We start from the raw sequence: 227,577 nt of genomic DNA, 5'->3' as shown, positions 1-227,577 counted from the left end.
AGCGTCGCGCCGAATCGGAACAGACCGTGGCCGAATTCTCGGCACGGGTGCAGCAAGCCGGCTCGGACAAGCTGCTCGCCGCCGAGAGTGCCGAAAACCTCAAGCTGTCCGACTATCTGCTGCGCGCGACCGAGCGGCTAAACCGTCTCAACCAGCAGAACCTCAAGACCCGTCAGCAGCTCGATACGCTCAACCAGACCGATCAGGCGCTGGAAGAGCAGATCGCCGTGCTCGAGGGCAGCCTGCTGCTGTCGCGCATTCTCTACCAGCAGAAACAGGCGCTGCCGAGCCTACAGCTGGACAAGAACCTCGCCGACGAAATCGCCGATATCCGCCTCTACCAGTTCGAACTCAACCAGCGCCGGGAAGCCTCCGGCAATGCCGCCGCCTACGTTGACCAGCTGCTGGCACGGCAGAGCGAAGAAGACGTGACACCCGAACTGCGACGCACGCTGCTCGAGCTGGCGACCACTCGCAGCGAACTGCTCGACCGCCTCAATCGCGAGCTGGATGCTCTGCTCAATGCTTCGATCACCCTGCAGCTGAACCAGAAGCAGCTGCAGGACACCGCTCGGATGCTCAGCGATACCCTGGAAGAGCAGATGTTCTGGATCCCAAGCAACAAGCCGCTGGATTTCGGCTGGCTGCAGGGATCGGTGCAGCGACTGAAAGTGCAGCTGGCGGCAATGCCCTGGCTTTCGGCGCTGCAGGAACTGGGCGCCGGCCTAAAGGAACGACCACTGTTCTTCCTGCCGTTGCTGCTGCTGATCGCCGGGCTGCTGTACTGGCGCAAAACCATCGACGCCAAACTCAGTTCGTTGAGCGAGCAGATCGGCCACTTCCGCAATGACAGCCAGCTGCATACCCCCCTGGCCCTGCTGCTCAATCTGTTGCTGGCGCTGCCCGGCGCGCTGTTTCTGGCGCTGTGCGGCTACCTGTTGCAGATGGATGCGCGCGGGCAGAATTCCGTGCTTGGCGCCGCCCTGTATGAAATGGCCCAGGCCTGGCTGGTGTTCTACAGCGCCTATCGCATGCTCTCGCCGGGACGCGTGGCGGAGCTGCACTTCGGCTGGTCACGGCCGCAGGTAGCCTTCCTGCGCGACGAGATCCGCCGGCTGGGCATGATCGTCATGGCCCTGGTCGCCGTGGTCAGCGTGGCCGAACACCAGCCGGCGCGGCTGGCTGACGATGTGCTCGGCATCCTCGTGGTCCTGACCTGCTTCGCCTTGATGAGCTGGCGCCTCAACCGCCTGCTGCTCAAGGGGCCGTCGAGCCAGAACGCCCCACCGCTGCGTCTGATGATCGGCCTGCTGTTCAGCGTGCTGCCGATCGCACTGATCGTCGCGGTGGGCTTCGGCTATTACTACACCGCGCTGAAGCTGACCGACCGCCTGATCGACACGCTCTACCTGCTGATGATCTGGATCGTCGTCGAAGCGGCGCTGATCCGCGGACTGACCGTAGCCGCGCGGCGCCTGGCCTACAAGCGTGCACTGGCCAAGCGTCAGGCTCAGGGCGACGATGGCAGCGATACGGTGGAAACCCAGGGCGAGCCGGGGCTGGATATCGAGCAGGTCAACCAGCAGTCGCTGCGATTGACCCGCCTGACCATGTTCGGCGTGTTCCTAGTGGCACTGTACTGGGTCTGGTCCGACCTGATCTCGGTGGTGTCCTATCTGGACAACATCACCCTCTACGAATACACCAGCGGCAGCGGCGAGACCCTGACCACCGCGGCGATCAGCCTGAACAACCTGCTCGGCGCGCTGCTGATCATTGCCATTACCGTCGCTCTGGCGCGCAACCTGCCTGGCCTGCTCGAAGTCATGGTGCTGTCCAAGCTGCGCCTAGCCCAGGGCAGCGCCTACGCCACCACCACCCTGCTGTCGTACGCGCTGGCCGGCTTCGGAATCGTCGCCACGCTGTCCACCCTCGGCGTCAGCTGGGACAAACTGCAATGGCTGGTGGCGGCGCTGTCGGTGGGTCTGGGTTTCGGCCTGCAGGAGATCTTCGCCAACTTCATCTCCGGCCTGATCATCCTCTTCGAGCGCCCGGTACGCATCGGCGACGTGGTGACCATTGGCAACCTGTCGGGCACGGTCAGCCGGATCCGCATCCGCGCCACCACCATCACCGACTTCGACCGCAAGGACATCATCGTCCCGAACAAGACCTTCATCACCGGTCAGCTGATCAACTGGTCGCTGAGCGACACCGTCACCCGCGTGACGGTGAAGGTCGGCGTGGCCTATGGCTCGGACCTGGATCAGGTGAAGGCCCTTCTCTACAAGGCCGCCCAGGACAATCCGCGGGTGCTGAAGGAGCCGGAGCCGCAGGTGTTCTTCCTCAACTTCGGCGAAAGCACCCTGGATCACGAGTTGCGCATCCATGTGCGTGACCTTGGCGACCGCAACCCGGCGACTGACGAGATCAACCGTTTCATCGATCGCGAATTCAACAAGGCCGGCATCAACATCGCCTTCCGCCAGGTCGACGTATTCCTGAAGAACGTCGCTGGCCAGCAGCTGCAACTGAGCGCCACGCCCAAGACCGCCGACGAGCAGAAGCCGGCGACCGACGATCGCGGCTGAGGAACACTCAGCCAGGTCGCAGCCTCCAACCTCCTGAACATGCCCGGCGGCGGCCGGGCTATTCTTGCCTGCATGCCGCCCCGGAGGCATCTTTGAAGACCCTGACCCAACTGACCTTCGACAACCGCTTCGCCCGTCTCGGCGACACCTTCTCCACCGAGGTGTCGCCGCAGCCGCTGAGCGAGCCGCGTGTGGTGGTCGTCAGCGCGGCGGCGATGGCGCTGCTGGATCTGGACCCGGCCGAGGCCGAACAGCCACTGTTCGCCGAACTGTTCTCCGGGCACAAGATCTGGTCGACCGCCGAGCCACGGGCGATGGTCTACTCCGGCCACCAGTTCGGCAGCTACAACCCGCAGCTCGGCGATGGCCGCGGCTTGTTGCTCGGCGAAGTGGTCAACGAGGCGGGCGAATACTGGGACCTGCACCTCAAGGGGGCCGGCAAGACGCCCTACTCGCGCATGGGCGACGGCCGTGCGGTGCTGCGCTCATCGATCCGCGAATTCCTCGCCAGCGAACATCTGCACGCGCTGGGCATACCCAGCTCGCGCGCGCTGTGCGTCACCGGCTCGGATTCAACCGTGTATCGCGAGCGCCCCGAGCGCGGCGCCATGTTGCTGCGCCTGGCCCCCAGCCACGTGCGCTTCGGCCACTTCGAGTTTTTCTACTACACCCGCCAGCACGCCGAGCTGAAGCAGCTGCTGGAACACGTCATCGAAGCGCACTTCCCCGAGCTGCTGGAACATCCCGAGCCGTTCCACATGTTCTTCCGCACGGTGCTGGAACGCACCGCCGCGCTGATCGCCCGCTGGCAGGCCTACGGCTTCTGCCACGGGGTGATGAACACCGACAACATGTCGATCCTCGGCATCACCTTCGATTTCGGCCCCTACGCGTTTCTCGACGACTTCGATGCTCGCTTCATCTGCAACCACTCCGATGACACGGGCCGCTACTCCTTCGAGAACCAGGTGCCCATCGCCCACTGGAACCTGGCTGCTCTGGCCCAGGCGCTGACCCCCTTCGTCGACGTCAAGGTACTGCGCGAGACGATGGAGCTGTTCCTGCCGCTGTACGAGGCCGAATGGCTGGACCTGATGCGCCGGCGTCTGGGTTTCGCCCAGGCCGAAGCGGATGACGACGAGCTTTTACGCCGCCTGCTGCAACTGATGCAGGCCAGTGCCGTCGACTACACGAATTTCTTCCGCGAACTCGGCGAAAACACTGCCGAACAGGCGGTAATCCGCCTGCGCGAGGACTTCGTCGATCTGCAGGGCTTCGATGCCTGGGCCGCGGACTACTGCGCACGAACGGCGCGCGAGGCGGGCGACCCGGCCGAACGACAGGCGCGCATGCAGGCAGTTAATCCGAAGTACATCCTGCGCAACTACCTGGCGCAGCAGGCCATCGAGGCCGCGGAGAAAGGCGATTACGCGCCGGTGCGCGAATTGCACGCCGTGCTCAGCCGCCCCTTCGAGGAGCAACCGGGCATGCAGCGCTACGCCGAGCGGCCGCCTGAATGGGGCAAGCATCTGGAGATCAGCTGCTCGTCCTGACAACGAGAACGAAAAATCAAAAGCTCGCGCCGAGGGCGGCCCTCCCACAATGCAAAAGCAGCTTGCGCCGGGCACTCCCGTGGGAGGCGCGCCCTCGCGGCGAATAGGGCTCGCAGGCCTGCGCCAAAGCAACAAAACATGATCGGGAGGGTGCGGCTACTCGCCCAGCGGCAGCACCACGCGGAATACGGAGCCGCGGCCTTCCTCGCTCTGCACCTGGATGCGGCCCTTGTGCGCACGCACGATCTGGTCGGCGATGAACAGCCCCAGGCCCAGCCCGGCGCTGCTTTCGCTGCCCTCGGCGCGCTCGAACTGACAGAAGATGCGCTCCAAACTCCTCGCGCTGATACCGATGCCGTGGTCGCGTACCTCGATGCAGGCGCCCTCGGCACATGACGCAACGCTGACCTGAACCGGCTTGCCAGCGCCGTAGCGCATCGCATTGGTCAGCAGATTGGCCAGTACCTGCTCGATACGGAAGGCATCCCATACGCCGACGATCGGCTCGTTTCGCTCCAGCCGCAGCTCGCAACCGCAGGCTTCCATCTGCGCCGCGAAGTTCTCCACCACGTTGCCGACCAGCTGGCTGAGGTCGGTGCGGCTCGGGCGAATCGACAGCTTGCCGGTGCGGATGCGCGAAACATCGAGCATGTCGTCGATCAACCGGATCAGACTCTGGATCTGGCGCTCGTCCTTGTCGACCATGTTGCGCAGCCGCTCTTCGCTGAAGGCCGCGAAGTTGTTGCGGCTGAGCTGCAGCTTGCGCAGCTGCACCTCGAGAATGAGGGTGTTGAGCGGTGTTTTCAGCTCGTGCGAGACGATGGACATGAAGTCGTCGCGCATGCGCACCGCGTCTTCCAGCTCGGCCTGGGTGCTGCGCAGCTCGTCGAGCAGCACTTCCTGTTCGCGACGGCTGCGCTCCAGGGCCTCCAGCTGCCGCGCCAGACGCTTGCGACCTCGGTACAGATCGACGAACACGCTGACCTTGCTGCGCACGGCATGGGCATCGAGCGGCTTTTGCATGAAATCCACCGCACCGCTCTCGTAGCCCTTGAAGGCATAGTTGAGCTCGCGGCCGGCCGCACTGACAAAGACGATGGGGATCTGCTTGGTGCGCTCGGTACCGCGCATCAGCTCGGCCAGCTGGAAGCCGTCCATGCCCGGCATCTGCACGTCGAGGATTGCCAGCGCGAACTCATGACGCAGCAACAGCTCCAGCGCCTGCTCGGCCGACTCGGCCTGATGCACCCGCACGCCTGGCGCCTGCAACAAGGCATCCAGCGCCAGCAGGTTCTCCGGCAGGTCATCGACGATCAGCAGATTCACCTCGTCGGCACGGTCGGGCATGGTCACTCCAGTTCTCGCAACAAACGGTGGATGTTGCGCAGGGGCAAGATGTAATCCGGTGCGAAGCGCTGCAGAGCGGCTCGCGGCATGGTCGGTACGGCCGCTTCGGCGGGGTCCTGAATCACGGTCAGTCCGCCGCTGCGATGAATCGCTTCGAGGCCGGCGGCACCATCCTCGTTGGCGCCGGTCAGCAGAACGCCGGCAACCTGCGGCCCCCAGGCATCGGCTGCCGATTCGAACAGCACATCGATCGAAGGGCGGGAAAAATGCACCGCGTCATCCTGGCTCAGGGAGAGGCTGCGGTCGCTCTCGACCAGCAAGTGATAGCCAGGTGCGGCAAAGTACAACATTCCCGAGCGTAGCTGGTCCTTGTCGTCCGCCTCTTTGGCCTGCAACCGGGTTCTGCGGCCGAAGATTTCGGCCAGATGGGTAGGCCCGTTGGCAGGAATATGCTGGACCACCAGGATCGGTGGCCGGTAACCGCTCGGCAGGCCTTCGAGCACTATCCCGAGCGCCTCGAGCCCACCCGCGGAAGCGCCGATCACCACGGCCTCGATCGGCAGCTGGCGTCTCGCTTGCAGAATCGCCTGCTCTGAACTGCTCATAGCTTGCGGAAGATCCTTTCCGATTTGTTGAACGGCTCGTAGTAGCCGGCATAGCCCGAAAATTCGACGGTTTCCTTGCTGCCGAGGCCGAGAAAGCCTCGATGGCAGAGCGATTCGTGGAACAACCCGAAGGCACGATCCTGCAGCGGCTTGTTGAAATAGATCAGCACGTTGCGGCAGGAGATCAAATGCGTTTCGGAAAATACGCTATCGGTCGCCAGACTATGGTCAGCAAACGTAACCGTTTCTTTCAGCGACTTGTCCATGATCGCCGAGTCATAGGCAGCGGTGTAATAGTCGGAAAAGCTGCGCGTGCCGCCCGCCTGCTGGTAGTTCGCGGTGTACTGGCGCAGGTGGTCGACGGCGAAAATGCCCTGGCGCGCCTGCTCCAGCGAACGCGGGTTGATGTCGGTGGCGTAGATGATCGAGCGCTCCAGCAGCCCCTCCTCCTTGAGCAGGATCGCCATCGAATACACCTCTTCACCGGTGCTGCAGCCGGCAATCCAGATCTTCAGCGACGGATAGGTGCGTAGCACTGGCACCACCTGCTCCCGTAGCGCGCGGTAATAGCTGGGATCGCGGAACATCTCGCTGACCGGGATGGTGAGGAACTGCAGCAGGTCCATGAAGGCCTGCGGGTCATAGAGAATCTTGCGCTGCAAAGCGGAGATGCTTTCGCAGTTCAGCTGCTTGAGCGACAGCAACACCCGGCGCTTGAGCGAGGCGCCGGAATAGTCGCGGAAGTCGTAGCTGTACTTGAGGTAGATGGCCTCGATCAGCAGCTTGAGTTCGATCTCGACGTTACGGTCGGGCATTTCACAGTAGCTCCACTTTCGGCAGCCAGACGCGGATCAGCGAGAACAGCCGGTCGAGGTCGATGGGTTTGGCCAGGTAATCATTGGCGCCCGAGCGCAGGCAGCGATCCTGGTCGTCCTTCATCGCCTTGGCGGTCACCGCGATGATTGGCAGCTTGGCGAAACGCAGGTCCTTGCGGATCTCCTGCATGGCGGTGAAGCCATCCATCTCCGGCATCATGATGTCCATCAGCACCAGGTCGATGTCGGCATCGTGCTGCAGCTTGTCGATCGCCTCCAGGCCATTACGCGCGATTTCCACCAGCGCGCCCTTCTGCTCCAGCGCGCTGGTCAGGGCGAAGACGTTGCGCACGTCATCATCCACCACCAGGATCTTGCGGCCCTCGAAGGCCTTTTCGCGGCTGCGCGCGCTTTTCAGCATCTTCTGCCGCTCAGGCGGCATGTCCGACTCGACCTTGTGCAGGAACAGCGTGACCTCGTCGAGCAAACGTTCCGGCGAGCGCGCCCCCTTGATGATGATCGAGCGCGAGTACTTGAGCAGTGCTGCTTCCTCGTCGCGGGTCAGGTTGCGTCCGGTGTAGACGATCACCGGCGGGAACGAACAGATGTCCTCCTTGGCCATGCGTTCGAGCAGTTCGCTGCCGTCCATGTCCGGCAGCTTGAGGTCGATGATCATGCAGTCGAACACCGTGTCGCGCAGCAACTCAAGCGCCTGCTCGCCGAACTCCACGGCAGTGATCTCGATGTCGACGTCCTCGATCAGCCGCGACATGCTCTCGCGCTGCAGGGCGTCGTCCTCGACCAGCAGGATGCGTTTGACCTTCTGCGCCAGCTTGGCCTCGAGGCGACTGAAGACGTCCTTCAGTTCTTCGCGGGTGGTCGGCTTCATCGCGTAGCCCACCGCGCCCATCTGCAGCGCCGCTTCCTTGCGATCCTCCACCGATACCACATGCACCGGGATATGCCGGGTCGCGGGATTCTCCTTGAGCCGTTCGAGCACGGTCAGGCCAGAGTGATCCGGCAGGCGCATGTCGAGCAGGATGGCGTCCGGCTTGTACTGCACGGCGGTATCGAAGCCATCGTCGGCGTTCTGCGACAGCAGGCAGCTGTACTGCAGCTCATGCGCGAGATCGTGGAGGATGCGCGCGAACTGCGGCTCGTCCTCGATCACCAGCACGCAGCGCTCCTTGAACGGGAACCTGCCGCGATCATCGGGCAGGCGCTCCTGCGGCGCGGCGGCACGATTCAGCAGTTCCGGCTCGTCACGCCGGGCCGGAGCACTGATCGGCGCGAGCGCCGGCTTGCTGACCGGTTCCGGTTGGCTGCTCGGCGCCTGCACCACCGGCGCGGCGACGAGCGCTTCGCTGTAGTTCTGCGGTACGACCAGGGTGAAGGTGCTGCCGGCACCCGGCTGGCTTTGCACCTCGATCTCTCCGCCGAGCAGATTGGCCAGCTCGCGGGAGATCGACAGGCCCAGGCCGGTGCCACCGTAGCGGCGGTTGGTAGTGCCGTCGGCCTGGCGGAACGCCTCGAAGATGGCCGCCTGCTGTTCCTGGGCGATGCCGATGCCGGTGTCACGCACGGCGAAAGCCAGCAGGTCGTCGCCGCGCGGCTCGACACGCAGCGTCACCGAGCCTTTCTCGGTGAACTTGAAGGCGTTGGCCAGCAGGTTCTTGAGGATCTGCTCCAGGCGCTGGCGATCGCTGAACAGGCTGGCCGGCAGGTCGTCCGCCAACTCCACGCTGAACTGCAGGGATTTTTCCATGGCCAGCGGCAGGAACAGGTTCTTCATGCCGTCGACCAGGCGGGTGAGGATGGTCAGCTCCGGATGCACGTCGAGCTTGCCGGCCTCCACCTTGGAGATGTCGAGAATGTCGTTGATCAGGGTGAGCAGGTCGTTGCCTGCCGAGTAGATCGAGCGGGCGAACTGCACCTGATCGTCGCTGAGGTTGCCGTCGGGGTTGTCGGCCAGCAGCTTGGCCAGGATCAGCGAGCTGTTCAGCGGCGTGCGCAGCTCGTGGGACATGTTGGCGAGGAATTCGGACTTGTAGCGGCTGGCGCGCTGCAACTCGTCGGCGCGTTGTTCGAGCATCAGCTGCACCTCGTTCAGCCGCTGATTCTTCTCGTCCATCTGGTCGCGCTGGCGCGCCAGTTCTTCGGTCTGCTCGGCCAGCTGCTCGTTGGTCTGCTCCAGCTCGGCCTGCTGCTCTTCCATGTGTGCCTGGGACTCGCGCAGGGCGTTGGATTGTTCTTCCAGCTCCTCGTTGGCGGCGCGCAGCTCTTCCTGCTGCACTTGCAGCTCCTCATTGAGCTGCTGAGTTTCGGCCAATACCTTCTGCAGGCGCTGGCGATAACGCGCCGCTTCGATCGCCGAACCGATGCTCGGTGCGATGCGGCGCAGCAATTCGCTGTCCTGCTCGCGCAGCGGCCGCAGGAAACCCAGTTCGATCACGCCGTTGAGCATACCGCTGTCTTCCACCGGCACGATGAGCACCGAGCGCGGTGCGGTATTGCCCAGCGCCGAGGTGACCTTGAGATAGTCCGTCGGCAGGTCTTGCAGCGCCATCACCCGGCGTTCCAGCGCCGCCTGGCCTACCAGACCGGAGCCGACCTCGAGCGTGCGCGCGCTCTGCAGATGCTCGGGGTCATAGGCATATTCGGCGGCGCGCTGCAGCTTGCCGTCCTGCACCACGTACAGCGCCCCCACCGCCGCGTCGATGTAGCGCGACAGGAAATTCAGCACGCCCTGGCCGAGTGCCGGCAGGGCCAATTCGCCGATGATCGAATCGCTGAGCTGGGTCTGCCCGGTGCGATACCAGGCCTGCTGTTCCAGTGCCTCGGCATGGGCATGCTGTTTGCCCAGCAACTCTGAATAGGTGGTGGACAAGGAGGTCAAGTCACGGCGACCGAGATAGACCAGCATGCCGCTGAAAATCAGGCTGAACAGCAGGAAGCCACCGATCAGCGCGGTGGTGACCACTTCCGAGACATCGGTACGCTCGACGCGCAGCTGGCGCTCGCGGGCAATGAAGTCGTTGAGCAGGCGGCGCTGGTCCTCCTTCAGCTCAAGGCCGCGCTTGCTCTGCACTTCCTCGGTTATCGACAGCCCCTGGCCGCGTTGTTCGATCAGGTTCTCGGCGAATCTCAGCCATTGCCCGTGCAGCATGACCACGCGCTCGACGCGCTCGAGCTGCTCGGGGTCGCCCGCCGAGTAATTACGCATCAGTTCCAGCTGCTGCTCGAAAAGGGGCAACTCCCGCTCGTAGGGCTCAAGGAAGCGCGCCTCACCGGCTATGAGGTAACCGCGCATCGAGGATTCGATATCGTTGAGCATCTTCTGCGCCTCGTGGGCGTAGCCCACTCCTTGTACCGAGCGCTCTACCCAGTGACTGACGCTCAACAGGTAATAGACGATGGCGCTGAAGAAGAAGGCGCTGAGAAAGCCAAAACCCAGTGGCACTGCCACATTGCGGTTGAGGATCCGTCTGAAGTTGTTCTGATCGATGAAGGACTCGCTCATCTGGTTTCCTTTCCGTATACCCGGGACGAGACGAACGCGGCGCATGGCGCGGATGATCGCCCACGGTCAATCGCGCTCGGTTAGCGGCGTTTTCTTGAGTGTTTCGCGCGTGATTGGTTCCGTAGCGCAGGAAGGCGCGACTCTACACGGGCAGCGGCAGGAGTTCAAAACGGGCCCGGCTTGATCCGGGCCGGGGCGATCAACGGCGGGCGATGATCCAGACTGCGTGGATGATACCGGGGATATAGCCCAGCAGCGTCAGCAGGATGTTCAGCCAGAACGCGCCGGCGAAGCCCACCTGGAGGAACACGCCAAGCGGTGGCAATAGAATCGCAATGAGGATGCGGATGAGGTCCATCATGGTCTCCGTCAGGTCAAGGTGGCCATTGCAGGGCCTATTGAATCGACCTGATCGGCGCCGACGGGTTCCTTGGCAGGCGGACAGATACCCGCTGCCGCAAGGGCAGCGGGCTGGAAACCGAAGGCGACCGGATAAGCCGCCGAGGGCATCGGATGGATGCACTTAGGGGAAAGACATAATCGCGCCTGTGGCAGCGGCGTCGCTACGTCATGCCGCTTTGCCTTATGAGCAAAGCGGCGCGCCAAGGTTATCGCTTAGCCTGCTAACCATCTCAGAAGGACCACTTCCCTGCCATTGGCCATTGGTCGATAGCCGAGCGATTCACTAAGGAACAGCCCGACGCCGAAGGCGGAACTCGCCGCTGCCCGGATGGGTCGTCTAAGCACAACTCGCGTAGCACTACGCGACCTTTACGTGCATCGACCAGAGGGTTTTCCATGCCTGATTCAACCGCGGTGATCTGTGGCGCAACCGCCGGAGTCGGCCGCGCAACTGCCGAGGCCTTTGCCAAAGCCGGCTATCGGGTCGCGCTGATCGCGCGAGGCGAACAGGGCCTGCGCGAAACCCGCGAACAACTCGAAGCGCTGGGCGCGACCGTGCTGGCGATTTCCGCCGATGTCGCCGATGCCAAGGCGCTGGATGCCGCGGCCAGCCGCGTCGAAGCAGAGCTGGGGCCGATCGATGCCTGGGTCAATGCCGCGATGGCCACGGTGTTCGGCCCCTTCGGCGCATTGACCGCCGAGGAAATCCGCCGCGTCACCGAAGTCACCTACCTGGGCAGCGTGCACGGCACCCTGAGCGCCCTGCGCTGCATGCGTCCGCGTAACCGCGGCACCATCGTCCAGGTCGGCTCGGCGTTGGCCTATCGCGCCATACCGCTGCAGTCCGCCTACTGTGGCGCCAAGTTCGCCATTCGCGGCTTCATCGACTCGCTGCGCTGCGAGCTGATCCACGACAACAGCGCCATACGCCTGACCATGGTCCAGCTGCCAGCGCATAACACCCCGCAGTTCGACTGGGCACGCAACAAGGTGGGCTGGCGCGCCCAACCGGTGCCGCCGATCCATACACCGGAGGTCGCTGCCCAGGCGATCCTGCGCGCGGCCCGTGAAGCACCGCGGGAGCTGTGGGTCGGCAGCGCGAGCCTGAAGGCGATCATCGGCACGCTGTTCATGCCCGGCCTGCTCGATCGCATGCTTGCGCGGCAAGCCTGGGACGGGCAGCTGGTGCCCGAACGCATACCGGAAAACCGCCCGGACAACCTGTTCGAACCAGTCGAAGGACTGCACGCAACCGACGGCCATTTCGGTGATCAGGCGCAATCGCGCGCGCTTGCCATCAGCGCGGCGAATGTGGGCAAGCTGGCCCTGGGCGCTGGCGCCATGCTGGCGCTGGGTGTCGGATGGGCATTGGGGCGACGCGGGCGTTGACGCCACTCAGGCGCCGGGCGGCTGCGGTCCGCGCTTGCGGCGGATATTGATCCAGGAGAGCACAGCCAGCGCCAGCATCGCCCCCGCCATGTTGTAGTTGCCGATGACGGCGTAACCCACGGCGGCCACTGAACATGCACAGAAGCCCGTCCAGCGCACGGCACTCATCATCCTCTCGACGGCTTTGCTGCGCGGTGCAGGCATCAGGCAGCTCCATCCTGCCGATGCTTCGGCATGACCATTGACCTCTCAACGGGCGGGGAAACGATCACCATCACGGCTAATTCCTTCTTTCTTCGCGGTTACTGCCAAGCTGCAATTGTGAGGCAGTCACCTCGGCCAGAGTTCAGTGGCGTGCCGTGCGTGGCATACCCGCGCAGCAACCGACGCAGCCGAACCGGTCGTCTACGCTCAGGGGACAGGCAGTACCTCCTGCACTGCCCGAGGAGAATGCCATGCCCCGCCCCATGCGCCTATTGCGCCGGTCGCTGGCCTTGCTGCTGTTACTGGCCGGCCCGTTACTCGCCGCGGCCCCGGTGACATTATTGCGGGTGGATGGCGCCATCGGTCCGGCCAGTGCCGACTACATCCTGCGCGGCCTGCAACACGCCCGCGACGAGGGTGCGCAGCTGGTGGTGCTGGAACTGGACACCCCCGGCGGGCTGGACACCTCCATGCGCGCCATCATCAAGGCGATCCTCGCCAGCCCGATCCCGGTGGCCACCTATGTCACCCCCAGCGGGGCCCGCGCGGCCAGCGCCGGGACCTACATGCTCTATGCCAGCCATGTCGCAGCGATGGCGCCGGGCACCAACCTTGGCGCGGCGACGCCGGTACAGATCGGCGGCGGTATGCCCGGCACTCCACCCGAGCAGCCCAAGGGCGAAAAGGATGAGGACACGCAGAAGCCCACCGATGCCATGAGCCGCAAGCAGATCAACGACGCGGCCGCCTATATCCGCGGCCTCGCCCAGCTGCGCGAGCGCAATGCCGAATGGGCCGAGCAGGCGGTGCGCGAGGCGGTCAGCCTGTCGGCCAGCGAAGCACTGGAACTCAAGGTGATCGACTACCTGGCGCGCGATGTCGCCGACCTGCTGCGCCAGCTCGACGGCAAGACCCTCGCGACCATCGCGGGCGACGTCAGCCTGAACACCGCCGATGCGCAGCTGATCGAGCATGCACCGGACTGGCGGGTACGCCTGCTGGCGGTGATCACCAACCCGAGCGTGGCGCTGATCCTGATGATGATCGGCATCTACGGGCTGATCCTCGAATTTTCCAGCCCGGGCATGGGCGGTGGTGGCGTGCTCGGCGGCATCTGCCTGATCCTCGCGCTGTATGCGCTGCAACTGCTTCCGGTGAACTACGCCGGCGTCGCGCTGATCCTGCTCGGCATCGCCTTCATGGTCGCCGAGGGCTTTCTGCCCAGCTTCGGCGTACTTGGTATCGGCGGGGTCGCGGCCTTCGTCGCCGGCGCGGTGATCCTGATCGACACCGAAGTTCCTGGCTTCGGCATACCGCTCTCGCTGATCGTGCCACTGGCAATCATCAGCGCCCTGCTGGTATTCGCCCTCGTCGCCATGGCGCTCAAGGCAAGGCGCCAGCGACTGGTCAGCGGCGACAGCGCACTGATCGGCAGCCTGGTCCTGGTCGACGCGGTGCCGCCACAGAACCCGCACAGCGGCTGGGTGCACCTGCACGGCGAGAACTGGCAGGTGCGCAGCGCCACCGCGCTGCAGGTCGGCCAGCAGGTACGCGTGATCGCCCGGGACGGCCTGCAACTGGAGGTCGCGCCACCGTCTACAACCAATCGAGAGGAGCTGAACCATGGCTTATGAAATGAGTTTTCTGGTGCTGTTGGTATTGCTGGTGGGGGTGCTCGCCTCGGCGTTTCGCATCCTGCGCGAGTACGAACGCGGCGTGGTGTTCATGCTCGGCCGCTTCTGGAAGGTCAAGGGGCCAGGCCTGATCCTGATCATCCCCGGCGTGCAGCAGATGGTGCGGGTCGATCTGCGCACCCTGGTGCTGGACGTACCGACCCAGGACGTGATCTCCCGCGACAACGTTTCGGTCAAGGTCAATGCGGTGGTGTATTACCGAGTGCTGGACGCGCAGAAGGCGATCATCGAGGTCGAGGACTACCACTCGGCGACCAGCCAGCTGGCACAAACCACCCTGCGCGCGGTACTCGGCAAGCATGAGCTGGACGACATGCTGGCCGAACGCGAGCGGCTCAACACCGATATCCAGCAGGTTCTGGACGCACAGACCGACGCCTGGGGCATCAAGGTGGCCAACGTCGAGATCAAGCACGTCGACCTCGACGAGTCCATGGTCCGCGCCATCGCCCGCCAGGCCGAGGCGGAACGCGAGCGGCGCGCCAAGGTCATTCATGCAGAGGGCGAACTGCAGGCTTCGGAAAAGCTGATGCAGGCCGCCGAGATGCTCGGCCGGCAATCGGGCGCCATGCAGCTGCGCTACATGCAGACATTGAGCAACATCGCCGGCGACAAGAGCTCTACCATCGTCTTCCCGCTGCCCATCGAGCTGCTGCAGGGCATCAAGAACCTCGACAGGAAACCCTGAGTGCACATATTTGCCATGCTTCACCGCCCGCTGCGCCTGCTGCTGATCGCCCTGCTTGCCTCGGCGCTCGGCGCCTGCGCAGCCTTTTCGCCACGCGACCCGCTTAATGTCCAGGTTGCCGGCATCCAGCCGTTGCAAGGCGAAGGCCTGGAGTTGCGCTTCATGGTCCGGCTGCGCCTGCAGAACCCCAACGACGCCGCCATCGACTACAACGGCGTCGCCCTCGACTTGGAGGTGAACGGCCGCCGGCTGGCCAGCGGCGTCAGCGACCAGCGCGGCACGGTGCCACGCTTCGGCGAGAGCGTGCTCAGCGTGCCGGTAACCATTTCCGCCTTCTCCGCCGCGCGCCAGGCGCTGGGGCTGGCCGAGCACATCGGTCTCGATGAAGTGCCCTATGTGTTGCGCGGCAAGCTTGCCGGCGGCCTATTCGGCACCCAGCGCTTCGTCGAGAAAGGCACCTTCGACCTGTCGCCCGTCACAGTTTCTCCCTACCGCCGCCCCTAGTCATACGACCACTAATCATTAGCTCGACCATCACGCTTGGCCCACCCTGCTAAACGCCGGTGCGGTCGAATCATTGATGGTTGCCAGCGCGTTCCGCATCAAAACTATCACGAGCCGCGCGAAACGCCTCGGCGTTCTCTAGCAGCCACATCCACAGCGGCACCATGCGTGCCTGAAACCCCCGCCAAGCGCCGTCAGCTCGGATTCCACCCGCGAAAGCACTTCCCGGTGATCGAAGTGCAGAATCAGCCCGTCGCGCTCCAGATGCCTGAGGCTGCGGGACAGTTGCGTGACACCATCCAGGCGGCGGGCCAACTCGGTATGGCGAAGTTTTCCGCTTACATCCAACACGTGCACGATGCCGAGCGACCGACGGTTACCGGCATGCGTCAGCACCTCACGCTTGAGCTTGCCATCCTCGGCGCTGAGCGCCTCGCACGCAGCCTGCGAATAACGGATCACCTTGTCTTCGGTCATTTCTTCATGCGGTATCACGCCTGTGCCTTCTTCTGAATGCTCATTGAGAGTGACAGGATCAAAACGTCACCGTTAATCCATCGAGGAGATCGCACACATGCAGTTGCCGATGCAGGCGGTGACTCCGTTGAGCATCTGGCGCAGCTATTAAGTGGTTTCGACACGCTGATCAGCTGCCTCGGCTTCGCCGCGGGGCCCGGCATCTAACGCAAACTGACCCAGGCGGCGCTGCAGTCGACAGTGAAGCGCTATATCCCGTGGCAGTTCGGCGTCGACTATGACGCCATCGGCCGAGGAAGCCCGCAGCCGCTGTTCGATGATCAGCTGGACGTGCGTCACATGCTGCGTGCTCAAACCCGCCTTCAATGGCAGATCATCTCCACCGGCATGCTCACCAGCTTCCTGTTCGAGCCGGCCCTCGGCGTGGTCGATCTGGACAACGACATCGTTCGCGCACTCGGCAGCTGGCAAACCGCCGTGACGGTTACGACGCCTGAGGACATCGGCCGCCTGACCGCCCGAATCGTCTGCGAGCCGGTCCAGGGCAATCCGATACTCTTCTGCGCCGGCGATACCATCAGCTACGGCCAGCTGACTGACACCGTCGAGCGCTTGTTGGAGCGCCCCATGCGACGTGAGCAATGGACGGTCCCCATGCGCCGTAACGAGCTGATGGCCGCCCGGACGACCCCATGCGCAAGTACCGGGCGGTGTTCGCCGAAGGCGTGGGAGTCGCCTAGGACAAGTCCCGCACCTACAACGCTGAGCGCGGCATTCCGGCCACGACGGTCGCTCAATGGGTGGAGCAGCACCTGCTGCGATAGCGTTGCGCGAGTGAATGACTGCCGTCAGCACCGGCTGGTGCGGCCCTACCGGGAGGCACGGGACAGCAGAACGGCTAGATCGCTACCAGCACATCCCCCTGCGCCTCGACCAACACATGCTTGGTCACGCTGCCCAGCAGAAGATCTTCAAGCAGAACCTCCCCATGCTTGCCGATCACGATGAGATCGCAGTCGGACTCCTGCTCCTGTTCGATGATGTGCTGGGTCGCATTTCCGCGCACGGCCAAGGCCGTGGTCGACGCGGGTGCAAGCCCGCTATCTCGAATCAATTCCCTGAGCTTGGTATCGGCCTCCAGCTGCGCGGCGGCACGAAAACGAGAAATCTCGGACTCTTTGATGCCTGCATATTGCAGCGTGCTTTCGAACGGCACTTCGAAGGCATGGAACACTACGAACTCAGCCCCGGGGGCCACGGCTTGCGCGAGTCGAAGCGCGCGTAACGAGCACGCCGAAAAGTCGACCGCAACGAGGATTTTTCTGTATCCCTCATGGGGCTGCTGTTTGACAACCAGTAGCGGCTGCACCGCCATGCGCAGCATCCGCTCGGCAGTCGAGCCCAAAAACAAATGACGCATATGGCTCGCTCCGCGCGCACCAAGCACCAGGAGATCGGGGTTCATACGGTCGGCCTGCGCCACGAGAGTTCGTAACAGAGCCCCTTTCGCTGCATGAACGCCAGGCGTCACGTCGCGATGCGTCATAAGTACTTCCGCGAGGCGTTGCAGATTCTCACGGGCGGTATCCAGCAGCCGCTCTTCAACCTCGGCAGAAACACCGCCGCCGAGCTGCTGCAGGCGCTTGAGCAACCCACTGTCGATCACATGCAGAAGATCGAGCGCGGAGCCGGTTTGCTTAGCCACCATGGCCGCCCGCTCCGCTGCATGTCGCGCCGGTGCGGAGAAGTCGGTTAGGGCTAGCAGTCGCGTGATACGAGCCTGGTTCATGTTCAGCTCCCCGAAGGATGGGACGGTGGCTGGCTGCCGCGCACGAATAAGATGCACTAATGCGTCCACTAGCGGCAGCGGCCGTAAGGAGATGTCCGCAGTGTAGATTGGATCAGTCGGCGAACGACAGTAATGCCCTGCGCTGGCGAGAGGCTTGCGTCTCAGCGACCATCAGCGAGTTGATCAGGCATGTGCCGTTAGACACATGTGCCATATTGCGCTTGAGCGACTTTGCTCAAAGGGACGCAGCCACAAATCGAGTGCAGCGCTTTTGCTGACCATGCGGCCTAACTGGAGGCTACCGTTGAGCGAACATCATTTCGGGCAGATTCTCCTTCTGCTCGGTTTGTCGGTTGTAATCATCACGGCCTTCCAGCGGCTGAGAGTGCCGTCCAGCCTGGGCTATCTGCTTGCCGGTGTGATTCTCGGCCCCTACACGATCGGGCCAGTGGTCGATTCTCAATATATCCAAGGCTTCGCCGAGTTCGGGATCGTCTTTCTGTTGTTCACCATTGGTCTGAACTTCGCCCTACCGCAACTTCATACCCTGCGCCATCAGGTTTTGCCCCTGGGGACCGGTCAGGTCATCCTCACCACCGCAGTCGTTGGCTTCGTGGCCTGGTTGGTCGGCCTGCCGGTTGCGGCGGCTTTCGTGGTCGGCGCGGTGTTCGCCCAATCTTCCACGACGATCATCACCAAACAGCTGACCGACCAGGCAGAAGAGAACAGCCGTCACGGTCGACTCGGTACGGCCCTCTCGGTCTTTCAGGATATAACTGCCGTCCCGTTCGTAGTCGTGATTCCCGTACTTGGCATGAGCGTCGGTGCCGAGGCGCTGACCTGGTCGCTTTTCTGGGCCTTGGCTAAGGCCGTACTGGCCTTCCTCATCGTGTTCTTCGTCGGTCGCTGGCTAGCACGCCCGGTGTTCCGAGCCGTCACGGAAAGGCGATCAGCCGAGCTGTTTACCCTGACGGTGCTGTTCGTGTCGCTAACGGCTGCCTGGGTTACCCACAGTCTTGGCCTTTCACTGGCTTTTGGCGCCTTTCTGGCGGGCATGATCCTCGGTGAAACCGAGTTTCGCCATCAGGTCGAGTCCACGGTACGCCCATTTCGGGACGTTCTGCTTGGCCTGTTCTTCGTCGGCATCGGCATGCTGTTCGATCCCTCGGCCATATTGCAGATCTGGCCTTGGGCCTTGGCCAGCGCAGCGGTGCTTCTGCTGAGCAAGACGGTGTTGGTCGCATTGCTGGTGAGCTGGGCGGGAATCGATACGCTCACTGCTTGGCGTACCGGCTTATTGCTGGCCGTGGGTGGTGAATTCGGCCTTGCCCTTCTTGCGCTGGCGCTGGGGGCTCAGCTGATCGATACGCAAGCCGGGCAGATCACACTCACCGCCATCCTCTTCTCGATGATCCTTGCCCCCTTCCTGATTCGTTACAACCAAACCATCGCGAGCCTTCTGGTTAATCGAAAAAACCGCTCGCAGGAGTGCAACGCACCGACCGTGCCGGCAGAAGCAGCAGGCAGTTTTCGCGACCACGTCATCATCTGCGGCTACGGACGTATCGGCCAGAGCGTAGGACGCTTTCTTGAAGAGGAAAACATCCCCTTCGTGGCGCTGGATCTGGACTCGCTGAAGGTCAACGACGCCCACACGGCGGGGGAACCGGTGTTCTATGGCGACGCTTGCGAGCGGGACATTCTGGAAGTCGTTGGCGTGAGCTCGGCGCGCCTGGTGGTGATCAGCCATGAGGATGTGGCCGCTGCGGTGAAAGCCTTGCATCACATCCGCAGCTTGCGCCCGGATCTGCCTGTCATGGTTCGCACACGCGACGAAGCCCATGTCGAGGAGCTATCCGACGCGGGCGCGTCGGTGGTCGTACCGGAAACACTGGAAGCGAGCCTGATGATTGCATCGCAGGCTCTACTTCAGCTGAAAGTGCCACTTTCGCGAGTCGTGCGGCGGATGCAGGAACAGCGTAACCAGCGCTACCAGATGCTCCGCGAGCTTTATCGTGGCGATGCATTGACAGAGGGGCCTGACGAAAAGGACGCCGTCCGGCTCCGACCACTAGCGTTGCCCTCGGACAGCCCGCCGGTGGGGCGCAAGTTGGCCGACTTCACCCTCGAGCGTGTGGTGATAACAGCGCTGGTCCGCGATGGAGAGCGCTTGCTGAGCCCGCCAGCCGAGACGCGATTGCAGCAGGGCGACGTCCTCGTGCTGTTCGGTGCTCCCGAGGACCTGAATCAGGCAGAGCAAACACTGTTCGGCTGAGCTGCAGCGGAGCAACTGCTGCCGCTTCGACGCGCTCCAACCCCAACTGTGTGTCGCGCCGCTACTTCGATCAGCATCGGTGGCACCGGCACAGGGAACTGCCACTGCATTTGGCCATCAATGCCATTTCCGGCGGATGCGACCGGCGCAACGAACAGGGATCTGTATTCTCTCTCGGTCATTCATACACCCTAGCGAGCGACGAGCGCCGGGTGCTCTGCCCTGGAAGTCCCTGCTCGTAGAAGCACACGCACCGGCTGTCTAGCGGCCCCGTTTGCCGAGATACTTGCCCAACCAGGGCCGCTTGTGGCGGCTCCCCGCTTCAAGGACATAGTGCCCCTGCCATGTTAGCCGCGCCCTTTCCCCGCCATATCGCCGTACTGATCCTGGCCACCCTGGCCTGCTCATTCGCCGCCAACCATATCGCCGCGCGGATCGCCTTCGACCACGACACCGGTCTGCTGCTGGCAATGCTCTGCCGCGCCGGGGTAACGCTGCTGGCGTTGCTCGCGCTGGTGTTCTGGCGGCGTGAATCTTTACGGCTGGGCGGCGCCACCTGGCGCTGGCAGATCCTGCTCGGTCTGCTGATCACGGTGCAGAGCTTTTGCATCTATTCGGCGGTGGCGCGCATTCCCGTGGCCCTGGCACTGCTGGTGGTGAACCTGTCGCCGATTCTGCTGGCGCTGCTCACCTGGACGCTCGGGGGCGCGCGGCCGACCCGCCAGGCGCTGGCGATCATGGGACTGATCCTGTTCGGGCTGGTTTTGGTGCTGGACGTTCCTGCACGCCTGCTCAGCAGCGCGGCTCCGGATGGACAATGGACCGCCGGCATCCTGTTCAGCCTGACCGCTGCAGCGGTGTTCGCGGCGGCGCTGTGGGTCACCGAGCACAAGCTGTCGCACATGGCCGGTTCGGTACGCAGCATGCTGACGATGGCGGTGGTCTTCAGCGCGTCCACCCTGCTGGGCGCGGGCGACCTGATACCCGATGGGCTGAGTCTGCCCAGCGCAACCGCTGGCTGGATCGCATTGGGCTGCCTGGTCCTGCTCTACGGCGCGGCCTTCTCGACGCTGTTCATCTGCATGCCGCGCCTGAACATCGCGCGCAACGCGCCGGTGATGAACATGGAGCCGGTGGCCGGTATGGTGCTGGGCTGGCTGATCCTCGGGCAGGTGCTCGGCGCCACACAGGTGTTCGGCGGCCTGATCGTGGTTGGCGGTATCGTCCTGCTGGCGTACCGCCGCTAGGCTCCTTAAGTGCCCTGCGAGACTGTTCGGCAATTCCCGGCGCGGCAGCGGTTGGCCTCGTGATTGGGGTCTTCCTGCATCAGCTTGCGGGTGACGCCGTTGGTCCAGCCGAAGCCGTCCTGCAGCGGATACTCGCCGCCGCCGGCGTGCTCGGTACAGGGCCGCAGCACGTACTTTTCCACCAGTTTGTTCTCGCGCTCGAACAGGTGGCTGACGATGTTCAGCCAGCGTTCTTCGATCTCCAGCGCCAGCGCATCGTGGCGGTAGCGCTGCAGGCCGCGAATGCCGATCCACTGCAGCGGTGCCCAGCCGTTAGGGCGGTCCCACTGTTCGCCACTGCCACCGATTTCCGTCGTCGCCAGGCCACCCGGCGCGAGCAATCGTGCCTGCACGGTCAGGGCGACAGCGGCCGCCTGCTCGGCGCTAGCCATGCCGACGAACAGTGGGGCCAATGTTGCGGCGGTGAGGTTGTCGCGCTGGCGGGCGCGCTGCCAGTCGTAATCGAAATAGGCGCCAGCGCGGGGGTTCCACAGGTACTGATCGATAGCCGCCAGGCGCGCCTCGGCACGGCGGGCGAAGGCTTCGGCGCAGGCGTGCTGGTTCTTCACTGCAGACAGTTCGGCGATCTGCCGCTCCAGCTTGTAGAGCAGCGCGTTGAGGTCGATCGGCAGGATGCTGGTGGTGCGGATGGTCGCCAGCCGGTGGGCGTCATCCAGCCAGCGCGAGCTGAAGTCCCAGCCCGATTCGGCGCCGGCGCGCAGATCGCGATAGACCTCATGCCGCGGCCGGCAACTGGCGCGCGCGGTTTCGACATCTTCGCGATACGACTCCTCGCGCGGCGTGTCACGCTCGTCCCAGTAGCGGTTGAGCACCACGCCATCGGCCAGGCAGACGCAGCGTCGATGCGCCTCGCCGGGTCGCAGCGCTTCGGCGCCCTCCATCCAGAAGGCATATTCCTTGTGCAGCTGCGGCAGGTAATCGCTGGCGCGGTGGACGCCGGTTTCCTCGAACAGCTCGGTCATCAGGGCGAACACCGGCGGCTGCGAACGGCCCAGGTAATAGGTGCGGTTGCCGTTGGGCACGTGGCCATAGGTGTCGATCAGGTAGGCGAAGTTGTCCGCCATCGAGCGCAGCAGGTCGCAATGTCCGCTCTCGTCCAGGCCGAGCATGGTGAAGTAGGAATCCCAGTAGTACAGCTCGGTGAAGCGCCCGCCCGGCACCACGTAATCGTGCGGCAGCGGCAACAGCGAGGAATGCTCGGGATGGTCCTGCGGATGACGGGTAAGGATCGGCCAGAGCCGGTCGATGTGCTCCGCCAGGCTGTCGTCGGGGTCGGCGACGAACTCCTTGACCGGCATTTCATACAGGCTGAAATGCTCGCGAACGAACGCGGCGAGGTCGAAGCCCGGCTCGTCGCAACGCCCTCGATAGTCCGCCAGGATGGCTTCGGGATGCTGCAGAGGCGCGCAGTCGACGAAGGTTTTGCTGTCGGGAAAGATGCGTTGCATCTGCACGGCGACGAACAGTTCCTGATAGCGCTCGGCGGGGGTGAGCGTATCGGCCAGCGAGATGGCGCTGACATCGTAGGCGAACGGCTGGCACGGCGGGATATCGGTCATTGTTCGCTGTAATTCCATAGCAGGCCGCCGTCGACCACCAGGGTCGTCCCGGTGATGTACTCGGCATCTGGCGAAGCCAGAAAGGCGACGACGCCGGCGACATCGTGCGGGCGGCCGAGACGGCCGGCGGGAATGTTCTGCAACAGGCTGGCAAGCTTTTCCGGCTGGTTCATCAGCTCGCGATTGATCGGCGTTTCCACCGCGCCCGGCGCCACGTTGTTCACCGTGATGCCCAGCGGCGCCAGCTCGATGGCGATATTGCGCATCAGCATCTTCAGCCCGCCCTTGCTCGCGCAGTAGGCGGTGAAGTTGGGGTGCGGCAGCTCTTCGTGCACCGAGCTGTTGTTGATGATGCGCCCGCCACGGCCCTGCTCGCGCAGATGACTGGCAAATGCCTGGGCGAGAAAGAACGGCCCACGCAGGTTGACGTTCAGCACCTGATCGTAATCATCCGCCTGCGCGTCGAGGAATGCGGCGTGCCGCTGCACACCGGCGTTGTTGACCAGGATATCCAGCCGCCCCATCTGTTCGATGCCTTCGCGCACCAACCGCTGGCACTGCTCGACGTCACCGACATCGGCGGCGATGAAGCACACCCGCCGGCCCAGGGCGCGTACCTGTTCGAGGCTCTCGCGGGCCTGCTCGTCGTCCTGGCGGCCGTTGATGACGATATCGGCGCCCTCCTCGGCCAGGCGCACGGCGATGCCGCGGCCGATGCCCTGGGTGCTGCCGGTGACCAGAGCCACCTGATTCTGCAAGCGCATTGCGACCCTCCGCACGCCCTGACGGGCGCGATGCCGTTTCGATCAGTATGCAGATCAGACGGAACGAGGCGACACGCGTTCCCCTCTTTAGCCCGGCGCACGCAGCCGGTCGCACCGAGCATCTACGTTAGCTGACTAACCTTTCTCTCCTGTGGGCAAAGGCGCAAAATGGCCGGCTCTCCGCTGCTCGTCGAAGGACGTCATGGCTACCGCCAATCTGCGCAAGGGTTATCTGCTGGGGCTGGCCACCTTCAGCATCTGGGGCATGTTCCCGCTCTACTTCAAGGCACTCGAACAATACGGCGCGCTCGAGATCGTCACCCAGCGGGTGATCTGGTCGGCCGTGTTTGGCTCGCTGGTGCTGCTGGTCTGGCGCCATCCAGGCTGGTGGCGCGAACTGCTGGCACACCCGCGTCGCCTCGGCGTGCTCGGCATCTCCAGCGTGCTGATCGCCGCCAACTGGCTGATCTACGTCTGGGCGGTGAACCACGATCGGATGGTCGAGGCGAGCCTGGGCTACTACATCAATCCGCTGGTCAACGTGCTGCTCGGCATGCTCGTGCTGCGCGAGCGGCTGCGCCCGCTGCAGTGGCTGGCGGTGGCGATGGCCACTGTCGGCGTCAGCCTGCAGCTGCTGATGCTCGGTGAATTCCCATGGATTTCCATCGTGCTGGCGCTGAGCTTCGGCAGCTACGGCCTGCTGCGCAAGCTGGCGCCGGTCGCCGCGTTACCCGGGCTGGTGGTGGAGACCTGGATGTTGTTGCCGGTAGCGCTGGTCTGGCTGTTCTGGTTCAGCAGCGGCACCAGCACCGAACCGGCATTCTGGACCAGCAGCGATGCGCTCTGGCTGATGGCCGCCGGGCCGGTGACGCTGATTCCACTGCTCGGCTTCAACGCCGCCGCGCGCCACCTGCCGTATTCGACCCTGGGCTTCCTGCAGTACCTGACGCCGACGCTGCTGCTGATCCTCGCCGTACAGCTGTTCGGCGAACCCTTTCCGGTCGACCGTCAGCTGGCCTTCTTCTGCATCTGGGCGGGGCTTGCGGTGTACAGCCTGGACGCCTGGCGCATCATGCGTAAAAGCGCCGGCTGAACATGCCGCCAGCCGACTAGGATTTCTCGGCAGGTTGCAGCTTGAGTTCGACCATCAGGTCATCGGCCAGCGCTTCCAGCCGCTGTTGCAGGACTTCCAGCGACAGCTCGCTCGGCACGGCCAGGCGCACCTCGGCGCGGAACAGCAGCTCGCTGCTCATCGGCGCCGGCAGCACCTCGGTATCCAGGCTTTCCAGGTTGACGCCGTGCGTGGCCAGCAGATGGGTAATGTCGCGCACAATGCCCGGACGATCATTGCCGACCAGCTCCAGCTGGATTTCCTGCCAGCTCTCTACCGGCTCCGTGCCGCTGTGCGCCAGCAGGACGCGAATGCCCTGCGCCTCCAGCCCTTGTAGCGCAGCGGTAAGCTCGGCATGGGCCTGCTGCGGCACGGCCACCCGCAGAATGCCGGCGAACTGCCCGGCCATGCGCGACATGCGGCTCTCCAGCCAGTTGCCGCCATGATCGGCGATGCACTTGGCCAGACGTTCGACCAGACCCGGCTGATCTTCGGCAATGACGGTAAGAACGAGGTGATCCATGGACTGCTCCTGTGCTGGGGAATCGCTCACGCGGTAGCGACGGCCCATTAGGTATAGCAGGCAGCTGCCTCGGTGGCAGCCTGCAGCGCAGCCCCCGTCGTCGCAGGGGGCTCTTTCGGCGGACTGATTTTCGCCGGCGCTTCATGTAGTATCCGGCGACTCGGACTACAAGAAACGAACTGTCCGTCGAATTAGAAGAACCAAGTGAGGCGAGTAATGACTGAGCGCGTTCAAGTCGGTGGCCTGCAGGTCGCCAAAGTCCTGTACGACTTCGTGAACAACGAAGCGATTCCCGGTACCGGCGTCGATGCCGCCGCCTTCTGGGCCGGCGCCGACAGCGTCATCCACGACCTGGCGCCGAAGAACCGCGCGCTGCTGGCCAAGCGTGACGAACTGCAGGCGCAGATTGACGCCTGGCACCAGGCTCGCGCCGGTCAGGCCCACGATGCCGTGGCGTACAAAGCCTTCCTGCAAGAAATCGGCTACCTGCTGCCGGAAGCCGAAGACTTCCAGGCCACCACTGAGAACGTCGACGAAGAAATCGCCCGCATGGCCGGCCCGCAGCTGGTGGTGCCGATCATGAACGCGCGCTTCGCCCTGAACGCCGCCAACGCCCGCTGGGGCTCGCTGTACGACGCCCTCTACGGCACCGATGCCATCTCCGAAGCGGACGGCGCCAGCAAGGGCCCGGGCTACAACGAAATCCGCGGCAACAAGGTCATCGCCTACGCGCGCAACTTCCTCAATGAAGCCGCACCGCTGGAAACCGGCTCCCACGTCGATTCCACCGGCTACCGCATCGAAGGCGGCAAGCTGGTCGTTTCGCTCAAGGACGGCAGCACCACCGGCCTGAAGAACCCGGCCCAGCTGCAGGGCTTCCAGGGCGAAGCCAGCGCACCGATCGCCGTGCTGCTGAAGAACAACGGCATTCACTTCGAGATCCAGATCGACCCGGCCAGCCCGATCGGCCAGACCGACGCGGCCGGCGTGAAAGACATCCTGATGGAATCGGCGCTGACCACCATCATGGACTGCGAAGACTCCATCGCCGCCGTCGACGCCGACGACAAGACCATCGTCTATCGCAACTGGCTCGGCCTGATGAAGGGCGACCTGGTCGAAGAGCTGGAGAAAGGCGGCAAGCGCATCACCCGCGCCATGAACCCGGACCGCGTCTACAGCAAGGCCGACGGTAACGGCGAGCTGACCCTGCATGGCCGCTCCCTGCTGTTCATCCGTAACGTCGGTCACCTGATGACCAACGATGCCATCCTCGACAAGGAAGGCAACGAGGTGCCGGAAGGCATCATGGACGGCCTGTTCACCAGCCTGATCGCGGTGCACAACCTCAACGGCAACACCAGCCGCAAGAACACTCGCACCGGCTCGATGTACATCGTCAAGCCGAAGATGCACGGCCCGGAAGAAGTGGCCTTCGCCACCGAGCTGTTCGGTCGCGTCGAGGACGTCCTCGGTCTGCCGCGCAACACCCTGAAGGTCGGCATCATGGACGAGGAGCGTCGTACCACGATCAACCTCAAGGCCTGCATCAAGGAAGCGCGCGAGCGCGTGGTGTTCATCAACACCGGCTTCCTCGACCGCACCGGTGACGAAATCCACACCTCCATGGAAGCCGGCCCGATGGTGCGCAAGGCGGCCATGAAGGCCGAGAAGTGGATCAGCGCCTACGAGAACAACAACGTAGACGTGGGTCTGGCCTGCGGCCTGCAGGGCAAGGCGCAAATCGGCAAGGGCATGTGGGCCATGCCTGACCTGATGGCGGCGATGCTCGAGCAGAAGGTCGGCCACCCCATGGCCGGCGCCAACACCGCCTGGGTGCCGTCGCCGACCGCCGCCACCCTGCACGCCATGCACTACCACAAGATCGACGTGCAGGCGCGTCAGGTCGAACTGGCCAAGCGCGAGAAGGCGTCCATCGACGACATCCTCACCATCCCGCTGGCGCAAGACACCAACTGGAGCGAGGAAGAGAAGCGCAACGAGCTGGACAACAACTCGCAGGGCATCCTCGGCTACATGGTTCGCTGGGTCGAACAGGGCGTCGGCTGCTCCAAGGTGCCGGACATCAACGACATCGCGCTGATGGAAGACCGCGCCACCCTGCGTATCTCCAGCCAGCACGTGGCCAACTGGATGCGCCATGGCGTGGTGACCAAGGATCAGGTCGTCGAAAGCCTCAAGCGCATGGCGCCGGTGGTCGACCGCCAGAACCAGGGTGATCCGCTGTACCGCCCGATGGCGCCGGACTTCGACAACAGTGTGGCCTTCCAGGCTGCCCTGGAGCTGGTCCTCGAAGGCACCAAGCAGCCCAACGGCTACACCGAGCCAGTACTGCACCGCCGCCGTCGCGAGTTCAAGGCCAAGAACGGCCTGTAATCCGCGTCAGCGCTGCACAGGAACCGCCCTTCGGGGCGGTTTTTTATGCCTGCACCGTTGCAACAGCCCGCAACACGAGGCTGACCCCGATCAGCTCGCACACCCCTCGAGCTGACTAGACTTACGTCCAATTGGGTCCAACCGGCCCGCAGCCCACCATTAACAAAAAATGGAAGCCAACCATGAGCACACCCGACGCCTTTTCCCAGGCTGGGAAGACGGCCGTACTGCAAAACATCCATGGCACCATGGAGTTTCTGCGCAAGTACGCCCCGTTCAACCAGATGGAACCGGCTCACCTGGCCTACCTGGTGGAAAACTGTGAGCTGCGCTTCTATGCCGAAGGCGATTGCATCATTTCACCGGACGACGGCGTGGTGCAGCACTTCTATATCGTCAAGCAGGGCCGTGTTCATGGTCAGCGCCCGCATACTGCCAAGCGCGGCACCGACACCACCTTCGAAGTGATCGTTGGCGAGTGCTTTCCCATGGCAGCGCTCATGGGAGAACGGGCAACGCGCACCGCTCATCTGGCCGCCGAAGACACCTTCTGCTTCCTGCTCGGCAAGCCCGCCTTCGTCCAGCTGGTTTCCCAGTCCTCGGTGTTTCGTGACTTCGCCATGCGCGGCGTCAGCAGCCTGCTCGACTTGGTCAACCAACAGGCGCAGATGCGCGCCGTGGAGAGCCTGGGCGAGCAGTATTCACTCGAGACCAGCATCGGTGAGCTGGCGCTTCACCATCCGGTGTCCTGCCTGCCCTCCAAGCCACTCAACGAAGCGGTAGCGATGATGCAGGAGGAAAACGTCGGCAGCATCGTCATCGTCGATGAAGCATTGCATCCGCAAGGCATATTCACCCTGCGCGATCTGCGCCGGGTGATCGGTACCGGCACCAGCGACCTTAGCCAGCCGATCGCGCAGTTCATGACCCACGATCCGTTCTATCTGCCGCCGGACGCCACCGCCTTCGATGCGGCGATCGCCATGACCGAGCGACATATTGCCCATGTCTGCGTGGTTGAAGATGGCCTGCTGCGGGGCGTGATTTCCGAACGCGACCTGTTCTCCCTGCAGCGCGTGGATCTGGTGCACCTGGCGCAGACCATTCGTCATGCCGATCGCGTCGATGCCCTGGTCGTCATCCGCAGCCGCATCAGGCAGCTGGTCGACAACATGCTCGCCCATGGCGCCTCGTCGACTCAGATCACCCGCATCGTCACGCTGCTCAACGACCATACCGTGTGTCGGGTAATCGAGCTGGCCATCCAGCACATCGGCGATCCGGGTGTGCCGTTCACCTGGCTGTGTTTCGGCAGCGAAGGCCGTCAGGAACAGACGCTGTACACCGACCAGGACAATGGCATTCTCTTCGAGGCCGCCGATGCAGCCGAAGCTGCACATATCCGCGGTCGCCTGCTACCGCTGGCCGAACGCATAAACCGTGACCTCGACGCCTGCGGCTTCACGCTGTGCAAAGGCAACATCATGGCCAGCAACCCCCAGCTGTGTCTTTCGCGCCAAGAGTGGAGCCGGCGCTTCAGCTCATTCGTCCGCGAAGCAACGCCGGAAAATCTGCTCGGCAGCACCATTTATTTCGACCTGCGCAGCGTCTGGGGGCCGGCCGAAGGCTGTGAGCAATTACGCCGCGATCTGCTCGAGGAGATCGGCGAAAACCGCCTGTTCCAGCGCATGATGGCCGAAAATGCCTTGCGCCATCGCCCGCCGGTCGGCCGTTTCCGTGACTTCGTTGTGGCTCGCAAGGGCGAGGGCAAGGACACGCTGGACCTCAAGGTTCAGGGCCTGACCCCCTTCGTCGATGGTGCCCGACTGCTGGCACTGAGCAACGATATCGGCACCTGCAACACCCTTGAACGCTTGCGCAAGTTGATGGAGAAGGGCGTCATCGAGAAGAAGGATGGTGCGGCCTACGAAGAGGCCTACCACTTTATCCAGCAGACTCGCATGCAGCATCACCAACAGCAGGCACGCGATGGACTGCCCTATTCCAACCGCCTGGATCCAGATACCCTCAACGTGCTGGACCGCCGAATCCTGCGCGAGTCCTTCCGCCAGGCCCAGCGGCTACAGGCCAGTCTCGCGGTGCGCTATCAACTATGAGTATGTTCTGGTTCAACCCACGCGGCCCGAAGCTGCCTGCCGAGCAGCAACAACGCATTGACGAGCTGCTGCCCCCACTGGCGCCGCAGAGTATCCCGCTGCGCCAACAGCGCCTGGTGGTGCTGGATCTGGAAACCACCGGCTTGCATCTCAAGCGCGACCTGGTCATCGCCATCGGCGCGGTCGTCATCGAAGACGGCGCTATCGATTACTCCCAGCAGTTCGAATGCACGCTGTGTCGTCAGGTCAAGGTCACCGAAAGCGTGCTGATCCACGGGATCGCCCCAAGCGAACTGGCTAACGGACTGCCGCCCGCCGAAGCGCTACTGAGCTTCATGGAGTTTGCTGCTGGCAGCGTGATCCTGGCCTTTCATGCTCCATTCGACCAGCGCATGCTGGGTCGCGCGCTGAAGAGGGAGCTTGGCTACTCGATGGACCACACCTTCCTCGATGTAGCCGATCTGGCGCCCATGCTCTTCCCCGAGGCCATGATTCATCGCGGCGGCCTGGATCACTGGCTCGACTATTTCAATATCCACATCCCACAGCGCCACAATGCATCCGCCGACGCCATGGCGACCGCAGAGATCGCCCTGATTCTGCTCAACCGTGCGCAACGCATAGGCCTGACCAGCCTCGACGAACTGGCTCAACGACTGAGATGCTGGCAACGCGCGCGCAAGGCTGCGTTCAACTCGATCTGATCGGGAATTGATGCAGTAGCGCTGCGCCAGTGGAATGTCAGCAGGCAGCTGGGGAGGGGCCATCGATTATGGTCGCGTGCGGTCAATGCCACTTAGCTGACCACGGCTCCATTGCGGAACCGCCCAGACTGTTTCGTCACGGCGCGCATCAGATGATGCTGATGCGCGGAGTCCGCACGCTGTAAGCAACCCCTCGTTACCGACGGGCCTCACAAATAGCCTGATACAACGGTGAATCAGCTTCCAGCTCGGTCAGCGTCTCGATCTTCGCCTCGCCGGCTTCGTTCAGCCTGAACATCGCCTTTTCCGCGCAAATCAACTGATAGCTGGCGCTCTTTACGGTCGATGTCAGGTGTTGCTTCTCGAAACGATACAGCACGAAACGACCGAGACGCCCCTGGCTGGTGTCCTGCACCTGGGCGTTTGCGCCATCGAGCACCGTATAGGCCAATGGCATCGGATAGATCATCGTCCACGGGCGCCAGAGCATTTCGCCCTCTTCACTCATGACCACCACCGATCCCGCTGGCAGGCGCGCTTGCTTGGTTTCGAACCAGGTGTACTCGTAGTGGATGGTGTAACTCAGCATCCCCAGACCGGCACATACGGGAATGATCCATTTCGGCAACCGCTTCCGCGTCAGTGAGCGCAGCAGCAGCCCGATACCGGCTCCCGCTACACCTGCGACGATTGCCGCAATTAGATGCCAGAACATATACAACTCCCCCTAAAAAAATCGGGCTTCCATATGGAAGCCCGACTTCTACCTCAACCTTGTGTCAGAGCAGGTCTGACGTCCGGCTGCATTATCAGTTAGTGATCAAGCGCAACGCCAGCACCTTTCGGGGTACGAACGCTCTCGACCAGATCCTGAATTTCCTGCGGCGGCGCTTCGGTAGCCATCGACACAGCGTAGGCAACAGCGAAGTTCAGGATGGCACCCACAGCACCGAAGGCCTGCGGGGAGATCCCCATCCACCACTGATCAGGCGTGTTCGGGATGCTCGCAGTGCCTGGGATGAAGAACCAGCCCAGGTACAGGAAGATGTACACGGCGGTGGAAACCACACCAACCAGCATACCGGCGACGGCACCCTTGCTGTTCACGCGCTTGGAGAAGATACCCATCATCAGCGCCGGGAACAGGCTCGCTGCCGCAAGACCGAACGCCAGTGCCACCACCTGCGCGGCGAAGCCCGGAGGATTCAGACCCAACCAGGTTGCCAGCAGGATCGCTGCCGTCATGGAAAGACGAGCAGCCAGCATCTCGTTCTTCTCGCTGATCTTCGGATTGATGAGTGTCTTAATAAGGTCATGACTGATGGCAGACGAGATCGCCAGCAACAGACCCGCAGCAGTCGAGAGCGCAGCAGCGATAGCACCTGCGGCGATCAGACCGATGACCCAGCTTGGCAGATTGGCGATTTCCGGGTTGGCCAGAACGATGATGTCGTTGTTCACGGTCAGCTCGTTGCCATTCCAGCCACGCTCTGCAGCGGTCGGAGCGAAGGCGGCGCTGGCGTCGTTGTACATCTGCACACGACCGTCGGCGTTCTTGTCTTCCCACTTGATCAGGCCAGTCGTTTCCCAGGTCTGTACCCAATCTGGACGATCTTCGTAGCGGATCGCTTCGGCCTGCGGGCCTTCCGGATAGATGGTATTGACCAGGTTCAGACGTGCCATGGAGGCAACGGCCGGAGCGGTGAGGTACAGCAGGGCGATGAAGACCAGGGTCCAGCCAGCGGACCAGCGGGCATCAGCTACCTTCGGTACGGTGAAGAAGCGAATGATTACGTGTGGCAGACCAGCAGTACCGATCATCAGCGACAGGGTGAACAGGAACATGTTCAGCTTGTTGTCGACGTCAGCAGTGTAGGCAGCGAAGCCAAGGTCAGTAACAACCTGATCCAGCTTGTCCAGCAGCGGCACGCCGGACTCGACGTGGGTGCCGAACATACCCAGCATCGGAATCGGGTTGCCAGTCAGCTGCATGGCAATGAACACGGCCGGGATGGTGTAGGCGATGATTAGAACCACGTACTGCGCCACCTGGGTGTAGGTGATGCCCTTCATGCCGCCGAATACCGCGTAGGCGAACACGATGGCAGCAGCAATCCAGATACCGGCGGAGTTGCTCACTTCCAGGAAGCGGGAGAACGCCACACCAGCACCTGCCATCTGACCGATTACGTAAGTAACGGAGATGAGGATGAGGCAGACGACAGCTACCAGGCGCGCGCCACGGCTGTAGAAGCGGTCACCGATGAAGTCCGGCACAGTGAACTTGCCGAACTTACGCAGGTAGGGCGCCAGCAGCATCGCCAGCAGCACGTAGCCACCGGTCCAACCCATCAGGTAAACGGAAGTGGCATAACCGCCGGAAGCGATCAGACCGGCCATGGAAATGAAGGAAGCTGCAGACATCCAGTCTGCCGCAGTCGCCATACCGTTGGTAACGGGGTGAACGCCACCACCAGCAACGTAGAATTCCTTAGTCGACCCAGCGCGGGCCCAGATCGCGATTCCTATATAGAGCAGGAAGGACGCGCCCACGAACATCATGTTGATCCAATATTGGCTCATTGTGGTTACTCCTCAACCCCGAATTCCTTGTCCAATTTGTTCAGCCGCCACGCGTAGTGGAAGATGATCAAAATGAACGTGATGATGGAACCCTGTTGAGCGAACCAGAAGCCTAGATCCGTGCCCCCAACCGGGATGCCGGATACCAGCGGGCGCAGGAGGATACCGAAACCATACGAGACAAGAGCCCAGACCACCAAGCTCCAAGTGATAAGGCGAACATTCGCCTTCCAGTACGCAGCAGCATTTTCTTTATCGTTGTCGGCCATTGACGTTCTCCGCCTTATTTTTATTGCGTGTGAAGGGAACCCACATGCTGAATTTAGCAGGGGTGCCTTTATGATTGAAAGCCCCGACTTTAGTCTGACGATCGACCCAGTACCGCTGTGAAGCTGTCGAACAGAGCCGCTCGCACACCTCGACCTGTCTACAAGCGATCTGCCAGCAGACGAGCGCTAACCTTCGTCGCAGACAGGCTGCGCGAAAGACCTAGGGGAATCGCGCCGATCGCCGGCTGTCGCCTCGGCATCCATTTCAAGACTGACCGGTCATGGGAATTCCAACCGCCATATATTCACCGCGCAGGGAGCCCATTTGAATTAATTAAAAGCTTGTTGAAGAGAGCCGAATAAATTAGAAAGCAACTAACCGCGCCGCTTAATCAATATTAGATAAATTTAATCAACCGACTAAAAACAAAGAACCTACAAAAAATAAACTATCTTTATTGTATGGCTCTTTTATTTCAACACATCGCTTTCAATACATCGCCCTGCTCCCAGGCGTAGCCCCATGCGCACAGCGACAGTGTGGTCTGGAGGCAGCAGAACTCTACCCAAGCCGCGCAGAGCAGCGATGCCGCCTCCCGGCAACAGCACAGGGTATATAAGGAAGGCGCCAGCCGCCCGCTGCACCGGGCGCCACCGGTGCTAGCAATTGACGCCGCGGGGCCGGCCACCCGGCCTGCTGCCCCTGGCGCTTGGCGTGGCGCAAAAGAACGCTTCGCTCGACTGGCGAAACGGCGCTAGCAGGTCGGCTGACCCGCCGTGTATTTCGCTGTCGGGTAGATCGCTGCGTTCAGATCACGGATGGTCTCGGCACCAATCAGCAAGGGATAGCTGAAGTGGGTGCGGTCGGTCAGATTGACTTCGACATCTCGCAACTGGTCGCCGATGCACAACTGCATGCCGACGATGGGGCGCTCGGCCCGCGGTGGCTCGCTGTCCGGGTCGACATTGCCGGACTCCTCGGCGCGCGACTTGATGCGGCTGATGCCCAGCAGGCGCTGCTCATAAAGAGTGTCATCGGCGCCGTCGACTGCAAGGCGGAAGCGGACCCAGTCCTCGCCGTCCCGCTTGAACTGCTCGATGTCCCGTGCCGACAGCGATGCGGTCATGGCGCCGGTATCCATCTTGGCCGGCAAGGTCTTGCCGATCTGTTCGATCTTGATGTGTTCGTAACGTCCGTAGAGTGTGGGCTCGGCGGCGAACGCGGGTAGCGCCAGCAAACCGGTAAGGAAAAGAACGCGAGACAAAACAACCTCCTGAGAGCGGGTAATGGACAATTTTCGATCAGGGTGGTGGCGAGGGGTTCCGTCTAGCGGCCTTTTCAAAACGTTTCATCATGCCGGCGCATTGCCACGCCCGCGCTTCGCGCCCGACGCATGCCTCGGCAGCTGATAGACTGCAGATCGATTCCCGTCCGAAGACTTTTCCCGTGCCCAGTACCGCTTTTTCTTCCCTGTCTCTTTCCGCCGCCATGCTGGCCAATCTCGATGCACTCGGCTACGCCGCGATGACACCGATCCAGGCGCAGAGCCTGCCAGTCATGCTCAAGGGCCAGGACCTGATCGCCCAGGCCAAGACCGGCAGCGGCAAGACGGCCGCCTTCGGCATCGCGCTGCTCGAACCGCTCAACCCGCGTTATTTCGGTTGCCAGGCGCTGGTGCTGTGTCCGACCCGCGAGCTGGCCGATCAGGTGGCCAAGGAGCTGCGCCGCCTGGCACGGGCAGCGGACAACATCAAGATCCTCACGCTCTGTGGTGGGGTGTCGATCGGGCCGCAAATCGCCTCGCTGGAACATGGTGCACACGTCATCGTCGGAACGCCGGGGCGGGTGCAGGAGCACCTGAAGAAGGGCACGCTGAAGCTCGACGGACTGAATACCCTGGTACTCGATGAAGCCGATCGGATGCTGGACATGGGTTTCTACGACGCCATCGCCGAGATCATCGGCCAGACCCCGGCCAGGCGGCAAACGCTGCTGTTCTCGGCCACCTACCCCGCCGGCATCAAACAGCTTTCGGCGAGCTTCATGCGCGATCCGCAACAGGTGCGCGCTGAAGCGCTGCACGATGACGCCCAGATCGAGCAGCGCTTCTACGAGATCGATCCCGAGCAGCGCATGGATGCCGTGACACGGCTGCTGGCGAGCTTTCGTCCGGAAAGCTGCGTGGCGTTCTGCTTCACCAAGCAGCAATGCCAGGAACTGGTCGATCACCTGAGCGCCAACGGCATCTCGGCCATGGCGTTGAACGGCGACCTCGAGCAGCGCGACCGTGATCAGGTGCTGGCGATGTTCGCCAACCGCAGTCTGTCGGTGCTGGTGGCGACCGACGTCGCGGCGCGCGGGCTGGATATCGACGCGCTGGACATGGTGATCAACGTCGAGCTGGCGCGGGATCCGGAAATCCATGTGCACCGGGTCGGGCGCACGGGCCGCGCCGGCAATCAGGGCCTGGCCGTGAGCCTGGTCGCGCCGGCTGAAGCCCATCGCGCACAGGCCATCGAAAAACTGCAGCAGGCGCCGCTCAACTGGCAGCCACTGGATGGCCTGAAGGCCAAGGCCGGAGCGCCGTTGCAACCGCCGATGGCGACCCTGTGCATCGGGGCGGGCCGCAAGGACAAGCTGCGCCCAGGCGACATCCTCGGGGCGCTGACTGGCGATGCCGGCATTCCCGGCATCCAGGTGGGCAAGATTGCCATCTTCGATTTCCAGGCGTTCGTCGCCGTCGAGCGCGGCGTGGCCAAGCAGGCACTCAAACGCCTCAATGAAGGTAAGATCAAGGGCCGCTCGCTGAAGGTCCGTGTGCTCTGACAGGCCTGGCGCCGCTTGCGCCGAGCGCAGATACCGACCGACTTTAGTTAAGCCGGCTGGTTGAACGCAGGAGCCAAGCGTGACAGCGTGCGCGGTGGTTTCGTCCAATCAGGCCCACACCAACGGATCGCTCCATGCCGCAACCCTCGCTCAGCCAATCCCTACGTCGCCTCTGGGCGCTGGAGAAGTTTGGCTACAGCCTGCGCGTGCTGATCGCGATGGCCGGCAGCATGGGGCTCAGTTGGTACCTCGGCCAGCCGACGCTGATCATTCCGCTGTTCCTCGGCATCATTGCCAGCGCGCTGGCGGAAACCGATGACAGCTGGCTGGGCCGGCTGAATGCACTGCTGGTCACGCTGCTGTGCTTCAGCATCGCTGCCGTGGCTGTCGAGTTGCTGTTTCCGTATCCCTGGCTGTTCGTCGCCGGCCTGGCGATCTCCACCTTCGCACTAGTCATGCTCGGCGCGCTCGGCGAGCGCTACGGGGCGATCGCCCAGGCCACGCTGATCCTCGCGATCTACAGCATGATCGCTGCCGACCAGCGCAACGGCGAGTTGCAACATTTCTGGCGCGACCCGCTACTGCTGGTCGTCGGCGCTGCCTGGTACGGCCTGCTCTCGGTGTGCTGGAACGCGCTGTTCGCCCACCAGCCGGTGCAACAGACACTGGCGCGGCTGTACCGCGAACTCGCCCTGTACTTTCGCTACAAGGCCGCGCTGTTCGAGCCGGTCCGCCAGCTGGATGTCGAACAGCGGCGCCTTGAGCTGGCCCAGCAGAACGGCCGCGTGGTCAGCGCCCTGAATGCGGCCAAGGAAACGCTGCTGCATCGTCTCGGCAACGGTCGCCCAGGCGGCAAGATCAATCACTATCTGAAGCTGTATTTCCTCGCCCAGGATCTGCACGAGCGGGTCAGCTCGTCGCACTACCCCTACCAGGCCCTGGCCGAAGCCTTCTTCCACAGCGACGTACTGTTTCGCTGCCAGCGCCTGCTGCGTCTGCAGGCCAGCGCCTGCGCGGAACTTGGCGAGGCCATCCAGATGCGCCAGGCATTTCGCTACAGCGACGCCAATGCGCAGGCGCTGGAAGACCTGCAGGCCTCGCTGGAGCATCTGCGCGGGCAGAACAACCCGGCCTGGCGTGGCCTGCTGCGCTCGCTGCGCGCACTGTCCGGCAACCTTTCCACCCTGCAGGGTCAGCTCGCCAGTGCCAGTGATCCCGGCACCCTGGACGGCGAAGCGGACAGCAGCCTGCTTGACCGCCAGCCGCAAACCCTGCGCGAAGCATTCAATCGCATTCGCCTGCAGCTGACACCCACCTCGCTGCTGTTCCGCCATGCGCTGCGCATGACGATTGCCCTGGTCGCCGGCTACGCGGTGCTGCATGCCATCCATCCCGAGCAAGGCTACTGGGTGCTGCTGACCACCGTGTTCGTCTGTCAGCCCAACTACGGCGCCACCCGCATCAAGCTGGTGCAGCGCATCAGCGGCACTGTATTGGGGCTCGTCGCTGGCTGGGCACTGTTCGATCTGTTCCCCAGCCAGCCGATCCAGGCGCTGTTCGCCGTGGTCGCCGGCGTGGTGTTCTTCGCCACCCGCAGCACGCGCTACACGCTGGCTACCGCGGCCATCACACTGATGGTGCTGTTCTGCTTCAACCAGGTTGGCGACGGCTATGGCCTGATCTGGCCGCGGCTGTTCGATACCCTGCTCGGCAGCCTGATCGCCGCCGCCGCGGTATTCCTTATCCTGCCGGACTGGCAAGGCCGGCGCTTGAATCAGGTGGTCGCCAATACGCTCAGCTGCAACAGCGACTATCTGCGCCAGATCATGCGCCAGTACGACAGCGGCAAGCGCGACGACCTGGCCTATCGGCTGGCGCGACGCAACGCCCATAACGCCGACGCGGCGCTGTCTACCACGTTATCGAACATGCTGCTGGAACCGGGCCACTTCCGAAAGGATGCCGAAACCGGCTTTCGCTTCCTGATCCTTTCCCACACCCTGCTCAACTACCTCTCCGGGCTCGGCGCCCATCGCGAGAGCCTGCCGGACGATGCACGCGACGCACTGCTGGAAAACGCCGCGAAGCAGCTGGCGAAGAGTCTCGACGACCTGGCCGCCGCACTGGCGCAAAACAAACCCGTCGCCATCTACAGCGAGGAGGAAGAGGCGCTGGCGCAGCAGCTGGAGCAGACCCCTGACGAGATGGACGATGCCCACCGTCTGGTGCAGACGCAGCTGGGGCTCATCTGCCGGCAGCTGGCACCACTGCGCAGCATGGCCTCGCACCTGATCAGGCAACGACCGACAGGCCAGGCTCAGGATTCGCGCTAGTCGCCTGAGCGGTGAGTTGGTTGAGGAAAGTTCGGATGAACATGACTCTGAGACAAGGCGCTGTGACGAGTCATAGCGGCTTACGGCAAGGAGTAGCAAGCAGTATCAGGGCCATGGGCGCCGAAATTGACCAGCTGAACTTACCAAACAAGCCACTAGGGCAACGCCTTTGGGACCGGCATTCCGTGGCGCACAAAGATCGCCGCATAGCTGCCATCAGCGATCATCGCGGTGATCTCCCGGTTGAAGGTCGCGATGATATCGGCCGAGCGAGGATGGTCGCTGCGCACCAACAGCGACAGGCCAGCCCGCCGGAATTCACCCGGCACGAACTCCAGCGCATCCCGCTCATGCCCCAGCTCGCGCTCCAGGTGGAACAGCGCAGTGAGCTCGTCCTCCAGCGTCAGGTCGACACGCCCGGCGAGCACCATCTTGGCCGCCTGGACAAAATTGGCGGCGTACCCCTTCTGCAGACGCGCGTCCTGATCCAGCTCGTCGCTGTACATGTAGCCGCGGCTCAGCACGATCGGATGACCGACCAGGCTGTCGAGCCCGTCATAACGGATGTTGCTCCCGCGCCGCTGGACCCAGCGCATCCGGTTGATCAGAAACGGGCGGGAGCTGTGCGTGAAGTCGACACGTTTGACCGTCGACCAGCCGTTGACCATGTCGTAGCTTCGGTTGCGCAGCCCCAACAATGCACGCTCCCAGGGCACCTCAATGTATTCCACCTGGTAACCCGCACGGCCGAGCGCGGTGCGGATGAGCTCGACCGACACCCCGTCACCGGGCAGGCTCCGGTCGGTGTAGGGAGGCCAGACGTTACCGGCCAGACGAAGCACTTCGGCGGGCAGCGAAGCGCTTGCCAGCAGCAATATCAACCCGATGACGCGTCGTGTGCCGGTCAAATTTTCTCGCTCTTCTGGCGAAACGCTATCATCCCCAATCAAAGCACAAAGCGCGCCGGTTGACGCCCACGTCTCGTCGGATGCCGGGCTGCATCGAAACTGCGGCAGGAGTACCATCGCGCGTTTTCTGACGAGGTAAGCAGTGTGCAGATAGACGTGGTGATAATCGGCGCCGGTGCGGCGGGCCTGATGTGTGCCTTCACCGCCGCTGCACGGGGTCGTCAGGTCCTGCTGCTGGATCACGCCAACAAGGCCGGCAAAAAGATCCTCATGTCCGGCGGGGGGCGCTGCAACTTCACCAATCTGTACACCGAGCCGGCCAACTTCCTCTCAAGCAATTCGCATTTCTGTAAGTCCGCGCTGGCACGCTACACCCAGTGGGACTTCATCGAGATGGTCAACCGTCATGGCGTCCCCTATCACGAGAAGAAGCTCGGCCAGCTGTTCTGCGATAACAAGTCCAGCGACATCCTGGAGATGCTGCTGGACGAATGCGCCCAGGCCGGCGTCGACCTGCGCCTGGATACCGCGGTCGAGTCGATTGCCAAGCGTGACGAAGGGTACGAGTTGCAGACCGGCGTAGGCGCGGTGCATTGCCAATCGCTGGTAATTGCCACTGGCGGCTTGTCGATCCCGACACTGGGTGCCAGCGGCTTCGGTTATCAGATTGCCCGTCAGTTCGGTCACAACGTACTGCCGACCCGTGCGGGACTGGTGCCCTTCACCATCACCGAGCCGCAACTCAAGACCATTTGCACCGAGCTTTCCGGCACATCGGTAGAGGATTGCCTGGTCAGCTGCAATGGCCAGAGCTTCCGCGAGAACATCCTGTTCACCCATCGCGGATTGTCGGGGCCGGCGATCCTGCAGATCTCGTCCTACTGGCAACCGGGCGAGGTGGTGCACATCAACCTGTTGCCGCACCTGGACCTGAACGAGTGGCTGTCCGCGCAGAAACAGGAACGGCCCAACGCCGAGCTGAAAACCGTGCTGGGAGAAGTCTTCACGCGCAAGATGGCCGGCCTGCTCTGCGAGCACTGGTTCGTTTCCAAGCCATTGAAGCAGTACGTCCCCAGTGAATTGGAGGCGATCGCCGACAAGCTCGCGGATTGGCAATTGGTGCCGGCCGGCACCGAGGGCTATCGCACCGCGGAGGTGACGCTAGGAGGGGTGGACACCCGAGAGGTGTCGTCCAAGACCATGGAATCGCAGAAATCAGCCGGGCTCTACTTCGTCGGCGAAGTGCTGGACGTCACCGGCCATCTGGGCGGCTTCAATTTCCAGTGGGCCTGGGCTTCGGCCTACGCTGCCGGACAGTTCGTCTAGCCGGCGCAGAGCCGAATCGACGGGTTACTCGTTGGTCCGGTTGGACGGCGGCGATATTTCCCGCGGACCAGCCGGATCGGTCGCGGTGTTCTGATACTCCTGCTGATTGCGAGTATTGTTATCCAACGCCGACTCTTCCTCGTCCGGCGAGCAACCGACCAGCGCCAGCGCAGTCAGCGCGCCCGCCAATGCATACGTCCACTTCATGGTTTTTCTCCTGCTGAAGGCACCTCGCGCAACGCGCAAGGTGCCCGGATCAGGTGGTATCGCGCTTATTGCGACGTGCCGGTACCAGTGCTTGGCGCAGTGCCCGTGCCGGTGCTAGGCGCAGTGCCGGAGCCGGATTCGGTGCCCAGGCCGCTGCCGTTGTCGGCCGGCGGAGTCGCCATGTCGCCGGAAGTGCCAGTGCCAGTGCTCGGCGCGGTACCAGTACCGGTGCCAGTGCCAGTGCCTGCAGGCGGTGTGGTGGTATCACTGGAGGGTGCCGCAGGCTGCTCGGTGGTCGCCGGCGGCGGAGTCGGCTCACGCTCGCGGTCTTCGTCCGGGCCGCAACCGACCAAAAGAAGTCCGAGTACGGGGGGCAGCAGATAGGTAAGACGCATGGTTAACCTCCTTCAGAGTGGTCCGGCGGATAGCCGGAGAGTTCTTGAATCATCAGATCCACAGAAGGTTGACCGCCTCGAGGCGCAAGAGTGCCCCGCCGGGCCGTTTGAGACCGCGCGCCGGCCCAGCTCAGCCCGGCACCGGCTGCACCGCCGCGCAACTGGGCAACGTCTGTCTCGCGTGCCGCAGGCCCCAGAGGCCGTCGGCACTGCGCGTGCCATCGAACAGTGACTGCAACTCGGCCGCCGGCCGGGGCGGGCTGAACCAGTAACCCTGCACCGTCTGGCAGCCCTGCGCGACGAGAAACTCGATCTGCTCGGACCGCTCCACCCCTTCGGCAACCACCGCCAGGCCCAGACTCTGGCCTAGACCGATGATGGCGCGACTGATCGCCACTGAATCGGCATCATCCGGCGCTGCCGCGATAAAGCTGCGATCGACTTTGAGCACATGCAGCGGATAGCGCTTCAGATAGCCCAGCGAGCAGTAGCCCGTGCCGAAATCATCCAGCGCCAGGCGCACCCCCAGCGCAGCAATCTCGTGCAGACAGTTCAGCATCATCTCGCTGTCGTGCATCAGCAGGGTCTCGGTGATCTCCAGCAGCAAGCTATGCGGCGGCAGCCCGGTTTCCCGCAGCACGCGGGCCAGCAGTTCGGCGAAGTCGACCTGCTGCAGCTGACGGATCGACAGATTGACCGCACAGTAGAGCTGCGTCTGCCCTGCCTGCTGCCAACAACGGACCTGACGGCAGGCCTCGCGCAGTACCCATTCGCCCACGCGGACGATCTCGCGAGACTCCTCCAGTACCGGAATGAACTCGCTGGGTGCCACTGGCGTGTCGTTGAAACGCCAGCGCAGCAGCGCTTCGACGCCCAGCAGATAGGGCTGCCCATGCTCGACGCGGCAGATCGGCTGGTAGTGCAAGGCGAACTCTCGCCGCGCCAGCGCCTGCGCCAGGGCGCTTTCCAGCTCCAACTGGCGTGCCGCCTTGGAGTGCAGACCATCGCAGAACAGCGCGAACTGATCCTTGCCGGCGCTCTTCGCCCGATACAAGGCGAGATCCGCAGCCTGCAGAACGTTCAGCGCCTGGCCTTCGCGCTGCAAGGGCGCGATGCCGATGCTGGCACTGACCGACAGCGTGCGCTCGCCAAGCTGCAACGGCTCGCGCAGCGCGACCAGCATCCGCTGCGCCACGCGCTCGGCATCGGCTTCGCAGGCCAGATCGCCGAGCAGGGCGACGAACTCGTCACCACCGAAGCGCGCCAGATGATCGCCCGGACGCAGGCAGCACAGCAGTCGCTGCGCCACATCAACCAGAACCTGATCGCCAGCGGCATGCCCGAGGCTGTCATTGATCAGCTTGAAACGATCCAGGTCGATAAAGAGCAGCGCCGCCGCCCGCCCATGCGGGCGCTGTTGCACCTCCCTGAGCAACTCGTCGAGATGCAGGCGGTTGGCCAGACCGGTAAGCGCATCATGACGGGCTGCATGGCGCAGGCATTCCTCGGCTGCCTTGCGGGCGCTGATGTCGGTCTGCGAACCGGCCATGCGCAACGTGCCCTGCTCACAGCGTTCGGCTACCCCACGCACCAGCACCCAAAGATAATCACCAGATTCGGTACGTACACGGTACTCATGCGCCAGCGAAGGAGAACGGCCATTGAGGTGATCGGCGATCGCTTCGCGCAGCCCGGGTAGGTCATCCGGATGCACACGTTCGAACCAGCTGCGGCTGCAATAGCTGGGCTGCATCGGCATCGCCAGCATGGCGGTCCAGCGTTCGGAGAGGTGCAGCTCGTCGCGCTCCACGTCCCACTCCCAGATGCCGTCCTCGGAGCCGCGCAGTGCTCGGGTCAGGCGCGCCTCGCTGTCCTCCAGCGCATGCCGCTGCGCGGCGCTGTAGGTGTCGATGGCCAGGATCATGTCGAAGAAGACGATTTTCAGCAGGCTGTCGTAGACCGCATGCTGCTCGCCCTCCCCAAGCAGGGTCCGCAGCATTTCCGACAGGTAGAGACGATACGCGCCCAGATACCATTCCAGGTCGACACCCATGCGCTGATGCACCAGCCCGACCAGCAGCCGGTCGCGCACGTAATCACGCTCGTAGGGGCCGCGCCACAGACGGCGATAGTAGTCCTGCTGACGCTGCTTCAGCCGTGCCATTCCAACAGCATCGTTCTGCATGACGGAGGGCTGGCCGAACCCGCTCAGGTGCTCGTAGAGTTTTTCGATGAAGGCGAGGTGCGCGGGCTCCAGCTCCGCCGCAGCGCGGTTCAGCCGCACCCCGTCGCCGGCCTGCCATTGCAGGAAGCGTTTGCGCACAAGAATCTGATCGAGGCCCAGCCCGACCCGTTGTAGCAATGCCTTCAGCTCGTCTTCCATCCCTGCCCCTATACGCTGAGCCCGCATCACTCGACAGCGCAGGTTTGGTCGAGGCCTTGGGTCAGATGATGCTGTTGAGCCATCAAGGGTCGCAGCGAGGTCCCGCGGCGTTGTTGATGCAGGTCAGCAAAGCAGATGGTCCCGGGGCAGACCATGGTAGAGCGGACCGGGGCGGCAAGCCCCGGTTTTGCCGGGCGGAATTCAGGCCGCCAGTTTGGCCGCCAGCTCCTTCTTCAGACGATTGCGCAGCTCGGTCATCTGCTCACCCATCTCTTCGAGACGCTTGGCATCGAACAGCTCGCGCGCCTGCGGGAACATTTCCGACTCCTCTTCCTCGATATGGTGCTCAAGCAGCTCCTTGCACACCTTGGCGCGACCGGAAAACTCGAGGCTGCCGGGATCGGTGGCCTTGAGGTCCGGCAGTACCAGCGCATCCACCGCGCGGTGTTCTTCCTTGGCCTCGTGGTACATCTTTTTCTCTTCCTTGCCGCCGGCTTCCTTGTAGGCGGGATAGAGAATCTGCTCTTCCAGCTGGGTGTGGATGGTCACTTCCATTTCCAGCTTGCTCAGCAGTTCGGTGCGCGTCTTCACGGCGCGCTCGGTGGATTCGGTCAGGCGCGTCAGCAGGTCCTTCACGCGCTCATGATCCTCAATAAGCAGGTCGATGGCGTTCATGTGCTGTCCTCTTCGGCTTCACGGCAAAGAACCGGGCTGCACTGCCCGGCTCGAAAAACGGCTGCGGCATTAACCGCAGCCGCAGGCTCAGGCGTACTCGTATGTGGGCAGTGCGGTACGGCTCTGGCTTTGTAGGTGCGCGATGGAAGGCGACATCCCCGCCTCCAGCGCCAGGTCGCGGCGAACCGAGCTGACGACCCACTCGAGTTGAATTCTGGTCTGGGTCTGCCCCTTGGAGAGCGCACGCTTGACCAGGGTGCGGTCGTCGTTACGCAGGGTCAGCAGCAATCCGCCATCCGGGCGGGGCTCGGTGAGCACTTCGAACTCAGGAAAAGCAGCAGTAAGGAATTGTTGTGCAGCGGTCATTGTTCTGTACTCCAATAAGTTCCAGCGCACGTAATGGAGCAGCGTTCGTGCCAACCTTACATACCAATATTTTTCCTTTATAAACAACGACTTACGTTTAACATACAAAGCATTAAGCCGTGCAAAACGCAATACGAAGCGTGACGCAGGTTGCATTCTGCGGCCTGCAATGACGGCTCAGGCCTTGCGCCAGACGCTCGCAAGCCACGGCTGCTGCGCCGTGGGCAGCCCTGCTGGGCGGTAATAATGCTCCAGTTCAACGAAGCCGGCCGCCAGCAAGTGCTTACGCCAGGTCGGCCAGCAGTACCAGACGCCATAGCGATCGCCGTTCCAGCCCTCCTCGTCCTGCCCGCGGGGATTGGAGCAGAACAGCACCCCGCCCGGCTTCAGCGTGCCGTGCAGGTGCGCCAGAACGTTTGCCAGATGCACGCTCGGGACATGGAAGAGCACCGCGTTGGCGAAGATGCCGTCGAACGATTCAGCCGGCAGTTGCAGGTGCAGCAGGTCCTGTTGCCAGACCTCACAGCCGCTGTCCGCTCGCGCCATTTCGACGAAGGTCTCGGTACCATCAAGCCCGACCGCAACATGTCCACGGGCGGTGAGCGCCTTCAGGTCGCGGCCGGGGCCGCAGCCCAGGTCAAGAATGCGCAGCGGGGGCTGGGCCTGAATGTGACGCAAAAGGGCATCGAGGTTCTGGCTAACGTCGTGCTCTCGGGTGCCCTCGCGAAACGCCTCGGCGTTGAAGCGGTAGTAGTCGAGAGTGCGCTGCGCTGCCTGCTCCGATTCGCTCATGGTGAACTCCTGCAATACCTGGCCGACCACCCTACCGCGGCCCGCCATCCAGGGCCAGCAGGGGCGCCCGGCTAGGCGCCCCCAGCTAGGCGCCCCCAGCTAAGGTCGGCCTTGAGCGCAGCGTCCGAAGCGGCGAGGATGCTGTTCACAACGTGCGCCAGCGCACAGCAGCGCAGCGAAAGTGACGACCGTCTGGCTGCAGGACTGAAACTTGCAGCGCGTAACCTGTCGAAACCCTGTCCGGCTCGCAATGGGCTGGCATGCAGCACGTAAGGCAACATCGAGACCACCATGAACCACGCACCGCCGAAAATCGTCCTGCTCGTCGAAGACGAGCCGCATATCCTCAGCCTGCTCTCGGATTATCTGGCCGGCGAGGGCTACCAGGTGCTGGAGGCGGACAGTGCGCCCAAGGCGTTCGAAATCCTGGCGACCAAGCCGCATCTGGATCTACTGGTGACCGACTTCCGCCTGCCGGGCAACGTCTCGGGCGTGATGATCGCCGAACCTGCGCTCAAGCTGCGTCCCGACCTCAAGGTGATCTTCATCAGCGGCTATCCGATCGAGATCTACGAGTCGGGCAGCCCGATCGCTCGCTCCGCGCCGGTACTGGCCAAACCCTTCGCCCTGGACACGCTGCGCAGCCAGATCCAGCAGTTGCTCGCCAGCTGAACGAGGTCAGGCACAAACGAAAAAGCCCGCTCGAAGCGGGCTTTTTCATATCAGGACCGATCAGTTGATCTTCGGGTCCAGTTCACCACTGGCGTAGCGCTGGAACATGCCTTCCAGCGAGATCGGCTTGATCTTGCTGGCATTGCCGGCTGTACCGAAGGCTTCGTAGCGCGCGATGCAGATGTCGCGCATGGCCGAGACGGTCTTGGCGAAGTATTTACGCGGGTCGAACTCGCTGGGGTTCTTCGCCATGAACTCGCGAATCGCGCCGGTGGAGGCCAGACGCAGGTCGGTATCGATGTTGACCTTGCGCACGCCGTACTTGATGCCCTCGACGATTTCCTCGACCGGCACGCCGTAGGTCTCACCGATTTCACCACCGTACTGGTTGATGATCTGCAGCCACTCCTGCGGCACCGACGAGGAACCGTGCATCACCAGATGGGTGTCCGGGATGCGCGCATGGATTTCCTTGATGCGCTGGATCGACAGGGTGTCGCCAGTCGGCGGCTTGGTGAACTTGTAGGCGCCGTGGCTGGTGCCGATGGCAATCGCCAGGGCATCGACCTTGGTCTTGGCGACGAAGTCGGCGGCTTCTTCCGGGTCAGTCAGCAGCTGGCTGTGGTCAAGCACGCCCTCGGCACCGACACCGTCTTCCTCGCCGGCCATGCCGGTTTCCAGGCTGCCCAGGCAACCCAGTTCGCCTTCCACGGAAACGCCGCAGGCATGGGCAAAGGCCACGGTCTGCTGGGTCACGCGGACGTTGTAGTCGTAGTCGGCGGGGGTCTTGCCGTCTTCGCGGAGCGAGCCATCCATCATCACCGAGGAGAAGCCCAGCTGGATCGAGCGCTGGCAGACATCCGGGCTGGTGCCGTGGTCCTGATGCATGCACACCGGGATATGCGGGAATTCTTCGATCGCCGCCAGGATCAGATGACGCAGGAACGGCGCACCGGCGTATTTGCGCGCACCGGCGGAAGCCTGGACGATCACCGGGGAGTCGGTCTTGTCGGCCGCTTCCATGATGGCGCGCATCTGCTCGAGGTTGTTGACGTTGAAGGCCGGCACGCCGTAGCCGAACTCGGCGGCGTGGTCGAGCATCTGGCGCATGCTGATGAGTGCCATGTTTTCCTTTCTCCCGGTCTGGGTCGTTTGATCGTGTAGAGCCTGCCGCAGTGGCTGGCGCTGTTCAAGCGCCGCACCTGGGCGCGGCATTGTAGAGGCGGGAGCGGCAAATGCCAGCGTCCCGCCAGCGCTTTCAATTCATGCCCCGCAGCGGCAGGGCAGCTTCGACTCGTTTGACTGCTAGATGCTGATGAGCGACGCACTGCAGCCGTGGGCGAGCACCTTGTCATCGGCGACGCGGTACACCAGCGCCTCGTTACCCTTGTCATGGAAGGCGATAACGCCATCGCTATAGAAACTGCCACGCGTTGCAGGTTCCTTGCGCAGGGTGTGAACACGCTCGCTATTGCCAACTTTCAGGTCGATCGCGCTGCGTTGCTCGTTGGCATAGCGCCAGGCGATGTTCTGCTGGCTCTGGCATTTCCAGCGCACGAACGGCGCGTCCGGGCCCGATTGCCAATGGCCACAACCGCCGAGCAGCAATGCTGCTACCAGCATGGACAGGCCTCGTTTCATTCCTTCTCCTTGGCAGCGTCAATCAGGGGCAATCCTGCAGGCCGCCTTGCGTGATGGTCGGGTCGCCTGTGGCCTGAATCTCCACGCGCTGGTCATGCTCGGCAGTCGGGCTGAGCACCGGCGGCGGGTCGAGCACCTGGCAAGCCGTATCCGGCAAATTGCCGGCGCAACCGGCCAGGCCCAGACAGCAAAGTGCAACGACGGCATAGCGCATGATGCATCCCCTTTCCTTATTCAAGATAGAACAAAGACCACGACGGGCAGCCGGGGTTGCCTGCAGGCGGTTAACGTCGCCGGCGCCATGGCGCCGGCGACCTGGGCCGATCGAGGCACTCACCTCGACGACGAAATCAGCCGGCGCGCTGTTCCAGCACTTCGACGGCCGGCAGCACCTTGCCCTCGACGAACTCGAGGAAGGCGCCACCACCGGTGGAAATATAGGAAATCTGCTCGGCTACGCCGTACTTATCGATGGCTGCCAGGGTGTCGCCGCCACCGGCGATGGAGAACGCCGGGCTCTGGGCGATGGCCTGGGCCAGGACCTTGGTGCCGTTGCCGAACTGGTCGAACTCGAACACACCCACCGGACCATTCCAGAGGATAGTCTGCGAGGCTTTGAGCATCTCACCGAACATGGCAGCGGTCTTCGGCCCGATGTCCAGGATCATGTCGTCGTCGGCCACATCGGCGATGGCCTTGACTGTGGCTTCGGCGCTTTCGGCGAACTCCTTGGCGACCACCACATCGACCGGTAGCGGCACGGCGACCTTGGCGGCGATGGCCTTGGCGGTATCCAGCAGATCGGCTTCATGCAGCGACTTGCCGACGTTGTAGCCGGCAGCTGCGAGGAAGGTGTTGGCGATGCCGCCGCCAACGATCAGCTGATCGCAGATGTCGGCCAGCGAGGTCAGCACGTCGAGCTTGGTCGATACCTTGGAGCCGGCGACGATGGCCACCATCGGCCGTGCCGGCTTGTCCAGTGCCTTGCCCAGCGCTTCCAGCTCGGCGGCCAGCAGCGGGCCGGCACAGGCGACCTTGGCGAATTTGGCCACGCCGTGAGTCGAGCCCTGAGCGCGGTGGGCAGTGCCGAAGGCGTCCATGACGAAAACGTCGCACAGCGCCGCGTATTTCTGCGCCAGTTCGTCGGTGTTCTTCTTCTCGCCCTTATTGAAGCGCACGTTCTCCAACAACACCAGTTCACCCGGCTGCACCTCGACGCCTTCGAGATAGTCCTTGATCAGCGGCACTTCGCGGCCGAGGGCCCTGGACAGGTAGTCGGCGACCGGTTTGAGGCTGTCTTCCTCGCTGTAGACGCCCTCTTCCGGACGGCCCAGGTGCGAGCAGACCAACACCGCGGCGCCCTTCTCCAGCGCCAGCTTGATGGTCGGCAACGAGGCCAGGATGCGTGCATCGCTCTTCACCGCGCCATCCTTCACCGGCACGTTGAGGTCCTCGCGGATCAGCACGCGCTTACCCTGGAGGTCGAGATCGGTCATCTTCAAAACGGTCATGTTGGTCTTCCTTAAGGTCGAGAAGCAGCGATGTTCCAGGCGCGGGAGCTAGGTGCGATTGGCCACGCGCAAATAATGGTCGGTGACGTCGAGCATGCGATTGGCGAATCCCCATTCGTTGTCGAACCATGCCAGCAGGTTCACCAGGCGCGGGCCGGAGGCGCGCGTCAGGCTGCCGTCGACGATCGCCGAATGCGGATCGTGATTGAAATCGCAGCTGGCGTGGGGCAGCTCGGTATACGCCAGCAAGCCCTGCAAAGGCCCGTTTTCAGCGGCTTCGCGCAGCACCCGGTTGATCGTTCGCGCATCGGTATCGCAGGCGGTCTGCAGCGTGATGTCCAGACAGGACACGTTCACCGTTGGCACCCGCACCGCTTTGGCCTGAATCCGCCCCGAGAGTTCCGGCAGCAGGCGCTCAATGCCTCGGGCGAGCCCGGTGGACACCGGAATCACCGACTGAAAGGCCGAACGGGTGCGGCGCAAGTCCTCATGGTGGTAGGCGTCGATCACCGGCTGATCGTTCATCGCCGAATGAATGGTGGTGATCGAGGCGTATTCGATGCCTACCGCGTCGTTGAGCAGCTTGAGCAACGGCACGCCGCAGTTGGTGGTGCAAGAGGCATTGGACACCAGCCGCTCGGCACCGGTCAGCTGCTGCTGGTTGATGCCCATGACCACCGTGGCGTCGACGTCCGCCGCGCTGGCCATCGGCTGGGAGAACAGCACCCGCGGCACACCTGCGGCGAGAAAGCGCTCGCCATCGGCACGGCTGGTGTAGGCACCCGAGCACTCCAGCACCAGATCGACGTCCAGCGCCCGCCAGTCGATGGCCTCGGGCGTCGACTCACGCAGCACCTTCACGCAGTGCCCATTCAAATGCAGGCAATCGCCGTCCACGCTCACATCGCCGGGAAAACGGCCGTGGGTGGAGTCGAAACGGGTGAGGTATTCCAGGCTGGCCATGTCGGCCAGATCGTTGAGGGCAACGAACTGGAAATCGAAGGCGGCGCCGCGCTCATAGAATGCACGCAGCACGCAACGGCCGATGCGGCCGTAGCCGTTGAGGGCGACGCGATAGGGACGGGCGTTGGCCATGGGTTCTCGTCGGTCCTGCAGGTGGAAAGCCGCAGACGGCTCTCCACCCTACGCGGATGGGGCTCGATGGGATGGATGACCGCAGCCACCGCGTCCCATCTTCGCGATCAGTCCTCCAGCAGCTCTTCGGCGACGGCGAGGATGTTGTCGACGGTGAAGCCGAACTCCTCGAACAGCTGGTTGGCCGGAGCCGATTCGCCGTAGGTGGTCATGCCGATGATGCGACCGTCGAGACCGACGTACTTGTACCAGTAGTCCGCGTGCGCCGCCTCGATGGCGATGCGCGCGCCGACTTCCACCGGCAGCACCTGCTGCTTGTAGGCGGCATCCTGGCTATCGAACACGCTGGTGCAAGGCATCGAGACGACACGCACCTTGCGGCCCTGTTCGGTCAGCTTGTCGGCGGCCTGCACTGCCAGGCTGACTTCCGAACCGGTGGCGATGAGGATCAACTCCGGCTCGCCGGCGCAGTTCTTCAGGATGTAGCCACCGCGGGCAATGGCCGCTTCGGTTTCGTTGTCACGCACATGGAACGGCAGGTTCTGGCGCGAGAAGATCAGTGCGCTCGGGCCATCCTTGCGCTCAAGCGCGTGCTTCCAGGCCACCGCGGATTCGACGGTATCGGCCGGACGCCAGGTATCCAGGTTCGGCGTGGTGCGCAGGCTGGTCAACTGCTCGATCGGCTGGTGGGTCGGACCGTCTTCGCCAAGACCGATGGAATCGTGGGTGAACACATAGAGAACCCGCTGCTTCATCAACGCCGACATGCGCACGGCGTTGCGCGCGTATTCCATGAACATCAGGAAGGTCGCGCCGTACGGGATCAGGCCGCCGTGCAGGGCGACGCCGTTCATGATCGCGGCCATGCCGAACTCACGCACGCCGTAATACATGTAGTTGCCCGAGGCATCCTCGGCGACTACCGGCTTGCAGCCCTTCCACAGGGTCAGGTTGGAGCCGGCGAGGTCCGCCGAACCGCCGAGCAGTTCCGGCAGCAACGGGCCGAAGGCATTCAGGCAGTTCTGGCTGGCCTTGCGGCTGGCGATGGTCTCGCCCTTGTTGGCGACTTCACGGATGAACTCGCTGGCTTTCTCGGCAAAATCAGCCGGCAGCTCGCCTGCCATGCGCCGCTTGAACTCGGATGCCAAACCCGGGAATTCGGCCTCGTAGGCGGCGAAGCGCTTGTTCCACTCGTTCTCCGCGTCGGCGCCCTTCTGCTTGGCGTCCCACTCGGCGTAGATCTCGGCCGGGATTTCGAAGGGACCATGCTTCCAGCCCAGCGCCTCACGGGTCAGCGCGATCTCGGCGTCACCCAGGGCAGCACCGTGGGATTCTTCCTTGCCCTGCTTGTTCGGCGAGCCGAAGCCGATGATGGTCTTGCAGCAGATCAGGGTCGGCCGGTCGCTCTTGCGCGCGGTCTCGATGGCCATCTGGATCTCTTCGGCGTCATGGCCGTCGACGTTGCGGATCACCTGCCAGCCATAGGCCTCGAAGCGGCGCGGGGTGTCGTCGGTGAACCAGCCATGCACTTCGCCGTCGATGGAAATGCCGTTGTCGTCGTAGAAGGCGATCAGCTTGTTCAGGCCCAGGGTGCCGGCCAGCGAGCAGACTTCATGGCTGATGCCTTCCATCATGCAGCCGTCACCAAGGAACACGTAGGTGTTGTGGTCGACGATGTTATGGCCGGGGCGGTTGAACTGCGCAGCCATGACCTTCTCGGCCACGGCGAAGCCGACGGCGTTGGCCAGGCCCTGGCCGAGCGGGCCGGTGGTGGTCTCGACGCCAGCGGTGTAGCCGAACTCCGGGTGGCCCGGGGTCTTGCTGTGCAGCTGGCGGAAGTTCTTCAGGTCATCGATGGACAGGTCGTAGCCGGTCAGGTGCAGCAGCGAGTAGATCAGCATCGAGCCGTGGCCGTTGGACAGCACGAAGCGGTCGCGGTCGGCCCACTGCGGGTTGGTCGGGCTGTGCTTCAGATGATCGCGCCAGAGGACTTCGGCGATGTCCGCCATGCCCATGGGGGCACCCGGGTGGCCGCTGTTGGCTTTCTGCACGGCATCCATGCTGAGGGCGCGGATGGCATTGGCTCGCTCACGACGGCTGGGCATCGCTGAATCTCCTGCGGGGGTGTACGTAGAAAAAGGCGGCCATTTTCCCCTACCGAGGGTGGCCGGGGCAATGACTGAATGGCCGCCGCGCGCGCTCAATCCAACAGCTCGACACCCTGACTGGTTACGTCCGGCAGGTGCTCGAGCAGGTAGTCGCGCATGCGCATCAGGGTCGCCGACTCATCGCCGCCGCCAGGCCAGACCAGGTAATAGCTGTCGCCGGACTTCACCGCCTGCTGCAACGGCAGCACCAGGCTGCCGCGCTGCAGTTCGGTGCCGACCAGCGCCAAGTCGCCGATCGATACGCCATGCCCCTGCGCCGCGGCGGAGATGCCCAGCTCCAGGGTGTCGAAAAGCTTGCCCTGCTGCCAGGCGATCTGATCCGCGCGTCCGGTGCGCTGCAACCAGCGCCGCCAGTCCCGACAGTCCCGCGAAGGGTGGATCAGCTCAGCCTCGCCCAGCTGCTGCGTAGCCCAAGGGGTTGCGCCGAGCAGGTCGGGGGCGCAGACCGGCACCAGCCACTCGTCGAACAGCTTCACCCGCCGCCAATCAGCAGGAAAACCGCCGTTGCCCAGCAGGATTGCGCAGTCGAACGGCTCGCTGCTGAAGTCCACCGCATCCAGATCCATCCAGGCGCTGGTGAGCTGCACGCGGCTTTGCGGATGGGCCATATGGAAACCCTCCAGCGTGCCCAGCAGCCAGCGCATGGTCAGGGTCGACGGCGCCTTGAGGCGCAGCGCGCCGCGCTGGCGCGTCACTGCGACACAGGCATTCTCGATGGTACGGAAGCCGATCTTCAGCTCTTGCGCCAGCAGCCGTCCGGCGTCGGTCAAGACCAACCGCGAACCGCGCCGTTCGAATAGCTGACAGCCCAGGTGCTCCTCCAGGGTCTTCACATGCCGGCTCACCGCACTTTGTGTGATGAACAGGCTCTGTGCTGCCTGGGTGAAAGAACCGAAACGCGCCGCCACTTCGAAGGCGCGCAGGGCATAAAGAGGCGGCATGCGTGGCGCTGCAACGACCGAATCCGGCATGACTAAAACTCATCCTTAGGGGCTGTTTTATCCATTTTTCATTCCTCTCCTGCATCTCAATACTGCGCCAGCAATGGGTTCCAGGCCATCCCAGGCTTTTCGTCCCACTCATTCGAGCGCAATAAAAACTCAGGAAAGGATGCCATGCAGAACAAATATTACGAGACGCTTCTGGCCAACGCGGTAGAGAAAAGCGCGCTGCAGCATGAGCAGATCGGCCAGATCGTCAATTTCAGGCTGTTCGGCAACAAGAAAGGCTTCATGACCCTCGAAAGCCTGCCCATCGGAGACATCCCTCCCACGCCGCTGAACCGCGACCATCTCTGCAAGCCGGATGACAGCAGCGAGCGTCTGTTGCTGCAGGCCACCGCCCTGCTCGGCGAGCCGATCGGTTACGTGCAGGAGTCCGACGGCTGCATCGTCAACAACTTCTTTCCGCAGCAAGCACATTCCCGGGGAGCAACGTCGGACAGTTTCGATACCGAACTGGACCTACATACCGAGAATGCCTTTCATGCCGTGCTGCCCGACTATCTGGTGCTGCTTTGCCTGCGCCAGGATCCGAATGCCGAGGCGGTCACCTATATCGCCTCTAGCGAGCGCATCCTCGAGCGCCTGACGTTCGAGGAGCGGTCGTTCTTGCTTGCCGAGCCGTACAACTTCCTTTCCGATTACGGACCTACCGAGAAGAACCAGCGCATCGATATCAACCGCCACCAGACCGTGCTCTATGGCGATCCGGACGCACCCTTCTTTCGCTTTGACCCGCAATTCATGCTGGCCTTCAGCAGCCGCGCCCAGCAACTGATGGACAGGCTGCGCGCCATCGCCTGGGAGGTGGTCGAGCCGGTACGCCTGAACCGTGGCGACATGCTGATCATCGACAACCGCCGCACCGCCCATGCGCGCAGCCCCTTCAGTGCACACTTCGATGGCAGCGATCGCTGGATCCAGCGCGCCTTCGCCATCACCAACCCGAACTTCTACGCCGAACGCCTGGGCCAGCGCAGCCGGGTATTCGGCCTGGTGACCGAACTATGAACGCTACTTACCTCGCCTTCGCCGCCGCGGTCGCACTACTGATCGCCTCACCTGGCCCGATTGTCGCACTGGTAGTCGCTGACGCTCGCCGCCGCTGGCCGCTGTGGACCATTCTCGGCGGTGCGCTGTCTGCGCAGATCCTGATGATCGCCGCACTGGTGATGATCTATCTGGCACTGGACCTCGACCCGCTGGTGCTCGAAGCCGGGCAGATCCTCGGCGGCCTGTACCTGATCTGGCTGGGCTGCGACGGCCTGTGCGGCGGGCGCAGCGAAACCGCGACGCCCAAACGCAGCGAAGCGCATTATTTCTGGCGCGCGATGGCGGTAGGCCTGTCCAACCCCAAGGACATTCTGTTCTTTCTCGCTTTCCTGCCCGGCTTCATCCTGCCCGCGCAGCCGTTCGCCCCGCAGGCAACGGTGCTGATCGTGATCTGGGCGGTGATCGACCTGAGCATCCTGCTCGCCTACAGCCTGCTGTCGCGGCGCCTGGCCGGCGAGGGGCTGATCCAACGCCTGCTGGATATCCTGCCCAATTACTTCCTCATCGGCCTCGGCCTGGTGTCCTGCACCCTGGGGCTGTCCCGCCTGCTGCAGTAACCCTGCGCCGACAAGGGCAATATCAAAACTTTTTGATATTGCCCTTGCTGTACGAAAAGTGACCGACTAGACTGCGCCGCTTATGAGCCTGCGCATGCCCCAGATCCGTTTCGACGCCAGTGATTCGCTCGCCGCCCTGTGCAAGGCCGGTGGCGATGCGCTGCGTCTGAACGTACTGCGGGCGCTGGCCAGCGATTCGTTCGGCGTACTCGAACTGGCGCAGATCTTCGCCATCGGTCAGTCGGGTATGAGCCACCATCTCAAGGTCATGACCCAGGCCGGCCTGCTGGCGACGCGCCGCGAAGGCAATGCGGTGTTCTATCGACGTAGCCTGCCGCAGGCCGATAGCCTGGGTGGCAAGTTGCATGCGGCGCTGCTCGAGGAGGCCGACCGGCTGGAGCTACCTCGTGAGATCGAGGCTCGTATCGCCGCCGTGCATGCCCAGCGCAGCGCGGCCAGCGAGGATTTTTTCGCACGCATGGCTGACAGCTTCCAGGCCCGTCAGGACCTGATCGCCGGCTTGCCGCAATACCGCGACAGCGTGATGGCGCTGCTCGATGCACTGCACTTCGACGTCAGCGCCACGGCGCTGGAGGTCGGTCCGGGCGACGGCAGCTTTCTGCCGGAGCTGGCACGGCGTTTCGCCCGCGTGGTGGCACTGGACAACAGCCCGGCCATGCTCGATCTGGCACGCGCGCGTTGCGAAGAGGCGGGACTGGAAAACGTCGAGCTCAAACTCGCCGATGCCCTACACGACGACTGCGCGCCGGCCGACTGCGTGGTGTTGAACATGGTGCTGCACCATCTGGCAGCGCCTGGCGAAGCAATGAAACAACTGGCACGGCTGGTGAGCGCAGGCGGCATTCTGCTGGTCACCGAGCTGTGCAGCCACAACCAGAGTTGGGCCAGGGAGGCCTGTGGCGATCTGTGGTTGGGGTTCGAACAGGACGATCTGGCCCGTTGGGCCGATGCCGCGGGGCTCACGCCCGGCGAGAGCCTCTACATTGGCTTGAAAAACGGTTTTCAGATCCAGGCCAGGTACTTTTCCCGGCCCGCCTCCTGACAGCCGCCTCACCCACCGGTAATAGGAAACCGATAGATGAGCGAATACTCGATTTTTACCTCCGAGTCCGTATCCGAAGGGCATCCGGACAAGATCGCCGACCAGATCTCCGATGCGGTGCTCGACGCCATCATCACCGAGGACAAGCACGCCCGCGTGGCCTGTGAAACGCTGGTCAAGACCGGTGTGGCGATCGTTGCCGGCGAAGTGACCACCTCGGCTTGGGTCGACCTGGAGCAGCTGGTGCGCGATGTCATCATCGACATCGGCTACAACAGCTCGGAAGTCGGTTTCGATGGCGCCACCTGCGGCATCATCAACATCATCGGCAAGCAGTCGGTGGACATCGCCCAGGGCGTCGACCGCAGCAAGCCGGAAGACCAGGGCGCCGGTGACCAGGGCCTGATGTTCGGCTACGCGAGCAACGAAACCGACGTACTGATGCCGGCGCCGATCCGCTTTTCCCACGCTCTGGTCGAGCGCCAGGCCGAAGCGCGCAAGAACGGCCTACTGCCGTGGCTGCGCCCGGATGCCAAGAGCCAGGTCACCTGCCGCTACGAGAATGGCAAGGTTGCCGGCATCGATGCCGTGGTCCTGTCGACCCAGCACAACCCGGAGGTCAAGCAAAGTGACCTGCGCGAAGCGGTGATGGAGCTGATCATCAAGCACAGCCTGCCCGCCGAACTGCTGCACAAGGACACCCAGTACCACATCAACCCGACCGGCCAGTTCGTCATTGGCGGCCCGGTGGGCGACTGCGGCCTGACCGGACGCAAGATCATCGTCGACACCTACGGCGGCATGGCCCGTCACGGCGGCGGTGCCTTCTCCGGCAAGGACCCGTCCAAGGTCGACCGTTCGGCCGCCTATGCCGGCCGCTACGTGGCCAAGAACATCGTTGCCGCCGGTCTCGCCGAGCGCTGCGAGATCCAGGTGTCCTACGCCATCGGCGTGGCCCAGCCGACCTCCATCTCGCTGAACACCTTCGGCACCGGCAAGCTCAGCGACGACAAGATCATCGCCCTGGTCCGCGAGCATTTCGATCTGCGCCCGTACGCGATCACCACCATGCTCGACCTGCTGCACCCGATGTACCGCGCCACCGCAGCCTACGGCCACTTCGGTCGCAATCCCTACGAGATGACGGTGGGTGCCGACACCTTCACCGCCTTCACCTGGGAGCGCACCGACAAGGCCGATGCCCTGCGCGCAGCAGCTGGCCTGTAACACCGCTTCACAACGGAGAAACCCCGCCGGCGCAAGCCGCGCGGGGTTTTCTGCTTTCAGAAGCGGTGGTCCGAATGCATCGAGCGCCACACAACCCGTACCACGTCACGAAACCTGCATGCCAGAGCCTTTGCGCGCAGCAGGCTAACAGCTATCATCGCCGCCCTTTCGAACGGACTCGATCGATCACCTGTCGTGATCGACATTACAAGGAGCTTATCCATGCGTATTTCCCACCTCTTCGGCTGCGCCCTCCTCGCCCTCTCGAGCGCCTCGCTGCAGGCTGCCACCAGCGATGCGCAGGCCAAGTGCGAACAGCAGCTGACCGCCCAGCAAGGCAATCTGGAAACCGGCAAGATGCTCGGCCAGATGCTTGGCAACGAGAAGCTCAGCAATGCCATCGCCCAGGTGGAAGGCGGCTGCGCACAGCTGAACAGCGAAGAACTGGCGGCCAATGCCAACGCCACTGAACAGAGCGCTGCGCTCGACGAGAAGGTCCAGGCCGTGACCCAGGCCAAGGATGCCGTGCTCGGCCTCGGCAAGATGTTCGGCAAGTGAGCTTCAAGCGCTGTAATTGAATACGCCCGCATCTGCGGGCGTTTTCGTTTCTGGCTCAGTTCTTCAACCGATACCCCGTCTTGAATATCCACCACACCGCCAGCAGGCACGCGGCGAGAAAGCCAAGAATCATCGCCAGGCTGATGCCGACACTGATGTCCGAGACGCCGTAGAAGCTCCAGCGGAAGCCGCTGATCAGGTACACCACTGGATTGAACAGGGTGACCTTCTGCCATAGCGGCGGCAGCATTTCGATGGAGTAGAAGCTGCCACCAAGGAACGCCAGCGGGGTGACGATCAACGCCGGGACGATCTGCAGCTTTTCCCAGCCATCGGCCCAGATGCCGATGATGAAGCCGAACAGGCAGAAGGTGATCGCCGTCAGCACCAGGAACAGCGCCATCATCAGCGGATGCTGGATTTCGTAGTCGACGAACAGCCGCGCGGTGATAAGGATGATCACGCCGAGCACCAGCGACTTTGTGGCCGCCGCGCCAACGTAGCCGATGACAATCTCGACATAGGACACCGGCGCCGACAGCACCTCGTAGATGGTTCCGGAATAGCGCGGCATGTAGATGCCGAACGAGGCGTTGGAAATGCTCTCCGTGAGCAGCGCCATCATGATCAAGCCGGGGATGATGAAGGCGCCGTAGGGGATGCCGTGCATGGCCTCCATGCGCGCGCCGATGGCCGAGCCGAATACCACGAAGTACAGCGAGGTGGAGATCACCGGAGTGGCTATGCTCTGCAGCAGGGTGCGCCAGGTGCGTGCCAGTTCGAACAGGTAGATCGCGCGGATCGCGTAGAAATTCATGCGGGCTTTTCCTCAGCGACCGTGAACAAGGTTGACGAAAATCTCTTCCAGCGAGCTCTGGCTCGACTGCAGATCCTTGAAATCGATGCCGTGAGCGGCCAGACGCTTGAGCAGCTCAGCGATGCCGGTGTCCTCATGCTGAGCATCGAAGGTAAATACCAGCTGGTTGCCGGCATCGGTCAGCTCCAGTGGGTAGCTGGCCAGCTCCGCCGGAATTTCCGCTAGCGGACGCTGCAGATGCAAGGTCAGCTGCTTCTTGCCAAGCTTGTGCATCAGCACGTCCTTGTCCTCGACCAGGATGATCTCGCCTTTGCTGATCACGCCGATGCGGTCGGCCATTTCCTCGGCTTCTTCGATGTAGTGCGTGGTGAGGATGATGGTCACGCCGCGCTCGCGCAGGCCGCGGACCATTTCCCACATATCGCGGCGCAACTCGACATCGACGCCCGCGGTGGGCTCGTCGAGAAACAGAATGGACGGTTCGTGGGACAGCGCCTTGGCGATCATGACCCGACGCTTCATACCCCCGGAAAGCTCCAGAATCCGGGCATTGCGCTTGTCCCACAGGGACAAATCACGCAACAGTTTCTCCAGGAACGAATCATCCGGCGCCTTGCCAAACAGCCCGCGAGAAAAACGCACCGTCGCCCAGACGCTCTCGAAGCCTTCGTTGAACAGCTCCTGCGGCACCAAGCCGATCTTCGAACGGGCGGCGCGGTAATCCTCGACGATGTCGTGGCCGTCGACCAGCACCCGACCGCTGCCGGGATTGACGATGCCGCAGATGATGCTGATCAGCGTGGTCTTGCCGGCGCCATTGGGGCCGAGCAGGGCAAAGATTTCACCCTTGCGTATCTCGAGGTCGATGCGCTTGAGCGCCGGATGGCCGGAAGCGTAGGTCTTGGTGAGCTGCTCGATGGCGATCACTGGGTACACGGGCTCGTCTCTTCGAGGAATTGAGGGGCGAATTGTAGATAAAAAGTACGTCCTCCAGCGCCACCGCTTTCCGCTGACCGCCTCGCCACTGACTACGATCATGGCGGGGGCGCGGCAGCAAGAGGATGCTAATGGATGCTCGAAATAGGGATGTCAGCTGGGAGGCTTGTCAAGATGAGACCGATAAAACTCACCTACGTCGCGCTGTTCGTCGGACTGACGCTGCTCTGGCTATTGGTGGACAGCTTTGTCATGGCGCACTACCAGATCTGGCCGCTGCGCAAGGTGATGGTGCACTACAGCGGGGTGCTCGGCATCGCCGCGATGAGCGTGGCGGTGATACTGGCGGCAAGGCCGCGACGCTTCGAACGTTTCTTCGACGGTCTGGACAAGACCTATCGGCTGCACAAGTGGCTGGGCATCAGCGCGCTGGTGATCGCCATCTTCCACTGGGGCTGGGGCCAGATCCCGAAATGGCTGGTTGGTTTCGGCTGGCTGGAAAAACCGGCCCGCCGGGCCGGCGAAGGGCAGATGCACGAAGGCATCTTCGCGCTGCTGCAGCGCTTCCGCGGGCTGGCCGAGACCATCGGCGAGTGGGCCTTCTATGCCGCGGTCATCCTCATCGTGCTGGCGCTGGTCAAGCGCTTCCCCTATCGCTGGTTCTTCCGCACCCACCGCTGGCTGGCGCTGGTCTATCTGGCTCTGGTGGCGCACTCGGTAGTGCTGACCCCGCCGGATTACTGGACCTCGCCCCTGGGCCTGGTGCTGGCCGTGCTCATGGCCGCCGGCTCGCTGGCGGCCTGCATCTCGCTGCTGCGCCGTATCGGTCGCAAGCATCAGGTGGTCGGCCGCATCGAAAGCCTGACCCATCACCGCGACAACCGCGTGCTGCGCGTCGATATCAAGCTCGACGGCCCCTGGCCGGGACACAAGGCCGGGCAGTTCGCCTTCGTCACCTTCGACGACAAGGAAGGGCCGCACCCCTTCAGCCTCTCCTCGGCTTGGTGCAACGACGGCAGGCTGACCTTCTCCATCAAGGGTCTCGGCGACTACACCCGTACCCTGCCCCAGACGCTCAAGGTCGGCGACCCGGTGAAAGTGGAAGGTCCCTATGGCTGCTTCGATTTCCACAGCCGCAAGCCGCGGCAAATCTGGGTGGCCGGCGGCATCGGCATCGCACCTTTCATTGGCCGGCTACAGGCGCTCGCCGAAAGCGGCAAGGGCGACAACGTCGACCTGTTCTACTGCACCAGCGCGCCGGACCAGAGCTTCATCGAGCGTATCCGCGAACTGGCCGAGCGCGCCCGGGTGCGCTTGCATGTGCTGGTGGCCAGCGAAGGCGGGCGGCTGACACCCGAGCGTCTGCGCGAGCTGGCGCCGCAATGGCAGGAAAGCGATGTCTGGTTCTGCGGCCCGGCCGGCTTCGGTCAAGATCTGAGCAAGGACCTGCAACGCCACGGCCTGCCGCCAAGGGATTTCCACCAGGAACTGTTCAATATGCGCTGATGCACGGCCGCGGCGCGCCAAGCCGGCGACAATGAGGCATAGGCCCCCGCTGATAGAGGGGCCAACCCAATCATCCGAGCAAGGACGCTCATCATGCAACGCCTGATCGCGCTATCGCTGTGCCTCATCACGCCGCTTGGTCTTGCTGCCTGCCCCTCTTGGGGTGACAAGCAAGCGCAGCGGGAAATCGCCGCCCTGCAACACCAGCTGAGTCAGTGGGACGAGGCCTATCACCGCAATGGCCTGGCAATGGTGGATGACGAAATCTATGACCAGAGCCGCGCGCGCCTGCAGAATTGGCAGCGCTGTTTTCCTGCTGGCAGCCAGCCCCAGCCAGACCCGCTAGCCACAGCCGCCGGCCCTGTGCCGCATCCAATCAGGCAGACCGGGTTGGCTAAGCTCGCCGACGAAAAGGCGGTCGCTGACTGGATCGAGCGTCGCGAAAATCTGTGGATTCAACCGAAGGTGGATGGCGTGGCGGTGACGCTGGTGTACCGCGACGGCACGCTGCAGCAGGCCATCAGTCGTGGCGACGGCCGCAGCGGCCAGAACTGGACGGCCAATGCCCGCCGGCTGCCAGCGATCCCTCCCCGACTTGCGGAGCCGGCTGAGGTGATTCTGCAAGGCGAGCTGTACTGGCGCCTGGAGCAGCATGTGCAAGCGGTGCACGGTAGCGCCGGCGCGCGCGGCCGCGTGGCCGGCGCGATGGCCAGCCGGCAGCTGTCCGCCGACGTTGCCGCGCAGATCGGCTTGTTCGTCTGGGACTGGCCAAACGGCCCGGAGGCGATGCCCACCCGTGTCGAGCAGCTGGCAGCGATGGGATTCGCTGACAGCCAGCGTTTCAGCCTGCCGCTAGCGGATCTCGAACAAGCGCGGCATTGGCGCGAACACTGGTATCGGCAACCCCTGCCGTTTGCCAGCGACGGCGTGGTATTACGCCAGGGCCAGCGCCCGCCGGCAGAGCGCTGGCAGGCCGAACCGCACTGGGCCGCTGCCTGGAAGTATCCCCTACGTACAGCGGTGACGGAGGTCCGGGCCGTGGACTTTCGCATCGGCCGCACCGGGCGGATCACACCCCTGCTGCAGCTGACGCCGGTACGCCTGGATGATCGGCAGATCCGCACGCTCAGCCTCGGCTCGCTGGAGCGCTGGCGAACACTGGACGTGCGCCCCGGAGACCAGGTCGCCGTCGTTCTTGCCGGACATACCATCCCGCGACTGGACTCGGTGGTGTGGCGCAGCACCGAGCGGCCTGCGCTGATCGCGCCCGATCCGGGCCGGTATCACGCGCACAGCTGCTGGCAACCCACGCCCGGCTGTGAGCAGCAGTTCATCGCCCGCCTCGTCTGGCTGAGCGGCAAACAGGGCCTCAGTCTTCCAGGGGTAGGCGCCGGCAGCTGGCAGGCACTGCTGGACGCCGGCCTGCTGCCCGATCTTATCGCCTGGCTGGCGCTGGATGCCGCAACGCTACAGCAGGTGCCAGGCATTGGCGCCGAGCGCGCCGGCAAGCTGGCTGCGAGCTTCGCCCTTGCCCGGCAGAAGCCGCTGGGGCAATGGCTGAAGGCGCTCGGCATGCCGGGTAGCATTTCGCTAGCTGCGGAAGCCGACTGGGGTGCTCTAGCCGCACGGAACGTGGCGCAATGGCAGGCCGAACCTGGTATCGGACCGACTCGAGCAAAACATCTGCACGCCTTCTTTCAAACGCCGGAGCTGCAGCAGCTGCAAACCAAGCTACGGGCCGCAGCTGTTTCGGGTTTCTGAAGGGACTTTCGCCAGCTAATGCGGTCGATAGGAGTTGGATAACAATTATGGAGGCGAGGCATGTCTTTGCGACATTGGCCAATTGCCCTGCTGATCGGCGGCACCGCCATCAGCCCGCTGTTCGCCGTAGCCCAACAAACCGGCACCCAGTGCCACGAGCAACGCCAAGCCCTGCGCGAGCAGCTGCAGCAGGCTCGCCTGCAGGGCGACAAGCTGCGCCAGACGCAACTCAACGCCGAACTGCAGACGCTGACCGAACAGTGCCAGGGCCTGGTCGCCCTGCATCCACGTCAGGTCGAATACGAACACATCACTCGTCAGGTGGAGCGTCGCGAGACCTTGCTACGCGAAGCATTGGGCACTGGTGACGCGCAGCTGATCGAACTACGCCGCAACCAGCTGGCCAAATCCCGGGAAAAGCTCGAAACACTACGCCGCTGAGTCATCCGCATCAGTAAGCACGGAATTCCTTGTGGCAGGCTTCGCAAGCATCCTCGACCCGCTGAAAGGCCGGGGCCACGACTTCTGCGGTGACGGGGGCCGCGCTGGTCACACCGACCAGCTCTGCCGTGGTCGCCTCCAGTGCCCGAGCCATCTCGTTGAAACGCTCCTGGCGCTGCCAAACATCATCCCGCGCGTCGCTCTGCTTTTCCTTGACCTCGGGATAATGCTGCCAGGGCTGGCGCGAAAGCTCGTCGAGCTTCACCGCGCCCGTGCTGAACCCCTCCGCATCGAATGGTATGCGGCCGCGCAACATGCCGCCGAGATCTTCCTTGGTATCAAGCATCGCCTGGTAGATCGCCTTGCGCTTGCCCAGAGGCGAGTCAGGATCGACCCGGTCGCAGCCTGTCAGTACAAGGGCGGCAATCAGGGGCAGCCTCAGCAGACTCAACTTCATGGTTCAACCACTCATGGATGCAAAGCGCAGGATTATCCCCGCCCATGCACCGCTGAACAAATCAGTCGGACATTGACTTCGTCAGCAAAGATTGCGCGAGCGACCCGCTAGCGCGACCAGCTGCCGCCTGCACTCTCGCAATCAATCTTGGCCTGCGCCCGATCACTGGCGTGGTAGTGGTAGGTGACGATCGTCGCGTCGTCATTTACCTGGGTCGGCAAGGTGCCATTCTTTGCCTGGGACCCGGTGGCGCGCTCGTTGGCCAGCGTCTCCGGAGTCATTCGCGCGGTGCAGATGCCGAAGTGGCCATCCGGGCAGCTGTCGCGGATCTCGCGACGGGAATTCTTCACCGCCTCGTTGTCTTGACAGACCCAGTCGATGGCGTCGTCGTTATCCATACCGTGGAACTCGAAACACTGCTCGGTCACCACCGGTGCCGGAACTGCACCGGACGTTTCGCTGTGTACGTAGCAGGACTGGGCAGCGGCGGGCAGGCTGAAGGCGCCGACAAGCAATACCGGCGCGAGGCGCAGCATGGGATTCATGGCGGTCTCCTGAAACGGTTTCGCCCGGCAAGGTTCACCGAACCTGAAATTACGACCCCGCGTCCAACCACCTAGTTCGCGCAGCGCCGGGCTTGGGATTGCCGAGCGGCGCAGCTATAATCGTCGGGTTTTTCCCGATCGACTCCGCTTCGATCGTGCCCGCCACCCGTCCGAGGGGCGCTGCAGCAGGCTGAAACCTGTCAGGCTCGGATGGGGCGTTTCCTAGAACGCATCAACGGCGCCCATTCGCATCTATACGAATGGAGAACTCTTCGATGAGTGCTGTCATGACGCCTGCCGGTTTCACCGACTTCAAGGTCGCCGACATTTCCCTGGCCGCCTGGGGCCGCCGCGAGATCATCATCGCCGAATCCGAAATGCCCGCACTGATGGGCCTGCGTCGCAAATACGCTGCCGAGCAGCCGCTGGCCGGCGCGAAGATCCTCGGCTGCATCCACATGACCGTCCAGACCGCCGTGCTGATCGAGACGCTGATCGCCCTTGGCGCCGAAGTGCGCTGGTCTTCCTGCAACATCTTCTCCACTCAGGATCAGGCCGCTGCCGCCATCGCGGCCGCTGGCATCCCAGTGTTCGCCTGGAAGGGCGAGACCGAGGAAGAATACGAGTGGTGCATCGAGCAGACCATCCTCAAGGACGGCCAGCCGTGGGACGCCAACATGGTGCTGGACGACGGCGGTGACCTGACCCAGATCCTGCATGACAAGTATCCGCAGGTGCTCGAGCGCGTCCATGGCGTGACCGAGGAAACCACCACCGGCGTGCACCGCCTGCTCGACATGCTCAAGGGCGGCACCCTGAAGATTCCGGCGATCAACGTCAACGACTCGGTCACCAAGAGCAAGAACGACAACAAGTACGGCTGCCGTCACAGTCTGAACGATGCCATCAAGCGCGCCACCGACCACCTGCTGTCGGGCAAGCAGGCGCTGGTCGTCGGCTACGGCGACGTCGGCAAGGGCTCGGCACAGTCGCTGCGCCAGGAAGGCATGATCGTCAAGGTCTCGGAAGTCGACCCGATCTGCGCCATGCAGGCCTGCATGGACGGCTTCGAGCTGGTCTCCCCCTACAAGGACGGCATCAACGACGGCACCGAAGCCAGCGTCGACGCGGCCCTGCTGGGCAAGATCGACCTGATCGTCACCACCACCGGTAACGTCAACGTGTGCGACGCCGGCATGCTCAAGGCGCTGAAGAAGCGCGCCGTGGTGTGCAACATCGGCCACTTCGACAACGAGATCGACACCGCCTTCATGCGCGCCAACTGGGGCTGGGAAGAGGTCAAGCCGCAGGTGCACAAGATCCACCGCACCGGCAAGACCGTCGACCCGACCAACGACGACTACCTGATCCTGCTGGCCGAAGGCCGCCTGGTGAATCTGGGCAACGCCACCGGTCACCCAAGCCGGATCATGGACGGTTCCTTCGCCAACCAGGTGCTGGCGCAGATCCACCTCTACAACGAGAAGTTCGCCGATCTGCCAGTGGCCGAGAAGAGCAAGAACGTCACCGTCATGGTGCTGCCGAAGAAGCTCGACGAGGAAGTGGCGCTGGAAATGGTCAAGGGCTTCGGTGGCGTGGTCACCCAGCTGACCACCAAGCAGGCGGAATACATCGGCGTGACCGTCGAAGGTCCGTTCAAGCCGGACAGCTACCGCTACTAAGCAGCAGCCGCAAGCCATACGCCACAAGCTGCAAACCGCTCCTCGCGGTTTGCAGCTTGTGGCTGAGGGCTTGGCAGCTAAAGGAATCTTTAGATGACGACTTCTCGCCCCTCCATCAGCTTCGAGTTCTTTCCCACCAAGACCGATGCCGGGCACGAAAAACTGCTGAACGTGGCCCGCCAGCTGGCCGGCTACCAGCCTGACTTCTTCTCCTGCACCTACGGTGCCGGCGGCTCGACCCGTGATCGCACGCTCAACACCGTGCTGCAGCTCGACGGCGAGGTAAAGGTGCCGACGGCACCGCACCTGTCTTGCGTCGGCGACACCAAGGCCGAATTGCGCGAACTGCTGAACATCTACAAGGATGCCGGCATCAAGCGCATCGTCGCCCTGCGCGGTGACCTGCCCTCCGGCATGGGCATGGCCAGCGGCGAGCTGCGCTACGCCAACGAACTGGTGGAGTTCATCCGCAGCGAGACCGGCGATCACTTCCACATCGAAATCGCCGCCTACCCGGAAATGCACCCGCAGGCACGCAGCTTCGAAGACGATCTGGCGAACTTCGTGCGCAAGGCCAGGGCCGGCGCCGACAGTGCCATCACCCAGTACTTCTTCAACGCTGACTGCTACTTCTACTTCGTCGAGCGCGTGCGCAAGCTCGGCGTAGAAACGCCGGTGGTGCCCGGCATCATGCCGATCACCAACTACAGCAAGCTGGCACGCTTCTCCGATGCCTGCGGCGCGGAGATTCCACGCTGGGTACGCAAGCAGCTCGAAGCCTATGGCGACGACATGCAGAGCATCCAGGCTTTCGGCGAGCAGGTGATCACCGAGATGTGCGAGAAGCTGCTGGCCGGCGGCGCGCCAGGCCTGCACTTCTACACCCTGAACCAGGCCGAGCCGAGCCTGGCGATCTGGAACAACCTCGGGCTGTCGCGCTGAGCGTTCAGCCAGCTCCGTAGAAATACGGAGCTGGCTAATGAACCCGTGACCTGCGACACTGTCAGAGCAATGCGGCGTTAACAGGCTCTGTTATACTCCGCGCTTCCGCCAGGCTTACGCCCGGATGCCGTTCTTATTTTTATCTGCGGCAGGACCGGACGGGATCGCACGCCAGTCGCGATTCGAGCCAGGCATGATCATCCCAGGGCCTCGCCCCTAACAAGACAGGATTACTCATGTCCTTTGCTTCCCTCGGTCTCTCCGAGGCTTTGGCCGGTGCCGTCGAGGCTGCCGGTTACACCCAGCCTACTCCCGTGCAACAGCGGGCCATTCCCGCCGTGTTGCAAGGCCGCGACCTGATGGTTGCAGCCCAGACCGGAACCGGTAAGACAGGCGGTTTCGCCCTGCCGGTACTCGAACTCCTGTTCCCGGGTGGTCACCCGGATCGTGAACACCGCTACGGCCCGAAACAGCCGCGCGTGCTGGTGCTAACACCTACCCGCGAGCTTGCCGCTCAGGTACACGACAGCTTCAAGGTCTATGCCCGTGACCTGCCCCTGAAGAGCACCTGCATCTTCGGCGGCGTTGGCATGAACCCGCAGATCCAGGCGGTTGCCAAGGGTCTCGACGTGTTGGTTGCCTGCCCCGGCCGCCTGCTCGACCTGGCCAACCAGAAGGCCATCGACCTGTCGCACGTGGAAATCCTCGTCCTCGACGAAGCCGACCGCATGCTCGACATGGGCTTCATTCATGACGTCAAGAAGGTCCTGGCCAAGCTGCCGGCCAAGCGCCAGAACCTGCTGTTCTCGGCAACCTTCTCCAAGGACATCACCGACCTCGCCGGCAAGCTACTGCACAACCCCGAGCGCATCGAGGTGACGCCACCGAACACCACCGTCGAGCGTATCGAGCAGCGCATGTTCCGCGTGGCCGCCAGCCACAAGCGCGCCCTGCTCGCGCACCTGATCACTCAGGGTGCCTGGGAACAGGTGCTGGTCTTTACCCGTACCAAGCACGGCGCCAACCGCCTGGCCGAGTACCTGGAAAAGCACGGCTTGCCGGCTGCTGCGATTCACGGCAACAAGAGCCAGAATGCGCGGACCAAGGCCCTGGCTGATTTCAAGGCCAACCAGGTACGCATCCTGGTCGCCACCGATATCGCTGCACGCGGCCTGGATATCGATCAGCTGCCCCATGTGGTCAACTTCGAGCTGCCCAACGTCGAGGAAGATTACGTGCACCGCATCGGCCGTACCGGTCGTGCCGGACGCAGCGGTGAAGCCATTTCGCTGGTTGCTCCCGACGAGGAAAAGCTACTCAAGGGCATCGAGCGCATGACCAAGCAGCGCATCCCCGAAGGCGATCTGATGGGCTTCGACGCCAGCACCATCGAGGCAGAAAAGCCAGAGGTGCGCGAACCGCGCCAACCGCGTCCGCAACGCGGCGAAGGCAAGCCACGCGGCGAGCGTAACAAGCCGGCCGAGAAAGGCGCCGAGCAGAAGGAGCGTAACCGTCGCAGCCAAAGCAAGGCCCGCAAGCCTTCCCGTGACGGCGCCAGCAGCGAAGCGCAGGCCGTCGCCCGGCCGCCGCAGCTGCCTCCGGATCGCGCGCCTGACGAGTTCCGTGATGATGAGCTAGACAATTTCGGCAATCGCGTCGATTACGTCAGCCCCTATCAGAACAAGCAGAATCGCGGTCGCCGGCCCGGCGCTCCGGCCCAGCCGGGCGGCACTCCGCGTGCAGCCGGAGCGGCACGCACGGGTGCAGCTGCTGCGGGTGCGCCGGCTGGCAAGGGCAAGCGTTCCGGCCAAGGCCAGGGCGCACGCAATGGTCAGCCGCGCAACGGCCAACCACGGCGCAAAGGCGAAGGCCGTCGCATCGACGAGCCTGCCGTGTCGCGCCAGGAAGTCGCCAAGCCGCGGGAGAAGCAGCCGGTGATCATTCACAAGGAATCGAAGATCGATCGGCTGCCCAGCCTGGATCAGCTCGAGCAGCTGCCAACGCGACCGCGCGGCGAGAAACCGGCCTTGCTGACGCGTAATCGCGAAGCTTGAGCCACAGACGAAAACGCCGCCCGATGGGCGGCGTTTTTGTTTCTACGCAGCAACACCGCCGACGTGATCAGACGATCACCGCGGCGGCCTACCTCAACCGCCCGCCGGCTGCGCCTGCACGGTCTCCTGCCAGCCACCGCCGAGTGCCTTGAACAGATTGACCTCGCTGGTCATCTGCGCCAAGCGATCGCCAATCAGCTGTTGTTGCACGCTGAATAGCTGGCGCTGGGCATCGAGCACAGTCAGATAGCTATCAATGCCCGTGCGATAGCGGCGCTCGGCAAGGTTGTAGTAATCCTCGCTGGTCTGCAGCAGGTCACGCTGAGCCTGCACTTGGCGCGTGTAGGTAGCCTGAGCCGCCAGCCCATCGGCCACCTCGCGGAAGGCTGTCTGGATGGCTTTCTCATACTGCGCAACCTGGATGTTCTTGCTGATCTGCGCGTAGTCGAGATTCGCCCGCAGCTGGCCGGCATTGAAGATCGGCACGCTGATGCTCGGCGAGAAACTCCAGTAACCGGAGCCTCCGTCGAACAGTCCAGACAACTCACTGCTGGCGGTACCCGCCGCACCGGTCAGGCTGATACGCGGAAAGAACGCTGCGCGCGCCGCGCCGATGCTGGCGTTGACCGCCCGCAGCTGGTACTCCGCCTGCAGGATGTCCGGCCGCTGCTGTAGCAGATCGGAAGGCAGGCCAACCGGCAGCGCCGCCAACTGAGTCCGCTCCAGACCATCACCCGATGGCAGCCCGGCCGGCAGGCTCTGACCCAGCAACAGTGTCAGTGCGTTGCGGTCCTGCGCCACCAGGCGGGTGTACTGCTCAATGCTCACCCGCGCGCTATCGACGGCGCTGCGCGCCTGACGCAACTCCAGCGCCGAGGCGACACCGACATCGAAACTGCGCTGCGTCAGGCCCAGGCTTTCCTCGTAGGTTTTGAGCGTGTCCCGCGTGACCTGCAGCAGCGCCTGATCGGCCTGCAGTGTCAGCCAGGCATTGGCAACACTGGCGATCAGACTGATCTGGGTGCTGCGCTGGGCTGCCTCGCTGGCAAAGAACTCCTCCAGCGCCTGGTCGCGCAAGCTGCGCAGGCGACCGAACAGATCCAGCTCCCAGGACACGCCAAAGGTGGCGCTGTACTGGCTGCTGATGGCCGGCTCACCGCTCATATTCAAATCGCCGGGCGTGCGGCTGCGCGTGCCCGAGCCATCCGCACTAACCGCCGGCAGCAGGTCGGCACGCTGCACACGATACAACGCGCGATAGGCATCGACGTTCAGCGCCGCAACACGCAGATCGCGATTGTTCTCCAACGCCGCTTCGATGAGCTGCTGCAACGCCGGGTCACGGAAAAACTCGCGCCAGCCGAGCGCCCGCTCGGAAGCCTGCGCAGCGCTTTGCGCGTAGGCTTCCCCCTGCGGCCAGTCGCTGGCGACCGGAGAGTCGGGACGCTGATACTCGGGCATCAGCGAGCAGCCACCCAGCGCCGCCGCGAGCGCGAGGGTCAACAGAGACTTGTTCACAGCGAATCCTCCTTCGTACCTTCGTTGGCGGATTTCGTGCGATCGAAGAACGTGCAGATCATCACGTAGAACAACGGAATCCAGAAGATCGCCAGCACTGCGGCGGTCAGCATGCCGCCGATCACGCCGGTGCCGATGGCGTGCTTGCTGCCCGCACCGGCGCCCGATGCAACAGCCAGCGGCACGACGCCAAGGATGAATGCCAGCGAGGTCATGATGATCGGGCGCAGACGCATGCGGCACGCCTGCAGCGCGGCATCGGCGTAGCTCATGCCCTGCTCATGCAGCGCCTTGGCGAACTCGACGATGAGGATCGCGTTACGCGCCGACAGACCGATGGTGGTGACCAGACCGACCTGGAAGAACACCTCGTTGGACAACCCACGCGCCAGCGTGAAGGCGAGCGCGCCGACGATACCCAGCGGCACGACCAGCATGACCGAGAACGGAATCGACCAGCTCTCGTACAGCGCCGCCAGGCAGAGGAACACCACCAGCAGCGACAGGGCATAGAGCGCCAGAGTCTGCGAACCTGCAAGGCGTTCCTCGTAGGACTGGCCAGTCCAGGAGTAGCCCACCCCCGGCGGCAGCTGTGCGGCAATGCGTTCGACCTCAGCCATGGCGTCACCGGAGCTGTAGCCGGGCGCCGGCTCGCCGAGCATTTCGATCGCGCTGACGCCGTTGAAGCGGGACAATTTCGGCGATCCGTAAGTCCACTCGCCGGTGGCGAAGGCGCTGAACGGCACCATTTCGCCGGCGTCGTTGCGCACATACCACTTCTGCAGATCTTCGGGATTCATCCGTGCGTTGGCGACGCCCTGCAGGTAGACCTTTTTGACCCGACCACGATCGATGAAGTCGTTGACGTAGCGCCCGCCCCAGGCAATCGACAGCGTACTGTTGATTTCCGCCAGAGAGACGCCCAGTACTCTTGCCTTCTCGTCGTCGATCAGCACTTGGTACTGCGGCTCGTCGCGCAGGGTATTGGGGCGCACCCGGGTCAGAACGGGACTCTGGCTGGCAAGCTGCAGGAATTTGTCGCGCGCCTGCTGGAGCACCTCCTGGCCAACGCCGGCGCGGTCCTGCAGGAAGAAGTTGAAACCCGTGGCGTTACCCAGCTCCATCACCGCCGGCGGCGCGAACGCGAACACCTGGGCATCGCGGAAGCTGGCGAAATGCTGCTGCGCGCGCTGGGCGAGGGCGAACACGCTGTCTTCCTGGTTGGTCCGCTCGCTCCACGGCTTGAGACCGATGAAAGCGATACCCGAGCTCTGACCACGCCCGGCGAAGCTGAAGCCAGTCACGGTGAAGACGGAGCGCACTATGTCGCCCTCCTCTTCCAGCAGATAGCTGCGCATGGCGTCGATGCTTTGCTGGGTACGCTCAGCCGTCGAGCCCGACGGCGTCATCACCTGAGCGAACAGCACGCCCTGATCTTCCTCCGGCAGGAAGGCCGAGGGGATGCGGGTGAAGAGCACCACCATGACGCCGACGATCAGCACATAGAGCAGCAGGAATGGCGCCTTGCGCTTGAGCACGGCCTTCACGCCGCGCTCGTAGCCATTGACGCTGCGCTCGAAGGTGCGGTTGAACCAGCCGAAGAAGCCGCGCTTCTCGTGATGGTCTCCCTTGTCGATGGGCTTGAGCAGCGTTGCGCACAGCGCTGGCGTAAAGATCAGCGCCATCAGCACCGAGAGCACCATCGCCGACACGATGGTGATCGAGAACTGCCGATAGATCACCCCAGTCGAACCACCGAAGAAGGCCATCGGCAGGAGCACCGCGGACAACACTACGCCGATGCCAATCAGCGCCCCCTGAATCTGCCCCATGGATTTGCGCGTCGCTTCCAGCGGCGAAAGGCCCTCTTCGCGCATTACCCGCTCGACGTTCTCCACCACCACGATGGCGTCGTCGACCAACAGACCGATCGCGAGAATCATGGCGAACATGGTCAGGGTGTTGATGCTGAAACCGAACACCGCCAGCACACCGAATGTACCGAGCAAAACCACCGGCACAGCCAGCGTAGGAACCAGCGTCGCGCGGAAGTTCTGCAGGAACAGGTACATCACCAGGAACACCAGCACGAACGCTTCGAGCAGCGTGTGCATGACCCCGGTGATCGAGGCGGAGATGACCGGCGTGGTGTCATAGGGGTAGACGACTTCGACGCCCGGCGGGAAGAACGGCTTGAGATCGTCGATGGTCTTGCGCACGCCTTCGACGGTATCCAGCGCGTTGGCGCCGGTCGCCAGTTTCAGCGCCAGACCAGCTGCAGGCTTGCCGTTGAACTGGGCACTGACGGCATAGGTTTCGCCGCCCAGCTCGACCCTGGCGACATCGCCCAGGCGCACCTGGGAGCCATCGCTGTTGACCTTGAGCAGGATGTTGCGGAACTGCTCCGGCGTCTGCAGGCGAGTCTTGCCGATCACGGTCGCGTTGAGCTGTTGCCCCGGCAGAGCGGGCAGCCCGCCGAGCTGGCCGGAGGAAATCTGGACGTTCTGCGCCTGGATCGCCGAACTCACATCCACCGGTGTCAGGCTGAAGTTGTTCAGCTTGGCCGGGTCGAGCCAGATGCGCATCGCATACTGCGCACCAAACACCTGGAAGTCACCGACGCCCTTGGTGCGGGAAATCGGGTCCTGCATGTTGGCAACGATGTAGTTGGCCAGATCACGCTGATCCAGACTGCCATCGGTAGAAACCAGGCCGATGACGATGAGGAAGTTGCGTACCGCCTTGGTGACCCGAATGCCCTGCTGCTGAACTTCCTGTGGCAACAGCGGCGTCGCCAGCTGGAGCTTGTTCTGCACCTGGACCTGTGCGATATCGGGGTTGGTCCCCTGCTCGAAGGTCACGGTAATGGTCATGCTGCCGTCGGAGTTGCTCTCCGAGGAGATGTAGCGCAGCCCGTCGATGCCGTTGAGCTGCTGTTCGATGACCTGCACCACCGTGTCCTGCACGGTTTGCGCAGAAGCGCCGGGGTAGCTCACCGAGATGCCCACAGCTGGCGCGGCAATGCTCGGGTACTGATTGACCGGCAGCTTGAGAATGGACAGACCGCCGGCGAGCATGATCACCAGGGCGATCACCCAGGCGAAGATCGGCCGATCGATAAAGAATTTGGACATGGACTAAAACCCCTCAGCCTTCTTGGCCTTCGGGCTGCGCTGGCACCCCACCGCGATTATCGACATTGGTCGCCGGCACCACTTCGACCTCCACCCCCGGCTGGATGAACTGCAGGCCTTCGGTGATCACGCGATCACCCGGCTGCAGGCCTTCGCCGACCAACCAGCGATTGCCCACGGCACGTTCGGTCTTGATCGGCCGCACCTCGACCTTGCTCTCGGCGTTGACCACCATTGCGGTCGGATCGCCCTTGGTGTTGCGCGTGACACCCTGCTGGGGCACCAGGATCGCCTCGCTCTTCATGCCCGCCACCAGTTGCGCATGCACGAACATCCCCGGCAGCAGGTCCTTGTCAGGATTCGGGAATACGGCGCGCAGGGTCACCGATCCGGTGCCGGAATCCACCGTCACTTCACTGAACTCGAGCTTGCCCTCATGCTCGTAGTCACTGCCATCCTCAAGCTTCAAGGTAACCTTTGCCGCGTTGTCTCCGGACTTCTGCAGGCGCCCTTCGGCCAGATCACGGCGCAGCGCGAGCAGATCACGAGCCGGCTGGGTCACGTCGACGTAGATCGGGTCGAGCTGTTGAATGGTCGCCAATTCCTGCGTCTGCCCGTTGCTGACCAGCGCTCCTTCGGTGACGGCGGAACGGCCGATACGGCCGGAGATCGGCGCCAACACCTTGGTGTAGCGCACATCGATCCGGGCCCGTTCCAACTCGGCTTCGGCCTGCAGGCTGGCAGCCCGCGCCTCGTCATAGGCCTGTTTGCTGACGGCCTGATCCTTGACCAGCTCGGCGTAGCGGTCGGCCAGTGACTTGCTGGAAGCGACGCTCGCCTGAGCGCTCTTGAGCGTGGCCTCGTAAACCGATGCATCGATTTGATACAGCTGCTGCCCGGCCTTCACGTCGCTGCCTTCGGTAAACAGGCGTTTCTGGATGATGCCGTTAACCTGCGGACGCACCTCGGCGATACGGTAAGCGCGGGTACGCCCCGGCAGATCGGTCGTCACGGCAAAGGGCTCCGCCTGCAGGGTCACGACACCTACCGTGGGCTTCTGCTGCGCCGGTGGCGCCGCTTCTTCCTGACAACCCGCCAGGAAAACAGCCATGGCGAGAATGGACATCAGGGCAGCATTGGCTGACTTGAGTGACATGGATAGACCTCTTGAAAACCTGGCAGGCGGGATTGAGCGACAACGCGCCGCGAACACGGTGAGCGGAATGTGCCGAAATATACTTACATCCATGACTGTCTGTAAACCGGCAAACGCTTATCGCTCCCATATAAATGTTGCGAAACATGCGTCATAGACGACCTGGCGCAGGTTTGCCCGCTTCGCAGGACCATTCCATATACGCCCTGCTGCAACGCAGAACGCCGGCGAGCTGCCGGCGTTCGGATCCACTAGGCGCTACTTACTTGCGCACACCTTCCACCGAGATGATCAGGTCGACCGTCTGCGAGGCAGGGCCCAGATCCATCTTGATGTTGAAGTCCTTGAGCGTCAGCGTCGTGCTGCCCTCGAAGCCGGCACGATAGCCACCCCACGGATCCTTGCCCTCACCGATGAACTTGGCGGCGATCACTACGGGCTTGGTCACGCCATTGAGGGTCAGGTTGCCGGTGATGTCGGCTGTGCCATCGCCGGTCGTCTTCACCGACGTCGACTCGAAGGTTGCCGTCGGGTGCTTGGCGACATTGAGGAAATCGTCGCTGCGCAGGTGCTTGTCGCGCTCGGCATGATTGGTGTCGACACTGGCGGTCTTCAGCGTGACGTTCACCTTGCTTTCTTCCGGCTTGGCAGCGTCGAAGCTGAAGCCACCGTCGAAGTCCTTGAAGGTGCCCCACAGCCAGCTGTAACCGAGGTGGCTGATCTTGAAGTTGACGAAGGCATGCTGACCCTGCTTGTCGATGGCGTAGTCGGCGGCCATTACCTGGCCGCCAGCCAGTGCAGAACCGAGGACCAGTGCCGCGAGCGTTTTCTTGAGCATCGATGAGTCTCCTATCGGATGGTGATCAGTTACGACCGAGCATGCGCCTTAGCGTCGCGTCGCGGTCGATGAAGTGGTGCTTGAGCGCAGCCAGGGCATGGACGACGGCGAAGATTACCAGCGCCCAGGCGGCGTATTCGTGGACCAGGCCGGCGCTGTCAGCCTGGTTGGGAATGGACGTGACGAGCGCCGGCACGTCGAACAGACCGAACACACTGATCGCCCGGCCATCGGCGGTGGATATCAGGTAGCCCGAAACCATCACCACGAACAGGCCGACATAGAGCAGCCCGTGACCGAGCTTGGCGGCCGTCTGGGTCAGCCGACCCTGACTGGCGAGCGGCGCCGGCGCAGGACTGACGAAACGCCAGAGCACCCGCAGCAGCATGACCAGGAACAGCACTGCGCCAATGCTCTTGTGCAGATCGGGCGCTGTGCGGTACCAGCTGCTGTAGTAGGTCAGTCCAACCATCCAGAAGCCGAGGCCGAACAAACCGAATACAGCCAGGGCAACCAACCAGTGCAGCGCGATACTGGTCAGCCCATAGCGGGTGGGGGAGTTACGCCAGCGCATCGAATCCGTCCTTCAATTTCGAGGACTTGAAGCCTAGCCGGTTACCTATCGGAATAGCGCGAATTTTTTCGCTTTGAAACATCGAGCAATTCGATAACTGATCGCATCGAGCCGGGGTCGTCAGTTCTGCTAGGCTTCGCGACTCACCGCGGAGGAGTAACGATGAGCCTGAACGACAGCTGGATGCAACGCGACCTCGCCGTACTCTGGCACCCCTGCACGCAAATGAAGGACCACGAGCAGCTACCGCTGATTCCCATACGCCGCGGCGAAGGTGTATGGCTGGAGGACTTCGATGGCAAGCGCTACCTCGACGCAGTCAGCTCCTGGTGGGTCAACGTGTTCGGCCACGCCAATCCGCGCATCAATCAGCGTATCAAGGACCAGGTCGATCAGCTCGAGCACGTGATGCTCGCCGGCTTCAGCCACCAGCCGGTGGTCGAGCTGTCGGAAAGGCTCGTCGCGCTGACGCCAGCCGGCCTGGAGCGCGTCTTCTATACCGACAACGGCTCCACCGGGATCGAAGTCGCACTGAAGATGAGCTTTCACTACTGGCGCAACAGCGGTCGCGGGCAGAAGCAGCGCTTCGTCACCCTGACCAACAGCTACCACGGCGAAACCGTCGCAGCGATGTCCGTGGGCGACGTCGCGCTCTTCACCGACACCTACAAGCCGCTGCTGCTGGACACCTTCAAGGTGCCGAGTCCGGACTGCTACCTGCGGCCCGACGGCGTGAGCTGGGAAGAACACTCGCGACAGATGTTCGCGCACATGGAACAGACGCTGGCCGAGCATCACCAGGACATCGCCGCGGTCATTGTCGAGCCACTGATCCAGGGCGCCGGCGGCATGCGCATGTATCACCCGGTCTACCTCAAGCTGCTGCGTGAAGCCTGCGACCGCTACGAGGTACATCTCATCCACGACGAGATCGCCGTGGGTTTCGGCCGCACCGGCACCATGTTCGCCTGTGAGCAGGCCGGCATCACGCCCGACTTCCTCTGTCTGTCCAAAGCCCTCACCGGCGGTTACCTGCCCATGGCCGCGGTGCTGACTACGAACAGGATCTATCAGGCGTTTTACGACGACTATTCGACGCTGCGGGCCTTCCTCCACTCGCACACCTACACCGGCAACCCGCTGGCTTGCGCCGCAGCGTTGGCAACGCTGGATATCTTTGCCGCGGATAATGTCATCGAAGCGAACAAGGCGCTGGCAGCGCGCATGGCCAACGCCACCGCGCACCTCGCTGACCATCCACACGTTGCCGAGGTCCGCCAGACCGGCATGGCGCTGGCCATAGAAATGGTTCAGGACAAGTCCAGCCGCACCGCGTATCCCTGGCAGGAACGGCGCGGTCTGAAAGTCTACCAACATGCATTGGGGCGCGGCGCGCTGTTGCGTCCGCTCGGCAGCGTGGTGTATTTCCTGCCGCCATATTGCATTACCGAGGAGCAGATCGACTTTCTTGCCGCGGTTGCAACAGAGGGCATAGACATTGCCACGCGAGAAGCCTCGGTATCCGTGTCGTGCGGCGAATATCCGGGGTTCCGCGATCCGGGCTGACGTCGAACACTTTCCGGAGCAAGGCGGCCTGCGAGTCGGGCTGCCGATGCTTTAGACTTGTAGCCCCCGACTTCCCGCCTGTAGCTGCCCTATGCGCCTATCCCGCTTCTTCATCGACGCCCCGCTCTCGCTCGGCCAGCATCCGCTGCCCGAAGCATCGGCACATTACATCAGCCGGGTGCTGCGCCTTGCGGCCGGCAGCGCCGTGCAACTGTTCGACGGCAGTGGCGATGAATTTCGCGGCGAACTGCTGGAGGTGGGCAAAAAGACCGTTACCGTCGAGCTGCACGAGCGCCTGAATGGAATGCCGGAATCGACGTTGCAGATACATCTGGGCCAGGGTTTGTCGCGCGGAGAGCGCATGGACTGGGCGATCCAGAAAGCCACCGAGCTGGGCGTAACGCAGATCACTCCGATCATCAGCGAGCGCTGCGAAGTGCGCCTCAGCGATGAGCGTGCAGACAAGCGTCTGGCGCATTGGCGGCAGATAGCGATCAGCGCGTGTGAGCAGTGTGGCCGGTCGGTTCTGCCGATAATCCACGCGCCCATCAGCCTGCGCGACTGGCTGACCATCGAAGCAGACCTGAAATTGGTACTGCATCCGGTAGCCGAGCCGCTGACGAGCCATGCGAAGCCGCAGACGCTGGCATTTCTGATAGGCCCAGAAGGTGGCCTGAGCGAAAGCGAAGTAGAGCAGGCAGCCGCTCAGGGATTTTTGCCGGCCAGGCTCGGTCCGCGGGTGCTGCGCACCGAGACTGCTCCGGTGGTGGCCCTGAGCGTGGCGCAGCAGCTGTGGGGAGATTTCTGAGGCCGCGAGCCGGTAGCCGTATCAGATCAGGCCGGCATCAGCGAGCTTCTGTTCCAGGCCAATCAGATCGGGAATGCGTGCTTGCACGTCACCAAGGTTGACGGCATCCAGTTCCAACGGTGCAAGCGCCACATCTGCACGTGCCAGGCTGGCGTCGACCTTGATCGAGTGCGGAATACCCTGCACCAACAGCGCGATGAACTTCACGTGATCGCGCCCGCCGACCGCATTGAGCACGGCCACTCGGGCTGCATTGCCCACCGGCTGCGCTTGGCCGCTGGAGGCGGCTTCGAACGATAGCAGCGGCAGACTCAGGTCGCGCCACTGCACCTGCCCGAGAAACCACGCGGGCATGCCCTGCGCCGTCTGTGGTGCGCGATAGGGAATCAACTCGGCGACCGCGACGTTAGGCATCAGCAACATGCGATCGGCGAGAGGCATCAGCAGCCCTGTGAGGCTTTCCGCATCCTGAGAAACGACCATCTGACTCATGAATTATTCCGTTGAAAAGACGTGGTGGGCATGCCGACCTGATTAACCAGATGATTGACCAAGGCCTGAGCCAACTCGCGCGGATCACCGCTGTAGGAGCTGTAGCCGCCTTCGCGAAGGTTGTCCGGCATGCTCGAGCAGGCGCAAGAGTCGGCGCGCTGGGTCCAGACCTTACCACCCTGGCGCAATACATACGCGGCGGCGGCGCTACCGTCGCTGCCCATGCCACTGAAGGCGATGACGCCGCAGCGCTCGCCGAACTGCTGGGCCAGATTCAGCATCATCTGATCAATCGAAGGACTGTACGGCTCGGGCCAGCAGCGACCATTCATGCGCGTGCTGCCGTCGGTTTCGAACCCAAGTTCCTCGGCAATAGGTGCGATGATCACCTCTCCGCAACGCACCGGTTCGCCAGGCTGGACCTGCCGAACCTGCCACTGACTATGCCGGCCCACGGCCTGAGACAGCGCCGATTCGAAGCTGGCTTCGATATGCTGGGCGTAGATGAAACCCACCGGCAGGCCACCAGGCAAAGCATCCAAGAAGGTTTTTACCGCCTCTGGCCCACCCAGCGAAGCTGCCAGCAGCCATATCTGGCTTGCCGGCTCACCGGCACGCAGTGTGCTGTCGGCAAGCAGCGGCGGCAGCGTCAGGCGTTCGGGACGTTGACCTTCACCCTGTAGCACATCCAGACGCGGGCCTACGGCACGCGACGGATCGCCCACCAGACGCTTGAGCTTGCTGAACAGGCTGCGCTCCCAGCGCGGGTAGAATTCCGAATGCCGCTCAGGCGCATGCCCCTCACCGAACAGCACCCGCGTGGTGTCCCGCTCGAGCAATGCGTCCACCAGCGGGGAATCTTCGGTTTGCGCCAGATCGACCAGCCAGAGGTCGGCTTCGGTGCTATCCAGATCGGCCGGTTCGAGGCGCGCCGGGTCGTTGTTGAGCACGACCTGATAACCGCTGCCGGTTAGAGCCTGCTGCAGCACGTGGCGCTGCAGCGAGGTATCGGCGAGTACCGCAATGCGTGCGCAGAGAACGTCAGACATCGGCGTGGACCAACCGCTGAATGGCCTCGAGCAGCACCGATTCCTGGTACGGCTTACCGAGGTACTCGTTGACGCCGATGCTCAGTGCGCGATCGCGGTGCTTCTCGCCAGTACGCGAGGTGATCATGATGATTGGCAGGTCCTTCAGACGCTCATCGTGACGCACCAGGGTGGCCACTTCGAAGCCGTCCATGCGTGGCATCTCGATATCCAGCAGCATGATGTCCGGCTTGCGCTCCTGCAGCTGGGTGATGGCGTCCACGCCGTCTTTGGCAGTCAGCACGTTCATGCCGTTACGCTCCAACAGACGACTGGTGACCTTGCGCACGGTGACCGAGTCATCGACCACCATGACCAGCGTCGGCCGTTCGCTTTCGACCTCGACAGGCTCATGCGCCTGATCGAACAGGCGCGGCTGCTGCAGCTGAGTGAGCTGATGGGCATGGAGCACGCGGATGGTCGCCAGCAGGTCGAGAATCACCACCACCCGGCCATCGCCGAGGATAGTCGCACCGGAAATGCCATGTACGCCGGCGAACTGCAGCCCGAGGCTCTTCACCACAATTTCACGAGAACCGGCGAGGCTGTCGACCTGCACCGCAACGCTGTGCTCTTTAGAGCGCACCAGAATCACTGGCAACGGCAAGCTCTGCCCCACCAGCTTGGGCTTCTGGCCGTTGTTAAGGAGATCGCCGAGGTAACGCAGCTCATAGGCCTGCCCGGCATATTCGAAGCGCGGTGCATCCGGCTGGTAGTAGGCCTCCAGCTCATACGGCGAGACGCGCACGATACCTTCGATGGTATTCAGCGGAATCGCATACAGATCCTCACCGGAATACACCATCAGCGCGCGGTTGACGGACACCGTGAACGGCAGCCGAATCAGGAAGCGCGTGCCCTGGCCCAGGGTCGATTCAATGCTCATCGAACCGCCAAGCTGCTTGACCTCCGAGTGCACCACATCCATGCCTACACCACGCCCGGAGATCTGCGTAACGCGCTCCGCCGTGGAGAAACCGGCTTCCAGGATGAACTGCAGGATTTCATGCTCGGACAGGTCGCTATCGGCCGACATCAAGCCGCGTTCGATCGCCTTGCGCCGCACCGCATCCAGGTTGATGCCGCCGCCATCGTCCGCCAGCGTTAGCACGATGTCGCCGCCTTCCCGCGCCAGATCCAGGCGAATCACGCCCTGCTCAGGCTTGCCAGCAGCGCGACGGCGCTCGACCGACTCAATGCCGTGGTCGACTGCGTTGCGCAACATGTGCTCCAGCGGCGCAACGATTCGTTCGAGCACGCTGCGGTCCATCTCGCCGGTGGCATTGCCGACCATGAACTCGACCTGCTTGCCGAGCTCGCCAGCGACCTGCCGAACAATCCGACGCAGGCGCGGAACCAGGCGCTCGAAGGGCACCATGCGGGTACGCATGAGTCCTTCCTGCAGCTCCGTATTGACCCGCGCCTGCTGCAGCAGCAGGGTTTCGGCATCGCGGTTGCGCGCCGCCAGGGTTTCTTTCAGGTCGAGTAAGTCGGAGGCCGACTCGAACAGTGCGCGCGAAAGCTGCTGCAGCTGCGAGTGACGGTCCATTTCCAACGGATCAAAATCGTCGTAACCGGCACGCTCGGCCTCGGCCTGGTAGCGGCTGAGAATCTGCGCCTGGGTCTCGGTATCCAAGCGGCGCAACTGATCGCGCACACGCTCGATGGTCGCCTCCATCTCACCGAGGGTGAACCCCACGTCACTGACCTGCTGCTCGACCCGACCGCGGAAGATCGAAGTCTCACCAGCCAGATTGACCAGACCCTCGAGGAGGTCCGCGGGAACCTTGACCAGTTCCTGCGGCGCCCGTCGTGCGGCAGCATCCTGGGCAGCCAGCTGCGCGCGCCGAATAAATGGCAACACCTTCGCCGGGCTGCTATTCGGCGTGGGTAGGGTGCTGGCTGCGACGATCGGCTGCGCCAGCATTACCGGCTCACTCGGCTGTTGCGGCTCCAAATCCTGCGTTTCAGGCTGTGCCGCTTCGTTACCTTCGTTTGCCAGACTCGCGCGAATCTGCTCGACATCTTTCAACAGCGCGTCGTAACCCTGCTGAACATCCAGAAACAGGCTATCCGGCCAAGGCGCGCCCTGCTGCTGCGCCTCACTCAACCGTTGTTCCAGATCGTGGGCCATGTTGCCCAGGGCAATCTGCCCGGCCAAGCGCGCACCGCCTTTCAGCGTGTGCAGCACGCGGAGCATGTCCCCCAGGGGCGCTGCATCCCCGCGCCCGGCATCCCAACGGCCTAGCGCCGACTCCATTTCCTCCAGCAGGTCATCGGCTTCCTCGACAAAGATGTCGAGAATTTCAGCTTCGGCGGACTGCTGCGCGTCTTCTTGAGCGGCCTTCAGCGATACGCTGCTGGGAATGCTCAACTGTTCTTCGGGGCTGTTACGAAAGCGACGGATCGTTTCGATCAGGGCATCACCTGAAGGAACCTTCTGGTGGGCTCGCACGGCCTCGAGCATTTCCGCCAGACGGTCCTGACAGGCCTGCAAAAGACCGAAAAGCTCGGGGCTGGCACGGTAGCTACCGGCGCACAGCCCTTCGTAGAGAAATTCGAGCTCATGGGATAGATCGCCAATTTCGCGAATATCCGCCATCCGCGCGCCGCCCTTGAGGGTGTGCAGGTCTCTTTGTAGCGCCTCGAGCTCAAAGCTGTTATCAACATCCGCCATCCACCGCTGCAAACCACCCGCGGCGCTTTCGATGAGATCGAAGCCTTCTTCGAGGAATATCTCCACCAACTCAGGATCACGTTCTACAGCGTCGATCTCATCCGGACCGTCAAACGATGCTGGCGCCTGCTCTATCTCCGGAAGGCTGAGTTCGATTTCATCCAGCTCCTCGCTGGGCGCAATAGCACCTACATGAATTTGTTCCGCTGCGGCTTCCCCGCCCTCCGTCGTCTCGACCTGATCGTCGTCGTTATCAAGCAGCGGAACATCAAAGGAACCAGAGGATGGTGACTCGTCTAGCGACTCGAAGGGCTGGTGCTCGATCGGGACCAGCTCATCATTAGAAAACGGATCTTCTACATCGGCAGGTAGACCGACGTCGGTCGTCGCAACTGGATCGAATGCCGGCAAAACTCCCTGGCGAAAAGCTTTCATCGACGCGATCAATGCATCGGCACAGCTCATCGGCATTTCGCGCTGCAGCTGTTCAAGCTGCAAGGCCAGCTGATCGTGGCTACGCTGCAGGAGCGTGGCGAGTTCTTGCGAATGGACGTAACGACCGTCCGAAAGCCCTTCGTAAAGCGACTCCAACTCGTGCGCCAGGTCGCCAATGGGGCGGATCCCAGCCATCCGGGCGCCCCCCTTGAGGGTATGTAGATCGCGCAGAAGCGCTGACAGCGCCATCTGGTTGGCTGGATCAGCAAGCCAGCGATCGAGCGCATGACCTGCGCTCTCCATCAGATCGACAGCTTCATCGAGGAAGATTTCAACCATTTCGTGGTCGAGATCGTCCTGCGCCTCGCCTTGCGGGGCCTCTTCTTCTGGCCAGGCTTCGGCTTCGGCTTCGGCTTCGGCTTCGGCTTCGGCTGGCAATAGTGTCAACGCGCTTTCGACCGAGGCGGCGACCTGTTCCGGCTCAAACGGCTGCTCCAGCGACAGCGGATCGATGGCCTCGGCAAGCAATGCCTCGAGCCTGGCAACCAGCTCCGACTGTTCACTGACCTGCAGCGCGGCAGCTACCTGGTCCATCATCCCGACCAGCGCCTCATGCCCCTGCTCGACGTCATCGAAGAACCGCTCGCTGACGGCAAGCCGGCCTTCTTCAACTACGGCGTACAAGCGCAGGAGTACCTGACACAGCGCCTCCATTTGCGGCAGATCGGCCATTTTTGCGCCCTGCCCGAGCGTGGTCAGCTCCTGTAGCAGGGCCGAAAGCTCCTGACGTTCGGCCGGATGCTCGCGCCAACTGCGCAGCAGGTCTTCGGCATCCAGCAGGATATCCATGCCTTCGGAGAGGAACAGCGCAATCATGTTTGGATCGCGAGCCTCGCCAGCGTCGTTGTGCTGACGGGCGCCGGCTTGCACCAGCCTTGCCTGGTGCAAGGCATGCGCCTTTGCCAGAAACTCGGGCGCACCTTCAATTGGCGCCAACGGTTCAAGGTCAAGATTGGCCAGCCCTTGACGCAACAGCGATTCGGCCTCATGCAGCAGTTCGGCTTCTGCCATATCCATCTGGATCAGGTTGGTCTTGAACTCCTTGACCATCTTTTCCAGCGGTGTCGCGATTTCCGCGACCGGAAGAATGCCAGCCATATGCGCACTGCCCTTGAGCGTATGCAGCGCGCGCTGTAACGCGTCGGTGACCGGCTGCGGGAGTCGCTGGGCGCAATCGGCAAGAAAACTGACCAGAGTGCTCAAATGGGACTCAGCTTCGTTGCGGAAGATCTCCAACAACTGGGGGTCCAATGCATCGTCATCCCTCTGGGGCGATGCAGCTGGCAACGATTCGACTACTGGCGCCGTGGGCGCCTCTTCGGGCTGCGAGAGCACCACCGCCTGCCCTTTGGCCAGCGCATGTGCTGTAGCAGCGAGTCGATCGACGTCATCACGTTGGCGCTGGGCCTTGGCCGCAAACTCTTCGACCAGGACCGGCATCAGCGCGACGACATCCGTCACCACCTGCCTGACCGAATCGGTTGCCTCGATGCTGCGATCCAAAACCCGGTTGAGCAGATTCTCGATGGACCAGGCCAGTTCGCCAATAATCAGCGCACGCACCATCCGGCCGCTGCCTTTGAGCGTATGGAATGCTCGGCGGACTTCGCCCAACGACTCCTTGTCGTCGGTGTCAGCGAACCACCGCGGCAGCTGCTCGCCTATCGCCTCCAGAACTTCCGCAGCTTCCTCGATGAAGACCTCCAGCAGATCCTCATCGACCGGTTCTTCGTCCGCTGGAGGCGGCAGGAGACTCAACGGAACGTTCTGGGCCGGCGGATTGATGGCAGCCACTGGTGCCGCCATGACCTGCTCCAAGCTAAGCGCCGGCTCAGGCTCAGCAACCGGCGTTGCCTCCGATTCGCAATATTCCGGCAGCGTCACGTCTGGAAGACCGAGCTCGGCGACCTGCGCCTCGCTCCAGTCGCTCAGGGCAAATTCCTCTTCAGCTACAACAGTCGGCGCTTCATGCTCCTGAACTTCATCAGGCAGGCTAAAAACAATTTCCTCTTCGCCGGACAGGTCTTCCAGTACCCATTCGGACTCTGCTTCGGCTTCCCCAGCGTCGGCATTGAATTCTACATGGCGTTCCAACAGCGGTTGCGGCTCGCTCGCCAGCTCGGGCTCCGCGGAAGGCTGGAAGTCTTCCTGAACGTTCGGAGCGAAGTCGAACGCATTTGGGGAGGCGTCCGGCTCTTCAGGCAACACTTCGATTTCGTCCAGCGGGTCGACCAGCTCCTCGACGGTCGCCGAAGTCTCGTCTTGATGCGACTGCGCCCGGCCCAGCGAGTAGCCGAGGTTCTGCAGGCTATCTTCGGCAACATCCAGGATCAGATCGCCCTGAGTACCGCAGTCCTCGGACAGGCGTTCCAGGTAGTACTCGACGCTGGTGATCGCGTCGGCCAAAGTATCCAGGCTCTGCCAGTCAGGCACGGCCTTGCGCGCCAGGAGCTGGTCCTGAATATATCCATTGCACGCCTCTAGCAAGCCCGCGGCGCGCTCCAGGGGAATCATTGCCAGACCGCCACGAACCTGTGTCAGCAGCTCCGGCACCCGGGCAAGATGCTCGTGGTTCCACTGGGAGGCGATGAACTCGATGATCGCGTCCTTGGCCTGCTCTAATCCATTGCGCGCTTCGCGGATCACCAGCTGATGGATCTGTGCGACGTCGGTGGTCGGCAGGTGGCTCGCTTCACTACGCTCCTCCGCGGGGCCGCCGACCATGCCTGCAAGGGTAGCCTCGACATAAAGCAGCGCACCGGCGATGTCCATCAGCACGGCGTCGTCAGGCGCCTGTTGCCCCTGCGCTACGGACTGGACGAGGACGATCTGGTCGAGAATGATCTTGCGTGGCTGCGCGAAGCCGAGCACCGCCAAGGTATCGGCTATCTGCTTGAGCGGAGCCTCGAGATTAGCCAGTTCGGAAATGACTTTGCGATCGCTGCGTACGAACAGGTCCAGGCTGTCCTTCACCCGCACCAGCTCCTCACAAAGGGCAGCTACTACCGAGCGCATCGCACCGCGGTCAGGGCCCGCCAGTTGAGCACGCTCCTGATCGACTACAGCGCTGTCGGGCAACGCCTCGTCGAGACGGTAGAGTTGCTTGAGCTCCTGAATGCGCGGCGTCTGCCCCGGCGCCTTAGCGACGTAGAACAGCAGGTTCTTGGTCAGCTCATCCGGCGCAGCCTGATTGAGACCGTCAGCCCCTTCCTCGACCAGCCGCTTGAGCTGCTTGTCGACCTGACGCAACAAGGTGCGGACCGAGGTGCCATTGCTAACGCCACCACTGGCAAGACCTTCGACCATGCCCGATGCGATCTGCCACAACGCCGCCAGGGGCGCATCCTTGCAGAGCATTTCCAGACGGGCGAATACGCGAGCCATGTAGCCGAGATTGGTTGGCAGGTCCTGGTTGCGAATCACTCCAACCAGCGCGACCTGCAGCATCTGACGCAGCTTACGCAACAGTGCCGGCAGCTCTTCCGTACGCAGGCGCTCGACCGACTCCTGGGAAAGTGCTGGGGTTCGCCCCGACAGATCAGGTGAAAACAGGCTGGTTTCGGAAAGAAGCTTCTCACCGCGAGCGGCACGTAGATCATTGAGCAGCGGCAGAACCACCATCGGCAGATCGCGGCGAGCGCTCTGAATGCGATCCAGGTAGGCGGGCAACTGCAGGATGGCCTGCATCATGACCTCAAGCGCTTCGCCCTGGTTGGTCACGCGCTCGTCCAGCAGCGCTCGCGCCAGCTGCTCCATTTCTTCGGCGAGCAACGCAGCACCAAAGAACTCCACCATCTGCAGAGTGCCGTGAACCTGATGCACATAGGTCAGGCAAAAGCGCATGCGCGTCGAGTCCTGCGGATTCTCGACGAACGCCTCCAGGGCCTGACGCGCCTGCTTAAGCGTTTCGGCAATCTCGCCCTTCACCCACTCCAGGGCGACATAATCGTGCCGATCACCCATAGCGACTCCGCTCATAAACTTTTCCGGGTAAAAGCCAGAACCTGATCGTTGGCCACCGGAAGCAATTCCGAATGCTGCCAACCGACCACCTCCCCGACGCCGATCACAAGCAATCCTCCGGGCGCCAGGCAATCCGCCAGGCGATTGAGGATCTCTCGACGCCGCCAGCGGCGGAAGTAGATCAGTAGGTTCTGACAGAAAATGACGTCCATGCCGGAGATAGGCGAGCTCGCCAGTTCCAGCACATTGAGCCTTGCAAAGCACACACGTGCAGCCAGGGCAGGAATAACTTGAAAACGATCATCGGGCAGCGGTAGGAAATAACGCTCACGCAGCGACGGCTCGACCTGCTCTAGTTTGCGAGCGCCGTAGATCCCTGCACGGGACTTGGCCAAAGCGCTCAAGCTGATGTCGGTTCCGGTAACCCCGAAACCCCCATCGGAGTCGCGCCCGGCCAGTATTTCTGCAGTGGCCATGGCCAGCGAAAAGGTCTCCTCTCCACTTGCGCAACCTACGCTCCACAACGCCAGGGGCCGCCCAGGCGTCCCCTGTTCGATGCGCTGGCCCAGATAAGAACCGAGCAGCTCAAAAGAGGCGGGGTGCCGGAAGAAACGTGTTTCCTGCACGGTCAGCCTGTCCATGAGTGTCGACCACTCAACCGCACCACGAGGACCAGAAGTGACCTTACGGTAGTAACTGGCGTAGTCGGGAGCACCGACCTCGCGCATGCGAGCACTCAGATTGGCCTGCAGGAAGCTGCGTCTGCGTTCGCTGACGACCATGCCGGAACGCTCTTCGAGAAGCGTCTGCCAGTCATGGAGTTCCGCCGGCGACATATCGGCCAAGGGCTCCAATGCCCAGTCAAACCTCGGCTGCATGCCCTGCCCCTCGCTCGTGATCATCGGCGGCAGCCATCAAATGACTGCCGCACTGCTCAAGTCAGGCCTGATCCGGAGCATCCGGCAAGGTAAAGCCGGAAACGGAATGGCGCATCTCGTTGGCCATCTTGGCCAAGTTTCCGATGCTCTTGGCCGTAGCCGTGGTGCCCGACGAGGTCTGCGAGGTGATCTCCTGGATCACGTTCATGGTGTTGGAGATGTGGCCGGCCGAAGAAGCCTGCTGACGTGCCGCGTTGGAGATGTTCTGGATCAGCGCCGCAAGCGTCTTGGATACCTTCTCGATCTCTTCCAGTGCCACACCGGCGTCCTGCGCCAGGCGAGCACCGCGCACTACTTCGGAGGTAGTCTGCTCCATCGAGATGACCGCCTCGTTGGTGTCGGTCTGAATGGTCTTTACCAGCGCCTCGATCTGCTTGGTCGCTGCGGAAGAGCGCTCTGCCAGGCGCTGTACTTCGTCCGCTACCACCGCGAAGCCGCGACCTGCGTCACCGGCCATGGATGCCTGGATCGCCGCGTTGAGTGCAAGGATGTTGGTCTGGTCGGCAATGTCGTTAATCAGGCTAACGATGTCACCGATCTCCTGCGACGACTCACCGAGACGCTTGATCCGCTTGGACGTGTCCTGGATCTGCTCGCGGATGTTATCCATGCCAGTGATGGTGTTGTGCACCACCTCGTTACCCTTGTTGGCGATGGCAACCGAGCGTTCCGCTACCGCCGAAGACTCCGCGGCGTTGGCCGATACCTGGTCAATGGAAACGGCCATTTCGTTGATTGCCGCAGAGGCACCGGCGATCTCCTGCGCCTGGTGTTCCGACGCCTCGGCGAGATGCATTGCTGTCGCCTGGGTTTCCTGAGCCGCACCCGACACCTGAACAGCGGTCTGGTTAATGGTGGCTACCAGTTCACGCAGCTGGTCGATGGAGTAGTTGATGGAGTCTGCAATCGCACCGGTGAAGTCTTCGGTTACGGTGGCGGCTACCGTCAGGTCACCGTCAGCAAGGTCACCGATTTCGTCCAGCAGGCGCAGAATCGCTGCCTGGTTACGCTCGTTCTTTTCGGCGGTTTCGCTCAGACGGCGACGTGTTTCTTGAACCATCACCAGACCGATAAGAATGATGGAAGCCAGTGCCAGGGCACCAAGCACATAGCCGAGGATGGTATTCAGATAACGCGCATCGGCACGACTCTGCAGGCCTTGCGACAGCGCAGAGGTCTTGTCCAGCAAGGTCTGGGAAACTTCGAAGATACTGTTCGCCGATTCGCGCACCTGGAACAGCTCAGGGGACGTTTCGAGAATTTCATCCACCGAGCCGGATACGAACTGGAAGAGCTCTGCGATCTCAGAGAGACGATCCCGCGCTTCTTCATCGGCCACAGCGGTAATGCCCATAGCGACGTTACCTTCGATCATCGCATTCAGAACGCGACCGAACAGGCTCGCATCGCGACCGAACATGTCGGCTGCCTGAACGGAGTCCTGGTCACCGGAAAGCACCTTGTTCACCGAGCCGAGAATACGTTCGGCCAGCAGGGATTGACGCTGGGCTACCGAAACCTGAGCTGCCGGTGCGCCACTCTCCAAAAGAATGTCGACGACTTCCTCATACTCGACCTGCAGCTGCGGGATGGTTTCAGCCAGGGTACTGGCTACCTGGTGCAGCGAAAGAACGGTCTGTTCGCTGGAAAGGATGGCATCGGTGTCCCGACGCAGCGTGCTCCAGTCCTGTTCCACCGCGCTGACCTCAGCGCGCAGTGACTCGGGCACGGCCGGCAGACCGATGCTCTCGTTGCCCTGCGAGAGATAAGCCCAGCGTTGGTTGAAGTCGTTACGGGCCTGTTTCAGAGACGCGAACGCCTCCTGCGTGCCAGTCGCCGCTTCCACGGCATCCTTGGCGATCTGCTGGGACAGTACGCGCAGCTCTCCTGCGTGAGCGATGTACTCGTTATCGTGATCCGCCTGCGTATTGACGTAAGCGAAGTTCGCGAACAGCAATACGATCGAAACGACCAGCACAACGAACAAACCGGTGGTCAGCGTATTGCTGCGCACCCCGCTCAACAAAGCATTAGCATCTATTTTTCTGATCATTATCCGGCCCCCGCCTGGACCCCCGTGCGCTTCCATCCAAGAACCAAAAGGCCGACCTTGGTCGACCCACCTACAACTAAAAAGCGACGTCTAAAAACGCCTGATGCGTAGCCAGTGCGTGCGGACTGAAGACCAGCCAGGGCTGCTCGCGCTGAAACACACCATGAATAAACGGTTGAATAGATGCTTCTATCGGAGGCAATTCCTCCGAGAAAGCTTCTACCGGGAAGTGCTGCATGCCAAAGACCTCGTCGACAGTCAGCCCCGCGAACACTTCCTGGTGATCGACCACAAGCACCCTGCGCTGCTTGCGCAGAGGCGAAAGCTCTAAGCCGAAATAGCCACAAAGATCCATCACCGGCAGGAGCCGGCCGCGGACGTTTGCCACACCCTTGACCCAGCTCTTGACCCCAGGGAGAAGGGTGTAACGCGGCTCATGAAGAATTTCGCCGACCTCTCCCATCGGAGCGACGAACAAGCGCCCCCCCATACGGAAGCCGATCCCTCCCCAGGTCTGCACGGCTTCCTGCTGAGAAGGCAGGCCTGCCGCGTACAGGCGGCATCGCTTATCTAGCTCCAGCAGCTGCTGAAACGGCGTTTGCATGTCAGCCATGCTGGCCACGTCCCTTTGTCCGAGTGGTTACTACCCCGGCGTCAGCCCGCCAGAACGGCATTCAGGGTTTTCAGCAGCGTGGCTTCATCCACCGGCTTGGTCAGGTAATCCTTCGCGCCCTGGCGCTTGCCCCAGACCTTATCGGTTTCCTGATCTTTGGTGGTAACGATGATCACCGGAATGTGACTGGTTTCAGAATCTTTGGTCAGCTGACGAGTGGCCTGAAAACCGTTCAACCCAGGCATGACGATGTCCATCAGCACAGCGTCCGGCTTCTCCTGACGCGCCAGCGCAACGCCATCGGCACCATTTTCGGCCTTCAACACCACATGACCATGCTTCTCCAGCATGGCGGTGAGCTTGTACATTTCAGTCGGCGAATCATCAACAATCAGAACGCGAGCCATGATTTCTCCATAGGAAGGCTTCAGCGGCAAACAATGCCGAACTTCAGGATGCTTGCTCCACCGGCGCGAAATCAGGGACATGGGCCTTGATCGCACCGAGCAGCTCTTCTTTGCTGAACGGCTTGGTGAGGTATTGATCGGAGCCGACAATACGCCCTTTCGCCTTGTCGAACAGACCATCTTTGGAAGACAGCATGATCACCGGCGTCGACTTGAAGGAACTGTTGTTCTTGATCAACGCGCAGGTCTGATAACCATCCAGCCTGGGCATCATAATATCGACGAAGATGATACGGGGATGAGTATCCGCAATCTTGGCGAGCGCATCGAAACCGTCCACTGCGGTGATGACATCGCAACCTACTTTTTTCAGCAGGGTTTCAGCAGTGCGACGAATCGTTTTCGAATCGTCGATCACCATGACCTTCAAGCCCTCGGAGTGCTGTTCCATTTCGCCCTACCATCGCCTCGGTGAGTCGTAGTTTATCGTTATGTCAGTGCGCCGGAGGCCCTGCCACCGATGGGCTGCACCCAATCGCCGGACCTTTTTAGCACACTCCTCATGCACACGCTATCAACCGGGAAAGCATCCGGATTTTCCTTGACCCAGTGCACAACCACAGCCAATCTGCAGCGACATTTTGAGCCACTGGCGGCGCTTCGCTGCCCATTGCCGGAGAACACCCCATGACCGTTCGCGTCGGGATCATCATGGACCCTATCGCGCAGATCGCCTTCAAGAAGGACAGCTCGCTGGCCATGTTGCTGGCCGCCCAGGCGCGAGGCTGGACACTGTTCTACATGGAACAGCGCGATCTCTATCAGCTCGGCGATCAGGCCCGCGCACGCACATGTCCACTGCAGGTATTCAATGACCCGCAGCGCTGGTTCGAGAAAGGCGACGAGATCGACATGGCTCTTGCCGACCTTGATGTAATCCTCATGCGCAAGGACCCACCATTCAACAGCGAGTACGTCTACGCAACCTATCTGCTGGAATTGGCAGAGAAGGCAGGAACACTGGTGGTCAATCGCCCACAGAGCCTGCGCGACTGCAACGAGAAATTCTTCGCCACTCAGTTTCCGCAATGCACGCCACCGACACTGGTCAGCCGGCGTTCTGACATTCTCCGCGAGTTCGCCACCGAGCACCGTGACATCATTCTCAAACCCCTCGACGAGATGGGCGGAGCCTCGATCTTTCGCCATCGCGAGGGCGACCCCAACCTTTCTGTCATTCTCGAAGTGCTCACCGAGCACGGCAGCCGTCAGATCATGGCGCAGCGCTACGTCCCCGCTATCAAGGACGGCGATAAGCGCATCCTGATGATCGATGGCGAGCCGATTCCCTACTGCCTGGCGCGAATTCCCGCTGCCGGTGAAACGCGCGGCAACCTGGCTGCTGGCGGCCGCGGCGTGGCCCAGCCATTGTCTGACCGTGATCGCGAGATCGCCGCAATCGTCGGACCGGAATTGCGCAAGCGCGGCCTGCTGTTCGTCGGACTGGATGTAATCGGCGATTACCTCACCGAAATCAACATCACCAGCCCGACCTGCATCCGCGAAATCGACAATGCGTTCGATACCCGCATTGGCGAGCGCCTCATGGATGCGATCGCAGCCAAGCTGCAAGCTTGAACCAGCTAACAGCTTTGAGCTTGGAGCTTGCGACTCCCAGCTCAAAGCCGGCAGACTGCGCGGCACTTCGAGCCGACCCGACCTGCGATGAACGCCGCTATCCGCCAACCCCTGCCTGAAACTACCCGAGTCCGCCCGGCGGACAGGCTCGGCTTCACGCTTTTTCTGGCTGCAGCACTGCACCTGGCGCTGATTCTCGGCCTGGGTTTCACGCAGTCGGAACCGAAACAGATTAGCAAGACGCTGGAAATCACCCTCTCGACGTTCAAGAGTGAGGAGAAGCCCAAGGAAGCCGACTTTCTCGCCCAGGACAATCAGCAGGGCAGCGGCACGCTGGAGCACAAGGCGTCGCCGAAAACCACCGAGCAAGCGCAATTCCAGGACACCGAGGTACGCAAGGTCACCCCGCCGGCAGCACCGCCTCGCAGTACCCGGCCGGAGCCGGCGAAGACCGTCGTCACCACTCGCAGCCCGCAGCGCGACAAGGCCGACGTCAAGCAACAGACCCCACCACAGCCTGAGCCGCAAGCCGCCCCGGCATTCGACAGCTCCCAGCTGAGCGCAGAGATCGCCAGCCTCGAAGCCGAACTGGCTCAAGAGGTCGAGCGCTATGCCAAGCGCCCCAGGGTCAGCCGACAGAACAGCGCCGCCACCATGCGCGATATCAGTGCCTGGTATCGAGATGAGTGGCGCAAGAAGGTCGAGCGCATCGGCAACCTCAACTATCCGGACGAAGCACGTCGTCAGCAGATCTACGGCAGCCTGCGCATGCTGGTAACCATCAACCGCGACGGCACCATCCAGGAGCTGCGCGTGATCGAGTCCTCGGGCCAGCCGGTGCTGGACGATGCCGCACTGCGTATCGTGCGCCTGGCAGCGCCGTTTGCTCCTTTCACTGGAGAACTGGCGCAGAAGTTCGATCAGGTCGAGATCATCCGTACCTGGCGTTTCGAGCGCGGCGACAGGCTTTCCAGCCGCTGAATCCACAGCCCGGGCGAACCGTCGCACCTGTAGCCGGAATGCGGTGCAACGCTTAAGCTAACGGGCATGAAAAGCACCGCGCCCAGCTACCTCAAGCATCACTTCCTGATCGCCATGCCACAGATGGCCGATCGGAACTTTGCCCAGACGCTGATCTACCTGATCGAGCACGGGGCAGAAGGCGCCATGGGCCTGATCGTCAATCGCCCAAGCGGTCTGAGCCTGACTGATGTGCTGGAGCAGCTGCGCCCGGACGAACCGGTTCCCCCGCTCTGCCAGAGTCTGCCGATATTTTCCGGCGGCCCGGTGCAGACCGATCGCGGCTTTGTCCTGCATTCGCCCGAGCAACAGTTTCAGGCCACGCTCTCGCTTGGTCCGCTCGGCATGTCCACATCGCAGGATGTCCTGTTCGCCATCGCTGATGGCCAGGGACCCACCCGGCACTTCATCGCCTTGGGCTACGCTGGCTGGGAAGCCGGGCAGCTGGAAGCCGAACTGGCTGACAACGCCTGGCTCAGCTGCCCGGCAAGCACGGAAATCCTCTTCGATCTGCCATACAATCAGCGCCTGAACGCAGCCGCTGCCTCGCTCGGCGTCGACCTGCGACTGCTCAGCACCCAGGTCGGCCACGCATGAGCGGGCCGCGATTGCTGCTCGGCTTCGACTACGGCACCAAGCAGATCGGCGTCGCGGTCGGCCAGGTCATTACCGGGCAAGCGCGCGAACTCTGCGTACTCAGGGCGCAGAATGGCGTGCCGGACTGGCAACAGATCGAGGCGCTGATGCGCGAATGGCAGCCCGATGCGCTGGTCGTTGGCCTGCCGCTGAACATGGACGGCACGCCCAGCGACATGAGTGCCCGGGCGGAAAAGTTCGCCCGTCGACTCAACGGTCGCTTCAACCTGCCGGTACATACTCACGACGAACGCCTGACCACGTTCGAAGCCAAAGGCGAGCGTCTGCGCCAGGGCCAGCACGGCGGCTATCGCGATCGCCCGGTGGATGCCCTGGCCGCCGCCCTATTACTGGAAGGCTGGCTGAGCGACCACCCTGCCGCCTGATCCGGACCTGTAAGGAGACTCCATGATCCTGCCCAACCCCGAACAGCTGCTGCCCGAAATGGTTGCCGCGCTGAAGCAACACCTGAGTGATCGCGACATCCAGGAGCCGCGCTTCATCGGCATTCGTACCGGCGGCGTCTGGGTCGCCCAGGCGTTGCTTGCCGCCCGCGGGCAGAACGAACCACTCGGCATTCTCGACGTGTCCTTCTATCGCGACGACTTCACGCAGAAGGGCCTGCACCCGCAGGTGCAGCCATCGGAGCTGCCTTTCGAGATCGAAGGCCAGCACCTGGTGCTGATCGATGACGTGCTGATGACCGGCCGCACCATTCGCGCCGCGCTCAATGAACTGTTCGACTATGGCCGACCAGCCAGCGTGACACTGGTCTGCCTGCTCGACCTGAACGCGCGTGAGCTGCCAATTCGCCCTGATGTGGTCGGCGCCACCCTATCGCTGGCACCGGAACAACGCATCAAGTTGATCGGACCGGAGCCACTGGCCCTTGAACAACAGATGGAACCCAGCCCCTCCTGAGCGAGACGCTAACTTCCGCCTTACAGCCTATCTCCAGCCGCCTACCGAGATCCTGCGATGACGCCCACTGACGCCAAGCGCCCGCTACAGCTGAACGACCAAGGCCAGCTGCGCCATTTTCTCTCTCTCGACGGCCTGCCCCGCGAGTTGCTTACCGAGATCCTCGACACCGCCGACTCCTTCCTTGAGGTCGGCGCCCGGGCGGTGAAGAAGGTTCCCCTGCTGCGCGGCAAAACCGTCTGCAACGTGTTCTTCGAGAACTCCACACGCACCCGCACGACCTTCGAACTGGCGGCCCAGCGGTTGTCGGCAGACGTGATCACGTTGAACGTGTCGACCTCCTCCACCAGCAAGGGCGAGACCCTGACTGACACGCTGCGCAATCTGGAGGCCATGGCTGCGGATATGTTCGTCGTGCGCCACGCCGACTCCGGTGCCGCACATTTCATCGCCGAGCATGTCAGTCCTGAGGTCGCGGTGATCAACGGCGGCGACGGGCGCCACGCGCACCCGACCCAGGGCATGCTCGACATGCTCACCATCCGCCGGCACAAAGGCAGTTTCGAGAACCTCTCGGTCGCCATCGTCGGTGACATCCTGCATTCGCGCGTGGCGCGCTCGAACATGCTGGCGCTGAAGACTCTGGGCTGCCCGGACATCCGCGTCATCGCGCCAAAAACCCTGCTGCCCGAGGGCATCGAGCAATACGGCGTGCGTGTCTTCACCGATATGAACGAGGGGCTGCGCGACGTCGACGTGGTGATCATGCTGCGCCTGCAGCGCGAGCGCATGCAGGGCGGCCTGCTGCCGAGCGAAGGCGAGTTCTACAAGCTCTACGGCCTGAACACCCAGCGTCTCGCACTGGCCAAGCCGGACGCCATCGTGATGCACCCGGGCCCGATCAACCGCGGCGTGGAGATCGAGTCGGCGGTGGCCGACGGCCCGCAATCGGTGATCCTCAACCAGGTCACCTACGGCATCGCCATTCGCATGGCTGTGCTGTCCATGGCGATGAGCGGCCAGGCTGCGCAGCGCCAGATCGATTCCGAATCCGTAACCGAGGAGCAGCAGTGATGGTGGCAACCCGAATCCTCGGCGCACACGTCATCGACCCCGTCAGCGGGCGCAACGAAATCGCCGATATTTATCTGCAGCACGGCAAGATCGCCGCCATCGGCCAGGCACCGGCCAGCTTCGAAGCACAACGGACGATCGATGCCCAAGGACTGACCGCCACACCCGGCCTGGTCGATCTTTCAGTGGCGCTGCGCGAGCCTGGCTACAGCCGCAAAGGCAGCATTGCCAGCGAGACCCTGGCAGCGGCCGCCGGCGGCATCACCAGCCTGTGCTGTCCGCCACAGACGCGTCCGGTACTGGATACCGCGGCAGTCACCGAGCTGATCCTCGATCGTGCCCGCGAGTCTGGCCACGCCAAGGTATTCCCCATCGGCGCACTGACGCGCAGCCTGGCTGGCGAGCAGCTGTCTGAGCTTGTCGCATTGCGCGAAGCCGGCTGCGTCGCGTTCGGCAACGGGCTCACCGAATTTGCCAGCAATCGCAATCTGCGCCGCGCGCTGGAGTACGCCGCCACCTTCGATCTGACGGTGATTTTCCACTCCCAGGATCGCGACCTGGCCGAGGGCGGGCTTGCCCACGAGGGTCCTGCCGCCAGTTTCCTCGGCCTGCCCGGAATCCCGGAGACCGCGGAAACCGTAGCCCTGGCGCGTAATTTGCTGCTGGTGGAAAAGTCCGGCGTTCGTGCGCACTTCACCCAGCTGACCAGCGCACGTGGCGCGGAGATGATCGCCCAGGCGCAGGCTCGCGGCCTGCCGGTGACGGCCGACGTGGCCATGTATCAGCTGATCCTCACCGATGAAGCGCTGCACGGTTTCTCCAGCCTGTATCACGTGCAGCCGCCACTGCGCAGCGCAGCGGATCGCGATGGCCTGCGTGAGGCGGTGAAGGCGGGCGTCATCTCGGCGATTTCCAGTCACCACCAGCCGCACGAGGCCGATGCCAAACTGGCCCCGTTCGGCGAAACCGAACCGGGCATCAGCAGTGCCGAAATTCTGCTGCCACTGGCGCTGACTCTGGTGGGTGACGGCTTGCTCGACCTGCCAACCCTGCTGGCGCGACTGACCAGTGGCCCCGCCTCAGCACTGCGCCTGCCAAGCAGCTCCCTGCAAGCGGGTCAGCCGGCGGACCTGGTGCTGTTCGATCAACACAGTTCGACCCTGGTCGGCGAGCGCTGGTATTCCAAAGGCCGCAACTGCCCGTTCATGGGGCACTGCTTGCCGGGCGCGGTGCGCTACACCATCGTCGACGGCCACATCAGCTTCGAATGCTGATGCGAAAGATCTGCGCAGGCGGGGCGTCGGTCCGTCCATGCCTGCCAGATTTCTCAAGCGCGATCTCTTCTTCCGTTCAGCCCCGCGCTAGGTTGCGCTCGGATATTTGCGAGTTCAGCGTCCAGAAGTCGTAGAGCACTCCGATGAAGAACAGCCCACCGGTGAATAGGTAGAGGATCCCGGTGATCCACTTGCCCTGATACATGCGGTGCACACCGAAAACCCCCAGAAAGGTCAGCAGTATCCAGCCGACCGTGTAGTCGATGGGCCCCGGCTGGAAGCGCATGTCCGCTTCACGATCCATCGATGGAATCAGAAACAGGTCGATGATCCAGCCGACGAAGAACAGCCCGAGAGTGAAGAACCAGATGGTGCCGGTGATCGGCTTGCCGTAATAGAAGCGGTGGGAGCCGAGAAAACCGAATATCCACAGGAGATAGCCGATCAGCGTGCTATGGGTGTTCTGCTGCATCCGAACCTCGACGTGCGATTGATGAGTGGCGTCCAGCTTATCCGATAATGCGCTTTAACCGCCCCGCCCGACGGACCTTGCTGCCATGCGCAACCGTGATACTGTATATGCAAACAGTATCACGGTCACCGTCATGCAATTGATCGACAAACTCAGCGTGCTCGCCGACGCAGCCAAGTACGACGTTTCCTGCGCCAGCAGCGGCGCACCGAAGCGCAGCTCGAAGGGCAAGAGCGGTCTCGGCGCCACTGACGGTATGGGCATCTGCCACAGCTTCACGCCGGATGGTCGCTGCGTCGCGCTGCTGAAGATCCTGCTGACCAACTTCTGCCTCTACGACTGTCAGTACTGCGTCAATCGCCGCTCCAGCGATGTACCGCGGGCGCGCTTCACGCCGGAAGAAGTGGTCAGCCTGACGCTCGACTTCTACCGGCGCAACTGCATCAGCGGCCTGTTTCTCAGCTCCGGCATCATTCGCTCGGCGGACTACACCATGGAGCAGCTGGTGCGGGTCGCCAGGCTGCTGCGTGAGGAGCACGAGTTTCGTGGCTACATCCATCTCAAGACCATTCCTGACGCCGATCCCCTACTGATCGCCGAAGCCGGCCGCTACGCCGACCGGCTCAGCGTGAACATCGAACTGCCAACCGAAACCAGCCTGATCCGTCTGGCGCCGGAAAAGCAGGTGGTGACCATCAAGCATGCCATGCACACCATCCACCAGGGCGAAACCGAGGCCAGCGCCGAGAAGCGTGCGCCGCGCTTCGCACCTGCTGGGCAGAGCACGCAGATGATCGTCGGCGCCGACAGCACCGACGACAGCACCATCCTGCAAACGGCCCAGTCGCTATACGGCAGCTATCGCTTGCGCCGGGTCTATTACTCGGCCTTCAGCCCGATTCCGCACAGCCCCAACACCGTGCCTTTCGCGGCACCACCGCTGATGCGCGAGCACCGGCTGTATCAGGCCGACTTTCTCATGCGTGGCTATGGCTTCAACGCCAGCGAACTGCTCAGCGGGCCGGGCAACCTCGCGCTGGATATCGACCCGAAGCTGGCTTGGGCGCTGGCCCACCGCGACCAGTTTCCGGTGGACCTCAATCGCGCCGAACCCATGATGATCGCGCGCATCCCCGGAATCGGCATGCTCAGCGCGAAACGCCTGGTGGATCTACGCCGGCACAAACGCATCCGCTTCGAGGATTTGACTCGCCTGCGTTGCTCCCTGGAGAAAGCCAAACCCTTCGTCATCACCCAGGATTACCGGCCAAGCCTGGCTGGGCACGAGTCAGCCATGCTGCGCCAGCATCTGCGCGACACCCCTGCACAGCTGGCGCTCTGGTGATGCTCACGGTTCGCTTCGATGGGAGCTTCCAGGAATGGCGAAACCGCGCTCGTGCACTGCTGCAGAGCCAGGTCGCGCCACATGAAGTGAGTTGGGCGGGTGGTAATGAATCGGCAGGACTGTTCGAGGAACCCCTGCCCACCCCGGCAAATGAGAGCGGCCAGCGGATTCGTGTACCGAGACAGCTGCTGGATGAGCTCGAGATGGCGGCACGCTATCGCACCGAACATCGCTGGAGCCTGCTATATCGCGTGCTCTGGCGTGTAAACCAGGGCGATTCGAGTGCGCGAATGGTGGGCGATATCGACGGCAGCGAACTGCACGGTCGAATCAAGGCAGTCCGCCGCGAAGCCCATCATCTGCATGCATTTCTTCGCTTCCGCCCGCTGCAAACCAGTGACGGACCGCAGCACGTCGCCTGGTTCGAGCCCGCGCACGACGTACTGCCGTGGGCAGCAGGGCATTTCGCCGAACGGATGGGCGGGAACAGCTGGCTGATCGCGACGCCAGAAGAAGGTGTCTGCTGGGATGGACAGGGGATCTACTACACCCGGCCCTGCCCGACGCAATGGCGGCAACTGGCGCAGAACGCGGCGGACCCCGGCGGAGAACTATGGAAGGCGTATTACGAAAGCACGTTCAACCCGGCCCGGCTGAACCGCGGCGTGCTGGAGAACAACCTGCCGGTGCGCTTCTGGAAGAATCTGCCCGAAGGCATGTTGATCCCGCAGTTGATGAGCCGCGCGCGAGCCGGCGCGCAGCGTGACGGCCAGGCCGAGCGCGTCGCCGCCAAGAACGGAAAGCGCATCGGCCGGGCGGCAGAACAGGCTGACTAGCGGAAGCTACGGCCTGGGTCCTCGTCACTGACTTCCAGGCTCAGGCCCTTGGACACGCTGGCCAGATGCTCGCCATCGGTTTCCGATCCCAGCTTGATCAGCAGGCGCAGGTCGTTGGCCGAGTCGGCGTGCAGCAATGCATCTTCGTAGGTGATCTCGCCCTGCACATAGAGGTTATACAGCGCCTGATCGAAGGTCTGCATGCCCAGTTCGGTGGAGCGCTTCATCAACGATTTGAGTTCATGCACCTCGCCCTTGCGGATCAGATCGGCCGCCAGCGGCGTATTGATCAGCACCTCGATTACCGCGCGACGGCCCTTGCCATCAGGCGTAGGCACCAGCTGCTGAGCGACGATGGCCTTGAGGTTGAGCGAAAGATCCATCCACACCTGGTTGTGACGGTCGGGCGGGAAGAAGTTGATGATGCGATCCAGCGCCTGGTTCGCGTTGTTGGCGTGCAGCGTCGCCAGACACAGGTGACCGGTTTCGGCGAAGGCCACGGCGTAGTCCATGGTTTCACGAGTACGGATCTCGCCGATGAGAATCACGTCCGGTGCCTGGCGCAGGGTGTTCTTCAGTGCCACCTCGAACGAGCTGGTATCGATGCCGACCTCACGCTGGGTGACGATGCAGCTCTGATGCTGGTGGATGAATTCGATTGGATCCTCGATGGAGATGATGTGCCCGCTGGAATTCTTGTTGCGGTAGCCGATCATCGAAGCCAGCGAGGTCGACTTGCCGGTACCGGTCGCGCCGACGAACAGGACCAGCCCGCGCTTGGTCATCGACAGCTTCTTGAGGACGTCCGGCAGCTTCAGCTCTTCGATGGTCGGAATGTTGGTTTCGATGCGCCGCAGCACCATCCCGGCCAGGTTGCGCTGGTAGAAGGCGCTGACGCGGAAGCGACCAATACCACGGGCACTGATGGCGAAATTGCACTCATGGTTTTCGGTGAACTCGCGGCGCTGCTGCTCGTTCATCACGCCATGCACGGTTTCCCGGGTCATCTCCGGCGACATCGCCGTCTTGCTCACCGGCATGATCTTGCCATTGACCTTCATCGAAGGCGGCACGCCGGCCGTGATGAATAGATCGGAGCCGCCCTTTTCCACCATCAGGCGCAGAAGTTTCTCGAATTCCATCGTCTTACTCGCAATCGTGGCAAGCGCCGCACCGAGCGGCGTCCGGGGTTGTCAGGCGTTTAGAAGTTCTCTGGCTGCTTGGCCTTTTCCTTGGCGCTGTCTCGCGAGATCAGCCCTTTGGCCAGCAGCCCCTTGAGGCACGAGTCCAGTGTCTGCATGCCCAGCGAGCCACCGGTCTGAATCGAGGAATACATCTGCGCCACCTTGTCCTCGCGGATCAGGTTCCGAATGGCAGGGGTGCCGATCATGATCTCGTGGGCCGCCACACGGCCGCCGCCGACTTTCTTTAGCAGGGTCTGCGAAATCACCGCCTGCAGCGATTCGGAAAGCATCGAGCGGACCATGGACTTCTCTTCGGCCGGGAACACGTCGACCACGCGGTCGATGGTCTTGGCGGCGGAGGTGGTGTGCAGGGTGCCGAACACCAGGTGACCGGTTTCCGCGGCAGTCAGCGCCAGGCGAATGGTTTCCAGGTCGCGCATTTCGCCGACCAGAATGATGTCCGGGTCTTCACGCAATGCCGAACGCAGGGCTTCGGAGAAACCCAGGGTGTCACGATGGACCTCGCGCTGGTTGACCAGGCACTTCTTCGATTCGTGGACGAATTCGATGGGGTCCTCGATGGTGAGGATATGGTGGTATTTGGTGCTGTTCAGGTAATCGAGCATCGCCGCCAGGGTGGTCGACTTGCCCGAGCCGGTCGGCCCGGTGACCAGCACCAGCCCACGCGGCACGTCGGTGATCTTACGAAACACCTCGCCCATCCCCAGGTCTTCCATGGTCAGCACCTTGGAAGGAATGGTCCGAAACACCGCACCGGAACCGCGATTCTGGTTGAACGCGTTGACGCGGAAGCGCGCCACGCCGGGCACTTCGAACGAGAAGTCGGTTTCCAGGAATTCCTCGAAATCCTTGCGCTGCTTGTCGTTCATGATGTCGTAGATCAGCGCATGCACCTGCTTGTGGTCCATGGCCGGCAGGTTGATGCGCCGCACGTCGCCATCGACGCGAATCATCGGCGGCAGGCCGGCGGAAAGGTGCAAATCCGACGCACCCTGCTTGGCGCTGAAGGCCAGCAGTTCTGTGATATCCATGGGACTCCCCAATTACAAGCAAGCAGGTAGAATGCCGCGCAGACCCCAAGGTGGCGGGCGCAGGTAATGTCCACGATAGAGAAGAATATTGCAAAGGTCGCTGCGCGCATCCGTGAGGCGGCGCAAGCTGTGAGTCGCGACCCGGCCACGGTCGGGCTGCTGGCGGTGAGCAAGACCCAGCCAGCCGCCGCCATTCGCGACGCAGCAGGCGCCGGCGTCCGCGATTTCGGCGAGAACTATCTGCAGGAAGCGCTGGACAAGCAGGCCGAGCTGAGCGACCTGTCGCTGGTCTGGCATTTCATCGGCCCCATCCAGTCGAACAAAACCAAACCCATCGCCGAACACTTCGACTGGGTGCACTCGGTGGATCGCCTGAAGATTGCCCAGCGTCTGTCTGACCAGCGCCCGACGCAGCTGCCTCCGCTGAACATCTGCCTGCAGGTCAATGTCAGCGGCGAGGCAAGCAAGTCCGGTTGCGCGCCCGAGGAACTGCACCCGCTGGCGCAGGCCGTTGCCGCGCTGCCTAACCTGCGGCTGCGTGGTCTGATGTGCATTCCCGCACCGAGCGACGACCCCGCCGAGCAGCGTGCTGCCTTTGCCCGCCTGCGGGCATTGCGCGACGAACTGCCACTGACGCTGGATACGCTGTCCATGGGCATGAGCCAGGATCTCGAAACGGCGATCGCCGAAGGCGCGACCTGGGTCCGCATCGGTACCGCACTGTTCGGCGCTCGTGATTACGGGCGCCCTCAATAAAGGAATTGCTATGACCTCTCCCCGCATCGCCTTCATCGGCGCCGGCAACATGGCGGCCAGCCTGATCGGCGGGCTGCGCGCCCAGGGCGTCGCCGCGGATGCCATCCGCGCCAGCGATCCAGGCGCCGAGCAGCGCGCGAAGATCAGCGCCGAACACGGCATCCAGACCTTTGCGCAGAATGCCGACGCGCTGGCTGACGCCGATGTGGTGGTGCTGTCGGTCAAACCGCAGGTCATGCAGGCGGTCTGTCAGGATCTGACGCCCCATCTGGGTCATGCGCCCTTGATTGTCTCGATCGCCGCTGGCATCAGCTGCGACAGCCTGCAGCGCTGGCTGGGGCCGCGCCCGCAGGCGATCGTGCGCTGCATGCCGAACACGCCGGCATTGCTGCGTCAAGGCGTTAGCGGCCTGTTCGCCAATGCCCAGGTCAGCGACATGCAGAAGCAGCAGGCCGAGCAACTGCTGTCGGCTGTCGGCATCGCCCTGTGGCTCGAAGAGGAACGGCTGATCGACGCAGTGACAGCGGTTTCCGGTAGCGGCCCGGCCTATTTCTTCCTGCTGATCGAAGCGATGACCGCTGCTGGCGAACGGCTCGGACTGCCCCGCGAAACCGCAGCGCGACTGACCATGCAGACCGCGCTGGGCGCAGCGCGCATGGCTTGCGAAAGCGATGTCGACGCCGCCGAACTGCGGCGCCGTGTCACCTCGCCGAACGGAACCACCGAAGCGGCGATCAAAGCCTTCCAGGCCGGCGGCTTCGAGCAACTGGTGCAGCTGGCGCTGAACGCCGCCGCACAACGCTCGGCCGAACTGGCCGAACAACTGGGCCAATAAGGAGCATTCATGTCCCAACTCTCGCAAGCCCTGATCCTCATCATCCAGACCCTGGGCAGCCTTTACCTGCTGATCGTGCTGCTGCGCTTCATCCTGCAACTGGTGCGCGCCGACTTCTACAACCCACTCAGCCAGTTCATCGTCAAGGCGACCCATCCGCTGCTGCGGCCGATGCGCCGCATCATTCCGAGCATGGGTACGCTGGATCTTTCTTCGCTGATCCTCGCGCTGATCGTGCAGATGGTACTGATGGCACTGATTCTGCTGGTCGCCTACGGCACCCCCGGCAATCCCTTGCTGCTGCTGGTCTGGGCACTGATCGGCATCACCGGGCTGTTCCTCAATATTTTCTTCTGGGCGCTGATCATCAGCGTCATCCTGTCCTGGGTGGCACCGGGCAGCCACAACCCGGGCGCCCAGTTGGTCAGCCAACTCTGCGAGCCGGTCCTGGCACCGTTCCGCCGCCTGCTGCCGAACCTCGGTGGGCTCGATATTTCGCCGATCTTCGCCTTCCTGGCGATCAAGCTGCTGGACATGCTGGTGGTCAACAACCTGGCCACCATGACGCATATGCCGAACATCCTGCGCATGCTCATCTGAGACGCCGTTCATGCTTTGCTGCCAAAGCGGCACCGAGGGCCGAAAAGCACCTCGGAATGCCGCCTGGCAGCACGTAGACTTCGCTTTCTCGGCTTTTTCCATCCTGCCTCGTCCTCTGCTGCGGGGTGTGAACGAGGACATCGACTCGAAATCGAGCCGCCCATGACCGCCCAAGCCGCCAGCAACGCCGCTCGGTCACGCCAGGCTTCGATTGAATTGACCCCGCACCAGCGGGTCCGATAATTCGCCGAATCACACCTCCGGGAGCTGGATGAGCATGGAACGTCTCGACCGACAAGTGGACGCCTACGTCACCTGGAAGCGTGACCTCATTCGTGAGATCACCCGTTACCGCAGCTGGTTGGCGCACAACCGTCTCAGCAGCGAAGGCGTAGAAGCGCGTCTGGAGCGCGCTCTACGGGTGCTGCGCACCGATCACATCACCCTGGCGTTCGTCGGCGAGTATTCGCGCGGCAAGACCGAGCTGATCAACAGCCTGTTCTTCTCCAACTATGGTCAGCGCATCCTGCCCTCGCGGGCTGGACGCACCACCATGTGCCCCACCGAGCTGCTGTTCGATCCACGCTCGGAGCGTTCTTACATCCGCCTGCTGCCCATCGAGTCGCGCCTGCAGGACACCAGCATCGCGCAGCTCAAGCGCACTCCGCGACTCTGGCTGAACCTGCCGCTCGATCCGCACGACCCCGAAAGCATGGCCGAGGCCTTCGCCCAGGTCGCCTTGACCAAGACCATGCCGGTGGAGCAGGCGATCCAGCTGGGCTTCGACCCGGCTGGCCTGGAAAGCACGGGCAGCGGTGACATGGTGCTGGTGCCAGCCTGGCGCCACGCCATGGTCAACTTCGACCATCCGTTGCTGCGCCAGGGTCTGCGCATTCTCGATACCCCTGGGCTGAACGCGCTGGGCAGCGAACCGGAACTGACCCTGTCGATGCTGCCCAATGCGCAGGCGATCATTTTCCTGCTTTCCGCCGATACCGGCGTCACAGCCAGCGACATGCAGATCTGGCAGCAGCACATCCGTCAGCTCGATGAAGACACCCAGAGCAGCCTGTTCGCCGTACTCAACAAGATCGACGTGCTCTGGGACGATGTTGCCGGCGAAGCCTTCGCCCAGAAGGCTATCGAAGACATCCGCGAAACCACCGCACAGCAGCTCGGTATCGACTGCGCGGACGTTCTGCCGTTGTCGGCCAAGCAGGCGCTGATGGCGAAGATCCGCGGCGACCAGGCGCTGCTCGAACGCAGCCAACTGGCTCAACTGGAGCAGCTGCTAAGTCAGCGCATCCTGGCGCAAAAGGAACGTTTACTCGAAGACCAGGTGGTACTGCAGGTCCTGGCACTGGTGCAGAACAGCCAGCACGCGCTCAAGCTGCGCTTGGAAAAGGTCATCGAACAGCGCGACGTGCTCGCCAGCCATCAGGAAGGCAGCGGGCAGATGCTGCTCGAACTCACCGCGCGCACACGGCACGACCACAACCGCCATCACAAGCGCCTACTCGACCTGAAGACCAATCAGCGCCTATTGCAGCGCCAAGGCGAGCTGCTGCGCGCGGCCATCCGTGCGGAACGCCTTGAGGAACACCTGACCCGGCTGCGCCGGAGTCTGACCGGCAGCCTGACGACGCTCGGCATCAACCTGGCCATCCTGCACTTCTTCCGCTCGGTGGAGCAGGATCTAGGCGTCCTCGAACAGGAAGCCGAGCGCGCCAACAAGATGGTTTCGGCGATCTATCGCCGGCACAGCGAAGAGAACCCGCTGAATGGCATAGATCCACCGTTGTTCCAGTTGCTGCCTTATCAGCGCGAGCTGCGCAGCTTGCAAGGCAAGGCCGATCAGTTCCGCCTGCAATTGAAGACCCTGCTCACCGAGCAGCGAACGCTCACCAGACGTTTCTTCTCCACCCTGGTGCAGGAAGTCATCGGCATGCACCAGCGACTGCGCCAGGATGCCGAACAATGGGCTGGCGACGCGCTGACACCCTTGCTGCAGTTTTCCCTGGAACACAAGCAGCAGCTGGAAGCCCACATCCTGCAGCTAAAGAACCTGGCCAGGGAGAGCCAGCAGAACAGCAAACGCGGACAGCTGCTGACCCGCTACAGCGGAGAACTGGAGCTGCAACTGGCACAAGCCGCGGAAATGCTCCGTGCGCTGCGGCGGCCGGCGCCGCTGCGGCGGCAGGGCAAGGTGGTCAGCCTGACCAAGGCGCAAATCAGCTAGAACCGTCGCCATTTCTTCGCCGCCGGTGAGGAAATGGCGGGAGCCCCGCCCACCGTTGCATTTCAGGATGAATTGCAACGCGCATACCTTTAGACTTTGCCGCCTTCTTCAAGCAAGAGCCAGGGTCGATGCCCACTGCAATTCCCGCCGATTCCGTTGGCCTGGTGAGTCCGCAGGTCGCGCACTTTGCCGAGCCACTGACACTCGCCTGCGGCCGCACGCTGGCCGATTACCAGCTGATCTACGAAACCTATGGCGAGCTGAACGCTGCGCGCAGCAACGCCGTGCTCATCTGCCATGCGCTGTCCGGCCACCATCATGCTGCCGGCTACCACAGCGCGGACGATCGCAAGCCCGGCTGGTGGGACTCGTGCATAGGCCCGGGTAAGGCCATCGATACCGATCGCTTCTTCGTCGTCAGCCTGAACAATCTTGGCGGCTGCAACGGCTCCACCGGCCCCAGCAGCACCAACCCGGCCAGCGGCAAGCCCTACGGCGCCGATTTCCCGGTGGTCACCGTGGAAGACTGGGTGCACAGCCAGGCACGCCTGGCCGATCGGCTCGGCATCGCCCAGTGGGCAGCGGTGGTCGGCGGCAGCCTGGGTGGCATGCAAGCCTTGCAGTGGACCATCAGCTACCCCGAGCGGGTACGTCACTGCCTGGCCATCGCCTCGGCACCCAAGCTGTCGGCGCAGAACATCGCCTTCAACGAGGTCGCGCGCCAGGCGATCCTCTCCGATCCCGAGTTCCACGGCGGGCATTTCCAGGAGATGGGCGTGATTCCCAAGCGCGGACTGATGCTGGCGCGCATGGTCGGCCACATCACCTACCTGTCCGATGACGCCATGGGCACCAAGTTCGGCCGCGGACTGAAGAGCGAGAAGCTCAATTACGACTTCAACAGCGTGGAGTTCCAGGTCGAAAGCTACCTGCGCTATCAGGGTGAGGAGTTTTCCGGACGCTTCGACGCCAACACCTACCTGCTGATGACCAAGGCACTGGACTACTTCGACCCGGCGGCGGCCAATGACGACAATCTGGCCAAGACCTTCGAGGTCGCCCAGGCGCGCTTCTGCGTGATGTCCTTCACCACCGACTGGCGTTTCTCGCCGGAGCGCTCGCGGGAAATCGTCGACGCCCTGCTCGCCGCGCGCAAGGACGTCTGCTACCTGGAGATCGACGCGCCGCAGGGCCACGATGCCTTCCTGATCCCCAACCCCCGCTACCTGCAAGCCTTCCGCGGTTACATGAACCGCATAGCCGTATAAGGAACGAAGATGCGCGCCGATCTGGACATCATCCAAGAGTGGATACCGGCCGGCAGCCGAGTTCTCGACCTCGGCTGCGGCAATGGCGAGCTGCTCGCCTGGTTGCGTGACCACAAGCAGGTCAGCGGCTATGGCCTGGAAATCGACCCGGACAACATTGCCGCCTGCATCGACAAGGGCGTCAACGTCATCGAGCAGAACCTCGACCTGGGCCTGGGCAACTTCGCCAGCGACAGCTTCGACATGGTGGTGATGACCCAGGCGTTGCAAGCCGTGCACTACCCGGACCAGCTGATGAAGGAAATGCTGCGCGTCGGCCGCCAGTGCATCATCACCTTCCCCAATTTCGGCCACTGGCGCTGCCGCTGGTACCTGGCGAGCAAGGGCCGCATGCCGGTATCCGAGTTCCTCCCCTACACTTGGTACAACACGCCGAACATTCACTTCTGCACGTTCGAGGACTTCGAGCGGCTGTGCCAGGAAAGCGGCGCCAGGGTGCTCGAACGCCTCGCTGTCGACCGCGACCACAGGCATGGCTGGGCCAGTCGGTTATGGCCGAATCTGCTGGGTGAAATCGGTATCTACCGCGTCACCGGGCCATCCCGCTGAGCGGCTTCAACGCTGGAGGTAAGCACATGAAACGCGTCCTGATCGGCCTTCTGGCCGCGCTCCTCACATTACCGGCACTCGCCGAACGCAAGCACAGCGTGGGTGAGTACGATATCCACTACATCGCCTTCAACTCCGGCTTCCTGCAGCCGGACATTGCCGCCGCGGCCGGCCTCACGCGCAGCAAGACCCAGGGCGTGGTCAACGTCTCGGTGCTCAAGGGTGGCAAACCGGTCGCCGCACAGGTCAGCGGCCAGGTGAAGAATCTGCTCGGGCAGGATCGCGTGCTGAGCTTCAAGCAGCTCAAAGAGGGTGAAGAGGCGATCTATTACCTCGCGCAATTCCCCTTCGACTCGCAGGAAACCCTGCGCTTCAGCCTCACCGTACAGCCGACCGGTGCGCAGCCGATCAGCTTCGAGTTCACCCAGGAAGTCTTCCCCGACCGATGATGCCTTTTCCCGAACTGGTGCTGGCCAGTCATAACGCCGGCAAACTCAAGGAGCTCCAGGCCATGCTCGGCGACGCTGTACGCGTGCGCTCGGTAGCCGAGTTCAGCACCGTCGAGCCGGAGGAAACCGGCCTTTCCTTCGTCGAGAACGCCATTCTCAAGGCGCGCAACGCTGCGCGGATATCCGGTCTGCCGGCGCTCGCCGACGATTCCGGCCTGGCCGTCGACGCCCTTGGCGGCGCACCGGGCATTTACTCGGCGCGCTATGCCGACGGCAGGGGCGACGCTGCCAATAATGCCAAGCTGCTGGATGCCCTGCGGGAGGTTCCGGATGCCGAGCGCGGCGCGCAGTTCGTCTGCGCCCTGGCCCTGGTGCGCCACGCCGACGATCCGCTGCCGATCATCTGCGAGGGCCTCTGGCACGGCCGCATCCTGCATGCCGCGCGCGGTGAGCATGGCTTCGGTTACGACCCACTGTTCTGGGTGCCGGAATGCGACTGTTCCAGTGCCGAGCTGCCGGCCGCGCAGAAGAACCAGCTCAGCCACCGTGCACGCGCCATGGCCCTGCTCAAGCAGCAGCTGGGGATATGAAAGCGGCTGCATCGCGAACCGCTAACAACGGGATCTACGGCGCGCCGCCTGAGGCAGGCTTCGAGCTGCCGCCGCTGGCAGCTTACGTGCATATCCCCTGGTGCGTGCGCAAATGCCCGTACTGCGACTTCAATTCCCACGCAGCCGGCCCCGAGCTGCCCGAAGACGCGTATGTCGCTGCGCTGCTGGCCGATCTGCGTGCCGATCTCGAGCACGTCCAGGGTCGCCGACTGAGCTCGATCTTCTTTGGCGGCGGCACGCCGAGTCTGTTTTCCGCCAGGGCGCTGGGGGCGATCGTCGACGGGCTGGAGCGGCTGGTCGGTTTCACCGAGGACATCGAGATTACCCTGGAGGCCAATCCGGGAACGTTCGAGCAAGCCAAGTTCCGCGACTACCGCCAGCTCGGCATCAACCGGCTGTCCATCGGCGTGCAGAGCTTCCAGGCCGAGAAGCTCAAGGCGCTCGGCCGTATCCATGACGGCGACGAAGCGATTCGCGCAGCGGACATGGCCCGCGCCGCCGGCTTCGACAACTTCAACCTCGACCTCATGCATGGCCTGCCGGACCAAAGCCTGGAAGATGCGCTGAGCGACCTGCGCATCGCCATCGCCCAGCAGCCGACGCATCTGTCTTGGTATCAGCTGACCCTGGAGCCGAACACAGTGTTTTGGAGCCAGCCGCCGCAGCTGCCCGAAGACGACATCCTCTGGGACATCCAGGAAGCCGGCCAGGCGCTGCTTGCCGAGCACGGTTATCGCCAGTACGAGACTTCGGCTTATGCCCAGCCGGGTCGGCAGGCCCGACACAACCTGAACTACTGGACCTTCGGCGATTTCCTCGGCATCGGTGCCGGCGCCCATGCCAAGCTCAGCCATGCCGACGGCCGCATCCTGCGCAGCTGGAAGACCCGCCTGCCGAAAGACTACCTCGACCCGGCGAAGGCCTTCCGCGCTGGCGAAAAGCAACTGACTGCCGATGAATTACCCTTCGAATTCCTGATGAATGTGCTGCGCCTCACCGACGGCGTACCGGCCATGCTGTTCACTCAGCGCACCGGGCTGGCGCTAGACCTGCTTGCCGAGCCGCGGCGTGCAGCCCAAGCCCGCGGCCTGCTGTCGGCCGACCCTGCGCGTCTGGTGGCGACACCGAAGGGCCAGCTGTTCCTCAATGACCTGCTACAGAGCTTCCTGCCTTAAGGACACCGCATGGATTTGCTACTCGACCTGATCGTCACGCTGTCGCGCTGGAGCCGCAGCCACCTGTCCGACATCTCCCTGGCACTGATGGCGACGCTGTTCGTGCTGTTCGGCCCGGCGCTCAATGCCTGGGTGAAGAATACGGTCAGCAGCCTCAACTTCTTCCTGCGTACACTGATTTTCGTGCTGGTCTGCGCGGTGGGCTACGGACTGGCCATCGTGTTCCTGACGCCTTGGATGACCCAGGGCCTGGCCCATCTGAACAACTACAGCCTAGCCCCCGTGCTGCTGCTGATCTTCTTCCTCATCGGTGTGATCGCCGACCGTAACTAACGCCGCTCAACCTTCAAGAAAGCGCTCGAGATCGACGGCCGGCAGCGCAACTGTCAGCGCAGGGTCTTCGAACGGCGGGTCGTAAAGGCGGTGATAACCGAACGCGACATCCGAACGCACAGGCGCGCCGTGCCGGCGCAGGCACTGGTCAATCTTCTGCAGGAAATTGCAGGCCGCGTTCCGCTGCATGCAGAACTGCTCGTCCAGCTTGATCTGCCCACCTCGCCGCTTAGGGAACGCGCCCCCAGCATGGCGCCTGCGTGTTGCCTTCCACTCGATAGGCAAGGCACAGACGATAGGCTAGTCGTCCCGCCGAAGGCTGTTCGCGCAGCTGCAGATGACCAGGTCTGAACGGGCCCCGACGCCTCCCCTACCCTTACCAGCGCCGCTTGGCGGCTTTTCCCGCACAGTTCACGGCATTTGTACGCCAATCATCCCAGCACTAACCGAAGGTCGCTTGAGCGAAATCATTACGTAGCAGTTCGCTCGGTACTTTAATCGAACCAGTGCCGCGGACTTTTCAGGAGATAGCTATGGCCGCAAATTCGAAGCAGCTCAAGCTCGGAGCATTGGTGGCTCTCGTCGTGGGCTCGATGATTGGCGGCGGGATCTTCTCCCTGCCGCAGAACATGGCCGCCAGCGCCAGCGCTGGCGGCATTCTGATCGGCTGGGCGATCACGGCCGTGGGCATGCTGACCCTGGCTTTCGTTTTCCAGAGCCTGGCCAATCGCAAGCCGGAACTGGACGCCGGTGTCTACGCCTACGCCAAGGCGGGCTTCGGCGATTACATGGGCTTTTCTTCGGCGTGGGGGTACTGGATCAGCGCCTGGATCGGCAACGTCAGTTACTTCGTGCTGCTATTCAGCACCCTGGGCTATTTCGTGCCGATGTTCGGCGAGGGCAATACCCTGCCGGCGGTAATCGGTGCCTCACTAGTGCTGTGGGGCGTGCATTTCCTCGTGCTACGCGGCATTCGCGAAGCAGCGTTCGTCAATCTCGTCACCACGATCGCCAAGATCGTGCCGCTGATCCTGTTCATCGTCATTACCGCGGTGGCGTTCCGCCTGGACGTGTTCACCGCCGACTTCTGGGGTCGCGGCAACATCGAGCTAGGCGGCGTCATGCAGCAGGTACGCAACATGATGCTGGTGACGGTGTGGGTATTCATCGGCATCGAAGGCGCCAGCATCTTCTCGGCCCGCGCCGAACGCCGCAGCGATGTCGGTCGCGCCACGGTGATCGGCTTCTGCAGCGTGCTTGCCTTGCTGGTGCTGGTGAACGTGCTGTCGATGGGCATCATGAGCCAGGCCGAACTGGCGGGCCTGAAGAACCCGTCCATGGCTGGCGTGCTGGAACAGGTGGTCGGGCGCTGGGGCGCCGTGTTGATCAGCGTCGGGCTGGTGGTTTCCCTGGCCGGCGCCCTGTTGTCCTGGACGCTGCTGTGTGCCGAGATCCTGTTTGCCGCGGCGCGCGACCACACCATGCCGCAGTTCCTGCGCAAGGAGAACGCCAAGCACGTGCCGGTGAATGCGCTGTGGCTGTCCAACGGGCTGATCCAGCTGTTTCTGATCATCACCCTGTTCAACGCATCGACCTACCTGAGCCTGCTCTACCTCGCCACGTCGATGATTCTGGTGCCCTACTTCTGGTCGGCGGCCTATGGCCTGCTGCTCGGCGTACGCGGCGAGGGATACGCCGGCGCAGCTGGCGAGCGGCGCAAGGACGTCCTGAATGCTGCCATCGCCACGCTCTATGCGATGTGGCTGGTCTATGCCGGGGGTATGCAGTACGTCCTGCTGTCGGCGCTGCTCTACGCCCCCGGCGTGCTGTTCTTCGCCAAGGCCAAGCATGAGCTCGGGCAGCCGGTGTTCACTGCCATCGAGAAGCTGATCTTCGCGGTGGTGCTGATCGGTGCGGCGATCGCCGCCTACGGGCTTTATGACGGGTTCCTCTCGCTCTGACGCGATAACACTGCCGTATCCACTCGCCATGATCACAAGTCGTGGCGAGCCCCCGAAGCACCAACAGGTGCGACGACCAAAGGAGGCAATTCAATGATGTTGCAACCACCGAAGCTCGGCGTTCACTCCGAGGCCGGCAAGCTACGCAAGGTTCTAGTCTGCTCGCCGGGCCTGGCCCATCAGCGCCTGACCCCCAGCAACTGCGACGAGCTACTGTTCGACGACGTGCTCTGGGTGAGCCAGGCCAAGCGCGACCATTTCGACTTCGTCAGCAAGATGCGCGAGCGCGGGGTCGAGGTGCTGGAAATGCACAATCTGCTGACCGAAACGCTTAGTGATCCCGAGGCACTGAAATGGCTCCTCGACCGCAAGATCACCGCCAACCAGGTCGGAGTCGGCCTGCAGGGCGAAGTACGCAGTTGGCTGGAAGGCCTGGAGCGACGCCGGCTGGCGGAATTCCTCATCGGCGGTGTGTCTGGCAGCGATCTACCTGGCAGTGAAGGTGGCGAGATTGTCCGCATGTTCCGCGACTACCTCGGCCACTCGAGCTTTATCCTGCCGCCGCTGCCGAACACCCTGTTCACCCGTGACACCACCTGCTGGATCTACGGCGGCGTTTCGCTCAACCCGATGCACTGGACCGCACGGCGCCAGGAAACCCTGCTGACCGCCGCCATCTACCGCTTCCATCCGCAGTTCCGCGGCCAGGATTTCAAGGTCTGGTACGGCGACCCCGAACTCGATCACGGTCTGGCCACGCTCGAAGGTGGCGACGTCATGCCGCTTGGCAAGGGTGTGGTGCTGATCGGCATGGGTGAGCGCAGCTCGCGGCAGGCCATCGGCCAGCTGGCCCAATCGCTGTTCCGCCACGGCGCCGCCGAACGGGTGATCGTCGCCGGCCTGCCCCGTTCTCGATCAGCCATGCACCTGGACACCGTTTTCAGCTTCTGTGATCGCGACCTGGTGACCATCTTCCCGGAGGTGGTGCACGGCATCACCGCCTTCAGCCTGCGCCCGGATGAGTGCAAGCCGGATGGAATTGACGTGCGCCGCGAGCAAGCACCATTCCTCGATGTGGTCGCCGAGGCGCTCGGCCTGCCGGCGCTGCGGGTGGTGGAAACCGGCGGCGACAGCTATGAAGTCGAGCGTGAACAATGGGACGACGGCAACAATGTGGTCGCTCTGGAGCCCGGCGTCGTCATCGGCTACGACCGCAACACCTTCACCAACACCCTGTTGCGCAAGGCCGGGGTCGAGGTCATCACCATCAGCGCCAGCGAACTGGGCCGTGGCCGCGGCGGCGGGCATTGCATGACCTGCCCGATCGTCCGCGACGCCATCGACTACTGACAGCACGAGGCGACGTGCTCCCACGCCGCCTGGCGAAAAGAGGAAGCGAATCATGCCGTTCAATACGCACAACCGCAGCCTGCTCAGCCTGATGCACCACAGCGAACGCGAGCTGCGCTATCTGCTCGATTTGTCCCGCGATCTCAAGCGCGCCAAGTACACCGGCACCGAGCGCCAGCACCTCAAGGGCAAGAACATCGCGCTGATCTTCGAAAAGACCTCGACGCGCACGCGCTGCGCCTTCGAAGTCGCCGCCTATGACCAGGGCGCCAACGTCACCTATATTGACCCCAACTCCTCGCAGATCGGCCACAAGGAGACCATGAAGGACACCGCTCGGGTGCTCGGTCGCATGTACGACGCCATCGAATACCGCGGTTTCAGGCAGGAGATCGTCGAGGAGCTTGCCCGCTTCGCCGGCGTGCCGGTATTCAACGGTCTGACCGACGAATACCACCCAACGCAGATGATCGCCGACGTCATGACCATGCGCGAGCACAGTGACAAGCCGCTGCAGCAGATCAGCTACGCCTACTTGGGCGACGCGCGCAACAACATGGGTAACTCGCTGCTGCTGATCGGCGCAAAGCTCGGCATGGATGTGCGCATCGCCGCACCTCGCGCACTCTGGCCGAGTGCGGAACACGTCGCCGCCTGCGAGGAGTTCGCCAAGGCAAGCGGCGCGCGTCTGACGCTCACCGAAGACCCGCTTGCTGCGGTGCAAGGCGTCGATTTCGTCCATACCGATGTGTGGGTGTCGATGGGCGAACCGCTGGAAGCCTGGGCCGAACGAATCAAGCTGCTGCTGCCCTACCAAGTGAACCCGCCGCTGATGCAGGCAACCGGCAATCCGCGCTGCAAGTTCATGCACTGCCTACCGGCGCTCCACAACAGCGAGACCAAGATCGGCAAGGAGATCGCCGCAAGCTATCCGCACCTGGCCAACGGCATCGAAGTGACCGAGGAGGTGTTCGAATCACCAGCCTGCATTGCCTTCGAGCAGGCCGAGAATCGCATGCACACGATCAAGGCGATTCTCGTCTCGACGCTGGCGGGCATCTGAGTTCGTGCGCCTGATACGGAGAACCGCAGCATGCGTATCGTCATAGCCCTGGGCGGCAACGCCCTGCTTCGTCGCGGGGAGCCGCTGAGTGCGGACAACCAGCGCGAGAACGTCCGGACCGCCTGCATGCAGATCGCGCGCATCGCGGCGGGCAACGAACTGGTAGTCGCCCACGGCAACGGGCCGCAGGTCGGGCTACTGGCACTGCAGGGAGCCGCCTACAAGGAGGTTCCCGCCTATCCACTGGATGTACTCGGCGCCGAAACCGAGGGCATGATCGGCTACATGATCGAGCAGGAGCTGGGCAACCTGCTGCCATTCGAAGTGCCCCTGGCCACCTTGCTGACTCAGGTCGAGGTAGATCCCGAGGACCCGGCGTTCAAGCAGCCGAGCAAGCCGATTGGCCCGGTTTACAGCCGCGATGAAGCCGAGCGTCTTGCCGAGGAAAAAGGCTGGGTAATCGCAGCGGATGGCGACCGATTCCGCCGGGTGGTGCCCAGCCCGCGACCGAAGCGCATTTTCGAGATCCGGCCGATCAGCTGGCTACTGGAGAAAGGCAGCGTGGTGATCTGCGCCGGCGGCGGAGGCATCCCGACGGTATATGACCAGAGAGGTCGACTGCAGGGGGTCGAGGCGGTGATCGACAAGGATCTGTGCTCGGCGCTGCTTGCCGAGCAGCTGAAGGCGGACCTGCTGGTGATTGCGACCGATGTCGACGGCGCCTACCTGGACTGGGGAACGCCGCAGCAGCGGCGTATCGCCGAGGCGCATCCCGACCGACTGGAATGCCTGGGATTCGCCGCCGGCTCCATGGGCCCCAAGGTACAGGCAGCCTGCGAGTTCGCGCGCAACACCGGCAACGTCGCGGTGATCGGGTCGCTGGAACAGATCGAGGCCATCATCCAGGGCCAGGCCGGCACGCGGGTGAGCCTTCAAGCTGCAGGGCTCGTATAGCAGATAAACAAAGGGCGCCATCGGCGCCCTTTGCATCGACCATTTTCTGCTCAGTTACCGCGGCGTAGCGCCTGCGGAGAGAAGTCGCGTGGGCCGAGCTTCACGTCGAAGTCGTACATCGGCTCGTTGTTGTCCAGGCCGTCGACGAAGTAGTTACCGTCCTTGAGGTGGTAGAGCGTCTCCAGCGTGCTGTTGAACATCGGCACGTCGTAGTAGCTGATCGGATGGCTTTCCTGCAGGCCGATCAACTGGCCCTTCTCGTCATACAGATCGACCGCCAGGATCGCCCAGCTGTCCTCGTCGATGTAAAAGCGACGCTTGTCGTAGAGATGGCTGAAGCCCTTGCGCAGCGTGGCCTCGACCACCCAGACGCGGTGCAGCTCGTAGCGCAGCAGGTCGGGATTGAGGGTACGCGGCTGGACGATGGTGTCGTAGGCGATGCCCTTCTGGTGCACGGCGTAGCTGTTGTAGGGCATCAGCATTTCACGCTTGCCGAGCAGTTCCCAGTCGTAGCGATCCGGCGCGCCGTTGAACGAGTCGACCACGTCGGCCGTGGCCAGGCCGCTGGTGTCCGGCTGCAAAGAGTCGTAGGCCAGCGAAGGCAGGCGACGCACGCGGCGATCGTCCGGACTGTAACGCCAGGCCTTACGGGTGGTCAGCACCTGATCAATCGGGTCCTGCACCACCAGCGCGGTACCGGAGAGCTTGGCTGGCGCGGTAACGCGGTACTTGTAGTACAGCACGGTGTTGTCCAGATCACCGTAGGTCATCCCCTCGCGGTTGTAGACGTAGTACACGTGGCGGTCGCGCTTGATGTAGTTGGCCCGGCCGCCGATCACCACCGCCTGGTTATTGATCATGTGGCTCTGGTCACCCTTGTAATGCAGGATGTGGTTCCAGATGACCTCGATGCCGCTTTGCGGAATGGGGAAGGGAATCCCGGCCGCCGCGCCCTGGATGCCGTTGCCGTTGGCGATCAGTTCGGCGCTGACAGCATTGAAGCGGGTGGCATCGTAGATGCGCTGCGGTACCGCGGCACTGCGGCGGGTCGGGAAGACGCGCAGGTGATAGTCAGGATAGCGCTCCAGCAGGGCCTTCATACCTTCGGGAAGCTGGTCGCCGTACTCGCCCAGATTGTTGCGATCGACACGGTAGAGCACCGAGTCGCCAGCAAATGGATCGGGATGGTGCATGCCCGGCTCGTAGCCGGCTGGCGCCGCCACGCCACCGGTCCAGGGCGGAATGGTTCCGGCCGCATTGCCGGCACGCTCCGCTCCCAACGGCGTCAAGTCCTGCCCCAGCCGCGCCGCCTGAGTGCTGTCTACCTTCGCCTGTGCCGGTAAAGCGGCACAGGCCGCCAACAACAGAATTCCGATCTTTCCGTACATCGTTTTTACTCCCCCCATGGCGCACGACGCGGGGCAGGGCTAGCGAGCCCAGCTGTCGGCGTTGCATTGTTATACGGTGTGGGCAACAGGCATGCCTCCCTGGCAGGCTCTCGTCCCTGGCCGCTGCTGCGGCTCTCGATTGGATGTGGCGCAAGCGACCGCGGCGGGGCTTCGTCGAAGCTGCCAGGCAACGGTCGCGGGTATCTCGGTACAGGTTGTTGCGGTTTCGCTCAGTCGATGCGCTGGAACTTCAGATCCCACACACCATGGCCGAGCCGCTCTCCACGGCGCTCGAACTTGGTCACCGGGCGCTCCGCCGGGCGCGGCACGCAGCGCCCGTCTTCAGCCAGATTGCGATAGCCCGGGGCGACACTCATTACCTCTAGCATGTATTCGGCATAGGGCTCCCAGTCGGTCGCCATGTGCAGCACGCCGCCGATCTTAAGCTTGCTGCGTATCAGCTCGGCGAAGGCCGGCTGCACGATGCGGCGCTTGTGATGGCGGCTCTTGTGCCACGGGTCCGGGAAGAACAACAGCACGCGGTCCAGACTGGAATCGGCCACGCAATCGCGCAGCACCTCCAAGGCGTCGCAACTGTAGACCCTCACGTTGTCCAATTTCTGTGACAGAAGTCCGCTCAGCAGCGCGCCGACGCCGGGTTTATGCACTTCCACGCCGATGAAGTCCTGATCCGGCGCCGCGGCGGCCATTTCCAGGGTGGAATGGCCCATGCCGAAGCCGATTTCGAAGGTGCGCGGCGCGCTGCGGCCGAACACCTCGTCGAAGTCGCGCAGACCGTCCTCGAGCGACAGGCCGAACTTCGGCCAGCCCTGCTCCAGACCACGCTGCTGGCCTTCGGTCATGCGCCCGGCACGCATCACGAAACTCTTGATGGTACGGCGGTGCTCGGTTTGCTGCTCTTCGGCCGCGGGGTTCTGCTCTGTCATGGTCTACCTGCGAGAAATAAAAAACCGGCCCAGACGCAAGGTCAGGGCCGGCCACGAATCGTTTCAGCGAATCAGCCCATCCAGCGGCGACGAGGCGCTGGCATAGAGCTTCTTCGGCATGCGACCGGCAAGATAGGCCAGGCGGCCAGCCTCGATGGCGTACTTCATGGCTTCAGCCATGAGTACCGGGTTCTGCGCATGGGCGATGGCGCTGTTCATCAACACCGCTTCGCAGCCCAGTTCCATGGCGATGGTGGCGTCCGAGGCGGTACCGACACCGGCATCCACCAGCACGGGCACGGTGGCTTCCTCGAGGATGATGCGCAGGTTGTACGGGTTGCAGATGCCCAGGCCGGTGCCGATCAGGCCAGCCAGCGGCATCACCGCGATACAGCCCATCTCGGCCAGCTGGCGGGCGATGATCGGGTCGTCGCTGGTGTACACCATCACGTCGAAACCGTCCTTGACCAGCACTTCGGCCGCCTTGAGGGTTTCGATCACGTTGGGAAACAGCGTCTTTTGATCGGCCAGCACTTCCAGCTTGACCAGCTTGTGACCGTCGAGCAGCTCACGGGCCAGGCGGCAGGTGCGCACCGCATCTTCGGCGGTGAAGCAACCGGCAGTGTTCGGCAGGATGGTGTAGCGCTCGGGGCTGATTACATCGAGCAGATTCGGCTCGCCCGGGTTCTGGCCGATGTTGGTACGACGCACCGCGACGGTGACGATCTCGGCACCCGAGGCCTCGATGGCCGCGCGCGTCTCGTCGAGGTCCTTGTACTTGCCGGTGCCTACCAGCAGGCGCGATTGATAGGTGCGACCGGCCAGGGTGAAAGGCTTGTCGTTCGGAACTGGGCGCATGGGAATTCCTCGTTCGGACGTGTTGCTGCGGACTGGGCGCCGCATGGCGGCGTGACTCGGATGGACGCGGCGAGCTAGCCGCCGCCGATGGCGTGCACCACCTCGACATGATCGCCTTCGCTGAGCTCGGTAGACGCGTGCGCGCTGCGCGGCACGATGTCCCGGTTGAGCTCGACAGCCAGGCGGCGCCCGCTCAGCTCAAGCCGCACCAGCAGGTCGGCCACCGTCTCGCCGGCTGGCAGCTCATAGGGTTCGCCATTCAACTGAATCTGCATGCTGTTCGCCGCCATTGCGAAAAGGGGACGGCATTCTAGCCCGAATCACCCCTGTCACCAACGCGCAGGCCGCGGCCGTTCGTCCCGCTCAGCCGCGTATACGCCATCCGGCGATCACCAGGCATAGCCAGCCTGCGAGGAAGGCCGTGCCACCTATCGGCGTGATCATGCCCAGCTTGCCGATCCCGCTCAGCGTCAGCAGGTAAAGGCTGCCGGAAAACAGCAGGATGCCAGCGGTGAACAACACACCGACCGCGGTCAGCAGCCGGCTCGGATGCAGCAACGCCAGCAGCGCGACACCGAACAGCGCCAGCGCATGAATCAGCTGGTACTGCACGCCCGTCTGGAACACGGCGAGATAGGCCGGACTCAGCTGGCTTCTAAGGCCATGGGAAGCGAAGGCACCAAGCGCAACGCCGGTAAAGCCGAACAGCGCGGCAAGAACGATATAAGCACGAATCATTGCCTTTTCCGGTCGATGGCCAAAGCGGCCGCTATAATGCCCGCACTTTTCGCCCACGACCAAGTGACATGTTGCGAAACCTGCTGCTGCGCCTGTCCAAACTGCTGCTCTGGCTGATCGGTCTATCGGTACTGCTGGTACTGCTGTTCCGCTGGGTGCCGCCGCCATTCACTGCTTTGATGATCGAGCGCAAGATCGAGTCCTGGCGCACGGGTGAAACTATCGACCTGACCCGCGATTGGCGGCCCTGGCGTGAGCTGCCGGACGATCTGAAGATGGCGGTGATCGCCGCCGAGGATCAGAAGTTCGCCGACCACTGGGGCTTCGACGTCGCCGCAATCCGCGCCGCGCTCAGCCACAATGAGCGCGGCGGTTCGCTGCGCGGTGCCAGCACACTGAGCCAGCAGGTGGCCAAGAACCTGTTTCTCTGGTCTGGCCGCAGCTGGCCGCGCAAAGGTCTGGAAGCCTGGTTCACCGCACTGATCGAACTCTTGTGGCCGAAACAGCGCATCCTTGAGGTCTACCTCAATAGCGTCGAATGGGGTGATGGCATCTTCGGCGCGCAAGCGGCTGCGCAACATCACTTCGGCACCGGAGCACCGTACCTGTCGACCCGGCAGGCTAGTCTCCTCGCCGCGGTGTTGCCCAACCCGCGACAATGGAGCGCTGGCAAACCGAGCAGCCATGTGAACAATCGCGCAGCCTGGATTCGGCAGCAGATGCGCCAGCTGGGCGGCAGCCACTATTTGCAACGGATAGAACCCGACCAACCGGACTGGTGGCCAAGCTGGCTTTAGGCCAGGATGCAAACCACTGGCACAGCAGGAAGCAGCACCACCAGTGCAAGACGTATCTCCCGCTCGCCCAGTGCGATGGGGTTTGACTATGTAGTATTTGATCGGACCCGAAGAGTAGTAATGAATACATACCTCGTCCGGCTGAGCCTGGGCTATTTCAGCCTGGCTATGCTTTGGATTTTCCTCGGCGATACGCTGGTCGGCCGCCTGGCCGCAGGCGACAGCCAGACCTGGCAGATGGGCAAGGGTGCCCTGTTCGTGGCGCTGACCAGCGCGCTGATATTCCTGCTCGGCCGCCGGCACTTTCGCCGCTTCGATGAGCAACAGCGCGCCCAGCATGTGCAGGAAACCAGCCTGAAGCAGGCGGCTGCGGTATTCGACAGCACGCAGGAAGGCGTGCTGGTAACCGACCCGAATCAGCGCATCGTGCACGTCAATCCCGCCTTCAGCCGTATCACCGGCTACAGCACCGAGGAGGTGCTCGGGCAGACGCCGAAACTGTTCGCCTCGGGCAAGCACGACGCGGCGTTCTACCAGCAGATGTGGCTGGCGCTAAAGGCGAACGGAGAGTGGAGCGGCGAGATCTGGAATCGCCGCAAGAATGGCGAGGTGTACCCGCAATGGCAAAACCTGCGCTGCATCCACGACAACCGGGGCAAGCTCAGCCACTACGTGGCCGTGTTCTCGGACCTCTCGGCGCTGAAGCGCTCTCGCGACGAGCTCGACCAGCTGGCCCATTACGATCCTCTGGTCAACCTGCCGAACCGCCTGCTATTCACCGAGCGCGCCAAACAAGACCTCGAGCGCGCCCGGGCCAACAAGCGCAGCGGTGCGCTTCTGCTGATCGACCTCGACCACTTCAAGGACATCAACGAAAGCCTCGGCCACAGCCTGGGTGACGCCCTGCTGCAGGCTGTCAGCGCGCGACTGAGCGAGCATCTGGAAAAAAGCATGACGCTCGGCCGTCTAGGCGGCGACGAATTCGCTCTGCTCTGCGAGGGCTACGGTGCAGAAAAGGCCACCGCACTGGCACTGCGCATTCTCGACCGCCTCAACGAGCCTTTTCATATCGGGGAGCAGGAGCTGTTCAGCAGCGCCAGCATCGGCATCGTCCTATACCCCTATCCGACCGATGTGCAGAACGTCGAACAGCTGATGCGCAATGCCGACTCGGCCTTGTTCAAGGCCAAGAGCAGTGGCCGCTCGACCTATGCGTTCTACTCTCAGGAGCTGACCAGCCAGGCCCGCCAGCGCGTCGAGCTGGTAACGGCGCTGCGGCAGGCGCTGGAACAAGGCCAACTGCGCCTGCATTTTCAGCCGATCTACGATTTGCAGACAGGCACGATCAGCGGTTTCGAAGCCCTCGTGCGCTGGCAGCATCCTGAAAAGGGGCTGATCGCACCCGGGATATTCATCCCGATTGCCGAGGAAACCGGACTCATCAGCGCGATCGACCACTGGGTGCTGGAACAGGCCTGCAACCAGGCGCGCGAGTGGCTCGGCCAGGGCCATCCGCTCGGTTTCATCGCGGTGAACATTTCCAGCCGGCTGTTCGGCAACGGCGAACTCGATCTGCAGGTCGCCACCATTCTCGCCAGAAGCGGGTTGGAGGCTCGTCATCTGGAGCTGGAAATTACCGAAAGCGCGGTGATGCAGGACCCAGATGCTGCGCTGGAGCTGCTGCAGCGCTTGCGCGCGCTCGGCGTGCAGCTGGCGATCGATGACTTCGGCACCGGCTATTCATCGCTGCAGCGCCTCAAACGTATGAACGTGCACAAGCTGAAGATCGACCAAGGCTTCGTCCGCGGCCTGCCCGAGGACCGCGACGACGCTGCCATCACCCGTTCAGTCATCGGCCTGGCGCACAACCTGGGCCTGAAAGTAGTTGCCGAAGGCATCGAGACTGCCGACCAGGCGGCGTTCCTGCTCGCGCAGGATTGCGACTACGGCCAGGGCTACGGCTTTGCCCGCCCGCTGCCGGCAGATGAAATCGACTGGCGCCCGAGCGAACTCTGCTATGGCCAAGCCTGCCGCTCGTCCGGGCGCTGATGACGGACCTATATCAATAGGCCACTACGGAAGCTAAGCTGGGGCAACCTTCAGGGCCGACCTGCCAACCGCACCCGCCCTCAGGCGCCCGCAGTACGGCATACTGGCCCGACATCAGTAACGGACCAGCAATGGCTGGCCAGACTGGCATTCAACCGATCCACGCACAGCACACCGCAGTGAAGGCATGAGCGAACCCGTGAATCACCAAAGGCCGTCCCAGGGTCTCCGACAGCTCTTCAGCCGACGCAACGGCATCGCCTGGGCGATGCTGGTGTTTACCCTGCTGGTGCAACTGGTGGTTTGGCAGAACCTGCGCGTCAGCGAGAACCGGGCTGCGGAACAGCAGTTTGAGATGCTAAGCGAGAAGGTCACCGAAGCGATTCGTAAACGGCTTCGCGACCATGAACAGATCCTCCTCGGCGGGGCCGGCCTGTTCGATGCCGTCGAGCATGTCAGCCGCGACCAGTGGCGTGCATATGTCGAACGCCTGCTGCTACCGGACCGTTACCCCGGCATCCAGGGGGTCGGCTTCGCCCAAGCCATCCCCGCGGCCACCCGCGATGCGCATGTCGCGCGCATTCGTGCGCAGGGTTTTCCGGATTACGACATCTATCCCCCCGGCCAGCGTGAGTTTTACACCTCGATCATTTTTCTCGAGCCCTTCGTTGACCGCAATCTGGCAGCCTTCGGCTACGACATGTATTCCGAACCGACCCGCCGCCGTGCCATGCGGCGCGCCGCGAGGCTGGGCGAAACGAGCATCACCGGCAAGGTCACGCTGATGCAGGAAACCCACGGTAAAGTGCAGGCTGGCGTACTGCTCTATGTACCTGTGTATCAACCGAACGCACCGCTGACCACGCCAGAGCAGCGCATGCAGGCATTGATCGGTTTCGTCTACAGCCCTTATCGGGTGGAAGACCTGATGCGCGGCATTCTGCGGGCCGCCGATCTGCCACTGGCGCTGCATATCTATGCCAGCGATGGTGAACAGACCGACCAGCTGATCTATTCCTCCCGCGAGTCAGCCAACCCCGAGGATGCTCGCTACACTCAGCTCCAGCAACTGGATCTCTATGGGCAGACCTGGACATTGCGGTTGGATAGCCAGCCGGAGTTCGACGGCCGCTTCCATGCCAACGAAGCGCTGGTTGCAGGGCTTGGGCTGGGCCTGAGCCTACTCGTGTTCTTCCTCACCTCCTCATTGGCTCTTCGCCACAGCCGCGCCCAGGCACTGGCCGAAGAGATGACCCGCCACATCCGCCAGAGCAGGCATGACCTGCGACTGAGCGAGGAACGCCTGACGCTGGCGCTAAAAGGCAGCAACGACGGGCTCTGGGACCTGGATCTCGAGGCCGGCAGCATGTATGCCTCGCCGCGCGCCTGGGAAATGCTCGGCTACCGTCCGAACGAGCTGACCTGCGACCTCAAGCTGTGGGAACGAGTCACGGTCGCCGAGGATCTGGCGCAGCAGAAGGCCCGGCTGGCGCAGACCATGCTGTCCAATGTCGATCACTTCACCACCGAGCTGCGCCTGCAGCACAAGCACGGACATGTTGTCCCCGTCCTGCTGCGCGGCTATATCCAGCGTGATCCCCAGGGCATGGCCCAGCGCATCAGCGGCACACTGATGGACTTGACCGAACGCAAACGCGTCGAGCAGATGAAGAACGATTTCGTTTCCACCGTCAGCCACGAGCTGCGCACCCCGCTGACTTCCATCAGCGGTGCGCTCGGGCTGATCGTCGGCGGCGCGCTCGGGGCCGCGCCAGCCGCCATGCAGCAGATGCTCGAAATCGCCTACCGCAACAGTCTGCGCCTGGGCCACCTGATCAACGACCTGCTGGACATGGAAAAGATTGCCGCAGGCAAGATGTCTTTCGAGTTGCGCGAACATTCGCTTGGCGATCTGCTTGAGGAATCCCTGGTAAGCAACCAGGCGCTCTGCGAACAGCATGGCGTGCGCTGTACGCTGGAGCACCCGAGCGATGTGCTCGTCTGGGTAGACGGCATGCGCCTACAGCAGGTCCTGGGGAATTTCCTCTCCAACGCCGTCAAGTTCACCCCGCCTGGCAGCGAGATCCGTCTACACAGTAGTGTGCGTGGGCCGCGGGTGCGCGTCAGTGTGACCGACCAGGGTCCAGGCATTCCCGAGGAATTCCGCGCCCGCGTGTTCGAGAAGTTCGCCCAGGCGGACGCCTCCGACAGCCGACAGAAGTCGGGCACCGGCCTCGGCCTTGCGATCACCAAGGAGCTGATCGAACGCATGGGCGGCACGGTCGGCTTCGACTGCCCGCCAGGCCAGGGCACCACCTTCTGGTGCGAGCTGCCGATCCAGGCGTCAACCAGCGAGACGGACAGCCGCGACGACCTGCCACGCATCCTGGTCGTCGAAGACGAACCGGATACTGGCCGCCTGCTGCATCTGATGCTGCGCGAAGGTGGCTATGGCGTGGAGCGCGTGCAGAGCCTGCATCAGGCCCGTGAAAAACTTGCATCTGGCCGTTACGAGGCCATGACACTCGATCTGCACCTGCCCGACGGCAGCGGCATGCAGCTGATCGACGAGTTGCGCGACAAACCGGCGATGCAGGATCTGCCCATTGTGGTGATCTCGGCCGCGCATCAGTTCGACGAAGCCAAGTTTCCCAAGGGGATCGTCTGGCTGCACAAACCGATCACCAACGCGCAGCTGCTGATCGCGGTTGAACAGGCGCGTGACAACATCCGCCAGGCCAGGCGCGAGCCCTGATAGCCAGACGGTGCCTGACGACAGCCAAAAAAAATCGCGGGAGCCAATGGCATCCCGCGATTCGTTCTTAGCACACGAGCATCAGGCCTGAATCGAGCCCTTCAGCTTGTTCATTGCATTCTTTTCCAATTGACGAATGCGCTCGGCCGACACGTTGTACTTGGCCGCCAGGTCATGCAGGGTCGCCTTGTCCTCGTTCAGCCAACGCTGCTGGAGGATGTCCCGGCTGCGCTCGTCCAGACCCTCGAGTGCCGTATGCAGGCTGGAGGTGGAACTGTCGCTCCAGTCGGCATCTTCAAGCTGACGGGCCGGATCGTAGCGATGGTCTTCCAAGTAGTGAGCAGGCGACTGATAGGCGCTGTCGTCGTCGGCATCAGCGGCCGGGTCGAAGGCCATGTCATGACCAGTCAGACGGCTTTCCATCTCGCGCACTTCGTGCGGCTCGACGCCCAGGCTATTGGCCACGGCGGTGACTTCATCGTTGTTCAGCCAGGCCAGACGCTTCTTCTGGCTGCGCAGATTGAAGAACAGTTTGCGCTGCGCCTTGGTCGTCGCGACCTTGACGATGCGCCAGTTACGCAGGATGAACTCGTGAATTTCGGCGCGAATCCAGTGCACGGCGAAGGACACCAGCCGCACACCCATTTCCGGATTGAAACGCTTGACCGCCTTCATCAGGCCGACGTTGCCTTCCTGGATCAGGTCGGCCTGGGCCAGACCGTAGCCGGAATAGCTGCGGGCGATGTGAACGACGAAACGCAGGTGCGCCAGCACCATCTGCCGAGCCGCTTCGAGATCCTGATGATAGAAGAGGCGCCCGGCCAGCTCGCGCTCCTGCTCGACGGTGAGCAGCGGGAGGCTGTTCACGGTCTGCACGTAGGCCTCGAGATTGGCTCCCGGGACTAGCGCTTGAACAGGTTGCAGAGTAGTAGTCATGCAGTACCTCCAATGGCGAAGCTGCAGCAGTTTAGCATTGCTGCATGAGACTGCAAGCCTGTGGAAAAGTTCCCTGACACAACCACTAAGCAACTGTTTTAAAAGGATATTTCACCTGGGAGCCAGTTCACTCAGATGCCTTGCAACTGCCAGCCAGGCGCCGATGTAACCGAGCAGCACCGCGCCGATCACCAGTGATAACGCATCGCCGGCCGGAACGCCTTCCAGACCGAAATTGCTGCCGTAGAGCCCGGCCAGGCTCACCACCGCCTCGTTCAGCCAACCCAGCCCATAGGCCAGCACCAGCCAGGCAATCAACCCCGCGCCCAGGCCGTAGATAGCGCCCATGTAGAGGAACGGGCGACGCACATAGCCATCGGTGCCGCCGACCAGCTTGACCACTTCGATTTCGGTGCGGCGATTCTCGATGTGCAGGCGGATGGTGTTGCCGATCACCAGCAGCAGCGTGGCGATCAGCAACAACGTAAGGCCAAAGACGAAACGGTCGCCGAGCTTGAGGATGGCGGTCAGCCGCTCGACCCAGAGCAGATCAAGCTGCGCCAGCTGCACGCCGGGCAACTCGGCCAGTTGCTGGCGCAGCGCTTCGAGCTTGTCCTTGTCCACCTCTTCTGGCGTCACGATGATCACGCCGGGTAGCGGGTTCTCCGGCAGCTCCTTGAGCGCTTCGCCAAGCCCGGACAGCTGCTGGAATTCATCCAATGCCTGTTCACGGCTGACCCAGTCCGCCGCTGCCACATCGGGCATTGCGGCGATCTCGTCGCGCAAGCGCTCACCGGCACCAGCATCCACGTCCAGCTGCATGAACAGCGAAATCTGCGCCGCGCGCTGCCAGGAGCCGCCGAGCCGCTCGACGTTATCCAGCAGCAACGCCAAGCCCATCGGCAGGCTCAGTGCCACGGCCATCACCAGGCAGGTGAAGAAACTGCCGATCGGCTGCTTGATCAGACGCCCGACGCTGTCGACCAGACTGGCGCGATGACTTTCCAGCCAGGCGTGGAACAGCGTCTTGAAGTCAGGCTCGTCGCCGCGCGGCTGCTCCGGCTTCTTCACCGAACCGCCAACGCGCTCGGCCGTGCTCGGATTGGTCTTGGGATTGCGTTCGCTGCTCATCGGCTGGCCTCCCCGTCGCCGATCAGGCGACCACGTTGCAGGGTCAGCATGCGGTGACGCATCCGCGCGATCAGCGCCAGATCGTGGCTGGCGATCAGCACGGTGGTACCCAGGCGATTGATGTCTTCGAACACGCCCATGATCTCCGCAGCGAGTCGCGGGTCGAGGTTGCCGGTCGGTTCATCGGCGAGCAGCAGGGCCGGCCGGTGCACCACGGCGCGGGCGATGCCGACACGCTGCTGCTGACCGGTGGACAGGTCCGCCGGATACTGCAGCGCCTTGTCCTTGAGGCTGACGCGCTCCAGCGCGGTCATCACCCGCTGGCCAATTTCGCGCTTGTTCAGCCCGAGAATCTGCAACGGCAGGGCGACGTTGTCGAACACGGTGCGATCGAACAGCAGCTGGTGATTCTGGAACACCACGCCGATCTGCCGACGCAGGAAAGGGATCTGCGCATTGGTGATGCGCGACAGGTCCTGCCCGGCCAGCAGCAACTTGCCACTGGTGGGGCGCTCCATCGCCAGCAGCAGGCGCAGCAGTGTGCTCTTGCCGGCGCCGGAGTGGCCAGTGACGAAGAGAAACTCGCCACGGCGCACCTGGAAGGAAAGCTCGTGCAACCCGATGTGGCCGTTGGGGTAGCGTTTGCCGACCTGTTCGAAACGAATCATGCCCCGTCCCGCTCGGCGAACAGTGCCTTGACGAAGGCGTCAGCCTCAAACGTGCGCAGATCATCGATGCCTTCGCCGACACCGATGTAACGAATCGGCGTGCCGAACTGCTTGGCCAGGGCGAAGATCACCCCGCCCTTGGCGGTGCCGTCGAGCTTGGTCAGCACCAGTCCGGTCAACTCGACCGCCTGGTTGAACTGCTTGGTCTGGTTGATGGCGTTCTGGCCAGTGCCGGCGTCGAGCACCAGCAGGACTTCGTGGGGAGCCGATTCGTCGAGCTTGCCCATCACCCGACGGACCTTCTTCAGCTCCTCCATCAGGTTGTCCTTGGTATGCAGGCGGCCCGCGGTATCAGCGATCAGCACGTCGATGCCGCGCGCCTTGGCCGCCTGCACCGCATCGAAGATCACTGAGGCAGAGTCGGCACCCGTGTGCTGGGCGATCACTGGAATGCTATTGCGCTCGCCCCATACCTGCAGCTGCTCCACCGCCGCGGCACGGAAAGTATCGCCGGCGGCGAGCATGACCTTCTTGCCTTCGAGCTGCAGTTTCTTGGCCAGCTTGCCGATCGTGGTGGTCTTGCCGACACCGTTCACCCCGACCACAAGGATCACGTAGGGACGCTTGCCGCTATCGACCACGAGCGGTTGTTCGACAGGCTTGAGCAGGCCGGCGAGTTCTTCCTGCAGAGCCGTATAGAGCGCACCGCTGTCGGCCAGCTCCTTGCGCGAAACGCGGCGGGTGAGGTTCTGCATGATCGCGGTGGTCGCCTCGACGCCGACGTCGGCGGTGAGCAGGCGGGTTTCCAGCTCGTCGAGCAGGTCATCGTCGATGGCCTTCTTGCCGAGAAACAGGCTGGCCATGCCTTCGCCGATGCTCGAGCTGGTCCTGGACAGCCCTTGCTTGAGGCGGGCGAAGAAGCCGAGCTTGGCCGGCGCTTGGGCGGGCACTGCCGCGACAACCGGGGCAGGCCCGACCTCTGGCTCTGGCTCTGGCTCTGGCTCTGGCTCTGGCTCTGGCTCTGGCTCTGGCTCTGGCTCTGGCTCTGGGAGTATTTCGGCTTCAGCAGGCGGTTCGGGCAATAGCTCGGAGGTAGTGACCGCCGGCTGCTCGCTCTCGGCCTCAGCCTGCTCCGCGTGCGGCAGATCGTCTTCCTGCGGCTCGGCGGCAGGCTGCTCGGCCACCGGCTGCTGCGGCTTCTTGCGCAGCCAGCCGAACAGGCCTTTCTTTTCACCGGGCTCGGCCGGCGTCTTCTTGTCGTTGTTGGAACCAAACATGGAGAAGGTATTCTCAAGGGTGCGATACGCCGGCAGCCACGCCGCCGGCCAAACGGGCTCTATCCTAGCACCTCGCAAAGCGGGTGCGCTAAGCACGGGTTCCTCTATCAGGGCCGGTTAAGCAGCGGATATCCCGGCTTTGCCTGATCCGCACGCACCAGTACCATGGCTGCCGTGTTGCCGCCCTGCCAGTCTGCCGTGGCGGACACCAACTGGACGAGTCCCGACTATGCCTCTGATGTTACGCCGCGCCGCCGCCCTGCTGCTCGGAGCGCTTTATCTGCCCCTGCTGGCAGCAGCAGACAGCCAGCCCACCCACGAGTTCTTTCTCGATAACGGGCTGAAAGTGATCGTTCGCGAGGACCATCGCGCCCCCGTGGTGGTGTCACAGCTCTGGTACAAGGTTGGCTCCAGCTACGAGACGGCCGGCCAGACCGGCCTCTCCCACGCCCTCGAGCACATGATGTTCAAGGGCAGCCGCAAGCTCGATGCCGGCGAAGCTTCGCGCATCCTGCGTGAGCTGGGCGCCGAAGAGAACGCCTTCACCAGCGACGACTACACCGCCTATTACCAGGTCCTGGCACGCGACCGCCTGGCCGTGGCCTTCGAGCTCGAAGCCGATCGCCTGGCTAGTCTCAAGCTGCCGCCAGAGGAGTTCGCCCGCGAGATCGAAGTGATCAAGGAAGAACGCCGCCTGCGCACCGACGACAAGCCTAGCTCGCTGGCCTACGAGCGTTTCAAGACCATCGCCTACCCTGCCAGCGGCTACCGCAACCCGACCATCGGTTGGATGGCCGACCTCAACCGCATGCAGGCTGACGAGCTGCGCGCCTGGTACGAGCAGTGGTACGCGCCGAACAACGCCACCCTGGTGGTGGTCGGTGACGTCTCGGTGGACGAGGTCCGCGGCCTCGCCGAGCGCTTCTTCGGCGACATCGAGAAGCGTGAAGTACCGGCAGCCAAGCGCCCGCTGGAACTGGCCGAAGCGGGCGAGCGCCGCCTCAAGCTGCACGTGAAGACCCAGCTGCCGACGCTGTTGATGGCCTTCAATACGCCGAGCCTAGCGACGGAGGAGAACGCTCGCCAGGTGCATGCGCTGCGCTTGATCTCCGCCCTGCTCGACGGCGGCTACAGCGCGCGCCTGCCGGAACGGCTGGAACGCGGTGAGGAGCTGGTGACCAGCGCCTCGGCCTGGTACGACGCCTACGCCCGCGGCGACAGCCTGTTCGTCCTCAGCGCCGCGCCGAACATGCAGAAGGGCCGCACGCTGGAAGAAGTCGAAGCCGGCCTGTGGCAGGAGCTGGAGGCACTCAAGCAGACAGCACCTTCGGCGGACGAACTCGAGCGCGTGCGTGCGCAGGTCATCGCCGGCCTGGTCTACGAGCGCGATTCCATCACCCAGCAGGCCACCACAATCGGCAAGCTGGAAACCGTCGGCCTGTCCTGGCGCCTGATGGACGAAGAGCTGAGCGCGCTGGAAGCGGTCACGCCCGAGGACATTCAGCAGGCGGCCAACACCTACTTCACCCGCTCCCGCCTGAGCGTCGCCCATGTTCTGCCCGAGGAAGCCCGTGATGAGTGATTGCAAAGCGCTGCGCAACGGCCTGCTCGGCCTGCTGCTGGCAGCCGGTTTTGGCCTGGCGGGCTGCGATGAAGGCTCCACCGCTCTGCCACAACCCGGCGAGCCGGTGAAGCAGGACGTAGCCCGCGAGGCCACTCAGCCCGCCGTGCCGACCGAACCCACCGCAACGCCTGAAAAGCCGCGTCTGGAGTCGCTCGCCGAGCTGGGCGATCAACCACTGGCCCGGCGCAAACTGGACATCCAGAGCTGGCAGACCGCCGAAGGTGCCAAGGTGCTGTTCGTCGAGGCTCGCGAGCTGCCGATGTTCGACCTGCGCCTGACCTTTTCCGCCGGCAGCAGCCAGGATGGCGAAGTACCCGGCCTGGCGCTGCTGACCAACGCCATGCTCAACGAGGGTGTCGAGGGCAAGGATGTCAGCGCCATCGCCCGCGGCTTCGAAGGCCTCGGCGCCGACTTCGGCAACGGCTCCTACCGCGACATGGCGGTGGTCAGCCTGCGCAGCCTGAGCGCGCCGGACAAGCGCGAGCCGGCGCTGGCGCTGTTCAACCAGGTCATCGGCCAGCCGACTTTCCCCGAGGACTCGCTGCAACGGATCAAGAACCAGCTGCTCGCCGGCTTCGAATTCCAGAAGCAGAACCCCGGCAAGCTGGCCAGCCTGGAGCTATTCGCGCAGCTCTATGGCGACCACCCCTACGCGCACCCGAGCGAAGGCACGCCAGAGTCGGTGCCCGGGATCAGCGTCGAGCAGCTGCGCGACTTCCACGCCCGCGCCTATGCGGCAGGCAACGCGGTGATCGCGCTGGTCGGCGACCTCTCCCGCGAAGAGGCCGAAGCCCTGGCAGCCGGCGTCTCGGACGCCCTGCCGGAAGGCCCGGCGCTGCCAACGACGCCGACACCCGAGGCTCCGGTTGCCGGCAAGCACCACATCGACTTCCCCTCCAACCAGAGCCACCTGATGCTGGCCCAGCTCGGCATCCATCGTGGCCATCCGGACTATGCGGCGCTCTATCTGGGCAACCAGATCCTCGGCGGTGGCGGTTTCGGTACGCGGCTGATGGAAGAGGTGCGCGAGAAGCGCGGCCTGACCTACGGCATCTATTCCGGCTTCAGTCCGATGCGCGCCGAAGGGCCGTTCATGATCAGCATGCAGACCCGCGCCGAACTCACCGACGGCGCGCTGGAACTGGTGCAGCAGCTGGTCCGCGACTATCTCGCAGAAGGCCCCAGCGAGGCCGAACTGCAGCGCAGCAAGCGCGAGATCGCCGGGAGTTTCCCGCTGTCTACCGCAAGCAATGCCGACATCGTCGGTCAGCTGGGCAGCATCGGCTTCTACGACCTGCCGCTGACCTATCTGGAGGACTTCATGGGCGAAGTGCAGGCGCTGACGGTCGAACAGGTCAAGACCGCGATGAACAAGCATCTGCAGGAAGACGCCTTCGTCATCGTCACCGCCGGCCCCAGCGTCGAACAACAACCGCTGCCGCCGCCCACCGATAAACCAGTCGAACAGCCCAGCGGCGTTCCGGAGCACTGATGGCCAATCCACCCATTCGTCCCAGCGCCCACGGCGGCCAGGGCCAGTTGCGCATCATCGGCGGCGAGTGGCGCTCGCGCCGCTTCAGCTTCCCCGATGCCGAAGGCCTGCGCCCTACGCCTGACCGGGTTCGCGAGACCCTGTTCAACTGGCTGGCACCCTATCTCTCCGGCGCGCGGGTGCTCGATCCGTTCACCGGCAGCGGCGCGATCTATCTGGAAGCCCTGTCGCGCGGCGCCAGCATGGCTCTGGCGCTGGACGTCAACGCCAACGCCATCGCCAGCCTGCGCAAGCATCTGGACACGCTGAACTGCGGCCACGGCCAGCTACTGCAGAGCGATGCCCTGCGCTATCTGGAAACCCAGACGCCGACGCCCTTCGACTTGGTATTCCTCGATCCGCCGTTCAACAAGAACCTGCTGCTGCCGGCCTGCGAATTGCTGGAAAACAAGGGCTGGCTGGCCGAGCACGCCTGGATCTACACCGAAAGCGAGGCACTGCCTTCCAGCCTCGGACTGCCGGGCAACTGGCGCTTGCACCGGGAGAAGCAGGCCGGCAAGGTGCACTACGCGCTGTGGGAGCGCAGCGCGTCAGCCAACGCCGCGCCGAGCTGAGCCGGCGACTTCAGTAGAAGTCGACGGTCTGACCATTGCGATCGAAGGCCAGAAAACGGCCGATATTGCCGGTCTCGATCGCGCCGACCATCATCTTCAGCGGCTGCTCGGCGTCATCGGCGTTCGGTGTGATGCCGCCCTGTCCCGGCAGCGCGGCGGCGAACAGCAGATCCCAGGCCACGCCCGTGCGCTCGGATTCTTCACGCAGCGCGGCGAAGTCGCTCAGCTCCTCGGGCAGCTTGTCGACGCAGAGCACCGGTTTCAGCGAGCCGCCGGCGTTTTCCTCGAAACGTTGGCGCTCGGCGTCGGTGGCATCGTCGGGCAGTTCGGCGCTGACGAAGACAAACAGCAGGCGCTGGGGCTCGCGCTCCTGGCGCGCGGCAGCCAGCAGTTGATCGAAGGGGGTAGGCGTCATGGGCGGGGTTCCAGATAAGGCTATCGCGCCACTCTCCACCCCTCACGCGGCGCTGACCATATCTCCAAAGGCATAAGCCGCCGGGCGGCCAGCATCATTCAACGCCTGCATCGTGCTTTTTCTTCCCGGCGTCGTGGCTCTAACGTCGGGGCAAACCGAGGAACCCGAGCGACCGTGTCCGACACCTTCCAACCCGCCTGGTGGCTTCCTGGGCCGCACCTGCAGACCCTGTGGAACCCGTTCTTTCGCAAGCCGCCGCGCCTCGAGCGCCGGCGTGAGCGACTGTGGCTGCGCGATGGCGATTTCATCGACCTGGACTGGCACGGCCCGCACGAGGCAGATGCGCCGCTGGTGCTGGTGCTGCACGGGCTGACCGGCTCGTCGAACTCGCTTTACGTGCTTGGACTGCAGCAGCAGCTGGCGGCGCGCGGCTGGGCCAGCGTTGCCATCAACTGGCGCGGCTGCTCGGGCGAGCCCAACCTGCTACCGCGCGCCTATCACTCCGGCGCCAGCGATGATCTCGCCGAGGTGATCACCCATCTGCAGGCCTGCAGACCGTTGGCGCCGCTGTATGCGGTGGGTTACTCGTTGGGCGGCAACGTGTTGCTCAAGTACCTGGGCGAAACCGCAGGCGACTGCCCGCTGCGCAAAGCGGTCGCGGTTTCCGTGCCGTTCCGCCTGGACCAGTGCGCCGACCGTATCGGCCTCGGCTTCTCCCGCGTCTACCAGGCGCATTTCATGAAGGCGATGGTCGCCTACGTGAGGGACAAACAGCAGCGCTTCCAGCGCGAGGGCCTGCTGGACCACCTCGGCGCGCTGCAGAGCCTCGGGCCACTGCACGGCATGCGCACCTTCTGGGATTTCGACGGCCGCGTCACCGCACCGCTGCACGGCTACAGCGACGCCCAGGATTACTACCGCCGCGCCTCCAGCCGCTACTACCTGCCGACGATCACGACGCCGACCCTGCTGATCCAAGCCGAGGACGATCCCTTCGTGTTCCGCCACAGCGTGCCGGAACCGGCCGAGCTGTCAGCTACGACCACCCTCGAACTGCATGCCCGCGGCGGGCACGTCGGCTTTATCGAGGGTACGCCATGTCAGCCGCGCTACTACCTGGAGCGGCGGATTCCAGAATGGTTGGCGGAGACACCCTGACCGAGTGCCGGTCAGCCCCCCGGCGCTCGCAGCAGCGGCTCCAGGGCGACGAAATACTGCCGCTGCAACGCGGCAACCGCCTCGCGCGCTTCAGGCGCGACGAAGGCGCTCTCCAGCGCCAGCACCTGATAGATGCCACGGCGCAGCTGGAGCTGATCCAGCTGTCCCGCATCGGCGCCGACCGTGCCGAGGAAACGCACCCAGGACGTGAGGATGATCCAGGCATTCAGCGCCAGCGCTTCTGCCTGGATCTCGTCCATCAGCAAAATGCCGGCTGCAACGAAACCCTGATAGATCGTCCGGGCGTGCTGCAGACAGCGAGCGGCGAATGCCTGATAGCGCTGCGCAAGCTCCACATTGGCATCCAGTAGACCTTCCAGATCCCGATGCAGAAAACGGTAATCCCACATCGCACCCAGCAGCGCTTCGAGGTAAAGCGCTTTGTCCTGAACCTGTATTTCCCGCTCTGGCGGCAGGCGCAGGAACTGGTCGACACGCAATTCGTACTGCCCGAACAGCTCCGCCACGATCGCCTGCTTGTTGGGGAAGTGGTAGTAGAGGTTGCCAGGCGAGATGCCGAGGTGGGCAGCGATGTGGTTGGTCGTGACATTGCGTTCGCCCTGAGCATTGAACAGCTCAAGGCTGGCTTCGATGATGCGGTCACGGGTCTTGGTTCGGGGTGCCATGGGCGGCGGGATCTCGGCGGCGAAGCGAAGGTTGCAACGGTACACGCGGACAGACCGACAGGCACGCTCCGTTGACAGTTTAGAGTAATTACTCTAGAAATCCCCCAGCACATCGCATCAGGAGCCCGCATGTCAGCCGAAATACCGCAAGCGCTGGTCGCCCTGGAGGTCCTTTTCTCCCGCCAGTGTTCGGCATTTACCGCCGCATCGATGCCCTCGGAAGAGGATCGCCTGCGTTGGTTGGAGGCCCTGCGCGACGTGCTGGCCAGTAACAAGCCGGCACTGATCGAAGCAATTGCGGCGGATTTCGGTCATCGCTCGGCCGACGAAACCTTGCTGGCGGAAATCATGCCTAGCCTGCACGGCATCCGTTATGCCAGTCGCCATCTGCGGCGCTGGATGAAACCCTCGCGCCGGCATGTCGGCCTCGCTTTTCAGCCGGCCAGCGCACGGGTGATCTACCAGCCGCTGGGTGTGGTCGGCATCATCGTGCCGTGGAACTACCCGCTATACCTGGCCATCGGGCCGCTGATCGGCGCGCTCGCCGCCGGCAACCGCGTGATGCTGAAGATGAGCGAGTCGACGCCTGCTACCGGCCAGCTGCTCAAGGAGCTGCTGGCGCAGATCTTCCCTGAAGATCATGTCGCGGTTGTGCTGGGCGATGCGCAGGTCGGTCAGGCCTTCGCGCGGCTGCCGTTCGATCATCTGCTGTTCACCGGCTCGACGCACATCGGCCGCGACGTGATGCGCGCCGCAACGGAGAACCTGACGCCAGTGACGCTCGAGCTCGGCGGCAAGTCGCCGGCCATCGTCTCGTCCAGCGTCCCGCTGGCCGATGCGGCCGAACGCATCGCCTTTGGCAAGTGCATGAACGCTGGGCAGACCTGCGTTGCACCGGACTATGTGCTGGTGCCGCGCGAGCGTGTCGAGGGCTTCGTTGCGGCCTACCGTGAGGCGGTACAGCGTCTGTATCCGAGCCTTGCGGACAATCCCGACTACACCGCAATCATCAACGATCGCCAGCTGGCGCGGCTGCAGGACTACCTGGACGATGCCCAGGCCAAGGGCGCGCGAGTCGTACCGCTGTTCGCCGAGGCGCAGCAGCGACGCATGCCGCATTGCCTGCTACTCGAGGTCAACGAGCACATGCGGGTGATGCACGAGGAAATCTTCGGTCCGCTCCTGCCGGTCGTGCCCTACGGCGACCTGGATGAAGCACTGGCGTACGTCAACGCGCGGCCGCGGCCGCTGGCGCTGTACTACTTCGGCTATGACCGCGGCGAACAGCAGCGTGTGCTGGAGCAGACCCACTCCGGCGGCGTGTGCCTGAACGACACCCTGCTGCATGTCGCCCAAGATGATCTGCCCTTCGGCGGCATCGGCCCCTCCGGCATGGGGCACTACCACGGCCACGAAGGCTTCCTCACCTTCAGCAAGGCCAAAGGTGTATTCATCAAGCAGCGCTTCAATGCTGCCCGGCTGATCTACCCGCCCTACGGCAAGTGGTGGCAGAAGCTGATCTACGCTCTATTCATCCGCTGAAGCACAACGTCACGATGCCCGATCCATTCGTCAATCGCCGCCAGTTGCTCAAGATCGGCCTGCTCGGCGGCGCCATCCTGGCCGGTGGCGGCCTGCTCAGCCGGACTTTCAGCGCCTCAGCAGACGGCGCGGCGAGCGGCTTCGCCGTGCTGCGTGACAGCGAACTGCCGATGCTGCGTCGCCTGATTCCACTGCTGCTGGAAGGCTCGGCGCCATCCGAGGTTATGCCGCAAGCCGTGCAGACCACCCTCGTCAGCCTTGACCTGGGCCTGCACCACTTGTCGCCCGCGCTGCTAAGCCAGGTACGCCAGCTGTTCGACGTACTCAGCCTGCCGCTGACCCGAGGCCCGCTGACTGGCATCTGGAGCGGCTGGGACGTAGCTTCCGATGATCAATTACGTGCCTTCCTGCTGCGCTGGCAGAACAGTTCGCTGGCCCTGCTCCGGCAGGGCCACGCCTCGTTGCTGCAGATGATCCTCATGGCCTGGTACGCCAGCCCCGCCTCTTGGGCGCACTGCGGTTACCCAGGACCGCCCAAGGTCTGACCAAGGAGGCCTGCGTGCCCGTTGCCGATCTTTTTGCCGAAGGCCTCGCCCGCGGCTGGACCACCCATGACGGCTCGCGACTGCAGCGCGACCTGACGCTGGAAGCCGACATCGCCATCGTCGGCAGCGGCGCAGGCGGCGCCACCAGCGCGGAAGTGCTGAGTGCCGCGGGCTTCAAGGTGCTGCTGATCGAAGAAGGCCCGCTGCACACCAGCAGCGACTTCGACATGCAGGAAGCCCGCGCCTACCGCTCGCTCTATCAGGAGGCCATCGGCCGCACCAGCAAGGACGGCGCCATCACCATCCTGCAGGGTCGCGCGGTCGGCGGTACCACGCTGGTGAACTGGACCTCGAGCTTTCGCACTCCGTCGCAGACATTGCAGCACTGGGCCAGCGAGCACGGCGTCAGCGGGCTTTCGGCCGAGGCGCTGCAACCCTGGTTCGAACGCATGGAACAGCGCCTCGGCGTCGCGCCCTGGACCGTGCTGCCGAATGCCAACAACGCCGTACTGCAACGCGGCTGCGAACGCCTCGGCCAGCATTGGGCGGTGATCCCGCGCAACGTACGTGGCTGCTGGAACCTCGGCTACTGCGGCATGGGCTGCCCGACCAACGCCAAGCAGTCGATGCTGGTCACCAGCATTCCGGCGCTGCTGGACAAGGGCGGCGCACTGCTCTACCTCGCGCGCGCCGAACGCCTGTTGATGCAGGGCGAGCAGGTCGTCGGCCTGGACTGCCTGGGCATGGACGAACGCTGCGTGGAGCCGAACGGGCGCCGCATCCACGTCGTCGCCAAGCACTACATTCTCGCCGGCGGCGGCATCAACACACCGGCACTGCTGCTGCGCTCGCAGGCGCCCGACCCGCACCAGCGCGTCGGTAAACGCACCTTCCTGCACCTGACCAACTTCTCCGCGGCGCAATTCGACGAGCGCATCGACGCCTTCAGCGGCGCGCCACAATCGATCTATTCCGACCACTTCCAGTGGCGCGACGGGGTTGCCGGGCCGGCCGGCTACAAGCTCGAAGTGCCGCCCGTCCATCCGGCCCTTGCCGCCACATTGCTCGGCGACTTCGGCCCGGAGAATGCGCAGCGCATGGCCAAGCTGCCGCATACCCACGCGATGATCGCCCTGCAACGCGACGGCTTTCATCCGGACAGCGCCGAGGGCACGGTCGAGCTGCGCAGCGACGGCAGCCCGGTGCTCGACTACCGCATGACCGACTACGCCTGGAACGGCATCCGCCGCGCCTTTCTCAGCATGGCCGAGACCCAGTTCGCCGCCGGCGCCCGCGCAGTCCTCCCACTGCATGCCGACGCCCGCTACGTGCGTACGCCCCGCGCCGCCCGCGAGCTGATCGAGGGTCTGGACCTCGCCCTGTACCGCACCCGCCTCGGCAGCGCCCACGTGATGGGCGGTTGCGCCATGGGCGATGACCCACGCCGAGCCGTCACCGACAGCCTCGGCCGGCACCATCAGCTGCCCAACCTGTCGATACATGACGGCTCGCTGTTCCCCACCAGCATCGGCGCCAATCCCCAGCTGTCGATCTACGCGCTGTGCGCCAAACTCGCCACGGAACTGGGTGATCGCCTGCAGAAGTCCTGAGATTGACTGTCATTCACGACAGATCGCGGCATGGCATTCAGGCTTTACGCTGTCGACACCGAGCCGCTACCATCCACACCCCCACGCATGCGTCAGGACGCCGCGATGAATCGAGTGTTGTATCCGGGAACCTTCGATCCCATCACCATGGGCCACGCCGATCTGGTGGAACGCGCTTCGCGCCTGTTCGACGAGGTCATCATCGCCGTGGCGGCCAACCCCAAGAAGAACCCGCTGTTCCCGCTCGAGCAACGTGTGGCGCTGGCTCGCGAAGTCACCAAGCACTTGCCGAACGTGAAGGTCATGGGCTTTTCCACGCTGCTGGCGCACTTCGTCAAGGAGCAGCAGGCCAACATCCTGTTGCGCGGGCTGCGCGCGGTTTCGGACTTCGAGTACGAATTCCAGCTGGCCAACATGAACCGCCAGCTGGCGCCCGATGTGGAAAGCCTGTTCCTCACCCCGTCGGAGAAGTACTCCTATATTTCCTCGACGCTGGTGCGCGAGATTGCCTCGCTCAAGGGTGACGTATCCAAATTCGTCCACCCGGCGGTGATGAGCGCGTTGCACGAGCGCTTCGGCCAGAACTGACGATGCCCGCCGGGCCGCGTCGAGTGCACGCAGGCCGGCGATGCGGCACAATTGCCCGGTCGTAATATTGCTGTGCCGTGGTTCGAGCCACGGCAGGAGTTCGCTGGATGTCCCTGAAAATCACCGATGACTGCATCAACTGCGACGTGTGCGAGCCAGAGTGCCCGAACAGCGCCATTTCCCAGGGCGAGGAAATCTACGTCATCGACCCCAACCTCTGCACCGAATGCGTCGGCCACTACGACGAGCCACAGTGCCAGCAGGTCTGCCCGGTGGACTGCATCCCGCTCGACGAGAACAACGTCGAGAGCAAGGACGAACTGATGCAGAAGTACCTGATCATCACCGGCAAGGCGTGATGCTCTCGCGGCGCCCGACCCGAAGGACCAGCCTGCTCAGGGGCCTCCAGGGTTGTCTCGCCGCCCTCCTGCTGCTGGCCTGCGCGGCCCATGGCAATCCTCTTGCAAACGGCGCCGTCGCCACGGCCCATCCGCTGGCCAGTGAAGTCGGCCGGCGCATTCTCGAAGCTGGCGGCAACGCGTTCGATGCCACCGTTGCGGTCAGCGCAGCCCTGGCCGTGGTCGAGCCATACGGCTCCGGGCTCGGTGGCGGTGGTTTCTTTCTGCTGCGCGAAGCCGGTGAATCGCCCCGCCACATCTTCCTCGACGCCCGCGAGCGAGCACCCGGCGCTGCTACGCCGGACCTGTACCTGCGCGATGGCAAGATCCAGCGCGAACTCTCGCTGAACGGCCCGCTGGCCGCAGCGATTCCCGGCACGCCGGCCGCGCTGGTCGAACTCGCCGAGAAGCGCGGCCGCCTGCCCCTGAAGACCACCCTGGCGCCGGCCATCGCGCTGGCCCGCGATGGCTTCGCGGTGGATGCCGTCTATCGCCAGCGCGCCGGCTGGCGCCTCGCGGCGCTGCGCGATGATCCGGAGAGCGCGCGGCTGTTTCTCCACGACGGGAACCTGCCAGCCGAAGGCCATCGGCTACGCCAGCCGGAGCTGGCGCAGACCCTGGAGCGCCTGGCCATTCACGGCCGCGACGGCTTCTACCGCGGTGAGGTGGCCGAGCAGTTGGTGCAAGGCGTGCAAGCAGCCGGAGGCATCTGGACCCTGCAGGATCTGGCCGACTACCACACCGTCGAGCGCGAGCCGCTGCGCTTCGCCCTCGCCGATGGCCGCAAGCTGATCGGCGCGCCACCACCCTCGGCCGGCGGCATGATCCTCGCGCAGAGCTTGGGCATTCTCGACCGTCTGGCCTGGCGCGAAGCCGAACCGCTGCAACGCAGTCATCTGGTGGTCGAGGCGTTGCGCCGGGCCTATCGTGATCGCGGGCAGCTGGGCGATCCAGATTTCGTCGCGTCACCGCTGCCACGTCTACTTTCAGACCAGTACCTTGACCAGCTCGCCAGCTCCGTCGATCCCGACCAGGCCACGCCCAGCAACGCACTGCCTCCCGCGCCGCGCTGGCGTGAGGGCGAGCACACCACCCACTTCGCGGTGATCGATGCCGAAGGCAATGCAGTGGCGGCGACGCTGTCGCTGAACATGATGTTCGGCGCCGCCTTCACCGTGCCCGGTACCGGTGTGCTGCTCAACGACGAGATGGACGATTTCGCCGCCGACATCGACGGCAGCAATGCCTATGGCCTGAAAGGCAGCAGCGCCAATGCCATCTCCGGCGGCAAGCGGCCGCTGTCGAGCATGAGCCCGACCTTCATCGAAAGCGCCAAGGAGTTCGCCGCCTTTGGCACGCCCGGCGGCAGCCGCATACCGAGCATGGTGCTGCTTTCGGCACTGGCTTATCTGGATGGCGAGCCGGTGCAGGCCTGGCCAGCAGTGCCGCGCTATCACCACCAGTACCTGCCGGATGTGCTGCAGTACGAAGCCGACGCCTTCACCCCGGCGCAGCTGGACGCCCTGCGCGCACGTGGCCACCAGCCCAGGCTGATCGAACGCGACTACGGCAACCAGCAGGTGCTCTACTGGCACAAGTCGAGCGGCACGGTCGAGGCGGCCAGCGACCCGCGCGGCATCGGCCAGGCACTGATGGTGCCGGCACGCCGCGAACCGGTTACAGCTGCAGAATGACCGGACCGTCGTCCTCTGCCAGCTGCCGCAGCTGCCGCGTCAGCTCATGGCCTTCACCCAGCAGCAAGGCGTTGCGCAGGCTCTGGATGATGCGGCTGGCGTAACCCAGGTCGTTCATCAGCGAACTGCTCTGCAAACCGTCCAGCTTCTGGTTGCGGATCGACTCGAACAAGCGGCGACGGAACTCCGCATCGAACTTGGCAGCGCGCTCATCCAGCCAGTTCAAGCGCTCGCGCCATAGCTCATCGGGCAGCTCCGAGTGGTTGAGCGCGCGGATCTCGCGCAACGACTCCAGCAGATGCCGACGCAGCTCGACATAGGCCTGGCGCGCCGCGGAGTCATCGGTGCGCAGGTAGTGGCCGAGGTTCTTCTGCAGGTGCTTGGCGTCCTTGACCGCATCCACCAGCTGCAGCGCCGCAACCTGACAGCTCAGCCAGAACGCCTGATGACTCTCGTCCAGTGGCAGTTCCAGGCGCCCCATGAAGGTCAGGAGATCCGAATACACGCCCTTGATATGCCGCTGATACAGCCGCTCGGCATCCAGGGCCTGAGCGTCTGGTTTCGCGTTTACTAGCGCGTCGTCGATCCGACCCTGCTGACGCAGCTGATCCACCGGCAGGTAAGTCGCATGACAAATCACCTCCAGGCTAAGGCGCGCCAGATGCTGCAGCTCCTGCGCCACGGCACTGGCGGCGGCATCTGCCGAATCCAACGCACGGTCATTCAGGTAGCGCGCGCGGGTCAGCGGCTCGGCCGGCATCGACTGCGCAAGTTCGGTGATCAGCACCGTCGGCTCGACCCGGTCGGGCAGCACACGCTGCAGAAGCTCGGCCAGCTGACGCTGGAACGGCCAGAACAAGGCGACGCCCATTGCATTGAACAGTGAATGAAACAGCGCCAGCTGGATCAGCGTATTGGCGCCCAGTCCCAGCGGTTCGGTAAGCCAGCGCACCAGATCGGTCAGCGGCAGCAGCAGCACCAGCGCCAGCGCCGCAGTCGCCACGTTGAACAGGACATGCGCCAATGCCAGTCGCTGGGCGCTGCGATTGCCGCCAAGCGAGCCGACCAGCGCAGCAGTTACGGTGGTTCCCACATTAGCGCCGATGGCGGTAGCCAGGGCCTGCCCTAGATCGAGCTGCCCGGCGGCCAGCGCCGTCAGGGTCAGCATCAGCGTGGCATGGCTGGATTGCAGCACCACGGTGGCGAGCAGCCCGATCGCCACGAACAGCAGCTGCCCTTTCAGTCCGCCGGCATGGTACTGAGACAGGTCCATGCCGCCGAAGCTGGAAAAGCCATCTTTGATCTGATCGATACCAAGGAAGATGAAGGCGATGCCCAGCACGATGCGCCCGGCCGCCTTGCCCTTGTCACCGGTGAAGCTGGCCAGCACGCCGAAAACCAGTAGCGGCAAGGCCAGCGGGCTCAGGCTGACGTTCTGTCCGGCCAGTGCCAGCAGCCAGATACCGGTGGTGGAGCCGAGATTGGCACCGAACAGGATGGCGATGCCGCCGGCAAGCTTGATCAGCCCGGTGCTGATGAAAGCGATGGTAAGCAACGAGACCAGCGTGCTGGACTGCAGCAGCATGGTGCCGCTGACGCCGAACATCAGGCCCTTGAGCGGCGTCGCAGTACTGCGCGCCAGCAGCTGTTCGAGCTTGCTGCCGGCCAACTGGCGCAGCCCTTCTTCGAGACACTGCATGCCGAACAGGAACAGGGCGAGCCCCGCACACAGCTCAAGCCAACCGTCGCTGGCCCAGAATGACCAGGACAGCATCAGCAAGCCCACGATGGGCAGATATGTCTTGAAGAATCGGTTATTCAAGGAGGGGCTTCGCGGTGCGGGATGGGAGGCGAAGCCTACTGCAGCAACACCGCGACCGGAAGGCTCAGGCCCTGCCAGTCGCGGTGTGGATGACGTCGATCAACGCTGGGCGTCGTAGCCACTGGTGGTGCAGCCCAGGCAGCGCACGAAAGCCGCTTTGCCCGGCTCGACCACCAGTGCCTTGCCAGCCTCGCCGACGTTACCGCCCAGCGCGGTAAACGGCAGACTGACGACGAAAGCGGCGGCGCCGAGCACGGTCGCGCCGATCAGCAGCGGGCGGGCGATGACCAGATCGCCGATCATGGAGTAGGCCTTGGGCGCTTCGACGGTGTACATCGGATCGCCGCTGACATTCTGCGGAACCGATTCCGCATGCGCCGGCAGCGCCAGCAGGCCAGTGGTCAGTGCCAAGACAGCAGCGGTAGAGCGGAACAGGTTCATGGTGTGGTCCTTCAGCTGTGCGAAACGCGGCAATTTTAGTTGTGGCGGCCACTATAGCAGTGGCCGGGGCAAGCTGAGCGTGAACGCCGTCAACGCACGCGCAGTTACAAGGGCTCAGCGCTGGCAACGAGCGCAATACACGCTGGCGCGCTGGCCGAGGCGAATCTCGCGTAGCGTGCTACCGCAGTTCTTGCAGAATGCGCCGGCCCGGCCGTAGACGAACAACTCCTGCTGGAAGTAACCAGGCTTGCCATCGCCACCGACGAAATCGCGCAGCGTCGTGCCGCCGCGCTCGATGGCCATCGCCAGTATTCGCCGGATTTCCTCGCCCAGTTTGAGGTAACGCGCTCGCGAGATGCTTCCTGCCGGGCGCCGCGGGTCGATGCCGGCGGCGAACAGCGCCTCGCTCGCATAGATATTGCCGACGCCCACCACCACCGCGTTATCCATGATGAACGGCTTGACCGCCATGCTGCGCCCGCGGGACAGCCGATACAGCCGGTCACCGTCGAAATCCTCACCCAGCGGCTCGGGCCCGAGGTTGGCGAGCAACACATGTGCGAGCGGCTCATCGCTCCAGAGCATCGCGCCGAAGCGTCGCGGATCGGTGTAGCGCAGCGCCTGGCCGGATTCCAGCAGGATATCGACGTGCTCGTGCTTGGCCGCCGGCAATGCCGCGTCGACCAGCCGCAGGCTACCGGACATGCCCAGATGAACGATCAGCGTGCCGCTCTCGGCCTTGATCAGCAGGTATTTGGCGCGACGTTCGACCGCCTCGATGCGTTGGCCGGAAAGACGCACATCGAGGTCTTCCGGGATCGGCCAGCGCAACCGCCGGTCACGCACCAGCACGCGGCTGACACGCTGACCAACAAGGTATGGCTCGATGCCGCGGCGGGTAGTTTCGACTTCGGGAAGTTCGGGCATGGCGGGACGTTGGATACAGCGAAGGGATGCCGACCTTATCAGGCCGGCGCCGGGGCGTCAGCCCACGCCCAGCTCACGGATGCTTTCCTTGAGGCAGACGAAATCGTATTCCGACAGCCCGACGTACTCGAGTACCAGCTGTGACACGCTGTCCCACTCGTGATCGTCCGGCTGCGCGCCGAGCACCCGGTGGCAGGCGCAAATGTGCTCGGCCATCTTGAGGATCGCCAGCAGTGTCTTGATCGGCGCGTCGCGTCCCGAATCTTCGGCGAACAGCGACAGCGCGTTATGGTGGTTGGCGATGGCATCGCACAGGTGCAGCGGCAGATTCCACGACTTGGCGGTGAAGTAGCCGACCACAGCATGGTTGGTGCTGAGCACGCGATTCTCGATATCGACGATGCGCTGGCCGTCACCGGTACTGGCGTACGCCTCTTCCAGCACACTCATGTAACCGGGGAAGCGCTTGAGCATCAGCGGGATGCCGCAGTTGTGGAAAAGCCCCAGCGTGTACGCCTCATCCGGGGACTGGTAACCGATGCGCTTGGCCAGGGTCAGGCAGGCCATGGCCACGTCCTGCGCACTGTCCCAGAAGCGGCTCAGGGTCACGATGGTCTCATCGCTCATCTCGCCCTTGATTGACTGCGCGTTGATCAAGTTGATCACCGAATTGCAGCCCAGCAGGTTTACCGCCTGCTGGATGGAAGCGATGCGGTTGGCCAGACCGAAATGCGGCGAGTTGACCAGCTTGAGCAGCGCTCCGGAAAGGCCCGGGTCCTGGCTGATCAGCCGGGCGATCGCCTTCAGATCGGGCACCGGCATGACCTGCTCCATCTGCAGGTCGACCATGATCTGCGGTTGCGGTGGCACGCTGATGCCTTGCAGCACCCGGCGGATCTGTTCGGCGGAAAGTTCAACGGCCATGAAGGGTCGCTCGACGAGAAGGCAAAGTGCCACTGGCACGAAAGGGCGAACTTTGGCTGAGAAGCGGGTCCCATTTCAAGTGACTCGCATTCGGCGAGCTTACCGACAGACAAACGGAGGCATGCTCATGACCCAACCCCTCAACGGCAAGCGCGTGGCAATCCTGGTAACCGACGGCTTCGAGCAGGTCGAGCTGACCGGACCTCAGGAAGCGCTGGAGAAGGCCGGTGCGACAGCCCAGATTGTCTCCGCCAAGAATGGCGAAGTGACCGGCTGGAACCACACCACGCCGGCCAGCAAGTTTCACGTGGACAAGACCTTCGATGACCTCGATGTGAATGACTATGACGCCGTGCTGTTACCCGGCGGCGTGGTCAACTCCGACACCATTCGCACCGACGAAACCGCGCAGAAGCTGGTGCGCGACGCCGCCGCGGCGAACAAACCGATAGCGGTGATCTGTCACGGCGGCTGGCTGTTGATCTCGGCCGGTCTGGTCAAGGGCAAGCGCATGACCAGCTGGCCTTCGCTTACCGACGACCTGAAGAACGCCGGCGCCGAGTGGGTCGATGAGCAGGTGGTGGTGGACGGTCAGCTGATCAGCAGTCGCAAGCCGGATGACATCCCGGCGTTCAGTCAGGCGCTGATCGACGCCCTGTCCGCCTGAGCGGGCGACACGTGGCGGGTGCTGCGAGGATTTTCCGGCAGCGCTGGCGCGCGTGGCCTGCCGCTCGTTTAGAATGCCCGTCTTTTTCCCGGAGCCCCGCCGATGACCCTGCCCAGCCTGCGCCTCAAAGCCAATGCCGATCGCCGCCTGCGCGCCGGCCATCTGTGGGTCTACAGCAACGAGGTGGACACCGCGGCCACGCCGCTGGCGGGCTTCGCCGCCGGGGATCAGGCCGTGCTCGAAGCCGCCGGCGGCAAACCGCTGGGCATCGTCGGGGTGTCGCCGAACAACCTTATCTGCGCACGCCTGCTGTCGCGCGATCTCAAGCACAGCCTGGACAAGTCGCTGCTGGTGCATCGCATTCAGGTCGCGCTGTCGCTGCGTGATCGCCTGTTCGATCAGCCGTGCTACCGCCTGATCTACGGCGATTCCGACCTGCTGCCGGGCCTGGTGGTGGATCGCTTCCACGACCATCTGGTGGTGCAGCTGGCCTCGGCCACCATGGAGCGCAATAAGGATGCCGTGCTGGAGGCGCTGGTGCAGGTGCTCAAGCCCCGCGGCGTACTGTGGAAGAACGACTCCAGCGCCCGCGACGCCGAAGGCCTGGAGCGTTACGTCGATACCGCGTTCGGCGTGGTGCCGGAATGGGTCGCGCTGGAAGAGAACGGCGTGAAGTTCGAAGCACCGGTGCTGCAGGGCCAGAAGACCGGCTGGTTCTACGATCACCGCATGAACCGCGCGCGCCTGGCGCCCTACGTGAAGGGCAAGCGCGTGCTCGACCTGTTCAGCTACATCGGCGGCTGGGGCGTGCAGGCGGCGGCCTTCGGTGCCAGCGAAGTGTTCTGCGTCGATGCCTCGGCTTTTGCCCTGGACGGCGTCGAGCGCAACGCGGCACTGAATGGCGTTGCCGAGAAGATGACCTGCGTCGAGGGCGATGCCTTCGAGGCGATGAAGGAACTGAAGAACGCCGAGGAGCGCTTCGATGTGGTCATCACCGACCCGCCCGCCTTCATCAAGCGCAAGAAGGACATCAAGAATGGCGAGGCCGCTTACCGTCGCCTCAACGAAGCCGCCATGCGCCTGCTCAACAAGGACGGCATCCTGGTCAGCGCCAGCTGCTCCATGCACCTGGAAGAAGATCACCTGCAGAACATCCTGCTCGGCAGCGCGCGCCATCTCGACCGCAATATCCAGCTGCTCGAACGCGGCGCTCAGGGCCCGGATCATCCGGTACATCCGGCGATCCCGGAAACCCGCTACATCAAGAGCCTGACCTGCCGCATCCTGCCCAACAGCTGACGGCGGCGCGAACCCGCGCTTCGTACATATGAACCCCTCGCCCGGTACTCCGGGCGAGGGGTTCTTCGTGCCGTACTACTCGATGCCCTTGCGTTGGTCGCTCCACAACAGGCTGGTGCACAACCCGCAGAAACGCCCGTAGAAGGTGCCACGCGCACTCTCGTCGTCCATCAGGTGATAACGGAACCAGGCCGTCGTCGGTCCACGATAGGCACCACCATTACCGACCGGCTCGAAATGGCTGACATAGCGCCGCTCACCCCAGAAGACCGGAACGTTGGCTCGGGTGTAGACCGGCTGGGCGTTCAGGTACGGAATGGCGATGGTGTCCGCGCCGCCCGACATCAGAAACATCGGCCCGCGCTGATTGCGCTGCGACGACGTGTCGTGCCCAAGCCCGATGGTATACGGCTGGATCGGCGCAGTGACCTTCACGCGATCGTCCTGCCCGGCCATGATCGAGCCACCGCCGCCCTGGGAATGGCCCGATGTGGCGACCCGTCCGGTGTTCAGCACGCCGACGTAGGTGCCGTAGGTGCGATTGCTTTCCTGCACCAGGTAGTCGAGGCAGGCAAGCATGTCTCGCCCGGTGCCGGCGTTGGAGGTTTCCGCCGCGGCCACCACGAAGCCATGGCTGGCCCAGTGGGTCAGCAGTCCGGAATAGGTCGTCGGCCCGGTGCCGGTGCCATTGCCCCACAGAATGATCGGGTGCCTGACACCGTTCTGGCCCAGCGTGCGTGGCCGGAACACGCGGCAGCTCGGCCCCTCGCTCTGGCTGGTGACGGCGTAGGGGCCGGAATTGTCGAAGCTCGAAACCGAGGGAAATGGTGTCCCTGGCGTGTCCGGTAGGGGGGCAGCGACGGCGGTTGCGGATAGGGCCACCAGAGCAGCGGCGCTCAGGTATCGGCGTGTGAACTTGTGCATCTGCATTCCTCATTCTTATCGTTGGTATAAGGACGCCTCACTTATCACCAGCTGCCCGCTACTCCGCAAAACGGGCACTCATGGCGAGGCGACCGCTCGCTGGTCAGCGGCACGACAAGGTGCAATCACCAGCGAAACGGTCGGGAATGGACTGTAGCGAGCGATCCTTGACCCGCCAGCCAAGTGGACGGGCGGTCACGCCCGGAAAACACCTGCCAATTCGCTGGCAAAACCTCCTCCCCAGCGGCGCCGGCCGGCTGGCATGCGGTATAGCGCAGCACCGGCAATCGTCGCGCCTGGCCCGAGCACGGGAACGTGCGTAGAATCGGTGATATCTCGCCATTCACCACACGGCGACCACTGAGCCCAGGCCCTACGAGCGTCTACCCGCCTCGACCCGGCCCCTTCCGAACGCACGGTCACCCTCCGTTGCATCCGGCACAGGCGTTGCTCACCATATGCATACCTCCGATTACCTGATTAGCCGCAGGAACCGTCATGCCCGATTACCGTTCGAAAACCTCCACGCACGGCCGCAACATGGCCGGCGCCCGCGCGTTGTGGCGCGCCACCGGCATGAAGGATGAAGACTTCAAGAAGCCGATCATCGCCATCGCCAACTCCTTCACCCAGTTCGTTCCCGGTCACGTGCACCTGAAAGACATGGGCCAACTGGTCGCCCGTGAGATCGAAAAAGCCGGCGGCGTGGCCAAGGAGTTCAATACCATCGCGGTCGACGACGGCATCGCCATGGGCCACGACGGCATGCTCTACTCGCTGCCATCGCGCGAGATCATCGCCGATTCGGTGGAATACATGGTCAATGCCCATTGCGCCGACGCCATCGTCTGCATCTCCAACTGCGACAAGATCACCCCCGGCATGCTGATGGCCGCGCTGCGCCTGAACATCCCGGTGGTGTTCGTCTCCGGCGGGCCGATGGAAGCCGGCAAGACCAAACTGGCCAGCCATGGCCTGGACCTGGTCGATGCCATGGTCATCGCCGCCGACGAATCGGCCAGTGATGAAAAAGTCGCCGAATACGAGCGCAGCGCCTGCCCGACCTGCGGCAGCTGCTCCGGCATGTTCACCGCCAACTCGATGAACTGCCTTGCCGAAGCCCTGGGCCTCGCCCTGCCCGGCAACGGCTCGACCCTGGCCACCCATAGCGACCGCGAGCAGCTTTTCCTGCGCGCCGGTCGCATCGCTGTCGAGCTCTGCCAGCGTTACTACGGCGAGGGCGACGAGTCCGTGCTGCCGCGCAATATCGCCAGCCGCAAGGCGTTCGAGAATGCCATGACCCTGGACATCGCCATGGGTGGCTCGACCAACACCATCCTGCACCTCTTGGCCGCCGCCCAGGAAGCCGAGGTCGACTTCGACCTGCGCGCCATCGACGCCCTGTCGCGCAAGGTGCCGCAGCTGTGCAAGGTGGCGCCGAACATCCAGAAGTACCACATGGAAGACGTGCACCGCGCCGGCGGTATCTTCTCCATTCTTGGCGAGCTCGCTCGCGGCGGCCTGCTGCACACCGACGTGCCCACCGTGCACAGCCGGACCATGGCTGAAGCCATCGCGCAGTGGGACATCACCCAGACTCAGGACGAAGCGGTGCACACCTTCTTCAAGGCAGGTCCGGCCGGTATCCCGACACAGACGGCGTTCAGCCAGTCGACCCGTTGGGACACCCTCGATCTGGACCGCGCCGAAGGCTGCATCCGTAGCGTCGAGCACGCCTACTCGCAAGAAGGCGGCCTGGCGGTTCTGTACGGCAACATCGCCCTCGATGGCTGCGTGGTGAAAACCGCCGGCGTGGACGAATCCATCCACGTCTTCGAAGGCACCGCAAAGATCTTCGAAAGCCAGGACAGCGCCGTCAAAGGCATCCTCAATGACGAAGTGAAGCCGGGCGACATCGTCATCATCCGTTACGAAGGCCCGAAGGGCGGCCCGGGCATGCAGGAGATGCTCTACCCCACCAGTTACCTGAAGTCCAAGGGTCTGGGCAAGGATTGCGCCCTGCTCACCGACGGCCGCTTCTCCGGCGGCACCTCGGGCCTGTCCATCGGCCATGCCTCGCCGGAAGCGGCTGCGGGCGGCGCCATCGGCCTCGTGCAGGATGGCGACAAGGTGCTGATCGACATTCCCAACCGCAGCATCAACCTGCTGGTCAGCGATGAAGAGCTGTCCCATCGCCGCATCGAGCAGGACAAGAAGGGCTGGAAGCCGGCTCAGCCACGCGCGCGCAAGGTGACCACAGCGCTCAAGGCCTACGCCCTGCTCGCCACCAGCGCCGACAAGGGTGCGGTGCGCAACAAGGCGATGCTGGACGGCTGATCGCCAGCCACGGCCGCAACAGAAAAGCCCGACCTTGCGTCGGGCTTTTTCATGCGCGCTATTCGGTAATCGCCGGCTCCAGCCGTATGCCGTCGATTTCCAGAGCCTTGAAGCGCGGCGGCACCACCCGCCAGGCACCGCGCTCGATCTGCTGCTTGAGCGACTCGCCGTCGAGGGCCTGCTGATCGATCGTGCGCAGGTGCCCGATCCAGCGCCAGCCGGCGGTATCGCCACGGCCCAGCACCGTCACGATCCGCGACCGTGCACCGCGCAACAGCAGCACCTCGGGTTGACTGTCATCATCCAGATCGACGGCAAACAGCATGCAATCCTCGTCACAGCCCTGTGTCGCGATAGCCTGCGCCAATGCCCCGTTGGCGTCCTCAAGGGGCTGGCCGATCCACGGCACCGGCGCGGTATTGGCCATGTCGTGCGCGTGTCGCCAGTTCCAGTAGTTGTCAGCCTTGTCCACGCGCTGCAGGTCTGCCTGCAGTTGCTCGCGTCGTGCGTCTTCGACATCGGGCTCGGCCAGGCGCTGGCGCAGTTTTTCCAGATGGTCGCGGCCGGGTTGTCCCAGCTGAAAGCGCAATGCGCCGAGGTCGGTGCGATCTGTCGGCACCCGCTCGTCGAGCAGGCGCTGGTACTGGTTGGCCGCGCTGAGCTGCAACGGGCTCAACGGCGGCACATGCAGCAATAGCAACAGCGCCACCGATGTCAGCGCCAGTACCGGATTGCTCCGGCGCAACCCCGCCAGCCATCCATCGCGCCGTTGCAGCACCGCTGCCATCAGCGCCAGCGCATGCAGCAGCGCAACCAGCGTCGCCCCGACCGCCACCACCCGATCAGGCGTGAGCCCGTACTGGCCGATCCGCAGCCAGAGCGCGTAAATCGCAAGAGCTGCCAGCAGCGGCAGGCACAGGGAGCTGGCGTCGACCAGCACGCGCAGCGCCCGCGGGTAATGCACCGCTTGCCGGCCATCCTGAATGACGCCGTTGAGCAGCGCGACATGGGCGAACACCATGGCCAGCAGGATCGGCGTCGCGTGGCGGGTCTCCCACAGCGGCTGCAGGCCGGTGAACGGCAGGCAGACCACGAACAGCAGCAGGATCAGCACCGTCAGCGGCAGCAGGAAGCGACACATCGCCTGCAGCACGTTGCGCAGCGCATCGACCACCTGGCCGCGCTCAAGGCCGATCCACAGCCCGATGGCGACAACCGTCGCGCTGGCCACCCAGATAAAGCCGGAGGACTCGAACAGGGTTGCGAAAATCCTGATGCCGACCAGCTTGAACAGGCCGGCCCAGAGCCATATCAGCAGCCAGAACGCCGCCAGCATCAGCAGCGCCATGAACAGCAGCAGGCCGTTGTTGATGGCATGCCGGTACAGCGCGGCGTAGTCGACACGCCAGCGATGATAGGCATGCCGCGCCTGGATGAAGGGTGTCAGCACATAAGCCAGGATCAGGTTGCTCCACAGCAGCAGCGTGCCGACGGATTCGCCCAGGTAATACCAGCGCGGCTGGTCGAACTGCAGGGCGAGACCGCCCGCCAGCACGGCCGGCAACAGAGCTGCGGCAAGGACCAGGCGCCAGCGTCCGGCCTCGCGCAGCCCGCCCCAGAGCAGCTGCACCTGCCAGCCGCCAATCACCGTGAAGGCCAGCAGTGCCGAACACAGGACTCGCCAGCCAGCAGCGTGCGGCCAGGCCTCGCTGGCCGCCCAGAGCGCCAAACCCTGCAGCAATCCGACCGCCAGATAGACTTTCAGCGGTCGAGCTTCGCCTGTCTGTTCCATGCACATTCCTTTTGCCGGTGAGCGCGCCGTCCAATCGCGGCGGGTTGCAGTGTGCAGCCCGTCCGGTCGGGCCGCAACGCAGGTGCGACAGCGCGTGATCAGGTCGCCAGTGCCTTGTGTTCGAGCAGCCCGCAGACGTGTTCGGCAATCGCCAGGCAGGCGGTCAGGCCCGGCGATTCAATGCCGAACAGGTTCACCAGGCCGGCGATACCGTGCTGCGCCGGGCCATCGATGCGAAAGTCCGCGGCCGCCTCGCCGGGCCCGCTGATCTTCGGGCGGATGCCGGTGTAGGCCGGTTGCAACGCATCGTCCGGCAGCCCTGGCCAATAACGGCGAATCGCGGCGTAGAAGCCCGCGGCCCGTCCCGGTTCGATGCGGTAGTCCAGATCCTCGACCCATTGCACGTCCGGGCCGAAACGGGCCTGCCCGGCCAGGTCCAGGGTCAGGTGCACGCCAAGCCCGCCGGGCTCGGGCAGTGGATAAACCAGATGGCGGAACGGCGTGCGCCCGCTCAGGCTGAAGTAGCTGCCCTTGGCGAAGAACTGTCGCGGCCGCCCCGCCAGGCCCAACCCAGCGGTGTGCGCGGCGAGGATGGGCGCACCATGCCCGGCGCAATTCACCACGGTGCGGGCCAGCAGCTGCAACGGATCGGCGCCGCCCACCTCGACTCGCAAGCCTTCGCTGCCGGCCGCGATCGCCGTTACCGGCGCGTTCAGCGCCAGCACCGCACCGTGGCGCTCGGCATCGCCCAGCAGTGCCAGCATCAACGCGTGACTGTCGATGATGCCAGTGCTTGGCGAGAGCAACCCAGCCACCGCATGCAGCTGCGGTTCCAGGGCCAGCACCTCGCGCCCATTCAGGCGCTGCAGATCATCGACCCCATTGGCCTGCGCGTGCCGCTGCAATTGCTCCAGCGCCGCAAGCTGAGCCTCGTCGGTGGCGACGATCAGCTTGCCGCAGCGCCGATGGGCCACGCCGTGGCTGGCGCAGAAATCGTAGAGCTGGCGACGCCCGGCCACGCATAGCCGACCCTTGAGCGAGCCCTGCGGGTAGTAGATGCCGGCGTGGATGACCTCGCTGTTGCGCGCGCTGGTGGCGGTGCCGAAGGCTGCCTCGGCTTCCAGTATCAGCACCTCGCGCCCGGCCAGCGCCAGCGCGCGTGCCACGGCCAAGCCAACCACTCCCGCGCCCACCACCACGCAATCCACCCGATCCATGCCAGACTCCTCGACCCGAAGTTCCCAAGCCTGCCGCAACCACAGCGGCCGGCCAAGGGTCGGATGCCCTAACAATGTCTTTTCAAGGGAAAACCGGCATGCGCATCGGCCTGATCTCCGACACCCACGGCCTGCTCCGCCCGGAGGCGTTGGCGGCGCTGCAGGGTTGCGCGCAGATCATTCACGCCGGCGATATCGGCAAACCGCAGGTGCTCGATGGGCTGCGCGTCATCGCGCCGCTGGAGGCGATTCGCGGCAATATCGATACGGCCGACTGGGCGCGGGAGCTGCCCGAACGACTGGATCTGCGCATCGGCGGTCTCAGCCTGCACGTGTTGCACGACCTCAAGCAGCTGGATATCGACCCGCTCGCCGCCGGCGTCGACGTGGTGATCGCCGGCCACTCGCACAAACCAACGATCGAGCGGCGCGACGGCGTGCTCTACGTGAACCCTGGCAGCGCTGGTCCGCGACGCTTCAGCCTGCCGATCAGCCTGGCGCTGCTGGAGTTGAACGACGGCGATGCACAGGTCGAGCTGATCAGCCTCAGCTGACGTCCATATAGCGATCGGCGCGGTGATTGATTGCCAGCACCAGATTCAGCGCCACAGCGCCGAGCACCGACAGCAGCACCTTGTCCGCCGGCACGACGAACACCGCGGCCAGCACGATCAGCGCGTCGATGCCCATCTGGAAGGTGCCGGCGCGCAGGCCGAAACGCTCCTGCAGGAACAGCGCGAGGATGTTCACCCCACCAAGACTGGCGCGATGGCGGAACAGGATCAGCAGGCCGATGCCGATGGCGAACCCGCCGAACACCGCGGCATAAACAACATTCAGCTCGGCGAAGCGCACCCATTGCGGCGTCAGTTCGGCGAACAGCGAGACCAACCCCACCGCGCAGACGGTGCGCAGGGTGAACTGCCAGCCCATGCGCCAGATCGCCAGCGCGTAGAACGGCAGGTTGAGCAGGAAGAACGCCGGGCCGAACGACCAACCGGCAAGGTACTTGAGCAGGAACGCCAGCCCAACGGTGCCGCCGGTGAGCAGCCCGGCGTGGCTGTAGAAGGCGATACCAAGGGCAACCAGCGCGGTGCCGGTAAGCAGCGCCAGGCCGTCCTCCCACAGCGGGTGGCGGACGAAGATCGCGGCAACGCGCTCGGCTTCCGGAGCGTCGGATTTGTCAGGTTGCATGAGATTTCTCGTTACGACAGCGACGGGCCAGCATAGAAGCTGCGGCCCGCGAAAGATTTGGCGCCGATCAAGCGAAGAAGGTGCCGGTCAGCTACGTTTTTGCCAGGTTTCGAAACGGTAGGCTGGGGCATCGCCCTCGGCCGCATGTGGCTGGCTGTCAACGCATTGCCAATCAGCCTCGTCAAAGGCCGGAAAGAACGCATCGCCTTCGGGAGCCGCATCTATCCGTGTCAGGTACAGCCGCTGCGCCTGCCCCAGCGCCTGGGCGTACAGCTGCGCACCGCCGATCAGCATCAGCTCGTCGACGCCCTGCTCACGCGCCCACTGCTCGGCGCGCACCAGCGCGGCGTCCAGGTCGGTGAAAGTTTCCGCCCCGTCGAGCTGCAGATCCGCCTGGCGACTGACCACCAGATTGAGCCGGCCCGGCAGCGGGCGACCAAGCGAATCCCAGGTCTTGCGGCCCATGATGATCGGCTTGCCGAGGGTCATGGCCTTGAAATGCTTGAGATCGGCCGGCAAATGCCAGGGCATGCGGTTGTCGAGGCCGATCACGCGGTTTTGTGCGTGGGCGGCGATCATGGCGAGGGGAAGGCGTGTCTGATTCATGGCGGCGAGAATAGCAGAGCGATGCAGCTTGCCGAAGCGCCAGCCGTTCGTCGGCTTCATCGTCTTGCAATACAAGCGGCAACGCAGCGTCAACGTCCGGTCATGCAAGTGGCTCAGGCTGTGACTTCCAACCCGAGGAGATGCCGAAATGGCCCGTAAGACCACCGCTTCCCTTCGCCGCTGGCTCACCGCCTGCACCCTGCTGCTACCGCTCACCGGCTTCACTGCGGCGGACGAACACGCCGCGAAACACCAGGCCGCGCGCGGCGAGCCGACGCCGCTGGTGATCGCTCACCGCGGCGCCAGCGGCTACCTGCCGGAGCACACCCTGGCCGCCTATGCACTGGCCGTGTTCCAGGGCGCGGACTACATCGAGCCGGATCTGGTGATGACCCGCGACGGCCAGATCGTCGCCCGTCACGACAACGAGCTGGGCCTGACCACCGACGTCTCGCAACGTCCCGAATTTGCCGATCGCAAGCGCACCCAGCAGGTCGATGGCGTCACCCTCACCGGCTGGTTCAGCGAAGACTTCACCCTCGCCGAGCTGAAGACCCTGCGCGCCATCGAGCGCATCCCGGATATCCGCCCGGGCAACGCGCGCGTCGACGGCAGTCTGGAGATCCCGACCCTGCAGGAGATCATCGACTTGGTCAAAACCCTGCAGCTCAGCCAGGGCCGGCGCATCGGCCTGTACCCGGAAACCAAGCACCCGACACACTTCCAGCAGCTCGGCCTGGCCATGGAAAAGCCGCTGGTGCGCATCCTCACCCGCAACGGCTACGTCGGGCGGCAGGCGCCGGTGTATATCCAGTCGTTCGAAGTGGACAACCTCAAGACCCTCAGCCGCTTGACCCAGCTGCGCCTGGTGCAGCTGTTCAGCTCGGGGCAGCCGTATGACCAGCAGGTACGTGGCAGCAAGCTGACCTACGCGCAGATGGCGACGCCCGCCGGGCTCAAGGATATCTCCCGCTACGCCGCCGGCGTCGGTCCGGAGAAGAGCTACATCATCCCGCGTGATGCCAACGGCAACCTCGGCACTCCGACCGGCTTCGTCGCCGCCGCCCACGCCGCCGGCCTCAAGGTCCACCCATACACCTTCCGTGCGGAAAACGCCTTCCTGCCGGCCAACCTGCGCAGCAGCGACAAGCGCCACGAACGCGGCGACAGCGAAGCGGAGATCCGCGCCTTCCTCGACGCAGGTATCGACGGGCTGTTCATCGACCAGCCGGATATCGCCGTGCGCCTGCGCAGCGCAGACTGACGACCTCAGCGGGGGGCCGCAACGGCTCCCCGTTTTCCCGTTCCCCACGGCAGCGGTTATCCTCAGGGCACGACCCGCCAGCGAGATGCCGTGTGATAGCCCGCCCCGCCCCTGATCTCGATACGTTCGACCGTCTCTGGCTGACCGAAGCCGTGCGCCTGCGCGAAGAACATGCCGGGCCGCTGGACGACGACGAAGCCAACCGCCAGGCCCGTGCCCAAGGCGGTGATCTCCCCGTGCTGATCGAGCAGCGTGCACTGTGGCTGGCGCGCCGTGATGGGCTGGTCGAAGCGCTCCTGCACTGGCGCCAGGGGGCACGGCTGGGTGGGTTCGTGCTGGTGCTGCTCGCGGTCTTCACCGGCGCCGGCCTGGCCTTCGCTGCACTGGGCGACGGGCAGCGACCGGTCAACGTGTTCTGGACGCTCGGCAGCCTGCTCGGGCTGAATCTGCTGACCCTGCTTGGCTGGCTGCTCGGCCTGCTTTTCGCGCGCGACAGTGGCGGTGCGTTGGGACGCTTGTGGCTTTGGCTCAGCGAAAAACTCGCCCGCGATGCCCGTGCTGCTCAGCTGGCGCCGGCCTTGCTGTCCATCCTGCACCGACATCGGTTGGGCCGCTGGCTGTTGGGCGTCGGCGTACACGGCCTCTGGCTGCTGGCCATGGCCAGCGCCCTGCTTACCTTGCTCGTCCTGCTGGCAACGCGGCGCTACGGCTTTGTCTGGGAGACCACCATCCTCGGCGAGAGTGCGTTTGTCGGCCTGACCCAGGCCCTCGGCGCGCTGCCGGCACTGCTCGGCTTCAGCGTGCCGGATGTCGAGCAGATCCGCGCCAGTGGCGCACTTGGCGGAGATCTGGAAGGCGCCCGGCAACGCTGGGCCGGCTGGCTGGTCGGCGTGCTGCTGATCTACGGTCTGCTGCCGCGGCTGTTATTGACGGGGTTCAGTCTGTGGCGCTGGCGCCGCGGCCGTGCCGCGTTGAAGCTCGACCTGAACCTGCCGACCTATCGTCTGCTGCGCGAACGCCTGCAGCCCCCGAGTGAGCGGCTCGGCATCAGTGATGCGGCACCGGCACAGCTGCACGCGCCGAGCGCCGGCGCTCAGCTCGACGGCAGCGAGGGCGCCGTACTGGTGGCCATCGAGCTGGACGGCAGTCGCCCATGGCCACCGGCCCTGTCCAAGGGCATCGCCGATGCCGGCATCCTCGACGACCGCGAGGGGCGCCGACGCCTGCTGGATCAGCTCACCCGCTTTCCCCCGGCGCGCCTGGCCATCGCCTGTGATCCCCGACGCTCGCCGGATCGCGGCACCCTGGCGCTGATCGGCGAACTGTCGCGCTGCGCCGCAGCCACTCGCGTCTGGCTGCTGCAGGCACCACCCGGCGAAGCGCTGGACAGCGCGCGTCTGGATGACTGGCACCAGGCACTGGACACCCTTGGCCTTCCCCACTCAAGCGCTGCGCCGCTGGGCTGGCTGGAGAGCGGACATGACTGAAGCCCTGAAGCTCGCCGTGGTCGGCCACACCAATGTCGGCAAGACCTCGCTGCTGCGCACCCTGACCCGCGATGCCGGTTTCGGCGAGGTTTCGCACCGTCCCAGCACCACCCGCCATGTCGAAGGCGCACGGCTGTCGGTGGACGGCGAAGCACTGCTGGAGCTGTACGACACCCCCGGCCTGGAAGACGCCATCGCCCTGCTCGACTACCTGGAACGCGTGGAGCGCCCCGGCGAACGCCTCGACGGGCCGGCGCGCATCGCGCGCTTTCTCGACGGCAGCGAGGCGCGCCAGCGTTTCGAACAGGAAGCCAAGGTGCTGCGCCAGCTGCTCGCCAGCGACGCCGGGCTCTACGTGATCGATGCCCGCGAACCGGTACTGGCCAAGTACAAGGATGAGCTGGCAGTGCTCGCCGGCTGCGGCAAGCCGCTGCTGCCGGTGCTCAACTTCGTCGCCCAGCCGGGGCATCGTGAAGATGAATGGCGTCAGGCACTGGCCCGTCTCGGCCTGCATGCACTGGTGCGTTTCGACAGCGTGGCACCGCCAGTGGATGGCGAGCGCCGCCTGTACGAAAGCCTGGCGCTGCTGCTGGAACAGGCACGGCCGAAGCTGCAGCGGTTGATCGAGGACCATGAAGCCCAGGCTGCCGCGCGCCTGACCAGCGGCCAGCGGCTGATCGCCGAGCTGCTGGTAGACGTCGCCGCCTGCCGACGCAGCGTGGCCGCACAGCCGGAACTGGAGCGCGGCGCCATTCGTGAACTGCACGACGCCGTGCGCGGCCGCGAGCAGCGCTGCGTCGAATCCCTGCTGCGCCTGTATGCCTTCCGCAAGGAGCAGGCAGCGGCCAGCGACCTACCGTTGCTCGACGGCCGCTGGGGCGACGACCTGTTCAATCCCGAGACCCTCAAGCAGCTGGGCGTGAAGATCGGTGGCGGCATGGCCGCCGGTGCCGCCGCCGGTGCCGGGGTCGACCTGATGGTCGGCGGCATCACCCTCGGCGCCGCGGCGCTGCTCGGCGCCATCGCCGGCGGCGGCGCGCAGACCGCGCGGCACTATGGCAATCGCCTGCTCGGCAAGCTCAAGGGTCAGCGTGAACTGAGCGTCGATGACGCCGTGCTGCGCCTGCTCGCCCTGCGTCAACGCCAACTGCTGGCAGTGCTTGCGATTCGCGGGCACGCCGCCACCGAAGCGATCCGCCTGGCCACCCCGCAGGATCAGAGCTGGCGCGAGGGCAAGCTGCCCGAAGCCCTGCAACGCTGTCGCGCGCATCCCGAGTGGTCCTCGCTCAACCCCGGCGCCCGCCTGCAGGACGGCGAGCGCCAGGCGGCGCTGGACGAGCTGCAGGCCGAACTGCGGCAGGACTGACCGGCCTGCGGCTTCGCCGTGCCTGCACGCTAGGCACGGACCGGCGCACCATCGCCGGCCGTGCTCGGCGCCGGCTGGCGGCCGATGCCCAGGGTGCACAGCGTTGCCAGCATGATCAGCAACCCACCCGCCCAGCCCACCGGCCCCAGCCGCTCACCCAGCCAGAGACCGGCGATAATCGCGCCGAACAGCGGTTCGGAACCCATCAGCAGCGACACCCGCGTCGCGCTGCTGCGCCCCAGCGCGCGGTTCTGCGCGAACATGGCGAACAGCGTGGCGAACAGCACCAGATACAGCGCCGCGAACCAGAATGCCGGTTCCGCCGGCAATGCAGGCAGCTCGCCCGGCAGCGACAGGCCGAGCAGGATGCAGCCGCTTGCAACGACCCCGCTCTGCACCGCAGTCAGCGCCAGTGCCGGGATTTCCCGGCCGGCCGTCAATCGCCGGGTCAGGCAGACCAGCACCGCGCGCAGCAACGCGGCGGCCAGCATCAGCGCGTCGCCGAGATTGAGCGAGAGCTGCGGGCCGCCGGTCAGCAGCCAGACGCCCGCCAGCGACAACGCGCAAGCAAGGAACAGCGTGTTGTGCGGCCGCTGGCGCAGCAGCAGCCATTCCATGAACGGCGTGATCACCACGCACAGGCTGATCAGAAACGCCGCATTGCTGGCGCTGGTCAGCATCACGCCCCAGGTTTCGCAGAGAAAGATCGCCAGCATCACCAGCCCCAGCGGCAGGCCGGGGCGCAGCGCCCGGCGACCGCCGCCGCGCAGTTGCGGCAGCAGCAGGACAAAGGTCAGACCGAAGCGGATCGCCAAGAAACCCAGCACCGGATAGAACAGCAGCGCCTGCTTGGCCACCGCATAGCTGCTGCCCCAGATCAGCGCCACCGCCAGCAGCATGCCATCGGCCAGCCACAGCCCCTGCCTCCACGTACCTTTCATGCTCGATCTCCGCACCAATCAGACGCTGATTGTCGGGCCTGCCGCCAAGGTCGATAATCCGGCGAAACAGCACAGGACCTGTTCCGCATGGGAACGAATGACAGCGCAGCCCTGCTGCCCTACATGGCCGTGTTCGTACGGGTGGTCGAGGCCGGCAGCTTCTCCGGCGCCGCGCGCCTGCTGGGCAGCACACCGTCGGCGGTGAGCCGCCAGGTGGCCCGGCTGGAGCAGGCTCTGGCGCTGCGCCTACTGGAACGCACGACGCGCCAGCTGCGGCTGAACGAGGCCGGGGCGGAGTTCTACCAGCATTGCCGGGACATGCTCGATGCGGCCGACGCCGCCGTCGCCATCGGCGAGCGGCTGATGCGCAGCCCGCGCGGGCTGGTGCGCCTGAGCGTGCCGAAGGCCTATGGCAAGTTCGTCGTCGGGCCGTTGATGCCGGCCTTTCTGCAGCGCTACCCCGAGGTCGATGTGCAGCTACGGATCAGCGACCAGAGCCCGGACCTGATCGAGGACGGTTTCGACCTGCTGGTGCAGGTCACCGACAACCCACCCGAAGGCCTGGCCGGCAAACCACTCGGGCCGGTGCGCCAGCTGCTCTGCGCCAGCCCTGACTACCTGCAACGCCACGGCGAGCCGCAGCATCCGCAGGACCTGCTGCGCCATAGCTGTCTGTATCTGGGGGAAACGGCGGGAGACAATCGCTGGCACCTGCGCCGCGGGGTGCAGCAGGAAACGGTGACGGTGCGTGGTCGCTACATCAGCAACCACAGCGAGGCCCGGCTGCTGGTGGCGCTGGCGGGTCTGGGCATCACCTGCCTGCCGCATTTCACCGCCGCCCAGGCGCTGGTCGACGGGCAGTTGCGCGAAGTGCTGCCGCAGTGGCGCTACACCGGCTCCTACCAGGGCGCGGCCTGGCTGCTCTGGCGACAGAATCACCACCTGCCGCCGAAGACGCGGGCGCTGATCGACTATCTGAGCGAGGCGCTGATCCCCACCTGAGCGGCACCCGTGTCGGCGAACCGATGCCGGTAGATAATCGTGCACATCAGCGCCAGTAGAATTTCGTGTCCGGAGCCTCGAACGCAGGGCGGGCATCGCTGCCCGCCCTGCGACCAATGCGGATCAGCGCTCCTTGGTGCCTTCCACTTCCTCGGCCATGCGCGCCAGGCCGAGGTGACGCACGTCGGTTCCACGCACCAGGTAGATCACCAGTTCGGCGATGTTGCGTGCGTGGTCGCCGATGCGCTCCAGCGAACGCAGCGCCCAGATCACGCTGAGCACGCGGGAGATCGAGCGCGGGTCTTCCATCATGTAGGTGACCAGTTCGCGCAAGGCGGTCTTGTATTCGCGGTCGACGGTCTTGTCGTACTGCGCCACCGACAGCGCGAGGTCGGCATCGAAGCGGGCGAAGGCGTCCAGCGCTTCCTGCACCATCTTGCGTACCTGGTCGCCGATGTGGCGCACCTCGACGTAGCCCTTGGGCGACTCGCCTTCCTCGCACAGCTGGATGGCGCGGCGGGCGATCTTGGTCGCCTCGTCACCGATGCGCTCGAGATCGATCACCGACTTGGAAATGCTGATGATCAGGCGCAGGTCGGAGGCCGCCGGCTGACGCCGGGCGAGAATGCGTACGCACTCCTCGTCGATATTGCGCTCCATCTGGTTAATCTGGTCATCCACCTCGCGCACCTGCTGAGCGAGGCCCGAATCGGCCTGAATCAGCGCGGTCACCGCGTCATTGACCTGCTTCTCCACCAGCCCGCCCATGGCCAGCAGGTGGCTGCGCACCTCCTCGAGCTCGGCGTTGAACTGCTGGGAGATATGTTGGGTGTGGCTGTCTTTGCTGATCATGTGCGAACCCTTGCGAAACTGTTGTTCTCTCGCCGGACGGTCCGGCCTTTGGCAAATCGTGCTGCGCTAGGAGGCGGCGCGCAGACAGTACGAACCAGTACGGCAAGCGCCGCCGACAACGCGCAGCGCGATTTGCCATAGCCGGCTAGCCGTAGCGGCCGGTGATGTAGTCTTCCGTCTGCTTCTTGGCCGGGTTGGTGAACAGCGTATCGGTATCGCCGTACTCGATCAGTTTGCCCATGTACATGAACGCCGTGTAGTCGGACACCCGCGCGGCCTGCTGCATGTTGTGGGTGACGATGACGATGGTGTACTTGGATTTCAGTTCGTAGATCAGCTCTTCGACCTTCAGCGAGGAGATCGGGTCGAGTGCCGAGCTGGGTTCGTCGAGCAGCAGCACTTCCGGCTGCACGGCGATGGTCCGGGCGATCACCAGACGCTGCTGCTGACCGCCGGAAAGGCCGAGGGCCGATTCGTGCAGACGATCCTTGACCTCGTCCCACAGCGCCGCGCCCTTGAGCGCCCACTCCACGGTTTCGTCGAGCACGCGCTTCTGCTTGATGCCCTGGATGCGCAGGCCGTAGACCACGTTCTCGTAGATGCTCTTGGGGAACGGGTTGGGCTTCTGGAACACCATGCCGACGCGGCGACGCAGATCGGCCACATCCTCGCCCTTGCGGTAGATGTTGGTGCCGTCGAGGTTGATCGCGCCTTCGATGCGGCAGCCGTCGACCAGATCGTTCATCCGGTTGAAGCAGCGCAGCAGGGTCGACTTGCCGCAGCCGGACGGGCCGATGAAGGCGGTCACGCGCTGACGCGGGATGTTCATGCTGACGTTGAACAGCGCCTGCTTCTGGCCGTAGTACAGGCTCAGATCAGGTACCTCGATGGCCACCGGCTCGTTGGCCAGGTTCAGGCTGCGCTTGTCGCGGCCCAGGGCCGAGATATCGATGGAATGCGTGGTGGTTTGCATGTGCTCGCTCCGTTCGCAGCTGCCAGCTGCAAGCTACAGGCTGCAAGTCCAAGCCAGCGCCTCGTTCTTCCGAGACCGGTGGCTTGAGCTCGCAGCTTCAATTAGTGATCCAGCGCCTTGTACTTCTCGCGCAGGTGGTTGCGAATGTAGATCGCGCTGAAATTGAGCGTGGCGATCACCAGCACCAGCAGCAGCGCCGTGGCGTATACCAGCGGGCGCGCCGCCTCGACGTTGGGACTCTGGAACCCGACGTCGTAGATATGAAAGCCCAGGTGCATGATCTTCTGGTCCAGATGCAGGTAGGGGTAGTTGCCGTTGAGCGGCAGGTTCGGTGCCAGCTTGACCACACCGACCAGCATCAGCGGCGCCACTTCACCGGCGGCGCGGGCCACGGCGAGGATCAGGCCGGTCATCATCGCCGGGCTGGCCATTGGCAAAACCACCTTCCACAGCGTCTCCGACTTGGTCGCACCGAGCGCGAGCGAGCCTTCGCGGATCATCCGCGGGATACGCGCCAGGCCTTCTTCGGTGGCCACGATCACCACCGGCAGGGTGAGGATCGCCAGGGTCAGCGAGGCCCACATCAGGCCAGGCGTGCCGAACACCGGCGCCGGTGCGGCCTCGGGATAGAACAGGCGGTCCAGCGAGCCGCCCAGCACGTAGACGAAGAAGCCCAGGCCGAACACGCCGTAGACGATCGACGGCACCCCGGCCAGGTTGTTCACCGCGATGCGGATGATGCGGGTGAGCAGGCCCTGCTTGGCGTACTCGCGCAGGTAGACTGCGGCGATCACACCGAACGGGGTGACGATCACCGCCATGATCAATGTCATCAGCACGGTACCGAAGATCGCCGGGAACACACCGCCTTCGGTGTTCGCCTCGCGCGGCTCGTCGCTGACGAACTCCCACAGCTTGGCGAAGTAGAACATCAGCTTCTGCGGCGTCGACATGGCGTTGGGCCGGAACGCCCGCACTACCTTGCCCAGGGTGATCTCCTGCTCGCGGCCGTCGGCCGTGCGCACGGTGATGCTGTCGCGGTTGAATTCCTGCTGCAGGGCGATCAGCTGGTCTTCCAGCACCCGGTACTCGGCGTCCCACCGGGCGCGCTCGGCATCCAGGTCGGCCTGGGCAGCCGCGTCCAGACGATCGTTCAGCTCCAGCTGACGGGTTTTCAGGCGCAACCGCTCGAGGCCGTGGTTGATGCGGCCGATCTCGACCTTCTCGATCCGCGAGATCCGCGAGTGCAGCTCATCGACGCGGTCGATGCGCTTCTGCAGCTCATTCCAGGCGCCATCACCCTCGGCGACCAGTTGGCCGGCTTCCTTCACGTTGAGCAGGTAGCCGTAGAAGTTGCCCCACTCACGACGCTCCAGCACCATCAGCTCGGCGGGCGTGTGCTGATTGCTCAGCCACTCACCGACCACCCAGGAGAAGTCGGCGCCGTACACCTCGCGGTTGCCGACCTTGAGCAGCTCGCGGGTCATGAACTCGCCGCCTTCGACATTCACCGGCAGGCCACTGGCCGCCAGGCGCGCGCGCGGTACTTCCTCGGCCTGCACCACTTCGCCGGCCAGCACACGCATCTCAGCGCCCGGCATGCTGTAGTCGGCGACGATCACATCGGCCGGCCAGAAGTGCGCCAGGCCACGCACGGCGATGATCGCCAGCAGCCCCAGGGTCATGATCACGGCGATGGACACCGCACCGGCGTTCATCCAGATCCAGGGTGTGCCGCTCTTGACCCAGCTGTTCAACGAATCCTTTTTCACGGATCGATACCTTTTGCGAAATCTGGTTTACAGGCTGGCGTACTTGCCGCGCAGGCGCTGACGAATCAGCTCGGCGAGGGTGTTCATCACGAAGGTGAACATCAGCAGCACCATCGCGGCGAGGAACAGCACACGGTAATGGGTGCCACCGACTTCGGATTCCGGCATCTCCACCGCGACGTTGGCGGCCAGGGTGCGCATGCCTTCGAAGATGTTGGCTTCCATGATCGGCGTGTTGCCGGTGGCCATCAGCACGATCATCGTCTCGCCCACGGCGCGGCCCATGCCGATCATCAGCGCGGAGAAGATGCCCGGGCTGGCAGTCAGCAGCACCACGCGAGTGAGGGTCTGCCAGGGCGTCGCGCCAAGCGCCAGCGAGCCCAGCGTCAGGCTACGCGGCACGCTGAACACGGCATCTTCGGCAATCGAGTAGATGGTCGGGATCACCGCGAAGCCCATGGCCAGTCCGATCACCAGGGCATTGCGCTGATCGAACGGGATGCCCATGTCGTTGGACAGCCACAGGCGCATGTCACCGCCAAAGAACCAGTTCTCCAGATGGCCGCTGATTTCCAGCGAGCCGAAGCCGACCAGCAGGATCACCGGGATCAGCAGCACGGCTTCCCAGCCATCCGGAACGGCCAGCCGCACAGACTGTGGCAGGCGGCTCCAGGTCCAGGCGGCGAACAGAATGCCCACCGGCATCAGCAACAACAGGCTGAAGATACCCGGCAGGTGATTCTCCAGAAACGGCGCCAGGAACAGGCCGGCGAAGAAACCGAGAATCACCGTTGGCAGTGCTTCCATCAGCTCGATGACCGGCTTGACCTTGCTGCGCAGCCTGGGCGCCATAAAGTAGGCGGTGTAGAACGCCGCACAAATCGCCAGCGGCGCGGCCAGCAGCATCGCGTAGAAGGCCGCCTTGAGCGTGCCGAATGCCAGTGGCGCGAGGCTCAGTTTCGGTTCGAAATCACTGTTGGCCGACGTCGACTGCCAGATGTAGTCCGGCTCCGGATAGCTTTCGTACCAAACCTTGCCCCACAGCGCGCTCCAGGAGATTTCCGGGTGCGGGTTATCGATCACGAAACGCTGCAGGCCCTGCTTTGACTCCACCAGCAACCGGGTAGCGCGCGGCGACATGGCAGCCATTGCGGCGCCGTCAGCGACCTCCAGGTTGACCAGCGTGCGATGTGCGGTACTGTGGAAAACGCCAAGTCTGCCGCTGTCATCCAGTGCGAGGAAGCCTTTGCGGCGCTCCTCCGGCAGGATCTGGCGGATCGCACTGCTGCCCAACTTGAAGTTGCGCACGTTCTTCAGCTCGGCCTGGCCGTCTGCCGCACGGACCATGAACCATTGACCAATGGTGCCCTTGGAGTCACCGACCATTAGCGAGATGCCACCCAGCAAAGGGCTGACGCTGGTGATCTCGCTGCCGTCGCCGACCAGCTTGTAACGACCGTTGAGTTGCTTGCGGCGCAGGTCGAAGACATCCGCGCTGGCCTTGCCGCTGATCGCATACAGCCACATGTGCCGCGGGTCGATCAGCAGCTGGCGAATCGGCTCGGCCATCTGCGGCAGGTTGAGGCGCTCCTGCTCGAGGGTCACCTCACCGGTCAGCAGGTTCTCGCTGCTGGCGATGCGCTGGGCATGCAGTGTGGTGCCAGTGGCGCCGGCAACCAGCAGCGTCTTGCCGTTCAGGCTGATTGCGGCGCGGTCGATGGGGCGACCTTCCGGATCGAGCTGCAGCGGTTGCTCACCGAAGGGATAGGCCAGCTCCGGGGTGATGGTTTTCTGGTTGTTCGGATAGGTGAGCTTGTAGTTGTGCTCGACCACCAGCGCCTGGCCATTATCCAGGCCCAGCACCAGTCGACGCGTGCCGGGCGTATCCTGGCCCACCGAAACGATGCGGCTGCCTTCCGGCAGCGGCAGGGCCGTGCTCGACAGCAAAGCACCGTCGCGAAGGCCGAAGAAGCGCGCCTGGCCATCGTAGCCCAAGCGCATGGCGACCTGATTCTGCTCCTCGATGGTCAGCAGCAGCGGCTCGCCGGCATCGGCCAGCCAAGCTGGCTGCTGGATCGGGCGACTCTCCAGCTCGGCACCCTGGAACATCGGCAGGACGACCTGCGCCAGGTAGAAGAAGATCAGGGTGATGGCGCCCAGCACCGCCAGACCGCCGATGGAGACGTACCAGCGCGCCAGGTGGTCTTTCAGCGCGCGGATGCGCCGCTTGCGCTGCAGCGCCGGCGTGTTGAAGTCCAGCCGTTGCACATCGGAATTCGCGGTCATGTTTTCCATGTCGTTCATGCCAGGGCTCCTGGGCCTGAGCGGCCCTTTGGGGCGCCTAATCTAATAGAGCTGTGTGACAGAAAAATTACAGTCAGGTGACGCGACGAAGCCCGCCAGCGCGTATCGCGTGGCGGGCATCTGCGCATGGCCGGCGCGCTACGGCGCCGACCATTACGCGTGTCTTACAGACCCAGATCCTGCATGGTCTTGTCGACGACCTTTTTCGGCAGCGGGATGTAACCATCCTTGACCACCACTTCCTGGCCCTGCTTGGAAAGCACCAGCTTGAGGAACTCGGCGTCGATCGGGCTAAGCGGCTTGTTCGGCGCCTTGTTGACGTAGACGTAGAAGAAGCGCGCCAGCGGGAACTTGCCAGCCAGAGCATTCTCTTCGCTCGCCTCGAAGGCTTCGCCACCCTTGGACAGCGGTACGGCGCGGACGCTGGAGGTCTTGTAGCCGATACCCGAGTAACCAATGGCGTTCAGGGTGCTGGAAATCGACTGCACCACCGAAGCGGAGCCCGGCTGCTCGTTGACGTTGGACTTGAAGTCACCCTTACACAGGGCTTCTTCCTTGAAGTAACCGTAGGTACCGGATACCGAGTTACGACCGAACAGCTGGATCGGCTTGGCCGCCCACTCGCCAGTCATGCCCAGATCGCCCCAGGTCTTGATGTCCTTCTCGCCACCGCACAGGCGGGTGCTGGAGAAGATTGCGTCGACCTGCTCAATGTCCAGCGACTTGATCGGGTTGTCCTTGTGTACGAACACCGCCAGGGCGTCGATGGCCACCGGCACGGCAGTCGGCTTGTAGCCATACTTCTCTTCGAAGGCCTGAATCTCGTTGTCCTTCATCGGGCGGCTCATCGGGCCCATGTTGGATGTGCCTTCGGTCAGAGCGGGCGGCGCGGTGGAGGAACCGGCAGCCTGGATCTGAATGTTGACGTTCGGGTAGCTGCGCTTGAACTCTTCGGCCCACAGGGTCATCAGGTTGGCCAGGGAGTCGGAGCCGACGCTGGACAGGTTGCCGGAGACGCCGGAAGTCTTCTGGTAGCTCGGCAGGGCCGGGTCTACAGCAGCGACCGCGCTTGCGGCGCCCACGCCAGCGGCTACAAAGGTCAGGGCCGCCATCAAACGATTCAGTTTCATACCTTGCTCCTAGCAGGTGTGTGCTCGAGTGTGTTGGAACGGGGGCCAGTATCTGCAGGCCGTGTGAACACTCTATGAAGCAAGTGTGACAATCTGATTACGAAGCGGCGTATTGACCTGACGCGGTCGCTGTGCGCCTGCTCAGCCGCTATACTCGGCGCCGTCGCCCGCGCTAGCGCGGGCATTTCGCGCCAGAACAACAATCGCGCCGCGAGTCCGACCGAATGAAAGAATACGAACAGGAAGATCCGATCCCGCAGGGCGACCTGGCCCTGCAGCTCACTGCATTGCCACGGGAAACCAATGGTTTCGGCGATATCTACGGCGGTTGGCTGGTGTCGCAGATGGATCTGGCTGGCACCGCAATGGCCAGCCGCGTGGCAGCCGGGCGGGTCGCGACGGTGTCCATCGATCGCATGGCGTTCATGGTTCCGGTAGCCGTCGGCGCACAGCTTTCCTTCTATACCCAGACGCTCGAGGTCGGTCGCAGCTCGATCCGCATGCTGGTGGAAGTCTGGAGCGACGATCCGCTGTCCAGCGAGTGGCGCAAGGTCACCGAAGCCGTCTTCGTCTTTGTCGCCATCGATGGCAGCGGCCGCACCCGCTCGGTATCACCGCGCCGCTGACGCGGCGCACTAGCGAACGGGCAGGTCTGATCGGGATTGCCCCGCAGCAATCGCAAAGCGGTTCTTGCCACCGGCCTTCGCCTGATACAGCGCGGCATCGGCGCAGTGGTAGAGCTGCTCGGGCTGCTGTCCTTCCTGTAGCGTGGCGATACCGATACTGACACCGACCCGCGCTGCGGCATCCTGGGGATGCCTGATTTCGAGCCCCGCCAGCGCCGTGATCAGCTGCCGCGCGATACGTTGCGCCGCGGCGTTGTCGCAGTTGTACAGCAGCAGTGCGAATTCCTCACCACCGACCCGCGCCGCCTGGTCCAGCGGCCGCCGCGCGAAACCGGCCAGCAGATCGGCAAAGGTACGGATCAACGCATCACCGGCCGGATGGCCGAAGGTGTCGTTATAGGCCTTGAAATCATCCAGATCGAGCAGCAGCAGGCTCAACGGCCGGCGGTCCCGGCGCGCCTGGGCGATCCGCTGACGCAAGGCCAGGTCATGGCTGCGCCGATTGGCCAGACCGCTCAGTGCATCGTGCTCGGCGACCCAGCCCAGCAGCTTGCGCATCAGAAACTGATCGCGTTGCGAGTACTCGTGCACATAGCGGCTGATGGCACCGATGATCAGCAGCAGCACGTAGTAGCTGACCGCAATCCAGTGCTCCGGCATCCGCCCAGCCGGCAGGATCAGGCTGGCAATGAACACATCTGCCAGGACGATCAGCACCGAACACAGCAGCGCCCACCAGAACGTCACGCCGAGGAAGAAGAACGATGCGACGATCAGCAGGCCGGCGCCGTAGCGGAAGTTCAGCTCGGCATCGAGTGCTTCGAAACGGATGTCGATCAGCGCGGCGATGATCCCGATAAGCACCAGCAGCGCCGGAAAAATGCGGTTGGCCTGGGCGCGAAACCTGCGACTGTAAAAGGTCAGCACCAGCACGACGATGCCCGGAAGAATCTGCAGCACGCGCAGCAGCGTCAGGGTCGTCAGCCAACCGGTGTCGGCGAGGTTGAACAGTCGATGCTCGACGTAGAGGTAGCCGGATACGGCGACGATCAGTAGCAGCGCGGCGAGCCGTTGCGAAGTGCGCGCATGTCGATCCAGGTAATGGCGAAACTCGCGCTCCAGCTCGGGCTTGAAGCGCAGCAGACGAAACCCGCTGTGCAGCTGCCGGCCATAGGGCGTATCGCGAAAATCCTCGGCAGAGGGATGGTCGATCATGGAGGGCATCGGCAGCTCGCGGGTCAGGGCACGAATGATATCACCGCGCCACTACTGACGGATTTTAGCCCGACCAGCGTAGCGGCACGAGGTGAACGGCTGATTGGACACAAGACTTGCGCTGGGCGTTTCCAGCACCGAAGATCGGCTGACATGCATTGTTGGATGTATCCGTGACTACCCTTCTGCTGGCCCTCTGGCCCCTGTTCGCGCTGATCGTTGCTGGCTATTTCCTGCGTCTGCGCGCCTTTCCCAGCGAGGAATTCTGGCCAGGCGCCGAACGCATCAACTACTTCGTCCTCTTTCCTGCCCTGCTGTTCAGCAGCCTGGCCACCGCACCGCTGGACAACCCTGCGCTGCCGCAGCTGGCTGGCGCGGTGATGCTCGGCCTTGGCCTGGCCTGGATTGCCTTGCTGGTAATGAAGCGACTGCGCGGCTGGCCTGCCGGCCGCTTCGGCGCCATCACCCAGGGCACGCTGCGCTTCAATACCTACCTGGGCCTGGCGGCTGTCGGCAGCCTGTTCGGCAAGGAAGGCCTGGCGTTGGCCGCACTGATGCTGGCCCTGATGGTGCCGACAGTGAACGTCATGTCGGTCTGGGCGCTGACCGCCGAGCGTGGTGTCAGCGTGCGCGGCCTGCTGCTGCCCATCGCCAAGAACCCGCTGATTCTCGCCTGCGTCGCCGGTGCGTTGGTGAACCTGTCAGGGCTGGGCTTGCCGGGCGGCACCGACCGACTGCTAAGCCTGCTGGCCGCCGCCAGCCTGCCGTTGGGCCTGCTCTGCGTCGGCGCGGCACTGAAACCGCAGGAATTGAGTGGTGAAATTCCGGCGCTAGGCTGGAACAGCGCCGCGCGCCTACTGATCGTGCCGCTGCTGGCCTATGGCGTGGCGCGGGTACTCGGCCTGCCGGAAATGGAGACGACCATCCTGGTGCTGTTCTTCGCCCTGCCCACCGCCCCGACCGCCTATGTGCTGACTCGCCAGCTCGGCGGCGACAGCCATCTGATGGCCGGCATCATCACCCTGCAGACGCTGCTCGCCGCGGCCAGCCTGCCGCTGGTGCTGACGTTGCTGAATGGCTGATCAGCGCGCGACCTGACCGCGCAAGAGACGCAGCAGCATCAGCGCCATACCGACGCCCAATGCGCCGAGCACCAGCAGCGGACCGAGATAACCGAGAGCATCCTGCAGCCAACCGAGCAGCAGGTGCAGCCACTCCGTGAGCAACGAGGCCTCGACTGCCACGTAGCCGCCCTGCTCCCAGATCTGATAGGCGGCATGCAGGGGAATCAACGTCAGCGGCAGCAGGATCAGGCACAGCCAGTAGCCGCTACGCCGGTACGCGCCCAACAGCCCCCATGGCAGGTAGGCGGCCCGAATCAGCTGGAAAAAGCAGACGATGTAATAAACCACCAGCAGCAGAGCGAAACCGCTGGCCACGGAGGGCGCGATCCAGAGCTCACGCAACGCCGCGGTACTGATGGTCAGGCTGAGCAGGCCCCATAGCAGAAGGAAGAAAGTTCTCATCGCAAGTCCCGGTGTCGGCTTTAGGCGAAAGCGCATCGGAACAGAATTCCGACCACCATACGCACAACCGCTTCACGAAACAGGCGGCGATGAGCAGCGAACGTGCCGGCTTCGAGCAGCCGCGCACGGTTCAGAACAGGCTGAGCTGATCGCCTTTAGGCTCATCTGGCTTCGCCGCCGGCAATGCCTCGACAGGCCTGACCGGCACGCAGGGAAGCGCCAGTCGCTCGGCCAAACCCGCGGCGCGCTCGGCGCGAGTATTGACTGCCTCGGCCAGACGCGCCGGCAGTGCCCAGATCTCCACCTTGCGTTTGGCGCGGGTGATACCGGTATAGAACAGCGAGCGCGTCAGCAGCGGGCTGGGTTGCTCGGGCAGCGCCAGCAGCACTTCGGCGAATTCCGAGCCCTGGCTTTTGTGCACGGTCATGGCGAAGGCACTGTCATGGCTCGGCAGACGCGCCGGGGCGAAGCCGCGGTAACCCTCGTCGCCCTCGAAGAACACCCGCAGTCCCTGCTCGGTTTTTAGACAAAGGCCGATATCGCCGTTGAACAGACCGAGGGCGTAATCGTTCTGCCGGACCATCACCGCGCGGCCGGGATACCAGCGTTCGCGCGCCGGCACGCTGAGGCGACGCTTGAAGCGGGCTTCCAGCGCCTCGTTGATGCCGGTGACGCCAAAGGCGCCTTCGCGCTGGGCGGTCAGCGCGCGGAAACCGTTGAAGGCCTCGAATGCGGCGGACGGATTGGCCTGGCGTGCGGCCTGCAGGTAAGGTGCGTAACCCTGTTCCAGCCTCTCAATCAACGCGGTCGGGCTGGGCATTGCGTTCCAGGCGAGGTCTGCACGGCCTTCCTGCAGCAATGCGACGGTGCCCTTGGCATCGCCAGCGTTGATCCGCCGCGCCAGTTCGCCGATACCGCTATCGCCGGCGAAGCGGTGGCTGTGGGTGAGCAGCACCACCGCATCGCCGAGGCGCGAGCGCGGCGTCTCGACCGGTACGTTCTGCCCGGTGAGGCGTTGCAGATCGGCGGCGGCTTGGCTATCGAAACCGCGCCCTTCGCAGAGTTCGGCGAACACCGCGCCGGCTTCCACGGCGGCCAGCTGGTCCTTGTCGCCGAGCAGGATCAGCCGTGCCTTCGGTGGCAGCGCAGCGACCAGCTTGGCCATCAGCGCCAGATCGACCATCGATGCTTCGTCGACGACCAGTACGTCCAGCGCCAGCGGGTTGGCTGCATCATGGCGCACCTTGGGGCTGTCGCCGCGGCTGCCGAGCAGCCGATGCAGGGTACGCGCCTCGTCCGGCAGGGCCTCCTTCACCGCATCGCTGACCGGCAGCTCGGCCTTGGCGTTGCGAATCGCTTCGGCCATGCGCGCCGCCGCCTTGCCGGTGGGCGCCGCGAGGCCGATGGCAAGGCGTTCGTCGCCAGGCTGTTCCAGCAATGCCGCCAGCAACCGCACCACGGTGGTGGTCTTGCCGGTGCCGGGACCGCCGGAGATCACCGCCAGGCGCCGGCGTACCGCCTGGGCCGCGGCCAACCGTTGCCAGTCAGGGCTTTGCTGATTGAAGGCGAACAAGCGCGCCAGGCTGTCGCTCAGCTGAGCCTCGTCGACATCGGGTGCGTCCGCTGCACGAGCCAGCAGCTGCTCAGCCAGTTGTTGCTCGTAAGCCTGGTACCGGGCGAGGTAGAGCCGCTCTCCGACCAGAATCAGCGGTGCGTAATCCCCCGGCGCACCGATCAGCGCTGAGGCTTCCAGCTGCGCTCGCCAGGTCGCAAGCGGCGGCAGGTTGAAATCCTGATCCGGCCATGGCCGCTTGCCGGCTAACCGACCCAGCGGCAGGCAGACATCGCCGGAGGACAGGGCTTCACAGCACAGCGCGGCGGCGAGCAGCACCGGCTCGGACGCATGCGGGTCGAGGCGCTGCAGGCTGGCGACGAAGGCGCGCTCCAGTGGGCCGAGGGGCAGATCGGCAAGGGTCATATGTCGCTCCTGAAATGCATGAAGGCGCCGCTAAGCCCACATCCGCGGTCAAGACCGCTAAACCGCGTCATCAACGCCCCTCCTCGAACAACCGATCCAGCGCATCGAGCAACGCATCGTCCGGCCGGGCGAAATACACTCCGGCCTCCGGCATGCCGCGCAGGAACAGGTAGAAGGCACCGCCCAGCTGCTCGTCGCGGAAATCCGCCAGGCGCTGGCGCAGGAAGCGCCGCAGGGCGACCAGATAGATCAGGTATTGCAGGTAGTAGTGCTCGCCGGCCAGGGCCTGCAGCAGCCGCTCGCCGCCGTAGTAGCTGGCATCCGGACCTAGCCAGTTGGATTTGTAGTCGGCGATATACCAGCGGCCGTTGTGCTCGAAGGTCAGGTCGATAAAGCCTTTGAGAAAGCCCTTTAGGCTGTCGAACTCGAGCCGCGCTGCGGCCTCGCGCAGCGGTGCGGCCAGCCCGTTGGCCGGGTCGGTCAGCAAGGCGCGCAGGCGCACCACGTCCAGATCCCGCACCGGGAAGGTGAAGCCCAGTTCCGGCAGGCGTCTGGCCGACTGCAACGCGGCGAGGGTCAGGCCAGTGCCATCCATATCGGTTTCCAGCACCTTTTGCAGATGCGCCGTGGCGATCTCCTGCCACTCCAGCGGCAGCCCGTAGGCTTGCAGCGCAGGTTCGACCAGCGCATCCAGCTCGCCTTTGCCGCGCGCCCAATCTTCGAGGATCGCGTGCAGGCAAGTACCGGCGCGGGCGCCACGGGGGAACGCGAAGAAGCCGCTGCCCGGCTCGCCGGCATCGGGAATGGCCAGGGCGTCGCGGTCCGGCGCTTCCATGTGCATGCCGGCGGCCAGTCCGGAGAAGCTGCCGATGCGCCAGGCGCTGTGCAGGCTGCGATTGAGCTGCGACAGCTGCTCTGGTGCGGTCGCTCGGCCCGGTCCCTGAGCGCTGGCTTCGCGCGGTTCCAGCGGCAGACAGGCCATATGGCCGTTGCTACCCTGCACCAGTCGCTCGATGGCCAGGCGCAGGCTGCCGCCGTTGAAGTCAGCCAGGTAGTTGCCCAGCTCGCTCAGCGGTTGTTCACCTGGGAGTTCACGCCCATGCAGCAGCCAGGCCAGGGCACTGCTGTGCAGGCCCTCATCGGCCAGGCTGCCGTCCTTCTTCGGTTTGCACAGATTGACCGGCCCCCAATGCAGCCAGAGCCGGTCACGGGCGCGGGTCAGCGCGACATAGGCCAGGCGCAGCTGCTCGGCGAAGACTTCCTGGCGCGCGCGCTCTAGGTTGTCCTCCAGCTCGCCGCTGCCAAGATCCAGCAGCGGCTGACCGTCGGCGTCGTGGCAACGGGCGCTGTCGCGGTTCTTGCCGAGCAGCTTGCCGTCCCAGAGGAAGGGACAGAACACCAGCGGATATTCCAGGCCCTTGCTGGTGTGGATGGTGACGATCTGCACCCGCTCGGCATCGCTTTCCAGGCGCAGCAAGGCTTCCTCACCCGCGCCTTCGCTGCCGCGCTGGGCATTGAACCAGGCCAGCAGCGGTTCCAACCCCGGCCGCAGCAGGCTTTCGGCTTGCAACAGTTCACCGAGGTGAAGCAGGTTGGTCAGCCGGCGTTCGCCATCGACCCGCGCCAGCAGCCGTTCGGCCACCGCCTGCTCGTCGAGCCAGGCACGGAACACGCGCATGAAACCCTGTTGCTGCCAGAGCTGGTGATAGCGCTCGGCGGCCTCGCGTTCGGCGTCCCACTGCTGCTGATCGTCCTGGCAGCGGGCAAGGTCGGCGGCGCTGCGGCCCAGCAGGCGCGTGGCCAGCGCATAGCGCAGCAAGCCTTCGCGGCCGGGTTCGGCGTAGGCGGCGAGCACCGCGGCCAGCTCAGCCGCGTCTTCGCTGCGCCAGACGCTGTCGCGCCCACGGCGCACGCTGGACACACCGCGTGCGGCCAGTTCATCGGCGATCATCCCGGCCTGGCGGTGGTTGGCCACCAGCACGGCGATATCGCCACCCTTGAGCGGTGTGAACTCGCCGTCCTTGTCGAAACCAGCACGTCCTTCGGCGGCGCCTGCCAGTTGCAGGGCGATACGCCGTGCGGTGTCGCTCGCCGCCAGCTGTGCAGCTTCGCCCTTCCCAAGCGGATCGTCGCCAAACCAGACCAGCGACAGCGGCGCCGCCTCGCCCTCTTCCAGCAGACGCAGCTTGGCCCGCGGCTTGTCGGCGGCGCCCACCGGCGGGTAGCGCAGGTCAGGTTGGGCGAACGGCTGCGGATGGTCGAACAGCTGGTTCAGCGCGGCGATCAGCTCGGGGGTCGAACGGTAATTGGTCGGCAGGTTGAACGGCTCGCGATCAGCCTGTTGCTTGGCGGTCATGTAAGTCGCCAAATCTGCGCCGCGGAAGGCGTAGATCGCCTGTTTGGGATCGCCGACGAAACACAGCGACGCCTCGCTGGCCTTGGCATAGATGCGGTTGAAGATGGCGTACTGGATCGGATCGGTATCCTGGAACTCGTCGATCAGCGCCAGCGGGTAGGTGGCGCGCAACGAGGCCGCCAGGTCTTCGCCGACCGGACCTTGCAGCGCTTGATCCAGACGATTGAGCAAATCATCGAAGGCCAATAGCCGCTGCGCCGCCTTGCGCTCCGGCAGCTCGCGGTTGAGCCGTTCCAGCAGCGCCACCTGCAGGGCGATCAGCCGTTGCTTGCCGGCCGGCAGCGCCTCGGCGACCTGATCGGCCAGCTCGTCCAGTGCATGGGCCAGCTCGCAGACCGGCGCGTCATGGCCCTTCTTGCACGCTTTGGTCAGCGCGCGGACACCGAACTTGGCGGCACCCTCGGGCAGGTCGAACATCACCGCCGGATCGGCGAAATAGGCATCCAAATCCATCTGCCAGGGCGCAAATTTGATGCTTTTGTGGGTGCTCTGGCTGAGTCCTCCATGGGCCAGCAGCTCGGCGACCCAGGCGCTGCCAGCTCTCTTCCACAAATCGGCGGCGCGCTGCCAGGCGGCTTCTACCGGGCGCAGATCAGCGGCGACCGGCGCACCCTGCGGCTCGACCCGCAGATAGGGCTTGCCCAGGTGACTGCGCAAGCGCTGACGTAACCACACCGGCGTGATCCGGCTCTTCGCCAGAAAGCGCGCCCAAGCCGGGTCGGCATCAGCCAATTCGCTGCGCCAGGCGTCGGCGAGCAGCGCGTCGATGATCTCGCGGTCATCGGCGGTCAGCTCGCTGTCGAAATCGCCACCGGCCTCGAAGGCGGCATCCTGCAGGGCGCGCTGGCAGAAGCCGTGGATGGTGAAGATCGCAGCCTCGTCGAAGCCATGCACGGCCAGCAACAGCCGGCGGCGCGAGGGTTCATCCGGGTAGCGCGCATGCAGGCGGTTGAGGAAGTCATCGGTGCTCGGCGTGCCGTCATAAACCGCCAGCAGATCGGCCAGGCGCGCGCGGATGCGTTCGCGCAGCTCGGCGGTGGCAGCGGTGGTGTAGGTGACCACCAAAATCTGCCCCACCGACAACTGCCGCTCCAGCAGCAGACGCGCATACAGCGCGGTGAGCGTCCAGGTCTTGCCGGTGCCGGCGCTGGCTTCGATCAGCGAGCGGCCGTCGAAGGGCGAATCGAGCAGGTCGAGTTTCATGCTTCCTCCTCGTCTTCAGCCAGAGCATCGAGCGCAGGGCCGATCAATTCCTGCGCCAAGGTTTCGAAACGCTGGTCCAGCGGATCGCGGTCGCGGAAGGCCAGCATGTTCCAGGGGTCTTCGGCTTCGGCGGCGATGGGGCTGAACTCGGCGCCGAGCCAGGCTTCACGGGCGCGTTTACGTGCGCAGTCGAGCGGTTCGCTGCCGCGGCTCGGCTTGCGATAACCCTTGGCGAAGGCATGGCTGCTGCGTGGCAGCAACGGCAGCGGTTCACGAATCGCACAGCGATAGGCCTCAAGCCAGGGTTCGAGCAGCTCGGCGGCATTCGCCAGCGGCCCCAGTTGCCAGTCACCGGCGGGCGACAGCATCAGGCTGTGGCGCTCGATGCCGGGCGTGGCGGAGAGGTTGAGCAGCAGATGGCGCAGCCAGAATGGTGGCAGGTCCCATTCGCCGAGGCGGCCGAGCTTCCAGCCAAACAGCCCGGCCGGGGTTACGCCGTCCAGCCAGCCATGCACGCGCACGCCGGCCAGGGTGATGTCCACCGGCAGCGGCTCGGGCACCGCGTCCGGGCGCAGTTCGAATAGCCGCGGCGCAAAGGCACGCACCGGGCCGCGCAACTTGCCCCACAGCGCCTGGCCCAGTTCACCGGTGGGCAGCCAGCCGGCGGCACAGGCCATGCGCCGTTCGTCTTCATCGCTCCAGCCGTGCTCCATGGCCTGCAGCGACAGGCGCCGCAGGCCGTTCCAGGCCGGCATCTCCAGATCGAACGGCTCATCACTGGCGAGCGATTCCTGATCGTCAGCGAGGCGCAAACCGAGACGCTGCTCCAGCAGGAAGCGCGCCGGATGGCGGAAGCACTGCAACAGCTGCGACGGCTCGATGGTCAGCCAGGCCTCGTCGGGCTCTGCGAGCAGGCTGGCGAACGGCTGCGGCTGGGTCTGCGGTGGCTCGGCCAGACGCCCGGCGGCGCGAAACCAGGGCGAAGAGAAACCGGCGCAGAGCCCGTCGCCGAAATTGCGTGGCGAGAAGGGCTGCAATGGATGGGCAACGAGGATCTGCTGACTGACCGGCTTCGTGCCATCGGCCAGCACCGCCGTCATGTCGACCGCTTCCAGCACTTCGCTGAGCAGCACCGAAGGCGGCAGCACGGCGTTGTCGCGCGGGTCGCGGCCGACATAGGACAGGTACAGCGCCTCGCGCGCCGAAAGCAGGGTTTCCAGCAGCAGGTAGCGATCGTCCAGGCGCCGCGCACGGTCGCCACGGCGCGGATGCCGGCCAATCAGGTCGAAGCCCGACGGCGGCGTGCGCCGCGGGAAGGCGCCATCGTCCAGGCCAAGCAGGCAAACCACGCGGAACGGCAGACTGCGCATCGGCACCATGGTGCAGAAGGTCACCGCACCGGTGAGAAAACCCGAGGCGCCGCCGCCCTGCTGCAAGGCGGCGCTGAGCTGCTGGTGCACCAGTTCCAGTTCGATGGGCCGCGTCAGGTCGGCGGCCTGGGCCTGATCGCGCAACGCCGCGCAGGCCTGGGACAACAAGAGCAGCGTGTCGCCGGCTTCGCGCTCGTCGAACAGGGTGTCGATCAGGATTTGCAGGTCATCGGCCCACTCGGCCAACGGACGCGGCCGCGCCAGCTGATCGGCCAAGACGCCGAGGCGTTCGACGAACTCCACCAGCCGCCCGAGCAACTGCCCGCGCGCGCCTTCCAGTGCGTCCAGCGGCCAGTGCTCGCCGAGCAGTGGCGCGTGGTCGCCAGCCAGTTGCGGCGGCGCGGCAAAGCCCAGCAGCAGGCGGTCCAGCCCCTGACGCCAGGTAAAGGCTGACTCGTCCGGCAGGCCGAGACGGGCCCGCTGGCTGCCGTCACGGCCCCAACGCACGCCGGCTTCGCGTAGCCAGTCGCGCAGCAGCGGCAGGTCTTCGCTTTCGATCCCGGCGCGCCGGGCAATGGCCGGCTGCTCCAGCCAGGCGAGGACTTCCTCGGCGGTGAAACGGCTCTGCGCCAGCATCAGCAGTTCGAGGAAGGCCTCGATCAGCGGCATTTCGGCGCGCAGGCTGCGGTCGGCGAGGCTGTAGGGAATCCGCGGACTGCCCTCGCGCGGGGCGAACACGGCTTCGATGAAGGGCGCGTAACGCTCGATATCGGGGGTCAGCACCACCACCTGATCGGGCGTCAGCGCCGGGTTGGCGGCGAAACGCGCCAGCAGCTGGTCATGCAGGATCTCTACCTCGCGCAGCGGCGAATGGGCGATATGCACTTCCAGCGAACGGTCATCCTCGGCCAGCGTGATGCGCTCATCCGGCAGGCGGGTGCGCAGGCGCAGGATGTCGTTCTGCAGCGCGTGCAGCAGGCTGTCATCGCGCAGGTCTTCGTCTTCGGAATACAGGCCGAATTCCTGGCTGCCTTCGCTGGCGGTCAGGCTGAACAAGGAATCGAAGAAATCGCGGCCCTGCTTGCCGAGACTGGCCAGCAGCGGATGACCCACGTCGAGATACCAATCGTCAGCCCCACTCTCGGGCTGGCGCGCCAGCTCGCGGATATCGCGAATCTCGCCCCAGGCCTCGCGGCTGGGGTTGAGTGCGCAGACCACTACGTCGATATGCCGCGCCAGGCCGTCGAGCACGCGCAGATGGTGCGGCGGCAGGCTACTGATGCCGAACACCAGCAAGCGCTCGGGCAGACCGGGCAAGGGTTCGTCGCTGTAGAGCCCCTGTAGCAGATCGCCGAGCAGCCGTGCGCGGTGCGGGTGGCCGTCCTTGGTCAGTTCGCGCCAGAGCAGCGCCTGCCAGGCTTCGTCCGGGCCGAGATCGAAGGTTTCGCCACGTTCCCAGGCCGCCAGCCAGTCGTCGCGATAGAGCAGATACTGGTCAAAGACGTCGGCGATCTTCGCCGCCAGCGACAGCCGCCGGCGCTCATCGCCGCCGTCGAGGTACTGCGCCAGACGCGGCGCCAGCTCGAGATTGGCCGGCTCGCAAAGCCAGCCATAGAGGCGCCAGGTCAGGGTCGTCGGGGAGAACGCCGATTGCTCCGGCAGGCTGCCCAGTACGGTGCGGCTGAGGTCCCAGACGAACTTGGCCGGCAGCTGAATCTCCAGCTGCATGGCAATGCCCTGCTTGCGCGCCAGCTCAAGCGTCAGCCAGCGCCCCATGCCCTGGCTCGGTACCACCACCAGCGCCGGAGCGAAGGGATCGGCGAGTGGCTGGGCGAGCAGGCGCGTGGCCAGTTCGCCGAGGGTTTCCAGATCGGGAGCGTGGTAGAGGCTGAGCATGGGCGCACCGCGTGAACAGAAGTCGCTAGGTTACAGCCCGCCCCGAACTGGAGCGAGCCGGCGATTTCAGCTTGCACCCGCCATGCGACAACTCGTGTCGCGGCGAATCTCCTCCTTTCGCCCTGCCCTTTTGCTTCTCTCGACCAATATCAATTGCGCCGCGGCTGCCTAGCATGGGGCTACGGGGCGACCGCTACGTCGCCCGCCATCAGGTCAGGAGTCGTTCATGAACCGGAACCGCAAGAAGCTGCTCGCCCTTTCTCTATCTGCCACGCTGGGCGCCGTGCCGCTGCTGCTGCACGCACAGGAGCCAGCCCAGCAGCGGACGCTCGGCTCGGTGGAGCGCAGCCACGCCAGCCAGGCACGCGCCCTGCTCGACAGCGCCGTGTTGACCTTCCAGGCCAAGGGCCCGGAGCAGGCACTGGCCGCCTTCAACGACCGCAACGGCGAATTCGTTCACGGCCAGTACTACATCTTCGTGCTCGGCGAGGACGGCACCATGCAGGCCAGCAGCGGCCCTTCCGCCAGCTTGGTCGGACTGAACGTCGCTGAGCTCAAGGATGCCGCCGGCAAATCGTTCATGCGCGAAATTCTCGACAAGTCGGCCAAGCAGGACAGCGGCGAGGTCGAGTACCAGTGGCTCAACCCCGCCGACAACAAGGTCGAGAACAAGCTCAGCCAGTTCCGCAAGGTCGGCGACCACGTGCTCTGCGTCGGCTATTACATTCCGCGCGCCACCGCCGAGCATGCCAAGGCGCTGCTCGAGCGCGCCGTGCAGCAGGTCAAGGACAAGGGCGCCGAGGCAGCCTTCCGCAACTTCAACGATCCGCGTGGCGGCTTCGTCTTCAACGACGAGTACGTCTTCGTCATCGGTCTGGACGACGGTCGCTATCGCGCCAGCGGCAGCTCGCCGAACCTGGTGGGGGTCGATGTGCGCAACGTCAATGATGCCGCCGGCAAGCCGCTGTTCAAGGAAATGATCGAGCTGGCCCGCAAGCAGGGCTCCGGCAGCGTCGACTACGTCTGGCGCAATCCGGCGACCAACGCGGTCGAGCAGAAGCACACGCTGATCCAGCGGGTCGACGACGTGCTGCTGGGCGTGGGCTACTACACCCGCCCCTGAGGGCACTCGCAGGGTTTGTGACGGTTCGGTGAACGGGGCCGGCGGGCCAGGGTCAATCGAGTATCCCCGGTGAAGATCTGCGTCCTTGTGACGCAGACTTTCGTCGTTGCTGCTCGATGAGGCAGGAGCCCGACCGATGCTGACCCTGTTGCACCTGTTGTCGTCCATCGCCCTGCTGGTCTGGGGTACGCATATCGTGCGTACCGGGATCATGCGGGTGTATGGCTCGCACCTGCGACGGGCGCTCGGCCAGAGCATGGGCAATGCGCCGCTGGCCTTCGGCGCCGGCATCGGTGTTACGGCGCTGGTGCAGAGCAGCAACGCCACCGCGCTGCTGGCCATCTCCTTCGTTGCCCAAGGCCTGATGGCGCTGCCCACTGCGCTGGCGATCATGCTCGGCGCGGATGTCGGCACCGCGCTGATGGCTCGTGTGCTGACCCTCGATCTTTCCTGGCTGTCGCCGCTGCTGACGCTGCTCGGCGTCTGCCTGTTTCTCTCGCGCAAACAGAGCCGCATCGGTCAGCTCGGTCGCGTGCTGATCGGCCTTGGCCTGATCATTCTCGCCCTGCAGTTGATCGTGCAAGCCGCCGAGCCGATCACCGAGGCGCGCGGCATGCAGGTGCTGTTCTCCTCGCTGGCCGGCGACACCCTGCTCGCGGTGCTGGTGGGTGCGCTGTTCGCCGTGCTGTCGTATTCCAGCCTGGCCGCGGTGCTGCTGACCTCGACGCTGGCCGGTGCCGGCCTGATCAGCCTGCCCGTGGCGCTCGGTCTGGTGATCGGCGCCAACATTGGCAGCGGCCTGCTCGCCTGGTTCAACGCCAGCCTGCAGCCGGCCACGGCGCGCCGCGTAGCGCTGGGCAATCTGCTGTACAAGCTGGCTGGGCTCATCGTGCTGCCCTTTCTCGTCCCGCTGGTGGCCTGGATGGACGGCCTGGGCTACAGCGCCCAGACCCAGGTGATCGGCTTCCATCTGGTCTACAACAGCCTGCGCTGCCTGATCCTGCTACCCACCGTGCAGCCGATGAGCCGGCTATGCGAATACCTGCTACCGGAGCGCGCGCTGGATAACGGCGTGGCGCAGCCGCGACACCTCGACCTCGCGGCGCTGGAAACCCCAAGCCTGGCGCTGGCCAACGCGGTCCGCGAAACCCTGCGCATCGGCGATATGGTGGAATTGATGCTGGCGCGCCTGCTGGAGGTGCTGCGCGACGATCGGCCTGAGCCCGGCGAGGAGATCCGCCGCCTGGACGACGATGTCGATGCGCTCTACAGCGGGGTCAAGCTCTACCTGGCGCAGATGCCCCGCGAAGACCTGGCCGAGCAGGAGGGCCGGCGCTGGGCGGAGATCATCGAGCTGGCGATCAACCTAGAGCAGGCCGGCGACATCATCGAGCACATGGCGAGCAAGGTGCAGAACCTCAAGACCGCCAAGCGCCGCTCGTTCTCCGATAGCGGGCTGGAAGAGCTTGGCCAGCTGCACGGCCAGCTCACCACCAACCTGCAACTAGGGTTGTCGGTGTTCATCTCCGGCGATTCCCACAGCGCGCGGCAGCTGTTGCAGCAGAAGCGGCAGTTCCGCAAGCTGGAGCGCGAGCTGGCGCATTCCCACGTGCAGCGCCTGCACCGGCAGGTGGTGGAAAGCATCGAGACCAGCGCCGCACACCTGGAGCTGATCGCCGACATGAAGCGCCTGAACTCGCTGTTCTGCAGCGCGGCCTATCCGGCGCTGGAAGGCACGGGCGGTAGCAAGCCACGCGTCTCGACAGACAATCCACGCCATGTCACTGCCAACGAGCAGCATCTGCCGGGCAAGCCGGCCTAACGCGGCGGGCTTCGCCGCTGCCACGCCCGGAACAACGGCTCGGCGAGGAACATCACCAGAAACAGCCTGAGTACCTGCACCGCGGTGACCAGCGCCACCGACAGCTGAAGGGCTTCGGCGGTCAGGCACAGCTCGGTGATGCCGCCGGGCATCATGCCGAGCATCAGCGACACCTCGTCCAGCGCCGTCAGCCAACCCAGCGCGCCGCCCAGCGCGGCAGCGACCAGCATGGCCAGCAGGGTGAACAGTAGGATGCGCAACAGGAAGGCCGGCGCACTGCGAAAGAACGGCCGATCGAAATGGCAGGCCAGCGAACAGCCGATCAGCCACTGGCCGAGCGCGCCGGCCCAGCCCGGCAGGCCGATATGCAGGTCGAACGCCACACTGGCCAGCGCGCAGGCGGTCAACGGACCGAGCATCCAGGGGTTGGGCTGGCCGAGACGCTTCCAGAGCAGCGCCAGCAGACCGCCGGCCGGCAGCAGCACGGCTAGCCAGGGCCAGCTCACCGGGGCCGCAGGCGGTGCCGCGATCGTCGGCAGGCCCCAGGTGAACAGCGCCGGCACGATCAGCACCACCAGCAGCAGGCGCAGGCTGTGCGCCGCTGCCACGCTGGCCGCCTCGGCCCGGTGCCGGTTGGCCAGCACCACCATCTCGCTGGCGCCACCCGGCATGCTGGCGAAGAACGCGGTGGCACGGTCGCTGCCGCTGCGCAGCAGGATGAAGATGCCAATCAGCCCCAGCAGCAGGGTGCCGACAGCGCCGGCGAGGATCACGCCGAAGTGCGCCAGCACCTCGCGCATCACCTCACCGGTGAAATGCAGGCCGATGGCGCTGGCGACGATCCACTGCCCCACCTGCCGGCCGCGCGGCACCTCGCTCACCAGCCAGCCGCTGCAGCGCACGGCGATCACCGCCAGCAGCGAGCCGACCATCCACGGCAACGGCCAGTTGGCCAGGCTCGCCAGCCAGCCGCCGAACGCACCGATCAGCGGCGTCGCCCACCAGGCCGGCAGCCGCTGGTGCATATCAGGCCTGTGCCTCGACCGCGTTACCGCGACGACGCTTGAGGTACCAGCGCAGCCCCGGCATGGCCAGCATCGCCACGGTCAGCCCCCACAGTGCCAGGGTGATCGGGCTGCCGTAGAGAATGCCCAGCTCGCCGTTGGAGATCGACAGCGCGCGGCGCAGGTTGTCTTCCATCATCTCGCCGAGGACGAAGCCGAGAATCAGCGCCGAGAGCGGGAAGTCCAGCTTGCGCAAGAGGTAGCCGAACACGCCGAGGCCGACCATCAGCACCAGATCGAACACCGTGCTATGCACCGAATACACGCCGACCATGCTGATCACCGTGATCGTCGGTACCAGCACCCAGTTCGGCACGCTGAGCATGCGCGAGAACAGGCCGACCAGCGGAATGTTCATGATCAAGAGGATCACGTTGCCGATGAACAGCGAGGCGATCAGGCCCCAGACCACGTCCGGCTGCTGTTCGAACAGCAGCGGGCCGGGGGTGATGTTGTACAGCGTCAGCGCGCCGATCATCACCGCAGTGGTGCCAGAACCCGGCACGCCGAGGGTCAGCATGGGGATCAGCGAACCGCAGGCCGAGGCGTTGTTGGCCGCTTCCGGTGCCGCCAGGCCGCGCAGGTCGCCGTCGCCGAAGCTGCCCTTGTCACCGGCCATGCGCTTCTCGCTCATGTAGGTCATGGCGCTGGCAATGGTCGCCCCGGCGCCCGGCAGGGTGCCGATGACGAAGCCGGCCACGGCGCTGCGCACCATGGTCCAGAAGGTGAGGCAGAACTCCTTGAAGTTGAACAGCAGCCGGCCGCTGGCCTTGACCGCCTTCTGCCCACTGTGGGTCTTTTCCAGCATCAAGAGGATCTCGCTGACGCTGAAGAAGCCGATCACCACGATGACGAACTGGATGCCGTCGGACAGGCTGACGCTGCCGAAGGTGAAGCGGTACACGCCGGTGGTTGAATCGACACCGACGGTGGCCAGGGCCAGGCCCATCAGCGCGGCCATCAGGGTCTTCACCGGCTTGTCGCCGACCATGCCGCCGAGGCAGGCGATGGCGAAGATCATCAGCACGAAGTATTCCGCCGGGCCGAAGGCCACCGCCCACTTGGCCAGCAACGGGGCGAACAGCACCACGCCGCAGGTGGCGATGATGCTGCCGACGAACGAACTGACCGCCGACAGCGACAGGGCGATGCCCGCCTTGCCCTGGCGCGCCAGCGGGTAGCCGTCGAGGGTGGTCATTACCGCCGCGGCGTCACCGGGAACGTTGAGCAGGATGGCGGAGATGCGGCCGCCGTACTCGCAGCCCAGGTACACCGCAGCGAGCAGGATCAGCGCAGTTTCCGGCGGCAGGCCGAGGGCGAAGGCCAGCGGCAGCAGCAGTGCCACGCCGTTGATCGGGCCGAGGCCCGGCAAGAGGCCGACGATGGTGCCGACGAAGGTACCGAACAGCGCCACCAGCAGGTTGGTCGGCCGGGTGGCGACGTCGAAGCCCTGCATCAAGAAATTCAGTGTTTCCATTTCAGCTCTCCAGCAGACGCAGCAGGCCAAGCGGCAGCGGCACGTCCAGCAGGTAATCGAACAGCCCGTAGAGCAGCACGCCAAGCAGCGCGCCGCTGATCAGGCTGGGCCACAGGCGACCGTTGAACAGCAGGCCAAGGGCGAAGCCGGCCAGGGCAGTGCTGATGACGAAACCGAGGATTTCGAACAGCAGCGCATAGGTCAGCAGCGCCAGCACGCAGAGCACCGCCCGCTGGGCCTTGGCACGATCGAACGCCGGCGTCGGCTCGCCGTGCGGCTTGATCAGCAACCACAGCGCGCCGCAAAACATCAGAAACAGCAGCAGCAGCGGATAGGCGCGCGGCCCGACCGGGTCGTAGGCGAAGGGCGCCTCGAAGCCCCAGGCGAGCAGGGCGAGGCCGGCGCAGGCGAGCAGCCACACCGCGGCGAAGACACGTACGTACATGACGGGATACCTCAGGGATTCGGCAACCCGGCAGCTGCCGGGCCAGCCGTACGACCCGCGGGCGCGGGCCGGTTTGCGTTACTTGACCAGACCGAACTCGCCGGCCAGTGCCTTGTAGTCCTGCACCTGCTTCTCGACGAAGGCTTTCAGCTCATCGCCGGTCATCGACAGCGGGAACAGGTCGCGCTGCTCGCGCAGCTTGGCGAAGTCCTCGTCACCAAGCAGCGTGTCGAACTGGCTCTTCCACCAGTTGAAGTCGTCGTCGGAGACTTCCGGGCCCATGTAGAAGCCGCGAATCACCGGCCAGCTGATGTCGTAGCCCTGCTCCTTGGCGGTGGGAATGCCGTTCAGCTTGCCCGGCAGGCGCTCGTCGGAGAGCACGGCGAGGATGCGGATCTTGCCGGCGTCGAGCTGCGGGGTGACTTCGCCGAGGCCGCTGGAGGTGACCTGCACATGGCCGCCGAGCATGGCGGTGAGCGTCTCGCCTCCGCCCTCGAAGGCGACATAGCGCAGCTTCTGCGGATCGACCCCGGCGGCGCGGGCGATCAGTGCGGTCTGCATCCAGTCCTGCCCACCGATGGTGGCGCCGGCGCCGAACACCACGCTGCCCGGGTCCTTCTTCACCGCGGCGATGAGGTCGTCGAGGTTCTGGTAAGGCGCATCGGCACGCACCGAGATCGCGCCGTAGTCGGTGCCGACCGCGGCCAGCCAGCGCACGGCGGTTTCGTCATAGCGACCGAACTTGCCTTGCGCGAGGTTGAGCAGCGAGCCGCTGGAAAAGGCGGTGATGGTCCCCGCCTCCGCTGCACGCTGGGCGACCACGGCGTTGTAGGCCACCGCACCGACGCCGCCGGGCATGTAGGTGACGCGCATCGGCGCCTTGAGCAGGCCGCCGTCCTTCAGACCGCTCTGCGCCAGCTTGCAGGTCAGGTCGAAACCGCCGCCGGGCTTGGCCGGGGCGATGCACTCGGGGCGCTTGGGTTCGGCCAGCAGCTGGCTGGAGAGCAGCAGGCAGGACGACAGCAGGGCGATACGGCTGAGTCTGGTTTTCATGGGTGGGTCCTCTGTTCTTATTGTGGTCCGGGTTTACCAGATCGGCAGGCTGTAGCTGACGATCAGACGGTTCTCGTCGGCATCGCGGGCGAAATCGGAGCGGAACATGGCGTTGCGCATGCGCACCGCGACGTTTTTCAGCGGGCCGCTCTGCACCACGTACTTCAGCTCGATGTCGCGTTCCCACTCGCTGCCGTTGCTGCCGCCGTTGTATTCGGCGTTGTCGCCGGAAACGTAACGGGTCAGGAAGGTCAGGCCGGGGATGCCCATGGCGGCGAAGTTGTAGTCGTAACGGGCCTGCCAGGAGCGCTCGTCGGCATTGGCGAAGTCGTTGATCTGCACGAAGTTGACCAGGAACGGATCGCTGCCATCGATGTAGGCATAGCCGGTGTCGCCGCGCATCTGCTGGTAGCCGAGGCTGACCTTGTGCCCGCCGAGGCTGTAACCCAGCATGCCGTTCCAGGCCTGGTTGTCGATCTTGCCGGCATTGGCCGCGCCGCTATCGTCGCTGAGCATCACGCGCAGGTCGGCGCTCAGCGCGGAGTTGTCGGTCAGCGGCTTGACCGCCAGCAGGCCGAAGAAATGCTGGCGGTACACGTCATCCAGCTCGCCGTAGTAGTAGCGGCCGGTGAGGTTCTTGTTGAAGGCGTATTCGGCACCGGCAAAGGTCAGGTGATCGGCCTCGGCAGCGCCAGCGAAGCGGCTGTTCTTGTTGTTCAGCTGCAAGTCCTGGGAGTTGGTCGAGGCGCGGTCGATGACCTTGTCCAGGCGCCCGCCGATCAGCGTCAGGCCTTCGATGTCCTTGGAGGTGGCGGTGCCGCCTTCGAACACCTGCGGCAGCGTGCGGCTGTCGCTGGCCTTGACCACCGGCATCTCCGGGATGTGCGAGCCATAGCGCAGCTCGGTCTCGGCGATCTTGGCCTTGGCGGTCAGGCCCAGGCGGCTGAACTCGTCCGGGGTGCCGCCGTCGTCCTGCACGGGCAAGAGGTCAGTGCCGGCGCGGCCACCGCCGGAATCCAGCTTGATGCCGAGCATGCCCATGGCATCGAGGCCAACGCCGACGGTGCCTTCGGTGAAGCCGGACTGCACGTCGAGGATGAAGCCCTGGGTCCACTCTTCGCGCTTGGACTGGGCGGTGCCTTCGCGGAAATCGCGGTTCAGGTAGATGTTGTGGGTCTGCAGGGTTGCACTGCTGTCTTCGATGAACGCGGCCTGGGCGCAAGGCGCCAGCGAGGCGGCGGCAACGGCGAGAGCGAGACGAGCAGGAGCGGGTGAGCGTCTGACGGCAGTCAGCATCGGGGTATCTCCACTATTGTTTTTGTTGTGACGGCGCATGCGCCGCGCGAGGTGGATCGAGCCACCTGTAAGCGATCCTATGGGGTCAAGCTTTCGCCAGCCTTTCAGCGTCGAAAGCCTGCGGCGACTCTTGCCGTCTGCCGCTACACTGGCGCCCCGTCGCAATGGCAGAGGACAGGCAATGCGGATTCTTCTGGTCGAGGATCACCCCCAGCTGGCCGCGAGCGTGGCGCAGGCGCTGCGTGGCGCCGGCTGGACTGTGGACCTGTTGCACGATGGCATCGCCGCCGACCTGGCGCTGGCCAGCGAGGACTATGCGCTGGCGATTCTCGACGTCGGGCTGCCGCGGCTGGATGGCTTCCAGGTGCTGGCGCGCCTGCGCGGGCGCGGCAAGACGCTGCCGGTGCTGATGCTCACCGCACGCGGCGAGGTCAGCGACCGCGTGCACGGCCTCAATCTCGGTGCCGACGATTACCTTGCCAAGCCGTTCGAGCTGTCCGAGCTGGAGGCGCGGGTCAAGGCGCTGCTGCGACGCAGCGTCGGCGGCGGCGAGCGCCAGCAGCGTTGCGGTGTGTTGGTCTACGACCTGGATGCGCGGCGCTTCAGCCTGGCCGACGAGCCGTTGACCCTGACCTCCCGCGAACAGAGCGTGCTCGAGGCACTGATCGCCCGTCCTGGCCGGGTGATGAGCAAGGACCAGCTGGCCGCCCAGGTGTTCGGCCTGGACGAGGACGCCAGCGCCGACGCCATCGAGATCTATGTCTACCGCCTGCGCAAGAAGCTAGAAGGCCAGCCGGTGCGCATCGTCACCTTCCGCGGCCTGGGCTACATGCTCGAGGCGCTCGATGGCTGAGCCGGAGGTCGCCGGCAGCCTGCGCGCGCGGCTGTTGCGCCGGCTGGCGATCCTGCTCGCGCTGCTGCTGCTGGTCAGCGGCTGGAGCGCCTACTGGAACGGCCGCGCCGCTGCCGATACCGCCTACGACCGCACCCTGCTCGCCTCTGCCCGAGCCATCGCCGACGGCCTGGTCACTCACGAGGGTGTGCTGCGCGCCAACGTGCCCTACGTGGCGCTCGACACCTTCGCCTATGACAGCGCCGGACGCATCTACTACGGGGTGCTGGACATCCAGGGGCGCCTGGTCAGCGGCTACGAGAACCTGCCCGGCCCTGCCACCGACACCCCGCGCACCGACGATTACCCGGCCCTGGCGCGCTTCTACGATGGCGAATTCCAAGGCCAGGGCGTGCGCCTGGTGAGCCTGCTGCAGCCGGTCAGCGAACCGGAGCTCAACGGCATCGCCGAGATCCGCGTGGCCGAAACCCTCGGCGCCCGCGAACGTATGGCGCGCAGCCTGCTCACGGATACCCTGTGGCGGGTCGGGCTGATGGCCGTCGCCGCGCTGCTGCTGGTATGGCTGGCGGTGAGTGCCGCGCTGCGGCCGCTGGGCCGGCTCAGCGAGGCGGTGCAGGAACGCGCACCGGACGATCTGCGGCCGCTGCCGCTGGTCAGCGTGCAGCGCGAGCTGCGCCCGCTGGTGGTCGCGCTCAACGGCTTCACCGAACGCCTGCGCGGCCAGTTCGAACGCCAGGCACGCTTCATCGCCGACGCCTCCCACGAGCTGCGCACGCCGCTGGCGGCACTCAAGGCGCGCATCGAGCTGGGCCTGCGCGACGCCGATCCCGCCGCCTGGCGCAGCACCCTGGAGGACGCCGGGCAGAGCACCGACAAGGTCATCCACTTGGCCAATCAGCTGCTCTCGCTGGCGCGCATCGAAAGCGGTGCGCAATCCATCGCCGAGGGTGGTGCGCAGCGCCTGGATCTTTCGCAGCTGGCCCGCGAGCTGGGTCTGGCGATGGCGGCGCTGGCGCACAAGCGCGGCGTTGCGCTGGCCCTGGAAGCCGAGGCGCCGGTGTGGATCGACGGCGAGCCGACGCTGATCAGCGAGCTGCTGAGCAACCTGCTGGACAACGCGCTGGCGCATACCTTGAACGGCGGCAACGTGGTGCTGCGGGTGCTCGACGGCGCCGTGCTGGAGGTGGAGGACGACGGCCCTGGCATTCCGGTCGCCGAGCGCGATCGCGTCTTTGCCCGCTTCTATCGCCGCGACACCAGCGGCCATGGCGCCGGCCTGGGGCTGGCCATCGTCGGCGAGATCGTTCGTGCCCATCGGGCCGAGATCAGCCTCGATCAGGGCGCGCTCGGCGGCCTGCTGGTGCGGGTGCGCTTCATACCGGCTGAGAACTGAAGTCCGACCAGGCGTCACTGACGAGGTCATCAGCCAGCACCACCTGATTGCGCCCCTGGTGCTTGGCCTGGTAGAGCGCGGCATCCGCGGCAGCCAGCAATTCATCAGGCGACTCGAGCGGCGTCGCCAGCGTTGCGACGCCAAGGCTGATGGTCAGTGGGACCGGCTGCTCGCCGTGTTGCAGCTGCAAATTTGCGATACCGCAACGAATCAGCTCGGCCAGGGCGACCGCCTGCTGGCGGCCGGCGCCCGGCAGCAACACGACGAACTCCTCGCCGCCATAACGCGCCGCCACATCGCCGGCGCGCTGGCAATGCGCGGCAAGCACTGCCGCGACCTGCCGCAGGCACTCGTCGCCGAACGGATGGCCGTAGCTGTCATTCACCCGCTTGAAGTGGTCGATATCGGCGAGCAATACCGATAGCGGGCTGCCGTTGCGCCGGGCGCGTCGGATCTCCTCCTCCAGCAACCGATCGAAGCGGCGACGGTTTGCCAGCTGGGTCAGCGGGTCGGTGGTGCTCAGGCGCATCAGCTCGGCATTGGCAGCCTCCAGGCCGCACCGGACGTCTTCCAGGGCTCGGGTACGTTCGAAGACCCGCGCTTCCAGTACCTCGTTGGCGTGCAGCTGCAGATCCAACGCCTCCTGCTTGGCCTGCAGATGCAGGGCGCGCTCTTCGGCAAGCGATTCCGAGGCCTGCAGCGCCAGCTGCTGCGCGGCGATACGCCGATTGCGCTCTACGTTAATGCGTTCGGCCAGCGCCATGGACAGCAGCACGAACTCGGTGAACATGCCGATCAGCTGGCCATTCAGCGTCCAGGCATTGAGCGGCAGGGTGCCGTTGAGTGCCAAGAGATTGATCACCGTGAACACCAGCAAGGTGCTCCAGGCGATGCTGAACAGCCGTGCGGACGGGTTGCCGCGCATCCACAGGTTGAGCGTGACCGCCATGGTCACCACGCAATGCAGCAACGCGACGGTTTCCATGAACAGGTAGCGCGCCAGCGTCGGCGCCAGCAGGATGGCCAGGGTGACCAGCCCCCAGTAGCAGGTCAGCGTGATGGACACCGCCCAGACCCAGCCGCCGTAGCGTCGGATGCCGAGAAAGCGCAGGGCGAAGAGCATCGGCGTGAGGAAGCACAGCGCCGCGGAGAGCCCATAGAAACGCGCCGACAGCGCAGGAATTTCCGGCCACAGGTAGAGCTGACCGAAGCCGGTGATGGTCAGCACGTAGAACACGGCGCTCAACAGATAGAGCACGTAGAGAAAATAACTGCGGTCGCGGGTGAAGATCAGCAGGCTGCAGTTGTACAGCACGATCACCAGGATGCCGCCAAAGAACAGGCTGATCAGGGTGACATCGCGCAGCTTGCCCTCGATCAGCTGCTTCTCGTCGATCAGCTCCAGCGGCAGCGCCAGAGTTTCTCTGGCCTGCACCTGCATGTAGACCACCACCAGTTCGTCCGGCGGCAGCTCGAGCGGATAGACGAAGTGATGATCGGCCAGTGGCCGTGCGCTCAGCGCCAGGGCGTCGCCAGCCAGCATGGGAGTGCCCCAGCGACCGCTATCCGGGTAGTGCAGGCGCACCGCGACACGGTCGAGCACCGGCCATTTCAGCAGCAGATACCAGCGCTGGGCGCGATCGGCACGATTGTGCAGGGTGAAGCGCAGCCAGGCGCCGTCGCGCTGCTTGCCGAGATTGGGCTTGCTCAGCAGCTGCCAGTCCCGTTCAGTCGCAGCGATCTCCCTGAAATCCGCCGTGGGCATGCCGAGCAGGTATTGCACCGTGCCGGCCTGCAATGCGGACGCGCCGCGCGTCTGCAGCACCGGCGAGGCGCCAGCGGTCGCCGTACCGGTTGACCAAGGCAACAGCAGTACGCTGACTATCAGCAACAGAAGGAAGCGCATCATCGTTGGCTGCCTCGCTCGGGCCATCACAGTCCGGCGCCGCAGCGCCAGGTAACCGGCGCCATTAAGTTGCGCAGATTTTTGCGCAATGATGACACTTTGATATCGACCTGTCCTGTATGGCCGACAGGCTGCTGCGTCAGCCTCGACGGCGCGCCCAGAACTGCTGAACCAGTTCGCGCAGGCCATCGGCGAGCAGGGCGACGCCGGTCACGTAGTGCCAGAGCCGCACGCCTTGGCCTGTCTCTCCGACGCTTGTGAAGGGAAACAGTCCTGTACATGAAGGACTCCAAGGGCAGGCCTGGGACAGCGCAATATGCGGGGCTCCACGCAACCACTTCCAGACGATCCGGTCCTAGCAATGGGCGCGGTAACTAACGGAGCGGTACGGCGGGTCCGTAAGCTCCGGGCTGTTCCCAAGCCGGGCGCCTGCTAGACTCAAATTCCGCGCAGACTCACAAGGGATGCCCGGGAATCCGAAAACAACCAAAAAGGAGTGCATCCATGAAAGGCAAATCCTTGGCATGGATCTTTACCGCTGCTCTGGCGGGAACCGGCCTGAGCACAGTGGCACAGGCGCAAGAGAAGTTCGTCACCATCGGCACAGGCGGCCAGACCGGCGTTTATTACGTGGCCGGGCAATCGATCTGCCGCTTCGTCAACCGCAATGCGGAAAACATCAAGTGCAACGCGCCGGCCAGCGGCGGCGGCGTAGCCAACGTCAACGGCCTGCGCAGTGGCGAATTCAACTTCGGCATCATGCAGTCCGACCACCAGTACAAGGCAATGGAAGGCGTCACGCCCTTCGAGAAAGAAGGCAAGATGGACGACATCCGCGCGGTGTTCTCCCTGCAGAGTGAAGTCTTCACCGTACTCGCCCGCCGCAGCGCCAACATCAAGGGCCTCGACGACCTCAAGGGCAAGCGCGTCAATATCGGCAACCCTGGTTCGGGTCAGCGCGACACCCTCGAAGAGATCATGAAGGTCAAGGGCTGGGACAAGTCGGTGTTCTCCCTGGCCGCCGAGCTGAAGCCGGCCGAGCAGGCCAGCGCACTGGGCGACAACAACATCGATGCCATGACCTACTTCGTCGGTCACCCCAATGGCGCGATCCAGGAAGCCACCACCACCACCGACGCGGTTCTGGTGCCGATCACCGGCCCGGAGATCGACAAGCTGCTCGAAGAGCGCAGCTACTACACCAAGGCCGAGATTCCCGGTGGCCTGTACAAGGGCAACGACCAGGCGACCCAGTCCATCGGCGGCAAGGCCGTGCTGTCCACCACCTCCAAGGTCGATGCCGAAGTGGTCTATCAGCTGGTCAAGTCGGTATTCGAGAACATCGAGCGCTTCCAGCGTCTGCACCCGGCGTTCAAGGACCTCAAGCCGGAAGAGATGATCGAAGTCGGCCTGAGCGCGCCTCTGCATGAAGGTGCCGAGCGTTACTACAAGGAACGCGGCTGGTTGTAAGGCTCGCCGGGGCTGCGTCGCTTAGGCGGCCCTGATCGTTGCGATGCCTCGCTGAGAACCCGTGCGCCGGATGGCCACGGGTTTTCGCGGTTCCGTTACCTGAAAAAACAGGCCTCATTTCATGCAAGACAAACAACTGTCCACCGAGGAACTGATCGCCCAGGATGTCGGTGCGCGCACGCCCGCCGGGCCGATGGCCGCGGTAATCGCCGGGCTTGCGCTGCTCTGGTCGCTGTTCCAGCTGTGGATCGCCTCGCCGCTGCCGTTCGTTCTCGGCTTCGGCGTACTGAACGACACCGAGACTCGCTCGATTCACCTGGCTTTCGCCCTGTTGCTGGCGTTTCTCGCCTACCCCGCATTCAAACGCTCACCGCGTGATCGCGTGCCGCTGGGCGACATCGCCCTGGGCCTGGTGGCCGCGGCCAGTGCCGCCTACCTGTTCATCGCCTATTCGCAGCTGGCGCAGCGCCCCGGCAACCTGACCACCATGGATCTGGTGACTGCCTGCATCGGTATTCCCCTGCTGCTGGAAGCCACGCGCCGTGCCCTCGGCCCACCCTTGGCAATCATCGCCCTGGTGTTTCTCGTCTACAGCGTCGCCGGCCCCTGGATGCCCGGCCTGCTGGCGCATCGCGGCGTCAGCTTCACCGCCCTGGCCAACCACCAGTGGATCACCACCGAAGGCGTCTTCGGCATCGCGCTGGGTGTCTCCACCAGCTTCGTCTTTCTCTTCGTACTGTTCGGCGCCCTGCTCGAGCGTGCTGGCGCCGGCCATTATTTCATCCAGCTGGCCTTCAGCATGCTCGGGCATTTCCGCGGCGGCCCGGCCAAGGCAGCGGTGGTGGCCTCCGGCATGACCGGCCTGATCTCCGGCTCGTCGATCGCCAACGTGGTGACCACCGGCACCTTCACCATCCCGATGATGAAGCGCACCGGCTTCTCGGCGGAAAAGGCCGGCGCGGTGGAGGTAGCCTCCTCGGTCAACGGCCAGATCATGCCGCCAGTGATGGGTGCGGCGGCATTCCTGATGGTCGAGTACGTCGGCATTCCCTATGTCGAGGTGATCAAGCATGCCTTCCTGCCAGCACTGATCTCCTACATCGCGCTGATCTACATCGTCCATCTGGAGTCGATGAAACTCGGCTTGCAGGCCCTACCGCGGGCCAACGTGGCCAAACCCTGGATGCAGCGGCTGATCGGCTTCGCCTTCGGCGCCGCGCTGATATCCGGCTTGTCCCTGGGCGTCTATTACGGCCTCGGCTGGCTCAAGCCATTGCTCGGCGACTCGGCGCTGTGGGTGATCGGCGCGCTGCTGGCGCTGGTCTACCTCGGCCTGCTGAAGATCGCGGCGAGCAACCCGCCGCTACCCCATGAAGACCCGAACATGCCGCTGGAAAAGCTGCCGGAAACCCGTCCGGTACTGCTTTCCGGCCTGCATTTTCTGCTGCCGGTGGTGGTGCTGGTCTGGTGCCTGATGATCGAGCGCCTGTCGCCCGGCCTCTCGGCCTTCTGGGGTTCGGTAATGCTGGTGATCATCCTGCTGACCCAGCGCCCGCTGCTGTCGTGGATGCGCCATGATCGCAGCCATCGCGACGGCACCTTCCTCGACGGCGTGATCGACCTGCGTGAGGGGCTGATCGCCGGTGCACGCAACATGATCGGCATCGGTATCGCCACTGCTGCAGCCGGCATCATCGTCGGTGCCGTGTCGCAGACCGGGGTTGGCCTGGTGCTGGCCGATCTGGTCGAGCTGCTGTCGATGGGCAACCTGCTGCTGATGCTGCTGCTCACCGCCTTCCTCAGCCTGATCCTCGGCATGGGCCTGCCGACCACCGCGAACTACATCGTGGTCTCCAGCCTGCTGGCGCCGGTGATCGTATCCCTGGGTCAACAGAACGGCCTGATCGTGCCGCTGATCGCGGTGCATCTGTTCGTCTTCTACTTCGGCATCATGGCCGACGTCACGCCGCCGGTGGGTCTGGCCTCGTTCGCCGCGGCGGCGGTGTCCAAGGGCGATCCGATCCGGACCGGGGTGACGGCCTTCTACTACAGCCTGCGCACCGCGGCCTTGCCGTTCCTGTTCATCTTCAACACCGATCTGCTGCTGATCGGCGTGGACTTCTGGCACGGCGTGCTGATCTTTATCGTGGCGACCATCGCCATGCTGGTGTTCGCCGCCGGCACCCAGGGCTACTTCCTGGTGCGCAGCCGCTGGTACGAAAGCCTGCTGCTGTTGCTGGTCGCCTTCACGTTGTTCCGCCCGGGCTTCTGGATGGACATGATCCACGACCCTTACCAGGAGATTCCGCCAGCGCAGCTGGTCGAGGCCCTGGGCAACGTCGACCAGGACAGCCAGCTGCGCCTGCGCGTGCTGGGCGAGGATGCCGTGGGCGATCCGCGGGAGTTTGTGCTGTTGCTGGCGATTCCGGACGGCGCTTCCGGCGAGGAGAAGCTGGAGAAGATCGGCCTGATGACCTACGAAGAGGACGGCAAGCTGCTGGTCGACAGCGTCACCTTCGGCAGCCCGGCGGCCGAGGCCGGCCTTGAGTTCGATCAGCAGATCCTCTCGGTGCGCGCACCGACTGATCGCTGGCCGAAGGAGCTGATGTGGGCTCCGGGCTTCCTGCTGTTCGCGCTGATCGTGTGGATGCAGCGACGACGCCGGCAGCGCTGAACCCGTCGGCGCCAGGCGCCTGAAACCCCGGCCATGCACAAGCGTGGCCGGGGTTTTTCTTTGTCCGGACAACGCTATCGCTGACTAGCGCCGCAGCGAGCTGGGCGGCGCAGTCCTGGCGTCCAGTCGCTTAGCCGAAGAACCAGTAGCACACGCTGATCGCAGCGATGATTCCCGCCAGATCCGCCACCAGCGCACAGCCCACCGCGTGACGCGCCCGCTGGATGCCGACCGCACCGAAATACACCGCCAGCACATAGAAGGTGGTTTCGGTACTGCCCTGCACCGTCGCCGCCACCAGCGCGGGGAAGCTGTCCACGCCCTGACTCTGCATGGTTTCGATCAGCATCGCCCGCGCCGCACTGCCGGAGAACGGCTTGACCAGCGCAGTGGGCAAGGCATCGACGAAGCGCGTATCCCAGCCCAGCGCCTCGACCAGCCAGCGAATGCCTTCCAGGCCGAAATCCAGCGCGCCGGAGGCACGCAAGGCACCAATGGCGCAAAGCATGGCGATCAGATACGGCAGGAGGCTCTTGGCCACATCGAAGCCCTCCTTCGCCCCTTCGACGAAGGCCTCGTACACCGGCACCCTGCGCAGCGCGCCGACGACCAGAAAAGCGATGATCAGCCCGAACAGGGTCAGGTTGCCCAGCAACGAAGAAAGCGAGGCCAGCGCCGTCGCCGACAGCCCGGCGAGCAGCGCCATGAAGCCACCGAGCAGCAACGCGCCAGGGATGAAGTAGGCCAGCACCACGGGGTCCCACAATCGCAACCGCTGCATCAGCGCAACAGCCAGCAGGCCCGCCAGGGAAGAGGCACTGGTGGCCAGCAGGATCGGCAGAAACACTAGGGTCGGATCATCCGCGCCCTGCTGCACGCGATACATGAAGATCGACACAGGCAACAGGGTCAACGAGGAAGTGTTGAGCACCAGAAAGAGGATCTGCGCGTTGCTGGCGACGCTCGGCAGCGGATTGAGCTCCTGCAGCGCGCGCATCGCCTTGAGTCCGATTGGCGTGGCAGCGTTATCCAGCCCGAGGCCGTTGGCGGCGAAATTGAGCGTGATCAGCCCCAGCGCCGGATGGCCGGCCGGCACTTCCGGCATCAGGCGGCGGAACAACGGCCCGAGCAGGCGCGCCAGCAGCTCGATCAGCCCGGCCTTCTCGGCAATGCGCAGAAATCCAAGCCAGAGCGTCAGCGTACCAAACAGCACGATCATCACTTCCACGGCCAGTTTCGCCATGGCGAACAGGCTCTCCACCAGCGCAGCGAACACTGCGGGATCGCCACCGATCAGCCAGCGCCCCAGGGCAGCCACCGCGGCGACCAGGAAAAAGCCCAGCCAGAGGCCGTTGAGCATGTTGTTCTCCCATCAAAGCTGGACGCGATGATAGCGGTGCGAGCGTGCGGGGGTCACCCGCGGATCGCGCGGACAGCCGGGTGGAAGAAAATCAGGAATTGCGGAAGGGTGTAAGAGCTCTGATATTTGTTGCTGCCTGCCGAAGGTGGTTATTACACCACCCTCGGCCGCAGCCGTGCAGAACCCGGTCCGATAAAGGAGGTACTCCCTGTACCCCTAGGTCGCTCCGCAAGCAGAACAACCCGACCCCCTGGTTCCCCCCGCTGAGGGGTGAGCGCGTAGAGCCTCAAGCTCGACGCCGCTCTGGATCATCTTCGATTGCCGAACACGACCCGGCGAATATGGCTTCCTATGCCGTTGCCACTCCAGAATGCAGCCGCCCTTGCGGGCGGCCATCGATGCATCAAACGCGCGGTCCGCGACCGCGGCCGAAGATCAGCGATGCCACGAACAGCACCAGGAAGACCACGAACAGGATCTTGGCGATACCTGTTGCAGTGCCTGCGATACCACCGAAGCCCAGTACCGCAGCGATGATGGCGATGATCAGAAAGGTAATTGCCCAACTCAGCATGGTGTAACTCCTCTGGTTTCAGGAACGGTTCTCAGCGGATCGGGCAGCCCGATCGGCATCGATGTTGTGTCGCATCCCTGCTGGTTCGCTTGCACGTCCCCTTCGTTGCTCAGAACACCCAGCGCTGCTCGGCAGGCGCCTGGCGATAATCGATTGTTTGCGGCACTTGGCCGGTCCGCGTGAGCTCAATAGGTTGAGCGTCATACATGCCGATTCGTTCCGCAGAATTCTGTGGTGCCTGGCTGAGCGGTTGTGACATCGGCCGCTCGGCCCCCATGATCAACATGACTACCGCAGCCGAGAGGAAACCCTTGCTGGCTAATGAAAAGCGGGCTTGGCGATTCATCCTCAACTCCTTCTAAGCGTGGCGAACACTGTTTCGTTGCATGACTTATTGCAGGCGCCGTGCCAGGCAACCACCATCAATAAAAAGCTTATAAATCAATAAGTTAAACAACCAAGCAAGAGCCAGGACAACTCAATTTGCATGAGCGCCTCGCTTGGGCCGGGCGTTTTGCACGAACCATCAGTGGCGCGCCTCCTTCAATTGACGCATGCGTTCGTGGCATGCGCGTAATTTCGGCAGTTCGATAGCCAGCAGTGCGCGCACGTCCGGCTCGGCATTGCCTACCGCATCCTCGAATGCGCGCAGGATGTGCGCTTCGGTCTGCTCCAGCTGGTCGACATAGGCCGTATCGTGATCGCCGATGCGCGAGCGCGCATCGGCATATAATTCGCGCATGCGGCCCGTCAGCGTCCCGCCTTGTGAAGGCTGCTCGTGATGGGCGGCCACTTTTACGCTCAGCGCCTGAATGACCTGGGTCTTGGCCTGCGCCAGGTCACGAAACAGATGCTGCAGTTGCACGTCCTTTGCCTCCTCGGCCGCGTGCTGGTAGAAACGCTGCCCGTCGCGGGTCAGTTCGATGAGCTCGTTGAGCTGGTTCATGGACTGGTTCATGACACCTCCTGCATGAATTGCGGCATGCGCTGGCCACCCGAGACGGGGGCGACGCGTTCTTCATGCCGGTCGCAAGCCGCATGCCAGCAGGCCTGTGAAGGCGATCGCCAACAAATCAGCCACTTGCAGGAAATCATCGATGCCGCAGGAGTGCAGCATGCAGGAAAGCGTTGTCGACACCGTGCAACTTGCAACGCTTTTCATAGACTAAAGCACTCGCCAGCAACGCAACGGCACCCTCCGGTGGCCGGACACGACATAATCGAACCTATTCAGCGACGAATTCGCCTTTTTGACGGGAGCATCCATGGACCAAACGACGGACAACGGCGGACGCATCCTTCTGGTAGATGACGAGGCGGCGATCCTGCGTACATTCCGTTACTGCCTGGAAGACCGTGGCTACACGGTGATGACCGCAGCCAGTGCGGCGCAGGCCGAGGCGATACTGCAGCGCCAGGTATTCGATCTGTGCTTCCTCGACCTGCGTCTGGGTGAGGACAACGGACTCGACGTTCTGCAGCAGATGCGCCTGCTGGCGCCCTGGATGCGCGTGGTGATCGTCACCGCGCACTCGGCCGTGGACACTGCCGTGGATGCCATGCAGGCCGGCGCGGCGGACTACCTGCTCAAGCCCTGCAGCCCGGAACAGCTGCGCCTGTCCGCCGCCAAGCAGCTGGAAGTGCGACAGATGGCTGCCCGCCTGGAAGCGCTGGAAGGGGAGATCAAGGAGCGCAGCGACGCCTTGGGTTCGCACAGCCCGGCGATGATGGCGGTACTGGAAACCGCGCGGCAAGTCGCCGATACGGACGCGAACATTCTGATTCTTGGCGAGTCGGGTACCGGCAAGGGCGAGCTGGCTCGCGCCATTCACACCTGGAGCCGGCGCTCGAAGAAAGCCTTTGTCACCATCAACTGTCCCTCGCTATCTGCCGATCTGATGGAAAGCGAGCTGTTCGGGCACAACCGCGGCGCCTTCACCGGGGCCACCGAAAGCACGCTGGGACGGGTCAACCAGGCCGACGGCGGCACGCTGTTTCTCGATGAGATCGGTGATTTCCCGCTCGCGCTGCAACCCAAGCTGCTGCGTTTCATCCAGGACAAGGAATACGAGCGGGTCGGTGACCCGGTCACCCGCCGCGCCGATGTACGCATCCTCGCGGCCACCAACCTGAACCTCGAAGAAATGGTCCGCGAAGGCAAGTTCCGCGAGGATCTGCTCTACCGCCTCAACGTCATCACCCTCAATCTGCCGCCGATGCGCGAGCGGCCCGAGGACGTCCTGACCCTTGCCGAGCGCTTCCTTGCCTCATTCGTGAAGAACTACGGTCGCCCGGCACGCGGCTTCAGCGATGCCGCGATGGCGGCGCTGAAGACCTATCGCTGGCCAGGCAACGTGCGCGAACTGCGCAACGTGGTCGAGCGCGCCAGCATCATCTGCCCGCAGCAGATGATCGAGGTCAGCCACCTGGGACTTGGTGAGCAGGTGGGCAGCAATGCGCCGCGCATTGGCGAGCCGCTGAGCCTGGAAGCCCTGGAAAAAGCGCATATCGCCGGCGTACTGAGCACCAGCGACACTCTCGAGCAGGCCGCCCGGATCCTGGGCATCGACGCCTCGACCCTTTACAGAAAGCGCAAGCAGTACGGCCTATGAAACTCCAGATGAAGCTGCGAACCCGACTGTTTCTCGGATTCTCGGCCCTGATGACGGTTGCCCTGCTTGGCCTGCTGCTGGCGCTGGTCAGCGTGATGCAGATGGCCAAGAGCCAGGAGCAGCTGATCCGCAACAACTTCAGCATCATCGAGATCAACCAGCAGCTGCGCCAGGCGCTGGGCAATCACCTCATCGTCCTGCTGGCCGAGGATCACAATCTCGGCGCCCTGGATGGGGTGCGTCAGACCTTTCAGCAAACCCTTGAACGCGGTATCGCCGAAGCCAGCGATGACACCGATCGTCAGGCCTTCCAGGCGGTCGCCAGCGCCTACGCGAGGTTCATCGAAGAGGTCGAGGCGGCGCGCCACAAGAGCTGGACGCTGCTGGAGGACAACTCGCTGAGCCAGGCCTTCAATCAGGTACGCAGCCTGATGACCGAGATGCAGCGCGCGGCGTACGACAAGATTCGCGACACCGAGGTACGCAGCCGCGATCGTGCTTCGCTATTGGCCGGCCTGCTGGGCCTGACGGCGATCGCCGTTTTGCTGATCGGCTTCATTACCGCACACAGTTTTGCGCGGCGCTTCGGCGAGCCGATCGAACGGCTGTCGGCAGCGGCCGATCAGATCGGACGCGGCGACTTCAATATTTCCCTGCCGACCCCGCCGATCGCCGAGCTGTCCTCGCTGAGCCGCCGTTTCGGCCTGATGGCGCAGGCGCTGCACGAATTCAAGCAGACCAATGTGGAGGCGCTGGTCAACGGCCAGCAGCGTTTGCAGGCATTGCTCGACAGCATCGACGACGGCCTGCTGATCATCGATCGGCAGGGACGCCTGGAACATGCCAACCCGGTGGCGCAGCGCCAGCTCGCCTGGGAAAACGAACATCTCGGCTCGACCCTCGGCGAAGCACTCGGCTACCCGGAGCTGGACAACGCCGCACGTCAGGTACTGGATGACAAGCCGCTGTCCGACCCACCCGAGGACCTGACCATCGAAGCCGACGGCGAGCGCCGTCTGCTGGCCTGGCGCATCAGCCCGGTCAGCCATCACGACGGCAGCATCAGTGGCGCGGTCATGGTGCTGCACGACGTGACCGACCAGCGTACCTTCGAGCGTGTGCGCAACGAATTCGTGCTGCGTGCGTCCCATGAGCTGCGCACGCCGGTCACCGGCATGCAAATGGCTTTCAGCCTGCTGCGTGAACGCCTGCGCTACCCGGCCGACAGTCGCGAATCGGACCTGTTCAACACCGTGCACGAAGAGATGCAGCGCCTGGTAAGGCTGATCAACGACCTGCTGAATTTCTCCCGCTACCAGAGCGGCCAGCAAAAACTCGAGCTGGAACAATGCGACATTCCGGAACTGCTCGAGGCCGCCCGTCAGCGCTTCGAAGTGGCAGCCAATGAGCAAGACATACAGCTCAAGCTGGAGCTGCAGCAACCACTGCCAACGCTGATGCTCGACCGCCAGCAGATCGAGCGGGTGATGGACAACCTGCTCAGCAATGCCCTGCGCTACACGCCCAAGGGCGGCGAAGTGCGGCTGCTGGCCCGGCATCACGGCGAACGGATGATCCTCAGTGTCGAGGACAACGGCGAGGGCATTCCCTACAGCCAGCAGGCGAGGATCTTCGAGCCGTTCGTACAGATCGGTCGGCGTCGTGGCGGCGCGGGACTGGGCCTCGCCTTATGCAAGGAAATCGCCCAGCTGCATGGTGGTCGCATCGGCGTGCATTCACGGATCGGCCACGGCACCATCTTCTACGTCGCGCTGCCGATCTGAAGGCGCCATTTGAGGAAAAGCCCATGCCGAGCCTGACCCCAAGCCCCGAACAGCTCGCCGAGTACGCGGCGTCGATGCCTTCGGGGGTCCCGATCCTGATGCTCAACCTGCTGCGCTATAACGACCAGGCGACCTATCCGTCAGGTAGCCCGCACAGTCCGTGCAGCGGTCGCGAGGCGTATGCCCGCTACAGCCGGGTAGCGCTGGCCAAGGTGCTAGCCAGCGGCGGCGCCGTCGAGGTTCGCGCCCGGGCACACGCCGCGTTGATCGCCCCACCGGAGGAGCAATGGGACGACCTGTTGCTGGTCAGTTACCCATCCAAGGAAGCCTTTCTGGCGATGCTCGGTGACCGCGACTATCAGGCCGCTGCCGAGCACCGCACCGCGGCGCTGGCCGATTCCAGGCTGATCGGCACCACCGCCTACTGAGCTCAGCGCTGCGCCTGATTGGCGAGCACCTGCAACATCGCCGCGGTCTCTGCATCCGGCTCACCGTCGAAGCGGGCCGGTCGGTACCTCATTTGAAACGCCGCAATCACATTGCGCGTTTCGTCATCCAGATGGCCGTGCCGTGGCACCCGGTAGCCCTGCGCCGCCAAGGCGGCCTGAAACCAGGCGATGGCCGGCAGCCCCTCGGATGCATAGCGCATTTGCGCCACGCTGACCGCGCCTGCCTCAGGCCAGGGCACCAGGCCCTCATCGGCGAGACGCTTCCATGGAAACAGCGGCCCCGGGTCGACCTTGCGTTGCGGGGCGATGTCACTGTGGCCAACGATGGCTCCCGGCTTGAGGTCATGGCGCGCCATGATGTCCTTGAGCAACACCACCAGCGCGTCGATCTGCGCGTCGGAGTAGGGATACCAGAGCCGTCGTCCGTCGGCGCTTTCGACGTAACCGCGATTGACCAGCTCGATGCCGATCGATGTGGCGTTGAGCCAGGTGCGGCCGTTCCACTCGCTTTCACCGGCATGCCAGGCACGCCGGTTTTCATCCACCAGGCGGTAGATGGTCGCCGGCGATTCGCCTATCAGATAGTGGCTGCTGACCTCGCGGCCGCTAAGCAGCTCCAGCGAACGCGGCAGGTCGGTCGAGGTGTAGTGCAGCACGATGAACTGAGCACGGCTGTCATGCCCGATCGAACCGTAGCTGGTGTCGATACGCGGACCACTGGCGCAGCCGACCAGCAGCAGAAGCATCAGGGTGGTGGTGATGGCTTTCATCGGGACGACCTCTGTGTCGACGGCGAAATGACGCAGATGCGCAGCTGTCCGGTGCATGAGCGGCAGCTCGCGCCGGTGCGGTGAAGGGGCGTGATTATACCGGGCGATCCGCTGGACGCGATGCCAGCCGGTCAGGCGAGCTCGACGCGATTGCGCCCAGCATTCTTCGCGCAGTACAGCGCACTGTCGGCCCGCTCGAAAGCGCGCTCGGTGGTATCGCCTTCGCCGAAAGCGGTTAGACCGGCGGATAGCGTGATGACGATGCGCTCGCCCTTGAAGTGGAACGGGCAGCTGCCGATGGAATCGCGCAGGCTCTCCATCAGCTGTTGCCCGGCCTCATAAGGCGTATTGGGGAGCAGCACGACGAATTCCTCCCCCCCGAAACGGGCGATGAAGTCGGTTTTGCGCAGGCGCTTGCGCAGCTCGCTGCCGATGATTTTCAGCACCCGATCACCGGCCAGGTGGCCGTAGCTGTCATTGACGCGCTTGAAGTGATCTACATCCAGCACGGCCAGCAACAGCTCACCGCCGTAGCGCTGCCAGCGGGCGAACTCCAGATCCAGACGTTCGTTCCAGGCGGCGCGATTGGGCAGCCCGGTCAGCGGGTCCTGCAGCGCCTTCTGCCGCTGTTCCTCCAGGTGCCCGCGCAAGCCTCGAGCAGCCTGCTCGAGGCTGCCGACGCGGCTGACCAGTTGCTGCAGGCGCTCGCCGAGCTTCTGCTCCTGCTCGCTGCGCTGCTGGCGATAGGTATCCACCGTATCCAGCAACCCGTCCAGACGGGCTTCGACCACCCGTTTCAGGCTCGTCAGATCGGTCGCCTGGCGCATGCTTTGCTGCAGGCCACCGACCTGCTCGCGCAATTCCGCATCCAGCGCCTGCGCGGCATCCCGCCCGTCGTTATGCCCCTGGTGGGCCGCAACCAGGTTTTCCTGCATGGCCGAAAGACGCTCGTTCAGCGTCTGCAGGTAGCTTTCGAAATCCCGCTGGCCCTGATCGCTGAAGGCGATCATCAGCATCGCCAGATCGTCCAGCACCGGCACCAGCTCATACCAGTTCAGCCCGTGCTGGATGCGCGCACGCAGCGTCTGCAGCTGCGGCTGGTGCTGTTCTGGCAGATGAAGATTATCGAGCAGATTGCTGAGCGTCGCCTCAACGCGGTCAGCGACAACGCTGAATGCTGGCTCCGGTGAGTCAGGCAGCGCGTAGGCAGCGACTTCCGGGGGGGCCTCGATTTCTTGCTCTCGCTCGGTGAGCGGCTCGGCAACGGCCAGCTCCGCGACCAGCGCCAGCGCTTCGCTTTCAACCGGTTGCGGGGCAGGCTCATTCGCCTGCGCAAGGGGCTCCGCAGACAATACGACATCTTCCCTTTCGGGCAGCTGGCCGGCCAGCTCGGCGCATTCAGCTGATGCGATGGGCGTGGGCAGCGGCATATCGCGATTACCGAACAATCGCTTCAGGAAACCGCTCTGCTGCGGCGCGGCATCTTCCTGCAGCGTCAGCACCTGGCCTTGCAAAACACTCAACTCACCAAGCAGTCCCGGCAGTTCGCGCAGCTGGGCGGCGCGCTGGGCCAGCTGTTTGGCAAAGCGCTTGATGGGCTTGCGCAGTTCCGCCGGCGGCGAGAGCGCCAGCAGCTGGGCGACCAGCCGATGCAGCGCCTCGGTCAGCCGAATCGCGCGCTCCTGCCGATGTCGCTCGGAGTCCAGCACGGCCTTTTCCAGCCGCGGCACCAATTGGCTGAGACCATCGTCCAGATCGCCGTCACGCAGCACTTCCCGCATCGCATGCAGGCAGCGCTCGACCGCAGGGTCGGCACCTTCCACCGCCAGGCTGCTGCGAACCAGACTGCGCCGTAGCAGATCCACGCGCTGTTCCCAGCGGGCTTCCAGCTGGTCCTGGCGCTCGACGAGCTGAAGATACTTTTCCTTCCAGCGTTCGGCTTCTTCGCTCATTTCGTGTCTTTCACCTGAACCGGCAAGGAATCGGCCTGCAGCGAATCAGGCAGTCTGATCTCGACGGCCACCGGCAGGTGATCGGAAATCGGCAATGCCAGCACATCGACGCGCTCGAGCGTCAGGCTGGGGCTGAGCAGGATGTGGTCCAGACAGCGCTGCGGTCGCCAGCTCGGAAAGGTCGCTTCGATCTGCGGCGCCAGAAGGCCGAGATCACGCAGCGGCGAATTTTCCAGCAGATCGTTGGCGTGGGTATTCATGTCACCCATCAGAACCTGATGGCGGTAGCCGCCGATCAGCTCGCGAATGTAGGCCAGCTGGCGCGTCCGCGCCCCGCCACCCAGCGCCAGGTGCATCATCACCACCACCAGCGCGTCCGGCCCCTCGCCGAAGCGCAGCAGGATCGCCCCACGCCCCGACGGCCCGGGCAACGGATGATCTTCCAGACCCTGAGGTTCGAGACGACTGAGCACTCCATTGCTGTGCTGGGCGAACCGCCCGAGATTGCGGTTGAGCTGCTGATACCAATAGGGAAACGCACCCAAATGAGCCAGGTGCTCGACCTGATTGACGTAGCCGGAACGCAGGCTGCCGCCGTCGGCCTCCTGCAGCGCCACCAGATCGTAGTTGCCAAGCACCTCACCGATGCGCTGCAGATTGCCCGCCCGCCCCGGATGGGGCAGCAGATGCTGCCAGCTGCGCGTCAGGTAATGGTGGTAGCGCTCGGTACTGATGCCGACCTGGATGTTGAAGCTGAGCAGCCGCAACCGCCCGTCCGACGGCAGACCGCTACTGGCCAGGCAGTGCGCGTTGACGCGCGCCTTGCCGGGTCCGGCATGGCGCGGCGCGCTCCAACGACGCAGCATTTCGGCTTACCGCGCCGCGCGTTCTTTTTCGATGAGGAAGTCGGCCACCTGCAAGGTGCGCTCCGGGCCGCCGGACGAGCCGAGATCGAAACGATACTTGCCGTTGACGATCATCACCGGCACACCGGTGATCTGATACGCCATGCCGAGTTTCTTGGCCTGCTCTACGCGACCACGCACACCGAACGAGTTGTAGGCTTTCAGAAAGGCCTGCTTGTCGATGCCGTGACCGGCAAGGAAATCAGCCATTTCGTCAGGCGTGGCGAGCTTCTTGCGCTCCTGATGGTAGGCAGCGAAGACCGCATCGTGGACCTTCGGCTCCACGCCCATCGATTCCAGCGCGATAAACAATTGTCCGTGTACGTTCCAGATCCCGCCAAACATCGCCGGGATGCGCTTGAACTGCACGTCCTCGGGCAGCTGCTCGACCCAGGGCTTGATCACCGGCTCGAACTGGTAGCAGTGCGGGCAGCCGTACCAGAACAGCTCGACCACCTCGATCTTGCTCGGGTCGGCGACTGGCACCGGGCTGCTCAGCTCGACATATTCCTTGCCGGCCTGAAACTCCGCTGCCTGGGCTGCAGCACCGAACAGGCTGACAGCGGCAAAAATGGCAGTGAGTAGGAAATTGCGCATGAAGTACTCCTGTTTACGACGGACCGATGGCGCAACAGGCTGCAGCAAAACGCCGGGACTCGCCAGCGTTTTTCATCTGCCCATGCCGCGCCGTGACGAAGGTGGCGTAGCCAGCCCCCTAAACGCAGAAGGGCGTCCGGACTATTGGCCCGGACGCCCTTCTCGATCAGCCTACTGTCGCGATCAGTGCAGGCCCTGGATGTAGCTGGACAGCGCTTCGATGTCCTTGTTGCTCAGCTTGGCGGCAACGCCACGCATGATCATGCTGTCGCCGTCGTTGGTACGGTTGCCTTCGCGGAAGTCGGTCAGCTGCTTGGCAGTGTAAGCCGCATGCTGGCCACCCAGTTTGGGGAAACCGGCCAGGTCGTTGCCGACACCGTTGGGCGCGTGGCAACCGGTGCAGGCCGGCATGCCCTGATCCAGCTTGCCGCCGCGGAACAGTTTCTCGCCCTGCTTGGCCAGAGCCGGATCGGCATAGCCGACGCTGCCCTTCTGGCTGGAGAAGTAGGCGGCGATGTCTTGCAGATCCTGATCGCTCAGCGGGTCGAGCATGCCAGTCATTTCCAGCACCTTGCGGCCGACGCCTTCCGGAGCACCCGGGGTGCTGCCGGCCTTGATGTCCTGCAGTTGCTTGAGCAGATAGCGCTCGCCCTGGCCGGCGAGTTTCGGGAAGTTCGGCGCCGGGCTGTTGCCGTCCGCACCGTGGCAGGCGCCACACATTGCAACTTTGCCCTGACCAGCTTCGGCGTCTCCAGCCGCGTGGGCCATACCGGTGATGCCAAGGGTCAACAGCAGACTCACGAGTACTTTGTTCATCAGCTAATCCAACTACGGCTAAGGGTTTGAAAGGGAATTCATCGGGTCACGCACGGCAATCGAACCGGGGCGACGCTCGTTATAGTGGCACGCTTGGCGTTTCGCATCGGGGCGGCGCTAACGCTGCACTGGCATCCGGATGCGGCTGGACACCACTCGCAGCCCGATATCAGGCCAAAGCGCACATAAAAACTGCGGCATTATATACTCCCGTTTCTGAAACGGAAACGAACCATTGCCGCACCCGCGCGCACTCACCGGAACGACCATGCTACCGAAAAACCCGATTCTCGGCCTTTGCCAACAGGCCACCTTCATGATCAGCGCCGCCAAGGTCGATCAGTGCCCGGCCGACGAGGGTCTGGAAGTAGCCTTCGCCGGCCGCTCCAATGCAGGCAAGTCCAGCGCGCTGAACACCCTGACCCATGCCAACCTGGCACGCACCTCGAAGACACCGGGCCGCACCCAGCTGCTCAACTTCTTCCGCCTCGATGACGAGCGCCGCCTGGTCGACCTGCCCGGCTACGGCTACGCCAAGGTGCCGATCCCGCTCAAGCAGCACTGGCAGCGCCACCTGGAGGCCTATCTGGGCAGCCGCGAGAGCCTGGCCGGCGTGTTTCTGATGATGGATATCCGCCATCCGCTGACCGAGTTCGACCGCATGATGCTGGACTGGGCAAGCGCCAGCCAGATGCCCTTGCACATCCTGCTGACCAAATCCGACAAGCTGGCCTTCGGCGCCGCGAAGAACGCGTTGCTGGCCATTCAGCGTGACATCCACAAGGGCTGGGGCGCCGACGTCAGCGTGCAGCTGTTCTCAGCTCCCAAGCGTCAGGGTGTGGAAGAGGCGCAGCTGGTGCTGGCCAGCTGGCTGGGGATGCTGGACGAGGCGGGCGAAGAAGAACAAACGCCTGAGGCATAGAGTGGAGCAGGCGGCGCCGATCCCTGCAACCCTGCGCCGGAACCCCGGTGGATGTAAAAGCGACATCCACCCTACCAAGCCCGGCACCAATCGCTAAAACCACCCAAATTTCACCCCATCGATCGCCGCGCAGAAGCCGAAAGGACGTCGAAGAACGACGCCCGCCCGACCCTCAGCGCAGCTCAGTCGCGATAGGCGTCCACCGGCACGCAGGCGCAGAACAGGTTGCGATCGCCGTAGACGTTGTCCACGCGGTTCACCGCCGGCCAGTACTTATGCGCGCGGGCGTGGGCGCTCGGCGTCACCGCTTCGGCGATGCTGTACGGCCGATCCCACTCGCCGATCACGTCAGCCAGGGTATGCGGTGCGCGCACCAGCGGGTTGTTGTCCGCCGGCCACTCGCCGTCCTGCACCTTGGCGATCTCCGCGCGGATGCTCAGCATCGCTTCGACGAAACGATCCAGCTCGGCCTTCGACTCGCTCTCGGTGGGTTCGATCATCAGCGTGCCGGGCACGGGGAAAGACATGGTCGGCGCGTGGAAGCCGTAGTCCATCAGGCGCTTGGCGACGTCCTCCTCGCTGATGCCACTGGCCGCCTTGAGCGGGCGCAGGTCGAGGATACATTCGTGAGCCACGCGGCCGTTGCGCCCGGCGTAGAGCACCGGGAAGGCCCCGCCGAGGCGATTGGCCAGGTAGTTGGCGCCGAGAATGGCGACTTCCGTGGCGTCGCGCAGCTGCGGGCCCATCATGGCGATGTACATCCAGCTGATCGGCAGGATGCTCGCGCTGCCCCAGGGCGCCGCGCTGACCGCACCATTGCCCGGCTGCGGACCTTCCAGCTCGACCACCGGATGATTGGCCACGAACGGCGCCAGATGCGCCTTGACGCCGATCGGGCCCATGCCCGGGCCGCCACCGCCGTGGGGGATGCAGAAGGTCTTGTGCAGGTTCATGTGCGAGACGTCGGCACCGATATCCGCAGGCCGCGCCAGGCCGACCTGGGCGTTGAGGTTGGCGCCGTCCATGTAAACCTGGCCACCGTGGGCGTGGATCGCGGCGCAGATCTCGCGCACGTTCTCCTCATAGACGCCATGGGTCGACGGATAGGTGATCATCAGGCAGGACAGCCGGTCACCCGCTTCGGCGGCCTTGCGCTTGAGGTCTTCCAGGTCGACGTTGCCGCCCTTGTCGCACTCGACGATGACCACCCGCATGCTGACCATCTGCGCCGAGGCGGGGTTGGTGCCATGCGCCGAGGACGGAATCAGGCAGATGTCGCGCTGCCCTTCGCCGCGGCTCTCGTGGTACTTGCGGATCGCGACCAGACCGGCGTATTCGCCCTGCGCGCCGGAGTTGGGCTGCATGCTGATCGCGTCGAAACCGGTGATCGCGCAGAGCCAGGCCTCCAGCTCTTCGATCATCAACTTGTAGCCCTGGGCCTGCCCGCGCGGGACGAACGGGTGCAGGTTGGCGAACTCGGCCCAGGTGATCGGGATCATCTCACTGGTGGCGTTGAGCTTCATGGTGCAGGAGCCGAGCGGGATCATCGCCTGGTTCAGTGCCAGGTCCTTGTTCTCCAGCTGCTTGAGGTAGCGCAGCATCTCGGTTTCGCTGTGGTGCGAGTTGAAGACCGGATGGCTGAGGTAGCCGCTCTCGCGCTGCAGCCCTGCGGGAATGCCACCGGCCAGCTTGCTGGCATCCAGCGCGGCGACGTCGAGGCCGTGATCGGCACCGAGGAAGATCGCCAGCAGCTGCTCGACGGTGCGCTCGTCGCAGGTCTCGTCAAGGCTCACGCCCAGACGACCGCGGCCGAGGATGCGCAGGTTGATCTGCGCCGCTTCGGCACTTTCGATGATCGCGGTCTGCGCGCCACCGACTTCGAGAGTCAGCGTGTCGAAGAAATGTTGATTGAGGCGGACGATGCCCTTCTGCTCCAGCCCGGCAGCGAGGATTGCAGTCAGCCGATGGACGCGCTGGGCGATGCGCTTGAGGCCTTGCGGGCCGTGGTAGACGGCGTAGAAACCGGCGATATTGGCCAGCAGCACCTGCGCGGTACAGATGTTGGAATTGGCCTTTTCGCGGCGGATGTGCTGCTCGCGGGTCTGCAGCGCCATGCGCAGCGCGGTGTTGCCACGGGCGTCCTTGGACACGCCGATGATGCGTCCCGGCATGCCGCGCTTGAACTCGTCGCGGCTAGCGAAATAGGCCGCGTGCGGGCCGCCGTAACCCATCGGCACACCGAAGCGCTGGGTCGAGCCAAGCACCACGTCGGCGCCCAGTTCGCCCGGCGGGGTCAGCAACAGCAGGCTGAGCAGGTCGGCAGCGACGCAGGCCAGCGCCTGCTGCGCGTGCAGCTGCTCGATGGCCGGACGCAGGTCGCGAATCTCGCCATGGGTGTCCGGGTACTGCAGCAGCGCGCCGAACACCTCGTGCCCGGCCAGCTCGTCCAGCGTGCCGACCACCAGCTCGAAGCCGAACGCTTCGGCGCGGGTCTGCACCACCGAAAGCGTCTGTGGATGGCAGTTCTCGTCGACGAAGAAGCGGTTGCTCTTGCTCTTGGCCATGCGCCGGGCCAGGGTCATGGCCTCGGCCGCTGCGGTCGCCTCATCGAGCAACGAGGCGTTGGCCAGGTCGAGACCGGTCAGGTCGATGATCATCTGCTGATAGTTCAGCAGCGCTTCCAGGCGACCCTGGGCGATTTCCGGCTGATAAGGGGTGTAAGCGGTGTACCAGCCCGGGTTCTCCAGGACGTTGCGCAGGATCACCGGCGGAGTGATGGTGCCGTGGTAACCCATACCGATCAGGCTGGCCCATAGCTGATTCTGCTCCGCGTAGCCACGCAGCTTGGCCAGCGCGGCCTGCTCGTCCAGCGCCGGCGGCAGGCTTAGCTCGTCCTGCAGACGAATCGCCGGCGGCACGGTCTGCTCGATCAGCTGTTCGCGACTGGTCAGGCCCAGGGCATCGAGCATGGCCTGCTGTTCGGCCTGATCCGGACCGAGGTGACGGCGCAGAAAGGCATCGGGTTGCTGGAGTTGGGAAAGGCTCGGCATATACGGCATGGTCGCTACTCTCGGAAAAACAAAAGCCCCGACAGAGCGGGGCTTTTGCGGATGATGCTTAGGCGTCGGCGTCGCAGGCGGCCTGGTAGCCGGCTGCGTCGAGCAGCTTGTCCAGCTCCGCCTTGTCGCTCGGCTGCAGGCGGAAGAACCAGCTGCCATAAGGGTCGCTGTTGACCAGCTCGGGCGAATCGGCCAGCACCTCGTTGATCGCGATCACCTCGCCAGAGACCGGTGCATAGATGTCGGAGGCGGCCTTCACCGATTCGACCACGCCGGCTTCCTGACCGGCATTGAGCTGGCGCCCGACTTCGGGCAGCTCGACGTAGACCACATCCCCCAGCGCTTCCTGAGCGTGATCGGAGATGCCGACGGTAATGCTGCCGTCCGCTTCGAGACGGGCCCACTCGTGGCTGGCGGCGTAACGCAGATCGCTGGGGATATTGCTCATTGTTGGATCCTCAAGGCTGTTGACAGCAGTCGCGCAAAACAGTCGGTCGAATTTACACCAGTACCTTGCCGTGGCGCACGAATGTCGGCTGCACGACCCGCACCGGGTACCACTTGCCACGAATCTCCACTTCCGCGCGCTCGGCAGTGCCGGCCGGCACACGGGCCAGGGCGATGGATTTGCCAAGCGTAGGAGAAAAACTGCCGCTGGTGATTTCGCCGTCACCGACGCCATTCACCCGCACCACTTGATGAGCACGCAGCACGCCGCGCTCTTCCAGCACCAGCCCGACCAGCTTGGGCAGATCGCCTTGGGCGCGCTGCTGTTCCAGCGCGGCACGGCCAACGAAGTCGCGCTCGGCCGGCTCCCAGGCCACGGTCCAGCCCATGTTGGCGGCCAGTGGCGAGACGTCTTCGGTCATGTCCTGGCCGTACAGGTTGAGCCCGGCCTCCAGGCGCAGCGTGTCGCGCGCGCCAAGGCCGATTGGTGGGATGCCAGCGCCGACCAGCTCGCTGAGAAAATCCGGCGCCTGTTCGGCCGGCAGGATGATTTCCAGACCATCTTCGCCGGTGTAACCGGTACGCCCGATAAACCAGTCGCCCTCGGCCAGCCCCTGGAATGGCTTGAGTTCCTGAATCAGCGTGGCGCGAGCCTGGCTAACCAGCTCGACCGTGCGGGCGCGGGCATGGGGGCCCTGAATTGCCAGCATGGCCAGTTCGGGACGCTCCTTGACCTCGACCGCGAAACCGGCCGCCTGCTTCTGCATCCAGGCCAGATCCTTTTCGCGGGTGCTGGCGTTGACCACCAGGCGGTAGCCCCAATCAGTCAGGTAGACGATCAGGTCATCGACCACCCCGCCGCGCTCGTTGAGCATCGCGGTGTACAGCGCCCGTCCGGTGCTTTTCAAGCGCATCACGTCGTTGGCCAGCAAGCGCTGCAGATAGTCGCGGGCCTGCCCGCCGGAGACATCGACGACGGTCATGTGCGAGACGTCGAACACTCCGCAATCTCGTCGCACCTGATGATGTTCTTCTACCTGGGAGCCATAGTGCAGTGGCATGTCCCAGCCACCGAAATCGACCATCTTGGCACCGAGCGCAAGGTGCTGATCGTAGAGGGGAGTACGCTGACCCATGGGTTTCTCCTTCCGGGCAGGTCGCCGAATCGGCATTGGAAAAGTCAGTAAAGCCGGGCCCTGCGGGGGTCGGCGACTTTCGAATGGCGCGCATTGTAGCCCCAAGGTTGAAGCAGGTCACGGTGGATCAGGCAGCAGGAGACTGGAGGTCGAATCGCGGCCCGCGCTAGCGCGGCTGCGTCGTTCAGCGCGCTTCTGGAAAAGCTGCGCGACTAGCCAGGGCGCCGCGCCGAGCGGCGAATCAGCAGCACCACCGGCAGCAGACCGACCAGCACCAGAGTCAGCGCCGGCAGCGACGCACGGGCCCACTCACCTTCGCTGGTCATCTCGAAGATGCGCACGGCCAGGGTGTCCCAGCCGAATGGACGCATCAGCAGGGTCGCCGGCATTTCCTTGAGCACATCAACGAACACCAACAGCGCCGCGCTCAGCGTGCCCGGCAGCAGCAACGGCAGGTAGACACGGAAGAACAGCGCCGGGCCGCCGACACCCAGGCTGCGCGACGCCTGCGGCAGTGACGGGCGAATCCGCGCCAGAGCATTTTCCAGCGGGCCGAAGGCGACCGCCATGAAGCGGATCAGATAGGCCAGCAGCAAGGCACCGAGACTGCCGAGCAGGATCGGCTTGCCGGCCCCGCCCAACCAGCTGGATAGCGGGATCACCATGTGCCGGTCGAGGTAACTGAACGCCAGCATGATCGACACCGCCAGTACCGAACCCGGCAGGGCATAGCCGAGGTTGGCCAGCCCGACTGCACTGCGGATCGAACGTACCGGCGCCTGCCGTCTGGCGAAGGCCAACAGCAGCGCCACCGTCACCACGATCAATGCAGCCATGCCGCCGAGATAGAGCGTATGCAGGATCAGACCCCAGTAGCGCTCGTCGAGATCGAAGCGCCCGCGCTGCCAGAGCCAGACGAGCAGCTGCAGCACTGGAATAACGAATGCGCAGAGAAAAACCAGCCCGCACCATGCACTCGCGGCAAACGCCTTCGCCCCTGTCAGCCGGTAAAGCGCCGCAGAGCGCGCTCGCTCATTGGCCGGCCGCGCCGCACCGCGCGCCCGGCGTTCGCCATAAAGCACAAGCATCACCGCCAGCAGCAGCAGACTGGCCAACTGGGTGGCGCTGGTGAGGCTGAAGAAGCCGTACCAGGTCTTGTAGATCGCCGTGGTGAAGGTGTCGAAGTTGAACACCGACACCGCACCGAAGTCGGCCAGGGTTTCCATCATTGCCAGCGCCAGACCGGCACCGATCGCCGGCCGCGCCATCGGCAGCGCCACGCGCCAGAAGGCCTGCCAGGGTGACTGGCCGAGCACCCGCGCCGCCTCCATCAGGCCTTTGCCCTGCGCGAGAAAGGCCGAACGCGCCAGCAGATACACGTAGGGATAGAACACCAACACCAGCACGGTAATGACGCCGCCGGTCGAGCGCACTCGCGGAAAGCGAATGCCGCTGCCGAACCATTCACGCGCCAGGCTCTGCACCGGCCCGGAGAAATCCAGCAAACCGATGAAGACAAAAGCCAGCACATAGGCGGGAATCGCGAACGGCAACATCAGCGCCCAGTCCAGCCAGCGGCGCCCGGGAAACTCGCACAGCGCCGTCAGCCAGGCGAGGCTGACCCCAAGTAGCACCACGCCAATCCCCACGCCGAGCAGCAAAGTCAGGGTATTGCCGAGCAGACGCGGCATCTGCGTATCCCACAGGTGCGACCAGATCTCGGTATCGATGCTGCTCCAGCTGAACAGCAGAATGCTCAGCGGCAGCAACACCAGGGCTGCGACAGCAAACGTGATGGGATACCAGCGGCGCTCGACGGGATGGGACACTCAAGCCTCGACAGCTAAAAAGACGACGCCCCGGACCAGGCCGGGGCGCCGAGTATAACCGCAGCGGCGAACCTCACCGCTGCATACGCAGGGCTGATCAGTTCCAGCCAGCGCGATCCATCAGCTTGATGGCTTCGGCCTGACGCTTGCCAGCCACTTCCACCGGAATGGTATCGGCCTTGAACTCGCCCCATGCCGCTACTTCGGCCGAAGGCTTCACACTCGGGTTGGCCGGGTATTCCATGTTGATGTCGGCGAAGATGCTCTGCGCCTCCTCGCTGGTCATCCACTCCACCAGCTTGCGCGCGGCGTCCGGGTTCGGTGCGTGCTTGGTCAGGCCAATGCCGGACAGGTTGACGTGTACGCCGCGGTCATTCTGGTTCGGCCAGAACAGCTTGGCCTTCAGCTGCGGGTTCTGCGCGTGCAGGCGACCGAAGTAGTAGGTGTTGACGATGCCAGCATCGCACTGCCCGGCATCGACAGCCTGGACCAGCGCCGTGTCGTCGGCAAAGACGTCAGTGGCGAGATTGCCGACCCAGCCCTTGATGATCTGCTCGGTTTTTTCGGCGCCGTGGGTCTCGATCATGGTGGCGGTCAGCGACTGGTTGTAGACCTTCTTGCTGGTACGCAGACACAGGCGGCCATCCCAGCGCTCGTCAGCCAGCGCCTCGTAAGTGCTCAGCTCGCCGTCCTTGACCCGCTCAGGGGAGTAGACGATGGTCCGTGCGCGCAGCGACAGACCAGTCCAGGCGTCGTTTGAGGAACGGTACTGGGCCGGAATATTGTCCTTCACCACCTGGGACTTCAGAGGCTGCAGCAGGCCCATTTCCTCGGCTTGCCAGAGATTGCCGCCATCGACTGTCAGCAGCAGATCCGCCGGGGTGTTCGCGCCTTCGGCCTTGATGCGGGCCATCAGCGGGGCTTCCTTGTCGGTGATGAACTTGATCGCGACACCGGTCTTCTTGGTGTAGGCGTCGAACACCGGCTTGATCAGTTCGTCGATGCGCGAGGAGTAAACCACTACTTCGTCGGCAGCCTGGACGGCACCCGATAGCGCCGTCAGCGCCAGGGCGGCGAGTAAACCTTTGCTTGCCTGCATGGAACAGCCTCTTGGTGAGTTGGAACGGAGGCTGAATAATAGTGAATGTTATTTACCTTCTCAATGCGACAAATCGTGCAAGTAATGTTTGGTAAATATCAATCCGATATCAGGGCTTGGCCAGCTCCGGCAGATCACCGCTCAAGCCCAGCGCTTGACGGACGAACACCGCTTTCGCTTCAGGCAGCGCTTGCACCGCCTTCAAGCCGGTATTGCGCAGCCAGCGCAGCGGCAGTGGATCAGCCTGGAACAGCCGCTCGAAGCCTTCCATGGCCGCCATTATCGCCAGATTGTGCGGCATGCGCCGGCGCTCGAAGCGGCTCAGCACCTGCACATCGGCGACCCGCTCACCACGGGCAATCGCAGCCTTGAGCACTTCCGCCAGCACGGCGGCATCCAGCAGGCCGAGGTTCACACCCTGCCCCGCCAACGGATGGATGGTATGCGCCGCATCGCCGATCAATGCCAGTCCCGGCTGCACGTAACGCTTGGCATGACGCTGACGCAGCGGTATGCACAGTCGTGGATCGGTTTCGAGTACCTCGCCCAGGCGCTGCTCGAAAGCACGGCCAAGCGCCATACGGAACGCCGCATCATCCAGCGCCATGAGCCGCTTGGCTTCAGCTTCGGTAACCGACCAGACAATCGAGCACCAATGGCGGTCGCCATCGCGCTCGAGCGGAAGAAACGCCAGCGGACCGTGATCGGTGAAGCGCTGCCAGGCCGTCCGCTGGTGCGGCTCGCGGCAACGCACGCTGGTGACGATGGCCTGGTGCAGATAATCCCACTCGCGGGTTTCGAAGCCAGCCAGGCGACGTATCGCCGAATTGGCGCCGTCTGCCGCGACCAACAGTGCGCTGTGCAGTTCGCGACCGTCGGCGAGTTTCAGCTGCCAGCCCTCGACCGTGCGTGCCAGCTGCTCGACGCGGGCATTGCCAATCAGCCGCACCTGACCCTGCCGCTGCATGGTTTCCAGCAGCGCGTCCTGCACAACGCGGTTTTCGACAATATGGCCAAGCACTTCAGCATGCACCGTTTCCGCGGAGAAGTGGATCTGGCCGGTGCCCGAACCATCCCAGACGTGCATGTCGGTGTAGGGGCTCGCGCGGCGCGCGGCGATGCCCGGCCAGGCGCCGACCCGCTGCAGGATGCGCTGGCTGGCGGCGGACAGCGCGCTGACTCGCGGCTCGAAGCCGCCGTGCGGATCGAAGTCGACGACCTCGAGCGGGCTCGCATCGAGCACGACGATGTCCAGCCCGCACCCCTCGAGAGCGAGTGCCAGCGTACTGCCGACCATGCCGGCGCCTACGATGATCAGATCCGCTTGCATCACTTCTCTCCTGGCTGCCGCGCCCGCGGCTTGAGTCGTATATAGAGGGTCTTCTGCACCCGTGCCACCAGCGTGCCCTCGCCGTCACGCACTTCGACATGCATTCTGGGCAGGAACTTGCTGCCATCGGCCGTGTGCGTGCGAATGTCCTCCAGCAGCTTGTCGCTGATGGCGAACTCGGCGTAGACCGTGCCCCGCCCGGGGCTGACAAATTCTATGTTGGCCGCCTTGTCCCAGACGATGTAGTCGCGTCCGAGATTCTCCATCAGCATCAGCACTAGGAACGGGTCGACCATCGAATACAGCGAGCCGCCGAATTGCGTACCGACATAGTTGCGGTTGTACCAGCGCAGCACCATCTTGACCTGAACCAGGCGCAGATCCGCGCTGATGTGCCGCACCCGAACACCGGCTCCGAAGTACGGCGGATAGAAATTCATGGCCCAGCGCAGAAACCGCGCCTTGCGCGCCAAACGGGAGCCGCTCATGCAAGGTCCTTTGGTTGCGGCGTTCAGCTCGCGCGAGTGCCCAGGCCCATGGCCTGCCGCGCGAACCAGCGCTTGGCGGTGGGCATAAGATCCAGCCCTAGCAGTCCGAGATTGCGTCCGGCCGCGACCAGCCGGCCGGAGTCGACGAACAGCCGGGTGACCTGATCGGAGAAACCGACGGTCATGCGCTGATCCATGCGCTGCCTGTGCGCGTACGCCTGCAACACCTCCAGGTCGCCCAGCGCGGCGTCGCTGTGCAGCAAGGCGGTGCTCAGCGCATCCACGTCGCGCAGCGACAGGTTGTAGCCCTGGCCGGCGATCGGGTGCAGGCTGTGCGCTGCGTTGCCCAGTACCACCAGCCCAGAGCGGACCTGCTCTTCGGCCTCGACCAGCGTCAGCGGATATAAATGCCGCGCGCCGACCTGCTGCAAGGCGCCCAGGCGATAGCCGAAGGCCTCCTGCAGTTCGGCGAGAAAGACCGCCTCGTGCGCCTGCGCCAAGCGCGCCGCGTCGGTCTGGGCGCGCGTCCATACCAGCGCGCAACGGTCGCCCTGCAGCGGCAACAACGCCATCGGGCCGTCTTCGGTGAAGCGCTCGAAAGCCAGGCCGCCATGTGGCTTGCCCGGGGAGATATTGGCGATCAGCGCCGTCTGCCCATAGGGTCGGCGCGCGACATGAATGCCCAGCTGCTCGCGCAAACCGGAGCGGCCACCATCGGCCAGCACGGCCAGGTCGCATTCCAGCTGCTGACCGTCCGTGAAGCTCAGGCGATAGCCGGTAGCGCTAGGCTCCAGCCGTTCGACCTCGGCCGGGCAGTGGCGGGTCACCACCGCATCATCCAGTGCCTGCCACAGGCAATGCCCGATCCAGGCATTCTCCACCACATAGCCCAGTGCCTCGACGCCTTCGCTAGCGCAATCCAGGCGGGCGGCGCCGAAGCGGCCACGTTCGGATACATGAATGCGCAGAATCGGTTCGGCGCGCTCGGCAATCCGCTCCCACAGGCCGAGGCGCTGGTAGATCAGCCGGGTGCCATAGGACAGAGCGGTGGAGCGCGCGTCATAACTCGGCTGGTACTCGTGGCCGGGCTCGAACGGCTCGATCAGGTGGATGCGCCAGCCGCGCTCCCGGGCGCCATCCTGCAAGGCCAGCGCGAGACTGGCACCGACCAGCCCGCCACCGATGATCGCCAGGCTCTGCATGTCAGGCGACCTGCTCGCGAGCGGCGGCCATCAGCGCCTCGATTTCCGCGACACTCTTCGGCACGCCACCGGTGAGGATTTCGCAGCCGGTCCGGGTCACCACCACGTCGTCCTCGATGCGCACGCCTATGCCGCGCCACTTCTTCGCCACGTTCTGATTGTCCACGGCGATATAGATGCCCGGCTCGACGGTCATCGACATGCCCGGCTCGAGCACGCGCCACTCGCCGCCGATCTTGTAGTCACCGACGTCATGCACGTCCATGCCCAGCCAGTGGCCAGCGCGATGCATGTAGAAAGGTTTGTAGGCCTCGCTGGCGATCAGTTCGTCGACGTCGCCCTGCAGCAGGCCCAACTCGACCAGCCCGGCGGTGATCACCCGTACCGTGGCTTCGTGGGCCTCGTTCCAATGCTTGCCGGGTGCGATGTGCTTGAAGGCCTCTTCGTTGGCGGCCAGCACCAGTTCGTAAATGGCCTTCTGCTCGGGCGAGAAGCGGCCGTTGACCGGGAAGGTGCGGGTAATGTCGCTGGCGTAGCAGTCGATTTCGCAACCGGCGTCAATCAGCACCAGGTCGCCATCCTTCAGCGGTGCATCGTTCTCGCGGTAGTGCAGGATGCAGGCGTTCCTGCCGGCGGCGACGATCGATCCGTAGGCCGGCATCTTCGCCCCGCCCTTGCGGAACTCGTAGTCCAGTTCGGCTTCCAGGTGGTACTCGAACAGGCCAGCGCGGCTGGCCTGCATGGCACGGATATGCGCACGAGCGGAAATATCCGCCGCATGCTTCATCACCTTCACCTCGTTGCTCGACTTGTACAGGCGCATGTCGTGCAGCAAATGATCGAGCGCGACGAACTCGCTGGGCGGCTGTGCGCCCTGACGTGCTTTGGCGCGGATGGTCTTGATCCACTCCATCAGCCGATGATCGAAGGCTTCGTTGGTACCGATGGCGTAGTACACACGGTCCCGGCCTTCGATCAGGCCAGGGAGAATGTCGTCGATGTCGCCGATGGGGAAAGCGTCGTCGGCGCCGTATTCACTTATCGCACCGTCCTGCCCTGCTCGCAGGCCGTCCCACAGCTCGCGCTCGGGGTCGCGTTCGCGACAGAAGAGCACGTATTCACCGTGCTCGCGCCCAGGAATCAGGGCGATCACCGCCTCAGGCTCGGGGAAGCCGGAGAGATACTGGAAGTCGCTGTCCTGGCGGTAGACATGCTCGACATCGCGGTTGCGGATGTACATCGGCGCGGCCGGCAGAATGGCGATGCTGTTGGGTTCCATCTGCTCCATCAGCGCTTTGCGCCGACGGGCGTATTCCGATCTGGGGATGCGAGTCATGGGCGGAACGGTTTCCTCAATGCAGGGAGGGTTTCGGCGCAGCGGGCAGCGGCTTGGCACACTCGGTGAACAGCAGCAGTGGCGCCACACGCAGGTACTCCATCACTTCCATGTAGTCGGTCTCGCCGTCCTCGGACTCTTCCAACGAGTCCTGGATCTGCGCGATAGCGGAGAGGTCCTGGAGCACTTCCATGGCTTCGCTGCTCAGCGCGCGGTCACCGGCGGCGAGACCGAATCCGGCGAGAAAGCCCTGGCACCACTGACCCAGCGCCACTGCGCGTTCGCCAAGCGGCGCATCGTCGCTGGGCAGCAGCAGGACAACGGCGATGTCGTCACCGGCGAGCTCGCCTTTGACCATCTCCTGCAGGCCGATCAATGCCTGACGAACACTGTCTTGCGGTGCTTCGCCGAGCAGGTCCGAGGCATCGGTCAGCCAGGGCTCGACCTCGAAACCTGCACCGGCGCAACTGCGCCCCAGCAACAGGCCATGCAACTCGGCGGGAGAAACTGTTTGCGGACTGCCCGCCAGAAGTGTGGCGAAGGCGGCATACGGGGAATTCTGAATGGACATGGCGGCTAGGCGCACGATGGCGCAATGACTAGAATGAAGGCTTCGTATCCTAGCACCGGCGGCCGCGGCAAGACCATCGAAGGCCCCGGCCATCGCCTCCGTCTTCATCAGAGCCCCAAACAGGAATCACATGGAAGACGCCGATCTGAAAGCGCTGACCACCAAGCTGGAGCAGCTGATTCAGCGCATCGAACAGCTCAAGGCGCAGAACCATCTGCTGCTGACCAGCGAGCGGGCATGGCGTGAAGAGCGCGCTCATCTGATCGAAAAGAACGAAATGGCCCGATTGAAGGTCGAATCAATGATTTCGCGCCTGAAAGCCCTGGAGCAGGACTCATGACCCAGCCGAACACCGTTACCGTGCACATCATGGACAAGGAATACTGCATTGCCTGTCCATCAGAGGAACGCAGCAATCTCGAAGGCGCGGCCCGTTATCTGGATCGCAAGATGCGCGAGATTCGCAGCAGCGGTAAAGTCATCGGCGCCGATCGCGTGGCGGTGATGGCAGCCTTGAACATCACCCACGAGCTGCTGCACAAGCATGATCGCCTCGACGCCGAAGCCAGCAGCGCACGCGAACACGTGCGCATGCTCTTGGAGCGTGTTGACAGCGCGCTGGCCACCGATCCAAACCCTTCCGGCAACTGATCAACGGCAGCCGGTTTGCGTTATACTCCGCCCAACTCCCTGGCATGTTCGCCAGTCGGCGATGACCCTCTCCCGATAAGCAACACCATGGAGGCTACACGTGGTGCCGGTGTGCATGTCCGCCTGACGGAAAGCCTTAAGGTACTCTGTAGTCGCCACCTTGAACTCTCGGGTTCAAGGGCCTACGCTGGCAGCGGCATGCTGGGGAGCCACTTCTGATGATCGTAGCCGAAGGCCTTTCACGCCCGGCGCTACGCCGAAAGTTACGCCAAGCCCGGCGCCAACTCTCTCCCGCCCAGCAACGCCTCGCCGCGCGTCGCCTTTACCGGCAACTTGCCCACCAGCCCTTGTTTCGTCGCGCCCGACATATCGCCCTCTATCTGCCCAACGACGGCGAGATCGACCCACGCCTGCTGCTGCGCGCCGCTCAGCGCCGCGGCAAAGCCACCTATCTTCCGGTACTGAATCCATGGCCGCGTACGCGCATGGTCTTTCAGCGCATCGAGCCCGGCGAACGACTGCGGCGCAACCGCTTCGGCATTCCCGAACCCGTAATCCGGACCGCTCGACAACGTTGCGTCTGGGCGCTCGATCTACTGCTGATGCCACTGGTGGGCTTTGACGGCAATGGTGGGCGACTGGGGATGGGCGGCGGTTTCTATGATCGCAGCCTGGCGTATCGCGCGATGCGCAAAAAAAGTCACAAACCGACACTCCTGGGCCTGGCCCACGAGTGTCAGAGAGTCGACCGGTTACCACTGGAAAGTTGGGATGTACCCATTCAGGGCACGGTGACGGACCAGGGCTGGTACGTCGGGTGAGGGAAATGCCGCGTCCTTGCGGCATCTATGTCATCGCTGCTGGGCTTGCTGCACCTGGATGACCGGAGCCATGCCGGCCGCGCCATCGTGCTGTTCCCACAGGCTCTGCGTATAGCCGGTGGTGACTACGCCCAGGCCAAAGATGAAGACCAAAATCCACAGAATATCGGGCTTACGTTTCATTTGTGTTCGCCTCCCCCTACCAGGCGAAATGCTTGCGTCGAGTCGGTGTGATTTATCGTTCTAGGACTCGATAGGCCACCTTACAGCCGCGGCATTTTCCGTGAAGCTTCGGCACCGCGCAAACAGGTATTGCAGCCGACTGTCGGAGATTTTGCCATCATGGTCTGATCGAACCGACTGACGGGAGAGCAAGGTTCATGCCTTATTGGCTAATGAAGTCCGAACCGGACGAATTTTCTATTCTGGATCTGAAAAAACTGGGGCACGGTCGCTGGGATGGCGTGCGCAATTACCAGGCGCGCAATTTCCTGCGCCAGATGCAGGAAGGCGATCAGTTCTTCTTTTACCATTCCAGTTGCGCCGAGCCTGGCATTGCCGGAATCGGCAGCATCAGTCGCAGCGCTTACCCTGATCCCACTGCACTCGACCCCGCCAGCCCTTATCACGATGCCAAGGCCAGCGACGAGGTCAATCCATGGAGCGCAGTCGATGTCGAGTTCGTTGAAGCCTTCAGCACGCCCCTGAAGCTGGCCCGCCTGAAAGCAGAACCTGCCCTCCAGGAGCTGGCGCTGGTAAAGAAAGGCAGCCGCCTGTCGGTAATGCCCGTCAGCGAGGACGAATGGCAGACGGTATTGGCGATGCGCTGAGTTACTGGATGATCAGATTGTTGAACAGCAGATCATCGACCAGCGGCTTACCCTCTTCCTGCTCGAGCACCTCGCGCACCTGGCGCAAGGCCTCCTGACGCAGCTGCTCCTTGGCTTCGGGACCACTCAGCGTCTCGTCGGTCTGTTGGGAAAACAGCATCACCAGCTGATGACGGATCAGCGGCTCGTGGTGCTTTACCCGATCTTCCACCTCCTTGCTGGAGATGCGCAGCGCGACATCAGCCTTGTAGTACTTCAGCCGCTCACCCGAGCCATAGTTGCCGACCATGGCGGGCACCAGCGCGTAGTAGAGCGTCTGCGGGGCCGCTTCGTCAGCCGAGTTTTGCGCGAGCACCGGCCCGGCAAGTGCGAAACCAAGAAACAGGGTTATCAGGTACTTCACGGGGCAGCGCTCCAGGGAAAATCTGCGCCAGCATAACCAGTCGCCGCCGCGCACCCAAGCCCACCACGCAACTGCCCGCCGCTTATACGCCGCCATTACAGCGAACGATGCTGATTGCCTCGTCAAGCAGCGCTCCTAGACTGGATAGTCCTGAGCAGTCGAGCCATCCATCGTCGGGCGGCAAGCGTCCGACCAGTCGAACAAGGAAAAACGATGAAAGCCGTCCTGTGCAAAAGCTTCGGTCCGCCCGAGAGCCTGGTGCTCGAAGATGCCCCTACCCCTCAGATCAAGCCGAGCGAGATCCTGCTCGACGTGCATGCCGCCGGGGTCAATTTTCCTGACACGCTGATGATCGAGGGTAAGTATCAGTTCAAGCCGCCGTTCCCATTCTCGCCCGGCGGCGAGGCGGCCGGCGTCATCGCCGCGATCGGCGAGAAGGTCAGCCACCTCAAGGTCGGCGACCGGGTCATGGCGTTGACCGGCTGGGGCAGCTTCGCCGAGCAGGTTGCGGTGGCCGGCAGCAACGCGCTGCCGATTCCGCCGAGCATGGACTTCGACACCGCCGCCGCCTTCAGCATGACCTACGGCACCTCGATGCATGCGCTTACCCAGCGCG

The 227,577-nt window shown here is 64.0% G+C and carries 197 protein-coding genes, 1 other RNA gene, 2 pseudogenes and 1 riboswitch (2 of these 201 cut by a window edge); of the genes and pseudogenes, 92 read left to right on the top strand and 108 right to left on the bottom strand.

The features are described from left to right. Together mscK and selO are read left to right on the top strand one after the other, a co-directional pair. Positions 1-2,591, top strand: partial view of a mechanosensitive channel MscK gene (gene mscK, locus UIB01_RS01825; RefSeq protein ID WP_038656319.1) — the 3' portion only. It extends 700 nt beyond the left edge of the window; 2,591 of the gene's 3,291 nt are visible here — the last part of the coding sequence; the start codon falls outside the window, past its left edge; it ends in the stop codon at positions 2,589-2,591. Positions 2,592-2,683: 92 nt separating this feature from the next. Then, entirely contained in the window at positions 2,684-4,144 is a 1,461-nt protein-coding gene (gene selO, locus UIB01_RS01820) for a protein adenylyltransferase SelO (protein ID WP_038656317.1), read from the top strand. 156 nt (positions 4,145-4,300) lie between these two features. On the opposite strand, the gene UIB01_RS01815 is transcribed toward selO, so the two are convergent. From UIB01_RS01815 to UIB01_RS22605, 5 genes are all read right to left on the bottom strand, one after another. Further along, positions 4,301-5,491: a hybrid sensor histidine kinase/response regulator gene (locus UIB01_RS01815; RefSeq protein WP_038656316.1), complete on the bottom strand. Its 1,191-nt coding sequence runs from the start codon at positions 5,489-5,491 to the stop codon at positions 4,301-4,303. Positions 5,492-5,493: 2 nt separating this feature from the next. Then, entirely contained in the window at positions 5,494-6,096 is a 603-nt protein-coding gene (locus UIB01_RS01810; protein ID WP_038656314.1) for a chemotaxis protein CheB, read from the bottom strand. Continuing rightward, positions 6,093-6,911 (bottom strand): CheR family methyltransferase, encoded by an 819-nt coding sequence (locus UIB01_RS01805; RefSeq protein ID WP_038656312.1) that lies wholly within the window; start codon positions 6,909-6,911, stop codon positions 6,093-6,095. Before UIB01_RS01805 ends, UIB01_RS01810 begins: the two co-directional genes overlap by 4 nt. Position 6,912: 1 nt before the next feature. Continuing rightward, positions 6,913-10,431, bottom strand: coding sequence for a response regulator (locus UIB01_RS01800; RefSeq protein WP_038656310.1), 3,519 nt, complete (start codon positions 10,429-10,431; stop codon positions 6,913-6,915). Positions 10,432-10,630: 199 nt separating this feature from the next. Then, on the bottom strand, positions 10,631-10,789 hold the full coding sequence (locus UIB01_RS22605) for a YqaE/Pmp3 family membrane protein (RefSeq protein ID WP_038656308.1): 159 nt from the start codon (positions 10,787-10,789) through the stop codon (positions 10,631-10,633). A 440-nt stretch (positions 10,790-11,229) separates the two neighbouring features. Here UIB01_RS22605 and UIB01_RS01790 point away from each other — a divergent pair, with 440 nt between their 5' ends. Next, entirely contained in the window at positions 11,230-12,222 is a 993-nt protein-coding gene (locus UIB01_RS01790; protein ID WP_038656306.1) for an SDR family oxidoreductase, read from the top strand. Positions 12,223-12,228: 6 nt separating this feature from the next. Here UIB01_RS01790 and UIB01_RS01785 read toward each other — a convergent pair whose 3' ends face one another. Beyond that, a complete protein-coding gene (locus tag UIB01_RS01785) occupies positions 12,229-12,426 on the bottom strand; it encodes a hypothetical protein (protein WP_038656304.1) in 198 nt (65 codons plus the stop codon). Positions 12,427-12,677: 251 nt separating this feature from the next. On the opposite strand from UIB01_RS01785, the gene UIB01_RS01780 reads away from it, so the two are divergent. Genes UIB01_RS01780 through UIB01_RS01770 form a run of 3 tightly spaced genes read left to right on the top strand, consistent with a single transcriptional unit; the run spans position 12,678 to position 15,312 of the window. Beyond that, positions 12,678-14,060, top strand: coding sequence for an NfeD family protein (locus tag UIB01_RS01780; protein WP_038656302.1), 1,383 nt, complete (start codon positions 12,678-12,680; stop codon positions 14,058-14,060). Beyond that, positions 14,050-14,808, top strand: a complete 759-nt coding sequence (locus UIB01_RS01775; RefSeq protein WP_015275390.1) for a slipin family protein — start codon at positions 14,050-14,052, stop codon at positions 14,806-14,808. Before UIB01_RS01780 ends, UIB01_RS01775 begins: the two co-directional genes overlap by 11 nt. Further along, positions 14,809-15,312, top strand: a complete 504-nt coding sequence (locus UIB01_RS01770; RefSeq protein WP_038656300.1) for an LEA/WHy family protein — start codon at positions 14,809-14,811, stop codon at positions 15,310-15,312. It abuts the gene before it with no gap. 70 nt (positions 15,313-15,382) lie between these two features. On the opposite strand, the pseudogene UIB01_RS01765 reads toward UIB01_RS01770, so the two are convergent. Next, positions 15,383-15,789 (bottom strand): annotated as a pseudogene (locus tag UIB01_RS01765) (winged helix-turn-helix transcriptional regulator). Positions 15,790-16,029: 240 nt separating this feature from the next. On the opposite strand from UIB01_RS01765, the gene UIB01_RS23040 reads away from it, so the two are divergent. Further along, positions 16,030-16,797: a Rossmann-fold NAD(P)-binding domain-containing protein gene (locus tag UIB01_RS23040; protein ID WP_439900401.1), complete on the top strand. Its 768-nt coding sequence runs from the start codon at positions 16,030-16,032 to the stop codon at positions 16,795-16,797. Here the strand turns inward: UIB01_RS23040 and UIB01_RS01755 are convergent. After that, the gene (locus UIB01_RS01755; protein WP_038656296.1) at positions 16,688-17,578 is read right to left on the bottom strand and encodes a universal stress protein; all 891 of its coding nucleotides are present in this window, start codon (positions 17,576-17,578) and stop codon (positions 16,688-16,690) included. The two genes, UIB01_RS23040 and UIB01_RS01755, sit on opposite strands and share 110 nt — an antisense overlap. A 154-nt stretch (positions 17,579-17,732) precedes the next feature. Here UIB01_RS01755 and UIB01_RS01750 point away from each other — a divergent pair, with 154 nt between their 5' ends. Together UIB01_RS01750 and UIB01_RS01745 are read left to right on the top strand one after the other, a co-directional pair. Then, positions 17,733-19,853, top strand: coding sequence for a monovalent cation:proton antiporter family protein (locus tag UIB01_RS01750; RefSeq protein ID WP_230585279.1), 2,121 nt, complete (start codon positions 17,733-17,735; stop codon positions 19,851-19,853). 344 nt (positions 19,854-20,197) lie between these two features. Next, the gene (locus UIB01_RS01745) at positions 20,198-21,100 is read left to right on the top strand and encodes an EamA family transporter (protein WP_038656292.1); all 903 of its coding nucleotides are present in this window, start codon (positions 20,198-20,200) and stop codon (positions 21,098-21,100) included. Positions 21,101-21,105: 5 nt separating this feature from the next. On the opposite strand, the gene treF is transcribed toward UIB01_RS01745, so the two are convergent. Beyond that, positions 21,106-22,719 carry an alpha,alpha-trehalase TreF gene (gene treF / locus UIB01_RS01740; RefSeq protein WP_038656290.1) on the bottom strand — a complete coding sequence of 538 codons (1,614 nt, stop codon included), beginning with the start codon at positions 22,717-22,719 and terminating at the stop codon, positions 21,106-21,108. Then, entirely contained in the window at positions 22,716-23,483 is a 768-nt protein-coding gene (locus UIB01_RS01735; protein WP_038656288.1) for an SDR family oxidoreductase, read from the bottom strand. Before UIB01_RS01735 ends, treF begins: the two co-directional genes overlap by 4 nt. Before the next feature lie 202 nt (positions 23,484-23,685). On the opposite strand from UIB01_RS01735, the gene rarD reads away from it, so the two are divergent. Next, complete coding sequence (gene rarD, locus UIB01_RS01730; protein WP_015275360.1) at positions 23,686-24,576, top strand: EamA family transporter RarD; 891 nt, start codon at positions 23,686-23,688, stop codon at positions 24,574-24,576. A gap of 16 nt (positions 24,577-24,592) precedes the next feature. Here rarD and UIB01_RS01725 read toward each other — a convergent pair whose 3' ends face one another. Continuing rightward, positions 24,593-25,117, bottom strand: a complete 525-nt coding sequence (locus UIB01_RS01725) for a glycine cleavage system transcriptional repressor (protein WP_038656285.1) — start codon at positions 25,115-25,117, stop codon at positions 24,593-24,595. A gap of 216 nt (positions 25,118-25,333) precedes the next feature. On the opposite strand from UIB01_RS01725, the gene UIB01_RS01720 reads away from it, so the two are divergent. From UIB01_RS01720 to UIB01_RS01710, 3 genes are all read left to right on the top strand, one after another. Further along, positions 25,334-27,514 carry a malate synthase G gene (locus UIB01_RS01720; RefSeq protein ID WP_038656283.1) on the top strand — a complete coding sequence of 727 codons (2,181 nt, stop codon included), beginning with the start codon at positions 25,334-25,336 and terminating at the stop codon, positions 27,512-27,514. A gap of 182 nt (positions 27,515-27,696) precedes the next feature. Then, a complete protein-coding gene (locus UIB01_RS01715; RefSeq protein ID WP_038656281.1) occupies positions 27,697-29,631 on the top strand; it encodes a putative nucleotidyltransferase substrate binding domain-containing protein in 1,935 nt (644 codons plus the stop codon). Beyond that, positions 29,628-30,335: a 3'-5' exonuclease gene (locus tag UIB01_RS01710; RefSeq protein WP_038656279.1), complete on the top strand. Its 708-nt coding sequence runs from the start codon at positions 29,628-29,630 to the stop codon at positions 30,333-30,335. The genes UIB01_RS01715 and UIB01_RS01710 overlap by 4 nt, the downstream gene beginning before the upstream one ends. A gap of 196 nt (positions 30,336-30,531) precedes the next feature. Here the strand turns inward: UIB01_RS01710 and UIB01_RS01705 are convergent, their stop codons facing one another. The 4 genes from UIB01_RS01705 to rloA2 form a co-directional block, all read right to left on the bottom strand. Then, positions 30,532-31,050 (bottom strand): hypothetical protein, encoded by a 519-nt coding sequence (locus UIB01_RS01705; protein ID WP_038656277.1) that lies wholly within the window; start codon positions 31,048-31,050, stop codon positions 30,532-30,534. Between the two features lie 98 nt (positions 31,051-31,148). Beyond that, positions 31,149-32,918, bottom strand: a complete 1,770-nt coding sequence (locus UIB01_RS01700; protein WP_038656275.1) for a sodium:solute symporter family protein — start codon at positions 32,916-32,918, stop codon at positions 31,149-31,151. A 5-nt stretch (positions 32,919-32,923) separates the two neighbouring features. Beyond that, positions 32,924-33,187: a DUF4212 domain-containing protein gene (locus tag UIB01_RS01695; RefSeq protein WP_038656273.1), complete on the bottom strand. Its 264-nt coding sequence runs from the start codon at positions 33,185-33,187 to the stop codon at positions 32,924-32,926. 755 nt (positions 33,188-33,942) lie between these two features. Beyond that, positions 33,943-34,452, bottom strand: a complete 510-nt coding sequence (gene rloA2, locus UIB01_RS01690) for a retropepsin-like aspartic peptidase RloA2 (RefSeq protein WP_038656271.1) — start codon at positions 34,450-34,452, stop codon at positions 33,943-33,945. 182 nt (positions 34,453-34,634) lie between these two features. Between rloA2 and dbpA the strand changes: the two genes are divergently transcribed. Both dbpA and yccS read left to right on the top strand, forming a co-directional pair. Continuing rightward, complete coding sequence (dbpA, locus tag UIB01_RS01685; protein WP_038656269.1) at positions 34,635-36,014, top strand: ATP-dependent RNA helicase DbpA; 1,380 nt, start codon at positions 34,635-34,637, stop codon at positions 36,012-36,014. Between the two features lie 134 nt (positions 36,015-36,148). Then, positions 36,149-38,347, top strand: coding sequence for a YccS family putative transporter (yccS, locus tag UIB01_RS01680; protein WP_038656267.1), 2,199 nt, complete (start codon positions 36,149-36,151; stop codon positions 38,345-38,347). Positions 38,348-38,502: 155 nt separating this feature from the next. Here the strand turns inward: yccS and UIB01_RS01675 are convergent, their stop codons facing one another. Continuing rightward, positions 38,503-39,372: a substrate-binding periplasmic protein gene (locus UIB01_RS01675; protein ID WP_080695035.1), complete on the bottom strand. Its 870-nt coding sequence runs from the start codon at positions 39,370-39,372 to the stop codon at positions 38,503-38,505. 72 nt (positions 39,373-39,444) lie between these two features. Here UIB01_RS01675 and UIB01_RS01670 point away from each other — a divergent pair, with 72 nt between their 5' ends. Beyond that, positions 39,445-40,581, top strand: coding sequence for a BaiN/RdsA family NAD(P)/FAD-dependent oxidoreductase (locus tag UIB01_RS01670; RefSeq protein WP_051605125.1), 1,137 nt, complete (start codon positions 39,445-39,447; stop codon positions 40,579-40,581). 24 nt (positions 40,582-40,605) lie between these two features. Here the strand turns inward: UIB01_RS01670 and UIB01_RS01665 are convergent, their stop codons facing one another. The 6 genes from UIB01_RS01665 to UIB01_RS01640 form a co-directional block, all read right to left on the bottom strand. Continuing rightward, positions 40,606-40,788 carry a hypothetical protein gene (locus UIB01_RS01665; protein WP_038656261.1) on the bottom strand — a complete coding sequence of 61 codons (183 nt, stop codon included), beginning with the start codon at positions 40,786-40,788 and terminating at the stop codon, positions 40,606-40,608. Positions 40,789-40,853: 65 nt separating this feature from the next. Continuing rightward, positions 40,854-41,183 (bottom strand): hypothetical protein, encoded by a 330-nt coding sequence (locus tag UIB01_RS01660; RefSeq protein ID WP_038656260.1) that lies wholly within the window; start codon positions 41,181-41,183, stop codon positions 40,854-40,856. A 130-nt stretch (positions 41,184-41,313) separates the two neighbouring features. Next, positions 41,314-43,566 (bottom strand): putative bifunctional diguanylate cyclase/phosphodiesterase, encoded by a 2,253-nt coding sequence (locus UIB01_RS01655; protein WP_038656258.1) that lies wholly within the window; start codon positions 43,564-43,566, stop codon positions 41,314-41,316. A 201-nt stretch (positions 43,567-43,767) separates the two neighbouring features. Then, entirely contained in the window at positions 43,768-44,241 is a 474-nt protein-coding gene (locus UIB01_RS01650) for a PA2171 family ribosome-binding persister protein (protein ID WP_038656256.1), read from the bottom strand. A gap of 87 nt (positions 44,242-44,328) precedes the next feature. After that, positions 44,329-44,607 carry a DUF3509 domain-containing protein gene (locus UIB01_RS01645; RefSeq protein WP_013984288.1) on the bottom strand — a complete coding sequence of 93 codons (279 nt, stop codon included), beginning with the start codon at positions 44,605-44,607 and terminating at the stop codon, positions 44,329-44,331. 177 nt (positions 44,608-44,784) lie between these two features. Continuing rightward, the gene (locus UIB01_RS01640) at positions 44,785-45,399 is read right to left on the bottom strand and encodes a class I SAM-dependent methyltransferase (RefSeq protein WP_038656252.1); all 615 of its coding nucleotides are present in this window, start codon (positions 45,397-45,399) and stop codon (positions 44,785-44,787) included. 291 nt (positions 45,400-45,690) lie between these two features. Between UIB01_RS01640 and UIB01_RS01635 the strand changes: the two genes are divergently transcribed. Then, positions 45,691-46,071, top strand: a complete 381-nt coding sequence (locus UIB01_RS01635) for a response regulator (RefSeq protein WP_038656250.1) — start codon at positions 45,691-45,693, stop codon at positions 46,069-46,071. 60 nt (positions 46,072-46,131) lie between these two features. Here the strand turns inward: UIB01_RS01635 and fba are convergent, their stop codons facing one another. From fba to UIB01_RS01600, 7 genes are all read right to left on the bottom strand, one after another. Continuing rightward, positions 46,132-47,196 (bottom strand): class II fructose-bisphosphate aldolase, encoded by a 1,065-nt coding sequence (fba, locus tag UIB01_RS01630; RefSeq protein WP_038656248.1) that lies wholly within the window; start codon positions 47,194-47,196, stop codon positions 46,132-46,134. A 180-nt stretch (positions 47,197-47,376) separates the two neighbouring features. Next, positions 47,377-47,712, bottom strand: coding sequence for an MliC family protein (locus UIB01_RS01625; protein WP_038656246.1), 336 nt, complete (start codon positions 47,710-47,712; stop codon positions 47,377-47,379). A gap of 22 nt (positions 47,713-47,734) precedes the next feature. Beyond that, positions 47,735-47,926, bottom strand: coding sequence for a hypothetical protein (locus UIB01_RS01620; protein ID WP_038656244.1), 192 nt, complete (start codon positions 47,924-47,926; stop codon positions 47,735-47,737). 136 nt (positions 47,927-48,062) lie between these two features. After that, a complete protein-coding gene (locus tag UIB01_RS01615) occupies positions 48,063-49,223 on the bottom strand; it encodes a phosphoglycerate kinase (RefSeq protein WP_038656242.1) in 1,161 nt (386 codons plus the stop codon). A 48-nt stretch (positions 49,224-49,271) separates the two neighbouring features. Beyond that, complete coding sequence (gene epd / locus UIB01_RS01610; RefSeq protein ID WP_038656240.1) at positions 49,272-50,318, bottom strand: erythrose-4-phosphate dehydrogenase; 1,047 nt, start codon at positions 50,316-50,318, stop codon at positions 49,272-49,274. A 107-nt stretch (positions 50,319-50,425) separates the two neighbouring features. Beyond that, complete coding sequence (tkt, locus tag UIB01_RS01605) at positions 50,426-52,423, bottom strand: transketolase (RefSeq protein WP_038656238.1); 1,998 nt, start codon at positions 52,421-52,423, stop codon at positions 50,426-50,428. A gap of 95 nt (positions 52,424-52,518) precedes the next feature. Then, a complete protein-coding gene (locus tag UIB01_RS01600) occupies positions 52,519-53,457 on the bottom strand; it encodes a LysR substrate-binding domain-containing protein (protein ID WP_038656236.1) in 939 nt (312 codons plus the stop codon). A gap of 144 nt (positions 53,458-53,601) precedes the next feature. Here UIB01_RS01600 and UIB01_RS01595 point away from each other — a divergent pair, with 144 nt between their 5' ends. The 5 genes and pseudogenes from UIB01_RS01595 (at position 53,602) to UIB01_RS01575 (ending at position 57,945) form a co-directional block, all read left to right on the top strand. Beyond that, positions 53,602-54,498: a TauD/TfdA family dioxygenase gene (locus tag UIB01_RS01595; protein WP_038656234.1), complete on the top strand. Its 897-nt coding sequence runs from the start codon at positions 53,602-53,604 to the stop codon at positions 54,496-54,498. Continuing rightward, the gene (locus tag UIB01_RS01590; protein WP_038656232.1) at positions 54,495-55,097 is read left to right on the top strand and encodes a LysE family translocator; all 603 of its coding nucleotides are present in this window, start codon (positions 54,495-54,497) and stop codon (positions 55,095-55,097) included. The genes UIB01_RS01595 and UIB01_RS01590 overlap by 4 nt, the downstream gene beginning before the upstream one ends. 82 nt (positions 55,098-55,179) lie before the next feature. Next, positions 55,180-56,182: pseudogene (locus UIB01_RS01585) on the top strand (ArsR/SmtB family transcription factor). Between the two features lie 14 nt (positions 56,183-56,196). Next, the gene (metK, locus tag UIB01_RS01580; RefSeq protein WP_038656228.1) at positions 56,197-57,387 is read left to right on the top strand and encodes a methionine adenosyltransferase; all 1,191 of its coding nucleotides are present in this window, start codon (positions 56,197-56,199) and stop codon (positions 57,385-57,387) included. 222 nt (positions 57,388-57,609) lie between these two features. Next, a complete protein-coding gene (locus tag UIB01_RS01575; RefSeq protein ID WP_038656226.1) occupies positions 57,610-57,945 on the top strand; it encodes a hypothetical protein in 336 nt (111 codons plus the stop codon). 55 nt (positions 57,946-58,000) lie between these two features. Here UIB01_RS01575 and UIB01_RS01570 read toward each other — a convergent pair whose 3' ends face one another. After that, positions 58,001-58,762 carry an ABC transporter permease gene (locus UIB01_RS01570; protein ID WP_038656223.1) on the bottom strand — a complete coding sequence of 254 codons (762 nt, stop codon included), beginning with the start codon at positions 58,760-58,762 and terminating at the stop codon, positions 58,001-58,003. Between the two features lie 12 nt (positions 58,763-58,774). Further along, on the bottom strand, positions 58,775-59,698 hold the full coding sequence (locus tag UIB01_RS01565; RefSeq protein ID WP_038656221.1) for an ABC transporter ATP-binding protein: 924 nt from the start codon (positions 59,696-59,698) through the stop codon (positions 58,775-58,777). Between the two features lie 174 nt (positions 59,699-59,872). On the opposite strand from UIB01_RS01565, the gene UIB01_RS01560 reads away from it, so the two are divergent. From UIB01_RS01560 to UIB01_RS01550, 3 genes are all read left to right on the top strand, one after another. Next, the gene (locus UIB01_RS01560) at positions 59,873-61,204 is read left to right on the top strand and encodes a ferredoxin reductase family protein (RefSeq protein WP_038656219.1); all 1,332 of its coding nucleotides are present in this window, start codon (positions 59,873-59,875) and stop codon (positions 61,202-61,204) included. A gap of 93 nt (positions 61,205-61,297) precedes the next feature. Beyond that, the gene (gene ligB / locus UIB01_RS01555) at positions 61,298-62,965 is read left to right on the top strand and encodes an NAD-dependent DNA ligase LigB (RefSeq protein WP_038656217.1); all 1,668 of its coding nucleotides are present in this window, start codon (positions 61,298-61,300) and stop codon (positions 62,963-62,965) included. 60 nt (positions 62,966-63,025) lie between these two features. Then, entirely contained in the window at positions 63,026-63,406 is a 381-nt protein-coding gene (locus tag UIB01_RS01550) for a DUF1090 domain-containing protein (RefSeq protein WP_038656215.1), read from the top strand. 10 nt (positions 63,407-63,416) lie between these two features. Here UIB01_RS01550 and UIB01_RS01545 read toward each other — a convergent pair whose 3' ends face one another. Both UIB01_RS01545 and UIB01_RS01540 read right to left on the bottom strand, forming a co-directional pair. Continuing rightward, positions 63,417-63,863: a c-type cytochrome gene (locus UIB01_RS01545; RefSeq protein ID WP_038656213.1), complete on the bottom strand. Its 447-nt coding sequence runs from the start codon at positions 63,861-63,863 to the stop codon at positions 63,417-63,419. A gap of 107 nt (positions 63,864-63,970) precedes the next feature. Beyond that, positions 63,971-64,408, bottom strand: coding sequence for a hypothetical protein (locus UIB01_RS01540; protein WP_038656211.1), 438 nt, complete (start codon positions 64,406-64,408; stop codon positions 63,971-63,973). 166 nt (positions 64,409-64,574) lie between these two features. Then, positions 64,575-64,659, top strand: a riboswitch (S-adenosyl-L-homocysteine riboswitch). Between the two features lie 24 nt (positions 64,660-64,683). Between UIB01_RS01540 and ahcY the strand changes: the two genes are divergently transcribed. The 3 genes from ahcY (at position 64,684) to rhlE2 (ending at position 69,086) form a co-directional block, all read left to right on the top strand. Further along, positions 64,684-66,090: an adenosylhomocysteinase gene (gene ahcY, locus UIB01_RS01535; protein ID WP_038656209.1), complete on the top strand. Its 1,407-nt coding sequence runs from the start codon at positions 64,684-64,686 to the stop codon at positions 66,088-66,090. 93 nt (positions 66,091-66,183) lie between these two features. After that, the gene (metF, locus tag UIB01_RS01530; RefSeq protein ID WP_038656207.1) at positions 66,184-67,032 is read left to right on the top strand and encodes a methylenetetrahydrofolate reductase [NAD(P)H]; all 849 of its coding nucleotides are present in this window, start codon (positions 66,184-66,186) and stop codon (positions 67,030-67,032) included. 236 nt (positions 67,033-67,268) lie between these two features. Beyond that, positions 67,269-69,086: an RNA helicase RhlE2 gene (rhlE2, locus tag UIB01_RS01525; protein ID WP_038656205.1), complete on the top strand. Its 1,818-nt coding sequence runs from the start codon at positions 67,269-67,271 to the stop codon at positions 69,084-69,086. Positions 69,087-69,179: 93 nt separating this feature from the next. Here the strand turns inward: rhlE2 and UIB01_RS01520 are convergent, their stop codons facing one another. From UIB01_RS01520 to UIB01_RS01500, 5 genes are all read right to left on the bottom strand, one after another. Then, complete coding sequence (locus UIB01_RS01520; protein ID WP_038656203.1) at positions 69,180-70,604, bottom strand: AdeC/AdeK/OprM family multidrug efflux complex outer membrane factor; 1,425 nt, start codon at positions 70,602-70,604, stop codon at positions 69,180-69,182. Beyond that, positions 70,601-73,738 (bottom strand): efflux RND transporter permease subunit, encoded by a 3,138-nt coding sequence (locus UIB01_RS01515; RefSeq protein WP_038656201.1) that lies wholly within the window; start codon positions 73,736-73,738, stop codon positions 70,601-70,603. Before UIB01_RS01515 ends, UIB01_RS01520 begins: the two co-directional genes overlap by 4 nt. A 13-nt stretch (positions 73,739-73,751) precedes the next feature. Next, the gene (locus tag UIB01_RS01510) at positions 73,752-74,894 is read right to left on the bottom strand and encodes an efflux RND transporter periplasmic adaptor subunit (RefSeq protein ID WP_038656199.1); all 1,143 of its coding nucleotides are present in this window, start codon (positions 74,892-74,894) and stop codon (positions 73,752-73,754) included. Between the two features lie 262 nt (positions 74,895-75,156). Next, complete coding sequence (locus UIB01_RS01505; RefSeq protein WP_038656197.1) at positions 75,157-75,732, bottom strand: YceI family protein; 576 nt, start codon at positions 75,730-75,732, stop codon at positions 75,157-75,159. Between the two features lie 25 nt (positions 75,733-75,757). Further along, a complete protein-coding gene (locus UIB01_RS01500; RefSeq protein ID WP_038656195.1) occupies positions 75,758-76,306 on the bottom strand; it encodes a cytochrome b in 549 nt (182 codons plus the stop codon). Positions 76,307-76,468: 162 nt separating this feature from the next. Here UIB01_RS01500 and UIB01_RS01495 point away from each other — a divergent pair, with 162 nt between their 5' ends. Further along, positions 76,469-77,872 (top strand): adenosylmethionine--8-amino-7-oxononanoate transaminase, encoded by a 1,404-nt coding sequence (locus tag UIB01_RS01495; RefSeq protein WP_038656193.1) that lies wholly within the window; start codon positions 76,469-76,471, stop codon positions 77,870-77,872. Between the two features lie 91 nt (positions 77,873-77,963). After that, positions 77,964-78,680, top strand: coding sequence for a 16S rRNA (uracil(1498)-N(3))-methyltransferase (locus UIB01_RS01490; RefSeq protein ID WP_038656191.1), 717 nt, complete (start codon positions 77,964-77,966; stop codon positions 78,678-78,680). A 21-nt stretch (positions 78,681-78,701) separates the two neighbouring features. Here UIB01_RS01490 and UIB01_RS01485 read toward each other — a convergent pair whose 3' ends face one another. The 8 genes from UIB01_RS01485 to pilG form a co-directional block, all read right to left on the bottom strand. Next, complete coding sequence (locus UIB01_RS01485) at positions 78,702-79,172, bottom strand: chemotaxis protein CheW (RefSeq protein WP_038656189.1); 471 nt, start codon at positions 79,170-79,172, stop codon at positions 78,702-78,704. Beyond that, entirely contained in the window at positions 79,169-80,221 is a 1,053-nt protein-coding gene (locus UIB01_RS01480; RefSeq protein ID WP_038656188.1) for a chemotaxis protein CheB, read from the bottom strand. Before UIB01_RS01480 ends, UIB01_RS01485 begins: the two co-directional genes overlap by 4 nt. Continuing rightward, entirely contained in the window at positions 80,214-87,395 is a 7,182-nt protein-coding gene (locus UIB01_RS01475; protein WP_038656185.1) for an Hpt domain-containing protein, read from the bottom strand. Before UIB01_RS01475 ends, UIB01_RS01480 begins: the two co-directional genes overlap by 8 nt. A gap of 11 nt (positions 87,396-87,406) precedes the next feature. Then, the gene (locus UIB01_RS01470) at positions 87,407-88,273 is read right to left on the bottom strand and encodes a CheR family methyltransferase (protein WP_038665310.1); all 867 of its coding nucleotides are present in this window, start codon (positions 88,271-88,273) and stop codon (positions 87,407-87,409) included. 61 nt (positions 88,274-88,334) lie between these two features. Next, complete coding sequence (locus tag UIB01_RS01465; RefSeq protein ID WP_038665307.1) at positions 88,335-90,383, bottom strand: methyl-accepting chemotaxis protein; 2,049 nt, start codon at positions 90,381-90,383, stop codon at positions 88,335-88,337. A gap of 79 nt (positions 90,384-90,462) precedes the next feature. Continuing rightward, the gene (locus tag UIB01_RS01460) at positions 90,463-90,999 is read right to left on the bottom strand and encodes a chemotaxis protein CheW (RefSeq protein WP_038656183.1); all 537 of its coding nucleotides are present in this window, start codon (positions 90,997-90,999) and stop codon (positions 90,463-90,465) included. 41 nt (positions 91,000-91,040) lie between these two features. After that, positions 91,041-91,406 carry a twitching motility response regulator PilH gene (pilH, locus tag UIB01_RS01455; RefSeq protein WP_003297216.1) on the bottom strand — a complete coding sequence of 122 codons (366 nt, stop codon included), beginning with the start codon at positions 91,404-91,406 and terminating at the stop codon, positions 91,041-91,043. Positions 91,407-91,449: 43 nt separating this feature from the next. Further along, complete coding sequence (pilG, locus tag UIB01_RS01450) at positions 91,450-91,857, bottom strand: twitching motility response regulator PilG (protein ID WP_003282729.1); 408 nt, start codon at positions 91,855-91,857, stop codon at positions 91,450-91,452. Positions 91,858-92,093: 236 nt separating this feature from the next. Between pilG and gshB the strand changes: the two genes are divergently transcribed. From gshB to UIB01_RS01415, 7 genes are all read left to right on the top strand, one after another. Then, a complete protein-coding gene (gshB, locus tag UIB01_RS01445; RefSeq protein ID WP_038656180.1) occupies positions 92,094-93,044 on the top strand; it encodes a glutathione synthase in 951 nt (316 codons plus the stop codon). Between the two features lie 87 nt (positions 93,045-93,131). After that, positions 93,132-94,025 carry an energy transducer TonB gene (locus UIB01_RS01440; RefSeq protein ID WP_038656178.1) on the top strand — a complete coding sequence of 298 codons (894 nt, stop codon included), beginning with the start codon at positions 93,132-93,134 and terminating at the stop codon, positions 94,023-94,025. 66 nt (positions 94,026-94,091) lie between these two features. Beyond that, positions 94,092-94,661 carry a YqgE/AlgH family protein gene (locus UIB01_RS01435; protein WP_038656176.1) on the top strand — a complete coding sequence of 190 codons (570 nt, stop codon included), beginning with the start codon at positions 94,092-94,094 and terminating at the stop codon, positions 94,659-94,661. Then, on the top strand, positions 94,658-95,086 hold the full coding sequence (gene ruvX / locus UIB01_RS01430; RefSeq protein ID WP_038656173.1) for a Holliday junction resolvase RuvX: 429 nt from the start codon (positions 94,658-94,660) through the stop codon (positions 95,084-95,086). The genes UIB01_RS01435 and ruvX overlap by 4 nt, the downstream gene beginning before the upstream one ends. A gap of 22 nt (positions 95,087-95,108) precedes the next feature. Continuing rightward, positions 95,109-95,621, top strand: a complete 513-nt coding sequence (gene pyrR, locus UIB01_RS01425) for a bifunctional pyr operon transcriptional regulator/uracil phosphoribosyltransferase PyrR (protein ID WP_038656172.1) — start codon at positions 95,109-95,111, stop codon at positions 95,619-95,621. Between the two features lie 57 nt (positions 95,622-95,678). Further along, positions 95,679-96,695, top strand: a complete 1,017-nt coding sequence (locus UIB01_RS01420; RefSeq protein WP_038656170.1) for an aspartate carbamoyltransferase catalytic subunit — start codon at positions 95,679-95,681, stop codon at positions 96,693-96,695. Next, on the top strand, positions 96,695-97,969 hold the full coding sequence (locus tag UIB01_RS01415; RefSeq protein ID WP_038656168.1) for a dihydroorotase: 1,275 nt from the start codon (positions 96,695-96,697) through the stop codon (positions 97,967-97,969). The genes UIB01_RS01420 and UIB01_RS01415 overlap by 1 nt, the downstream gene beginning before the upstream one ends. A 76-nt stretch (positions 97,970-98,045) precedes the next feature. Here UIB01_RS01415 and UIB01_RS01410 read toward each other — a convergent pair whose 3' ends face one another. Continuing rightward, positions 98,046-98,441 carry an NINE protein gene (locus UIB01_RS01410; RefSeq protein ID WP_038656166.1) on the bottom strand — a complete coding sequence of 132 codons (396 nt, stop codon included), beginning with the start codon at positions 98,439-98,441 and terminating at the stop codon, positions 98,046-98,048. Positions 98,442-98,574: 133 nt separating this feature from the next. On the opposite strand from UIB01_RS01410, the gene UIB01_RS01405 reads away from it, so the two are divergent. Together UIB01_RS01405 and UIB01_RS01400 are read left to right on the top strand one after the other, a co-directional pair. Further along, the gene (locus UIB01_RS01405) at positions 98,575-99,786 is read left to right on the top strand and encodes a putative DNA modification/repair radical SAM protein (RefSeq protein ID WP_038665304.1); all 1,212 of its coding nucleotides are present in this window, start codon (positions 98,575-98,577) and stop codon (positions 99,784-99,786) included. Further along, positions 99,786-100,622, top strand: coding sequence for a TIGR03915 family putative DNA repair protein (locus UIB01_RS01400; protein ID WP_038656164.1), 837 nt, complete (start codon positions 99,786-99,788; stop codon positions 100,620-100,622). The genes UIB01_RS01405 and UIB01_RS01400 overlap by 1 nt, the downstream gene beginning before the upstream one ends. Here UIB01_RS01400 and UIB01_RS01395 read toward each other — a convergent pair. Together UIB01_RS01395 and UIB01_RS01390 are read right to left on the bottom strand one after the other, a co-directional pair. Next, entirely contained in the window at positions 100,619-101,764 is a 1,146-nt protein-coding gene (locus tag UIB01_RS01395) for a PilT/PilU family type 4a pilus ATPase (RefSeq protein ID WP_038656162.1), read from the bottom strand. The genes UIB01_RS01400 and UIB01_RS01395 overlap by 4 nt on opposite strands. A 59-nt stretch (positions 101,765-101,823) precedes the next feature. Further along, positions 101,824-102,858, bottom strand: a complete 1,035-nt coding sequence (locus tag UIB01_RS01390; protein WP_038656160.1) for a type IV pilus twitching motility protein PilT — start codon at positions 102,856-102,858, stop codon at positions 101,824-101,826. Positions 102,859-102,924: 66 nt separating this feature from the next. On the opposite strand from UIB01_RS01390, the gene UIB01_RS01385 reads away from it, so the two are divergent. The 10 genes from UIB01_RS01385 (at position 102,925) to UIB01_RS01340 (ending at position 111,733) form a co-directional block, all read left to right on the top strand. Further along, a complete protein-coding gene (locus UIB01_RS01385; protein WP_038656158.1) occupies positions 102,925-103,614 on the top strand; it encodes a YggS family pyridoxal phosphate-dependent enzyme in 690 nt (229 codons plus the stop codon). A 10-nt stretch (positions 103,615-103,624) separates the two neighbouring features. Further along, positions 103,625-104,449, top strand: a complete 825-nt coding sequence (gene proC, locus UIB01_RS01380; RefSeq protein ID WP_038656156.1) for a pyrroline-5-carboxylate reductase — start codon at positions 103,625-103,627, stop codon at positions 104,447-104,449. A gap of 9 nt (positions 104,450-104,458) precedes the next feature. Then, positions 104,459-105,049, top strand: a complete 591-nt coding sequence (locus UIB01_RS01375) for a YggT family protein (RefSeq protein ID WP_038656154.1) — start codon at positions 104,459-104,461, stop codon at positions 105,047-105,049. 271 nt (positions 105,050-105,320) lie between these two features. Further along, entirely contained in the window at positions 105,321-107,288 is a 1,968-nt protein-coding gene (locus UIB01_RS01370) for a dynamin family protein (RefSeq protein WP_038656152.1), read from the top strand. A gap of 128 nt (positions 107,289-107,416) precedes the next feature. Then, positions 107,417-108,556 carry a homoserine O-succinyltransferase MetX gene (metX, locus tag UIB01_RS01365; RefSeq protein WP_038656150.1) on the top strand — a complete coding sequence of 380 codons (1,140 nt, stop codon included), beginning with the start codon at positions 107,417-107,419 and terminating at the stop codon, positions 108,554-108,556. Positions 108,557-108,565: 9 nt separating this feature from the next. Next, positions 108,566-109,165, top strand: a complete 600-nt coding sequence (gene metW / locus UIB01_RS01360; protein WP_038656148.1) for a methionine biosynthesis protein MetW — start codon at positions 108,566-108,568, stop codon at positions 109,163-109,165. A 26-nt stretch (positions 109,166-109,191) separates the two neighbouring features. Then, the gene (locus UIB01_RS01355; RefSeq protein ID WP_038656147.1) at positions 109,192-109,614 is read left to right on the top strand and encodes a DUF4426 domain-containing protein; all 423 of its coding nucleotides are present in this window, start codon (positions 109,192-109,194) and stop codon (positions 109,612-109,614) included. Further along, the gene (gene rdgB / locus UIB01_RS01350) at positions 109,611-110,204 is read left to right on the top strand and encodes an RdgB/HAM1 family non-canonical purine NTP pyrophosphatase (protein WP_038656145.1); all 594 of its coding nucleotides are present in this window, start codon (positions 109,611-109,613) and stop codon (positions 110,202-110,204) included. The genes UIB01_RS01355 and rdgB overlap by 4 nt, the downstream gene beginning before the upstream one ends. Next, complete coding sequence (gene hemW / locus UIB01_RS01345; protein WP_230585277.1) at positions 110,201-111,400, top strand: radical SAM family heme chaperone HemW; 1,200 nt, start codon at positions 110,201-110,203, stop codon at positions 111,398-111,400. Before rdgB ends, hemW begins: the two co-directional genes overlap by 4 nt. A 9-nt stretch (positions 111,401-111,409) precedes the next feature. Next, entirely contained in the window at positions 111,410-111,733 is a 324-nt protein-coding gene (locus tag UIB01_RS01340; RefSeq protein ID WP_011914980.1) for a DUF3392 domain-containing protein, read from the top strand. A 6-nt stretch (positions 111,734-111,739) separates the two neighbouring features. Here the strand turns inward: UIB01_RS01340 and UIB01_RS23350 are convergent, their stop codons facing one another. After that, entirely contained in the window at positions 111,740-111,922 is a 183-nt protein-coding gene (locus UIB01_RS23350; RefSeq protein ID WP_230585276.1) for a DUF5064 family protein, read from the bottom strand. Between the two features lie 344 nt (positions 111,923-112,266). On the opposite strand from UIB01_RS23350, the gene arcD reads away from it, so the two are divergent. The 4 genes from arcD (at position 112,267) to arcC (ending at position 117,061) form a co-directional block, all read left to right on the top strand. After that, on the top strand, positions 112,267-113,694 hold the full coding sequence (arcD, locus tag UIB01_RS01330) for an arginine-ornithine antiporter (protein WP_038656141.1): 1,428 nt from the start codon (positions 112,267-112,269) through the stop codon (positions 113,692-113,694). Between the two features lie 93 nt (positions 113,695-113,787). Beyond that, complete coding sequence (gene arcA, locus UIB01_RS01325) at positions 113,788-115,044, top strand: arginine deiminase (protein ID WP_038656138.1); 1,257 nt, start codon at positions 113,788-113,790, stop codon at positions 115,042-115,044. A 52-nt stretch (positions 115,045-115,096) separates the two neighbouring features. After that, complete coding sequence (locus UIB01_RS01320; protein ID WP_038656136.1) at positions 115,097-116,107, top strand: ornithine carbamoyltransferase; 1,011 nt, start codon at positions 115,097-115,099, stop codon at positions 116,105-116,107. Positions 116,108-116,137: 30 nt separating this feature from the next. Next, positions 116,138-117,061: a carbamate kinase gene (gene arcC / locus UIB01_RS01315; RefSeq protein ID WP_038656134.1), complete on the top strand. Its 924-nt coding sequence runs from the start codon at positions 116,138-116,140 to the stop codon at positions 117,059-117,061. A gap of 50 nt (positions 117,062-117,111) precedes the next feature. Here arcC and UIB01_RS01310 read toward each other — a convergent pair whose 3' ends face one another. From UIB01_RS01310 to UIB01_RS01290, 5 genes are all read right to left on the bottom strand, one after another. Next, a complete protein-coding gene (locus UIB01_RS01310; protein ID WP_038656132.1) occupies positions 117,112-118,449 on the bottom strand; it encodes a DUF1329 domain-containing protein in 1,338 nt (445 codons plus the stop codon). A 230-nt stretch (positions 118,450-118,679) separates the two neighbouring features. After that, positions 118,680-119,396 carry a tRNA (guanosine(46)-N7)-methyltransferase TrmB gene (gene trmB, locus UIB01_RS01305; protein WP_038656130.1) on the bottom strand — a complete coding sequence of 239 codons (717 nt, stop codon included), beginning with the start codon at positions 119,394-119,396 and terminating at the stop codon, positions 118,680-118,682. Between the two features lie 63 nt (positions 119,397-119,459). Then, positions 119,460-120,254, bottom strand: coding sequence for a thiazole synthase (locus UIB01_RS01300; protein ID WP_038656128.1), 795 nt, complete (start codon positions 120,252-120,254; stop codon positions 119,460-119,462). 74 nt (positions 120,255-120,328) lie between these two features. Continuing rightward, entirely contained in the window at positions 120,329-120,544 is a 216-nt protein-coding gene (gene thiS / locus UIB01_RS01295; protein ID WP_256380624.1) for a sulfur carrier protein ThiS, read from the bottom strand. A 73-nt stretch (positions 120,545-120,617) separates the two neighbouring features. Then, entirely contained in the window at positions 120,618-120,992 is a 375-nt protein-coding gene (locus tag UIB01_RS01290; RefSeq protein WP_038656126.1) for a DUF423 domain-containing protein, read from the bottom strand. Between the two features lie 68 nt (positions 120,993-121,060). On the opposite strand from UIB01_RS01290, the gene mtgA reads away from it, so the two are divergent. From mtgA to UIB01_RS01275, 3 genes are all read left to right on the top strand, one after another. After that, positions 121,061-121,789 (top strand): monofunctional biosynthetic peptidoglycan transglycosylase, encoded by a 729-nt coding sequence (gene mtgA / locus UIB01_RS01285; RefSeq protein ID WP_038656124.1) that lies wholly within the window; start codon positions 121,061-121,063, stop codon positions 121,787-121,789. Positions 121,790-121,909: 120 nt separating this feature from the next. Then, positions 121,910-123,838, top strand: coding sequence for a phosphodiesterase DibA (gene dibA / locus UIB01_RS01280; RefSeq protein WP_038656122.1), 1,929 nt, complete (start codon positions 121,910-121,912; stop codon positions 123,836-123,838). 187 nt (positions 123,839-124,025) lie between these two features. Continuing rightward, positions 124,026-126,593 (top strand): hybrid sensor histidine kinase/response regulator, encoded by a 2,568-nt coding sequence (locus UIB01_RS01275; protein ID WP_038656120.1) that lies wholly within the window; start codon positions 124,026-124,028, stop codon positions 126,591-126,593. Between the two features lie 81 nt (positions 126,594-126,674). Here UIB01_RS01275 and rpoH read toward each other — a convergent pair whose 3' ends face one another. The 4 genes from rpoH to ftsY all read right to left on the bottom strand — a co-directional run bounded on the left by rpoH (position 126,675) and on the right by ftsY (position 130,605). Next, positions 126,675-127,529 (bottom strand): RNA polymerase sigma factor RpoH, encoded by an 855-nt coding sequence (gene rpoH / locus UIB01_RS01270; RefSeq protein ID WP_031298050.1) that lies wholly within the window; start codon positions 127,527-127,529, stop codon positions 126,675-126,677. A gap of 111 nt (positions 127,530-127,640) precedes the next feature. Further along, positions 127,641-128,660, bottom strand: a complete 1,020-nt coding sequence (gene ftsX / locus UIB01_RS01265; protein ID WP_038656116.1) for a permease-like cell division protein FtsX — start codon at positions 128,658-128,660, stop codon at positions 127,641-127,643. Beyond that, complete coding sequence (gene ftsE, locus UIB01_RS01260) at positions 128,657-129,328, bottom strand: cell division ATP-binding protein FtsE (RefSeq protein WP_003297174.1); 672 nt, start codon at positions 129,326-129,328, stop codon at positions 128,657-128,659. Before ftsE ends, ftsX begins: the two co-directional genes overlap by 4 nt. Continuing rightward, the gene (gene ftsY / locus UIB01_RS01255) at positions 129,325-130,605 is read right to left on the bottom strand and encodes a signal recognition particle-docking protein FtsY (RefSeq protein ID WP_038656112.1); all 1,281 of its coding nucleotides are present in this window, start codon (positions 130,603-130,605) and stop codon (positions 129,325-129,327) included. The genes ftsE and ftsY overlap by 4 nt, the downstream gene beginning before the upstream one ends. A gap of 229 nt (positions 130,606-130,834) precedes the next feature. On the opposite strand from ftsY, the gene UIB01_RS01250 reads away from it, so the two are divergent. Genes UIB01_RS01250 through rsmD form a run of 3 tightly spaced genes read left to right on the top strand, consistent with a single transcriptional unit; the run spans position 130,835 to position 134,335 of the window. Beyond that, the gene (locus UIB01_RS01250; protein WP_038656110.1) at positions 130,835-132,187 is read left to right on the top strand and encodes a M16 family metallopeptidase; all 1,353 of its coding nucleotides are present in this window, start codon (positions 130,835-130,837) and stop codon (positions 132,185-132,187) included. Beyond that, positions 132,180-133,721, top strand: coding sequence for a M16 family metallopeptidase (locus UIB01_RS01245; RefSeq protein ID WP_038656108.1), 1,542 nt, complete (start codon positions 132,180-132,182; stop codon positions 133,719-133,721). The genes UIB01_RS01250 and UIB01_RS01245 overlap by 8 nt, the downstream gene beginning before the upstream one ends. Continuing rightward, complete coding sequence (rsmD, locus tag UIB01_RS01240) at positions 133,721-134,335, top strand: 16S rRNA (guanine(966)-N(2))-methyltransferase RsmD (RefSeq protein ID WP_038656106.1); 615 nt, start codon at positions 133,721-133,723, stop codon at positions 134,333-134,335. The genes UIB01_RS01245 and rsmD overlap by 1 nt, the downstream gene beginning before the upstream one ends. A gap of 10 nt (positions 134,336-134,345) precedes the next feature. On the opposite strand, the gene UIB01_RS01235 is transcribed toward rsmD, so the two are convergent. Then, positions 134,346-134,750 (bottom strand): hypothetical protein, encoded by a 405-nt coding sequence (locus UIB01_RS01235; RefSeq protein ID WP_038656104.1) that lies wholly within the window; start codon positions 134,748-134,750, stop codon positions 134,346-134,348. Between the two features lie 174 nt (positions 134,751-134,924). Between UIB01_RS01235 and UIB01_RS01230 the strand changes: the two genes are divergently transcribed. Beyond that, a complete protein-coding gene (locus tag UIB01_RS01230) occupies positions 134,925-135,908 on the top strand; it encodes a hydrolase (protein ID WP_038656102.1) in 984 nt (327 codons plus the stop codon). 11 nt (positions 135,909-135,919) lie between these two features. Here UIB01_RS01230 and UIB01_RS01225 read toward each other — a convergent pair whose 3' ends face one another. Then, positions 135,920-136,594, bottom strand: a complete 675-nt coding sequence (locus tag UIB01_RS01225) for a TetR/AcrR family transcriptional regulator (RefSeq protein ID WP_038665295.1) — start codon at positions 136,592-136,594, stop codon at positions 135,920-135,922. 129 nt (positions 136,595-136,723) lie between these two features. Between UIB01_RS01225 and UIB01_RS01220 the strand changes: the two genes are divergently transcribed. The 6 genes from UIB01_RS01220 (at position 136,724) to ggt (ending at position 142,971) form a co-directional block, all read left to right on the top strand. Then, positions 136,724-138,136, top strand: a complete 1,413-nt coding sequence (locus UIB01_RS01220) for a coniferyl aldehyde dehydrogenase (RefSeq protein WP_038656100.1) — start codon at positions 136,724-136,726, stop codon at positions 138,134-138,136. A 14-nt stretch (positions 138,137-138,150) separates the two neighbouring features. After that, positions 138,151-138,681, top strand: a complete 531-nt coding sequence (locus UIB01_RS01215) for a hypothetical protein (protein WP_038656098.1) — start codon at positions 138,151-138,153, stop codon at positions 138,679-138,681. Between the two features lie 14 nt (positions 138,682-138,695). Further along, the gene (locus UIB01_RS01210; RefSeq protein ID WP_038656096.1) at positions 138,696-140,291 is read left to right on the top strand and encodes a GMC family oxidoreductase; all 1,596 of its coding nucleotides are present in this window, start codon (positions 138,696-138,698) and stop codon (positions 140,289-140,291) included. A 105-nt stretch (positions 140,292-140,396) separates the two neighbouring features. Further along, a complete protein-coding gene (gene coaD / locus UIB01_RS01205) occupies positions 140,397-140,879 on the top strand; it encodes a pantetheine-phosphate adenylyltransferase (protein ID WP_003303199.1) in 483 nt (160 codons plus the stop codon). Positions 140,880-140,986: 107 nt separating this feature from the next. Beyond that, positions 140,987-141,238, top strand: coding sequence for a YfhL family 4Fe-4S dicluster ferredoxin (locus UIB01_RS01200; protein WP_003303200.1), 252 nt, complete (start codon positions 140,987-140,989; stop codon positions 141,236-141,238). Then, positions 141,238-142,971 (top strand): gamma-glutamyltransferase, encoded by a 1,734-nt coding sequence (gene ggt, locus UIB01_RS01195; RefSeq protein WP_038656093.1) that lies wholly within the window; start codon positions 141,238-141,240, stop codon positions 142,969-142,971. Before UIB01_RS01200 ends, ggt begins: the two co-directional genes overlap by 1 nt. Here the strand turns inward: ggt and UIB01_RS01190 are convergent. The 4 genes from UIB01_RS01190 to UIB01_RS01175 form a co-directional block, all read right to left on the bottom strand. Further along, a complete protein-coding gene (locus UIB01_RS01190; RefSeq protein ID WP_051605124.1) occupies positions 142,955-144,745 on the bottom strand; it encodes a Na/Pi cotransporter family protein in 1,791 nt (596 codons plus the stop codon). The two genes, ggt and UIB01_RS01190, sit on opposite strands and share 17 nt — an antisense overlap. Positions 144,746-144,892: 147 nt before the next feature. Further along, positions 144,893-145,234 (bottom strand): hypothetical protein, encoded by a 342-nt coding sequence (locus UIB01_RS01185; protein WP_038656089.1) that lies wholly within the window; start codon positions 145,232-145,234, stop codon positions 144,893-144,895. 114 nt (positions 145,235-145,348) lie between these two features. After that, positions 145,349-146,161, bottom strand: coding sequence for a bifunctional DNA-formamidopyrimidine glycosylase/DNA-(apurinic or apyrimidinic site) lyase (gene mutM / locus UIB01_RS01180; RefSeq protein ID WP_038656087.1), 813 nt, complete (start codon positions 146,159-146,161; stop codon positions 145,349-145,351). A gap of 57 nt (positions 146,162-146,218) precedes the next feature. Then, the gene (locus UIB01_RS01175; protein ID WP_038656085.1) at positions 146,219-147,085 is read right to left on the bottom strand and encodes an HDOD domain-containing protein; all 867 of its coding nucleotides are present in this window, start codon (positions 147,083-147,085) and stop codon (positions 146,219-146,221) included. A 127-nt stretch (positions 147,086-147,212) separates the two neighbouring features. On the opposite strand from UIB01_RS01175, the gene UIB01_RS01170 reads away from it, so the two are divergent. Then, the gene (locus tag UIB01_RS01170) at positions 147,213-147,752 is read left to right on the top strand and encodes a type 1 glutamine amidotransferase domain-containing protein (RefSeq protein ID WP_038656083.1); all 540 of its coding nucleotides are present in this window, start codon (positions 147,213-147,215) and stop codon (positions 147,750-147,752) included. Between the two features lie 102 nt (positions 147,753-147,854). Continuing rightward, the gene (locus UIB01_RS01165; RefSeq protein ID WP_038656081.1) at positions 147,855-149,051 is read left to right on the top strand and encodes a class I SAM-dependent rRNA methyltransferase; all 1,197 of its coding nucleotides are present in this window, start codon (positions 147,855-147,857) and stop codon (positions 149,049-149,051) included. Positions 149,052-149,126: 75 nt separating this feature from the next. Here the strand turns inward: UIB01_RS01165 and UIB01_RS01160 are convergent, their stop codons facing one another. Further along, the gene (locus UIB01_RS01160; RefSeq protein WP_038656079.1) at positions 149,127-149,975 is read right to left on the bottom strand and encodes a poly(ethylene terephthalate) hydrolase family protein; all 849 of its coding nucleotides are present in this window, start codon (positions 149,973-149,975) and stop codon (positions 149,127-149,129) included. A 498-nt stretch (positions 149,976-150,473) separates the two neighbouring features. On the opposite strand from UIB01_RS01160, the gene ilvD reads away from it, so the two are divergent. Then, positions 150,474-152,312 (top strand): dihydroxy-acid dehydratase, encoded by a 1,839-nt coding sequence (gene ilvD / locus UIB01_RS01155; RefSeq protein WP_038656077.1) that lies wholly within the window; start codon positions 150,474-150,476, stop codon positions 152,310-152,312. Positions 152,313-152,370: 58 nt separating this feature from the next. On the opposite strand, the gene UIB01_RS01150 is transcribed toward ilvD, so the two are convergent. Both UIB01_RS01150 and UIB01_RS01145 read right to left on the bottom strand, forming a co-directional pair. After that, positions 152,371-154,104, bottom strand: coding sequence for a DUF4153 domain-containing protein (locus UIB01_RS01150; RefSeq protein WP_038656075.1), 1,734 nt, complete (start codon positions 154,102-154,104; stop codon positions 152,371-152,373). A gap of 98 nt (positions 154,105-154,202) precedes the next feature. Beyond that, the gene (locus UIB01_RS01145) at positions 154,203-155,321 is read right to left on the bottom strand and encodes an NAD(P)/FAD-dependent oxidoreductase (protein ID WP_038656073.1); all 1,119 of its coding nucleotides are present in this window, start codon (positions 155,319-155,321) and stop codon (positions 154,203-154,205) included. Positions 155,322-155,419: 98 nt separating this feature from the next. On the opposite strand from UIB01_RS01145, the gene UIB01_RS01140 reads away from it, so the two are divergent. Then, positions 155,420-155,875 (top strand): metallophosphoesterase family protein, encoded by a 456-nt coding sequence (locus UIB01_RS01140; RefSeq protein ID WP_038656071.1) that lies wholly within the window; start codon positions 155,420-155,422, stop codon positions 155,873-155,875. Here the strand turns inward: UIB01_RS01140 and UIB01_RS01135 are convergent. Both UIB01_RS01135 and UIB01_RS01130 read right to left on the bottom strand, forming a co-directional pair. Continuing rightward, positions 155,868-156,515 carry a YitT family protein gene (locus UIB01_RS01135; protein WP_038656069.1) on the bottom strand — a complete coding sequence of 216 codons (648 nt, stop codon included), beginning with the start codon at positions 156,513-156,515 and terminating at the stop codon, positions 155,868-155,870. The genes UIB01_RS01140 and UIB01_RS01135 overlap by 8 nt on opposite strands. An 87-nt stretch (positions 156,516-156,602) precedes the next feature. Further along, positions 156,603-157,121 carry a dihydrofolate reductase gene (locus tag UIB01_RS01130; RefSeq protein ID WP_038665291.1) on the bottom strand — a complete coding sequence of 173 codons (519 nt, stop codon included), beginning with the start codon at positions 157,119-157,121 and terminating at the stop codon, positions 156,603-156,605. A gap of 148 nt (positions 157,122-157,269) precedes the next feature. Here UIB01_RS01130 and UIB01_RS01125 point away from each other — a divergent pair, with 148 nt between their 5' ends. The 3 genes from UIB01_RS01125 (at position 157,270) to UIB01_RS01115 (ending at position 161,238) form a co-directional block, all read left to right on the top strand. Continuing rightward, entirely contained in the window at positions 157,270-158,385 is a 1,116-nt protein-coding gene (locus UIB01_RS01125; RefSeq protein ID WP_038656067.1) for a glycerophosphodiester phosphodiesterase, read from the top strand. 92 nt (positions 158,386-158,477) lie between these two features. After that, positions 158,478-159,872, top strand: a complete 1,395-nt coding sequence (locus UIB01_RS01120; protein ID WP_038656065.1) for a DUF2868 domain-containing protein — start codon at positions 158,478-158,480, stop codon at positions 159,870-159,872. Continuing rightward, positions 159,865-161,238: a DUF3482 domain-containing protein gene (locus tag UIB01_RS01115; protein ID WP_038656063.1), complete on the top strand. Its 1,374-nt coding sequence runs from the start codon at positions 159,865-159,867 to the stop codon at positions 161,236-161,238. Before UIB01_RS01120 ends, UIB01_RS01115 begins: the two co-directional genes overlap by 8 nt. A 29-nt stretch (positions 161,239-161,267) precedes the next feature. Here UIB01_RS01115 and UIB01_RS01110 read toward each other — a convergent pair whose 3' ends face one another. Continuing rightward, a complete protein-coding gene (locus UIB01_RS01110) occupies positions 161,268-162,179 on the bottom strand; it encodes a DMT family transporter (protein ID WP_038656061.1) in 912 nt (303 codons plus the stop codon). 87 nt (positions 162,180-162,266) lie between these two features. On the opposite strand from UIB01_RS01110, the gene UIB01_RS01105 reads away from it, so the two are divergent. Further along, positions 162,267-163,181, top strand: coding sequence for a LysR family transcriptional regulator (locus UIB01_RS01105; protein WP_038656059.1), 915 nt, complete (start codon positions 162,267-162,269; stop codon positions 163,179-163,181). Positions 163,182-163,304: 123 nt separating this feature from the next. On the opposite strand, the gene phoU is transcribed toward UIB01_RS01105, so the two are convergent. The 5 genes from phoU to UIB01_RS01080 all read right to left on the bottom strand — a co-directional run bounded on the left by phoU (position 163,305) and on the right by UIB01_RS01080 (position 170,212). After that, complete coding sequence (phoU, locus tag UIB01_RS01100) at positions 163,305-164,033, bottom strand: phosphate signaling complex protein PhoU (RefSeq protein WP_015275235.1); 729 nt, start codon at positions 164,031-164,033, stop codon at positions 163,305-163,307. A 145-nt stretch (positions 164,034-164,178) separates the two neighbouring features. Further along, positions 164,179-165,006, bottom strand: coding sequence for a phosphate ABC transporter ATP-binding protein PstB (gene pstB, locus UIB01_RS01095; RefSeq protein ID WP_038656057.1), 828 nt, complete (start codon positions 165,004-165,006; stop codon positions 164,179-164,181). 101 nt (positions 165,007-165,107) lie between these two features. Beyond that, positions 165,108-166,778 (bottom strand): phosphate ABC transporter permease PstA, encoded by a 1,671-nt coding sequence (gene pstA, locus UIB01_RS01090; protein WP_038656055.1) that lies wholly within the window; start codon positions 166,776-166,778, stop codon positions 165,108-165,110. Between the two features lie 27 nt (positions 166,779-166,805). Further along, entirely contained in the window at positions 166,806-169,082 is a 2,277-nt protein-coding gene (locus UIB01_RS01085) for an ABC transporter permease subunit (protein ID WP_038656053.1), read from the bottom strand. A 164-nt stretch (positions 169,083-169,246) separates the two neighbouring features. Then, a complete protein-coding gene (locus tag UIB01_RS01080) occupies positions 169,247-170,212 on the bottom strand; it encodes a PstS family phosphate ABC transporter substrate-binding protein (protein ID WP_038656051.1) in 966 nt (321 codons plus the stop codon). Positions 170,213-170,436: 224 nt separating this feature from the next. On the opposite strand from UIB01_RS01080, the gene UIB01_RS01075 reads away from it, so the two are divergent. Next, complete coding sequence (locus tag UIB01_RS01075) at positions 170,437-170,838, top strand: acyl-CoA thioesterase (RefSeq protein WP_038656049.1); 402 nt, start codon at positions 170,437-170,439, stop codon at positions 170,836-170,838. 9 nt (positions 170,839-170,847) lie between these two features. Here UIB01_RS01075 and UIB01_RS01070 read toward each other — a convergent pair whose 3' ends face one another. Further along, positions 170,848-172,053, bottom strand: coding sequence for a GGDEF domain-containing protein (locus tag UIB01_RS01070; protein WP_038665287.1), 1,206 nt, complete (start codon positions 172,051-172,053; stop codon positions 170,848-170,850). A gap of 173 nt (positions 172,054-172,226) precedes the next feature. Here UIB01_RS01070 and UIB01_RS01065 point away from each other — a divergent pair, with 173 nt between their 5' ends. Next, entirely contained in the window at positions 172,227-173,135 is a 909-nt protein-coding gene (locus UIB01_RS01065; protein ID WP_038656047.1) for an AEC family transporter, read from the top strand. On the opposite strand, the gene UIB01_RS01060 is transcribed toward UIB01_RS01065, so the two are convergent. The 4 genes from UIB01_RS01060 to recC all read right to left on the bottom strand — a co-directional run bounded on the left by UIB01_RS01060 (position 173,136) and on the right by recC (position 182,442). Next, positions 173,136-173,579, bottom strand: coding sequence for a hypothetical protein (locus tag UIB01_RS01060; protein WP_038656045.1), 444 nt, complete (start codon positions 173,577-173,579; stop codon positions 173,136-173,138). Between the two features lie 130 nt (positions 173,580-173,709). Then, entirely contained in the window at positions 173,710-175,557 is a 1,848-nt protein-coding gene (recD, locus tag UIB01_RS01055; RefSeq protein WP_038656043.1) for an exodeoxyribonuclease V subunit alpha, read from the bottom strand. A 70-nt stretch (positions 175,558-175,627) separates the two neighbouring features. Continuing rightward, on the bottom strand, positions 175,628-179,176 hold the full coding sequence (gene recB / locus UIB01_RS01050; protein ID WP_038656041.1) for an exodeoxyribonuclease V subunit beta: 3,549 nt from the start codon (positions 179,174-179,176) through the stop codon (positions 175,628-175,630). Further along, positions 179,173-182,442: an exodeoxyribonuclease V subunit gamma gene (gene recC, locus UIB01_RS01045; RefSeq protein WP_038656040.1), complete on the bottom strand. Its 3,270-nt coding sequence runs from the start codon at positions 182,440-182,442 to the stop codon at positions 179,173-179,175. Before recC ends, recB begins: the two co-directional genes overlap by 4 nt. 226 nt (positions 182,443-182,668) lie before the next feature. Here recC and UIB01_RS01040 point away from each other — a divergent pair, with 226 nt between their 5' ends. Together UIB01_RS01040 and UIB01_RS01035 are read left to right on the top strand one after the other, a co-directional pair. Further along, complete coding sequence (locus UIB01_RS01040) at positions 182,669-183,565, top strand: cache domain-containing protein (RefSeq protein WP_038656038.1); 897 nt, start codon at positions 182,669-182,671, stop codon at positions 183,563-183,565. A 136-nt stretch (positions 183,566-183,701) separates the two neighbouring features. Then, the gene (locus UIB01_RS01035) at positions 183,702-185,387 is read left to right on the top strand and encodes a Na/Pi cotransporter family protein (protein ID WP_038656035.1); all 1,686 of its coding nucleotides are present in this window, start codon (positions 183,702-183,704) and stop codon (positions 185,385-185,387) included. Here UIB01_RS01035 and UIB01_RS01030 read toward each other — a convergent pair. From UIB01_RS01030 to UIB01_RS01010, 5 genes are all read right to left on the bottom strand, one after another. Beyond that, positions 185,384-186,412, bottom strand: a complete 1,029-nt coding sequence (locus UIB01_RS01030) for an AbrB family transcriptional regulator (RefSeq protein WP_038656033.1) — start codon at positions 186,410-186,412, stop codon at positions 185,384-185,386. The genes UIB01_RS01035 and UIB01_RS01030 overlap by 4 nt on opposite strands. A 1-nt stretch (position 186,413) precedes the next feature. After that, positions 186,414-187,928: a tripartite tricarboxylate transporter permease gene (locus UIB01_RS01025; protein ID WP_038656031.1), complete on the bottom strand. Its 1,515-nt coding sequence runs from the start codon at positions 187,926-187,928 to the stop codon at positions 186,414-186,416. Between the two features lies 1 nt (position 187,929). Continuing rightward, positions 187,930-188,373: a tripartite tricarboxylate transporter TctB family protein gene (locus UIB01_RS01020; RefSeq protein WP_015275220.1), complete on the bottom strand. Its 444-nt coding sequence runs from the start codon at positions 188,371-188,373 to the stop codon at positions 187,930-187,932. A 78-nt stretch (positions 188,374-188,451) separates the two neighbouring features. Further along, positions 188,452-189,426, bottom strand: a complete 975-nt coding sequence (locus tag UIB01_RS01015; RefSeq protein WP_038656029.1) for a tripartite tricarboxylate transporter substrate binding protein — start codon at positions 189,424-189,426, stop codon at positions 188,452-188,454. Positions 189,427-189,459: 33 nt separating this feature from the next. Then, a complete protein-coding gene (locus UIB01_RS01010) occupies positions 189,460-190,722 on the bottom strand; it encodes an OprD family porin (RefSeq protein ID WP_038656027.1) in 1,263 nt (420 codons plus the stop codon). Between the two features lie 181 nt (positions 190,723-190,903). Between UIB01_RS01010 and tctD the strand changes: the two genes are divergently transcribed. Then, positions 190,904-191,575 (top strand): response regulator, encoded by a 672-nt coding sequence (gene tctD, locus UIB01_RS01005; protein ID WP_038656025.1) that lies wholly within the window; start codon positions 190,904-190,906, stop codon positions 191,573-191,575. After that, positions 191,568-192,968 (top strand): sensor histidine kinase, encoded by a 1,401-nt coding sequence (tctE, locus tag UIB01_RS01000; protein ID WP_038656023.1) that lies wholly within the window; start codon positions 191,568-191,570, stop codon positions 192,966-192,968. Before tctD ends, tctE begins: the two co-directional genes overlap by 8 nt. On the opposite strand, the gene UIB01_RS00995 is transcribed toward tctE, so the two are convergent. Continuing rightward, complete coding sequence (locus UIB01_RS00995; protein WP_038656021.1) at positions 192,949-194,877, bottom strand: sensor domain-containing diguanylate cyclase; 1,929 nt, start codon at positions 194,875-194,877, stop codon at positions 192,949-192,951. The genes tctE and UIB01_RS00995 overlap by 20 nt on opposite strands. A 501-nt stretch (positions 194,878-195,378) precedes the next feature. Here UIB01_RS00995 and UIB01_RS00990 point away from each other — a divergent pair. Both UIB01_RS00990 and UIB01_RS00985 read left to right on the top strand, forming a co-directional pair. After that, complete coding sequence (locus UIB01_RS00990) at positions 195,379-196,344, top strand: TAXI family TRAP transporter solute-binding subunit (RefSeq protein WP_038656019.1); 966 nt, start codon at positions 195,379-195,381, stop codon at positions 196,342-196,344. A 121-nt stretch (positions 196,345-196,465) separates the two neighbouring features. After that, entirely contained in the window at positions 196,466-199,018 is a 2,553-nt protein-coding gene (locus UIB01_RS00985) for a TRAP transporter permease (protein ID WP_038656017.1), read from the top strand. Between the two features lie 130 nt (positions 199,019-199,148). Here the strand turns inward: UIB01_RS00985 and UIB01_RS00980 are convergent, their stop codons facing one another. From UIB01_RS00980 to UIB01_RS00965, 4 genes are all read right to left on the bottom strand, one after another. Next, positions 199,149-200,378 (bottom strand): nucleoside recognition domain-containing protein, encoded by a 1,230-nt coding sequence (locus UIB01_RS00980; RefSeq protein ID WP_038656015.1) that lies wholly within the window; start codon positions 200,376-200,378, stop codon positions 199,149-199,151. A gap of 403 nt (positions 200,379-200,781) precedes the next feature. Next, positions 200,782-200,952, bottom strand: a complete 171-nt coding sequence (locus UIB01_RS22600; protein ID WP_003282841.1) for a DUF1328 domain-containing protein — start codon at positions 200,950-200,952, stop codon at positions 200,782-200,784. 109 nt (positions 200,953-201,061) lie between these two features. Continuing rightward, the gene (locus UIB01_RS00970) at positions 201,062-201,298 is read right to left on the bottom strand and encodes a hypothetical protein (RefSeq protein ID WP_038656013.1); all 237 of its coding nucleotides are present in this window, start codon (positions 201,296-201,298) and stop codon (positions 201,062-201,064) included. A gap of 180 nt (positions 201,299-201,478) precedes the next feature. After that, positions 201,479-201,910, bottom strand: coding sequence for a ferritin-like domain-containing protein (locus UIB01_RS00965; protein ID WP_038656011.1), 432 nt, complete (start codon positions 201,908-201,910; stop codon positions 201,479-201,481). Between the two features lie 307 nt (positions 201,911-202,217). On the opposite strand from UIB01_RS00965, the gene algB reads away from it, so the two are divergent. From algB to UIB01_RS00950, 3 genes are read left to right on the top strand one after another with little or no spacing between them, the layout of a single operon-like run. Further along, entirely contained in the window at positions 202,218-203,564 is a 1,347-nt protein-coding gene (algB, locus tag UIB01_RS00960; RefSeq protein ID WP_038656009.1) for a sigma-54-dependent response regulator transcription factor AlgB, read from the top strand. Continuing rightward, on the top strand, positions 203,561-205,348 hold the full coding sequence (locus tag UIB01_RS00955; RefSeq protein WP_038656006.1) for a KinB sensor domain-containing domain: 1,788 nt from the start codon (positions 203,561-203,563) through the stop codon (positions 205,346-205,348). Before algB ends, UIB01_RS00955 begins: the two co-directional genes overlap by 4 nt. A 23-nt stretch (positions 205,349-205,371) precedes the next feature. Further along, complete coding sequence (locus UIB01_RS00950; RefSeq protein ID WP_038656004.1) at positions 205,372-205,776, top strand: DUF1330 domain-containing protein; 405 nt, start codon at positions 205,372-205,374, stop codon at positions 205,774-205,776. Between the two features lie 2 nt (positions 205,777-205,778). Here the strand turns inward: UIB01_RS00950 and UIB01_RS00945 are convergent, their stop codons facing one another. From UIB01_RS00945 to UIB01_RS00925, 5 genes are all read right to left on the bottom strand, one after another. Next, entirely contained in the window at positions 205,779-206,567 is a 789-nt protein-coding gene (locus tag UIB01_RS00945) for an N-acetylmuramoyl-L-alanine amidase (RefSeq protein ID WP_038656002.1), read from the bottom strand. Between the two features lie 131 nt (positions 206,568-206,698). Beyond that, the gene (locus tag UIB01_RS00940; RefSeq protein ID WP_038656000.1) at positions 206,699-208,519 is read right to left on the bottom strand and encodes a diguanylate cyclase; all 1,821 of its coding nucleotides are present in this window, start codon (positions 208,517-208,519) and stop codon (positions 206,699-206,701) included. After that, positions 208,516-209,385: an endonuclease/exonuclease/phosphatase family protein gene (locus tag UIB01_RS00935; RefSeq protein WP_015275201.1), complete on the bottom strand. Its 870-nt coding sequence runs from the start codon at positions 209,383-209,385 to the stop codon at positions 208,516-208,518. The genes UIB01_RS00940 and UIB01_RS00935 overlap by 4 nt, the downstream gene beginning before the upstream one ends. Positions 209,386-209,391: 6 nt before the next feature. Beyond that, the gene (locus UIB01_RS00930; protein ID WP_038655998.1) at positions 209,392-210,021 is read right to left on the bottom strand and encodes a thiol:disulfide interchange protein DsbA/DsbL; all 630 of its coding nucleotides are present in this window, start codon (positions 210,019-210,021) and stop codon (positions 209,392-209,394) included. Positions 210,022-210,204: 183 nt separating this feature from the next. Next, a complete protein-coding gene (locus UIB01_RS00925) occupies positions 210,205-210,837 on the bottom strand; it encodes a c-type cytochrome (RefSeq protein WP_038655996.1) in 633 nt (210 codons plus the stop codon). Between the two features lie 268 nt (positions 210,838-211,105). Between UIB01_RS00925 and yihA the strand changes: the two genes are divergently transcribed. Continuing rightward, on the top strand, positions 211,106-211,759 hold the full coding sequence (yihA, locus tag UIB01_RS00920; protein WP_038655995.1) for a ribosome biogenesis GTP-binding protein YihA/YsxC: 654 nt from the start codon (positions 211,106-211,108) through the stop codon (positions 211,757-211,759). 182 nt (positions 211,760-211,941) lie between these two features. Here the strand turns inward: yihA and gcvP are convergent, their stop codons facing one another. From gcvP to UIB01_RS00870, 10 genes are all read right to left on the bottom strand, one after another. Next, positions 211,942-214,818: an aminomethyl-transferring glycine dehydrogenase gene (gene gcvP, locus UIB01_RS00915; protein WP_038655993.1), complete on the bottom strand. Its 2,877-nt coding sequence runs from the start codon at positions 214,816-214,818 to the stop codon at positions 211,942-211,944. Positions 214,819-214,876: 58 nt separating this feature from the next. Next, on the bottom strand, positions 214,877-215,266 hold the full coding sequence (gene gcvH, locus UIB01_RS00910; RefSeq protein WP_038655991.1) for a glycine cleavage system protein GcvH: 390 nt from the start codon (positions 215,264-215,266) through the stop codon (positions 214,877-214,879). Between the two features lie 52 nt (positions 215,267-215,318). Beyond that, positions 215,319-216,401: a glycine cleavage system aminomethyltransferase GcvT gene (gene gcvT, locus UIB01_RS00905; RefSeq protein WP_038655989.1), complete on the bottom strand. Its 1,083-nt coding sequence runs from the start codon at positions 216,399-216,401 to the stop codon at positions 215,319-215,321. Between the two features lie 212 nt (positions 216,402-216,613). Then, a complete protein-coding gene (locus tag UIB01_RS00900; RefSeq protein ID WP_038655987.1) occupies positions 216,614-218,230 on the bottom strand; it encodes an ABC transporter permease in 1,617 nt (538 codons plus the stop codon). Positions 218,231-218,327: 97 nt separating this feature from the next. Then, complete coding sequence (locus UIB01_RS00895) at positions 218,328-219,329, bottom strand: extracellular solute-binding protein (RefSeq protein WP_038655986.1); 1,002 nt, start codon at positions 219,327-219,329, stop codon at positions 218,328-218,330. Positions 219,330-219,438: 109 nt separating this feature from the next. Further along, positions 219,439-220,659 carry a 2-octaprenyl-3-methyl-6-methoxy-1,4-benzoquinol hydroxylase gene (locus UIB01_RS00890; RefSeq protein WP_038655984.1) on the bottom strand — a complete coding sequence of 407 codons (1,221 nt, stop codon included), beginning with the start codon at positions 220,657-220,659 and terminating at the stop codon, positions 219,439-219,441. After that, the gene (locus UIB01_RS00885; RefSeq protein ID WP_038655982.1) at positions 220,659-221,147 is read right to left on the bottom strand and encodes a DUF4442 domain-containing protein; all 489 of its coding nucleotides are present in this window, start codon (positions 221,145-221,147) and stop codon (positions 220,659-220,661) included. Before UIB01_RS00885 ends, UIB01_RS00890 begins: the two co-directional genes overlap by 1 nt. A gap of 23 nt (positions 221,148-221,170) precedes the next feature. Further along, positions 221,171-222,349, bottom strand: coding sequence for a 2-octaprenyl-6-methoxyphenyl hydroxylase (gene ubiH / locus UIB01_RS00880; protein WP_038655980.1), 1,179 nt, complete (start codon positions 222,347-222,349; stop codon positions 221,171-221,173). A gap of 1 nt (position 222,350) precedes the next feature. Further along, a complete protein-coding gene (pepP, locus tag UIB01_RS00875; protein ID WP_038655978.1) occupies positions 222,351-223,685 on the bottom strand; it encodes a Xaa-Pro aminopeptidase in 1,335 nt (444 codons plus the stop codon). A 16-nt stretch (positions 223,686-223,701) separates the two neighbouring features. Next, positions 223,702-224,256 carry a YecA/YgfB family protein gene (locus tag UIB01_RS00870; protein ID WP_038655976.1) on the bottom strand — a complete coding sequence of 185 codons (555 nt, stop codon included), beginning with the start codon at positions 224,254-224,256 and terminating at the stop codon, positions 223,702-223,704. A 130-nt stretch (positions 224,257-224,386) separates the two neighbouring features. Here UIB01_RS00870 and UIB01_RS00865 point away from each other — a divergent pair, with 130 nt between their 5' ends. From UIB01_RS00865 to UIB01_RS00855, 4 genes are all read left to right on the top strand, one after another. Beyond that, positions 224,387-224,596: a TIGR02449 family protein gene (locus UIB01_RS00865; protein ID WP_038655974.1), complete on the top strand. Its 210-nt coding sequence runs from the start codon at positions 224,387-224,389 to the stop codon at positions 224,594-224,596. Next, positions 224,593-224,907, top strand: a complete 315-nt coding sequence (locus UIB01_RS00860; protein ID WP_038655972.1) for a cell division protein ZapA — start codon at positions 224,593-224,595, stop codon at positions 224,905-224,907. Before UIB01_RS00865 ends, UIB01_RS00860 begins: the two co-directional genes overlap by 4 nt. Positions 224,908-224,940: 33 nt before the next feature. Then, positions 224,941-225,119: non-coding RNA, 6S RNA (ssrS, locus tag UIB01_RS22595), on the top strand. A 6-nt stretch (positions 225,120-225,125) separates the two neighbouring features. After that, positions 225,126-225,728, top strand: a complete 603-nt coding sequence (locus UIB01_RS00855) for a 5-formyltetrahydrofolate cyclo-ligase (RefSeq protein WP_038655970.1) — start codon at positions 225,126-225,128, stop codon at positions 225,726-225,728. 30 nt (positions 225,729-225,758) lie between these two features. Here the strand turns inward: UIB01_RS00855 and UIB01_RS23210 are convergent, their stop codons facing one another. Then, a complete protein-coding gene (locus UIB01_RS23210) occupies positions 225,759-225,911 on the bottom strand; it encodes a hypothetical protein (protein WP_180983539.1) in 153 nt (50 codons plus the stop codon). A gap of 197 nt (positions 225,912-226,108) precedes the next feature. On the opposite strand from UIB01_RS23210, the gene UIB01_RS00850 reads away from it, so the two are divergent. After that, the gene (locus UIB01_RS00850; protein WP_038655968.1) at positions 226,109-226,558 is read left to right on the top strand and encodes an EVE domain-containing protein; all 450 of its coding nucleotides are present in this window, start codon (positions 226,109-226,111) and stop codon (positions 226,556-226,558) included. Position 226,559: 1 nt separating this feature from the next. Here the strand turns inward: UIB01_RS00850 and UIB01_RS00845 are convergent, their stop codons facing one another. After that, positions 226,560-226,961: a flagellar basal body-associated protein FliL gene (locus UIB01_RS00845; protein ID WP_015275182.1), complete on the bottom strand. Its 402-nt coding sequence runs from the start codon at positions 226,959-226,961 to the stop codon at positions 226,560-226,562. Positions 226,962-227,174: 213 nt separating this feature from the next. On the opposite strand from UIB01_RS00845, the gene UIB01_RS00840 reads away from it, so the two are divergent. After that, positions 227,175-227,577: the 5' portion of an NADPH:quinone oxidoreductase family protein gene (locus UIB01_RS00840; RefSeq protein ID WP_038655964.1), read on the top strand. It continues 578 nt past the right edge of the window; the window shows 403 of its 981 coding nt (coding positions 1-403); the start codon lies at positions 227,175-227,177; its stop codon lies off the right edge, out of view.

The sequence above is a fragment of the Stutzerimonas decontaminans genome, assembly GCF_000661915.1.
In the GTDB taxonomy this organism is placed as follows: Bacteria; Pseudomonadota; Gammaproteobacteria; order Pseudomonadales; family Pseudomonadaceae; genus Stutzerimonas; species Stutzerimonas decontaminans.
This window is presented reverse-complemented; position numbering and strand designations above follow the sequence as displayed.

Excerpts from the sequence above, each read along its gene's own strand:
- UIB01_RS01815 (WP_038656316.1), bottom strand. The coding sequence starts at position 5,491 with ATGCCCGACCGTGCCGACGAGGTGAATCTGCTGATCGTCGATGACCTG.
- UIB01_RS01810 (WP_038656314.1), bottom strand. The coding sequence starts at position 6,096 with ATGAGCAGTTCAGAGCAGGCGATTCTGCAAGCGAGACGCCAGCTGCCG.
- UIB01_RS01805 (WP_038656312.1), bottom strand. The coding sequence starts at position 6,911 with ATGCCCGACCGTAACGTCGAGATCGAACTCAAGCTGCTGATCGAGGCC.
- UIB01_RS01800 (WP_038656310.1), bottom strand. The coding sequence starts at position 10,431 with ATGAGCGAGTCCTTCATCGATCAGAACAACTTCAGACGGATCCTCAAC.
- UIB01_RS22605 (WP_038656308.1), bottom strand. The coding sequence starts at position 10,789 with ATGGACCTCATCCGCATCCTCATTGCGATTCTATTGCCACCGCTTGGC.
- UIB01_RS01790 (WP_038656306.1), top strand. The coding sequence starts at position 11,230 with ATGCCTGATTCAACCGCGGTGATCTGTGGCGCAACCGCCGGAGTCGGC.
- UIB01_RS01785 (WP_038656304.1), bottom strand. The coding sequence starts at position 12,426 with ATGCCTGCACCGCGCAGCAAAGCCGTCGAGAGGATGATGAGTGCCGTG.
- UIB01_RS01780 (WP_038656302.1), top strand. The coding sequence starts at position 12,678 with ATGCCCCGCCCCATGCGCCTATTGCGCCGGTCGCTGGCCTTGCTGCTG.
- UIB01_RS01775 (WP_015275390.1), top strand. The coding sequence starts at position 14,050 with ATGGCTTATGAAATGAGTTTTCTGGTGCTGTTGGTATTGCTGGTGGGG.
- UIB01_RS01755 (WP_038656296.1), bottom strand. The coding sequence starts at position 17,578 with ATGAACCAGGCTCGTATCACGCGACTGCTAGCCCTAACCGACTTCTCC.
- UIB01_RS01745 (WP_038656292.1), top strand. The coding sequence starts at position 20,198 with ATGTTAGCCGCGCCCTTTCCCCGCCATATCGCCGTACTGATCCTGGCC.
- treF (WP_038656290.1), bottom strand. The coding sequence starts at position 22,719 with ATGACCGATATCCCGCCGTGCCAGCCGTTCGCCTACGATGTCAGCGCC.
- UIB01_RS01735 (WP_038656288.1), bottom strand. The coding sequence starts at position 23,483 with ATGCGCTTGCAGAATCAGGTGGCTCTGGTCACCGGCAGCACCCAGGGC.
- rarD (WP_015275360.1), top strand. The coding sequence starts at position 23,686 with ATGGCTACCGCCAATCTGCGCAAGGGTTATCTGCTGGGGCTGGCCACC.
- UIB01_RS01725 (WP_038656285.1), bottom strand. The coding sequence starts at position 25,117 with ATGGATCACCTCGTTCTTACCGTCATTGCCGAAGATCAGCCGGGTCTG.
- UIB01_RS01720 (WP_038656283.1), top strand. The coding sequence starts at position 25,334 with ATGACTGAGCGCGTTCAAGTCGGTGGCCTGCAGGTCGCCAAAGTCCTG.
- UIB01_RS01715 (WP_038656281.1), top strand. The coding sequence starts at position 27,697 with ATGAGCACACCCGACGCCTTTTCCCAGGCTGGGAAGACGGCCGTACTG.
- UIB01_RS01710 (WP_038656279.1), top strand. The coding sequence starts at position 29,628 with ATGAGTATGTTCTGGTTCAACCCACGCGGCCCGAAGCTGCCTGCCGAG.
- UIB01_RS01705 (WP_038656277.1), bottom strand. The coding sequence starts at position 31,050 with ATGTTCTGGCATCTAATTGCGGCAATCGTCGCAGGTGTAGCGGGAGCC.
- UIB01_RS01700 (WP_038656275.1), bottom strand. The coding sequence starts at position 32,918 with ATGAGCCAATATTGGATCAACATGATGTTCGTGGGCGCGTCCTTCCTG.
- UIB01_RS01695 (WP_038656273.1), bottom strand. The coding sequence starts at position 33,187 with ATGGCCGACAACGATAAAGAAAATGCTGCTGCGTACTGGAAGGCGAAT.
- yccS (WP_038656267.1), top strand. The coding sequence starts at position 36,149 with ATGCCGCAACCCTCGCTCAGCCAATCCCTACGTCGCCTCTGGGCGCTG.
- UIB01_RS01675 (WP_080695035.1), bottom strand. The coding sequence starts at position 39,372 with ATGGTACTCCTGCCGCAGTTTCGATGCAGCCCGGCATCCGACGAGACG.
- UIB01_RS01670 (WP_051605125.1), top strand. The coding sequence starts at position 39,445 with ATGTGTGCCTTCACCGCCGCTGCACGGGGTCGTCAGGTCCTGCTGCTG.
- UIB01_RS01665 (WP_038656261.1), bottom strand. The coding sequence starts at position 40,788 with ATGAAGTGGACGTATGCATTGGCGGGCGCGCTGACTGCGCTGGCGCTG.
- UIB01_RS01660 (WP_038656260.1), bottom strand. The coding sequence starts at position 41,183 with ATGCGTCTTACCTATCTGCTGCCCCCCGTACTCGGACTTCTTTTGGTC.
- UIB01_RS01655 (WP_038656258.1), bottom strand. The coding sequence starts at position 43,566 with ATGGAAGACGAGCTGAAGGCATTGCTACAACGGGTCGGGCTGGGCCTC.
- UIB01_RS01650 (WP_038656256.1), bottom strand. The coding sequence starts at position 44,241 with ATGAACGCCATCGACCTGCTTATTGAGGATCATGAGCGCGTGAAGGAC.
- UIB01_RS01645 (WP_013984288.1), bottom strand. The coding sequence starts at position 44,607 with ATGACCGCTGCACAACAATTCCTTACTGCTGCTTTTCCTGAGTTCGAA.
- UIB01_RS01640 (WP_038656252.1), bottom strand. The coding sequence starts at position 45,399 with ATGAGCGAATCGGAGCAGGCAGCGCAGCGCACTCTCGACTACTACCGC.
- UIB01_RS01635 (WP_038656250.1), top strand. The coding sequence starts at position 45,691 with ATGAACCACGCACCGCCGAAAATCGTCCTGCTCGTCGAAGACGAGCCG.
- fba (WP_038656248.1), bottom strand. The coding sequence starts at position 47,196 with ATGGCACTCATCAGCATGCGCCAGATGCTCGACCACGCCGCCGAGTTC.
- UIB01_RS01625 (WP_038656246.1), bottom strand. The coding sequence starts at position 47,712 with ATGAAACGAGGCCTGTCCATGCTGGTAGCAGCATTGCTGCTCGGCGGT.
- UIB01_RS01620 (WP_038656244.1), bottom strand. The coding sequence starts at position 47,926 with ATGCGCTATGCCGTCGTTGCACTTTGCTGTCTGGGCCTGGCCGGTTGC.
- UIB01_RS01615 (WP_038656242.1), bottom strand. The coding sequence starts at position 49,223 with ATGACCGTTTTGAAGATGACCGATCTCGACCTCCAGGGTAAGCGCGTG.
- epd (WP_038656240.1), bottom strand. The coding sequence starts at position 50,318 with ATGGCCAACGCCCGTCCCTATCGCGTCGCCCTCAACGGCTACGGCCGC.
- tkt (WP_038656238.1), bottom strand. The coding sequence starts at position 52,423 with ATGCCCAGCCGTCGTGAGCGAGCCAATGCCATCCGCGCCCTCAGCATG.
- UIB01_RS01600 (WP_038656236.1), bottom strand. The coding sequence starts at position 53,457 with ATGCCGGATTCGGTCGTTGCAGCGCCACGCATGCCGCCTCTTTATGCC.
- UIB01_RS01595 (WP_038656234.1), top strand. The coding sequence starts at position 53,602 with ATGCAGAACAAATATTACGAGACGCTTCTGGCCAACGCGGTAGAGAAA.
- UIB01_RS01590 (WP_038656232.1), top strand. The coding sequence starts at position 54,495 with ATGAACGCTACTTACCTCGCCTTCGCCGCCGCGGTCGCACTACTGATC.
- metK (WP_038656228.1), top strand. The coding sequence starts at position 56,197 with ATGAGCGAATACTCGATTTTTACCTCCGAGTCCGTATCCGAAGGGCAT.
- UIB01_RS01575 (WP_038656226.1), top strand. The coding sequence starts at position 57,610 with ATGCGTATTTCCCACCTCTTCGGCTGCGCCCTCCTCGCCCTCTCGAGC.
- UIB01_RS01570 (WP_038656223.1), bottom strand. The coding sequence starts at position 58,762 with ATGAATTTCTACGCGATCCGCGCGATCTACCTGTTCGAACTGGCACGC.
- UIB01_RS01560 (WP_038656219.1), top strand. The coding sequence starts at position 59,873 with ATGAGACCGATAAAACTCACCTACGTCGCGCTGTTCGTCGGACTGACG.
- ligB (WP_038656217.1), top strand. The coding sequence starts at position 61,298 with ATGCAACGCCTGATCGCGCTATCGCTGTGCCTCATCACGCCGCTTGGT.
- UIB01_RS01550 (WP_038656215.1), top strand. The coding sequence starts at position 63,026 with ATGTCTTTGCGACATTGGCCAATTGCCCTGCTGATCGGCGGCACCGCC.
- UIB01_RS01545 (WP_038656213.1), bottom strand. The coding sequence starts at position 63,863 with ATGAAGTTGAGTCTGCTGAGGCTGCCCCTGATTGCCGCCCTTGTACTG.
- UIB01_RS01540 (WP_038656211.1), bottom strand. The coding sequence starts at position 64,408 with ATGAATCCCATGCTGCGCCTCGCGCCGGTATTGCTTGTCGGCGCCTTC.
- ahcY (WP_038656209.1), top strand. The coding sequence starts at position 64,684 with ATGAGTGCTGTCATGACGCCTGCCGGTTTCACCGACTTCAAGGTCGCC.
- metF (WP_038656207.1), top strand. The coding sequence starts at position 66,184 with ATGACGACTTCTCGCCCCTCCATCAGCTTCGAGTTCTTTCCCACCAAG.
- rhlE2 (WP_038656205.1), top strand. The coding sequence starts at position 67,269 with ATGTCCTTTGCTTCCCTCGGTCTCTCCGAGGCTTTGGCCGGTGCCGTC.
- UIB01_RS01515 (WP_038656201.1), bottom strand. The coding sequence starts at position 73,738 with ATGTCCAAATTCTTTATCGATCGGCCGATCTTCGCCTGGGTGATCGCC.
- UIB01_RS01510 (WP_038656199.1), bottom strand. The coding sequence starts at position 74,894 with ATGTCACTCAAGTCAGCCAATGCTGCCCTGATGTCCATTCTCGCCATG.
- UIB01_RS01505 (WP_038656197.1), bottom strand. The coding sequence starts at position 75,732 with ATGCTCAAGAAAACGCTCGCGGCACTGGTCCTCGGTTCTGCACTGGCT.
- UIB01_RS01500 (WP_038656195.1), bottom strand. The coding sequence starts at position 76,306 with ATGCGCTGGCGTAACTCCCCCACCCGCTATGGGCTGACCAGTATCGCG.
- UIB01_RS01495 (WP_038656193.1), top strand. The coding sequence starts at position 76,469 with ATGAGCCTGAACGACAGCTGGATGCAACGCGACCTCGCCGTACTCTGG.
- UIB01_RS01490 (WP_038656191.1), top strand. The coding sequence starts at position 77,964 with ATGCGCCTATCCCGCTTCTTCATCGACGCCCCGCTCTCGCTCGGCCAG.
- UIB01_RS01485 (WP_038656189.1), bottom strand. The coding sequence starts at position 79,172 with ATGAGTCAGATGGTCGTTTCTCAGGATGCGGAAAGCCTCACAGGGCTG.
- UIB01_RS01480 (WP_038656188.1), bottom strand. The coding sequence starts at position 80,221 with ATGTCTGACGTTCTCTGCGCACGCATTGCGGTACTCGCCGATACCTCG.
- UIB01_RS01475 (WP_038656185.1), bottom strand. The coding sequence starts at position 87,395 with ATGGGTGATCGGCACGATTATGTCGCCCTGGAGTGGGTGAAGGGCGAG.
- UIB01_RS01470 (WP_038665310.1), bottom strand. The coding sequence starts at position 88,273 with ATGCAGCCGAGGTTTGACTGGGCATTGGAGCCCTTGGCCGATATGTCG.
- UIB01_RS01460 (WP_038656183.1), bottom strand. The coding sequence starts at position 90,999 with ATGGCTGACATGCAAACGCCGTTTCAGCAGCTGCTGGAGCTAGATAAG.
- pilH (WP_003297216.1), bottom strand. The coding sequence starts at position 91,406 with ATGGCTCGCGTTCTGATTGTTGATGATTCGCCGACTGAAATGTACAAG.
- pilG (WP_003282729.1), bottom strand. The coding sequence starts at position 91,857 with ATGGAACAGCACTCCGAGGGCTTGAAGGTCATGGTGATCGACGATTCG.
- gshB (WP_038656180.1), top strand. The coding sequence starts at position 92,094 with ATGACCGTTCGCGTCGGGATCATCATGGACCCTATCGCGCAGATCGCC.
- UIB01_RS01440 (WP_038656178.1), top strand. The coding sequence starts at position 93,132 with ATGAACGCCGCTATCCGCCAACCCCTGCCTGAAACTACCCGAGTCCGC.
- UIB01_RS01435 (WP_038656176.1), top strand. The coding sequence starts at position 94,092 with ATGAAAAGCACCGCGCCCAGCTACCTCAAGCATCACTTCCTGATCGCC.
- ruvX (WP_038656173.1), top strand. The coding sequence starts at position 94,658 with ATGAGCGGGCCGCGATTGCTGCTCGGCTTCGACTACGGCACCAAGCAG.
- pyrR (WP_038656172.1), top strand. The coding sequence starts at position 95,109 with ATGATCCTGCCCAACCCCGAACAGCTGCTGCCCGAAATGGTTGCCGCG.
- UIB01_RS01420 (WP_038656170.1), top strand. The coding sequence starts at position 95,679 with ATGACGCCCACTGACGCCAAGCGCCCGCTACAGCTGAACGACCAAGGC.
- UIB01_RS01415 (WP_038656168.1), top strand. The coding sequence starts at position 96,695 with ATGGTGGCAACCCGAATCCTCGGCGCACACGTCATCGACCCCGTCAGC.
- UIB01_RS01410 (WP_038656166.1), bottom strand. The coding sequence starts at position 98,441 with ATGCAGCAGAACACCCATAGCACGCTGATCGGCTATCTCCTGTGGATA.
- UIB01_RS01405 (WP_038665304.1), top strand. The coding sequence starts at position 98,575 with ATGCAATTGATCGACAAACTCAGCGTGCTCGCCGACGCAGCCAAGTAC.
- UIB01_RS01400 (WP_038656164.1), top strand. The coding sequence starts at position 99,786 with ATGCTCACGGTTCGCTTCGATGGGAGCTTCCAGGAATGGCGAAACCGC.
- UIB01_RS01395 (WP_038656162.1), bottom strand. The coding sequence starts at position 101,764 with ATGGAATTCGAGAAACTTCTGCGCCTGATGGTGGAAAAGGGCGGCTCC.
- UIB01_RS01390 (WP_038656160.1), bottom strand. The coding sequence starts at position 102,858 with ATGGATATCACAGAACTGCTGGCCTTCAGCGCCAAGCAGGGTGCGTCG.
- UIB01_RS01385 (WP_038656158.1), top strand. The coding sequence starts at position 102,925 with ATGTCCACGATAGAGAAGAATATTGCAAAGGTCGCTGCGCGCATCCGT.
- proC (WP_038656156.1), top strand. The coding sequence starts at position 103,625 with ATGACCTCTCCCCGCATCGCCTTCATCGGCGCCGGCAACATGGCGGCC.
- UIB01_RS01375 (WP_038656154.1), top strand. The coding sequence starts at position 104,459 with ATGTCCCAACTCTCGCAAGCCCTGATCCTCATCATCCAGACCCTGGGC.
- UIB01_RS01370 (WP_038656152.1), top strand. The coding sequence starts at position 105,321 with ATGAGCATGGAACGTCTCGACCGACAAGTGGACGCCTACGTCACCTGG.
- metX (WP_038656150.1), top strand. The coding sequence starts at position 107,417 with ATGCCCACTGCAATTCCCGCCGATTCCGTTGGCCTGGTGAGTCCGCAG.
- metW (WP_038656148.1), top strand. The coding sequence starts at position 108,566 with ATGCGCGCCGATCTGGACATCATCCAAGAGTGGATACCGGCCGGCAGC.
- UIB01_RS01355 (WP_038656147.1), top strand. The coding sequence starts at position 109,192 with ATGAAACGCGTCCTGATCGGCCTTCTGGCCGCGCTCCTCACATTACCG.
- rdgB (WP_038656145.1), top strand. The coding sequence starts at position 109,611 with ATGATGCCTTTTCCCGAACTGGTGCTGGCCAGTCATAACGCCGGCAAA.
- hemW (WP_230585277.1), top strand. The coding sequence starts at position 110,201 with ATGAAAGCGGCTGCATCGCGAACCGCTAACAACGGGATCTACGGCGCG.
- UIB01_RS01340 (WP_011914980.1), top strand. The coding sequence starts at position 111,410 with ATGGATTTGCTACTCGACCTGATCGTCACGCTGTCGCGCTGGAGCCGC.
- UIB01_RS23350 (WP_230585276.1), bottom strand. The coding sequence starts at position 111,922 with ATGCAGCGGAACGCGGCCTGCAATTTCCTGCAGAAGATTGACCAGTGC.
- arcD (WP_038656141.1), top strand. The coding sequence starts at position 112,267 with ATGGCCGCAAATTCGAAGCAGCTCAAGCTCGGAGCATTGGTGGCTCTC.
- arcA (WP_038656138.1), top strand. The coding sequence starts at position 113,788 with ATGATGTTGCAACCACCGAAGCTCGGCGTTCACTCCGAGGCCGGCAAG.
- UIB01_RS01320 (WP_038656136.1), top strand. The coding sequence starts at position 115,097 with ATGCCGTTCAATACGCACAACCGCAGCCTGCTCAGCCTGATGCACCAC.
- arcC (WP_038656134.1), top strand. The coding sequence starts at position 116,138 with ATGCGTATCGTCATAGCCCTGGGCGGCAACGCCCTGCTTCGTCGCGGG.
- UIB01_RS01310 (WP_038656132.1), bottom strand. The coding sequence starts at position 118,449 with ATGTACGGAAAGATCGGAATTCTGTTGTTGGCGGCCTGTGCCGCTTTA.
- trmB (WP_038656130.1), bottom strand. The coding sequence starts at position 119,396 with ATGACAGAGCAGAACCCCGCGGCCGAAGAGCAGCAAACCGAGCACCGC.
- UIB01_RS01300 (WP_038656128.1), bottom strand. The coding sequence starts at position 120,254 with ATGCGCCCAGTTCCGAACGACAAGCCTTTCACCCTGGCCGGTCGCACC.
- thiS (WP_256380624.1), bottom strand. The coding sequence starts at position 120,544 with ATGGCGGCGAACAGCATGCAGATTCAGTTGAATGGCGAACCCTATGAG.
- UIB01_RS01290 (WP_038656126.1), bottom strand. The coding sequence starts at position 120,992 with ATGATTCGTGCTTATATCGTTCTTGCCGCGCTGTTCGGCTTTACCGGC.
- mtgA (WP_038656124.1), top strand. The coding sequence starts at position 121,061 with ATGTTGCGAAACCTGCTGCTGCGCCTGTCCAAACTGCTGCTCTGGCTG.
- dibA (WP_038656122.1), top strand. The coding sequence starts at position 121,910 with ATGAATACATACCTCGTCCGGCTGAGCCTGGGCTATTTCAGCCTGGCT.
- UIB01_RS01275 (WP_038656120.1), top strand. The coding sequence starts at position 124,026 with ATGAGCGAACCCGTGAATCACCAAAGGCCGTCCCAGGGTCTCCGACAG.
- rpoH (WP_031298050.1), bottom strand. The coding sequence starts at position 127,529 with ATGACTACTACTCTGCAACCTGTTCAAGCGCTAGTCCCGGGAGCCAAT.
- ftsX (WP_038656116.1), bottom strand. The coding sequence starts at position 128,660 with ATGAGCAGCGAACGCAATCCCAAGACCAATCCGAGCACGGCCGAGCGC.
- ftsE (WP_003297174.1), bottom strand. The coding sequence starts at position 129,328 with ATGATTCGTTTCGAACAGGTCGGCAAACGCTACCCCAACGGCCACATC.
- ftsY (WP_038656112.1), bottom strand. The coding sequence starts at position 130,605 with ATGTTTGGTTCCAACAACGACAAGAAGACGCCGGCCGAGCCCGGTGAA.
- UIB01_RS01250 (WP_038656110.1), top strand. The coding sequence starts at position 130,835 with ATGCCTCTGATGTTACGCCGCGCCGCCGCCCTGCTGCTCGGAGCGCTT.
- UIB01_RS01245 (WP_038656108.1), top strand. The coding sequence starts at position 132,180 with ATGAGTGATTGCAAAGCGCTGCGCAACGGCCTGCTCGGCCTGCTGCTG.
- rsmD (WP_038656106.1), top strand. The coding sequence starts at position 133,721 with ATGGCCAATCCACCCATTCGTCCCAGCGCCCACGGCGGCCAGGGCCAG.
- UIB01_RS01235 (WP_038656104.1), bottom strand. The coding sequence starts at position 134,750 with ATGACGCCTACCCCCTTCGATCAACTGCTGGCTGCCGCGCGCCAGGAG.
- UIB01_RS01225 (WP_038665295.1), bottom strand. The coding sequence starts at position 136,594 with ATGGCACCCCGAACCAAGACCCGTGACCGCATCATCGAAGCCAGCCTT.
- UIB01_RS01220 (WP_038656100.1), top strand. The coding sequence starts at position 136,724 with ATGTCAGCCGAAATACCGCAAGCGCTGGTCGCCCTGGAGGTCCTTTTC.
- UIB01_RS01215 (WP_038656098.1), top strand. The coding sequence starts at position 138,151 with ATGCCCGATCCATTCGTCAATCGCCGCCAGTTGCTCAAGATCGGCCTG.
- coaD (WP_003303199.1), top strand. The coding sequence starts at position 140,397 with ATGAATCGAGTGTTGTATCCGGGAACCTTCGATCCCATCACCATGGGC.
- UIB01_RS01200 (WP_003303200.1), top strand. The coding sequence starts at position 140,987 with ATGTCCCTGAAAATCACCGATGACTGCATCAACTGCGACGTGTGCGAG.
- ggt (WP_038656093.1), top strand. The coding sequence starts at position 141,238 with ATGCTCTCGCGGCGCCCGACCCGAAGGACCAGCCTGCTCAGGGGCCTC.
- UIB01_RS01190 (WP_051605124.1), bottom strand. The coding sequence starts at position 144,745 with ATGCTGTCCTGGTCATTCTGGGCCAGCGACGGTTGGCTTGAGCTGTGT.
- UIB01_RS01185 (WP_038656089.1), bottom strand. The coding sequence starts at position 145,234 with ATGAACCTGTTCCGCTCTACCGCTGCTGTCTTGGCACTGACCACTGGC.
- mutM (WP_038656087.1), bottom strand. The coding sequence starts at position 146,161 with ATGCCCGAACTTCCCGAAGTCGAAACTACCCGCCGCGGCATCGAGCCA.
- UIB01_RS01175 (WP_038656085.1), bottom strand. The coding sequence starts at position 147,085 with ATGGCCGTTGAACTTTCCGCCGAACAGATCCGCCGGGTGCTGCAAGGC.
- UIB01_RS01170 (WP_038656083.1), top strand. The coding sequence starts at position 147,213 with ATGACCCAACCCCTCAACGGCAAGCGCGTGGCAATCCTGGTAACCGAC.
- UIB01_RS01165 (WP_038656081.1), top strand. The coding sequence starts at position 147,855 with ATGACCCTGCCCAGCCTGCGCCTCAAAGCCAATGCCGATCGCCGCCTG.
- UIB01_RS01160 (WP_038656079.1), bottom strand. The coding sequence starts at position 149,975 with ATGCACAAGTTCACACGCCGATACCTGAGCGCCGCTGCTCTGGTGGCC.
- ilvD (WP_038656077.1), top strand. The coding sequence starts at position 150,474 with ATGCCCGATTACCGTTCGAAAACCTCCACGCACGGCCGCAACATGGCC.
- UIB01_RS01150 (WP_038656075.1), bottom strand. The coding sequence starts at position 154,104 with ATGGAACAGACAGGCGAAGCTCGACCGCTGAAAGTCTATCTGGCGGTC.
- UIB01_RS01145 (WP_038656073.1), bottom strand. The coding sequence starts at position 155,321 with ATGGATCGGGTGGATTGCGTGGTGGTGGGCGCGGGAGTGGTTGGCTTG.
- UIB01_RS01140 (WP_038656071.1), top strand. The coding sequence starts at position 155,420 with ATGCGCATCGGCCTGATCTCCGACACCCACGGCCTGCTCCGCCCGGAG.
- UIB01_RS01135 (WP_038656069.1), bottom strand. The coding sequence starts at position 156,515 with ATGCAACCTGACAAATCCGACGCTCCGGAAGCCGAGCGCGTTGCCGCG.
- UIB01_RS01130 (WP_038665291.1), bottom strand. The coding sequence starts at position 157,121 with ATGAATCAGACACGCCTTCCCCTCGCCATGATCGCCGCCCACGCACAA.
- UIB01_RS01125 (WP_038656067.1), top strand. The coding sequence starts at position 157,270 with ATGGCCCGTAAGACCACCGCTTCCCTTCGCCGCTGGCTCACCGCCTGC.
- UIB01_RS01115 (WP_038656063.1), top strand. The coding sequence starts at position 159,865 with ATGACTGAAGCCCTGAAGCTCGCCGTGGTCGGCCACACCAATGTCGGC.
- UIB01_RS01110 (WP_038656061.1), bottom strand. The coding sequence starts at position 162,179 with ATGAAAGGTACGTGGAGGCAGGGGCTGTGGCTGGCCGATGGCATGCTG.
- UIB01_RS01105 (WP_038656059.1), top strand. The coding sequence starts at position 162,267 with ATGGGAACGAATGACAGCGCAGCCCTGCTGCCCTACATGGCCGTGTTC.
- phoU (WP_015275235.1), bottom strand. The coding sequence starts at position 164,033 with ATGATCAGCAAAGACAGCCACACCCAACATATCTCCCAGCAGTTCAAC.
- pstB (WP_038656057.1), bottom strand. The coding sequence starts at position 165,006 with ATGCAAACCACCACGCATTCCATCGATATCTCGGCCCTGGGCCGCGAC.
- UIB01_RS01085 (WP_038656053.1), bottom strand. The coding sequence starts at position 169,082 with ATGAACGACATGGAAAACATGACCGCGAATTCCGATGTGCAACGGCTG.
- UIB01_RS01080 (WP_038656051.1), bottom strand. The coding sequence starts at position 170,212 with ATGAAACTGAATCGTTTGATGGCGGCCCTGACCTTTGTAGCCGCTGGC.
- UIB01_RS01075 (WP_038656049.1), top strand. The coding sequence starts at position 170,437 with ATGAAAGAATACGAACAGGAAGATCCGATCCCGCAGGGCGACCTGGCC.
- UIB01_RS01070 (WP_038665287.1), bottom strand. The coding sequence starts at position 172,053 with ATGATCGACCATCCCTCTGCCGAGGATTTTCGCGATACGCCCTATGGC.
- UIB01_RS01060 (WP_038656045.1), bottom strand. The coding sequence starts at position 173,579 with ATGAGAACTTTCTTCCTTCTGCTATGGGGCCTGCTCAGCCTGACCATC.
- recD (WP_038656043.1), bottom strand. The coding sequence starts at position 175,557 with ATGACCCTTGCCGATCTGCCCCTCGGCCCACTGGAGCGCGCCTTCGTC.
- recB (WP_038656041.1), bottom strand. The coding sequence starts at position 179,176 with ATGAAACTCGACCTGCTCGATTCGCCCTTCGACGGCCGCTCGCTGATC.
- recC (WP_038656040.1), bottom strand. The coding sequence starts at position 182,442 with ATGCTCAGCCTCTACCACGCTCCCGATCTGGAAACCCTCGGCGAACTG.
- UIB01_RS01040 (WP_038656038.1), top strand. The coding sequence starts at position 182,669 with ATGAACCGGAACCGCAAGAAGCTGCTCGCCCTTTCTCTATCTGCCACG.
- UIB01_RS01035 (WP_038656035.1), top strand. The coding sequence starts at position 183,702 with ATGCTGACCCTGTTGCACCTGTTGTCGTCCATCGCCCTGCTGGTCTGG.
- UIB01_RS01030 (WP_038656033.1), bottom strand. The coding sequence starts at position 186,412 with ATGCACCAGCGGCTGCCGGCCTGGTGGGCGACGCCGCTGATCGGTGCG.
- UIB01_RS01025 (WP_038656031.1), bottom strand. The coding sequence starts at position 187,928 with ATGGAAACACTGAATTTCTTGATGCAGGGCTTCGACGTCGCCACCCGG.
- UIB01_RS01020 (WP_015275220.1), bottom strand. The coding sequence starts at position 188,373 with ATGTACGTACGTGTCTTCGCCGCGGTGTGGCTGCTCGCCTGCGCCGGC.
- UIB01_RS01015 (WP_038656029.1), bottom strand. The coding sequence starts at position 189,426 with ATGAAAACCAGACTCAGCCGTATCGCCCTGCTGTCGTCCTGCCTGCTG.
- UIB01_RS01010 (WP_038656027.1), bottom strand. The coding sequence starts at position 190,722 with ATGCTGACTGCCGTCAGACGCTCACCCGCTCCTGCTCGTCTCGCTCTC.
- tctD (WP_038656025.1), top strand. The coding sequence starts at position 190,904 with ATGCGGATTCTTCTGGTCGAGGATCACCCCCAGCTGGCCGCGAGCGTG.
- tctE (WP_038656023.1), top strand. The coding sequence starts at position 191,568 with ATGGCTGAGCCGGAGGTCGCCGGCAGCCTGCGCGCGCGGCTGTTGCGC.
- UIB01_RS00995 (WP_038656021.1), bottom strand. The coding sequence starts at position 194,877 with ATGATGCGCTTCCTTCTGTTGCTGATAGTCAGCGTACTGCTGTTGCCT.
- UIB01_RS00990 (WP_038656019.1), top strand. The coding sequence starts at position 195,379 with ATGAAAGGCAAATCCTTGGCATGGATCTTTACCGCTGCTCTGGCGGGA.
- UIB01_RS00985 (WP_038656017.1), top strand. The coding sequence starts at position 196,466 with ATGCAAGACAAACAACTGTCCACCGAGGAACTGATCGCCCAGGATGTC.
- UIB01_RS00980 (WP_038656015.1), bottom strand. The coding sequence starts at position 200,378 with ATGCTCAACGGCCTCTGGCTGGGCTTTTTCCTGGTCGCCGCGGTGGCT.
- UIB01_RS22600 (WP_003282841.1), bottom strand. The coding sequence starts at position 200,952 with ATGCTGAGTTGGGCAATTACCTTTCTGATCATCGCCATCATCGCTGCG.
- UIB01_RS00970 (WP_038656013.1), bottom strand. The coding sequence starts at position 201,298 with ATGAATCGCCAAGCCCGCTTTTCATTAGCCAGCAAGGGTTTCCTCTCG.
- UIB01_RS00965 (WP_038656011.1), bottom strand. The coding sequence starts at position 201,910 with ATGAACCAGTCCATGAACCAGCTCAACGAGCTCATCGAACTGACCCGC.
- algB (WP_038656009.1), top strand. The coding sequence starts at position 202,218 with ATGGACCAAACGACGGACAACGGCGGACGCATCCTTCTGGTAGATGAC.
- UIB01_RS00955 (WP_038656006.1), top strand. The coding sequence starts at position 203,561 with ATGAAACTCCAGATGAAGCTGCGAACCCGACTGTTTCTCGGATTCTCG.
- UIB01_RS00950 (WP_038656004.1), top strand. The coding sequence starts at position 205,372 with ATGCCGAGCCTGACCCCAAGCCCCGAACAGCTCGCCGAGTACGCGGCG.
- UIB01_RS00945 (WP_038656002.1), bottom strand. The coding sequence starts at position 206,567 with ATGAAAGCCATCACCACCACCCTGATGCTTCTGCTGCTGGTCGGCTGC.
- UIB01_RS00940 (WP_038656000.1), bottom strand. The coding sequence starts at position 208,519 with ATGAGCGAAGAAGCCGAACGCTGGAAGGAAAAGTATCTTCAGCTCGTC.
- UIB01_RS00935 (WP_015275201.1), bottom strand. The coding sequence starts at position 209,385 with ATGCTGCGTCGTTGGAGCGCGCCGCGCCATGCCGGACCCGGCAAGGCG.
- UIB01_RS00930 (WP_038655998.1), bottom strand. The coding sequence starts at position 210,021 with ATGCGCAATTTCCTACTCACTGCCATTTTTGCCGCTGTCAGCCTGTTC.
- UIB01_RS00925 (WP_038655996.1), bottom strand. The coding sequence starts at position 210,837 with ATGAACAAAGTACTCGTGAGTCTGCTGTTGACCCTTGGCATCACCGGT.
- yihA (WP_038655995.1), top strand. The coding sequence starts at position 211,106 with ATGCTACCGAAAAACCCGATTCTCGGCCTTTGCCAACAGGCCACCTTC.
- gcvP (WP_038655993.1), bottom strand. The coding sequence starts at position 214,818 with ATGCCGTATATGCCGAGCCTTTCCCAACTCCAGCAACCCGATGCCTTT.
- gcvH (WP_038655991.1), bottom strand. The coding sequence starts at position 215,266 with ATGAGCAATATCCCCAGCGATCTGCGTTACGCCGCCAGCCACGAGTGG.
- gcvT (WP_038655989.1), bottom strand. The coding sequence starts at position 216,401 with ATGGGTCAGCGTACTCCCCTCTACGATCAGCACCTTGCGCTCGGTGCC.
- UIB01_RS00895 (WP_038655986.1), bottom strand. The coding sequence starts at position 219,329 with ATGCAGGCAAGCAAAGGTTTACTCGCCGCCCTGGCGCTGACGGCGCTA.
- UIB01_RS00890 (WP_038655984.1), bottom strand. The coding sequence starts at position 220,659 with ATGCAAGCGGATCTGATCATCGTAGGCGCCGGCATGGTCGGCAGTACG.
- UIB01_RS00885 (WP_038655982.1), bottom strand. The coding sequence starts at position 221,147 with ATGAGCGGCTCCCGTTTGGCGCGCAAGGCGCGGTTTCTGCGCTGGGCC.
- ubiH (WP_038655980.1), bottom strand. The coding sequence starts at position 222,349 with ATGCAGAGCCTGGCGATCATCGGTGGCGGGCTGGTCGGTGCCAGTCTC.
- pepP (WP_038655978.1), bottom strand. The coding sequence starts at position 223,685 with ATGACTCGCATCCCCAGATCGGAATACGCCCGTCGGCGCAAAGCGCTG.
- UIB01_RS00870 (WP_038655976.1), bottom strand. The coding sequence starts at position 224,256 with ATGTCCATTCAGAATTCCCCGTATGCCGCCTTCGCCACACTTCTGGCG.
- UIB01_RS00865 (WP_038655974.1), top strand. The coding sequence starts at position 224,387 with ATGGAAGACGCCGATCTGAAAGCGCTGACCACCAAGCTGGAGCAGCTG.
- UIB01_RS00860 (WP_038655972.1), top strand. The coding sequence starts at position 224,593 with ATGACCCAGCCGAACACCGTTACCGTGCACATCATGGACAAGGAATAC.
- UIB01_RS00855 (WP_038655970.1), top strand. The coding sequence starts at position 225,126 with ATGATCGTAGCCGAAGGCCTTTCACGCCCGGCGCTACGCCGAAAGTTA.
- UIB01_RS23210 (WP_180983539.1), bottom strand. The coding sequence starts at position 225,911 with ATGAAACGTAAGCCCGATATTCTGTGGATTTTGGTCTTCATCTTTGGC.
- UIB01_RS00850 (WP_038655968.1), top strand. The coding sequence starts at position 226,109 with ATGCCTTATTGGCTAATGAAGTCCGAACCGGACGAATTTTCTATTCTG.